Source organism: Gemmobacter nectariphilus DSM 15620 (assembly GCF_000429765.1).
Classification (GTDB): domain Bacteria; phylum Pseudomonadota; class Alphaproteobacteria; order Rhodobacterales; family Rhodobacteraceae; genus Wagnerdoeblera; species Wagnerdoeblera nectariphila.
Genome location: NZ_AUCM01000007.1, coordinates 1 through 193,206, shown reverse-complemented (window position 1 = coordinate 193,206; position 193,206 = coordinate 1). Strand labels below are relative to the sequence as shown.

Genomic DNA, 193,206 nt, shown 5'->3' with positions numbered 1-193,206 from the left:
GAGGCAGACGTCCGCGTCAGGTTGGCAGCGGGCCCACGCTGGCCCGGGCTTCCCTGCTGAAGCTGCTGAAGACCAACCCGAAGCTCGGCATCTCCTTTTCCGCCAACATCGGTGATCGGCGCGGTCTCGCCGCAGCAGTCAATCGCATCCCGCCACTCGCCAATGTCATCCTTGCGCAGGCCCCGCTCACCTGCTCCGCCTGATCTCTTCAAATGGACTGATATTCAACTTCACAAGCTTCAAGGAGCTTCTGTGCGCATTATCCGTACATTATGCACGCTACACGAACATCTCTTATAATATCCGATAAGGTTGCCTTATCGGATGTGTTGTCATGACCGCACTGCGGGATGCGTAGGGCGTGCCAGCATAGTTTCCCCGGCACTCTTCAGGGGGGCTGCACATGGCCTGCCCCCCCCCGGCGGATGCGGCTTTGGCCAACCCGCCCCGATCGGTGGCAGATGCGTCGCAGTCGTTCGACCTCGTGCGGGCGGCACGTTGTAATTTGGCCCGCCCAGGTGCATGAAACCCGCAATTGGAGAGGCGAACATGGTACACAAGGTTCTGGTGACGGGCGGCGCGGGCTATATCGGGGCCCATGCCTGCAAGGTTCTGAAGCGGGCCGGGTTCGAACCCGTGACCTTCGACAATCTCAACACCGGCTGGGAAGAGGCGGTCAAGTTCGGCCCGTTCTTCCGCGGCGATCTGATGAACCGGGCCGATGTGGACGCGGCCTTTGCCGAACATGCCCCGGTCGCGGTGCTGCATTTCGCCGCCCTCAGCCTGGTGGGCGAAAGCATGAAGGACCCGGGCAAATACTGGCGGGTCAACGTGATGGGCGCGCTGAACCTGATCGAGGGGGCGCTGGCGGCCGGCTGCAAGAACTTTGTCTTTTCCTCGACCTGCGCCACCTATGGCGATCAGGACGGCGTGCTGCTGGACGAAGACAGCGTGCAGCGCCCGATCAATTCCTATGGCGCCTCCAAGCGCGCGATCGAGGACATGCTGGCCAATTTCGGCGCCAGCCACGGGCTGAACCATGTGATCTTCCGCTATTTCAACGTCGCAGGCTGCGACCCCGAAGGCGAGGTGGGCGAACAGCACGAACCCGAAACCCACCTGATCCCGCTGATGCTGGATGCGGTGGCCGGCAAGCGCCCGGCGCTGACCGTGTTCGGATCGGATTACCCCACCCGCGATGGCACCTGCGTGCGCGACTATGTCCATGTCATGGATCTGGTCGAGGCGCATGTGCTGGGCCTGAAATGGCTGCTGGACGGCAAAGGCAGCCGGGTGTTCAACCTGGGCACCGGCACCGGCTTCACCGTGCGCGAGGTGATCGAGGCCAGCCGCGCCGTGACCAACCGCGAAGTCCCGATCGTCGAGGGCACGCGCCGGCCCGGCGATGCGACGGCGCTGGTCTCGGGCTCGGCCCGTGCGGCCGAGGAGCTGGGATGGGAACCGAAACGGTCCACCCTGCGCGACATGATCGGCGATGCCTGGACCTGGGCCCAGGGACCGGGGTTCCACCGCTGAGGGATGGGGCGGCCACAAGGGCCGCCACCGGTTTACTCCTCAGGCTTGCCGGTCTCCAATTGGTTCAGGCGCCGCTCCAACCGGCGGATCCGCTGCGCCTGATCCAGCGTGATTTCCAGCAACGCATCCAGCAGCCGATTGCGCAGGCTATCCAGTCCTGGCATCGGCGGCGGATTCTTGGCGGCATCGCGGGGATCAAAGCCGAAGGCTGTCGCGAAATGCTCGAACAATTCGGCTTGCTCGGCAATGATCGCCCCCGTCTCGGAATAGTCAAAGCTGCGGTCGACGACATCTTCCAGACGAGGCACCGCACCCAGACCCGACAGGACGGTGCGGTCAAAGACATTGGGCAGGACATGCTTGGGGAAACGGCCGTTGAACAGGGCGCGCAGCACGATTTCGGCATCTTCGCCGCGTTCCAGCACACGCGTTCCCGGCACGTCGAGTTCAAGCCCCATCGCCGTGGCCAGATCCGCGACGATATCGCCGGCCTTGTCATAGGGGCGCACGTTCAGGATGGGCCCCATCAGCCTGTGCCATTCCAGCAGGCCGGAGTACCAGCGCACCAGCTTGCGCGCCTTGACCGCATAGGGTTGAACCGGGCCTGGGTCCACCTTGTCGCGCACGCCCCATTGCACATAGGCCGACGGCAGCCAGGCCGCCGGATGCCGGGCATAGCCAATGGCAAGCAAGTCGATCCCGCGCGCCATCAGCCGGTCGATCATCGGCTTCATGGCCTTGGCATTGCCCGAGAACGCCTCGTTGGACAGGATGAATGTGTGCGTTCCACCAGCCTCGGCACGGTCGCGCAGCACATCGATCAGCACGTCCGTGACGCGGATCATCTCTTCGGGGGGCAAGGCAAAGAACTGCCCCTGATTTTGCACACCGCGGAATCGCGGGTCGAGCATGTCGAACCACATGCCCAGATATTCGGCCCCCTGTGCGGCCAGCCGTTCGGTATTGGCGCGCAGCGCATGCTGGATGGCGCTGGATCCGGTCTTGCCCATGCCGATGTGCAGGATCAGTTTCATGTGGTTTTGCTCTCGATGGTACGGGCCGCGGCCTTGGAACGGATCTCTGCAATCATCGCCGCATCTTCAGTATAGGCTGCCGCAACACAATCGCGCACCAGATCTGATACTTCCAGCGGCGCCGCCTTGCGATTTCCCGACGCATTCGCGGGGTTAAGCTCGGTCGCATCGCGCAGCACATACCCGTCCGGCCCGAAGATCCGGCCCAGGATGCGTGCGGCATCTGCAGAAAAACTTTCGACGAAGCCTATCTCCAGTCGCGGAACGGCATCATAGAAGATCTGCTTGCGCTGCAAGCGCCAATGTTCATCCAGATCCCGCATGGTTTCGTCGGCTGCGACGCTTTGGGCAAAGCGGTCCAGTGTCAGGAACTGCGACAGGAGGACATCCATATCAAGGCCAAGATGCGCCCGCACCTTGCGGGTGAAATTGGTCTCGCGCGTCAGCTTCTTGCGAAATGCCGACAGGAACCTGCTTTCCGGGCTGCGCACGAAGGCGAACACCGGCACTGCGGGATCGTCCAGCATGGCAAGCAGCCGGTCATAGCCGATCTCACGGGGCGTTTGCAGCAGGTTGGCCGCACGCTTGTGGATATCGCCGGCGGCTTCGATGCGGAAATCCTTGCGTCCTGTCGCGCGGGCCACCGACAGATTGAGCGACATCTTCAGCGTGGAGCAGGCGCAGATCGGATTCGAGAAGAACACGAAACCGGGATCCGTCCAGACATGGACCGTATAGTTGAATTCCCGCTCGCTGCCGACAAGGGCAGCCATACGGGCCAGACGCGGCGGCAGATCGCTCATGAAGAAACCCCGCTGGACGCATTGGCCTGATCCGTCTTGTCCCCCGGCCTGCCGTGGCCAAGTGCGGTTTCCAGCACGCGACGCACCATGGTCTCGTCATAGGGCTCGTCGAGGAACGCGAACAGCGGCTGCAAGGCCGCAGCCCCCTGGCGATAGGTGGAATAATCCAGGTGAAAGCAGTTGTCGTGGCTGGCCCGATAGCTGTGAAACGCCTCGTCCACCACGGCAAGTCTGCGGGCCAGAACCTTGGGATCCTTGTCTTGCCACCAACTGGATTTCGCCACGGCCGCATGGTCGCGCGTTTGCAGGATCAGCCGGGCCGACGGAAAGAATTCCTGCAGGGTTTCCAGGTGGTAGGGCAGGAATTTCGGATCGTTGATATAGCGGATCTCCTTGAACCCGCCCACGCGCACGCCATCGGGCAGGTGCAGAATCTCGCGCACGAAGGTATCGAACAGGCCTTTGCCAAACTGGTCCGGATCCATCAGCTCGGCACCATACCACGGATCCCGGGGCGTTCCGACATTGCCCAATCCGGTCCTGGCCGTGCCGGACTTGTGCGCGGCAAGGCGGGCGCGGCGCTCCGAGAAGTTGGTCTCGTTGCGCAAGAGATGCAGCATCTGGGCAATACGCACGGTCGCATGGGCATTCTCGCCCCGGATGCAATAGCCGGGGATCGCATTGAGCAGGGCCTGGGTCAACGTCGAGCCCGAACGGCCATAGGTGACGACGAAGACATAGCCCTTGGACGGCTTGTGCAAGTCGGGATAGCGGGTGCGGTCGATCATCGTGGTCTTCCCTGTACCGAAGGGCGCAATCAGGACTTGCCCGGCTCGGGCCGGATCAGCCGCTCGTGCAGATCCCGCGTGGCGGCCACCCAGTCGTGGCCCTGCATGGCCTGATAGGCGCCTTGCGACAGGGTGCGCAAGGCGGTGCGGTTGCTGGCCAGGTGCTGCAGCGCGCTCAGGCAGCCCTCGACCGCGCCGTCCAGCGGCAGCAGGATGCCGGTCTGCCCGTCCTGGACTGCCTCGTTGACCGCGCCCACATCGGTGGCGATGGGCACCACGCCGGCGCGCTGCGCCTCGAGGATGGTCAGCGGCAGGCCCTCGAATTCCGACAGCAGCACCAGCGCATCGGCCCAGGCAAAGGCCTCGGACAATTCCTCGGGCGTGGTCAGCGGCGGCTCGAGCATGCGCGCAAGATCGCGGTCCAGGGACAGGCTGCGATCGTTCAGGACCGCCTTGCCGATCACCCGCCAGTCCAGCGCCAGCCCGCGGGCCTGGGCGGCGCGGATCACCGCCGTCAGACGGTGCAGGCCCTTTTGCGCATCCAGCCGGCCCAGATACATCACCCGCAGGGGCGCATCGTCGGGGCGTGCCAGCCGGGCGGCCTGGCCGGCCGCCAGTTCCGCCGGATCGGCCGGAAAGCTGGGGGCATTGGGCACCGGCACCACCTTGTCGGCCGGAACCCCCATGGCATGGCACCAGTCGCCCAGCCGGTTGGAGCAAGGGGCAAAGACATCGTAGGCATGTTCATAGGCCAGCGACAGATAGGTATTACCCACCGGCCGGCGCACCGGCGACAGATCCGACAGGTGCAGCGAGGTCACGGTTTTCACGCCAAAGCGGCGCAACTGCCCCATGGCGCCGGAAATCGCCGCGCCATGCAGGTTGACCACCGCATCCAGCCAGTACATCAGCCCCAGCGCGCGGTTGTGGTTGCCGCCCGTGGCCCAGCCGGGGATCTCGGTGCCCAGATAGCTGCGGTTGCCGCCCCCCCAGGGCTGGAAGCTTTCGTCGGCCAGAAAGCTGATGCTGTCAAAGCTGTCGCGCCATTCCGGGGTCAGCACCGCATCGCGCGCGCCCACCACGATCAGATGCGGCACCCAGCCCTGGGCGCGCAGGCCCTGCGCCATGTTCAGCGCCACCTTTTCGACCCCGCCGAATTCCACGATCGGCAGCACGAAGCCGATATGCCGCCGCCCGTCGGGCACGCGGGGAAAGGCCGGTTCGTCATTGAAGCTGCGCCGCAAGATCCCGTGCGGCCCCTGGCGCCAGGCAATGTCGGGCACGCGCCAGTCCCAGGCCGCCAGCCCTGCCGCCCGATAGGCCGAGGCACGCAGCCGGTGGATCAGCGACAGGAACTCGAACCCTGCCAGCGGCACGGGGCGGTCGGCCGGGGCCTCGGCCGGGTCCAGCCATTCCAGCGCCGGATGCCCCTGCGGCAAGGTCAGCTCCAGCGCGCCCACCGGCACCTGACACCCCGCCGAGGTCAGCGTGTTGATCCAGTCGGTGCTGGGGTCGCGCATCACGTCATGCAACAGCGCCGGTGCGATCATCAGCGCCACCGCGCTGGTCTGCCGCCCGGCGGCCGGGCTGTATTCGCCGATGGCGATACGGTCCTTGTCCTGGTCTGCCACGCTCAGCACCGAGACGGTATTGCCCTGGACCATGCATTCCAGCTTCCACAGCGCCCAGTGCAGACAGCGCGCCCGTGCCAGACCTTCCAGCACGGCTTCGGACATCACGGTCAGAAAGGGCGGCAACTGGTGGCGCGAGGGCGCCATGCGCGATTGCCAGTAAAGCCGGTCATATTCGGCAAAGCTGATCCGGCGCGGCGAGGCGCCCGGATCGGTGGTCAGCAGGAATTCCCCCGCATCGGCCAGCCAGATCGCATAGCGCGGGGCCTCGGCCTGTTCCATCGCGGCCTGGGCCTTGGGCTGGAACAGCGCCTTGTGCTTGATCTTCATCGCCCCGCGGATACCGGCCGCATCGCGTTCGCTGTCGGCCAGCATGGATTCGGGCCGCTTGCGATACAGGAAGCCGAAATTCTCGATATTGCGGCCCCGGAACCCGGCGGCGGCAGCGGCCAGGAAGAAATCCCAGTCCTCGAAACCCAGCTTGAACGAGGTGTCGAAGAACACCCCCGCCTCGAACACCCCGCGGCGGATCAGGCTGCCGGCTTCGCAGATGTTCATCGCGCTGTGGATCAAGAGCGAATAGTCGCCGCCATAATCGCCGGCAAAGGGCATGCCGAACATGTCGATATTGGGATAGACCCAGCCGGTTTGCGGTTCCGCGTCCAGCACCGCCATGGCGCGGGCCATGGCATCGGGGCGCAGGCGGTTGTCGGCATCCAGCAGATAGATCCCCTCGACCGAGGGCAGATGGTCCAGCACATGGCGGATGCCATGGTTGCGCGCATCCGACAGCCCGCCGTTGGGCTTGCGCAGATAGGTCACGCGGTCAGGCATGAGACGGGCATATTCCAGGCAGACATCCTCGGTCTCCTGGTGCGGGCAGCCGTCATTGACCAGCACCAGCCGGATGCCAAAAGGCGCGCGCTGGTCCAGCACGCTTTCGATCGCCTCTGACAGCAGCACCGAATGGCGGAAGATCGGCACAACCACCGCCAGCCGGGGGGCGGCCCCCAGATCAGCGGTCATGCGCGACCTCCGCCAGCAGGGTGAAGAAGCAGGCATCGGGCGGGGTGGCCGGCGCGGTTTCGCCAGGCGCCAGGCGGGTCATCAGATAAAGGTCATGCGGCTCTGCAAGGGGGGCGGGCAGGAACAGCTGCAACTCGGCCCATTTGCCGGGCGGCAGCGCCAGCCAGCCGGTGCGGTGGCCCGGCGCGAAATCGGGCTCCGAGCCGGAGCTGCGCGGGCGGGCGGACACAGGCGCCACGGCCAGCGCATATTCCACCACCGGCCCTTCGGCCTGTTCGGTCTTGACCCCGCCCGACAGCCGCGCCACCCCGGCGGCCAGCGCAGCTTCGAGACGGGCCAGGCTGCCATCCTCAGGGCCGGGGCGCACCATCAGGCCCGCGAACTGGTCGGAATAGCCGACCCACTCGCCTTCACCGGCCCGCGCCACGGCGGCGGTCATCACCGAGCGGCCGATCAGCCAGCGATCGACCGGATCGGCGCCATGGGCCATATGGCTGCCGGCCGCGGCCGGGACGCGCGTGCCGGGGATGTATTTCCACACCTGCACCGCCAGAAGGGGCGCGCCGGGGCGCGGCTGAAAGCGTTCGTCGGGATGGGTGACAGAGGTGACAAGACGCAGCTGGTCGGCCCCTTGCCAGCGGATACGCAATTGCGGCGTCTGGGCATCGGGGCCAAGCGCGCGGTCCAGCGCCAGACGCAGCCAGCCCGGCTGCAGGTCGGCGGCCTCGATCTGCCATTCGGCGATCTGGGCACCGCTTTCGGCCAGTTCCAGCGCAACGCTCAGCGTGCCGGTTTCCGCATCAAACCCCTTGGGCAGGCAGATGGCCACATCGCTCAGGCCGGTGCTGTCACAGGGCAGGCGCTGTTCCAGCACGCCGCCCGGGGCCAGCAGACAGGGCGCCTGGGTGCGCAGGGGCGACAATTCGCGAAACAGCCGCCGCTCCGAGCGGACGGTATCGTAGAAGAACCCTTCCAGCGCGGCAAAGGAGGCCTGGGTCTGGTCATGGGCAATGCGCAGCTCGGCCAGATCGCGCATCAGCTGGCGATTGCGCTGCAAGGCAATGCCCTGCCCGGCGACCGCCCCCGTGGCCAGCGCCTTCAGCGCTGCCGCGGGGCGCTGCGCCTCCGGAACGGCAGAAAGATCGCACAGCGCAGGACAGCTGCCCGCACCGAACCGGGCGGCAAAGGCGGCCTCGAAATCCGCAGCGGCCTTTGCCCCTTCGGGCGACATCGCCAGCCGGGCAACCGCATCGCGCAAGATGGTCTGTGCCGCGACCGGCTGGCCCGACGCATTGCGGAATTCCAGAGGGTCCTTGCCGGCAACCGCGACCAGCGGGAAGGGCAGGTCAAGTGCAGCCGCGCTCACAAGGTCACAGTCTTGCACGAGAACCACGGGAAACCATCTGGATTGCATAGAAATTTCCTGTCCAAGGGCTGTCTCCGCCATTCACAGGGCGGCAATCGCGCGCATCTTAGCCATCCTCTGCGACGCAGCAAGCCTATCTTGCGCCCAGGCAGGCAGGCGTCAGCAACGATCAGCCGTTGCGCGCAAGCCAGCCCAGAAAGGCCGCATCGGGCGAGCGCAGCCGCTGGCGCCCGGTGCGCGCCCAGACCGCCTGCCATTCGGCCACCAGCGCATGGACATCGGCCCCCGGCACCCTGGCGCGGGCCTTGTCCAGCGTCGCAGGCTTCAGCGCCGGCCCCTCGCCCGGCTCCAGCACCGCGCCGCGGCGCATGACATGCAGCATGTCGCCAGGATCCTCGGCCAGGGTATAATCGGGCAGATGGTTGGTCGCGATCATCTCGCGCAGCATCTGGCGAAAGACGCGCAAGGGCGAGGCCGAGCCCGATTTCAGATGCAGCGTCGCAATGGAAACGCGCCAGTCGGCCTGCCGCCCGCAATGCTTGCGGGCAAGTTCATAGACCCGCCGCTCCAGCGGCTTGCGCAGCCGGAAATAATCGCGCGACAGCGTCAGGACCGATTTCGACAGCACCGCGCGATACAGCCATTCCGACAGCGTGACCGTGACCTGCACCATCCGCCCGCCCTTGCTGCGGCGCAGGATCTGCCAGCTGTCGATCAGGCCAAAGCCGGTCGTCGCCTCGATCCCGCCGGTGGTCAGGTTGGTGGTGATGCGCGTGCCGGCCAGCCGCTCGAAGGCCTCGCGCAGGCGGCGGTAGCTGTCGCCCGAGGTCTCGCGGTTGGTCGCCACCAGCAGATCATGGGCCCGCAAGCTGACATGGCGCGAGACCGGCTGGCCGGCATTGAGCGCGGCCATCAGCTGGCTGATGCAATAAATCAGGATGTCCTTGTCAAACAGCGTCGCCAGCCCCTTGACCGAAGGCGTGACGGTGATCTCGACCCCGTTATGGGCATAGGACAGCACCCGCAGATCGGGCCGCGTGCCCAGGCTGAACACCGGATGTTCCATGCTGGCCATGTCATCCTTGGGCAGCGCATCGAGGATGTCGCAGACAAAGAAATCGGCCGTCGGATGCCGGTCGGGCAACAGCCCCCCGCCGGTCGCCGCAACCGTCCCTGCCATGCCCCCTGCCCTTTCGTGGTTTCATTGACGCCCAAGCTACGCGAGCCACCCGCGCGGGTAAAGCGGGCGAACGTGGTTCCGGAATCATGGCTTCGGGGTTCCGGAATCGCCGCAACGTGGTTCCAGAGTCGCCTCCAGGCGGAAAAAGACCACCCAAAGCCTTGAAAAACAAGGAAAATACAGAGGATCTGGAATGCCGTAACTTAATATATAACACAAGATAACTGAAGATCGGGCCTGGCAGGCTGAAACCCCCATCCGGACCGCCCCGGATACTGCATTGAAAATACAACGATATTCCGCAATGTGCGCAAAAGTGTTGGATATGCCGTGTTTTCCGGTATATTGCCAAAAACACAGCACATGCGGGGACCCCATCGCCCCGAACGCGGAGAATCGCCCATGGTCACAGTCAGGCCGAAGCCGGGAAAGCCAGGGGTCAGACCCGGCCCCGATACCCCCGGCCTGCCGCCCTATATGGGCCTGTCGCACGATGCCGCGCTGGCCGATCTGGGCGCGCCAAGCGATACGGCCGAATTCGCCCGGCTGGCCGCCGCCTGTGCCAAGGGGCGCAGCGATCTGGCCGCGCGCGGGCTGGATGACAGCGGGGCCCGGCAGCTGCGGCTGTTTTCGACCTGGGAAATCACCCGCTATCTGATCCCGGTCGCGCAGGCGCATTTCCGCCGCGTGCTGAAGGCCAATCCCGACCTGCCGCAAGGCGCCAGCGAAACCGAAGGCGGGGCGAAATGGTTCACCCTGGACGAGGTGCTGCGCCTGCGCGCGCATTTCGGTGCCGAAGGGTCCAAGGCCAAGCCCTATCTGCCCTGGCGCCCCGAAGGGCTGCCGGCCAAGATCGTGGCCGTCGCGAATTTCAAGGGCGGGGTTGGCAAGACCAGTACGGCCGCGCATCTGGCCATGTCGGCCGCTCTTGATGGCTATCGGGTGCTGGTGGTCGATCTGGACAGCCAGGGCTCGATGACCTCGATCTTTGGTGGCAAGGTCGCGGATGAATGGCAGACGGTCTTTCCGCTGCTGGCGCGCCATTATGCTCGCCACCTGCAGGCCGAGAACCGCATCCGTGCCAGCCGGGGCGAGGCACCGGCCCCCCTGGACGATACCCTGTCCGAGGCGCTGAAGGTCAGCAGCACAGATCTGATCCAGTCTACCCACTGGCCCAATATCGACCTGATCGGGGCGCAGCTGAACCTTTACTGGGCCGAATTCCAGATCCCGGTCTGGCGCATGGCCGCGCGCGGCTGGAAGCTGTGGGAGGCGCTGACCGAAAGCCTGGCCCAGGATGGCGTGCTGGACCGCTATGACCTGATCTTTCTCGATACGCCCCCGGCGCTGGGGTATCTGACGATCAACGGGCTGGCGGCGGCCGATGTGCTTCTGGTGCCCACCGGCGCCTCGTTTCTGGAATTCGACAGCACGGGGCGGTTCTTCGACATGCTGCATTCGACCTTCGGCTCGATCGAGCAATCGGAAAACATCGCCGCCCGCGCGCTGGGGCGCGAAGAGCTGCGCTTTGAATGGGATGCCGTGCGGGTCATGCTGACGCGCTATGATGCCAGCCAGCAAGCGGAACTGGCGGCGCTGATGCAGGCCTGGCTGGGGCGCACCATGACGGCCGAGCGGCAGGAATTCACCGCGCTGATCGGTCAGGCCGGCGAGCAGGTCCATGGCATCTACGAGGCCGATTACCGCGATTTCAACCGCGAGACCTATATTCGCGGCCGCGAGACCTTTGACGCGACCTATGCCGCCTTCAAGCGGCTGATCCTTGGCATCTGGCGGCGCGACGATCTGGCCCGGCAGCAGGACCGACAGGGAGTATGACGTGAAATCAATGGGTTGCGCCATATTTGTTTCGCGCGCGAAACACCGTGCGGCGGGTTTTGCCGCCCTTTACCGCCCTGCCCCAGACTGGCCGCCCCGGAGTGCGGGCTGATGGCGCGTCGTCGTCTGCCGCCGCCTCCCGCATCCGACGAGGCCGCGATGACCCCCGATCTTGAAACCAAGGCCCTGTTTCCCATGGGCCTGACCCCCGGTTTTTCCCGCCCGCCCGTCGCGCGGGTTGCCGCCGAAAGCGCCGCCGAGGCCGCCTTGCGCGAGGTGTCGGGGGAGCTGGCGGCCTTGCGGGCCGAAGGGCGCATGGTGCTGCGCCTGCCGCTGGAGGCCGTCGAGGAAGGCTGGCTGATCCGCGACCGTCTTGGCGCCGATCCCGAGGAGCTGGCAGCGCTGACGGACAGTCTGCGCGCCCATGGCCAGCGCACCCCGATCGAGGTGGCCGAGCTGGCCCCCGGCCGTTACGGGCTGATTTCCGGCTGGCGCCGCATGGTGGCGCTGCGTGCCCTGGCCGGGGAAGATGCGCGCTTTGCCAGCGTGCTGGCGCTGGTGCGCGCGCCCGAAACCTCGGCCGAGGCCTATGTCGCCATGGTCGAGGAAAACGAGATCCGGGCAGGCCTGTCCTATTGGGAACGCGCGCGGGTGGTGGTGCGGGCGGTGGCAGGGGGCGTCTTTGCGTCGGATCGGGTGGCCTTGCAACGGCTGTTCGCCAGTGCCAGCCGGGCCAGGCGGTCCAAGATCGGCAGTTTCATGGCGCTGGTGCAGGCGCTGGACGGGGTCTTGCGGTTTCCTGCGGCGCTGCCGGAACGGCTGGGGCTGAAACTTGCTGCGGCGCTGGCCGCCGATCCGGCCTTGCCGGGCCGGCTGGCCGCGGTGCTGGCCCAGGCCGATCCGCAGGATGCCAGCGCCGAACAGGCGGCCCTGGCTCGCGCGCTGGCCGGACCCAAGGCGCCCCCTGCCCCGCCGGCCCGGTCCGAGATCGCCCCGGGTCTATGGGCCGAACAGGGCCGCGACGGGCGGCTGGTTCTGGGCGGCGCCGCGCTGGACGCCGCGCGCATTGCCCGGCTGCAGGACTGGCTGAAGGCCGATCTGGCTACAGAATGACGATGCTGCCGGCCAGATCGTCCAGCGTGCCGGCGCCGACGATCACCACCGTGGTGCCCGCCGCGCCAAAGTCCAGCACCGCATCGCCCCAGGCATTCACGCTGCCAAAGGTGTCCACCACCTGCCCCGCCGTCAGCGCCCCATGCGTCGGGGCCCACAGCCAGCGGCTCAGCGCCAGCGTATCCCCCTCGGGGGCGCTGAAATCTTCCAGCTGGTTCCAGCCGGCACCGCGCCAGAAATCGAACTCATCGGCCCCCGCCCCGCCCCAGATCCGGTCAAAGCCCGGTCCTGCGACGATCGTGTCGTTACCCTCGCCCCCATGGCCGACATCGTTGCCCTGGCCCAGATAGATCACATCGTCGCCAGCCCCGCCGTAAACCGTGTCCTGGTCGGCCCCGCCGGTCACCGTGTCCGACCCGGCCCCGCCATGGATCAGGTCGTTCCCGGCCCCGCCCCACAGCGCGTTCCGGCCCCCCGCGCGGGCATCGAGCAGATCGTTGCCATCGCCGCCGCCCAAGGTATCGTTCTGGGTGCCGCCAATCAGCGTGTCATGGCCGCCCCCGCCCCAGGCGCTGGTCGTGCCCCAGTCGGCATGGATCAGATCGTCGCCATCACCGCCGATCAGCAGATCGCGCCCGGCCCCGCCATACAGCGTATCATTGCCGCCCCCGCCGAACAGCGTGTCATTCCCGGCCCCGCCCAGGATCAGATCGTCGCCATCATCGCCATGGATCAGGTCATCGCCGCCAAGTCCGGCCAGGCTGTCATCGCCGGCCCCGCCGCGCAGCAGATCGGACCCGGTGTTGCCGGTCAGCGTGTCATGGCCGCCGCCCCCGGTCAGGCTGCCGGTGTCATGGCCCAGCAGCGCCATATCGGCCCCGGCAGTCCCCAGCAGCGTCAGATCGCCCGAGGTCAGGAACCGCGCCGCCTGCCCGCCTTCGTCCAGCAGGACATCCAGCTTGACGTTCTGGCCGGCAAACTGCACCGCAAACCGCGTCGTGACCCCGCCCGCCTGCACCGTGATCTGCTGCACCCCGCCCGACAGCGCCAGCGCATAGCCCCCGGCCGCCGCCGTGGTTGCGGTGCCGATCACCACCCCGCCCCGACCTTCGCCGATATCGTAGAACCGATCGCCATCGCTGTCGCGGATCGCAACGCCGGTCAGGAACAGGCCGGTGCCGGAATAGGCATAGTTCTGCGTCACGATCGAGGCAGGCAACCCGCCCTGGGTGCCGGTTTGCTGGCCGATCCCGATTTCGCGGTAATCTGCGCCCAAGGTCGCGCTGCGGTGCCGGGCGCTGGCATAGAGCCCGTCGAAATGTTCGAGGATGGCTGTGGCGGCATCGGCCGCCTCTGCCCCGGTCAGCCCGGCGATATTCTCGGTCCAGCCCCAGGCGCCGGTAAACTGATAGCCTGCCGCCTTCATCCGCTGATCGGGGGTGCTGGCGCCTGCGCCGACATGGCTGAACACGCCGGTTTCCATCATCCAGCCACTATGCCCCAGCGCCGCATCGCGCAGCAGATCGGACGCGGCCAGCGGTTGCATTGCTGCCGTGCCGATGGTGCCCGGCGCCAGTCCCTCGTTCAGGGCGATCTGCTGGCGCGCGGCTTCGGCCACAGGATCAAGGCGGGCGCGGTTGATCAGCTCCAGCATCAGCTGTTCGGCGGCGGTCATGGGCATTGCAGGCATCTCGTCTTGGGCAGGTTGGGCGTGGCATCCGCAGATGGCAGAAAGACGACACTGGGGGGGAATAATTCCGGCCGCCCGCGCAGGGCCGTGTTTCGCAGCGAACCGGCCGGGGGCGCAAGGGGGCTTGTCCGGGCGGAACCGATGCCGGAAAGTGCCGCCCGACAATGTGCAGGCCCGGGGCGCGGCCGCAGGGCAAGGAAAGGTGCAGCAGATGCAGGTCGAGCTTACGGAACTGCCAGGCGTGGTGGTGCTGACCCCGCGCCGGTTCGGCGATGCGCGGGGCTGGTTTTCCGAAACCTTCAGCGCCCGCGCCATGGCAGAGGCCGGGCTGGAGGCGGATTTCGTGCAGGACAACCATTCGTTCTCGGCCGCGCAGGGCACGGTGCGGGGGCTGCATTTCCAGCGCCCGCCCCATGCCCAGACCAAGCTGGTGCGCTGCACGCGCGGGGCGATCCGCGATGTGGCGGTGGACATCCGCCGCGGCTCGCCCACCTGGGGCAAATGGGTGGCGGTGGATCTGTCGGCCGACAACGGGCGCCAGCTGCTGGTGCCCGAAGGGTTCCTGCATGGCTTTGCCACCCTGACCCCGGATGTCGAGGTGCAGTACAAATGCACCGATTTCTACGCCCCCGAAACCGAGGGCGCGGTGCGCTGGGATGACCCGGATCTGGCCATCGACTGGGGGCTGAGCGCCCCGCCGCAGCTGTCGGCCAAGGATGCCGTGGCCCCCGCGCTGGCCGATCTGGACAGCCCCTTTGTCTGGGGCGGCGCATGAAACTTCTGGTGACAGGGGGCGCGGGGTTCATCGGTTCCGCCGTGGTGCGGCTGGCGGTGGCGCGCGGGCACCAGGTGGTGAACCTGGATGCGCTGACCTATGCGGCGAACCTTGCCAATGTGGCCAGCGTGGCTGGCAGCCCGGCCTATGCGTTCGAACATGCCGACATCCGCGACCGCGCGGCGCTGGAGCGGATTTTCGCCGCCCATGAACCCGATGCGGTGATGCATCTGGCCGCCGAAAGCCATGTCGACCGCAGCATCGACGGGCCCGGCGATTTCATCGAAACCAATGTGACCGGCACCTTTCAGCTGCTCGAGGCCGCGCGGAAATACTGGGCCGGCCGGGGCAAGCCTGCGGAGTTCCGCTTTCACCATATCTCGACCGACGAGGTCTTTGGCAGCCTGCCGCCCGATCCGGCGGTGCGCTTTACCGAAGACACGCCCTATGATCCGCGCAGTCCCTATTCGGCCTCGAAGGCGGCCTCCGATCATCTGGTGCGCGCCTGGGGGGAAACCTATGGCCTGCCGGTGGTGCTGACCAATTGTTCCAACAATTACGGCCCCTATCATTTCCCGGAAAAGCTGGTGCCCGTGGTGATCCTGAACGCGCTGGCCGGCAAGCCGCTGCCGATCTACGGGCAGGGCGCGAATATCCGCGACTGGCTTTATGTCGAGGATCACGCCGATGCGCTGCTGCTGGTGCTGGAAAAGGGCGCCCTGGGCCGCAGCTACAACATCGGCGGCGAGAATGAGCGCACCAATCTGGATCTGGTCCGCACGCTCTGTGCCATTCTGGACCGGCTGCGCCCCAAGGCGGCGGGCAGCTATGCCGACCAGATCGCCTTTGTCGCCGACCGTCCGGGCCATGATGCGCGCTATGCGATCGACCCCAGCCGCATACGCCGCGAACTGGGCTGGCGTCCCTCGGTGACGGTAGAAGAGGGGCTGGAGCGCACGGTGCGCTGGTATCTCGACAACGAGGCCTGGTGGCGCCCGCTGCTGGACCGGCAGGGCGTCGGGCAGCGGCTGGGAACCAAGGCATGAGAGTTCTGGTTTTCGGACAGACCGGGCAGGTGGCGCGGGAACTGGCGCGGCTGGCCGCGCCGGGGCTGGACATCGTGACAAAGGGCCGAACAGAGACGGATCTGGCCGATCCCGCCGCCTGTGCCGCCGCCATTGCCGCAGCGCCCTATGATGCGGTGATCAATGCGGCCGCCTGGACCGCCGTGGACCGGGCCGAGACCGAGGAGGCCGCAGCCACCATCGTCAACGGCGAGGCTCCCGGTGCCATGGCGCGGGCCTGTGCGGCGCGCGGCCTGCCGTTCCTGCATGTCTCGACCGATTACGTCTTTGACGGCACCGGCACGGCGCCCTGGAGGCCCGATGACCGGACCGGGCCGCTCAATGCCTATGGCCGATCCAAGCTGGCGGGCGAACAGGCGGTGCGCGCGGCGGGCGGGCGGCATCTGATCTTGCGCACGTCCTGGGTGTTTTCCGCCCATGGGGCGAATTTCGTGAAAACCATGCTGCGGCTGGGGGCGGACCGGCCCCTGCTGCGGGTGGTCGATGACCAGTGGGGCGGGCCGACCCCGGCCGCCGACATTGCCCGCGCGCTTGTGACGGCGGCCCGCGCCCTGCGGGACGGGGCGCCGGGCGGCACATATCATTTTGCCGGCCAGCCCCCCACCACCTGGGCGCGTTTCGCGCGCGAAACATTCCGCCTTGCGCATATGTCTTGCGAGGTCGAGGGGATCGCCACCGCCGATTACCCGACGCCTGCGCGCCGTCCGCTCAATTCCCGGCTGGACTGTGCCACATTGGCGGCGGATTTCGCCATTATGCCCCCTGACTGGCAGGCCGGTCTGGCGGATGTGGTAAAGGAGTTGCAGGCATGAGCACGCGCAAGGGCATCATTCTGGCTGGCGGGTCGGGCACACGGCTTTACCCGATCACCATGGGCGTGTCGAAACAGCTGATGCCGATCTATGACAAGCCGATGATCTATTATCCGCTCAGCGTGCTGATGCTGGCCGGGATCCGCGAGATCGCCATCATCACCACGCCACAGGATCAGGCGCAGTTCCAGCGCACCCTGGGCGATGGCAGCCAGTGGGGCCTGCGCTTTGAATGGATCGTGCAGCCCCGCCCCGAGGGGCTGGCCCAGGCCTATCTGCTGGCCGAGGATTTCCTGGACGGGGCGCCATCTTGCATGGTGCTGGGCGACAACATCTTCTTTGGCCATGGCCTGCCCGAGGCGCTGAAGCGCGCCGATGCCCGCACCAGCGGCGGCACCGTCTTTGGCTATCGGGTGGCCGATCCGGAACGCTATGGCGTGGTGGATTTCGCCCCCGATGGCCGGGTGCGCGCCATCGTGGAAAAGCCCGCGCACCCGCCATCCTCCCATGCGGTCACCGGGCTTTACCTGCTGGATGGCACGGCCCCCGAACGGGCGCGCCGGGTGACGCCTTCGGCACGCGGAGAGCTGGAGATCGCCGATCTGCTGCAAAGCTATCTCGACGATGGCGAATTGTCGGTGGAACTGCTGGGGCGCGGTTATGCCTGGCTGGATACCGGCACCCATGCCAGCTTGCTGGACGCTGGCAATTTCGTGCGCACGCTGCAACAGCGCCAGGGGCTGCAGGTCGGCAACCCCGACGAGATCGCCTTTGAGCAAGGCTGGATCGACGCCGATGGCCTGCGCGCGCGCATCGCGCTGTTCGGCAAGACCGATTATGGCGCCTATCTGGCCCGGTTGATCCAGGACTGAACGGCCCGCGCGTTGATCCGGCGCAATGGCTTTGCTATCCGGGCCGGACCTTCAGGAAAGACCGCCGCCATGACCCTGCCCAGCCGCTCCATGGCACCCAGCCCCTTGCCGTCAGGCCCGGCCGGACGGCTGGTGGCGGTGGTCGTCACCCATAACCGGCTGGAGCAGCTGCGGATCACGCTGGGGCGGCTGCTGGATAGCCCGCCCGAGGCGCTGGCCGCGGTGGTGGTGGTGGACAACCTGTCCTCGGACGGCACGGCCGACTGGCTGGCCGGGCAGGGCGATCCGCGGCTGGCGGTGCTGCGCCCCGATCGCAACCTGGGCGGCGCTGGCGGGTTCGAGGCCGGGATGCGCCATGCGGTCGCGCAGCTCGATCCCGACTGGCTGGTCGTGATGGACGATGATGCCCGCCCCGATCCGGGCACGCTGGCGGCCTTTGGGGCCATGGACAAGACCGGGTGGGAGGCGCTGGCCGCCGCGGTGCATTTCCCGGACAGCGCGATCTGTGCCATGAACCGGCCGTTTCGCAACCCGTTCCGCGCGCCGCTGGCCATGCTGCGGCGGCTTGCGGCGGGGCAGGCGGTGCATCTGGGCGCGCTGGATTATGCGGGCGGGGCCGGGGTGCAGCCGGTCGATGGCGCCTCGTTCGTCGGGCTGTTTCTGTCGCGCGCGGCCATTGCGCGGGCAGGCTATCCTGACGGGCGGCTGTTCCTGTATGCCGATGACGGGCTTTACACGCTGGGCCTGACGCAGGCGGGCGGGGCCCTGGGCTTTGCCCCCGCGCTGCGGTTCGAACATGATTGTTCCACCTTTGCCGGGGCGCCGGGGCGGTTCACCCCCTTGTGGAAGGCCTATTACTACCACCGCAACATGCTGATGTTCCAGCGCCGGGCCGCCGGGGCCTGGTTCTGGCCGGCCTTGCTGATCGTGGCGCCGAAATGGCTGCTGAAGGCGCGGCGCCATGGCGGGCAGCGGCGGGCCTTCCTGCGGCTGATGCGCCTTGCGCTGGCCGACGGGCTGGCCGGGCGCACCGGGCGGCCCCATGCCGAGGTTCTGGCCCTGGCCGGGCCGGAGCCCGCCTTGGCCCCATGAGCGGGGGGCGGCATTTCCTGCTGGTCGCCTGCCGGTCCCCGCACGAGGTGGGGCGGGGCGACGGGGTGGTGCTGCGCGCGCGCATGGCCATGTTGCGCCGCCATGGCCGGGTCACGGTGCTGGCCTATGGTGCGGGGGGCGACTGGCCCGATCCGGGCGTGCGGGTGGTGGGGGTGCCGTTTTCGCGCGGCGCGGCGCTTGTGGGGGCGGCACAGGCGCTGGCCAGGGGGCTGCCGCTTCAGGTGGGGATCTGGCGCCAACCGGCCTTTTGCCGCGCCTTTCTGGACCTGACCGCCGAAACGCGCTTTGACGCGGCCGGCTTCATCACCCTGCGCTGCGCCTTTGCCCTGGATCCGGAATTGCGCGCCCGCCCCGGTCTGCCGGTCTGGCTGGAGATGATCGACCTGCTGTCCGAGAACATGCGCCGCATCGGGGCGCGGGCGCCCTGGCCGCGCCGGGCGCTGATGCGCTTCGAGGCCGGGCGGCTGGCGCGGCTGGAACGGCAGGCCGCATCGCGCTTTCGCCCCGTGCTGCTGGTCAACCGCGACGAGGCCGCGCGCGATCCGGGGTTCGACCATCTGCCGCTTGGCCTGCCGCCAGAGCGCTTTCGCGGCCCCGCCCCGGCGCGGCCGGTCCCGCCGCTGCGGGTCTGCGTGTCGGGCAATTTCACCTATCTGCCCAACCGCGAGGCAGCAGAGCTGGCGTTTCGCGGTGTGTCGCGGTTTCTGGCAGGTGGGGGATGTGCGGTGGACCTGTCGCTGCTGGGGCGCGGGGCCGGGGCGATGGCGGCCGCGCTGGGGCCTGTGCCTGCGGCCCTTGTCCTGCGCAGCGAAGAGCCTGAGGACATGACCGCGGCGCTGGCTGCCTGCGATGTGGCGCTGTGTCCGGTGCTGACCTTTACCGGGATGCAGAACAAGCTGCTCGAGGCGGCGGCGGCCGGGCTGATCGTGATTGCAACCCCGGGGCCTGCTGCCGTGATCGGGCTGCAGCCGGACCAGCATTTCCTGCCGGTGGCGGAGGCGGGCGACATTGCCCGCCAGCTGGCCCGGGTGGCGGCCGATCCACCGGCCTTCGATCCCATGCGGCGGGCGGCGCAGGCGGCCGTGCGCGAGGCCCATGCCGAGGACCGGCTGGCCCGCCAGTTCGACCGCCTGCTGGGCCTTGGCCCGCCTGGCGCAGGACCCTAGCGGTTGAGCAGATCGAGATGATGGCGGCGCAGCAGCAGAAGCCCCGCCACCAGCGGGATCAGCGCCACGACCAGCACGAAGGTGACCGAGGCGAAGCTGGCATAATACATCGGGTAAAACCCGGCCCGCATCAGCCCGGTGATATGGATCAGCGGGTTCCACCACAGGATGTCCTGCACCAGCTTTGGCAGACCCTCGTAGAGGAAGATCACCCCCGAGATCAGGAACAGCGGCCGGTTGAGGATGGCCCAAGCCTGTTCCCAGACCGGAAAGGCCATGAACAGATAGCAGTTCAGCACCCCGACCCCCAGCCCCAGCACGGCGGCCAGCCCCATCGACAGGGCAATGTCGCCCATGTTCAGCACGGTCCGCGTGCCGGTCCAGACCAGGATGCCGGTCAGGATCAGATAGGTGACCAGCGTCATGGTCAGCGCATTCAGCAGAAAGCGCGCCAGAATGGCATCCAGCCAGGTCACCCCCGGATATTGCAGCAGCGGGCGCGAGAATTGCACCGCATGACCGACCGACCCCGACAGCGCGCCATAAAGCATGAAGGGCATCATGCCCGTTGCCTTGAACAGCACGAAGCTTGACCCCAGCGGGGGGTTGCGCATCAGCATCGAGAAGGCAATCGCCAGCATGAGGATCCCGGCCAGCGGCTCGACCACGGCCCAGATGTAGCCGCCAGGCGATCGGCCATAGCGGGTGGACATCTCGCGCAGCATCAGCGCGACAATGGTGCGCAGCGCCGCCCGGGGCCGCCAGCCACGGTCGGGCTGTGCCAGCGGGCGGGCTTCGGGCAGACGGACGGGCAATTCGGCGCCGGGGGCGGACAAGGAGGTATCCTTGAACTGGTGAAATCCGAAAGGATTATGTAGAAAACCCGTGAGAAGCGCAAACAGGCATCAAAAGGCTGGGGCTGCACGTGGCGAAAGACGATTCAGAGGCTGCGAATTCCGCCCCCAAGGCGCAGCCTGCCAGTGGTCCCGCACGCCAGGATGCCCCGCCTGCGCCGCAGGGCGCGGCGGGCGGCAACGGGGGGAACCCGGCCCCCGGTCCTGCCCCCGGTCCTGCCCAGACCGCAGCCCCGGCCGCGCGTCCCCCGGCGGCCCAGGGCGGCGCAGCCGGTGCGCCTGGTGCGCCAAAGCCGCAGGGCGCCCCGCCTGCCAGGCCCGCAGGGGGCAAGCCCGCGCAGCAAGGCGCAGGGCCCGGAGCCGCGAAACCCGGCAGCTGGGCCGCTGCCGTGGCCGAGGTCGAGGTTCGCCCCCTTGTGCAGCCCGCGCGGATGAAGCCGCGCCACCGTGGCCTGCTGCTGGGGCTGGGGCTGGTGGTGGTGCTGCCGCTGGTGCTGGCGGCCGCCTATCTGTGGATCCTGGCGCGCGATCAATATGCCTCGACCGTGGGGTTCACCGTGCGGCAAGAGGAAGCCGCCTCGGCCGGGGCCCTGGCCGGCGGTCTGGCCCAGGTGCTGGGGGTCGGCGGCAGCAGCGGATCGAACGCGCGGGTGCTTTACGAATTCATCCAGAGCCAGGAACTGGTGGAACTGGTGCAGCGCGATCTGGATATCCGGGCGCATTACGCCCAGGGCTGGCCGATGGATCCGGTCTTTTCCATCTGGCCCGATGCCACGATCGAGGAACTGACCCGCTTCTGGCTGCGCATGGTGCGCATCAGCTATGACGAGGGCAGCGGCCTGATCGAGATCGAGGTGCGCGCCCACGATCCGCAATTCGCCCGTGCCATGGCCGAACGTCTGGTCGCCGAAAGCCAGACCATGATCAACCAGCTGAACGATACCGCCCGCCGCGATGCGATGGCCTGGGCGCAACAGGACATGGACCAGTCCGTCGCCCGGCTGCGCACCGCGCGCGAGGCGCTGACCGCCTTTCGCGCCAGCACGCAGATCGTCGATCCGGCCGCCGACATTCAGGGCCGCATGGGCATTCTGACCAGCCTGCAAGAACAGCTGGCCCAGGCGCTGGTGGATCTGGATCTGCTGACCGGCGTTGACGATTCCGACCCGCGCCGCCGCCAGCTGGCACGCCGCATCGAGGTGATCCGCGACCGTATCGCCCAGGAACGCCAGAGCTTTGCCGCCCAGGATGTCACCATCTCGGATACCGACTATCCGACGCTGATCGCCCGCTACGAAAGCCTGCTGGTGGACAAGGAAGTGGCCGAGGCCACCTATCGCGCCGCCCAGGCCCAGCTGGATGCCGCCCGGTCGCGCGCGGAACGCAATACGCTCTATCTGGCCACCTATATCCGCCCGACGCTGGCGCAGAAATCCGAATATCCCGACCGGCCGGTGCTGATCTTGCTGGCGGGGTTCTTCCTGCTGATGCTGTGGTCGGTGCTGGCCCTGGTCTATTATTCGCTGCGCGACCGCGGATAGGGGGCTGCCTGGTGATCCGTTTCGAGAACCTGACCAAGGGCTACTGGGTGCGCGGCCAGTGGAAGACCGTGATCGACAATCTGAACGCCACCCTGCCGACGGGCAAATCCCTGGCGCTTCTGGGGCGCAACGGGGCCGGAAAGACCACCCTGATGCGGATGATCGCCGGCAATGAACGCCCCACATCGGGGCGGATCCTGACCGATGGCACCATTTCCTGGCCGGTCGGCTATGGCGGCAGTTTCCACGCCGATCTGACCGGCATGCAGAACACCCGCTTCATCGCCCGCGTCTATGGGGTCGATACCGAAGAGCTGGTCGCCTTTGTCGAGGATTTTGCCGAGATCGGGGAACATTTCCACATGCCGGTGCGGACCTATTCCTCGGGGATGAAATCGCGGCTGACCTTTGGCATCTCGATGGGCATCCCCTTCGACACCTATCTGGTCGACGAGGTGACGGCGGTGGGCGATGCGCGTTTCCGCCTTAAGAGCCAGGCGGTGTTCCGCGCCCGCATGGCCAATGCCAGCGCCGTGGTGGTCAGCCACAACACCAAGGATCTCTATGCCTTTTGCGATGCGGCCGTGGTGCTCTACGATGGCAAGCTGCAGTTCTTCGACCGGCTTTATGACGGGATCAAGCTGCACGAGGAACTGATGGCGCTGCCGCCCAAAGCCGCGTGATACAAGGGGAACGGGCGTGCAACAGATCCTGATCGTGGGGGCCGGGTTTTCCGGTGCAGTGATCGCCCGGGAACTGGCCGAGGCCGGGCTGGCCGTGACCGTGGCCGATGCGCGGCCCCATGTGGCCGGCAATTGCCATACCGAGCGTTGCCCCGAGACAGGCGTTCTGGTGCATGTCTATGGCCCGCATATCTTTCACACCGACGATGCGGGCGTGTGGGACTATGTGAACCGCTTTGCCCGGTTCATGCCCTATGTGAACCGGGTCAAGGCCACGGTGGGCGGGCGGGTCTATGCGCTGCCGGTCAACCTGCACACGATCAACCAGTTCTTCGGCCTGGCCCTGCGCCCCGACGAGGCGCGCGCCTTTGTCGCCGCGCGCACCCAGGCGCCCGCCCATGGCGGCGATCCTGCGAATTTCGAGGAACAGGCCCTGGCGATGGTGGGGCCGGACCTGTATCAGGCGTTCTTCCGCAGCTATACCGCCAAGCAATGGGGGTGCGATCCGCGCGATCTGCCGGCCAGCATCCTGAAACGGTTGCCGCTGCGCTTCAGCTATGACGACAACTATTTCTTCCACCGCTTTCAGGGCATGCCCGAGGCCGGCTATACCGCGCTGGTGGCGGCGATCCTGGATCATCCGCGGATCCGGCTGGAGCTGGGCCGCCCTGTGACCCCGGCCGAGGCGCGGGCAGGGGCCTGGGATCATGTGATCTGGACCGGGCCGCTGGATGCCTGGTTCGGCCACGATCTGGGGCGGCTGGGCTATCGCACGCTGGATTTCGAGCGTTTCACCCATACAGGCGACTGGCAGGGATGCGCGGTGATGAACCATCCCGATGCCGACGTGCCCTATACCCGCGTGGCCGAGCACCGCCATTTCGCCCCGTGGGAAACGCCAGCCGGGTCCGTGGTGGTGCGCGAATATCCCCGCGCGGCCGGGCCGGATGACATTCCCTATTACCCGATCCGGCTGGCGGGCGAACAGGCGCTGCTGGCGCGCTATGCCGAACGGGCCCGGGCCGAGGCGGGGGTCAGCTTTGCAGGGCGGCTGGGCACCTATCGCTATCTGGATATGGACGTGACCATCCGCGAGGCTCTGGAGGCCGCACGGAGCCTGATTTCCGCGCGCAAGACCGGCCAGGCGCCGGCGGTTTTCCTGGCCGGGGCGGTCTGATCGGGTGCGGGTGCTGTTCGTCAACTGGGTCGATTGGGCCGATGCGCTGGGGCGCGGTGGGGGCGTGGCCGTCTATCAGCGCAACCTGGCCCGCGCGCTGCACGGTTCGGGGGTTCAGGCGGTCTGGCTGTCTTCGGGGCTGGCGCATGATCTGCGCGGGGGGGCGCCGCGCTGGCAGGCGCTGGGGCGCCGGCCCGGGCATTACACCATTGCCAATTCCGCCGTTCTGGCGCCGGGTCAGCTGGCCTGGGGCAGCCCTGCCCAGCTGTCGGACCCGGCGACCGAGGCGGCCTTTGCCGATTTCCTGGCCGCGACCGGCCCCTATGACGCGGTGCAGTTCGACAATATCGAAGGGCTGCCGGCGGGCGTTCTGGCCGTGGCGCGCGCGACGGGGGCGCGGGTGGTGGTGGCCCTGCACAATTACTATCCGTTCTGCCCGCAGGTGAACCTGTGGCACCGCGAGCGCGAAACCTGCCCCGGGTTCGATCAGGGCCGGGCCTGTGTCACCTGCCTGCCGGGCAGCCAGACGGGGGCCGGCGCGCGGCGCGCGGCGCTGGCCGTGCTGTGGCAGGCCGAACGGCTGGGCGGCCCCCGGCTGGTGCCGCTGGCCAAGGCCGCTCTGGTGGGGGCGCGGGCCGGGCTTGGGCTGCTGCGCGGCCTGCGCCGCAGGCCGGCCGCCGATCCGGCCGCCCCGGCGCCTGTGCCGGGGGCCGAGGCCGCCGCCTTTGCGGCCCGCCGGGCTGGCATGGTCGCCGCGATCAATGCCCATGCCGACCGGGTGCTGTGCGTATCCGACCGGGTCCGGATGCTGGCCGCCGCCCATGGCCTGACCCCGGCCCTGTTGCAGACGGCCCGCATCGGCACGCCCGAGGCCGCGCGGTTCGACCGCACCCGCGCCCGTCCTGCCCTGACCGATGCGCAGGGCCATCTGCGGCTGGCCTATCTGGGCTACATGCGGCGCGACAAGGGGTTCTTCTTCCTGCTCGACGCTTTGGAGGCGCTGCCCGAGGCCATGGCGGCCCGGCTGCACCTGACCGTCGCGGCCCGCCGCGGCCCCCCCGAGGCGATGGCCCGGCTCGAGGCGCTGCGCGCGCGGCTGGCCGGGCTGGTCCATGTCGATGGCTATACCCATGACCAGCTGGACGGCATTCTGTCCGAGGTCACGCTGGGCGTGGTTCCGGTGCTGTGGGAAGACAACCTGCCCCAGGTCGCGCTGGAAATGCACCTGCGCGGCATCGCGCTGCTGACCTCGGATCTGGGCGGGGCGCAAGAGCTGGGCAATTGCCCCGACCTGGTCTTTCCGGCCGGAAATGCCGCCGCCTTTGCCGACCGGATCGGGGCCGCGCTGGACGGGCGCATCGACCTTGGCGCCTATTGGGCCGGGGCGCGGGCCCCCGAGACGATGGAACGCCATCTGGCGGTGTTGCATCAGGTCTGGCAGCCGCATTGACCGGGACCCCTGCGGGCAACTAGGCTTGGGCCATATGACGTTTGCATATTGTCCCAGGACTGAAAGGTTTTCACATGCCCGATCCCGTTTACATTGACGAAGGCGATGGCGATTTCAAAGGAGTATGGGTCAGCTTTCTGCATGGATATGCCACCCCCGTGCCGGCGGATGCGGTCATCACCGGCCATGTCGGACCCTGGACCGATCATAGCGATGTCTTTCGGCTGGAACTGACCGAGCGTACCGGCCTTTTGGCCACGCTTGACGGGCTGGATCGCAATGCGGACCTGCTGGTTGGCAACGCCCAGGGCCAGACGGTGGCCCTGCGCACCACCCTTGGAACCGACCCCGAACAGATCCCGATCTCGCTCGATCCCGGCATCTGGTATGTGGCGGTGCTCAATGCTGCCGGCCTGACCCCCTATCGCCTGACGCTGGCCAGCACCCTGCCGGTCGATGGAACCCTGGGCGATGACAGCCTGCTGGGCACCGACGGGCCGGATTCGCTCTATGGTCTGTTCGGCGATGACACGCTGGATGCTGGCAAGGGGCCGGATCTGCTGGTCGGCAGCGCCGGCCATGATGTGCTGTTCGGCGGCTGGGGCAGCGATACGCTGTATGGGGGGCCGGGCGATGACCTGCTTGAAGGCAGCGGAGGCGACGATACCCTGTATGGCGAATGGGGCAATGATACGCTGTCGGGCGGCAACGGTGCGGACAGGCTCTTTGGCGGCGATGGCGATGACCTGATCGAGATCGGGCCGACCGGGGCTTACCTGTGGCCCTATCCGCGCGATTATGCCTATGGCGGCAGCGGCAACGATACGCTGATCGGGGCTGGCGGGCGTGGCTGGCTGGATGGCGGGGCCGGCGATGACCTGATCGACGGTCGCGGCGGAGAGGTGCTGCGGCTGATCGGCGGCGCTGGCGACGATACCCTCTATGCGGCCGATGTGCCGGGCGCGACCCTTGGCGATGCCGGCCGCGATCTGCTGTATGGCGGCGCCGGGCGGGATGCGCTGAACGGCGGGACCGGGAACGATACGCTTTATGGCAATGACGGCGACGATTACCTGGGCATGGGGGCTGGCAATGACAGGGCCTATGGCGGGGCCGGCAATGACACGCTGTATGCCGGCGACGGCTTTGACACGCTTTGGGGCGGGGCAGGGGCCGACCGGTTCGAATTCTGGCGCAACAAGGAAGTGAACCGGATCGAGGATTTCGATGCCTCCGAAGGCGATGTGATCGCATTGGCCTCCAGCAACTGGATGTCCGAGCATGGCATCTTGCGCCCCTTGGAGATTGTGACCCTGTTCGGCCGGATCACACCCGATGGTCATGCCATGCTGGATTTCGGCAATGGCGGCACCGTGATCGTGCTGGTCGATGTGCCGACGCTGGACGGGCTGGCCGACAGTATCGTGGTGATCTGACACGTTCTGGCCGCCTGCCCGCCGCACAAGGGCGGGCAGGCCGGCGCGCCGGGGCCCTTGGCCCGGTGGCCTGGCCGGACCCCCTTTCCCCTTTGCAGCCCCCTGACCGCCAGGTGCATCGGCCTGGCGGGGCGTTTTTGCTGTGAAAAAGATTTCCGAGGCTTGTCAAATTTGATTTGCCTCAAAGACCGGCGAGGCCCGCCGCGAACTATAAATGTGTCGAAAAAGTGGCAGGATTGCGTCTATGACGTGGTCTAAACATGCTAACAATTAGATATGTGCACATGATTCTTGGACCGGATCGCCGATCCGGTCGCTGTTCTCAACCATCGTAATCATTGACCCCAAGCGGAGGAGCGAGGAATGACAATACGTTTCACGTCGGCAACGCATATTTTCAGCCTTGACGATCTGACAGGCACGTTCAGCGGGCTGAAGTTCACCGACCTGCCCAGCATCGTCGATCTGACCGGAACGGTCATGCCGACGATGACCGACAAGGATGGCAACATCCTTTACGGGATCGATTCCGAATTCGGATTTTACGTCAAGGACTTCCTTGGCGCCGAGGCCAAGGTGCTGGACGGCGATTATGCCGAGGGCTTTGCCGGCAACATCTATGATCCGATCGACGGGACCACGATCCTTGGCCTGGCGATGAACAATGCCGAGACGGATGTCTTCAAATCCGGCGGGCGGCTGGGCACCTGGGCGCTGGGTGTCGGCGGCGACATGGTGAAGGCGGATTCCGAACATTACTCGGTGATGCAGAACGTCCTGTCGGACCAGCGTTTCCCCGACGACCCCGATGCCGTCGCCCCGCTGGACGATGACCTGCGCATGCTGGACCGCACCCCGACCGGACCGGGCGGCGCGCTTGTGACCGGCCCGCTGTACCAGAAATGGGTGACAGAGCTGGTGCAGGCGCTTCAGGCGGCATCGGACAATGTCGGCAACCCCGATCAGGTGCTGGCCGACATCGACTTTGACCGCGATGGCACGCTGGACACCTATCGGATCACGACCCAGACCATCAGCTTTGATACCGATGGCGACGGCACGACCGAGCTGATCGATGTGGGCGCCGTCGACCTTGGGAACGATGGCTCCATCGACATGATGGACAAGTTCCTGAACGGCTATGGCACCAAGATCGACATCGTCGACCTGCTGGAGCCGAACGAAGCGACCGTCACCTACAACATCGCGTATAGCGATGATTATTCGGTGACGTTGAAGGATGATGGCAAGCTTCTCTATCGCTGGGGCGAGGCGGTCAAGAAGCCGAACGATATCCGCATGGATATCAAGATGGACCTGCCCGAGGAATGGACGCGGGACGACGACGACAATGGCGTCGCGGATTCGCTCGAGAACGGATCGAAAGGGTTCTATATCCACCGGGCCGTTCTGGTGGTGGACCATGACATCACCAACAACCCCAATGACCAGATCCGCCCCGAGGATTACGAAAACGAGGCTGCGACCGGCCGGCAGCCGTCGTATTATGTCGTGATCGACCCCGAGGATGCGACGAATACCCTGTGGGTCTCGCCGCTGGACAGCTATGCCGGGTCGGGTGAATTCCTGCCCAGCTATTTCCGGCTGACCGACACGGGCGCAATCGACCTGGTTGCCCGGGCCGGGGATGTGGCCGTCGCCGACCCCGATGGCAATGTCGTGGGCTTTCGCAACAAGGATGCCTCGGGCAATCTGATCGGGACGGTGCTGCGCGACTTCTCGCTGGCCGACAAGGCCGCGGCTGCGGGTCTGTCGTTCGAGACGGCGGATCTGGCGGCGGGCTATACCAATGAATGGTATACACCGTCAACCGCGAACCCTTCGAATGGTCCTATGACAAGTTCGCCGACGATCCCTTCAAGCAGGTCTTCGAAAGCTTCCGCACCCCCGAGGATGCGGCGGCGGCCGGCTATACCGAGGATCAGCTGGTGTCCGGCCCGCGCTGGCGCATCACGGCCAACAAGTTCGGCCAGGATCTGCCGGGTCTGGAAATTCCGCTGAACGAGAACAGCGAGCCGCCCTATCAGCGCGACAACATCAAGTACGAAACCGGCGAGCGGGTCCTGACCACGATCAACCTGCTGGACTGGAACGGAACCTCGCCCTTGCAGCACAGCGATGGCTGGATGCTGGTTGACCCCACCCGTCTGGATGCGAACGGCGACGGGGTGATCGACGCAGGCTGGCTGAATGTCGACGATGGCAGCGGGACGCTGCTGGCGGCTGGTGATGCAATGCCGACCGGCCCGATCCTGTCGGCCGTGACCCCGAACGGCATGACCCTGACGCAGGACTTCTTCGATACCGCCATCTATCTGAAAGGCGATCGCTCGGATTCGGCCAAGTACTACGACATGTACATGGAGATCGAATACGCCGCGATCGAGACGATCGGCGCGGTGCAGCAGGTCACGGGTGTCAAAGAGAATGTGCAAACAGTATCCTATCAGGACGGGCAGGTGTTCAACAAGGCGGTCGCCTTTGCCACGCCGCTGACCAGAAACGGCAGTGAACCGGCCTCTGTCACCATTTCTTCGGTGACGTCGACCGGAGTGGAGTTGCGGGTCGAGGAGCCCGATTTCTACGACGGGTCTCATGCGCGCGAAGACTTTGGCCTGATGACCTTCGAGGAAGGGTCGTGGAGCCTGGCCGATGGCAGCAAGATCGAGGTCGGAACCACCTTCATTCCCGCTGGCGTGACGGAACGCTTCTTCACGGTCAACTTTGAACAGGCCTTCGAGGAAGCCCCGATCGTCGTGGTTCAGCTGCAGACCGACAACGACCCCGACTGGGCGATTGCGCGTGTGCGCAATGTCACGAAAACCGGGTTCCAGTTCGCGCTGCAAGAGCAGGAGGCGAATGACCACTTCCACAGCGCCGACGAGATCCTTGGCTGGTTCGCCATCGACGCGGCCGATGCCGATGGTGTGATCGACTGGGACGGGCTGGTGGCACAGGCTTTCCGGACCACGGCCAACCAGCTTCCCGGAACGCAGACCTTTGATGCGGCTCTGGGACTTGATCCGCTGATCTCGGCGGCGATGAACACGACCAACGGGCTTGAGCCGGCGGTTCTGCGTCTGACCAGCCTGGTCGATGATGGCACTGCGGCGACTGCCTCGTTCATCGTGCAGGAAGAGAAGAGCTTTGATACCGAGGTGCGCCACAGCCTGGAAACCATCGGCGGCATTGCCTTTGACCAGGCCGGCCTGCTGACCGGGTTCGGGGCGGTGGACAGCTTCATCTTCACCTGACACCAGGCGATGCACCTATTGTCCGCGCGCGGCCCTGTGCCGTGCGCGGCGCATTTCGGCCAGGCGTCACCGGGCCACTGCAAATGTCACGACAGGCCGAACAGAGCCTGTTTTATGCCATCGCCCGGCCTTGGCGGGGCGATCGCCTGGGAACGCAAAGGCCCCGGGCCGCCCGTTCGCCAGGGCAGACGTCCAACGGGCGTCTGCCAGGTCCCGGCTTATCCCTTGGCGCCCTGACCCCGGGCATAGACATCTTCATAGCGGATGATGTCATCCTCGCCCAGGTAACTGCCGGTCTGCACCTCGATCAGCACCATCGGCACCTTGCCGGGGTTTTCCATCCGGTGGATGGCCCCCAGCGGGATGTAGACCGACTGGTTTTCCGTCACCAGCCGCGCCTCGCCGTCGACGGTCACGCGGGCGGTGCCCTCGACCACGATCCAGTGTTCGGCCCGGTGATGGTGGCTTTGCAAGGACAGCGCGGCGCCCGGATGCACCACGATGCGTTTCACCTGAAAACGGTTGCCGACCACCAGGCTTTCGAACCAGCCCCAGGGGCGGTGATCGCGGGGGAAGGTCTCGGCCTGGGCGGCGCTCTGTTTCTTCAGCGCGGCGACCGCCAGCTTCACATCCTGCGCGCGGTCCTTGTGGGCGACCAGCACGGCATCGGGCATGGCAACGGCCACGATATCCGTCAGCCCGATGCCCACCAGTTGCAGACTGTCCGCCTCGGAGCGCAGCAGCGTGTCGGTGCAGTCGATCGCGGTGGCCGCGCCATGGGCCACCACGCCGGCGGCATCCGGGCCCATCTCGCGCCACACGGCCTCCCATCCGCCCAGATCGGACCAGACCCCGCCATAGGGCAGGACCGACAGGTTCGGCGCCTTTTCCATCACTGCATAGTCGATGGAAATGTCGGGCAGCGCGCCCCAGGGCGCCGAGGCCAGCCGGGTAAAGCCCAGATCGGTCTGCGCCTGATCCACTGCGGCGCGGGCGCTGGCCAGCATTTCGGGGGCGTGGGCTTCAAAGGCGGCCAGGATCGCGGGCACCGAAAAGAGGAAAATCCCCGCATTCCACAGATGCCGCCCCGAGGCCAGCAGCTCGGCCGCCGTCGCCGCATCGGGCTTTTCGACAAAGCGCACCAAGGGCTGCGGCTTGGGGTCGAAATCGGCGTCGGGGGCGGTGGTCAGCTCCAGCCAGCCATAGCCGGTTTCCGGCCGGTCCGGGCGGATGCCGAAGGTGACGATCCGGCCCTCCAGGGCCGCATCCGCCGCCGCCTGCACCGCCGCGCGAAAGCGGTCGGCATCGGGGATCACATGATCGGAGGGCGCCACCAGCATCAGCCCGTCCGGATCGCGCGCCGCCAGCGCCAGGGCGGCGGCCAGGATCGCGGGGGCGGTGTTGCGTGCGGCCGGCTCGATCAGCACGGCGGCGGGGGCGATTTCCACCCCGGCCAGCTGTTCGGTGACGATGAAGCGGAAATCGCCCCCCGTCATCACCATGGGCGCGGCAAAGCCCGGTCCCGACAGCCGCCGGGCCGAGGCCTGAAACAGGCTTTCCTCGCCGGTCAGCCGGGCGAACTGCTTGGGATAGCTTTTGCGCGACAGCGGCCACAGCCGGGTGCCCGAGCCGCCGCACAACAGGACCGGATGGATGATCGGGGCCATGGGATTATCCTTCGATCAGGGCGCGCAGGGCGGCCACATGGGGGGCGACCGGCTGGCCGCGGGTTTCGACATTCAGCCGCAGCACGGGTTCGGTGTTCGAGGCCCGCAGGTTGAACCGCCAGTCGGCAAACGACAGGCCCAGACCGTCCATGGTGTCGCTGTCCAGCGCTTGCGGGGCATAGGCGGCGCGCACGCGCTCTACTGCGGCCTTGGGATCGGCCAGATGAAAGTTGATCTCGCCCGACGAGGGAAAGGCCGCTTGCCGCGCCGCGACCAGATCGGCCAGCGGCTGGCCCGTGCGGCTGACCAGTTCGGTCACCAGAAGCCAGGGGATCATCCCGCTGTCACAGGCGACGAAATCGCGGAAATAGTGATGCGCGCTCATTTCCCCGCCATAGACGGCGCCGGTCGCCCGCATTGCCTGTTTGACAAAGGCATGGCCGGTGCGCGATTGCACCGCGCGGCCCCCTGCGCGGCCCACGACATCCTGGGTGTTCCAGATGATGCGGGGGTCATGGATGATGGTGGCGCCGGGTTCCTTGGCCAGGAACACCTCGGCCAAGAGGCCGACGACATATTCGCCGTCGATGAACCCGCCCTGATGGTCGAAGAAGAAGCAGCGGTCGAAATCGCCATCCCAGGCCACGCCCATATCGGCCCCGGCCGCCAGCACCGCATTGGCCGTGACCGGGCGGTTTTCTGGTAGCAGCGGGTTGGGAATGCCGTTCGGAAAGCTGCCATCCGGCTCGTGGTGCATCCGGATGAACCGCAGCGGCGATTCGCGCGTCTCCAGCGCGGCGGCGATGGCATCAAAGGTCGGCCCCGCCGCCCCGTTGCCCGCATTGACGACAATGGTCAGCGGCTTCAGCGCGGCACTGTCGACAAAGGACAGCACGCGCGCGACATAGGCGGCCCGCGCCTCGGCGCTGATGTCGGAAACTGTGCCTGCGGGCCGATCAGAGCCTTTTTCGCCAGCCTCGGCCAGGGCCTTGATGCGGGCCATGTCGGTTGCCGGATCCAGCGGGGCGGACCCGCGGCCCACCATCTTCATGCCGTTCCAGTCCATCGGATTGTGCGAGGCGGTGACGCAGATCCCGCCATCCGCGCCGAAATGCGTGGTGGCGAAATACATCTCCTCGGTGCCCGACAGGCCAAGGTCCAGCACCTCGACCCCTTCGGCGACCAGCGCCGCCGCCACCGCCTGTGCCAGTTCGGCACTCGAGGCACGGGCATCGCGCCCCAGCACCACGCGGCGCGCGCCAAGGCCCAGGGCAAAGGCATGTCCGATACGGGCGGCGATTTCGGGGTCAAGGTCGATCCCCAGACGACCACGAATGTCATAGGCCTTGAAACAGCTTAACGGTATCATGCGGGCTCCGGTCTGAAATCCCGACTTTTCTGGCAGGGCCTGACCGCGAAGGCAAGCGCGCGGGCCATGATCCGGGCGCGTCAGGCCTGATCTATGGACACCAATAATCGAACAGGATAGCTTCCCGGCGTATGAGCACCAAGCTGTCTACCCTTTACCTGCATATCGGCCTGGAAAAGACGGGCACCACGTCGATTCAGGCCTTTCTGGATGCAAACCGCGAGGCGCTGGCCGACCGGGCCGGCCTGTGGCTGCCCAGATCGCTTGGCCATCACAATCACAAGCTGCTGGCCGCCTATGGGTTCGAGGCCGGATCGCGCGACATTGCCGTGACCGGGGCAGGTATCGGCCCCGAGATCGCCGACATGGAGGCCTATCGCGCCACCCTGCGCGAGCGGCTGCTGCGCGATGCCGAACGCGGCGCAGGCGGGCCGGGGGTCATCAGCTCCGAGGATCTGTCGCGGCTTTATCAGCCCTCGGAAGTGGCGCGCATTGTCGATCTGCTGTCGGAACTGACTGATGACCTGCGGGTGATCGTCTTTGTCCGCCGCCAGGATCTGCTGGCGTCCAGCCGGTATTACAGCCTGGTGCTGGGGGGCGGCACCGAACAGGCGGTGTTCCCGCAAAAACCCGGCGGGGCACCCTATTACGATTACAACCGCACCATCGGAAACTGGATCGACGCGCTGGGGGCAGACCGCATCACGCTGGTGCGCTTTCCCGAACAGCCGCGGGCGGAAAAGTTCAATTCGGTGGCGCGGTTCTGCGCGGTTCTGGGGATCGAGGCTGGCGATTACCAGATGGTGCGCGAGCAGTACGTCAGCTTTGACGCGGTCAACCAGATCCTGATGCAAAGCTACAACCAGATGCGCGGCGGCTACGATTCCGAAGGGCTGGCCTGGCTGATGGAACGTCTGGCTCCCACCAACGACCGCAGCTTCAGCCATATCCCCTCCGAGGCGCAGGCCCGGCAGTTCTATGGGGCCTACCGCTAGGGCAATCAGGTGCTGTTCCGCCGTCTGGGCGCCGAGGCGCAGATGTTCACCGAGGATTTCTCGATGTATCCGGCCGAGAACATGCGCCAGAAGTTCCAGCAACTGGCGATCCAGCGTCTGCTTGGCCTGATGGAGGGTAAGCGGGAAGCTGAGGCCGTTCAGGGCCTGTAGTTCCACGGCATGAGTGCGTCGATTTCGGTGCTTGGCCATTGGTTGGCGATGCGTTCCAGGGTCTGTGTCATCCAGGCCGTGGGGTCAACGTTGTTCATTTTGCAGGTCTGCAGGAGCGTGGCGATGGTGGCCCATGTCCGGCCACCGCCGTCCGATCCGGCGAAGAGGCTGTTCTTGCGGGTGATGGTCTGTGGCCTGATGGCGCGCTCGACGATGTTGGAGTCGAGCTCGATCAGGCCGTCGGTCAGGAAACGCTCGAAGATCTCGCGCCGGGCAATGGCGTAGCGGATGGCCTCGGCCAGCTTCGACTTGCCCGAGATGCGCGGCAGGGTCTGCTGCCAGAGGGTGAACAGCTCGGCAACGATGGGCCCGGAGATGGACTACCGCGCGGCGGCGCGGGCCGCTGGATCCTGGCCGCGCACCTCAGCCTCGAGCTTCCAGAGTTCGGCCATGCGCTCGACCGTGCTGGTGGCGGCCTGACTGTCCCCGGCGGCATGGAGTTCGTAGAAGCGCCTTCGGCTATGTGCCCAGCATCCGGCGAGGCGCGGGCCATCATTGCCCCCATCCTTGCGGATGAGCTGGTTGTAGGCGGCATAGCCGTCCACCTGGAGAATGCCGCCATAGCCGCCGAGATGTCGGCGAACGCACTCTCCGGATCGGCTGTCCTCGAAGCGATAGGCCACCATGGGCGGACCGCTACCACCGAAGGTGCTGTCATCGCGGGCATAGGCCCAGAGCCAAGCCTTCTTCACGGTACCTGTTCCGGGCGCGAGGGTCGGAAGGCTGGTCTCATCGGCAAAGACGCCCGGACCCTTCAGGATTTCACCCAGCACATGCGCGGCGAGGATTTCCAACTCGAAGCCGACCTGGCCCATCCATTGGGCCATCAGCCGCCGGTCGATCTCCACCCCGTCGCGGGCATAGATCCCTTCCTGCCGGAACAGCGGCAGGCCATCGGCATATTTGGAGACGGCGATCTGCGCCAACAGTCCCTCGGTGGGCAGGCCGCTTTCGATGATGTGAGCCGGGGCAAGAGCCTGGACGACGCCATCCGCCCCCTTGAACGCATATTTCGGGCGGCGGGTCACGATGACCCGGAACTTCGCCGGGATCACATCCAGCCGTTCTGAGACATCCTCCCCGATCAGCACCTTCTGTTTGCCTGCGTGTTCCGGCAGATCCTCGGGCTCGATCACCACTTCGATCCGCTCCAGATGGGGCGGAAAACCCTTGCGCGGTCGCGGAGCCCGCGTCTCGCCCGTGCCCCGTCCTTGGCCAGTCTGCGCCCACAGGGCGGCGATGCCGGTCTCGATTTCCTCGAAGACGAAGGATTGCTGCGTCTCCTCGTCGGCACCGTCGCCCGCAGCGCCCAGTTTCGCGGAGCGACGCCCGAACCGGGCCCGGTCATAGGCCTTCAGGATCTGCATCAACCGCGTGATCCGCGCGTCGGCATCAAGGCTGCGCGCCTTCAGCGCCGCATTCTCTTCCTCCAGCACGGACGTCTTCTCCGCCATGGCGCGGACCATGGCCTTGAGCAGGTCCATGTCATCGGGCAGGGAAAGATCATCGGTGCGCATGCCGTAAAGGATAGCACATCCCGCTGGGGCATGCCTCGGCTGATCGACCTTCCGGGCCAGGGTGATTCACTTTGCCGCTGGCCGATTAGCCAGCAAATACAGGGGCTTTCACAGCCACTGGTCGCACCCGTTTCCAGTCCAGCCCCTCGAGCAGCGCCGCGAGCTGGACGTGGTTGAGCTGTACCCGGACAGGCCCGATCCGCAGCCAGCAGAACGAGGACTTCTCCAGCCGCTTCGCAAACAGGCACACCCCGCTGCCATCCCACCAGACGATCTTGACCCGGTCCGCCCGTTTCGCCCGGAACACGTAAAGCGCGCCGCTGAACGGGTCGTGGCCTCCATCGCGCACCAGCGACAGCAGGCTGTCCGGGCCCTTGCGGAAGTCCACGGGCTGGCTGGCCAGATAGACCTTCACGCCCGATGGCATCATGCCGAGCGCACCGCACGCAGAATCCGGCGCAGCGCAGCCTCGCTGACATCCGGGCCGACGCGGATCATCACCTCGCCCATCACGATCTCCACCAAGGAAGTCACCGTGACCGCCGTAATGTCCGCGTCCTGCTTCTTGAGGAAGGTCTTGCGCCAGCCGAATAACTGCGGCGGCGAAATCCCCAGGCGGCGTGCCAGCGCTGAAACGTTAACGCCCGGCTCCAGCGCCGCCGCGACTGCTTGCGCCTTGAACTCATCCGACCAACGGCGGCGCTCCCCGACCGGCGCTCCGTCAAAACGCTCGATCACAGCCTCGACCAACTGCAAGCTACCAGTCGCAGGCATAGGCGTAGAACTAGTCGTAGACATGGAACCTCGGCGTCAGATCAACGCAAACAGCCTATCCCAGGAAGACCGTGCCGCTAACCCACGGGGCCTCCTTGCCGCTTACGATGGAGGCGCGCCGCTAGGGCGAAGGCTGACATGCGCATCAGCCACCGCAGGCGCTTTGTCTATGTCTCGATCCCTAAGACCGGGTCGGAATCGGTGCGCGCCTTGCTGGACCCGGTCAGCGAAGAACCCGTGGTCCGCTTTCCCGAGATCACGCCCGAGCGGCCGTTCTACAGCCATATGCGTCCGCTCGAGCTGGCTGCCGTGCTGGGCGCGCGCGGCATCGGTCTGGGCGAAGGCACAGGCGGCTACCTGTGCGTGGCAACCGTGCGCAACCCGTGGGAACGGCTGGCCTGCCTGTGGCGGATGATGCGGCGCGACCGTGCCTTTGGCGCCTGTCCACCCTTTGACGACTGGGTGGCGATGCTGGCCGATGGCCAGGCAGGGGCGCTGGGGCGACCCGAACAGAAGTGGTATCACCACGGCATCTTGCCGCAGGCCGTCTTTCTGGCCGATGCGCAGGGCCGGCTGATGACCGACCGTGTCTGGCGCATCGAGGACGGGATGGAGCCCCTGCGCGCCACCCTGGCCGCCCGCTTGTCCCCCGGCGCGCTGCCCGGCCCCGTGCCGCATGTCAACCGTGCGCCCGGCGCGGCAGACTGGTAGCGCCTTTATATCCCCAGGACCCACGACAACGTGGCGCGGCTATATGCGGCGGATCTGGCGGCCTTTGGCTATGGGGCTGGCGTAGCGGCGGTTTGAGCGGTCTCGGTGCGGGCGGCGCCTTCTAGATCCTTGTGCAGAAAGTAGGAATAGAGCGCATAATCCAACGCATTTTTGCGCTGGAAGCTGGCTGTATCGGGATAGGTCGTGATGTCTATGCCATGCTTGTCTGAATCGAAGTTGATGAACTTTTTCTTGTGAACATTGGCATTCTTCCATCCGAAAGCCTCGGGGCGAAAGCCGAAAGGTTCCAGCCGTTCCGCCATGTTCCCGCGTTCCAGGATGCAGACAGCATCGAATCCGTTCAGGTTGCGGATCGCCCCGCCCAGATGGCTGTCGTCCAGTTCCGCCTTGATCCCGGTGCGGGTGAAGAAGCGCGTGTAGAAATTGTTCGACCGGAACAACGAGCGGTTGTTCATGAAGCTGTCAAAGTTTTTGACCGATTGGCGCTTTTCCGGTTCGTTCAGAACGAACATCCGGAAGTTCGAAAAGGCGCGTGCCTGGGGGTCGCGCAAGACGGTGATCAGCTGCAACCCTGGAAGTTTCTTGAGGATGCCCCATTTGGGTGTGCTGAATTCAAAGCACAGGAATTCCACCCCCTGCGCCTGAAAACCGCCAAGGGTTTCAAGCGTCTGGTCTTCGGAAAGTGTCTTCCAATCGATAAGTTGTCCGTCAGCACCCAGCGGATTGCCATTGGCATGCGAGTCGGGCAGCTTCAGCCCGGAATTGATGGCCGCATCCACGACGGTGGTGCCCCCAGCCTTGTGGCAATGAAAGAATATCGTCAGCGGCATCGGCCAATTTCCTTGCAACTTGGGAATAAACGATCAGTCAGCGGTTCGCACTGGCCTGCTTCAGAACCCCGTGCGATACAGATCTTCTAGGAACCGTTCTCGCATCGCCTCGGAATGGGCGTTGCGTTGCTTTTTCAGGGCCGACGTGGTCTTGATCGGGCCGGAGGGCAGGCGGTGGTCGTCCAGCCAGGACAGCAGCGGCGGCAGGTCGGTTGCGACCTGCTCCACAAAATCCTCGTAGAGGATATGGTGTACCTCGGTGCCGGCGAGGGCGTGGAAATCCTGCCAGAGCATGTCATGCGCAGAGAGTTCGACATAGCAGGCGCGGATGCGGTCGAAATCGTAGTCCGGGTCGGGGGCGGGCTGGTCGCTCTTGACTTGCTGCCACTGGTTGGTGGCTTTGGCCTTCCAGAAGCTGATCGCCTGACCCACCTTGTCGCGGCGCACAATGTTGATCCAGCGCGCACGCGGGAACATCGCGGCCAGTTTGACTGATTCGGCCCGGTCAAATCCCATGTGCTGTGCCAGTGCATTGCGGTGCGGCCACATGATCTTGGTCACGAACAGCCCGTCGGTAGCAGACATAAAGATTTGGTCGAGTTGGTTCTGAAAATCCTCGTCGGGATTACGAAAGATCGTAGTCAACTTGCCAAAGCGTTCATCGCTGATGCCGGGCATGCCGTTCGCGGCTAGCAGCGAACAGACGAACGAGGTGCCTGCCCGGAACGACCCAGTCACGATCACGCAGCGATCAATGCCATGCGCTGCCATCGTTTTCTGAAAAATGGCACAGCGGCGGCTGGCCTGACATGTTGAGTTGGTCATTCCGATACCCTTCCTTCTGCAGCGGCGCGGTAGGCGCTTTCCAGTCGTTCGGCCATCAGGGCATAGCCGAACTTGGCCTCGAAATTGGCGCGCGCGGCGCGGGACATGTCGTGGCGCAGGGCGGGGTTGCCGATCAGTTCCAGCAGCGCATCCTGCAGGGCCTTGCGCTCGCCCAGCGGGGCCAGCAGGCCATCGACCCCATGTTCCACCACCTCGGGCACACCTCCTGTGGCATAGGCCACGCAGGGCACGGAATAGCGCATCGCCTCGGCATAGATCAAGCCGAAGGATTCATACAGCGAGGGCGCAAGGAAGATGTCGGTCTCGCGCATCAGCGCATCCAGCGCGGCCTCGTCCAGAAAGCCGTGGCGGGTGACGCGGGTGGGGTAGCGCGCCACCAGCCCCGTGACCAGCGCATCGTTTTCGGCATCGACCTTCGATCCGACGATGTCCAGATGCAGGGGCAGGCCGCGGGCCAGGATGGCATCCATCACGGGCACCAGTTCCTTGATGCCCTTGCGCGTTTCCAGCCGGCCCAGGAACAGGATGCGCAGGGGCCGGGTCGGGTCGGCGGCGCGCGCCGCCTCGCGCGCTTCCAGCAGGCCTTCGGGGGCCTCGATATCCTCGATCCCGTGCGGCACGATCACATGGGGGCGGTTTTCCAGATCCATGCCATAGAGATTGCCGATGTCGGTGACGATGGCCTGCGAATTGGCCAGGATCAGCGGCGTGCGGCGCAGGGCCTGGATTTCGGCATTGATGACCCGCAGCACATGGTTCGCGTAATAGGTCTCGTTCTCGCGCCATTCGGGTTTCGATTGCAGCATCAGCCCGGCGCAGGTGTGCAGGCTGAGCACGGTGGGCACCAGCCCCGATCCCAGGACGGCCGCGCCCTCGACATCCCAGATGGGCGAGCTGGCGACCTGGAAGGCCCGCCGCGCCATCACCCGGCGCATTTCCGCCAGGCGGCGCTTGGAGGCATTGGCCAGCACGGGGGGCAGGCCCAGGCAGTCCACTTCGGTGGCGGCCTCGCGTTCGAAATGGCGGATGTTGTGCGACCAGAAGCCTTCGGCGGTGAAATCGACATATTCCGGCTGGCTGTTGTTCGGCAATTCGCCGATCACCGTCACCTCGTGGCCGCGTTCGGCCAGGCCCCGGGCCACCAGCCGCGTCCAGCGCCCGATGCCGCCGCGGCTGTCGCTGGCGTGATCTTGCGAGAACATGCACAGCCGAAGCGCCTCGGTCGGGTCGCGCATGGTCCGCTGCGGCGCGGGATCGCCGGGGGCGACATGGCGGGCCAGCCGGGTGGCCGGGGCCGGGACGGGGGCAAAGGCCGCGTCGATCCCGTCGGCGATGCCGCGGGCGGTCTGGTGCAACAGCGTCTCGAACTGCTCGTGCGTGATGTCATTGGCCAGCAGCGAGTCGATCTTCCAGCCGTATTCGTCGGAATAGAACTTGCCCAGCCGTTGCACGGCGGCGTTCCAGCCCAGTTCCGGCGCGCCGTGGCGCAACGCGAAATAGGCCACGCTGCGCGCGATCGGGTACATGTTGGTCGCCACCTTCTTGGCCGTGCGCAGGTGGCTGGGGGCATATTTGTGGTGGATTTCCGCCTCGGGCAGTACGTCGGCGCGCATCCCCTCGTCGTCCATCCGCTTGTTCACGTCGGTCTCGTCGAGGAAATAGGCAAACACCTCGTCAAAGCCACCGATGCGGCGCAGATCTTCGGTGCGGAAGATGGTGTTGGTGCCGGTCAGGCTGGGATACAGGCGCTTTTCCCGGCGCAGGAAGGTGACGTAATCGGGGTTGTCGCAGGGCACGCCCTGGCCGAACACGTCGCAGAAGACGTATTTCGCCTGAAAGGCGATCCCGTTGGCATCGCGGATGAACCCGCCCATGGCCGACAGGCCGGGATCGGCATCCATCCGTTCCAGCAGCAGGGTCAGCCAGTCGGGCTCTGGCACCGCGTCATCGTCGATGAAGGCGATATAGCGCCCGCGCGCATTCGCGATGGCAATGTTGCGCGAGATCGACAGGTTGATTTCCGGGTTGTCCAGCACCCGGATGCCGGGGGTGGCTTCCAGAAGCTCGGCCGTGCCGTCGGTCGAGGGGCCGTTGACCACCAGCACCTCGAAGGTGTGATAGCCCCGCAGCGCCGCCAGGGATTGCAGGGTGCGCGGCAGGGTGCCCACGCGGTTGTAGGTGCAGATCGCAATAGTGGCGTCGCAGGTCGCGCCGATATCGGCACCATGTTCGGAAAGGCTGGACTCGGACATTGGAGGAAGGGCCGCCTGTATCGGAGTGGTCATTGCTTTTCGGCCGGGCCGGTGGCCGCCTCGGCCAGAAGCGCGGCTGCCGGAAGGCCTGCGGCCTCGAGCCGGTCGATGCGGCGGTGCAGCACATGATAGCCGATCTCGGCGGCCATCGCCTCGGGCGTCATCACCCGGAAGGCCAGCGAGCGGCCCGGATTCTCGAGGCCCTGCAGGCGCGACAGATAGGTCTTGCCCGCGCGCGCGCTGTCATACCGGCGAAAGACATGCGAGACCTGTTCGTTCCACAGCTCGATGGTAGAGCCGGTGAACTTGAACCACAGCGAGAAGCGCCGCGCCGATCCGTCGGCCGGCAGGATCATGGTTTCTTCGGCACCCCAGGATTCGCCGATACGGTCGTTCAGCACGATCGGGCCATCGGGGCCCCTGAGGCCGGCAAAGAACAGGACATTCGCGGCCTCGGCATCCAGCAGCTGCAGGCTGGAGTGCGGATGCTGAAAGGAGATTTCGTGGACCAGTCCGGGCAGAATGCGTGTTGTCTGGATCATCGCAAATCTCCTTCTCCTTCAGAGCGCCGCGAGAAGACTACCGTTTTCGATGCGCTGTCAAATCTTGATAAAAGTCGTCTGTCTACCGGCATGGCACAAAACCGCACGAGGTCCGATCGCTCTGGCCCTGTGCCGCCCGGTGGCTGATCTCTAGGATAACATATGCTTTGCCGCAACCGGCATCCGGGCTTGCCGCCCCAATTTCAGGGTTGGATGCTTTTGAAGTTGTGGCATGAATCCCGGGTTTTCCGTCCGGGTTCCCGAAGTCCGGAGGGATTTGCCCTGCCCTGCCGGTCATGGTCCTGAAAATCGGGACCGCTCGTCCGGGGGGCGCGGTCCGCTGCCCGATCGGCGCGACATGGCCGATTGCCGGTTTTCCGTTCGTGTCGACCAGATTTCGGGCACCGTACATACGGCGGCGGCTGCGCACGGGGCAGCAGGCAGGCGTTAACCTTTCTGGCGCAGGATAGGCCCGTTCAGCCGGAGTCCCTTGCCCAGGGCCCCGGTCCCCGGCAATGGCCCGCCCCTTGCCGGAGGTTTCCATGTCTGATGACCTGTCGCCGGTGCTTTCCCTGCCGCTGATCCAGCCGGCGCAGGCGCAAAAGCACGTCACCCACAACGAGGCGCTGCGCCTCTTGGATGTGCTGGTCCAGCCGGCGGTGGCCAGCCGCAGCATTGCCACGCCGCCGGGCTTCCCGGCCCAGGGGGGGCGCTGGATCGTGGCATCGGGCGCAACCGGGGCCTGGGCCGGCCACGAAGGGGCCATCGCGCTGCATGATCAGGGGGCCTGGGTCTTTCTGGCCCCGCAGCCCGGCTGGCAGGTGCAGGTGATCGATGAAGGCGCCCCGGTGCATTGGACCGGAACCGCCTGGCTGGCCCAGGCCGATCTGCCGCAACGCTTTCCCCGGATCGGGGTTGCAACCGATGCCGATGCTGCCAACCGTCTGGCGGTGGCATCGCCGGCCACGCTGTTCACCCATATCGGGGCCGGGCATCAGCTGAAGCTGAACAAGGCCGCGGCCGCCGATACCGCCAGCCTGCTGTTCCAGACCGGCTGGTCGGGCCGGGCCGAGATGGGCACGGCCGGATCGGATGATTTTGCCATCAAGGTCAGTCCTGATGGCACCACCTGGACCACCGCGCTGAGCATTGCCGCCGCGACGGGAACGGTTTCTGGGGCGGCGATTGCCCAGTTGCCCGCCGATACCACGGCAGGGCGGCTCTTTGCCTTTGGCAATTACGTGAACCAGACCGGCACCGGGGGGCCATGGGGGCTGGGGGCGTCTCATGCGGTGAATGTCCCCGACAACGATGCCAATGCGATTGCGCGGGCCGGCTTCTATCGGGTCGGGTCGTCCTCGACCGTGGTCAATGTGCCGGACAGCGCCTTTGGCGGGGTGATCGTGCACCATCCCTACAGCGCCACCTACGCTGCCCAGACCTATATCATGACCAACGGCGCCAATGCGGGGCTGTTCTGGGTCCGGCATTGCACCAATGGCACCTGGGCCGCATGGCGCCGGGTCTATACTCAGAGAGACGTCGTTGGCACGGTCAGCCAGTCTGCGGGCGTGCCGACCGGGGGGATTATCGAACGCGGGTCGAATGCCAACGGCAGCTATGTTCGCTGGGCTGACGGCACGCAATTTTGCGTGCAAGATATCGTCGTCACAGGCGGCACGACCACCGCCGCAGGCGCCCTGTGGGCGTCGGACCCCATGAGCTGGACCTATCCGGCGGCTTTTGTGGCGGGCGCTACGCCATCCCTCTTTGGAGACGCACGAACGAACGGACGCTGGATCAACTGCGCCAGTCGAACTGTGACGGCCTGCGCCAATATCCGAGTTCTGTCCACCCAGAGCAGCGCGACTGACCTCACGATAACAGTCAAGGCCGAAGGTCGCTGGTTCTAAGGAGATCCCACATGCACATCACCCTGTCCCCCATCCGCTCGGACGCGGCGCTGAGCCTGCACCGCGCGGGCGACGTGCTGACGATCAACGGCGCTGCGCTGGATCTGTCCGCCATCCCCGAGGGCGCCACCCTGCCAGCCGGGGCCGTGGCCTGCGACTGGATCGCCGGGCCGATCACCCGCACGGGCGGCGCGCTGCATCTGACGCTGCTGTTGCCGCACGGGGCCATCCCCGATCCGGCCCCGCCCGAGGCGCGGGCCGTGACGCATCCGGCGCCGCTGACCCTTACTGGCGACGGACCCGTCACGCTGCCCTGCTGGGCGCCCGAGGAACCGGCTATTCAGGAGGCCGCCGAATGACCATTGCCATCGACCTGTCGCAACTGATCACCGCCGAGGCCAAGGCCGCCGAGGCCGCCGCTGCACGGCGCGCGGCCGTCAAGGCGCGCCGCGACGTGGCCATCGCATCGGGCATCACCGTCGGCGGCGTGAGCGTGGCGACCGACGATCAAAGCCAGTCCCGCGTGATGGGCGCGGCTGTCGCGGCGATGCTGGACCCCGGCTATTCGGTCCAGTGGAAAACGGCGAGCGGGTTCGTCACCCTGAGCGCGCCGCAGGTGATCGGGCTGGCCACGGCGATCCGCGCCCATGTCCAGGCGTGTTTCGACCGCGAGGCGGTGTTGCTGGCCGATCTGGAGGCAGGCGGGACTGTCGATATCGACACCGGCTGGCCGTGACCTTGCAGGCAGGGGCTGGTCAGCCCGGCTGAACCCCGGGCAGGGGGATCACGCCTTTTTGGGCGCAGGCGCCGCGGCCCGCAGCGCCCGCAGCTTTTCCATGCCCTTGGCGTTGATCTCGTCCAGCCTGTTCCACAGGGCATAGTCTGCCGCGTAGAACTCCTGCAGCTCTGGCAGCATCTCCTGGGGGATGTCCGGCGGCGTCACGATCTTGCTGACATTTTCCCGCGGCAGATCATAGGGGATGCGCAGCAGGCCGAGGATCTCGCGCAGCATCTCGTCCAGGCGGTGATAGGGGATGATCACATCGGCGATTACCCCGCCCTTGGGCCCGACGAACATGCGCCGCTGCAGGTTCGGCTCGTTATTCTTGAGCAGGATGTTCCAGTCCTTGGCGGCCCAGAAATCGGCAAAGGTCATGCGGGCCGGCAAGGGGCTTTGCACCTGGTTGCCCTTGCGGTAGCGATACCACGATCCGATCCAGTCCAGCGGCTCGCGCATCACGCCGAACTTGAAATAGCGGTTCGGCACATGGTTGGGCTGGCCGAACAGGAAGCGGTAATTCTGAATGGTTTCGTGCAGCGTGATATGCTTGCGCTGCGGCGTCCCGGAGCGGAACACCTCGCAATAGGGGATCAGGATATGCTCGATCGAGGTGGAGGCCGTCTTCGTGTTGGCGATGAAAACGAAACGTTTCTCTACGCTGATAAGCATGTCTGTCCGATCCGGTCGCAAATATGCCATGTCGAATAGCACCGCAGGTGGGGCAGTGCAAATCCTTAGCCGCCGGTCATTGCGGCTGAATCCGCCAGGGTGACAGGCCCTGTCCTGCCTGTGTTCGGGGCATGGGCCGGCTGCGCATCCGGCCCTTCTGGCAAGGCCTGATGCGCCCCCCTTGCGGCGCGTCCGGGCGATGATGCCCCGGACCCCCTTTACGCCGGGCGCCGGCTGGCCGAAAACCATCGGATGCCGCCGGACCGCGACCAGCCTGCCGTTTCCGTCATCGTGCCCGTGCATGATGTCGCCGCCCATGTCGGGGCGGCGATTGCCAGCCTGCGGGCGCAGGATTTTCCCGGCTTCGAGGCCATCGTGATCGACGATGGCTCGACCGACGGGTCGGCCCGGATCGCGGGCGAGGCGATCGGGGAGGATCCGCGCTTTCGCCTGATCCGGCAGGACAACCGCGGGCTGTCGGCGGCGCGCAATGCGGGGCTGGCGCTGGCGCGGGCAGACTTCATTGCCTTTCTCGATGGCGACGACCGGCTTGATCCGGGCTTCCTGTCGCGGATGCTGGCCGCATTGCGGGCCGATGGTGGCCCCTGGGTGGCCTGTGCGGTGGCCGATTGCTGGCCAGACGGGCGGCAGACGGTGCATCCGGCGATCCACGGGGCGCCGATGCCCGATGCGCCCCGGCGCTGGCCGCTGGCCGACTGGGAGTCGGTGATCGCGCATTACCCCTCGGCCTGGAACAAGCTGTATCGGCGCGATCTGATCGGTGCGACCCGCTTTGCCGAAGGGCTGTGGTTCGAGGACCATGCCTTCTATCTGGACCTGGCAGGCCGGGCCGGGCATCTGCTGCACCTGCCCGAGCCGCTTTATCTGCAGACCCGCGGCCGGCATGGCCAGATCACCGCTACCGACAGCGAACGGGTCTTTGACCAGTTTCCGGTGCTGGATGCGTTGCAGGGCCTGATGACGGCGCCGGGCGGGCTGCCGGGGGGGCAGGCGGCCTTTGCCCGGCTGGCGGCGCGGCTCATGGCCGAACGCGCCCCGGTGCTGCGCGATGCCGGGCGGCGCGATCGCTGGCTGGCGGCGGCGCGGCAGTATCTGGACCGCCATGGCCTGACCTTCGATCCGGCACAGTCCCCTTCGCTGGCGCGTGTGCTGGCGGGCAAGGTGCCGGCCAGCGTGGTGCTGGCGCTGGACGGGGGCGATGCGGGGGCCAGTCTGGCCGCGCTGGCGGCCCAGGATATCGCGGGCCTGGACATCGTGCTGGCCGGACCCGGGGCCGAGGCGCTGGCCATGGCCGCAAGGGCGACCTGTCCGGGCCGGCAGGTGCAGGCGGTGACGGCCCCGGCCGACCCCTGGGCCGCCTGGGCTGCGGGGGCGGCGCTGGCACGGGGGGCGGGGCTGGTGCTGTGGCGGGCCGGCGACGGGGCAGAGCCCATCGCCTTGCGCCACTGGGCCGATGCGGCGCTGGGGCAGGGCGCGGATCTGGTGGTCTCGGCCTTTCGCGGGCCAGGCGATGGCAGCTACCGCGATGGCTGGGCCGATCCGGCGGGGCTGGCAGGGCCCTTGGCGCCAGGGCAGGTTCTGGCCCCCGCGCGGCCGGGGGCGCAGCCCTATCACCCCTTGCTTGCGGCCAAGTTTCTGGCCCCCGGTCCGGCCCGCCGGATGCTGGCCGATGCGACGGCGATTGCCGCCGCCGCCCCGCTGGACGACGAGGCCGCCATGCGATGTCTGGCCGGGCTGATCCGCCGCCCGGTCTGGGTGGATTTTCCCGGGGCCCAGCCGGCCCCGCGGCCCTTGCCCGCGCCCGGGGCGATACTGGCGGCGCTGGACAGCCCCGCCCTTGCCGGGGCCGACCCCCGGCGCACGGCCCTGCGCGCCCTGCGCATGGGCCTCGATCTGCGCCCGCCAGGGTCCTGGCTGCGGCTGGCGCTGTGGCTGCTGGCGGCACGGGCGATGCTGGGCCGCGCGGGTCTGGCGCGGGGGGCGGGGGCGGTTGACCCGTCGATCACGCCCCGGATGCGGCGCCTGCTGGGGCTGGTTGGCTGACGGGCCCCGATTGCATCATGCTGCGCCTGCGACCATAACGGGGCTGCCGCCTTTTCAAGATACAGGTCCGTTCCGATGATCGACTTTCGCCCGGAAAACGGGTCCAGCCTTTTCTGCCGCACCGATTACACCTTTCATCAGGTCGCCAATCTGAACTTCCACGATGCCGACTGGGCCACGGTTCCCTTTCACCTGTCGCTGCGCCCGCTGGAAAACCGCGTGGTGGTCAACCGGCGCGATGCGGCCGGCTGGCGGCGGGAAATCGTGCTGGATCATGCGATCGACCCGGTTGGCGGCACGGTCGAGGTGCGGTTTCAGACCGGCGCGGTCTCGGTCTGGCTGGATGGCACGCGCATCGCGGTCTTCGACCGCTTTCCGCGCCCCGACCGCAACGGGCGGCTGTTCTTGCGGCGCGGCTTTCCGGGGCTGGACCGCATTGCCCATGTCACCGTCGAGGGCGGGATCTTGCCCGAAAGCCTGCGCTTGCGCGCGACGGGGGACCAGGCCGGGGGCGCTGCGCGCCACATCCTGCGCAGCGATCCTGGCGGGCTTGTCCTGACCGACCGCTTCGAGCTGATCGCCCCGGTTCCAGGCGGAACGCGCGTCTGCCTGCCCGGCGCGGCGCCAGAGGCGCTTGTGATGACCGCCTTGCCTGGTGACGGGGGGCGGGCGGGCGCGCTGCTGCCAGGGCGCATCTGGCAAGGCGCAGATCCGGGGGCGCCGGTCATGCTGCGGCTGGCCGACGCCCAGGGCACGCCGGTGGGCGCGGGGCTGACGCTGACGCGGGACGATCTGCGCAAGGCGCTGGACCGGCTGTCGTCCGGCGAGCGGATGGACCATGACGATCTGGCCGCCTTGCAGGCGGTGGAACATACCCGCTTCTCAAAGGTCATGCCGGATCTGCCTCCGCAGGTGCAGGCGGCGCTGTGGCAGGCGGCCGCGCGCTTTGGCCTGACCGCCTTTCTGGCCGAGGGGCTGCCCGCCACCCTTCAGGCCCCGGTATTGCTGCCCGCGCTGGCCCAGCCGCCAGGCATGGTGGCCGAGGATGCGCTGGTCCGCGCCCTGGCCCAGGGGCTGCGCGCGGATCCGCCCGCCGATCCGGCAAAGCTGCTGTCCGCGCTGCTGGCCGATCTTCCGGCCAGGGCCGATGCGGAACGGCTGTTCCTGCGTCTTGCCGAACCCTTCTGCCTGCAGGGTGCCTTTGCCACCCTGTGGCAGACGGCCTGTGCCGCAGGCGTCAGCTTCGAGACCCGCCCCTGGGGCACCGACCGCTGGACCAATTCGGTCCTGATGCCCTTTCTGGTCTGCGCCGGGCGGCCAGAGGAGATCCCCACGCTTTTGTGGTGGCTGGCCGAGACGCGGCCCGGCTGGCTGGTGACGCCCACCATCGCCGCGGCGGTGGCCATGGCGCTGGATCGGCCCGATCTGCCGGAAAAGCTGGCCGAGGATATCGTCTATGCCTGGATCGGGTTTCTGAATGCTCAGTCGGAAATCTATGCCGGGCGGACGCCTTGCGCGGCGCTGCGCGGGGTTTCGGTGCGGCTGCTCGCCGGGGCCGACCGCGGGCCGGGTTGGTTGCGCGCGCCCCTGCGCGATTTCGCGCTGCGAGTCTACGGGCTGGACCCGGCCTTCTGGGCCGGGCTTGCTGCGGCCGGCCTGCCCGACGATCCCTTGCTGGCCGAAGGCCAGGCGGCCTGTGCCCTGCTGGTGGATCAGCTGACCGGGACCGGCCCGCAGGACCGTGCCGGCATGGCCCGCGCGCTGGCGCTGTTCACCTGGTATCGCAACCCCGAGGCGGCGCGCTTTCGCCGTATCCTGATGGGCCCCGCCGAGGTGCCGCTGGCCCCCGGTCAGGCGCCCGATCTGGCCAGCCTGCGCCAGGCGGGGACCGATCCGGGCGCGGCGCTGCTGCGCCATCTGATCTTTCCCGATGACCGGCTGGCCGCCCCCGAGGATCCCGCGCTGCGGCATCTGGCGGCCCAGGCGGTGCCCCCGGCCTGGGACGGCGTGCCCGAAGCGCCGCATATCCGCTTGCAGGAAGATCTGGCGCGCCGCCTGCCGCCCGTGCTGGCCGATGCGGCGGCCGGCCGTGCCCCCGATCTGCTGGACGGGCTGATCGCCGATCTGGCGCCGCTGTGTTCGGCGCGGGGGGGCTGGCTGGGGCTGGGGCTGGGGCTGACCGTGCTGGAGGCGCTGGCCGATGGCCCGGCCGACTGCACCGCCGCCGCCGACCGGCTGGCCGACGGGCTGATTGCACTGGCTGCCGCGACGCCGGCTGCGGAACGCCAGCAACGCGATGCCGCGCCCGCGCTGGTCGCCGTGCGCGCCCGGCTGGCCGCGCGCCCCGCCCCGCTGCCGGGGGCGCTGGCCCGGGTGCTGGCGGCCCTGTCCGGCCCCGCGCGCAGCCCGGCGCTGCCGGCAACCGCGCAGCCCTGGCCCGACCGCTCGCCCTTGCACGATCTGCTGGTGGTGGTGTTTTCCTGCCGGCCCTATCTGGAAACCCGGATTCCGACCTTGCGTTCGGGTTGGTTGTCCGATCTTGCCGCCCATGGCATTCCCTATGTCGTGGTCGTCGGCGGCGCCAGCCCCGCCGAGGCCGGAACCCGGCAAGGCGATGTCGTCTTTCTGGATGCCCCCGACGATTACGAGGGCCTGCCGCAAAAGACGCTGGCGATGATCCGCTGGGTCCATGACCATACGCCCTTTGCCCGGGTGATGAAGATCGACGACGACTGCTTTGTCGATGTCGAGACGCTGTTCGCCAGCCTGCAGCATCTGAAGTTCGACTATCTGGGCCGCCCGCTCAGCCGGGTGCGTGGCCAGATGGACCGCGCCTGGCACCAGGCCAAGGCCGCCAGCCCCCGCGGCCGGATGGAACTGGACAAATCCCCCGAACCCTCCAGCTATGCCGACGGGGGATCGGGCTATGTGCTCAGCCGCCGGGCCATGGCCACTGCGCTGGACATGGCAGACAGCCCCGAAGGCCAGCGCCTGATCCGGCTGTCCTTCATGGAAGACAAGATGCTGGGCGATCTGCTGGCGCTTGGCGGGGTGCGGGTCCAGGGCCAGGGCTGGCGCGTGGCGGTGGAACGCCGGGCCGGCCCTTCGGGGGTGACGGTGCCGCAATGGGAAAACGGCCCGCGCCCCTTTGCCGGCGCAGGCATCGCCATTGCTCATCTGGACACCCATCTGACCCAGCCCGAGGTCCGCGCCGCAGCGGCCCTGCCGGTGCCCCGGCGCGGCAAGATCTGGCCCAGCTTCCAGACCCTGCGGTTCGGCGCGGGATCGAATGCGCTCGATCTGGTCAGCCCGCAGGACCGGCTGCGCCAGGTGGCCGCCGCGCCGGTCGCCGTGGTGGCCTGCATGCGCAACGAGATGTTCATGCTGCCGCATTTCCTGGCGCATTATCGCGCGCTGGGGGTTGGCGGCTTTCTGATCGCCGATAACGGCTCGGACGATGGATCGCTGGATTACCTGCTGGACCAGCCCGATGTGGCGCTGTTCTCGGTCGACACGCCCTATGGCAAGTCCATGTATGGCGTCGCCTGGCAAGAGGCGCTGCTGGCCGCGTTCCGCCCCGGCGCCTGGACGCTGGTCGCCGATGCTGACGAATTGCTGGTCTGGGACGACACCGCCGGGGGTGATCTGCCGGGGCTGCTGGCGGGGCCGGATTTCGCCGGTGCCGATGCCGTGCGGCTTTACATGCTGGACATGTATCCGCAGGGGCCGCTGTCGGGGGCGACCTTTGCGGGCAGTCCCTTTGCCGAAGCCGGCTGCACCGATGCCGAACCCTTCCTGACCACATCGGCCGCGCGCGGGCCGTTTTCCGACCAGCCCACCTGGACCAGCGGCCTGCGCCACCGGCTGATCCCCGGATCGCGGCCCGAACTGTTCGTGGCGCAAAAGCTGGCGCTGTTGCGCTATCGGCCCTGGATGCGGCTGACCGAAGGGCTGCATTATGTCGCCGGCACCCGGCTGGCCCGGCGCGAGATGTTGCTGGCGCATTTCAAATACACCGCCGCCTTCCGCGCCAAGGCCGAGGCCGAGGTTGCCCGCCGCCAGCATTTCAACGATGCCGAGGAATACCGCAAATATCTGGCGCTGGTGTCCGAAGGGCGCGAGACGATCTTTGACCCGGCCGTTTCGGTCGGCTGGACCGACAGCGCCTTTGTGCGGCAACTGTTCGCCACCGGCCGGGCACCGGGGGCCTGAGCGGCGTTGATTGTTCCCCTGCCCCTCGTGTAGCCAGAGAAAACCACCCCAGCCAGACGAGGACGACCCGTGGCCAATTCCATCACCATCGCCGGTCGCCAGATCGGCCCCGATCATCCGCCGCTGGTCATTGCCGAAATCGGCATCAACCATGGCGGGGATCTGGCCGTCGCCAAGGAGATGGTGCGCCTTGCGGCCCTGTCGGGCTGCGAGATGGTCAAGCACCAGACCCATATCCTGGAAGACGAGATGACCGACGAGGCCAAGGCGATCTTTCCGCCCAATGCCGATGTCTCGATCTGGGATGTGATGGCGGGCTGCGCGCTGAGCCTTGATGAGGAAGCCGAGCTGAAGCGCTATACCGAAAGCTTGGGGATGATCTGGATTTCCACCCCGTTTTCCCGCGCGGCGGCCGATTATCTGGAAACGCTGGATGTGCCCGCCTACAAGATCGGGTCGGGAGAGGCCGACAACCTGCCGCTGATCCGCCATATCGCCCGCAAGGGCAAGCCGGTGATCCTGTCCACCGGCATGCAGACCATCGAGACGATCCGCGCCAGCGTGCAGATCCTGGAAGATGCGGGCGTGCCCTATGCGCTGCTGGAATGCACCAACCTCTATCCCAGCCCGCCCGAGATCGTATCCTTGCGCGGCGTGACCGATCTGAAGGCGGCCTTCCCGAAGGCGGTCGTCGGGTTTTCCGACCATTCCATCGGGCCGGAAATGGCGCTGGCCAGCGTGGCGCTGGGGGCCTGTATCCTGGAGCGGCACTATACCGACACGCGCTATCGCAAGGGGCCGGACATCATCAATTCGATGGACCCGTCGGAACTGCGCCATCTGATCGACCGCTCGCGCGAGATCTGGATTGCGGCGAACAACCCCAAACAGCGCACCGCGCCCGAAGAAGATGTTTACCGCTTTGCCCGCGGATCGGTGGTGGCCGATGCCGACCTGCCCGAGGGCCATGTGATCCGCGAGCAGGACATCTGGGCCCGCCGCCCCGGATCGGGGGAAATCCCGGCCTATGATTTCGACAAGGTGGTCGGCAAGCGCCTGACCCGTGCGGTGACGCGGAATACCCAGCTGAAATGGGGGGATCTGGGGTGATCCCCAGCTGGAAGGTCAAGCGCGAACTGGCCCGGCTGGGCCAGCAGTTGCGCGCGATCCCCGAGGCGATCTGGGAGCCGCTGGCCTATGGCCGCTATGACCGCCGCTTTCCGGCGGATCTGACGATCCGGCCGGGCCAGGCGGCGCCTTCGGGCGATGTGGCGCTGGTGCTGATCTATCCGCGCCCGGTGCTGCCCGACAGCACGGTCAACCTGTGCCGCAGCCTGGTCGCCGCCGGTTTTGCCCCGCTGGTGGTGTCGAATGCGCCGCTGGATGCGGCCGCGCAGGCCCGGCTGGCCCCCCATGTCTGGCACCTGGTCGAACGGCCGAACATCGGCCATGATTTCGGCGGCTACCGCGACGGGATCCGGCTCTTGTGGCACTGGAACCTGAGGCCGGACCGTCTGCTGATCCTCAATGACAGCGTCTGGCTGCTGGACAACGATGCCGGCGCGCTGGTGGCGCGGTTGCAGGCGGCGGGCGGCGATGTGGCGGGGTCCATCCTGCGGGTCCGGGGGGACGAGCGGTTCCTCGAATCCTATTGCTATCTGATCGGGCGCCATGCGCTGCAAAGCCCGGCCTTTCGCAGCTACTGGCAGCGGCTGCGGCTGACGTCGAACAAATACAAGGTCATCCGCCGGGGCGAGCGGGGCCACAGCGCGGCGCTGATCGCGGGCGGGCTGCGGCTGGTGCCGGCCTTTGACGAGGCGGCCTTTCGGGCGGGGCTGGAGACGCTTGACGACGACCATCTGGCACAGGTGCTGCGCTTTGCCGCCTGGCCAGGCCCGCAGGATGCGGCGGCGGCCGCAGATCTGGCGGCGCGGTCGCACGAACCTGGCTGGCGCGCCGAGGCGCTGGCCCTGATCGACCGGACCTTGCCGCGCGGGCAGTTCTACAGCCTGTTCCCTGTCGCGGCCCGCACGGGTCTGGGCTATCCGTTCCTGAAGCGATCAGGTGATCGGGTGGCGCAATCCTGGCGCCGGGCCTTTCTGGCCGGGGTGCGGGCCGGGGCCATCCCCGCACCCGAACCGGCCATTCTGGCAGAACTGGACGCGCGGGTTGCGAAAGACGCCTGATTGCCGCATGACCATGCGGTGCCGCGAGCTGCGACGGAGCCATGGATGAAGCAGACAGCCAGCCTGACCTATCCGTTCCGCCGGTTCTGGACGACGTTGCCCTTTCACGGGCTGCGGGTGCCGATCCGGGGCGCCCATGTCAGCAAGCCGGTGTGGAAGCACGTCTGGCGCGGCGATTACGAATGGCCCGAACTGCGCGCGCTGTCGGCGTTGATGCGTCCCCAGGATCGGGTGCTGGAACTGGGTCTGGGCATGGGGCTGGTTTCGGGCGTGATGGCCAGGCGCCATCCTGCGGCGCGCTTTGTCAGCTACGAGGCCAACCCGGACATGCGCCCGGCGATCGAGCGGCTGCATCAGGCGAACGGCATCACCAATGTCGAGGTGCGTTCGGCCATCGTCGCGCCGCTGGATCAGGGCGCGACCCGGCGCTTTCGCCTGCACCGGCATTTCACCGAAAGCTCGCTGGTCGCGGCATCCGCCGACATGGCCGAGGTCGATGTGCCCGTGCATGACCCGGCAGCGGTCATGGCCGAGGTGCGCCCCGATCTGCTGGTCTGCGACATCGAAGGGGCCGAGGAAGAGCTGATCCCGATCCTGCCCATGGCGGGGCTGCGCGCGGCGGTGATCGAGCTGCATCCCCATATTGTCAGCCGCACGGGCATGGCGCGGATCTTTGACGCCTTTCTTGATGCCGGGCTGGTGCCGGTGGTGGAACAATCCTTCGAAACCGTGGTCGCCTTTGAGCGGGTCGATGCGCCATGACCCGCCAGCTGCTGTTCCTGACCGGCACGCGCGCCGATTTCGGCAAGCTGGAACCGCTGGCGGCGGCGGCCCGCGATGCGGGCCACCGGGTGACGTTCTTTGTCACCGGAATGCACATGATGGACCGCTACGGGCTGACCGTGAACGAGGTGCGCCGCATGCCCGGCACCGCGACGCATGAATTCCTCAACCAGCGCATGGGCGATCCGCAGGATATCGTGCTGGCGAAAACCGTCACCGGCCTGTCGGACTATCTGGCCGAGAACCGCCCCGATCTGGTGGTGATCCACGGCGACCGGATCGAGGCGCTGGCCGGATCGCTGGTGGCTGCCACCAACTATATCCGTTCCGCCCATGTCGAGGGCGGCGAGGTCTCGGGCACCATCGACGAAGTGTTCCGTCACTGCAACACCAAGCTGTGCACGCATCATTTCGTGTCCTCGGAGGCCGCAAAGCGGCGGGTGATGGCGCTGGGGGAACCCGAAGGGTCGATCCATGTCATCGGCTCGCCGGAACTCGATTTCCACGCCGGCCCCTCGGGGGTCACGCTGGATGAGGTGCGGGCGCGCTATGGCATTCCCTTTGCCGATTACGGGATCGCAACCTTTCACCCGGTGACATCCGAACAGGCCACGATGGGGCAACAGGCCGCCGATCTGTTCGGTGCGCTGGAGGCGTCAGGGCGCAATTTCGTGGTGATCGCGCCGAACAACGACCCCGGATCCGAGGGGATCTTCGCGGTGATCGGCGCCTTGCCGCAAGATCGGTTCCGGGTGCTGCCCTCGATGCGGTTCGCGCATTTCTCCGAGCTGATGAAACATGCCGCCTGCGTGGTGGGCAATTCCAGCGCCGGGGTGCGCGAGGCGCCGTTCCTCGGCGTCCCCTCGCTGGACATCGGCACACGGCAAAGCAACCGGGCCGAGGCCGGGTCCGTCACCGCCTGCGCGGCAGCGGACGGGGCGGCGATTGCCGCCTTCCTGTCCCGCGAATGGGGGCGCCGCCACCCGCCGCACAAGGGCTTTGGCGAGGGGCGGGCCGCCGACCGCTTTGCCGCCGTGCTGGCCGATCCGGACTTCTGGGGGCGGGGCCTGCAAAAGGCCTTTCAGGACATTGGCTGACGGGCGGGCTGACCGGGCGGTTGATCGGGCCCCCAAGGGCCTTTTGCTGCGCGGCTATCTGCTGGCCGCCCGCGCGCTGCCGCTGATTGCCCCGACTGTCCTGCGCCGCCGCCTGGCGCGCGGCAAGGAAGACCCGGCCCGCTGGCGCGAGAAACTGGGGGAACCTTCGCAGCCCCGCCCCGAGGCCCCGGTGATCTGGCTGCATGCCGTGGGGCTGGGCGAGGTGCTGGCCCTGCGCGGGCTGATCGCGGAAATGGCCGCGCAGGCCCCCGATGCCGAGTTTCTGGTGACCTCGACCGCGCGGTCCTCGGCGCTTGTGATGGCGGCCAACCTGCCGCCCCGCACCCGCCACCAGTTCCTGCCGCTGGATGCGCCGCGCTATGTGGCCCGGTTCCTTGATCACTGGCGCCCCGTGCTGTCGGTCTGGGCGGAACAGGAAATCTGGCCTGGTGCCGTGGTTGCCGCCCATGCGCGCGCCATCCCGCTGGCCATGGTGAACGCCCGGATCACCGCAGCCAGCCATGCCCGGCGTGCCCGTGTCCGGGGGCTTTATGCCGATCTGCTGGCGCGCTTTGCCCTTGTCCTGGCGCAGGACCAGGGCACGGCGGACCGGCTGGCCGATCTGGGGGCGCAAGGCGTGCGCATTGGCGGATCGCTGAAACCCGCCGCGCCGCCGCTGTCGGTCGATCTGGCCGAACTTGCCCGCCTGCGCGCGGCGCTTGAGGGCCGCAAGATCTGGGTCGCCGCCTCGACCCATCCGGGCGACGAGGCCGAGGCGCTGGCCGCCGCCTTGCCGGACCGGCTGCTGATCCTGGCCCCGCGCGACATTGGCCGGGCGGATCAGATCGCGGCAGATCTGGCCGCGCGCGGGCTGCCCTTCGTGCGCCGCAGCCAGAGCGATCTGCCGGGGCCGCAAACCCGGGTCTGGCTGGCCGACAGCTTCGGCGAACTGGGCCTGTGGTATCGGCTGGCCGATACCGCGCTGGTCGGCGGCGGGTTCGATGTGATCGGCGGGCATAACCCGTGGGAGGCGGCAGCGCTGGATACGGCGGTGCTGCACGGGCCGGATGTGGGCAATTTCGCCGCCGATTATGCCCGGCTGGACCAGGCGCAGGCCGCCCGCCGGGTCGCGCCCGGCGAATTGGCCGCCGCCCTGCAAGACCCCGGCCTGCCCGCCATGGCCGCCCGCGCCCGCGCACTGGTTGCAGCGGCGCAGGGCAGCCTTGCACCGCTCGCCGCCGACCTTCTGGCCCTGACGAGGCATCCATGACCCTGCGCCTGTTCCTCTGGCTCTGGTCGGCGCTCTGGACCGCCGGGCTGCCGCTGATCCTGATCTATCTGCGCCGCCGCGCCCGCCGGGATCCGGCCTATGGCGCGCATCTGGCCGAACGCTTTGGCCGCTACCCCCGGCCGATGCCCGGCGCGGTCTGGGTCCATGCCGTCAGCCTTGGCGAGCTGCGCTCGGTCGTGCCGCTGATCCGCGCGCTGCTGGCGCGCGGGGACCGGGTCGTCGTCACCCATTTCACCCCCGCCGGCCGGGGCGAGACCGAGCGGGTCTTTGCCCCCGAAATCGCCGCAGGCCGGGTGCAGGCGGTCTGGGTCCCGCTGGAAACCCAATGGGCGTATCGCGGCTTTTTCCGCGCCTTTCGGCCCCGCTATGGGCTGGTGATGGAAATCGAGATCTGGCCGCGCATGGTCTTTGCCGCCCGCGCGGCCGGGGTGCCGCTGTTCATGTGCAATGCGCAATACCCCCGCCGCTCCATGGCGCGGGACGCGCGGGGCCTGCAACTGCGCCGCCAGGTGATGCGCGGCTTTGCCGGGGCGCTGGTGAAATCGGACATGCAGGCCGACCGTTTCGCCGCGGCCGGGGTGCGCAACATCGCGGTGACCGGGGAATTGCGTTTCGACCAGCCGATCCCGCAGGCGCTGGTATCGGCCGGCCTTGCGGCGCGGCGCTGGATCGGGGCGCCCGCCCGCGTCATCACCATCGCCAGCGCCGTCGAAGGCGAGGATGACACCTACCTTCAGGCCATCCATGCCTTGCGCGTCCATCATGCCGCCCATGGCCTGCCTGCGCCGCTGATCGCCTATGTCCCCCGCCGCCCCGAGCGGTTCGACGAGGTCGCCGCCACCTTGCGCGGGGCGGGCCTGTCGGTGCTGCGCCGCTCCAGCCTGGGCCCGGCCTTTGATCCGGCCAGCTGGGGCGCGGCCCCGCAAACCCCCGATGTGTTTCTGGGCGATACCCTGGGCGAGATGTATGGCTACCTTGCCATGGCCGATCTGGTGGTGGTCGGCGGCGGCTTCACCCCGGCGGGCGCCCATAACATCATCGAGCCGCTGGCCATGGGCAAACCCGTGCTGACCGGCCCGGTGACCTGGCCCATCGAATACCCCTTTGCCGAGGCCGAGGCGGCCGGCGTTGCCCGGTCCGTCCCCGATGCCGCAGGGCTGGAACAGGCTCTGATCGGCGGTTTCGAGCCTGATCCCGCGCAGATCGCCGCGTTTTTCGCCGCCCATGCCGGCGGGGCAGAACGCACACTGGCCGCGCTGCCCGAGGTTCTGGCACGGGCGCAGGCGGCAAGCTAGGCGCCCCGGCCGACCCTCGGGGCTGGGCACCTAGGACCCCGCCAAAGGCTCCCCTGCCCCGCAGCCGAAAAGCGCCCCGCCCCCTGCTTTGCCTTTTTCCAAATACCCAAAAACGCCGGGGCCAGGCGCTGCCCCCGCCTAGATCGCCATCGCGGTGGCACCCTCGAACCGGCGCGCCTCCCAGGCGCTGGCAATCAGCAGGCTGGACGCTTCCATCCGGTCAAAGCGCGGGCGCAAGGGATCCTCGGGCAGCGCCTCGCCGGCCGCCAGCACCAGAAACTCGCGCATGGCGGACAAGAACATGTCGTTGCGCTCGAAGGGGAAGTCCTGCACCCCCTGGCCCTCTCCGGTCAGGATGGTCAGGCGCGAGGCCAGAAGATCGGCCTCGATCCGCCGGGTCAGGCCGGAAATCACCAGCCGCCGCACGAAAACCGGCGAGAGGTAATCCATCGCGATCCGCCCCGCCGCGCCCGTGGGCGTGGTGACATGCAGGCTGGTCGCGAAATCCACCCCCGGAAAGCCCGCATGGCCCAGGGACCGCACATCGTGCAGCCGCAGCCCCGCAAACAGCGCCTGCACCAGATCGACCTCGTGGCACAGATCCAGCAGCACCCCGCCGCCTTCGGCCCGCGCGGCATAGCTGTCGGCGAACCGCCAGTTGGCGCGCCATTGCCGCACATCGTGGCCGATCTCGGCATGGATGCGGAAGGTGTCCGACAGATCCATCGCCGCCAGCGCCCGCACCACCGGATGCCAGCGCATCATGAAGCCGACCATGGACCGGGCGGCCACCGGGGCGGCGGCGGCATGGATCGCGCGTGCCTGATCCACCCGCCAGGCCAGCGGCTTTTCGGCATAGAACGGCCAGTTTCTGGCCGAACAGAGCCTTATCAGCTCCAGCCGGATCGGGGTTTCGGTGGCGATGACCATGGCGGCAATATCGTCACGCGCCGCCAGCGCCGCCCGGTCAAGGCTGCGCCAGGGCAGCAATTCCACCCGCGCCCCCAGCGCCGCCAGATTGCCGGCATGGCGCTTGCCGATGGATCCGGCGCCGATGACGGCGATCACGCCCTCAGGCATCACCATGCCGAGAAACCGCCATCCACGTTGATCAGCTGGCCGGTCATGTAGCCGGCGGCGGGGCTGGACAGGAACAGCATGGCATCGGCGATTTCATCGGGTTTCGCCATCCGGCCCGCCATGATGAGTTCGCCCACCCGGCGCTGGAATTCCTCGGAATGGTTATTGAACACCGCCCCCGGCGCGATCGTGTTGACCGTCGCCCCCCGCGCCGCCCAATAGCCCGCCAGCCAGACCGTCAGCCCGTGAATCCCCGCCTTGCTGACCCCATAGGCCGAGAAATTCTTGAACGGCATCCCGTCATAGATTTTGTGATGCGCCCCGTTCAGCGCATACATGGATGCCACGTTGATCAGCGTGCACGGCCATTTGCCGACGATGTCGCGGTCCATCTGCCGCGCCACCATGAAGGGCGCGGTCAGGTTGGTGCGCATGGTGCGTTCCCAGTCGCTGACCGAGATATCGGCAAAATCCGGAAACGGCTTGCCCGCGCCCATCAGCAACTCGCCGGTGATCGCGGCATTGTTCAAGACCACATTGGGCTGCCAGCCATCGGCCAGGATGCGGGCGAAGATGCCCGTCACCTGATCTTCGTCGGACACGTCCAGATCGTAGAAGCGGAAATTCGGATTGCCCTCATGCGCGGCCTGCAAGGCCTCGGCCCGCGCGCCCGGCAGATCCGATCCGATCACCCGGGCCCCCGCAGCCAGCATCCGCCGCACATAGGTCGACCCCAGCACCCCCCCCGATCCGGTAATGAAGATCGTGCGGCCCGACAGGTCGGATACGGGGTCAGCCATGATGTTCTCCTTTCAGGCGCTCGGCCATCATCCATTCCACCAGCCGGAAATCGAAGGGCGTGTCGATGTCGACACAGCGTTCGGGCGGCATTTCAAAGGGGATCACCCGCCCCTCGTAGATGGTCTTGGCCCGGCGCAGGTAATCGGGATCGACCACATAGGTCGAGGCCGCATGTTCCCAGACCTTGGGCGCGGCCTGGCGCGACCAGACGCCGCCGGGCAGTTCCTTGGACACTTTCAGCCCGCCCTGATCGTTCAGTTCCACCAGGTTGAAATAGGGGTTCTTGCGCGCCTCGCACACGCTCATCACCATGTCGGGGCGTTCGGCAAAGAACAGGTCAAGCGCGCCGTCGATATCCTCGGGCAGCCGCAGGGGCGATGTGCAGTCAAGATCCAGAAAGGCGCTCACCGGCTGGCCTGCCACCGCCTCTCCGGCCGCCAGCGCATGTTGCCACACGCCCCATTTCGGCGCCGCATCGGTCGCCAGGTCCGCCGGGCGCAACCCGATCTTCAGCGCGCCCTTGGTCACCGCATGGTCATAGATCTGCGGATCATCCGTCGAGACCACCACCGCGCCCACGCGCGGATTGGCCAGCAGCTGGTCGAGCGACCAGTCGATCAGCGGCTTGCCGCAGAGCATGCGGAAGTTCTTGCCCGGAACGCCCTTCGATCCCTTGCGGGCGCCGATATGGCCAAGGATCATCGGTTGTCTCCCTTGTGGTCCCTGCCGTTCTTCTACCGCTTTGGCCGGGGGCGTTCCAGCACCCTGCGCGGGGCGGGAAAGCCATGGCGCCGGGGCGGCGGCAGGCTTATGTAAGGGCAACCTGCAAGGGGGATCGGGCTTGAGCGCATCGAACGACCACAGCATCACCGCCGCCCGCGTGCTGCGGACCGAGGGCGAGGCGCTGCTGGCGCTGGCCGCCGCGCTGCCGGCCGATCTTGGCCCCTGTGTCGAGGCGATACTGGCCTTGCCCGGCCGGGTGATCCTGGGCGGCATCGGCAAGTCGGGGCATGTGGCGCGCAAGATTGCCGCGACCCTGGCCTCGACCGGCACGCCCGCGTTCTTTGTCCATCCGGCCGAAGCCAGCCATGGCGATCTGGGCATGGTGATGCCGGGCGATCTGTGCATCCTTCTGTCGAACAGCGGCGAGACGGCGGAATTGCGCGACATGGTGGCCCATTGTGCGCGCTTCGGCATTGCGCTGGCCGGCATGTCGCGCAATCCGGGCAGCGCGCTGATGCAGGCCGCCGATTTCCGGCTGACCATTCCCGACCTGCCCGAGGCCTGCGCCATCGGCATGGCGCCCACCACCTCGACCACGCTGATGATGGGCCTGGGCGATGCGCTGGCCGTCGCCCTGATGGAGGCGCGGCGGTTCCGCCCCGAGGAATTCCGCGCCTTTCATCCGGGCGGCAAGCTGGGCGCCCAGCTGACCCCGGTGCGTCAGGTGATGCACGGGGCGGACAGGCTGCCGCTGGTGGCCGAGGATGCGCCGATGTCGCAGGTGATCCTGACCATGACCGCCGGGGGCTTCGGCATTGCCGCCGTTGTGGGGGCCGATGGCCGTCTGGCCGGTGTTGTCAGCGATGGCGACCTGCGCCGCCACATGGCCGGGCTGATGGACCGCCGCGCCGGCGAGATCTGCAGCCGCGCCCCCGTCACCGCCGCCCCCGACATGCTGGCGGCCGAGGCGCTGGCGCTTTTGAACCGCAACAAGATCACCGTGCTGATCGTCTGTCAGGACGGGGTGCCCGTCGGCATCCTGCATCTGCACGACCTTCTGCGCCTTGGCGTGATGTGAGGACGACATGACCGCGCAAACCGTGCCCCCCCGAACCGTGACCATCGGCGATATCGCCATCGGCGGGCAGGCCCCCGTCGCGCTGATCTCCGGCCCTTGCCAGCTGGAAAGCCACGCCCATGCCCGGATGATCTGCGAGGGCCTGCTGGAGGCCTGTGCGCCGACCGGCACGCGGGTGATCTTCAAGGCCAGCTATGACAAGGCCAACCGTTCCAGCCTGTCGGGCACCCGCGGGCTGGGGATGGAGGCGGGGCTGCGGATCCTGTCGGACATCCGCGCCGAATATGGCGTGCCGGTGCTGACCGATGTGCATGAACCGGGCCATTGCGCGATTGCCGCGCAGGCGGTGGATGTGCTGCAGATCCCGGCCTTTCTGTGCCGGCAGACCGATCTGTTGCTGGCGGCCGGGGAAACCGGGCTGGCCATCAACATCAAGAAGGGCCAGTTCCTTGCGCCCTGGGACATGAAACATGTTGCCGCCAAGGTGGAATCGACCGGCAACCAGCGGATCCTGCTGTGCGAGCGGGGCACCTCGTTTGGCTATAACACCCTGGTCACCGATTTCCGCGGCCTGCCCACCATGGCCGAAACCGGCTGGCCGGTGGTGTTCGACGCCACCCATTCGGTGCAGCAGCCGGGCGGCCTGGGCGGGGCATCCGGCGGGCAGCGGCAGTTCGCCCCGGTTCTGGCACGGGCGGCCTGTGCGGTTGGCGTCTCGGCCCTGTTCATCGAAACGCACGAGGATCCGGACCGCGCCCCCAGTGACGGGCCGAACATGATCCCGCTGGCGGAAATGGGCGCGCTGATCGCCCGTCTGCGCGCCTTTGATGCGCTGGCCAAGGGGATCTGAGATGGACGCCTGCATCGTCATTCCCGCCCGCTATGCCAGCACGCGCTATCCCGGCAAGCCGCTGGCGACATTGCGCGGCGCCTCTGGCACCCCCCGCAGCCTGATCGAGCGCAGCGTGATGGCCGCCCGCGCCGCATCGCAAGGCCAGATCCCGATCTTTGTCGCCACCGACGACGCCCGGATCGAGGCCGAGGCACGCCGCATCGGCGCGGATGTGATCCTGACATCGGACACCTGCCGCAATGGCACCGAACGGGTGGCCGAGGCGATCGAGCGGGCCGGGATTTCCCCCGAGATCGTCGTCAACCTGCAAGGCGATGCCCCGCTGACCCCGCCGCATTTCGTGACCGCGCTGATTGGCGCGCTGCGCGCCGATCCGGCCATCGGCATGGCAACCCCTGCGCTGCGCTGCGAGGCCGAGGTGGTGGACAACCTGCTGGCCGACCGCCGCGCCGGCCGGGTGGGGGCGACCACGGTGGTCTTTGGCGCAAACCGCGATGCGCTGTATTTCTCGAAAGAGGTGCTGCCCTTCACCAATGGCAAGGGTGTGGTCGATGGCGTGGTGCCGGTGTTCCACCATGTCGGGGTCTATGCCTATCGCCCCGCCGCGCTGGCGGCCTATCGCAGCTGGGAGCCGGGGCCGCTGGAAACCCTGGAGGGCCTTGAACAGCTGCGCTTTCTGGAAAACGGCCATCCGGTGCGCGTGGTCGAGGTGACGGCGCCGGGTGCCGTGTTCTGGGAGCTGAACAACCCTTCGGACGTGCCGCTGATCGAAAGCTATCTGGCCCGCACCGGGCAGGACTGACCGGCAGACAGACCGGGGGCAGACAGCAACAGGGCCGGTGCGGGGGGATCGCACCGGCCCTGATCGTCTGGCAGGGGGCGGCCTGGGCCGCCCGCCGCGCTGTTACAAGATCAGATCGCTCGCCAGGATCTCGACGCCCGAAGACAGCTGGATGCGATAGTCCACCGAGCCGTCACCGTCGAAGTCGACGACCAGCCGGTCGTTGCCGGTCACATAGCGCAGTTCGGCTGCTCCGGTGGCCGAGAAGGCCGCAGTTCCGACAAAGCTCAGCGCCAGCGCCGACAGGTCGATCTGGTCGATGCCCTGTTCGAAGTCGGTGATGACCATCCGCGGCTGCCCGCCATAGCTTCCGGCCGGCACGTTCAGCACGAAGGTATCGGCCCCCGCACCGCCGGTCAGCGTATCCCGGCCCAGGCCGCCATCCAGCGTGTCGCTGCCGTCGCCACCGAACAGCACATCATTGCCCGCGCCCCCATCCAGCAGGTCATTGCCGCCGCCGCCGTCCAGCGTGTCGGCCCCGTTGCCGCCATACAGCGTATCGGTCCCGAACCCACCATCCAGCAGGTCATTGCCATTGCGACCATCCAGCTTGTCGTTGCCGTTGCCACCATACAGCGTATCGGCCCCCGCCCCGCCATTCAGCAGATCGCCCCACGACCCGCCGTAAAGCACGTCGTCGCCATCCAGACCAAAGAGACGGTCACGGCCCGAGGCGCCGTCCAGCGTGTCATTGCCGGTGCCGCCGATCACCGCCTCGATGTTCAGCAGCGTGTCGTTGCCGATATCGATGCCAAAGGCCGTGCCCAGCTGCAGGTTGACCAGCACGGCGCCGGTGGCACCGCTGTAATCGGCGGTGTCATGGCCCGCGCCGCCATCCAGCGTATCGTCGCCCGCGCCGCCGATCAGCGTGTCATCGCCGTCGCCGCCATTCAGGCTGTCGGCAAGCGCCGTGCCGGTCAGCGTGTTGGCCCCGGTGCCGCCCAGGATGGTCAGCGCCTCGCGCGTTGCCGATGCATCGATCCCGACATCGTCGCCGCCCGAGATGCTGACGACCTCGACCCCGGTCACATCGGCGCCCAGCACCAGCGTGCCCGACGTGCCGTCGAACGAGATCGTATCCGACCCCGCGCCGCCATCGATGCTGTCATCCGCCGCAAGGCTGCCGTCGGTATAGGCGATGATGTCATCGCCATCGCCGGTCTCGATCCGGTTGTCGCTTGCCGCGCTGAAAACGGTATCGTTGCCACTGCCTGACTTCACGTTCTCGATCGCAAGAAGCGTGCTGAGGCTGGTTCCAAAGCTGGCGGTTCCGCCGGCCAGATCGACCACGACCCCGGTCGTCACGGCAGAAAGGTCAATGGTATCCGAGCCGCCGCGCCCGTCGATCGTATCCGCGCCCTCGGTGGCATAGAACGTATTGTTGCCAGCATCACCGAACAGGGCGTCATTCCCGATCGAACCCTGCAGGTTCTCGAAATTCTGAAGCTGGAATATCCCGGTCAGGTTCGAAAACCCCAGGCCCATATCCAGATCGACAGCCGCACCCGTAGCGCCTGCACGCCCGAGGTCGAGCGTATCCGACCCGCCCAGCCCGTCCAGAACGGTTGTGCCGGCACGGATCCGCAGCCAGTCGTCGCCTTCGCTCGCCAGTGTTTCCAGCAGCTCGAGGCTGGCCGATCCGGCGACCGTCTCGTCACCGTCCGAGATGACATAGGTGAAGCTGACGTCGATGTCGCCGTCGGCGTCGGGGGTAAAGGTCCAGCTGCCCGGGCCAGCCGCGCTGAGCGTGCCCGAGCTGGCGACCAGATCGCTGACCGTCAGCGTGTCGCCCTCGGCATCCGAGGCCAGCGCCAGCAGCTCGGCCTCGGTGATCAGCCGGGGGGTGTCCTCGTTCGAGGCGGTCAGCACCACGGTCCCGGTTTCGGGGGCGGTATTCAGGAAGGTGATCGTCTCGACGCTGTTCAGCGTAATCTGACGCCCGGTCGTCTTGTGGGTCAGCCACACGGTTTCGCCGCCGTTGGTCGTGACAGTATAGCTGGTCTGCGCGCCGGCAATCAGGGCCGTATCCGCCCCGGCGCCACCATAGACCATGTCGTTGCCCGAGGTGCCGACGATCAGCGTATCGTCGCCATCGCCGCCATACAGGAGGTCGCTTCCTCCGCCGCCATTCAGCGTATCGCTTCCACCATAGCCATACAGCGTATCCGTGCCATCGCCGCCTGTCACATTGTCGCCGAAGCCGGTGCCCTGCACATAGATCCGCTCAATCCCGGTCAGCGAGGTGCCATCCGAGGCGGTCGATACCAGATCTGGTGCCAGCAGGGTGAAGGTCAAGGCGCTGGAACCATTGTAGCGGAATAGATTGCCTATGTCGTCCCCGGCCCCACCGTCGAGCGTATCGCCCCCGTCGACGGACTGGCTGAACAGGGTATCAATGCCATCACCGCCCGACAGCAGGTTGTTGCCCGGCCCACCGTCCAGATAGTCGTTCCCGCCACCGCCATTCAGCGTGTCGTTGCCAACGCCGCCATATTGCGTATCCGCGCCATCGCCGCCGGTCACATTGTCGCCAAAGCCGGTGCCCTGCACATAGATCCGCTCGATCCCGGTCAGTGAGGTGCCATCCGAGGCAGTCGATACCACGTCCGATGCCAGCAAGGTGAAGGTCAAGGCGCTGGAGCCGCTGGTGCGGACGAGTTGGCCTATGTCGTCCCCGGCCCCACCGTCCAGCGTATCGACTTCGGCGTTGTAATCGCTCACCAGAGTGTCATTGCCGTCGCCGCCCGACAGCAGGTTGTTGCCCGACCCGCCAAACAGGCTATCGTTCCCACCATCGCCATACAGGCTATCGTTCCCGACATCGCCATACAGCGTATCCGCGCCGTCACCGCCACCCAGCGCATCCGCACCCTCGTGGCCGATCAGGTTATCATTCCCGCCGCCGCCATTCAGCGTATCGTTTCCACCATAGCCATACAGCGTATCCGTGCCATCGCCGCCGGTCACATTGTCGCCAAAGCCGGTGCCCTCCACCTGGATCCGCTCGATCCCGGTCAGCGAGGTGCCATCCGAAGCAATCGACACCTGATCCGATGCCAGCAGGGTGAAGGTGAAGGCGCTGGAGCCGTTGACGCGTTGTATAAGACCAAGGTCATCGCCGGCCCCGCCGTCGAGCGTATCAACACCGGCGTCGGACCGGCTGATCAGCGCGTCATTGCCATCGCCGCCCGACATCAGGTTGTTGCCCGACCCGCCGTTCAGCTGATCGTTCCCGTCATCGCCATACAGGCTATCGTTACCAATATCGCCATACACCACATCCGCGCCATCGCCGCCATACTGCGTGTCGTCGCCGCTGCCGCCATTCAGGTAGTCGTTTCCGCCGTCCCCATACAGGCTGTCGTTGCCATCGTGACCATAAAGCCAATCCGCGTCTTCCCCGCCATACAGCGCGTCCTCGCCGGCGCCGCCATACAACTCATCGCTCCCACCAGCGCCATTCAGCGTGTCGTTCCCACCATTGCCATACAGCACATCCGCGCCATCGCCGCCGGTCACATTGTCGCCAAAGCCGGTGCCATCCACAAAGAGCCGCTCGATCCCGGTCAGCGACGTGCCATCCGAGGCAGTCGAGACCAGGTCCGGTGCCAGCAGGGTGAAGGTCAAGGCGCTGGAGCCGCTGGTGCGGACGAGTTGGCCTATGTCATCCCCCGCCCCGCCGTCCAGCGTATCGGCACTGGACCGACTGATCAGAGTGTCATCGCCATCGCCGCCCGACAGCAGGTTGATACCTGCATCGCCGTCCAGGTAGTCGTTGCCACCATCGCCATACAGCGTATCCGCGCCGTCACCGCCATACAGCGTGTCGTTGCCATCGCCGCCATACAGAACGTCCTGTCCACCCGCCCCGTAAAAAAGGTCGTTGGGCGACGAGCCAAAGATCGTGTCATTCTGCGTAGTGCCGTAAATAGTCGCCATGATACATCCCAAAATTGAATGTCTCGCATAGCTGCAATCTGTAATTGTAAAATATGCATCAGCGAGATTTGTTTCGCAGTTGGAATTATCTCCTCCGCCCTTCCGGTAAATCAAGGTAATTATGGCAGGGCGGGTTCGTCGCCGCGACCCATGTGGTCCGCCCCCGATATCGGGGATTGATTGCCCTGCGATCATCGTCACAGGCATTGCGCGTCGCCTGTCACCCCACAGCTTGCCGCGGCTCTAGAGCGTCTTCGGGAAAGCAGTCCCCCGGGCGGTTTTCTGACCCTGTGACGTGCCGCTCAACACGCGTCGATCGTATGTGCGGGACTTGCCATGGGGCTTCGGATGAACCGCTCCATTTCCTCGTCGGTCTGCCAGAAAGGGTTGCTCATCATGACCCCCGTCACTTCGGGGCTTGAAGCTCTCAGACCCGGGGCTCACCATCGAATGATGGGCCCCGACCCTGAGGCGGGCAGCACAGCTGCACCCGGGATCGCGACTGGCACAACTTTTCCGCGACATAACCCAATGCGACAGGCTGGACACTGTTGGATGGCGCCATGGCATGGCAACGGCAGCTGTCTTGCGAACCTGATCCTTCGGGCCGATTTCCATGGCAGACCCGAAACCCGCAAAGGCCGTCCCCCAAATTCAACCAAATGGAGACTTGCCGGGGGCCGTGGGTCGCCCCATAGTCGCGGATGCAGACGCTGTTTGGGCAAGTCATTTGGGCATTCGTTTCATTCACACGGCCGATCTTCATCTTGATGCTCCGTTGAAGGCAATTGCCCTGCGGGATCCTGATCTGGCGCATCAGGTCGGAGTGGCATCGCGCAGCGCCTTTTCCCGTATCGTGGACCTGTGCATTGACGAAGCTGTCGCATTTCTGCTGATCGCGGGCGATCTTTGGGATGGCGCATATAGTTCGACCAAGACCCCGCGTTTCCTGAAGCAGGAATTGCTGAGATTAAAGGGGGCGGGTATCCGCTGCTTCATCATTCGCGGCAACCATGATGCCCTTGCGCGCCAGACTGGCGAGCTGGAATTGCCGGACAACGCCCATCTCTTTGGCGGGCGGCCTTCGACTGTGGAACTGGACGTGGAGGGTCAGCGCATTGCCATCCATGGGCTGAGCTTTCGCGACGCCCATGCCCCGGACTCGCTGCTGCCGCGCTATCCGGCGCCAAAGGCAGGCGCGTTCAACATCGGCATGATGCATACCAGCCTGAATGGTAGCCCCGGCCACGACAACTATGCGCCCTGCAGCCTCGCGGACCTGGAGGCCCATGGCTATGACTACTGGGCGCTTGGCCATATCCATCGACGTGCCGAACATATCGGACGCGCCACGATTGTCATGCCTGGCATTCCGCAGGGCCGTGACATCGGGGAAGCCGGGCCCGCGTCGGTGACGCTGGTCGCGGTTGCGGACGACCGGACGGTCACGCTGGAACAGCGCACGGTGGCCTGCCTGCGTTTTGACCGGATCGACCTGGACTGCACCGGGATTGCCGACTGGACGGATCTGCTGGCATCGCTTGACCGTGCGATCCGCCAGGCCGGTCAGACCGCGCGCACCGAGGATCATCTTGTGATCCGCCCCGTCCTGCGCGGCGCAACGCCACTCGCCTGGCGGATTGCCCGCGACCTTGACCGCCTGACAGAGGAAGCGCGCGCCTTTGCAGCGGCCGCGGGGGTCTGGATCGACAAGCTGGAGCTGGATGTGTCGGAAGGGGGCGACACGATCGCATCGGCGGGCACCCATCTGCCTGCCGAACTGGTGCAAGCGGTGTTGCGGGACTTGCCGCAAGATCCTGCCTTGTCGGCCGCAGTCCGGGCTGCCGCGCAAGAAATGCTGCGCGATCTCCCCCCCGAGTTGCGCGACCTGCTGGGGCAGGATGAGGCCGAACTGACCCGGACATGCCAGGATCTGCTTGCACGCGGCGGGCCCATGGTCCTGGCCGGTCTGACCTTGAACGAGGGCCCGTGATGCGGCTGGAGCGCCTTGATCTGACACGATACGGCCGCTTTACAGACCGCAGCCTTTCCTTTGCGCAGCCCGCCCCGGGCGCGCCGGATCTGCATATCGTCTTCGGCCCCAACGAGGCGGGAAAGTCCACTCTGTTCTCGTCGTGGCTGGATCTGCTGTTCGGCATTCCCACGCGCACAAGATATGATTTTCGCCATCCTGGCCCCACGATGCAGATTGGCGCCCGGCTGACCCACGCGGGCACTGCGCTGGATGTCAAACGGCTGAAACGCAACAGCGCCAGCCTTGTGGACGCGCACGATGCGGCCTTGCCCGAGGCCACCTTGCAGGCGGTTCTGGGTGGGCTGTCGCGCGATGGCTATTCGGCGATGTTCTCGCTTGATGACGAGACGCTGGAAAAGGGCGGCGACAGCATCCTGGCCAGCCGTGGCGATCTGGGCGAGATGCTGTTTTCGGCCAGCGCCGGTCTTTCCGGCCTTGCGCCCCAGCTTGAAGCCTTGCGCGCCGGGCTCGACGGGTTTCACCGCAGCGGCAAGCGAAGCGGCTGGCTCTATGATGCGAAAAAGCAGCTGGCAGATCTGGACAGGCAGCGCCGCGAGCTGGAAGTGTCTGCCGGTGCCCTGCAAAAGCTGGTCCGCGAAGCACATGCCGCAGAACAGCAGTGGCGCGACTCTCGTGGCCGCGAAGAGGCGGCCCAGACCGATCTCGACAGGCTGCAAGAGATCGCCGGAACCCTGCCGCTACTGGCGCAACTGTCCAGGCTGCAAGAGCGGCTTGCCCCCTTGCAGCACCTGCCCGATGCCGCGCCAGACGTGCAGGCACGGTTCGCGCAGATCGAGAACGACCAGCGCGATCTGACCTCGCGCATCCGCGACCGCGCCCTGCGGCTTGAGGGGCTGGAGGAACAGCGGGCCGCGCTGACCGCGGATCCGGCTGTCCTGACACAAGCGCCCGCCATCGACGCGGCCGAAGCGCTGCGGCCCGAACATGACACCGCAGTCAAGGATCTGCCGCGCCGCCGGGACGAGGCTCTGGCAGCAGATGCGCGGGTGACGGCACTGCTTGCGCAGCTTGGGCAGCAGGGCGCAAGACCCGCGGATCTGTGTCTGCCCGGTGCGCGGATATCGGCGCTTCGCGCGCTGTTGACGGCGCGATCGGGCCTGACAAGCAAGGCCACGACCGCCGCCGCTGAAACCGCCAAGACGGCCGCAGAGCTGGAACGCGAGCGGGACCGCCTGGGCGATCCTGGCCCCGCCGAGGATGAAGCCGCGCTGACGGCACTTGTCGCCCGGCTAAGGGCCCAGGACCCGGCCGATGCGCTGGCCCGCGCGCGGCGCGACCGGGATCAGGCCCGCAGCCGGCTGGACAGCGCGCTTGCAGCCCTGGCGCCCTGGACCGGGGATGGTGACAGTCTGGCTGCGCTGGCCGTTCCTCCCGGCTGGCAGATCCGCGACTGGGAGCAGGCGCAAGAGACGGCCCGTCAGCAGGACCTCGATGCGCGCCGCGATGCCGCCGCGCTGCGCGCAGAGATGGGCCGCCTGCACTCCGAAGCTGCCGGGCGCGGTGCGGCGCAGGCGGCAAGCGGCCTGACCCTGGCCGATGCTGCAAACGCGCGCAGCACCCGCGAGGCGCTGTGGGCCGCGCATCTTGCCGAACTTTCCGCCGCCAGCGCCCGCCGCTTTGAACAGGCGCTGCGCGAGGATGACAGGATTTCCGCAGTGCTCGCAGAGGCCATGGCCGAGGCGCGGCGCGAGGCGCTGGATCGCTCGACCCATGAAACCGCAGCCGCCCGGCTGGCGACCGCCGAGGCCAGGCTTGACGCGGCCCTGATGGCGCAGCGCACCGTTCAGGCCGAAATCGAGGGCGCCAGTGCGGCCGTCGGCCTGTCCGGTGGCACGCTTTCTGATCTGAAGGCCTGGCTTGATCTGCGGATCGCGGCCCTGACCGAGCGCACGGCGCTGCGCGATGCTGAAACCGCATTCACCCGCTGCAAGGACGCGCAAGAGGCCGCGATCCACGCGCTTGGCGCGGCGCTTCGAAAGTCCCCCGCCGATCCCCCCGAACCCTTCGAGACCCTGCTTGCCGGCGCGGTCGCCCGGATCGAGGCTTCGGAACGCCGCCGTGAGGCGCGGCAACGGCTGGTGTCGCTGGCCTCTGACCTGCGTGAGCGCAGGCAAGCACAGGCCGACGCCGATGCGGCCCTTGATGCCTGGCGGCAAGACTGGGCTGCGGCCAGCCAAGACAGCATTCTTGCCGGACATGCCGATGATGATCCGGGCCTTGGGACTGTTCTGGACCTTCTTGATCGGCTTGGCTCTGACTATCAGACTGCCGCCGCGCTGACCGACCGCATCGACAAGATGGAAGCCAATCGGCGCCGCTTTGTCGAAGCAAAAGCCGCCATCGTGCACATGCTGACCCTGGACGAGGGTGTTTCCTGGGCCGATGTGCTGACCCGACTGCGCCGCGCGCAAGACGCCGCCCGCGACCACGACGCCCTTGCCCGGCAGATCGCACAGGAACACCAGCAAGACACCGAAGACCGCCGCACGCTGGAGGCCCGCAAGGTCGAGGCCGCAGCGATTGGCAGCAGCCTTGGCTGGTCCGAGGCCAATGGCGATCTGGCCGATCACATAGCGCGCTGTCGCGAGGCCGCGACCCTGCGCGACAGCATCGCCGCCCTTGACGATGATCTGCGCGACCGCCCCGCCCCGGCCGAGGGCGAGGATAGCGGGGCAATTCGTCAGAAAATCGCCGATCTGAAGACGGATCTGCAAATCCTGCGCACTGACACCGAAACCCGCCTTGCCGCCCATCTGGACGCCAAGCGCCGGATCGAGGCGGTGGGGGGCGATGATGCGCTGGCCCGTATCGCAGCCACGCGCGAGAATCTGCTGCTGGAAATCCGCGAGCGGGCCGAGTCGCATCTGGCCGGTCGCTTTGGCCTGATCGCGCTTGAGGCCGGTTTGCGGCGCTATCGCGATCAGCATCGCAGCGCCATGCTGACCCGGGCGTCACAGGCCTTCAGCCGCCTCAGCCGGGGCGCCTATTCCGGCCTTGCGGCGCAACCTGACGGCACCCAGGAGGTTCTGGTCGCCATCGCGTCCGAGGACGGCGCAAAACTGGCTGCCGATCTGTCAAAAGGCACACGATTCCAGCTTTACCTGGCGCTGCGCATCGCGGGCTATCACGAACTGGCCCAAAGCCGCCCGACAGTGCCCTTCATTGCCGACGACATCATGGAAACCTTCGACGATGATCGTTCGGGCGCGGCCTTCGCCTTGTTGGCCGACATGTCGCGCGTGGGTCAGGTGATCTATCTGACCCACCATCGCCATCTTTGCGACATCGCCCGGTCCGTCTGCCCGGAAGCAAACATTGTTGACCTGTAATTTCTGAAAGTGCCGATCATGCCAGATGAAGTGTCCGCCGTGACCGCACCGGAAAAGGCCGGTCTGATCCTGCATCCGGTTCTGGCGACCAAGGTGAATTTTGCTACGGCACAAAACGGCGTCGCGGTCATCAAGCGTCTTGGGCTCGAGAATGGCACTGCCGAGCCTGTGGAAAACATCCGGCTTACCCTTGCTGCCAATCCTGCGATCGTTCGGGAAAAGACCTGGACGATCGACCGCATTCCCGCAGGAACCACGCTGCACCTGACCGATCTTGAAACCCCGCTTGATACCGTGCTGCTGGGCGGGCTGGACGAGGCGGAAATCGGGCAGATCGAATTCCGGCTGACCGCGCATGGGGTGGACGATATCGCCTCGGCCCATCGGATCGAGATGCTCGCCCGCGACGAATGGGGCGGGCTGGCCGAGATGGACAATATCCTGGCGGCCTTTGTCTCGCCCAACCAGCCTGCCATCGCCCGCATCCTGAAGGATGCCGCGCGCCTTCTGGAGGCCGCAGGCCATTCCGGCGCGATGAATGGCTATCAGTCCGGCGATCCGCTGCGGGTCTGGATGCTGGCCGGCGCGATCTGGTCGGCCGCAACAGGGCTTGGGCTGACCTATGCCGTTCCCCCCGCCTCGTTCGAACGGATCGGACAAAAGATCCGCGACCCCGAGCGGATCGTGTCAGAGGGTCTTGCCACGTGTCTTGACAGCACGCTTTTGCTGGCTGCGGCCTATGAGGCGGCTGGTCTCAACACGGCGGTGCTGTTCTCGCATGGGCATGCCTGGGTCGGGGTCTGGCTGGTCCAGAAGGATTTCGGCCGTCTGGTGGAACCCGACGTGGTCACGGTGCGCAAAGCTGTCGTCGCGCGTGAATTCGTGACGCTGGAGACAACATTCCTGACCAGGCGCCCCAGCATCGGGTTCGAAGAAGCCGTGCAGGCCGGCCGTGACCTTCTGTCAGAGGCGCGCGAAACCGAATTCATCCAGGCCGTCGATATCAACCGCGCCCGCGCCGCGCGCATCCGGCCGCTGGCAAGTCACCGCGTTCAGGAAGCGGCCACCGAACAGATCGCGGCGACCCCGGCGGCCTTGCCGCGCCCGCTGGATCTTGGGCTTCTGCCCGGCGAACTGGCGGACGAGACGCCTGCAACGCCTCTGGGACGCGTGGAACGCTGGCAGCGCAAGCTGCTTGATCTGTCGCTTGGCAACAGGCTTTTGAACTTCCGCGATACGCGCGGGGCTGTCGCCATGATCTGCCCCGACATCTCCGGTGCCGAAGATCGCCTTGCCAATGGTGAAACCTTTCGCCTGCTGGCGCTGAAGGACGAGAATGCGGTTGCGGGACGGGATTTGTCCGCCGACGAGGCCCGGCAGATCGAACTGGGGCTGGCCCGCGATGCCCTGTCGCGCGGTCAGATCGCCGTGCCTTTGACCGCGCGCGAGATGACGAACCGCCTGACCGAGCTATATCGCAAGGCGCGCAGCGATATGGCCGAGGGCGGGACGAACACCTTGTTCCTTGCCGTCGGGTTCCTGCGCTGGAAGCGATCGGAAGGGGACAGCCGATCCTATCGCGCGCCGCTTCTGCTGCTGCCGGTCAGGCTGGAACGGCGCTCGGCCCAGTCCGAATTCCGGCTGAGTCAGCTGGAAGACGAAGTGCGGATCAACTCGACGCTGCTGGAAATGCTGAAACGCGATTTCGAGCTGCGCCTTCCCGAACTGGAAGCAGAGCTGCCCCGCGACGAAAGCGGTCTCGACATTCCGCGCATCATGGAAATCCTGCGGCAGCGCGTGCGTGACGTTCCGGGGTTCGAGATCGTCGAGGAATTCGCGCTTTCCACCTTTTCCTTTGCGAAATACCTCATGTGGAAGGATCTGGTGGATCGCACGGAGGCCCTGCGTGAAAGCCGGATGGTCGCCCATCTGCTCGACAACCCGACCGAGGCTTTCGAAGGCGCAAGGTCGCCTATGCCGCATCCGTCGGATATTGACCGCAAACATGCGCCGGGCGATCTGCTGGCGCCGCTACCGGCTGACAGCTCGCAGCTTGCCGCGGTGCTCGCTGCCGCGGAAGGGCGCGATTTCGTGCTGATCGGCCCGCCAGGCACAGGCAAGAGCCAGACGATCACCAACATCATCGCCGATCAGCTGGGCCGTGGCCGCACCGTGCTGTTCGTGGCTGAAAAATCCGCCGCTCTGGACGTGGTGCATCGCAGGCTGGAACGCCATGGTCTTGGCCATGCCGTTCTGGAACTGCATTCCAACAAGGCGGATCGCAAAAGCGTGCTGACCCAGCTTGGCCGATCCTGGGATCGGGCCAGCGCTGCCAAGGCAGAAGAGTGGGTGCGCGTTTCCGAAGATTTGCGCCTGACGCGCGACCAGTTGAACGCCTATGTCGATGCACTGCACCGGCCCGGCACCCAGGGTTTCAGTGTCTATCAGGCGATCGGCAGATGCGCCGGGCCTGCCCCCGGCTTTACGCTGCAATTCGACAACAAGGACAGCCATGATGCCGCAAGCTGGCATCGGTTGCGCGCCCTTGCGGGCGATCTGGGTCAGCGCCATCGGATTGTCGCGGGTATAGACCCGGCAGGGCCGCTTGCGCTGCTGGATCATGGCGAATGGTCCTATGGCTGGCAGGACAGCTATCTGGCCAGCGCCAAGGCACTGCGGGCGGCGCGGCGTGCGGTCCTGGCGGCGCGGCAGGCCTTGGCCGGGCAGCTTGGCCTGTCGCCTGCCGAAGCCGGTTCACCGGACATTGCTGCGGCCCTGTCCTGGCTTGCCGCCCAGCGGCTGGACAAGCCCGGCATCAGTGCGGCGGCGCTGCGCGACCCTGCGGCAGCACAGGCTGATCTTGACGATCTGATCGCCGCCCTTGACCGCGCGGCGAAGGCGCGGGCGGCGCTGTCTGCCAGCTACCCTGACGACGGGTTGGCGGACATGCCGCTTGATGGGCTGGAATTGCAATGGCGCGAGGCCCAGGGCAAGGCATGGCCCTTTGCCGGAATGGCCCAGAACAAGCTGCGCAAGCTGCTGCAAAGCTATGCAAGCTCCGGCGCGGCGGACCCGGCGCGGGATCTGCCCGCGCTGAGGCAGCTTCGGCGCGCACGGCAGGACATTGCGGCCTCGGCTCTCCGGTCCTTGCCGGGCTTTGCCGATGAAGGGACCGATGTCGCCCGCATCCGCGCGGAACTGGATGCAGCGGCCCGTTTCCTGGAACTGGAGCGCCATTTGCGCGCCGCCGGATTTCCCCAGGCGCAGCTGGAGGCGCAGCGGGCCGAACTGTCTCGGGCCTCGGGCGGCAGTTTCGCCCCGTTGCTCCAGGCGGTCATTCAGGCTGACAGTGCCGAGCGCACGGCACATGCCGCCTTTGCCGATCTGGGCGGCGCCCTTCCCCCGGGTGGCGAGGAACTTCTTGCCGGGCTTGAGGATCAGCAGCACCGATTTGGCGATTGGCTGAAATGGCGCGAGACACGGGCACAGGCGATCGGCGCAGGTCTCGCGCCCTTGGTCACGGCACTGGAGGAAAAGGCGGAAATCCCCGACACCGCCGTTGCCTTCGAGCGGGCCTATATGGCGTGGTGGCTGCGTCTGGCGATGGACGCCGAGCCGGTCTTGCGCGGGTTCGCCCATTGGCAGCACGATGCGCTGATCCGCCGGTTCCGCGAACTGGACGATGCGATGGCCGACCTTGCCTCGGCCGAGGTCATGCGGCGGCTGGGCAATGACCTGCCGGTGCGCGATGCGGTTCCACGGAATTCCGAACTTGGCGGGCTGCGGCATCAGCTTGGGCTGCAACGTCCCACCAAGGCCATTCGCACGCTGATTGCCGACATGCCGACCAGTTTCACCAAACTGGCCCCTTGTGTGCTGATGTCGCCGCTTTCGGTCGCGCAATATCTGCCGGCCGGTCAGGCACAGTTCGATCTGGTGATCTTCGACGAGGCCTCGCAGATCTCGACCTGGGATGCGATCGGGGCGATTGCGCGCGGCCGCCAGGCGATCATCGTGGGCGACCCCAAGCAATTGCCGCCGACCAATTTCTTTGGCCGCAGCGAGGACGGGGCCGATGACGGCGCGGAACTTGCCGAGTTCGAGAAAGACATGCCCTCGATCCTTGACGAGGTTGCGGCCGCAGGCATTCCGACGCATCGCCTGAACTGGCACTATCGCAGCCGGGACGAGGCGCTGATCGCCTTCTCGAACCACTTTTACTATGATGGCGGGCTGGTCACCTTTCCATCGCCCGATGCATCGGGCGAGGCGGTGCAGCTGCACAACGTGAACGGCACCTATCAGCGTGCGAAAGGTTCGACCAACCCCGACGAGGCCCGCGCCATCACGGCCTTCATCCGCAAACGCCTGACAGAATGGCTGAAACGCCCCGAGGATGATCGCCCGACGCTGGGGGTCATCACCTTCAACGCGCAGCAACAAGGCCTGATCCTTGATCTGCTGGATGCCGAGCGCAAGGCGAACCCGGATTTCGAATGGTTCTTCTCGGACGACCGGGAAGAGCCGCTGATCGTCAAGAACCTCGAGAACATCCAGGGTGACGAGCGCGACGTCATGCTGTTCTCGATCACCTTCGGCCCCGATCAGGCGGGCAAGATCACCATGAACTTCGGCGCAATGAACAAGGATGGCGGCGAGAAGCGCCTGAACGTGGCCGTCACCCGCGCACGGGCCGAACTGCATGTCTTTGCCTCTATCGCCGCCGATCAGATCGACATGACACGAACGCGGGCGCGGGGTGTCGCAGACCTCAAGGCCTTTCTCGATTTCGCAGGCCGGGGGGCGGTTGCCCTTGCGGGACAGGACAGCGGCTCGGTCGGCCCGGCGGATTCCCCCTTCGAAGAGGCGGTGCGCGATGCACTGGCGGCGAAAGGCTGGGAGGTTCACAGCCAGATCGGCGTGTCCGGGTTCCGCATCGACCTTGGCGTGCGGCATCCCGATCATGCCGGAGCCTGGCTTGCGGGCGTGGAATGCGATGGCGCGCGCTATCATTCCTCGGCGACGGCACGCGACCGGGATCGCATCCGTCAGGCCGTTCTCGAAGGGCTTGGCTGGTCGATCCTGCGGATCTGGTCGACCGACTGGTTCCGCGCGCCGCAGGCCACGCTACAACGTATCGACGCCAGCTTGACCCAGATCCTGGAAGCCGACCGTGCCCGGCGCGCCCAGATCGCCCCCGCCGACGAGACCCCCGAGCCGCCGGAAGCCCCGGTACCCGAGGCCGCTCCTGTGATCGAGGTCGATGACGTTTCCGCCACTTCGGAAAGCATCGCTGGCGAACCGGCACCAGAAACCGCGCCGTTGTTCGCGGCCGGGCCTGATCACAGCGCAGCGGCGGCGCCTGCAAGCGTGGCCACGGGCCCGACCACCCCCGACGCTGACCGCTTCTTCGAAGACAGCTATACGTCTGAATTGCTTGCGCTGATGAAGACGGTGATTGCCAGCGAAGGACCAATGACAGAGGCATCGCTTGCACGGCGCATTTCCCAGCTCCACGGATGGCAGCGCACCGGCGCCCGCATCCAGGCGCGGGTCGCTGCCTTGCAGGGCGCGTTCGACACAACCGAGGAAGCCGAGAACCGTTTCCTCTGGGCCAGCGGCACCGTTCGGGACCGAGTGCCGTTCAGGGGAATGAACGATCGCGCGATCCGAGAAATTTCCCGTGCTGAAATCGCGGATCTTGTTGACCGCAACCTTGCGAAGATATCTGCGGCCGAGGATCCGGATCTCGAACTGGCGCGCCTTGCGGGCATTGCGCGCCTGAGCAAGGACGCACGAGAATATCTCGGCTCCTGCCGTGCATGGCGTGATGCTTTGGCGGCGTCCCGGTCATGATCCCGGGGCTGGGCAAGGTCCTCACCGATGCGCCTTGCGCTTGGGTAGTCCAGAGGCGACACGATGAGGACCGGGGTGATGGCGTGGATCAGGCCGCGAACAGATCCAGTTCCATCACCTTGGCCCAGGCCGCGACGAAATCGGCCACGAATTTCGCGGCATTGTCGGACTGGGCATAGACTTCGGACAGTGCCCGCAGTTGCGAGTTCGATCCGAAGACCAGATCTGCGCGTGTGCCGGTCCAGCGCAGGTCGCCGGTCTTGCGATCCCGGCCCTCGAAACGCGTCTGATCGGCGTTGGCGCTGCGCCATTCGACCGCCATGTCGAGCAGGTTGACGAAGAAGTCATTCGTCAGCTGCCCCTTGCGCCCCGTCAACACCCCGTCGGCAGAGCCGTTGTGATTGGCGCCAAGCACCCGCAGCCCGCCGACAAGCACGGTCATTTCCGGCGCGCTGAGCGTCAGAAGCTGGGCGCGATCCACCAGCATTTCCTCGGGCGCGGTGCGGAAACTGCCCTTGGAATAGTTGCGGAACCCGTCGGCCTGCGGCTCCAGCGGATCGAAGCTGGCGGCATCGGTCTGCGCCTCGGTGGCATCCATCCGGCCCGGCGTGAACGGCACGCTGACCGGCTGCCCCGCGGCCAGAGCGGCGGCCTCGACAGCGGCAGAGCCGCCCAGCACGATCAGATCGGCCAGAGAGACCTTCTTGCCGCCGGTCTGGGCGGCATTGAAGGCGGCCTGCACACCTTCCAGCACGGCAAGAACGCGGGCAAGCTGCGCGGGCTGGTTGACCTCCCAGTCCTTTTGCGGGGCAAGGCGGATGCGCGCGCCATTGGCGCCGCCGCGCTTGTCAGAGCCGCGGAAGGTCGAGGCGGAGGCCCAGGCCGTCGCCACCAGTTCACCGATGCTCAGGTCGGTCGCCAGAATCCGCGCTTTCAGGTCGGCGATGTCGGCCGCGTCGATCAGCGCGTGATCCCGCGCCGGAATCGGGTCTTGCCAGATCAGATCCTCGGTCGGGGCTTCCGGGCCAAGATACAGCGCCTTCGGACCAAGATCGCGATGCAGCAGCTTGAACCAGGCACGGGCAAAGGCATCGGCGAACTGGTCGGGGTTCTGGTGGAACCGGCGCGCGATGGGTTCGTAGATGGGATCGAAGCGCAGCGACAGATCCGCCGTGGTCATGAAGGGTGCATGCCGGATCGCGGGATCATGCGCATCGGGGATCATGTGTTCCGGACGCACATCCTTGGCCCGCCACTGGATCGCCCCGGCCGGGCTTTTCACCTGTTCCCACTCATAGCCGAACAGCATGTCGAAATAGCCGTTGTCCCAGGTCGTCGGATTGGGCTTCCACGCCCCTTCAAAGCCCGAAGTCGTGGTGTGGATACCCTTGCCCGTGCCGAAGCTGTTGATCCAGCCAAAGCCCTGCGCCTCGATGGCGCCGCCTTCCGGTTCGGGCCCGACCAGCGCCGGATCGCCCGCGCCATGGGCCTTGCCGAAAGTATGGCCCCCGGCCACCAGCGCGACCGTTTCCTCGTCGTTCATCGCCATTCGGCCAAAGGTCTCGCGCACATCACGGCCCGAGGCGACGGGATCGGGGTTGCCATCCGGTCCCTGCGGGTTGACGTAGATGAGCCCCATCTGCACGGCGGCCAGCGGGTTCGCCAGATCCCGCTCGCCCGAATAGCGGCTGCTCGGTTTGTCCGACGTGGCAAGCCATTCGCCTTCCGGCCCCCAGTAGATGTCTTCCTCGGGCGCCCAGATGTCGGCCCTGCCCCCGGCAAAACCAAAGGTCTTGAACCCCATGGTCTCCATCGCGACATTGCCTGCCAGCAGCATCAGATCGGCCCAGGAAATCCGGTTGCCGTATTTCTGCTTGATCGGCCACAACAGGCGGCGGGCCTTGTCCAGATTGCCGTTGTCCGGCCAGGAGTTCAGCGGCGCGAACCGCTGGTTGCCGGTCGAGCCGCCGCCCCGCCCGTCGGCGGTGCGATAGGTGCCCGCCGCATGCCAGGCCATGCGGATCATGAAGCCGCCGTAGTGGCCCCAGTCGGCTGGCCACCAGTCCTGGCTGTCGGTCATCAGCGCCGCCAGATCCTTCTTCAGCCCGTCATAATCAAGCTTCCGGAACTCTGCGCGATAGTCGAAATCCGCGCCCATCGGGTCTGATTTGGGGCTGTGCTGATGCAGGATCGACAGGTTGAGCTGGTTCGGCCACCAGTCCTTGTTGCCGCGCCCGCCCAGCGTGGTCTGCGGCAAGCCGTGATGCATCACCGGGCAGCGCCCGGCGGGGGTATTTCCGTCCATGATTTTCCTCCCAGGATCGGCGGTTGGCGATCAGCCATCAATTGGGCGACCGCTTCCGGGCTGGATGCCCGGACCTCCCGCAGGCCCCTCAATCTGGAATCATTCTAGCTATGGATCACCGTAAGGGAAACTTGAATATTCTTATCCCTGATATAAGGTTTCCTGATGCGGGGCCTGACACTGAAGCAGATACGCTATTTCGAGGCGCTTGCCCGCCACCGCACCTTCGGGCGCGCGGCGGAAGCCTGCGCCGTGACACAGCCCGCCTTGTCCATGCAGATCAGGGAACTGGAGGAAATGGCCGGATCCCCCCTGCTGGAGCGGGGACCGCGACAGATCCGGCTGACTGCCTTTGGCGAGATGTTCCTGACCCGCGCCCAAGCCATGCTGGCCATTGTCGACGATCTGGATGATCTGGCGCGCGCGGCAGCCGGTCAACCGGCAGGCAAGCTGCGGCTTGGCGTGATCCCGACCATTGCGCCGTATCTGCTGCCTGCGGTCATCACCCGGCTGTCCCAGCAATTCCCCGGCCTGATGCCCATACTGCGCGAAACCATGACCTCGCGCCTGATCGAGGAACTGAACGAGGGCAGGATCGACGCCGCCATCCTTGCGCTGCCGGTCTCCGAACCGGCGCTGACCGAAGTGTCGCTGTTCACCGAACGGTTCGTGCTGATCCGGCAGATTGCGGATGCTGACAGGCCGGTGCCCAGCCGCGACATGCTGCGCGAGATGCGCCTGCTGCTGCTCGAAGAGGGGCATTGTTTTCGGGATCAGGCGCTGTCCTTCTGCGACATGCCTTCGACCCAGCCGCGCGAGATGCTGGACGGCAGCTCGCTGTCTACGCTGGTGCAGATGGTGGGGGTTGGAACCGGCGTGACTCTGATCCCCGAAATGGCAGTGCCGATCGAAACGCGGTCCGCCGCCGTCTCGGTCGCGCGCTTCCGCGACCCACAGCCGGTGCGGACAATCGGCATGGTCTGGCGACGCTCCAGTGGGATCGAGGCGCAGCTTCTCCAGATCGCCGAGGTGGTGCGGCACTGCGGACTGGCGGCGCGGCAGGCAAGCGGGCTCACCACCTTGCCGGGCTGGCGGCGCTGAGGCCGGTCGCGCGTTGCCGGTCGCGCGGAAATGCTTGATGAATGTGACATCTGCATTGTAGCTTTGATCCACAGAAGCGGCAGAACCCGACAAAATCGGACACCGCTTGCGGCATTCTGCAGTCTGAATCCGGCAGGGAGGGCCGGAGAAAAGAAAACAGAAATGCTGAATTTACATATGGATCACTGGACATTGGGAGGATGACCATGGTCGACATTATTTCGAAGCGCGATGGCCCGCGCCGAGAGGACGAACGCGCCCGGCGCATGATTCAGGCGAATCAGGGGGCCATCACCCAGATCGCCGACCGGCTGACCCAAGGCGCCTACAGCGCGGGCAAACGCGCCAAGGCCGCAGCCAGCAATGCCCCGCCACCTGCCGATGGCAAGCTCTTCCACGATCTGACCGCAGGGCGGGCGCAGGGCGGCACCGCCTCGGGCGAAATCCGGGTCAAGGTCAGCGTGAACAACCGTGTGGTGGCCTATGACAGCGGGTCGGGGCGGCAGCTTCACCTGCTGGGCGAAATCCGGCGGCAGGACGACGTGCGCTACTTCGCGCTGGCATCGCGCGAGAACGGGTTCTTCTCGGCCCTGCCCGAGGATGTGACCGAGGCCATTGGCGAGCTGGATGGCCAGATCATCGACCAGGCCTGCCCCGAAAGCCTGCTGGCCAGCGAGATATCCGAACGGCTCGGCTTTCAATGACAATCCGGCGTCCGCCGGTAGCGGGCGCATCCCCTCCCGCCGATACCCCGTACACCCGCACATCGTGACTTCGTGCGTCAGCAAGGGCGAAATCCGCGCCCCAGCCCTTTGGGAGGAACTGCATGACCGATCTGGCAACGGGATTTCATACCCGGACCGGCATGTTCGAGGACTGGCTTGACCAGCGCGCCACGATGCGCGCCTGGGAGGATTTTCTGACCTTCAAGGAACTGGACCCCATACGCACCTCGGGCGTGCGGCGCGAGATCCTTGAATCCTGGTCCCGCAGTCTGGCATCCGGCATCGACGCCACCGCCGAACTGGCACCGCTGGACGAGACGGAGGAGCGGCTGGAGGAGGCGCGCCAGAAGAATTCCGAACTGCGCGCGGCGGCCCGGCATCCGTTCGAAAAGATCGGCCCGTTGCTGTCCGAGGCCAATGCGCTGCTGATCCTGACCGATGCCGAGGGGCTGGTTCTGGATCAGATCGGCGATCTGCGCACGCATGATGCGGCGCGCAGCATCCATCTGGTCCGTGGCGGCAAATGGGACGAATCCGCCATCGGCACGAACGGCATCGGCACGGCGATCCGTTCGGGGCGGCCGACCGTCGTGCATGCATCGGAACATTTCTGCCAGGGCATCAAGGCCTGGACCTGCGCCGCGGCACCGATCCGCGACCCCGTGGACCAGCGCATCATCGGCGCGGTGGATCTGTCCGGCCCGCCCAGCATCTTTCGCCCGCACAACGTCGCCATGATTGCGGCCGTTGCCCGCGAGATCGAATCCAGCCTGGCCGAGAGGCAGGAAATGCGCCGCACCCGGCTGCTGGAGGCGTTCCTTGACAGCGGCCCGACCCGCAGCAGCCGCGACGCCGTCGTCATCCTCGACCGTATCGGGCGAGTGATGTATCACCGCTTTCCGGCCAGCGTGCCAAAGACGTCGAACCCGCCGGGCTTGACCCTCGGGCAGCAATTCATCGCGTTGACCGGCACGATGAGCGATCAGGACATCGCGCGCGCCATCCCGCCGCATCTGCAACCCAGCGGCATCAGCAGGCTGTTTCTGGACGGCGAATTCAGCGGGGCGGCACTGATCCTGCCGCCCCGACGCTGCGCACTCGCCGTCGCGGCAGAGCCGTTCCGCATCCCGCCGCGTGCGGGGGCGGAACGGGACGAATTGCTGATGATCGGGCAGTCCCCGAAATTCGTGAAAGCGGTCGATCTGGCGCGCCGCACTGCCGCCGCAGGCTCTCCGGTGCTGATTCAGGGGGAAACCGGCGCGGGGAAAGAGCTTTTCGCCCGCCTGATCCATACCTCGGCCGCGCACAAGGGCCGCGCGCCTTTCGTCACCGTGAACTGTGGTGCGATTTCCGCCGATCTCTTCGGCTCGGAGCTGTTCGGCCATGTCTCGGGGGCCTTCACCGGGGCCTCGCGCGAGGGCAAGGCGGGCAAGTTTGAACAGGCCGACGGCGGCGTGCTGTGTCTCGACGAGATTGGCGAGATGCCGCTTGAATTGCAGCCCTATCTGCTGCGCGTGCTGGAACAGCGGGCGGTTTACCGTATCGGCTGTTCAAAGCGGCGGCAGGTCGATGTGCAGCTTGTGGCGATGACCAACCGCGATCTGGGCCAGGAGGTCGAGGCCGGCCGCTTCCGCCGCGACCTTTACTACCGGATCGGCGCCATGACGATCGAGGTGCCGCCGCTGCGGGAACGTCCCTGTGACATTGCGGCGCTGGCGGACCATTTCAACCGGGCCGTGGCCACCAAGATGCGGCGCGAACCGCTGGTGCTGTCGGAGGAGGTGGCGGCACGGCTTGGCGCCTATGGCTGGCCCGGCAATGTGCGGGAAATGCGCAACCTGTTCGAAAGGTTGCATCTGGTGGTGTCGGACGGGGTCGTGACAGAGGCGGATCTGCCCCCGGCCCTTCTGGCACCCGCCGCGGTGGCGCAGGGCAGTGTGACCGCGCCGCAAGAACCCGATCTGCCGCCCAACCTGACCGATATGGAAGAACAGGCGATCCGCCGCGCGCTGGCGGCCGAGCAGGGCAATCTGACCCGCGTTGCCGCCGTTCTGGGGATTTCCCGCCCGACGCTGTATCGCAAGCTGAAGATCTACGGGATCAAACGCAGCTACGGCTAGCGTGCGGTCCTTGCAAGCCTGGAAATGACCAGACGGTGCGAAGGGTGACCTTCGCACCGTCTGTCTTGATCGGCCGTCTGGTGCGGATCAGAACATGACCTCGCCACCATTGGGCGAAATGCAGGTGCCATGGAAGAAGGCCCCTTCGGGCGAGGCCAGAAGCACCGCTGCCGGGGTGATCTCGTCCACCTCGGCGAAACGGCCCAGCGGGATCGCAGCCTTGAGCGTATCCAGAAGCTCCTGTGACAGCGGCGTCAGCAGATCGGTATTGGTCACGCCTGGCGCCACCGCATTCACCAGCACACCCGTCCCGGCGCATTCCAGCGCCAGCGCGCGGGTAAAGGTCGCGTTTGCCCCCTTCGCCGCGCAGTAATGCGTCAGCGTGGGCGCGCCCTTGTAGGCCAGTTGCGAGGTGATGTTGATGATCCTGCCGCTGCCGCGCTTCTTCATGTCGCGATAGACGGTCTGCGCCATGAAGAAGGTGCCCTTCACATGGACATCCAGCATCCGGTCAAAGCTGGCCTCGGTGATATCCTCGAAAGCCTCGGTGATATTGTGCCCGGCATTGTTGATCAGAATGTCGATCTCGCCCAAGGCGGCCCTGGCCCCGGCATAGAAGGCGTGGATGGCCGCAACCGACGAGACGTCGCATTCGGCGGCATGGACCTTGCGGCCCAGAGCGGCGATGGCGGCGGCCGTTTCCTTTGCACGCGCGTCATCGCGGAAATGGCAGAAGGCGATATCCGCGCCCTCTGCCGCAAGGGCGAGGGCGATGCCCCGCCCTATGCCGCGCGATCCGCCCGAGACGATTACCGTCTTTCCCGCAAGTTTCTGGGTGCTCATTGGTATCTCTCCTGTGATTTCACTGCCGTCCGAGCCGTTCGGCCCCGCCGCCAAGCGCCGGACCGGCGGTCGGATCGATGTGCTCCTCGACATGGCCGATCAGGGTTTCGGTGGTCAGGATCAGCGCAGCGACCGAAGCCGCATTGGCCAGCGCCGAGCAGGTAACCCGCACGGGATCGACGATCCCTGCCTCGATCATGTCGCGGAAACGGCCCTGTGCGGCATCGAAGCCATGCCCGCTTCCTGACCGGATCACCTCGGCGATGACGGCATTCGGGTCAGAGCCTGCGTTGATCGCGATGCGGGCCAGCGGGCGGGTCAGGACCGAGCGGACAAGCTCGACCCCGACCGAAACATCGCCCGAGGTTTCGGCCACCAGCGCATTCAGGTCCGGGGCGACATGGGCAAGGGCAGAACCGCCGCCCGGAACCACGCCTTCTGCCACCGCAGCCCGGATCGCATGGAGCGAATCCTCGATCAGCTGGATCTTGCGTTTCTGTTCCACCGGCGTCAGGCCGCCGGCATGGATCACCGCCGTGCCGCCGGAAAGCTTGGCCAGACGTTCGCGCAGCTTGTCCTGTTCGATGTTCGGCGGGGCGATGTCATACTGGCGCTGCACCTGCAGGCGGCGGGCCGCGATGGCCGCAGGTTCACCCGCGCCGCCGATCACCGTGGTCTGGTTGGCCGACGCCCGGACCTGACGCGCCGCGCCAAGCTGTTCACGGGTGACATTCTCGATCTTCTTGCCCAGATCGCGGGCCAGAACCTCGCCGCCGGTGAGGATGGCCAGATCATCCATCTGCGCCTTGCGCCAGTGGCCGTATTCCGGCGGATGCACGATCAGATACTTGCCCGGCCGGGCCGCTTCCAGAAGCGTGACCACGACTTCGGGCGCGATTTCCTCGGCCACGACCAGCAGCGACCGGCCTTCCGCCTCGGCGATGCCGCGCGCGTTGTCCAGCACGGAAGGATGCAGGATCTTCTGGTCGGTCAGAAGGATCAGCGGCTTGTCGAGCACCGCTTCCATTTCGTCCTGATCGGTCACCATGTGATGCGAGATATAGCCCCGCTCGAACGACATCCCTTCGATCACTTCCAGCGTCGTCTCGACCGTCACCGAAAAGTCGGCGGTGATGATGCCATCCTCGCCCACGCGGGAATGCGCCTCGGCAACGATTTCCCCCAGACGGGGATCGGTTGCCGCGATATTCGCCACGGCGCCCAGAAGGCGCGGATTGTCCTTGACCGGAACCGCCTGACGTTTCAGCGCCTCGACGACCCGGCCCACCGCCAGCTCGATGCCCCGGCACAGATCGACCGTGCGGGCGCCGCGTTCGGCCTGGGTCACACCCTGCTGGATCATCGCATTGGCCAGCACGATGGCGGTGGTGGTGCCATCCCCCGCGACCTCGTTGGTCTGCATCGACACTTCGCGCACCACCTGTGCGCCCATGTTCTCGAACCTGTCGGGCAATTCGATCTCGGTCGCGATGGAAACGCCGTCCCGCGTGATGAGCGGGGTGCCCACCGGCCGGTCGATCATCGCATTGAGCCCCTTCGGCCCCAACGTCGGTTCTACCGCGGCGGCCAGACGGGCGACGCCACGGGCCAGGGCACGGCGGGCCTCGACATTGTGAATCAGAAAGTTCGGCATGGATAATCCTCCTTTGTCACCGCACGCGCGGGGCGCGGCGGTCTCCCTTCATGGTGGTTGGGTTGGCGTGGTCAGCCCCGGCTGCTCTGGCTGTCCCCGCAGGCCCGTGGCGGAACCCGCCCCAGGATGAAGTCGATCAGCTCCGGCTCCTCTCCGTCGCGGACAACTTCCTTGTAGCGCGCCGCGGCAAGGTCACGGCACATGGCGCCGTTGAACTCCATGTTGATGCGCAGGGCGCGCAGCCGCATCAGATGGTCCTGCAGACCCTCGGCGACGATGGGATCCCCGCGCCAGGTGACAAAGGCCCGGTCTTCGGGCAGCAGCGCCAGCCCGTCCCCGACGAGGATTTCGCGGTAGCGCGGCTTTTGCACCGCTGCTTCGGCATGGCCCGAGAGGTTGAGCGCATCGAACTCGGCCAGTGTCAGGGTCGTGATCTGCGCGGCGGTCCGGCCCATCGCGCGCAGACCCTGAAGCACGGCTTCCTGACGGCGCAGGAACGCCTTTTCGCGGAAGGTTTCGCGCACCTCGTCCAGATTGCCACCTTCGGTCAGCGCGGCAAAGATCGCCTCGAAGGACTGCTGGCCGTTGATCGCATCATTCACCTTGTCGGCAAAGCAATGATCCTGCAACTGCACGCGCACCTTGCGCACCCAAGACGGGGTCATGGCGGCCTTGCGGATGCCATCGGCCATCAGGAAGGCGAAGTTCGGCGAACACCAGTAGGTCGGCAGGCGAAAGTCGATCTCGACCTCGCCGCTGCGCGACACCTCCAGCCGTTCGACAAACCCCATGTCGGTGATCGGCTCGTCCAGCTCGGGGTCGGTGACGGCGGAAAGCCGCCGCCACACGTCCCTAGCCTGCGCGCCACGGATTTGCGGCACTGGCATCGGCTTACTCCGCCGCGATGCGAACGGGGGACTGGGCCAGTTCGCGCATCTTGGCGGCGACGTCGATGTCGTAAAGCCGCGCGGCATTCAGCCCGAGGATCTTGCGCTTGATCTCGTCCGTCAGCTGCACGCCACGCTCGGTGGCGATGTCTTCTGGAAGTTCGAAGTTCCACAGCCGGTCAACCAGCCACTGCGGCGTCCAGATCGCGTAGTCCGACCCGAACAGGATCTTGTCGGGGCCAAGCCAGAACAGCAGTTCCGAAATCACCTCGGCAAAGTAGCGTGGGCGCGAGTGGATGAAGGGCAGCGCCACGGCAAGACCGCCGTAGACGTTGGTTTCCTGCGTGGCGATCCAGCAGAAATCATCCAGACGCGGCAGGCCGCAATGTTCGATGATCCAGTTCAGGCCCTGGAAATCGGTGGCGGCGTGATCAACATCATGCACGTCGAAAGCGTCCTTCGACAGCGGGATGATGGTCGGGCCCTTGTGAACATGGATGTTCTTGATGCCCAGCTTCTCGCACAGCTCAAAGCATCTGTAGGCCGAGGGATCGGTCAGTTTCCAGCCCTTGGAATCGCCGTTCCATTCGGCCGTATACATCTTGACCCCTTTGATATCGAAGGTCTCTTTCATGTAGTGGATGTATTCCAGCGCCTTTTCGCCATCGCGCGGGTCGAAGGCGCCATTGACGATGAACCGCCCCGGGTTCACCTGCGCCATCTGGGTCGACCGTTCGATGGACGAAAAGCCTTCCTTGTAGAAATCGCGCAGATAGGTCGACTGGATGATGGCCATGTCATCGGGGCCATCCACGAACAGGTCGCGATAGATGTCATCGACCGAATATTTCTCGAACTTCGATTTCTCCCAAAGCTGTTCCTTGGGCGACAGCGCGGTGTGATAGGCATAGAAGCAGTCGATGAACTGCTTGCCATGCACGTTGCGCTGGTTGGCCGGGCTGCCGTCCCAGAAATGGGTGTGGCAGTCGAGAACGAAGACGTCCTGTCCGTCGGGTGTCTTGTACATGATTTCCTCCCTGGATGCTCTGTTGTGGTGTCAGGTGGTGATCGCGACCTTCAGCACGCCGTCGCGCTGATTGGCGAAAAGTTCGTAGGCATCCTCGATCTGGTCGAGGCTGTAGCGATGGGTCACCAGCGCCTTGAAATCGACGCGCCTTGCGCGCACGACTTCCATCATCCGCCGCATCCGCTCTTTTCCGCCGGGACACAGCGCCGAACGGATGGTCTTTTCGCCCAGACCGGCCGCATAGGCATCGAGCGGGATCTTCAGGTCGCCGGAATAGACCCCAAGGCTTGACAGCGTGCCGCCCGGCCGGATCGAGCGCAGCGCCCATTCAAAGGTCGCCTGAAGGCCAAGCGCCTCGATGGCGACATCGCAGCCGCGCCCGTTGGTCATTTCAAGGATGGTCTCGACGACATTGTTCGACGCCTTGAAATCCACCACCTCGTCCGCGCCCATGCGCCGGGCCATTTCCAGACGCGCGGGCACGGTGTCGACCGCGATGATGCGGCTGGCACCCATCAGCCTGGCGCCGGCGGTGGCACAAAGGCCGATGGGGCCCTGTGCAAAGACCACAACGGTGTCGCCGATCTTGATGCCGCCATTTTCGGCGCCGACAAAGCCGGTGGACATGATGTCGGGGCATATCAGCACGTCTTCGTCGGACAGATCGTCCGGGATCGGCGCCAGATTGGCCATGGCATCGGGCACCAGCACATATTCGGCCTGACAGCCGTCGATGGTATTGCCGAATTTCCAGCCGCCCATGGCCTTCCAGCCATGGGGGGTGCCCGCCCCGTCCTGTGAACAGAACCCGCACAGGCAGGCATTCGACCAGCCCGAGGGTGTGATCGCCCCGGCGATGACGCGCTGCCCTTCGCGGAAGCCCTTCACGGCAGAGCCCAGCTTTTCGATCACGCCGACCGGCTCGTGGCCGATGGTCAGGCCCTTCTCGACCGGGTATTCGCCCTTCAGGATATGAATATCCGTGCCGCAGATCGTGGTCGTCGTCACGCGCATCAATGCGTCGTTCGGTCCGACATCGGGGATCTTCTTGTCCTCGAGGACGATGCGCCCCTTCTCGACGAACACTGCCGCCTTCATCATCTGGGCCATGCGTGCCCTCCTTGATCCGAATGGTAGGAACGGAGAGAGCGCGGCAGGCGCTCTCTCCGCATCGCTCAGATGAACTCGAACACTTCGTCCATGTTGCCGAACAGGATGACGGTGTTGTCGTCGATCCGCACCATGCGGCCATAGTGGGTCGAGGTATTCACCTCGAAGATCTCGGCCGTCATTTCCCGGCCCAGATATTCGCTGATGTCATCCATCTTGAAGATCAGCTTGCCTTCGCCGTCGATGCGGATGGTCGCCGGGTTGTAGGTGACCGTCACCTTCGGGTCCTGATCCATGTATTCGGCGATGGCGCGGGCCTCGACCGAGTCGTTCATGGTAACGCCGCATTCATGCGAGATTTCGCGGCTGCTGAGGTCGATGTCCTTCATGGACTTGAAGATGTTGCTCTTCGTGCTGTCGCGTGCGGTGGTGGACATTGGGTGCTCCTCTCAGTGGCTCAGACCGACTTCGCCAAGAATCTGCGCCAGCCGCTCGTGCGAGACGGCCAGGGCATCGGCGAAGGACACAGGCTTGGAATGGGGTTGCGACCAGATGGGTTGCAGCGCGGCGGCGGCCTTGTCGGCCAGAGCGGCGTGCTTCCTCACCCAGCCGTTGAACAGGGCACGGTTGTGGGCGCCGTGCTTTTCGTCATTGGCCAGCAGGTAGATCAGGTCGATGGTATTGGCGAGATTGCGTTCGTAATCCGCTTCGGCCGCCGAGATCACCGGAGGTGTGATGAAGTCGTTGTTCGCCGCCGCCGCCTGCATGAGGAAGCCCGAACGGAACAGCTCGCCCACCAGCGGTTCGAAGATCAGGTTGATCGCGAAATACTGCTCCAGATAGTCTTCCGACCCCATGATCGTCTCGATCGCAAGGCGGGTGGGCTGCCAGATCGGATCTTCAAGCCAGGCCTGCTTGCCCAGCTCGTCGCTCCAGCCTTCGATATCCATGCCGATCTCGGCCAGATACAGCGTGATGTCCTGCGCCAGCCGCATCTTGTAGGAAGAATTGGTCAGCGTGGCGTTGTTGATCATCTGGGTATAGCCATAGCGCTGCGCCTGCATGAGCGAGGTGCCAAGGCCGAATTCGGCATGTTTCCATGCGCCCAGATGCACTTGCAGGATGCGCTGCCACACCTTGTCAAAGGCCATGTGCGCGCCGGCCTTGCGGGCATTGCCGATGACCGCCTGCACCATGGTCTCGATCTTGGACTGGCGCTGGTAATGGGTGCGTTCCCATTCCTGGTCGGGCGCGCGGAAGGCGTGCCAGTTCGAGGACAGCGCCTTGGTGTTGTCCTTGGTATAGGCGCCCTTGCCGTTGCCGAAGCTGATGATCCAGTCCTGGATCAGATAGCGTTCGGGATCGGGCTGCACGTCACAGGTGACATCCTCGTAATGGGTCGCGCGTTTGCCGCGCGGCTCGAAGTAATTGTATTTGCGACTGGTCGATCCGGCAAAAATCGCGGCGCCTGCCGCCCCGGAACCGACAGAGCTGGAGGTTGCTGTCATGGTCTCTCTCCCTTGATGGTACTTTCACGTGGACGAGCGGTCGGGCCGCCTTAATGGCCCGACGAACCGGACGTCGTGGTGAACTTGTCGTAGAAAATCCGCTCGCTTTCGAAATCGAGCATGAAGAGCGTGGGCGTCAGCGCGTCGATCATCGGCGGCGGGCCACAGGCATAGACATCGCCCTGCCCTTCCAGCCCCAGCGCCTTCAACCTGCGGTCCACCGCCTCGTGAACGAAGCCGCGCTCGCCGGTCCAGCCGCTGCCCTCGGGGGCATGCGACAGGACGGGGATGAAGGTCACCGAGGGATGTTCGGCGGTGATGGCAGCCAGCCGGTCGAGGTGGAACAGGTCATCCTCGGTCCGTGCGCCGTAGAAGAAATAGACCGGCCGGTCCTCGCCGCTTTCGATATGGTCGTGCAGGATCGACCAGACCGGCGACATGCCCGACCCGGCACCCACCAGCACCACCGGCCCCTCGCGGTTCTCGCGGCGGAAACACATGCCGTAGGGGCCGACCACCGTCACTTCCGCTCCGGCCCGGATTCCTCCGTTGTCGAGCTGGTTGGAGAACTTTCCTTCGGGGTATTTTTTGATGATGAAGGAGAGCCTTTGGGTTTCGCTCGGCGGATTTGCCATGGAGAACGAACGCGTGATCGTCTCCCCTTCTTCCGTGGTGACTGTGATGTCGACATACTGACCCGCCCAGAACTTGAGCGGCGCATTCAGCTCGATCTCAACGCCGCGGATGTCATGCGTGAGCTTCCGGAAATCCGTGATCCTGCCTTCGAAGGTCTTGACCGGAATGGATTTCGACAGGACCTCCTCGTCATAGTTCAGAAGGTCGATCGTCAGATTGTCAAAGGCCTTTGCCCGGCACATCAGGATCTGGCCGCCATCGCGGTCTGCATCGTTCAGGGCAAAGGTCGAATATTTCAGCATCTCGACCTCGCCGTCGAGAAGCACGCATTTGCAGGCGGAACACTGCCCCTCCTTGCAGCCATGCGGCAGCGCGATGCCCTGGCGGAATGCGGCGTCAAGGACGGTTTCATCCTCTTCCACCTCGAATTCCACGCCCACCGGCTCGAGCCTTACGGTGTAAACATCTCCCATTCTGTCCGGCCTCCCCGCCGTCAGTCGGGCAGCCCGCCGGGCCGCCTGGTCAGTTCCGGTCACTGGCGGGGGCCTGCGATGGCCCCCGCCCTGCCCGCTCAGTTGCAGGGATTGATGGTGAAGCCCGCCTTGTATTCGGCGATGTGCTTGGCACGCGCCTCGGGGGTCATTTGACGCAGCAGCGTCAGCGGAGACAGCAGGGTGTGGCCGCGCACGTCATCAAGCGTCCACATGTCCTTGTTGTCGAACCGCAGATGCGGCTGCGGCACCAGGGTCTTGCCGTCGTCGCGCACGAAGTTCAGATCCTTGATCGCATCGGCGAGATCCCAGCCGTGATAGACGGTTTCCCACTCGCGCTTGCCCGAGAACTTGCCCATGGCCGGGGTCGGCCGGCCCTGATATTCGCTCGAGAAGGCCTCGACGGCGGTCCAGCGGTCCAGCTCATGCGCAAAGGTGTGGATCTGGCCGTCGATTTCATCGACCACCATGTCCTCGCGGATGAGGCAGGGCACCAGACACGACCAGCAACGATGCGGATAGACGTAGCCGGTTTCCTCGTTGAAGGTGATGACCTTCTGGCCCGGCTTCGACAGCTTGGCATACCATTTCCAGAATTCGCCGAATTCGGCATACCAGCCCGGATACTTGTTCTCGAACCATTCGAAGTCCTTGTCGGTCTGGGCTTCGATCCGCCAGAAGTTCACCGGCCAGCCGACTGCGAAGAACTGCGCGACCTTGTGGACATAGTTCTTCTTGGTGATGCGGTTCCAGGCTTCCTGAACATCGTCATGGTGCACCTTGATGCCGTACTTCTCGAGCGGCAGCATGTAGGTGCGGTAGTAGTCCTCGAAGATCCAGCGGTGCCACATTTCCGCGTAGGATTCCTTTTCCTTGTCGCGGTTGGTGGTGCCGTATTCGATCAGCGTGCCGATGGCGGCGTCAACGATGGCGTGGTTCTGCCAGAACGCATAGCGCAGGTCGCGTTCCAGAAGCAGGTGGTTTTCCGGCTCTTTCAGCGCCGCCATCAGCAGCGAGTGGCCGTTGCCGATATGGCGGCTTTCGTCCGACTGCACCGACAGGAACACGGTGGGCAGCGCGTAGTCGCCGTTGCGGGCGGCTTCCGACGGCATGGCCACGAACAGCGTGTTGGTGAAGGCGGTTTCGGCGACAACCGTCAGATACATGCAGGCCGAAGTCATCACGTCGCCGGTGATGAAGCCTTCGCCGAACTGACGGCCGATGGTGGTGGCATAGCACTTGCCGAAAGCCTCTTCGGTGATGTCGAAGCCCGCCGGGTCGATGTAGTTCTCCATATACCACTTCTTCAGGTTCATCTGAATGGTGGAGTGGCGGAACTCGTCGACCATCTGCATGGTAAAGCCGGTGCGCAGGTCTTCGCCGGGGGCGATGCGCGCCACCATGGCCATCGAGCGCGCGGCCGAGATTTCCGGGAACGGGATGATCGCCAGGAACAGCTTCATCCATTCCACCCAGCGCGGCTGCACGTTGCGGAACATGTCGCCGCGCAGCGCGGCGTCCAGTGCGCCGTAAACCCGGTTGTCCTTTTCTTCCTGCATTGGGAAGTAGGACCGCAGCACCTGCTTCATCGGGTCGCGCGGGGCCTTGTTGATCTTGTAGTCGGTCGGGAAGGTCGCGGCTTCCTGGACATAGCTGGGGTTCCAGCCAAGATCCGAGATCTTCTTTGTCGCTTCGCCGACCGAGATCCCGCGCTGTGCGGTGATCTTGTTGAGCGTCAGTTGAGTCATGCCATGAGTCTCCTGATGTTGACGGCACGGACAGATTTCCGGGCCGGTGGGCGGAGGCTCCGCCCAGGCTTGTCCGGCCGGTGGGCCGGGTCAGGTCACGGCAAAGGTTGCGGGTAACGGGGCCAGGAAACCGCAAGCGACTGCATCAGCGTGCTGGTCGTCTCCGGTGGCCGCGCTTCTCCTCCCATTCCTTCGTTCTTGTGGGGCGCCCTGCACGGGGAGCCGCCTTCTTGTGTCTGGGATACATGCAGAGGCTGTACCAGATCGGGGTTTTGGACGCGGTTTCCCCGAGGTTCCCTGGAGCCTTTCTGTTAATGCTCTGAAAGTATTTGGTTTTATTTCTTGCACATTTTGCTGGCTGCCCGCGGGCGGCCAGATGTGCTCTTGGGGTGGGGGCGTTGCATTCCGTTACACTTGTTACGGCCTCTCGCCGTTACATTACGCAAAACTGTAACGCCTCGGCCCTTTGACCCCGGTTCGGGTGTGATTCGCAGCGGTACGGGTCTTGCTGTAAGGCAGAAAACTGGTGCGGCGCCGCAGCATGTAACGCGCCACGGAAACTGTAACTGCCGACCGGCACAAAATGTTACATCCGTAACGCCTGACCCTCATTTTACCTTTTGTAATCATCATCTTAATAAGACGGTCCTGCTTCTTGGGCCGCCCTGTTCCTGCTATGATCGGCACAATCGCCGGCCTGGTCCGGCCCGGTTGCAGAAAGCCGTCACAATGTCTGATCCGCTTCCCGTAGACCAGAATCCCGCCCGCCGCACCGCCGAGGCGATGGTGGCCCGGGCGCCGCAGGATCTGGTGTTCACCATGCAGTTCATCGGCCAGAGCCAGGAAATCCTGCACACCCATTTCCGCCGCTTTCTGGAGGCCCGGCTGTCCGCGGCCGGGGTCACGCCCGAAAGCCACCCGCTGCTGCCGTTCTTCATCGACAGCCACGCGGTCGAACTGCGCGACTTTGTGGTGACCGGCGTCTCGCTGGCCCGCAGCTTCCGGCTGGGCGAAATCGAGATCCTGACCGGCGATGTCGAAACCCTGATGCGCGTCGATATCTGGGATGCGCTGGCGAGCCAGATCGACATGGCAGAACGGCGCTTCAGCCAAGGGATCGCGCGCGTGGTCGCCGGGCTGAACGCCGACGAGGCCGCGCTGCGCGAGGCCCGGTCATGAGCGTATCAATGCATTCCGCCGGACTGCGCGGCGCCGGGCAGGAAAGACCAGATAGCCGCCAGATCCTCGCGCATCAGACGATGCGCAACGGTCAGCACGCGCTCGCGCACGGCCTCGGGCAGGGCCGCAAGCCGCTCCTGCGCCAGCCGGGCATCGCGGTCATCGGTCGCGGCACGGGCAAGCGGATGGTCTGCGCCCAGCTCACCTGCGGCGGCCTGCGCAAGGGCGGCAAGGAAACGCGTTTCAGGATCGGGCGGCGTCATCTGTCGCTCCACGGCGGCCAACGGGGGGCAAGATGACAAAAGACATGCGCGGCGCGCAAGAGGTTCTGGCAGATCAGTTTCGTCTGACCGCCGATCTTTGTGTCCTGACCGGCGAATATCACCGCCTGTTGCAGCGGGTCGCGGCGGCCGGTTTTGCCCGCCAGATGGCCGAGGACGGGCCAGAGCCGCAGTTGATCGCGGCCGAACGCAGCGAAATTGCCGCGAAGTTCGCAGCCGAGTCCTGCGAAGTGAAGATTCAGGATCTGGAACACCGGCTCAGCGCCCTCGGGCAAGAACTGGCCGCATTGAAATAAGGAGCGACCATGACCCAGACCATTGCCCCTGCCGCGCCAGCCCAGCAACCGGCGAAAGCGGCGCAATCCCCCTTGTTTGACCTGCTGGCCCGGAGCTGGACGCTGGAGGCCGCCATCACCGATGTCGCGCTGGACAGGGCGGGCAAGGCGGCGGGTTTCGCGCTGGCGGATGGCCGTGTGGCGCTGATGCCGCTGGACGACCCGGAGTCCCCCCTGGCCCGGATGCGGGTCGAGGCGGATTCCGGCCGCAGCACCATCCGTCCGCGTGAAAGGCCGGTGGCGCAACCGATCCTCACACCCGAGCTTGCCACCGGCGCGCCGATGCTGGTGCCGTCGAACATGATCGGTCTGGTCGCGGCGGGCCGTGACGGGCGTATCCATCGCGTGACGCCGCGCGGGCAGGTGATTTCGCTGTGCAACAAGGCCGAGCCGATCTTTGCTCTGGCGGCGGACGGGCTGGGACAGCTGGCCATCGCCCGCGATGGCAGGGCCGATCTGCATGACGAGGTCGGCATGGCGCGTCAGGCGGGACTTCTGACCCCCGGCCCGGCCCATGCGCTTGCCTTTGCACCAGATGACCACTCGCTTGCGGTGGCGCTGAAGGAAAGCCTGATCATCGGGCAGCCGCGCAAGGGATATGATCTGTTCCCGCTGGGCGGCAGCGGCCCCATCGGCTTTTCGGCGGACGGGCGCTGGCTTGTCGGGTCCAATGGCACGGACGGGATCTGGCTGCTGCAGCGGCAGGACGGGCAGATCGCGCGGATCGGCAAATTTCGTGCGGCGCCCACCTCGGTCGCCTTCAGCCGCGCAGCGGATGCGGTTTTCGCCTCTGGCGCCTTCCGCGCGGCAGGCTGGTCCCTTGCCACGCCGCCTTTCGACAACGAGACGACGGGCGCCTTGAAAACCGGGCGTTCCGGTCTGGTGCTGATCGACAAGGTGGCCGCCCATCCCGCCCGCGACCTGATTGCCCTTGGCACGGCGGATGGCGCCGTCGCCATTGCCCAGGCCGGACGGGCCGAGGAGATGCCGCTGCGTCATGCCGATGGTGCGGCGGTCACCGCGCTCGCCTGGTCGGCCGATGGTCTTCATCTGGCGATCGGCACTGCAAATGGCGAAGCGGCACTGGTGACGCTGCCGCCACAACTTTTCAAATGAGGAAAGGAACCGACATGACCGAAACCCAGCAAAGCCGGACGGACGAGGATGCCAGCAAGGATGCGTTCTTTGCGCGGATCGCGGAAATCTCGGAGGACATGATCGCGGCGCATGGCAAGGATTTCGCGATGGGAACGCTTGTTCTGGCCGCGCGCTGGGTTGCCAGCGACAAGATCAGTGAACCGCCTGCCCGCCACTGAGCGGTCGGGGCGGGGCGGTGGCCGCTGCCTCGCCCTGCCCGGCCATGGTCCAGCGCATCTGATCCAGCAGGATGTCGCGCGATCCGGCGGCGAAGGCCAGCAGCGCCGATTCTGAGGGCGCGCGTTCCGCGATGCAGGCCAGATCCTCGCCCAGACCGCTTTCCAGCAGATGCGCCCAGGCACAAAGCTCATGCAGCCGATGCGTCACGAAATCCAGACAGTCGCAGGCCACCGGATTGGCGGGCCAGGCGGTCTCCTTGCCCTGCCCGCGCCGTCCAAGGGGCGAGCTGTGGACCGCGCTGCCCAGCAGCGTCAGAACCTCGCGCCGCCACTGGCCGTATTCGCTTTGGTCCGAATAATCGAGACCGATGCTGTAAAGCTTTTCCGCGACCAGCCGGAAGGCCCGCCCGCCCGCGATATGACGGCGCCAGAAATCATTCGCCTCGTCGGCGGTGCGGCAGGCGACGAATTGCTGCGCCAGACGCGGGCGCAGCAGCAGTGCCAGCAGCATGTCTACATCCTCGGACACCGACCGCGCCAGTTGCAGCGCGGGCACCGACAGTTCCGACAGGACCAGCAGCCGCAGGGCCGAAACCGTCTCGATCAGCCGCCCGGACAACAGATGCAGCGCGCAAAGCTGCGGCCCGCTCAGCCGCAGGCCGGCGACGCGGCTGCCCGCCTCGGCGGCACGGTTCAGCGAGATGATCCAGATCAGCGCCTGATCGAACAGGCAAAGGCCGTCATGCGCACGGCTGTCGGCCTCGGGGATGCCGGGCGGCAGCGGGCGGAACCCCGGCAGGCCCCGGATGCACTCGCCCCAGATCCGGTCCAGATCATGCCCGCGCGCCGACCACATCTGGCGCAGCCGCGCGGCCAGTTGCGACGTCATGGCGCTGTAGAAACGCTCGGGTCCGATCGGACGATCCGGGGAAAATGTCGCCAAAGTCGTTTCCCTGAAACAGGTTGGGCAAGTTGATGGTATCGCCTCGTCAGACGCAAAGCCAGCGTCAAACCCTGGGTTTCCGGCAGATCCAGGCGGTTGGCCTGCTGCGGCTGACCAACGAGGGGCTGGCCGATCATCTGGCGCGGCGGGCAGCCGCCAATCCCTTTCTGCGCCTGCGGCTGCCTGGGGGTGCGGGGACCGGCGGCGGCGAGGTCGAGCAGGCCGATACCTCGGGCGGGCTTTATGCGCATGTCATGGCGCAGTTGCGCCTGATCGCCGATGCCCGTGCGGACGAGGCGCTGGCGATGGCCTTTGTCGAGGCGCTGGATGGCAACGGCTGGCTGGATCGCCCGGTGGCCGAGATTGCCAGTGGTGCCGGACGTGCGCTGCACCGGGCCGAGGCGATGCTGGCCGCGCTGCAAGCGGCGGTGGAGCCGGTGGGGCTGTTTGCCCGCGATCTGGCCGATTGCCTGCGTCTGCAAGCGCAGGATCGCGGTCAGATGACGCCAGCCATGGCGCTGGTTCTGGCGCATATCGGCCGGCTGGCCGAAGGCGGCGCGCCTGCGGTGGCCGCCGCGACGGGACTGCCACAGGACGCGGTTGCCACCGTGCTTGCCGCGCTGCGCCGGATGGACCCGCGCCCCGGTCTGGCCTTCGGCGGCGGAACCGCGCCGCTGCGGGCGCCCGATGTGATCGTGTCACGCGGGGCGGCGGGCTGGGAGGTGGCGCTGAACCGGTCCACCCTGCCCGTGCTCAGCGTCAGCCCGGCGCCCGACGCCTGCGCCGCGACGCGGGCGGCGCGCATCGAAGCGGCCTGGCTGGCCACCATCGTGGAGCGGCGCAACCGCACCGTCCTTGCAGTGGCCCGCGCGGTGCTGCTGCGGCAGGGCGGGTTTCTGGATCACGGGGCACGCGCGCTGGTCGCGTTGCGACGGACCGAGATCGCGGCAGAGCTTGGGCTGCATGACAGCACGGTGGGCCGCGTCGCGCGCGATCTTCTGGTGGAAACGCCGCAGGGGATGCGCAGCCTGTGCAGCCTTTTCGACAGCGGCCCGCGCCGGGCGGGCCCCGTGCCGGCCTCTGCCGCGATCCGGCACCGGCTGGCGCAGCTTGTCGCCGCGGAAAATCCTGCCGATTCGCTGGACGATGCGGCGCTGACTGCCCTGCTGTCGGCCGAAGGCATGGCCCTTGCGCGCAGGACCGTCGCCAAGTTCCGGCAAGAGCTGGGCATTCCACCCCGTGCGCGCCGCCGCCGTCAGGGGGCCTGATCCTTCAGGTGTTTGTAGACCGTCGTGCGGGACATGCCCAGAATCCGCGCAGCGCGCGAGACATTGCCCTCGAGCCGCGCCACGACCGTGCGGATATTCTGGCACTGGTCCTCTTTCCAGGGAACGCCGGCGCATTGCGGGCAACAGGTGGCGCCAGGAGGCGCGGGTCTGGCGGGGGCCCCCGGCAAAAGCGCGTCGAAATCCTGCGCCTCCAGCGCGCCGTCGGGGCGCATCAGCATGGCCTGCGAAACGATGGCGCGCAATTCGTGCAGGTTGCCAGGCCAGTCATGCGCGGCAAGACGGGCCAGCGCCGCCTCGGTCATCCGGGCATCCGGGCGGACAGAGCGGGCAAACCGTTGCGCCAGCGCGGCCAGATCGCTGCGAAGCCGCAGCGGTGGCAGATCAAGCCGAAAGCCTTCCAGCCGGTAGCGCAGCGCGGGCAGCAGGCCGGACAATGCCGCCGGGGCACTGGTGGCGCAGACCACCCGCAGATCGGTGCGCACCACCGCCCCTGTCTCGGGGTGGCGGTATTCGCCGATATCCAGCACCCCCGCCAGCGCGGCCTGCGCCACCACCGGCAGATCGGTCACCTCGTCCAGAAACAGCGTGCCGCCAGCCGCCTGCTGAAGCAGCCCCGGATCGGCATCGCTGCCCAGACAGACACGGGCGAAATCACCCTCGGCCAGCATGCGCCCGTCCAGCGTGACCAGCGGACCTGGCCGTTCGCTGGCGGCATGGGCCAGCCGGGCGATCAGGGCCTTGCCGGTGCCGGTCTCGCCCGTGATCGCGATGGCCGCGCCGCGCCTTGCGGCATCGGGCAGGGCCTGCAACCTTTGCCACAGCGCGGGGTCGTCGATGACGACATCGCGGAACAGGTTGCGCGCCGGCGCGGTGCCCGGCTCTGCCCTCACCGGGATCAGACGCCGCGCCAGAGCGAAACTCGCGCGGTTCGCAACGCAGCGCAGCGACACCGCAGATCCGATCCGGTCCCTGACCCGCAGCGTCTCGCCCTCGACTAGACGCTGCTGGATCGCCGCGAAGGGCTGTTCGAAGATGCGATCGAAGCTTTCGCCCAGCAGGCGCGGAAAGCCGGTCAGGAACATCTCGCCCCGGCGGTTGATGGCATGGAGCGTCAGATCGTCATCCAGCACCAGCACACCCGTCGACAGCGTGCCCAGATATTCGGGCCGAGGATGAAATTGCAGCACGATCCGCCGGTCATGGCCGGACCGGATCAGGCTGTTCTCGATGCTGCTGGCAGCCATCTGCACCAGCGCGGCGGTGTGCTGTTGGCGCACCGCCGACATTGACGAGGCATCCAGCACCCCTGCCAGCCGCCCCGCCCCGTCAAAAATCGGCGCGCTGATGCACGAGACATCGCCATGCGCGCGCAGGAAATGCTCGCCGCCATAGACCTGCGCCGGGCGTCCTGTCGCGATGCACACGCCCATGGCATTGGTGCCGCGCAGATCCTCGCTCCAGACCGAGCCGGGCACGACCTGCGCGCCTGCCTCGGTTTCGGCAAACTGGGTATCTTGCAGCGTGTCCAGCACCACCCCGTCAGGCGATCCGAGCGCGATCATGAAATTGGACCCGGCGATCTGGTCGTAAAGCAGCTCCAGCTCGGGCCGGGCAAAGCGGATCAGGTCGGCATGGGTCTGCCGGGTGGCGTTGAACTCCACCTCTGACAGGATCAGCCGCTGGCTGCGCGCCAGCGGGTCCAGCCCGTGCGACAGGCTGCGCAGCCAGCTTTCGGTGATGTCGCCCGGCAGGGCGCCACCCGGGAACCGCCCCTGCGTTTCCAGCATATGCCGCGCACGGCCAAGGGCCGAGGTCTGCAAGTCCATGGCCGCGTCTCCTCCCCGATCCTTGGCCAGTCCCGAGCGTATCTGCTGCGGGCGCCCTGTCAACGGCGGCGGATGATTCGCGGTCAATCGTCCAGTTTGTGAACACCCAGGCATTTTGCATGGCCTCTCGGGCAGTTGCGCGGGCGGGCGTCCAGTTCCTGAACGGCAGTTCCGGCGCATTCGTTCAGTCTGCGAACGGCTGCATCCGCAGCATCGGCTTTCGTTGCCGCGCCCCCTGCCACCACCGAAACTGGCCCCATCACCGCCGGGGAGGGCGGTCACCAGGAGGCTCGCCAGACCATGAAAGCACAGGTTCTTCATCACTATGACCCGGCCCTGACCGCACCCGTCTGGGTGACGGAGGAAACTGTGCCGGACCCGCGGATCATCAAGTCGAACGACGTGATCGTGCGCATCGGCGGCGCGGGCGTCTGCCGCACCGACCTGCATATCATCGAGGGGATCTGGCGCCCGCATACCGATCCTACGGGAACGGGCCTGCTGCCCCTGATCATGGGACACGAGAACGCAGGCTGGGTCGAAGAGGTCGGCGCCGAGGTCGAAGGGTTCAGGAAGGGCGATCCGGTGATCGTGCATCCAAAGGTCACGGGCGGCACCTGCATTGCCTGCCGTCGCGGCCATGACATGCATGGCGACGGCAAGTTTCCGGGGCTCGACAGCAATGGCGGCTATGCCGAGGCGCTGCTGACATCGTCGCGCAACCTGATTGCCCTGCCCAGGACGCTCGCCCCCAGGGATGTCGCGCCCTATGCCGATGCGGGGCTGACCGCCTATCGTGCGGCCAAGAAGGCAGCGCAGCAACTGCTGCCCGATCAGGCGGCGGTGGTGATCGGCGCAGGCGGTCTGGGCCATATCGGCATTCAGGTGCTGCGGGCGATGTGCGCGGCGCGCATCATCGTGGTCGACATCTCCGACACCTCGCTGGCGCTGGCTGGCGAACATGGGGCCGACCATCTGGTGAAGGCGGATGGCGGCGAGGTCGAGGCGGTGCTGGCCCTGACCGGCGGCAAGGGCGCCGAGGCGGTGATCGACTTCGTGGGCGAGAAAGGCACCACGAAGAAGGGCCTCGACATGACCCGCGCGGCGGGCAGCTATTATGTCGTCGGCTATGGCGAGGATATCCGCGTGCCCACCGTCGACATGGTGATCACCGAAAAGAACATCATCGGCAATCTGGTCGGCACCTGGGCCGAACTGACCGAGCTGATGGCCCTGGCCGATCGCGGCCTCGTGGAGCTGGCGACCCGACATTACCGCCTGTCCGAGGCCAATCAGGCGCTGCGCGACCTGCATCACGGCAAGATCCGCGGCCGCGCCGTTCTGGTGCCCTGAGCCGCGACCATCCAAGGGAAGACAGACATGAAAACCACCACCGCGCTGAAGCGCATGCTTTACGCATCCGTGGCGCTTGGCCTTGCAACCGGCATGGCCACGGCCCGGGATTACAGCCAGTACGGCATCAAGGCCGATGTGCCGGGCATGTGCAGCTTCGAGACGATCGACGCCAAGGACTACACGGGCCGCACGCTGAACATCATCACCCATGCGATCCCGGTGATCGGAGAGCCGACCGCCCTGCATGCCGGGCAGTTCCAGGAACTCACCGGGGCCACGGTCAATGTGGTGCATGTGCCCTTCGGCGATCTGTTCCAGCGCATCATGATCCCGTTTCAGACCGGACAGGCCGCCTATGACGTGCTGTTCTACGGATCGCTCTGGCTTGGGGATTTCAACCCCTATCTGGCCGAGGTTCCCGCCGCCTATCAGGACGTCGCGGGGATGAAGGAGGTCACGCAAACCTATCGCGGCATCGCCGGCTGGCAGGGCCGGATGCTGCAATACACCATGGATGGCGATCGCCATTACCTGAAATACCGCTCGGATGTGTTCTCGAACCCCGAGATGCAGGCCCTGTTCAAGGAAAAGACCGGGCGCGAGCTGACCGTGCCCGCCACCTGGGAAGACTACAACGAGGTCGCCTCGGTTTTCACCAACATGGATTGGGACGGCGACGGGGCGCCCAATTTCGGCACCGCCGAAGTGACGAAGCGCGATGATCTGATGTTCTCGGCCTTCATCAGCCGGGTCGCGCCCTACGCCAAGCACCCGGATGTGAAGGGTGGGTTCTTCTTCGATCTGGAAACCATGACCCCGCTGGTCAACACGCCCGGCTGGGTGCGCGGGCTGGAACTGTTCGTCGCGGCGCAGGCCGCCATGCCGCCCGGTGGCACCTCTTTCGGGCTGGGGGACGAGATTTTCTCGTTCGGCGGCGGACAGACGCTGATGTCCTACAGCTGGGACGATGCCTTCATCCAGGCGATGCAGGAGGACAGCCCGATCCGCAACAAGGTGGCGGCCGCGATCCTGCCGGGGGCGAAAGAGGTCTGGAACCGCAAGACCGGCCAGTGGGACACATTCGACACGCCCAACCGCGTCGCCTATGTCACCTGGGGCTGGACCTCGGCGGTGGCGAAGGACAGCGCCAACAAGGACATGGCCTTCGACTATCTGTGCTTCTTTGCGAACGAGGCCAATACGCTGGCCGATCTTCAGATCGGGCGCTTCGGGATCAACCCCTATCGCGACACCCATTTCGACCCGGCCTTCTACGAGACGGAAATGGGTTGGAACGCCGCCGTCGCGGAAACCTATACCGCAACGCTGAAGGGCATCGACACTGCGCCGAACCAGGTTTTCGACCTGCGCGTACCGGGGGTGGGCGAGTTCATGTCGTCACTTGCCGCCGGGGTGGCCCGTGCGCAATCGGGCGAACAGTCACCGCAACAGGCGCTGGACGGCGTGGCCGCCGAATGGACCGCCATCGTCGGCCGGATCGGCGCCGACCGCGTGCGCGAGGCCTATGCGAACGTCGTGGCGCTGGAAGACCGCTGAGCGCATCCGCATGGAGGGCCAGCCCGGCCCTCCGCCCGCCCGTCCATGCCCGAGACCGCCATGTATCGCCAGAAATACATCTTCCTGCTGCCCGGCCTTCTGGTGCTGGTTGCGGTGATCCTGTTCCCGCTGATCTTTACCATCCGCGTCAGCTTTTCGTCATGGGATGTCTACAATCCCGGCCTGAACAATGCGGGCGGCGCGATGTATGCCCGGCTCTGGGAAGACAGCCGCTATTGGGAGGCGCTCTGGCGCCTCTCTGTGCTCAGCCTGTCGACGGTGCTGATCCAGTATGTGCTGGGGTTCGCGCTGGCGCTGCTGGTCTGGCGCGACATTGCCGCGCGGCGCTTCCTGCGCGTGCTGTTTCTGGTGCCGATGATGACAACCCCGGTGATCATGTCGGTGATCTGGCGCACGATCTTTCATGAAAGCCTGGGTCCGCTGAACCCGATCCTCGAGGCCCTTGGCATCGGCGCCCAGCCTTGGCTGTCACAGGCCGCCCATGCCTTTGTCGCAGTGATGATCGTCGAGATCTGGCAATGGACGCCCTTCATGTTCCTGCTGCTGCTGGCGGGGCTGCTGTCGCTGCCGTCCGAGCCGTTTCTGGCCGCCAGGATCGACGGTGCGGGCCCGGTGCGGACCTTCCTGTCGGTGACCTTCCCGATGATGGGCGCGATCTCGGTCGGTGCCATCCTGGTCCGCATCATCGAGGCGTCAAAGATCATGGAAACCGTTTATGTGCTGACCTCGGGCGGGCCAGGCACCGCGACCGAAACCGTCAGCTATTACATCTACATCCGGGGCATGCGCGATTTCCAGATCGGCTATGCCGCCGCGCTGTCGCTGACCTATCTGGTCATCATGGCCGTGGCGCTGACCCTGATCGCCAAGGCGCTGATCCGCCTGATGGTGCGGGAGGCGCGGGCATGAGAACGCTGTATCTCGCGCTGAAATATCTGGCTGTCACGCTCTGGTCCGGTTTCGTGATCTTCCCCTTCCTCTGGATGCTGAGCACCAGCTTCAAGACCGCCAATGGCGTGACCGGCGGGGCTACATGGCTGCCCTGGCTGCAATACCAGCCCTCGCTGGGCGGCTGGCAGTCGCTGTTCGGCGGCGCGGGCGGGATCAACATCGTCAGACCCTACATGAACTCGCTGGTCGTGACGCTGAGCGGATCGGTCATCGCGCTGATCCTTGGCACGCTGGCCGCCTATGGCCTGTCACGGTTCAGCTTTCGTGCGGGACCGATCCGCAATGGCGACATCACCTTCTTCTTCATCAGCCAGCGCATCATGCCGCCCATCGTGCTGGCGATCCCGTTTTTCCTGATGCTGCGCTGGCTGGGGCTGCTCGACAGCCTGCCGGGGCTGATCCTGGTCTATGTCGCGCTGCTGATGCCGATCGCGGTCTGGGTGATGGTGGATTTCTTCAACACCATTCCGCGCGGTCTGGACGAGATGGCCTGGATGGACGGCTGTCCCCCGGTCACCACATTCCTGCGGGTCATCCTGCCCAATGTGATGCCGGGCCTCGTGGTGGCGGGGATGTTCTGCCTGATCTTCGGCTGGAACGACTTTTTCTTCGCCTTCACACTGACCTTCACAAAGACGCAGCTTCTGCCGGTTTCCATCGTGGCGCTGAATTCGTCGGTGACGCCATGGTGGGCGCTGTCGGCAGCGGCCATCGTTTCGGTCGCGCCGCTTGCGGTGCTGGCCTTTGTCGTCGAGCGCTTCCTGTCACGCGGCGGTCTTGCCGGGGCGGTGCGCTGATGCTGGTGCTGCGCGATCTTTCCCTGACCGAAAGCGGCGTGCCGCATCTGGCGGGGGTCAGTGTCGAGGCCAGACCGGGGCAGATGACCACCCTGCTGGGCCGCACCGGGGCGGGCAAGACCACGCTTCTGCGCGCGGTGGCCGGGCTGGTGCAGCCGCAATCGGGCCGGATTTCACTGGCGGGCGCCGACTGGTCACGACTGCCGCCCTGGCGGCGCCCGGTGGCCATGGTCACCCAGCAGTTCATCAACTATCCACATCTGAGCGTGCTCGACAACGTGGCCTTCCCGCTGATCCGGCGGGGTGAGCCGCGCGAGGCCGCCCGCGAGGCCGCTGCCGCGATGCTGGGGCGCCTCGGGCTGGCGCAGATGACCGGGCGGCGTCCTGGCGCGCTTTCGGGTGGACAACAGCAGCGCGTGGCCATCGCCCGCGCGCTGGTCAAGCGCGCACCGGTGCTGTTGCTGGACGAGCCTTTCGTCAATCTGGACTACAAGCTGCGCGAAGGTCTGCGCGAGGATCTGGCAGAGCTGTTGCGCAGCCAGAGTGGCACTGTGGCGCTTTATGCCACCACCGACCCGCGCGAGGCGCTTCAGATGGGCGATTGCACCGTGCTGATGGCCGAGGGGCGGGTTCTGCAAGCCGGGCCGCCCCGCGCGGTCTTTGGCACCCCGGCCACGCTGGCAGCGGCGCGGGTGGTCAATGACCCGCCGATCAACCTGCTGGCGGCCGAAATCACCGCAACCGGCCTTGTGCTGGATCATCTGGGGCCGCAATCCGCCGGGGCAACAGGCCGCGCCTTGCCGCCGGGGCGCTACACGCTGGGCCTGCGGGCCGAGGATATCCGCAGCGGCGGCCCGCTGCCGGCGCGCGTCGCCCTGACCGAGGTTTCCGGATCGGAAACCGTCACGCATCTGGTGACCGCGGGCCAGCCGCTTGTGATGCTGGAACGCGCGGTGACCGATCACCGGCTGGGGTCCGAACTGGGCCTGACGCTTGATCTGGGCAAGGCGCTGGTCTTCGGGGCCGACGGCGCCCTGATCCCGAAAGGAGCCAGCCATGGCTGAGATCCGGTTGCAAGAGCTTGGCCATGCCTATGCCCCCGGTGCGGCCCATGCGCTGAAACCGCTGGACATGACCTGGCGCGACGGGGGCACCTATGCGTTGCTCGGGCCGTCGGGCTGCGGCAAATCCACCATGCTCAACATCGTCTCGGGCCTGCTGCATCCCTCGGAAGGGCGGGTGCTGTTCGACGGGCAGGATGTCACCCGTCTGGGCACCGGCCAGCGCAATATCGCGCAGGTCTTTCAGGTGCCGGTCATCTATCGCTCGATGACGGTGGGGCAAAACCTTGGCTTTCCGCTGGTCTGCCGGGGCGTCCCCGCCCCGCGCATCCGCCGCCGGGTAGAGGCCATTGCCGAACGGCTTGGCCTTGCGCCGCTGCTGAAGCGGCCGGCCAATGCCCTGACGGCCGACCAGAAGCAACTCGTTTCGCTGGGGCGCGGGCTGGTGCGCGAGGATGTGGCCGCGATCCTGCTGGACGAGCCGCTGACCGTGATCGACCCGCAGCAGAAATTCGAGCTGCGCCGCATCCTCAAGGAAATCAACGCCGAATTCCGGGTCACCATGGTTCTGGTCACGCATGACCAGACCGAGGCGATGACCTTTGCCGAAGAGGTGATCGTGATGAACCATGGCGAGGTGGTGCAGGCAGGCCGCCCGCGCGATCTGTTCGAACGTCCGGCGACCACGCATGTCGGCCATTTCATCGGCTCGCCCGCCATGAATTTCCTGCCCGCGCTGGCTGTCGCGGGGCGGGCCGTCGTGCCGGGCACCGGCCTGTCGCTGCCGCTGCCGGACGGCCTGCCTGCCGATGGCCTCGTGCTGGGTTTCCGGCCCGAGCACGCGCGGCTTTCGGGTGCAAACGGCGTGATGCGGGCGCGCGTGGCGCGGCTGTGGTTCGAGGGTCTGGACGAGATCGTGGCCTTCTCCCACCCGGCGGGCGAGGTGCGGCTGCGGGCACCGGCCGGGCTGGGGCTTGCCCCCGGTGACACCGCCGCCTTCACCGTGCGCGACACCGCGCTGCGACTTTATCGCAATGGGCGTCTTGTCGCCTGATCTACCGGAAAGGAGCCTCTCATGGCCAAGACCATCCACAGCATGATCCGCGTTCTTGACGAGGAACGCACGCTGAAGTTCTACCACGAGGCCTTTGGCCTGAAACCCGCCGCCCGGCTGGATTTCGACACGTTCACGCTGGTCTACCTTTCGAATGCCGAAAGCAGTTTCGAGCTGGAACTGACGATCAACAAGGGCCGGACCCAGCCCTATGACCTTGGCGACGGCTATGGGCATCTGGCGGTGTCGGTGCCCGATGTGGCTGCCGAACACGGCCGCCTGACCGCTCTTGGACTTGCCCCGCGCAAGATCGTCGATTTCGCCCCCGGCGGCGAGGTGATCGCGCGGTTCTTCTTCATCGCCGATCCCGACGGCTATCAGATCGAGGTGCTGGAACGGGGCGGTCGCTACCTTTGACCCGACCCCGCCGGGAGGAGCGGCGGGGCACTCAGCCAACAGTCAGGAGGACACCATGACCACCAAACCAAACTGGCGCGGGATGACCCGCCGCCAGCTGATCGCGCACAGCCTTGCGGCGGGCACCACGCTGATCGTCGGCGCAGGCTTTGTTGCCGCGCCGAATGCGGCCTGGGCCTATGAGGCAGCGGCGCTGAAGCCCGAAACGCTTGCCACGCTGATCCGCATGGCGCGCGACATCTATCCGCATGATCACATCGGTGATGCTTTCTATGTCACGGCGGTGAAAGGCTATGACACCGCCGAAACCGCGGCCGAGATCGAGGCAGGCATCGCCGCGCTGAATGCGGCCGCACAGGGTGCGGGCCATGCCAGCTATCTGGATGCCGCATGGGAGGATGACCGTGTTGCCCTGCTGCGCGGGATGGAGAAATCGGCCTTCTTCCAGAAGATCCGGGGCGGGCTGGTGACCGGGCTCTACAACCAGAAAGAGCTGTGGCCGCTGTTCGGCTATGAAGGCGAGTCCTTCAGCCAGGGCGGCTATATCGACCGTGGCTTCGACGACATCGACTGGCTGTAAGGAGAACAGGACCATGGTTGCGAAATTCGACCTGAATGACGACTCGATCGTCCTGATCATCGGCACCGGCGCGGGCGGCGGGGTGCTGGCCAACGAACTGGCGCAAAAGGGCGTCAAGGTCGTGGCGCTGGAAGCGGGCGGACGGTATCTGCCCGAGGATTACATCAACGACGAATGGGATGCCTTCGGCCAGCTGTCATGGCTTGATGCGCGGACCACTTCGGGTGACTGGCGGGTGGCACAGGATTTCTCGGGCCTGCCTGCCTGGATCGTCAAGGCTGTCGGCGGCACCACGATCCACTGGGCCGGGGCCTCGCTGCGGTTCCGTCCGCATGAATGGAAGGCCCGCACCACCTATGGCCATGTCACGGGCGCCAATCTGCTGGACTGGCCGATCGACGCCGAGGAAATGGCGCCGTGGTATGAAAAGGCCGAGGCCAAGCTGGGCGTGACCCGCACCGGCAATTTCCCCGGCCTGCCTGGCAACAACAATTACAAGGTGCTGGAAAAGGGCGCGCTTGCCCTGGGATACAAAGAGGTTTCCACCGGGCGCATGGCCATCAACTCGGTCGAGAACGATGACCGCCCGGCCTGCCAGCAGACCGGCTTCTGCTTCCAGGGCTGCAAATGGGGCGCGAAATGGTCGGCCGCCTACACCGACATCCCGAAGGGCGAGGCCACCGGCAACCTTGAAGTGCGGTCCAATGCGCAGGTGCTGCGCATCGAACATGACGCCAAGGGCCGCGTCACCGGCGCGCTTTATGCCGACAAGGAAGGCAACCAGCATTTCCAGAAGGCGCGTGTGGTCTGCGTTGCGGGCAATTCCATCGAAAGCCCGCGCCTGCTGCTGAATTCCGCCTCCCAGATGTTCCCCGATGGTCTGGCCAATTCCTCGGGTCAGGTCGGGCGCAACTACATGCGTCATGTCACCGGGTCGGTCTATGGCGTGTTCGAAAAGCCGGTGCGGATGTGGCGCGGAACCACCATGGCGGGGATCGTGCAGGACGAGGCACGGTTCGACCCGTCCCGCGGTTTCGTCGGCGGCTACGAACTGGAAACCCTGTCGCTGGGCCTGCCCTTCATGGCGGCCTTCCTTGATCCGGGTGGCTGGGGGCGTGGCTTCACCTCGGCCATGGATGATTACGAACGGATGGCGGGCATGTGGATTGTCGGCGAGGACATGCCGCAGGAAACCAACCGCATCACCCTGTCCTCGACGGTGAAGGACCAATATGGCCTGCCTGCACCGAATGTGCATTTCGATGACCACCCGAACGACATCGCGATGCGCAATCATGCCTACCGGCAGGGCGAGGCGATCTATCGCGCTGCCGGCGCTACCCGCACCTTCCCGACGCCGCCCTATCCGTCCACGCATAACCTCGGCACCAACCGGATGTCGGAACATGCGCGCGACGGTGTGGTGAACCGTCATGGCCAGACCCATGACATCCCCAACCTGTTCATCTCGGATGGCAGTCAATTCACCACTGGCGCGGCGGAAAATCCAACGCTGACCATCGTCGCCCTTGCAATCCGGCAGGCAGACCACATCGCGGCGGAACTTGCGCGACAGAACCTGTAAGCGAGGGTCAGGGTGCATTGATCTTGTCGCCCTGCGTGTTCACGGCTCCAGAAGCGGAGCCGTGACATGCCCCAGAACGCGTGCCGGATCCTCGCGCGGCACCGGCAAAGCCGAAGTAAAGGGAACCGCCTCGAACCGGCGCATCCATTCCCGTCAGGGCAGCCCGCGCGGCAAGATTGGCGGCGCGGCGCAAAAGCGGCTCGCGGGCAACAGCACCGTGCTGCATCATGTGACGATGGCCTATGACATGGACGCCGACAAGATGCTGCGCGTGCTGCGCATCGGCCGCGAGAAGCTGTCGGACAAGGGCACGACCAGCACGGCGCCGCATCGGGTGTCTGGCCGGGACACCCCGTCACCATCGGCATGGCGCAACAACCCGGAGCCAAGGCGCGCAGGTCGGGCATATGACAGCTTTGGTCACGAAAGGCCGGTGATCGGCCCGAACCTGCGGCGGCGCCAGCAGGCCGGATCCTTTCGCCTCCCCTGAATTTGCTGGGATGCAGTCAGCCGAATGCGCGAAATTCAGCCAGAATGCTTACCACATGGTTTTCTTGAAAAATATCCGATAATCTTGCCTTATCGGATACGAAGCGATCTAGACGCAAGACGCGCTTCAGGGGCTCGTCGCTGCGGCAAATCAGCCTCGGCACTTACCGGTTCGACAGGATTCTGGTCACGACTCTTGACGACAGTAGTACCAAGTCATACCATCAAACAGCAGGAGCCAACGCCATGACCGTAAAATCCTCGATCTCACTCAGCGACGAACATCACGCCTTCGCCCGCGCACAGGTGCAAGACGGACGTTTTACTTCCGTCAGCGCCGTCGTGCAGCACGGATTGGATCTGCTCCGTCAAAAAGCCGAGGATGAGCGGCTGGAACGAGCGGCACTGAAGGCACTGCTCGAGGAGCGGTTGTCCGGGCCCTTCATCTCTGCCGAAGAGATGCGCAGCCGCTTGACTGCCCGTAGGATGCCCAGGACAGGCGACACCCACATCTGATGAGTTGGCGCATTGAGTTCGCTGCGCAAACAGAACAGGATTTTGCGCTGATCCTCGACCACCTGGTCGAAAGCTATGTTGCGTTTGGCGAGACCCGAGCCGAAGCAGAGACGCGGGCTGCTCAGAGAATTGATGCAATCCTCGAGGATACGTATCGCATTGCGACGGCTCCGCATCGCGGCAGCCGACATGACGACTTGCTCCCCGGGCTGCGGCAGCTGACGCTTGGCAAGGCGACATTCTGGTTCATCGCCGATGAGACCAGTGGCCTGATCAGGATCCTTGCAGTGTTCTTCGGTGCTCAGGATCAGCAGCGGCGCATGCTGATACGCCTGCTGGAGCCGCGCCACGACCGATGACCCCCGCCGATAATGCGCGCCCTGCCCGTTCGTGTCTTCCTCCTGACTGAGACTTCAGCGGCCACTCGAGGTCAATGCTGCCCGGTAACGGAATTGACCTGAGCCTCGATCGAAGGCGTGAAACACCTCTGCGCAGGGTCAGAATCGGACCCCGCGCCTGAGGGTCACGCAGTGAGCCAGAAGCACAGGGTATTGCGTTACTACCGCTCCGACCGCCAGATCGGAACCAGCATCGAAAATCATCGACACCTCACACGCGGCCGAGACGAACCTCTCCAATTACTACAATAAAAACAGATGCTTGATCTACCTATCTCAGGCGACACATGAGCATGGTTGCAACATCTGGTAGACTTCTGCAGGGCCAGCCCAAGATAGATGCGAACGATTTTCCTTGAGAACTTAAGGCTCTGCAGGCATAGCTGTAACGGCAAAACCAAAAAATGCTCGCCAAGTGCGTTTCCACAGGGCCAAGTTGACCGCCAACCCTGAGTAACGCAAACAGGCGACAGGATACGAGCGGACCATGACCCTACCTGTTCTTCACGACAAGCTGAAGGCAGACGCAAACCTCCTTTCGGAGGCACTGGAGCGTATGTCCAAGCTGTTTCTGGCCCCCAAGGAAGAAAAGACCCTGCGCAACTTCTCCTCTTCCGAAGTTGCCGAACTCCTGCGGGTTAGCGATGGCTATTTGCGCAAGGCCCATTTCGACAACAAGATCCCTGAAGTCGAACAGGGTCCGGGCGGAAAGCGCCACTATACGGCTGCGTCGATCTTGGACATCCGGCGCATCATGGCACAAACTGCCAAGGACCCGTTCCAGTTCCTGCCCGGTCGCCGCGCGGGCGACAAGCTCCAGATCTGGTCCACGGTGAACTTCAAGGGTGGCTCGTCAAAAACCACCACGACGGTCACCTTGGCGATGCGACTCGCGCTGCGGGGCTATCGGGTGCTGGTCGTCGACGCCGACCCCCAGGCCTCGCTGACCACGTTCTTCGGGTATCAGCCGGAAATCGATTTCCGGCATGGCGGCACGCTCTATGATGCAATCCGCTACAATGACGGAGATACGACGCGGGCATCCATCACCACGGTCCTGCGGAACACCTATTTTCCCGGGCTTGATCTGGTCCCGGCGGGCATTCTGTTGTCCGAGTTCGAAACCGAGACACCGACCGCACTCAGCCGCGGTGAGCAGCCGGTCTTTTTCAACCGCATTCGGGATGCGCTGCGCCAGGTCGAGGATGATTATGACATTGTCCTGATCGACTGTCCGCCGCAGCTTGGCTACCTCACCATGTCAGCAGTCTGCGCATCGACCTCACTTCTGATGACGATCACACCCGAGCGCGTGGACCTTGCGTCAGCCAGCCAGTTTCTGATGATGGCATCCGGGGTGATGGAGGTTCTGCACAACAACGGTGCCGCCGGATCCTTTGACAATTTTGCCTACCTTCTGACCCGTTTCGACACGGCCATCAGCACGCAGCAGGACTTGGCGGAATGGATCCGCGAGCTGCTCGGCAAAAGCGTGATCCCGACGCCATTCGTGAAATCCTCTGCAGTCAGCGAGGCCGGCTTGTCCCAGCGGACCGTCTTTGAGGTGGACCTGTCCACGGTCAAGAACCGAAAGACGTTCGAGCGCGCGCTGGAATCCGCCGTCGGCTTTTGCAACGACATCGAAAAACTCATTCAGGCGGCTTGGGGCCGGGAGGTGACCGATGCGAAATAACATTCTGGCTCAAAGCCTCCAGAAGAGCCTAGATGGCAGCAAGTCCGCCCCTGTAACGGACACCACGTCCCCCGGCCCCAGCGTCGACGGGCCGAAATCGCTGCGATCGATGGCCGATGTACTGTCGAGCGTTTCCGCGCAAGCCCCGCAGGAGATCGACCCTGCCGAAATCGCGGATTCCGAGGTTGCCGACAGATTCGATGTGCAGGACGGCTTGAGCGACCTGGTGGAATCAATCCGGGTTTCCGGGCAGCAACTGCCTGTCATGCTCCGCCACCGCCGCGGCGCAGGCCCTAGATACGAAGTCGTCTACGGGCGCCGCAGGATTGCTGCATGCCGGGCGCTTGGCATCAAGGTCATGGCCTATATCAAGGATATGACGCTTGACGAGGCGCTCATGTCGCAGGCTCTCGAGAACTCGGCAAGGTTGGAGAGGAGCTTCATCGAGCAGGCCGTTTTTGCGGCCAAGCTGGAAGGTGCCGGGTTCACGGCCGAACGCATTTGCCAGGCGTTGGCCATCGACACAAGCACGCTCAGCCGGTTGCGAACCGTGGTGCGCGACATCCCCGAGCAGATCATTCGCCGGATTGGGGCTGCACAGGGCGTAGGTCGGCGGCCCTGGATGGAACTGCGCGATCTGATCAAGGGCGCAACAGACAAAACAGTGCAGAACGTGATCGCCATCGTTCCAGAGAATGGCTCGGCGGCCGAACGACTTGAAGCTGTCATCAGTGCCCTGTCTTCCGGTAGTGTCAACGTCGAGCCCAAAGCCCAGCGAACCCGTTCGACACCGCAGCGAACCATAGTGTCGGGTTCCGTAAGCTATCACGCAACATCGGGAAACCTGGTTCTCCGCGCAGATCGCAAGCAGGATCGCGCCTTCCTCCAGTATGTCGAAGCACAGCTGGCCCGGCTCTATTCTGACTGGTCCTCAGAGACTCGAAAAAGCAAGTAACCCATTGATTTGCAAAGATTGACCATGGTCAAGTTTCGCAAATAGCCACCTCTGAACCCCAACAATCCGAAACAAGTAAAGGAGCAGACTTCAGGCAAAAAGAAACCCCCCGAAAGCGGTGAGCTAACGAAGGGTCCCTGTAACTTGAGCACTTACTAGGTACCCCGAAAAACGAATCAGCGCAACACCGATTTCGGTGGACGGATGTCGTTTGCCGTCTGAAATCACCATGACTCACATCACATCCACGGCCCTTGCGGCCGGGGCACAAGGGATTTGTGCCGCCTCCGGGGCCTCCACGCTGCCGGGAATGGGTTCTGTCACCCAACAGCCGGTGTTTCGCCCCATCCTGCGCCGCGACATCATGGCCGCGGTCAACACCTGCAGCCGCGATCTTGGGCTGCGGCAAGGCGCGGTCGTTGTCCTCGATGCCCTGCTCAGCTGCCTGCCCTGCCAGGCGCAGGACGGACGCGAGGCGCCGGTGACGCCGGCCACCTTGCTCACGGTCTATGCCAGCAACGACACGCTGTGCTTTCGGGCCAAGGGCCTGACCGACCGCCAGCTGCGCCGCCATCTCGAGACGCTGGAAAAGGCCGGTCTGCTGCTGCGCCGCGACAGCGCCAATGGCAAGCGCTTTCCCGTGATGAAGGGTGGCAAGCCGGTTGGCGCTTTCGGGCTGGACCTCTCGCCGCTGTTTGCCCGCGCCGATGAGCTGCTGGCCCTGGCGCAGCGCCGCCGCGACGAGGCCGACGAGCTGCGCGGCTTGCGCGCGCAAATCCTGCGGCTGCGGGCCGCCTGTCTGGACATGCAGCTGGATGGCGATCTTGCCGACTTCCTCGACGGGCTGCGCAATCTGGTGCGCCGCACGACGTTGACCCTGATCGAGGCCCGCGCAGCCCTGTCGCGCCTGACCGCGGTCATCGCGCAGCATGCGGCCGTCCCAGCCCCCGAGGAAAGCCCCCTGCCCTGCCTGACCAGTGTGGAAAACCCCGTCACGGCGGACACCGCACACCACCACGAAGAACCCGCAGCCAGCCCCCTGGCCGCCGTGCAAATCCCTGCCGACCCGCCCATCGACACCAACAAGACGACCGCCTGTGACGGACGGTCTGTCCGCCACATAGAACCAGAGTCAAAGACAAAAAAAGAAAGGGAAACCAGCGGCCATCGCTGGTCCGACCTGACCGAGGTCAGCGCCTTCTACACCGAGCCGCAAAGCGCCAGGGAAACCACCGCCATCGCCTTCGAATTCGGAAGGATGCTGAGAATAAGCCAGGATCTTCTTGCCAGAGCCGCAGCACGGCTGGGAATCTGGCAATTGCTCAAGCTGGAAGACCGCATGGCAAGGAACGCCGGGACGATCCAGAACCCCGATGCCTATTTGCGCGCAACCCTGACCGCATGGCCATCCGCCGCAGCCGGGCAGGGCGCAAGCTGACGGTCGCTCTTGGGGAATCGGTTCTGTTCTGCCATTGTTCTTGCCAGGCCAGCCGCAGGACCACGCCATGAGCAACTTCCATTCGCAAACCAAGGGCCAGGATGCGCGGCGCGCGCTGTTCCGCCCGGTGCTGGAAAAGACATTGGCCGACAGCGCAAGAAACCTGCCGCCGCTGGCCACGATCCATCCGGGCCAGCCAGCGCCCATCATCCGGCGCGGGGCAGGGCGCCGATGGCTGACCGCGGGCACGGCCGAAGCCCTCCAGATGCGGCGCCCCTTGCCAGACCAGGCGCTGACCATTACCGCCGAGCAGACCCGTGCAAATCCTCGCTGACCGACATCTTGCCAAACCGGAGGACCCCCTCACGCTGCTGGGCGCCCGTGTCCACGAGGCCGAGGGGCGGGGGCGCATCGCATTCGCCCTGTTCCAGGCCGCGCGCACGGCCGGGCCGATCTTCTGGATCGCCCTTGCCCATGACCAGGATCGCCTGCTGCCCGAGGGCCTGGCCGAGCGCCTGCATCTGGTCGAGGCCCGCGACGAGACTGACCTGCTATGGGCCACCGAAGAGGCCCTGCGCAGCCCCGCCGTCGCCCTTGTCATCGCCGAGCCCGCAAGACCCCTCTCGCTGACCGTGGGCAGACGGCTCCAACTTGCCGCCGAAGCCGGCCGCACCACCGGCCTCATGCTGATCCACCAAGGCAGCGGAAGCCAGGCCGCCGAAACCCGATGGAATTGTGAACCCATCCCCGGCCCCGAGGACTCGACTCGGCACCGCTGGACCCTTATCAAGAACAAAAAGGGAACAATCGGACCATATGATGTGAACTGGTATGGCTCGGCGGCTGCTTTCCATCTGGTTCCCCCGACTGGCAAGCGATGTCAGTCAGAGGATCCGCCCCGTTGAGGGGCCCTTTGCGTTGACGCTGCGGGCGTCGAACGCGGAACATCTGCATTGCCTGAACATCGACGCCAGCAAGGCCGGGCTGCACCGCGCAATGCCGCTGGCCGATGCCAGGGCCATCTGTCCGGCCCTGTCCACCCGGCCGGCCGACCCGCCCCGCGAAGCCGCCGCCCTCGAGGCGCTGCGCCGATGGGCCGGCCGCTATGGCCCCCATGCCGCAAGGGATGGCGCTGACGGGCTGGTCGTCGACATCACGGGGGTGCCGCATCTTTTCGGCGGGGAACAGGATCTGCTGGACGATCTGGCCGCGCGTCTTGAACGGGCCGGGATCGGATCGGTGGCCGCAATTGCCGAAACCCGTGGTGGGGCCTGGGCGCTGGCCCGGCATGGCGGCGGCCTTATCCCCGAAGGCGCCCTGGCCGAACGCCTTGGCCCGCTGCCGGTCAGCGCGCTGCGGCTGGACCATGCGCTTGCCGAGGGGCTGGCGCGGCTGGGCCTGCACCGGATTGCGGATCTGGCTGCGGTGCCCCGCGCCCCGCTGGCCCGGCGCTTTGACCCCGAGCTGCTGCGCAGGCTGGATCAGGCGCTGGGGACACAACCCGAACCCGTGGCCGCCGGGCCAGAGCCGCCGCATTTCGGCGTGCGGATGACCTTGCCCGACCCGATCGGCTTGACAGCGGATGTGATGGCCGCGCTTGACCGGCTGCTGGATCGGCTGTGCGACAAGCTGGGCACCGCGCAGGCGGGCGCGCGCAAGGTCCGGCTGGAACTTCAGCGCGTCGACAGATCGACCGCCGTGGTCGAGGTGGGCCTTGCCCGGCCGATGCGCGATCCGGGACGAATCGCGGCGCTGTTCCGCAAGGGGGTCGACGAGATTGATTCCGGCTTCGGGATCGACGGGTTGCGGCTGAGCGCCGTTCTGACAGAACCGCTGGCACCGGAACAGATCGGCGAGGCCAGGGTCCGGCAAGAGGATGAATTGTCCGACCTGATCTCGCGCCTTGGCAACCGGCTGGGGTTCGATTCCGTGCGCCGTTTCCTGCCCGCCAGCAGCCGGATCCCGGAACGCAGCTTCCTTGTCGTCGCGGCCGCCTATGCCCCGGCCACCCCCTTTCCGATGCAGCGCCGGCCCCTGCGCCCGGTCACGATATTCCCGCCCGAGCCGCTGTCCGGCGTGTCCGGCAGCCCGCCGGCCCGGTTCGGCTGGCGGCGGATGCGCTTTACCACGCTGCGGGGGGCCGGCCCCGAACGGATCGCGCCGGAATGGTGGTTCGACGATCCGGCCTGGCGGTCGGGGGTGCGCGATTACTGGCGGATCGAAACGCGCGAGGGGCCGCGGCTCTGGCTGTTCTGCACCCCTCAAAGCGGGGACTGGTATGCACAGGGGGTGTTCTTGTGACCGCTTATGCCGAACTTTGCGTCACCACCAACTTCAGCTTTCTGCGCGGCGCCTCGCATCCCGAGGAACTGGTCGGCAGGGCTGCGGAACTGGGGCTGACCGCCATCGCCATCACGGACCGCAATTCGGTGGCCGGGGTGGTGCGGGCGTTCTCGGCGCTCAAGGAACTGGCGCGGCTGCGCAAGGAAAGGTCTGCCGGCACCCAGGCGGTGCAGGACGGCCCGGCCATCCGCTCGCAACGCGTGATGGATCATTCCAGCCGCCAGAGGGTCGCGCATCCGGGCGGCATGGCGGCGCCGGATCTGCCGGACGCGCCCTTGCCCCGGCTGATCCCCGGTGCGCGGCTGGTGCTCGATGACAGTGCCGTCGACTGGGTCGCGCTGCCGACCGATCTTGCCGCCTGGTCGCGGCTGACGCGGCTGCTCAGCCTTGGCAAGCGCCGTGCCGAAAAGGGGGGCTGCCGGATCGGGATGGCTGATCTCGAGGACTGGGGCAGGGGGCTTGTCCTGATCGCCTTGCCCCCCGATCCGCTGGAGGGTGCCCCGCACGACAGCCTGCGCGATCTGCGCCGCATTGCCCAAAGGTTCGCCGGCCATTGCTTCGTGGGGGCGGCGCCCGTCTATGATGGCCAGGATCGGGAACGGCTCGACCGTCTGGCCGCGATGTCGCAGGCCACCGGCCTGCCGATGGTCGCGGTCGGCGAGGTGATGATGCACCGATCAAACCGCCGCCCGCTGGCCGATGTGCTGACCTGCATCCGTGAAGGCTGCACCATCGACAGCATCGGCGACCGGCGGCTGGCCAATGGCGAACGGCGGCTGAAATCGGGGGCCGAACTTGCCCGCATCTTCCACCGCTACCCGGCCGCGATCCGCCGCACGCTCGAGATTGCCGACCGCTGCGCCTTTGGCCTTGACCAGCTGCGCTACCAGTATCCCGACGAGGCACAGGACGGCGAACCGGCACAGGACAGGCTGGAACGCCTGACGCGCGACGGGCTGGCCTGGCGCTATCCGGGCGGGGCGCCATCAGGGATCGTGACGCGCGTGGAAAAGGAGCTGCGCCTGATCCGCGAGGTGAACTATGCGCCCTATTTCCTGACCGTGCATGATATCGTGCAGTTCGCCCGCTCGCGCGGGATCCTGTGTCAGGGGCGGGGGTCGGCCGCGAATTCGGTGGTGTGCTATCTGCTGGGCATCACCGAGGTGCCCCCCGAAAGCATCACCCTGATCTTCGAGCGGTTCATCTCCAAGGAACGCGGCGAGCCGCCCGATATCGACGTGGATTTCGAACACGAACGGCGCGAAGAGGTGATCCAGTGGATCTATGATCGCTATACCCGCGAACGCGCGGGGCTGACGGCGGTGGTGATCCATTTCCGCAGCCGCGCCGCGATCCGCGAGGTGGGCAAGGTCATGGGGCTCAGTCAGGATGTGGTGGCCCGGCTGTCGGGGCAGATCTGGGGCTGGTCCTCGGCGCCGCCGGGCGAAGACCGGCTGCGCGATGCCGGGCTGAACCCCGAAGATCGCCGCGTGGCCCTGGCGGTCAAGCTGATCGGCGAGATCATCGGCTTTCCCCGCCATCTGTCGCAACATGTCGGCGGCTTTGTCATCACCCAGGGCCGTCTGGACGAGCTGTGCCCCATCGAGAACGCCGCGATGGAGGATCGCACCATCATCGAATGGGACAAGGACGACATAGACGCGCTTGGCCTCTTGAAGGTCGATATCCTGGCCCTTGGCATGTTGACCGCGATCCGCAAGGCCTTTGGTCTGATCGCGGACCACCGGAACCAGCATCTGACCTTGGCCAATGTGCCGCCCGAAGACAGCCGGGTCTATGACATGCTGTGCCGGGCCGATGCGATTGGCGTCTTTCAGGTCGAAAGCCGGGCGCAGCTGAACTTTCTGCCCCGGATGCAGCCGCGCAAGTTCTACGATCTGGTCTGCGAGGTCGCCATCGTCCGCCCCGGTCCGATCCAGGGCGGCATGGTGCATCCCTTCATCAACCGCCGGCAAGGCCGGGAAAAGGTCGAGGATCTGGGCCCCGCCATGATGGAGGTTCTGGGCCGCACCTATGGGGTGCCGCTGTTTCAGGAACAGGCGATGCAGATCGCCGTGGTCGCAGCCGGTTTTTCCCCGGCCGAGGCCGACCGGCTGCGCCGCTCGCTGGCCACCTTCAAGCGCATGGGCACCATCGGCGGGTTTCGCGATCGCTTTGTCAGCGGGATGCTGGAACGTGGCTATGACGCCGATTTCGCCATCCGCTGCTTTGCCCAGATCGAGGGGTTCGGCAGTTACGGCTTTCCCGAAAGCCATGCGGCCAGCTTTGCCCGGCTGGTCTATGTATCGGCCTGGCTAAAGTGCCATCATCCGGCGATCTTCACCTGCGCGCTGCTGAACAGCCAGCCGATGGGGTTCTATGCCCCCGCGCAACTGGTCCGCGATGCCCGCGACCACGGGGTCGAGGTGCGGCCGGTCTCGGTCAACGACTCGTTCTGGGATTGCACGATCGAGCCTCGGGCCGATGGCAGCCTGGCGCTGCGCCTTGGCTTTCGCCAGATCAAGGGGATGCGCGAGGAGGATGCGATCTGGATCGCCGCCGCCCGTGGCAACGGTTTCCCCGATGTCGAAAGCGTCTGGCGCCGCGCGGGCGTGCGCCCTGACGTGCTGGACCGTCTGGCCGAGGCGGATGGCTTCGCCTGCCTGGGGCTGTCGCGGCGCGATGCGCTGTGGCAGGCCAAGGCGCTGCAGGCCCCGAAGCCGCTGCCGCTGTTTGGCATGGACGGCGAGGGCAGCCGCGAGCCGGCGGTCGATCTGCCGCAGATGACGCTGGGACAAGAGGTGATCGAGGATTATCTGGCCCTGCGGCTCAGCTTGCGCGCCCACCCGCTGGAACTGCTGCGGCCGCGCCTGCCCGAAAGCCTGCCCAGCCTGCGCCTGTCCGAGATGAACGGCAAGGTGACGGTCACAGGGCTGGTCATCACCCGGCAGCGACCGGGCACGGCCTCCGGGGTGATCTTCCTGACGCTCGAGGATGAAACGGGCACCGCGAATGTCGTGGTGTGGAACAAGGTCTATGAAACCTTCCGCAAGGCTGTGGTCGCCGGGCGCCTGCTGCGGGTGACCGGCCGGGTCCAGCGCGATGGCTCGGTGATCCACCTGATTGCCGAAAGGATCGAGGATCTGTCCGCGTATCTGGCCACGATCGGGCTGGGGCCGGGCCTTGCCGTCCCTGCCGCCAGGGCCGGCGAAACCCCGCGGCCCGGCAGGGCCACGCCCAGGACAGCCGCGCACCACCCGCGGGAACAGGCCAAGAAACTGTTTCCTAGCCGGGATTTTCATTAAGACCGGTCAGGCCGCCTTGCGAATGCCCCTGCCTCAAAAGCATCGACAGGCGATGCAACCTGAATTATCTATAATCTATGAGACACACCCTCGAAGAAACCCAGTCCGCACGCATTGCCCGCGTCCTTGCCGACCGCATCATCTCGGGCGAAATCCCGCCTGGCGCGCGGCTCAGGCAAGATCACATCGCCGCCGAGTTCGGTGCCAGCCACGTCCCCGTGCGCGAGGCCTTTCGCGAGCTTCAGTCCCAGGGCCTGGCCGAGAGCGAGCCAAGGCGCGGCTTTCGTGTCACCGACTTCGACCTTGCCGAACTGCGCGAGGTGGCCGAGATGCGCGCCAGTCTGGAATCGCTGGCCCTGCGCCATGCCGCGCCCAACCTGACCCGCGCCATTCTGGAGGAAGCAGAACGGGTTACGCGCCATGGCGACAGTGCAAGCTCGGTCCGCGAATGGGAGGCGGCGAACCGCCATTTCCACCGCCTGATCCTTGGCCCCTGCCGGATGCCACGGCTTTTGCGCACCATCGACGATCTTCAGGCGGCCAGCGCACGGTTCCTGTTCGCCGCCTGGCGCCAGAACTGGGAGGCGCGCACCGACCACGATCACCGCGCCATTCTCGAGGCGCTGCGCAAGGGCCAGACCGACCTGGCCTGCACCACGCTGGCGCGCCATGTCGGCTGGATCGGCAAGCGCAAGGCTTCGGTAAAAAATCCCGACCTGAAAGGGGTTTACAAGATTCCGGGCTGATTATCTATAATCAGCGTTGCCAATCTGCCAAGCGACCTTTGTACTTATAGATAGAATCCATGCCTATCTTCGGAGGTCCAAGCACATGGCAGTTTCAACCCCGTCCCTGACCCGCCCCGCAGGGCTTTGGCGCGGCATGGCGATCGCGCTTGGCGGTGCCCTGCTGATCACCCTTGCCGCCAAGATCCAGATCCCGTTCTGGCCGGTGCCGATGACGCTGCACACGCTGGCGGTGTTCTTCCTGGCCGCAGCCCTTGGGCCAAGGCTGGGGTTTGCCGCAATGGCCAGCTATCTGGCGGCCGGCGCCATGGGCCTGCCGGTCTTTTCCAATGCGCCGGATCGCGGCATTGGCCTTGCCTATCTGGCAGGGCCGACCGGCGGCTATCTGGCGGGCTATCTGCTGGGCGCGGGGCTGACGGGCTGGCTGGCGCAGGGGCGCGGGCTGATCGGGCGGTTTCTGGCGACGCTGGCCGGGCTTGCCGTGGTCTATGCGCTTGGGCTGATCTGGCTGGCGGCCTTTGTGCCGGCATCCGGGCTGCTGGCGGCAGGCTTCACGCCCTTCATCCTGGGGGATCTGGTCAAGCTGGCGCTGGCCTCGGGGCTGGTCACGGGCCTTGCCCAACTCAAGGGCCGCGCGCAATGATCCGCACCGACTGGACCATGGCCGAGGCCAGGGCGATCCACGATCTGCCCTTCGCTGACCTCATGCACCGCGCCCAGGCGCTGCACCGCGCGCATTTCGACCCCACCGCGATCGAGACCGCAAGCCTTCTGAGCATCAAGACGGGCGGCTGCCCCGAGGATTGCGGCTATTGCTCGCAATCGGCCCATCACGACACCGGGGTGAAGGCGACCAAGCTGATGGACACCGCCGAGGTTCTGGCCGCCGCGCGGCAGGCCAAGGCGGCAGGGGCGCAAAGGTTCTGCATGGGCGCCGCCTGGCGCAGCCCCAAGGACCGCGACATGGACAAGCTGTGCGACATGGTGCGCAGCGTGGCCGATCTGGGGCTGGAAACCTGCATGACGCTGGGGATGCTGTCGCCCGAACAGGTCGCGCGGCTAAAGGCGGCGGGGCTGGATTTCTACAACCACAACATCGACACCTCGCCCGACTATTACGCCCGGATCGCCACGACCCGCACCATGGCGGACCGCCTCGACACGGTCGAGCAGGTCCGCAAGGGCGGCATCAAGGTTTGCTGCGGCGGCATCTTGGGCATGGGCGAGGCCGAGGAGGACCGCATCGCCATGCTGGTGACGCTGGCCACGCTGCCCGCGCATCCCGACAGCGTGCCGGTGAACCTGTGGAACGAGATCGAGGGCGTGCCGGTGCAGGTGCGCGCCCAGGCCGTCGATCCCTTCGCGCTGGTGCGGATCGTGGCGCTGGCGCGCATCCTGATGCCGGCCTCGGTCGTGCGCCTGTCCGCCGGTCGCACGGGGATGAGCGACGAGCTCCAGGCGCTGTGCTTTCTTGCCGGGGCGAATTCGATCTTTGTCGGCGATCAGCTGCTGACCACCGGCAATCCGGCCGCCTGGAAGGATCACGATCTGCTGACCCGGCTGGGAATGCGTGTGGCCAAGGCCCGGCCGCAGATCGCCGCGCCCCAGGCCTGATATCTTGGCCTGGGGCTTGCCCGGCACCCGTGGGCGCCATGGGTGCCGGGGATGGTTTCAGGCGGCCGAAGGCATCGGGGTTCCCGCCTGATCCCAAGTCAGCCCGGCACGATAGCGCGCAGCGATCTGGCCGTTCTTCAGCGCCAGAAGGTGCAGCCAGCCATTATCGACCAGCTGACGGACCTGTGCATGGCGGCGCAAGATGTCGGTGATCGGGTCCAGCGGCGCCTCGATCAGCACCGAAAGCCGCAGCGCCTCGTGCATGGGGCGGGTGCCATCGTGGACCGACTGCCAGGGCAGGCCGGGGCGCAGGCGCCCGCCATTGCCTTCGACCACGCCGATCCCGCCCACGACATTATGGATTAGCTTGTTCCCGCCGCCAAAGACCTCGGGCGCGACGGTCGAGCCGAAATATTGCAGGCTGATCCAGCTGGCAACGATCACCGGGGCGGTCAGGATCAGCTCCAGCGTTGCAAAGCCCGTGTCCTGCGTCCAGTCGTAGCTGTGCAGGAACGCCCGGCCCTGCAGATCGCGCCCGGCCGTGACCGTGCGCGGGGCGGCGATGAACGCGCCGCAGCCGGCAAGGCCCCATTCGGGGCGCACCTCGGCCCAGTCGCTGGCCCGTCTGGCCAAGGTGTTGGCGCGTGCGCTCGGCAAAAGCCGCGCGCGTTCGGCGCGGGCCTGCTGGCCTGCCGCTGCAAGCCAGCGCTGCGCCTGATTCAGATCGGCCGCATGATCGGGGGAGGGCTGGTCGCGATACAGCAAGACGGTATCGGTGACGGTATCGTGCAGACCGGCGACAAACAGCGTATCGGCTGGCAGCGCCAGACCCAGCGCCGCCAGACCCGTGCGTGTCTGCGGATCATTCAGCAAGGCCGCCAGCAGCCGGGCCGAAACCTCGCCGGTCTGGCCGCAGCAGGCGCCGCAGTGATAGGCGCTTTCATGCGGGTTGTTGGTCACCTGCGCGCCATGGCCGATCAGCAGCACCAGCCGGGCATGGCCTGTGGTCAGGCTCATGGCGCGCAAGATGGCGGCGGCGGTCTGCGCCTTTTGCGCGGCCGTCAGGCCCGGATCCAGCCGCGGCATCGGCTGCGGGGCGGCGGGCCCGGCCCCCAGCCCCAGCGCATCGCGGATCAGCTTGCCGCCATAGGCCGGACCTGCCGCCTCGACAAAGGCAAAGGACGACACCGCCGCCTGCCGGAACCGGCCCCAGGCGCGCCGGGCGCGGGCGTTGATGCGGGTTGCGGCCTCTTGTGCCGGTTCCTGATGGCTGGTCGAGCTCATCGCGGGCACCAGCAGGGCCGGCAGATGGGCCTGCGCCTCGTCGGTGCCGGTCGGCCGGTGCGCGACGGGCAGGCCAAAGAAGCCCGCAAAGCCCAGCGTCTCGATGCCGCCATCCTGACCTTCCAGCGCGCGGCGCAGGATTTCCGACCGCACGTCGATGCAAAAGGCAGCCTGCAGCCGGGCGCGGCCCGCGCGCGGTGCGGGGCCGGTCAGGCGGGCGGCAAGCTGGCGCTGATGGGCGCGCTCGGCGGCCTCTTGCAAGATGCTGTCCAGCACCTGATCGGGGCTGGGCAGCACGGGGGCCGCATGGGCGGCAACCGTTGCCTGCCAGTCGGACCGGATGGCCGGGCAATGGGCGAGCAGCGCCTCGTCCCAGATCAGGCGGATGGCCAGCAGATCGGTCAGCGTGGTGTCGGTCGTGCCCCGCAGCTCGGCCTGCCACAACAGCCAGCGCGCATGCATCGGCCAGCCGCCCAGATCGACCAGCAGCCGGTGAAACACGCCTTCCGCCGCAGCCTCGGTCAGGCCCAGACGGTCGGCGGCCCGCACGATCGCGCGGTCGGCCGTATCCGGTGCCTGGGCCACATGGGCGCAAAAGCCGTCCAGCCCGGCGATTTCGGGGGTCAGGTCATGGATCGCCCATTCCCGCCAGGCCGCAAACGCGCCCATGCCGGGGCGCGGCGTCCACAGCGCCTGCCCCCGGTCGAAATGCCCGGCCGCCCACAGGCCAAAGCTGCGCTCGATCAGCACGGGCCAGTCGGTGCCGCTGGCCTGTGCGGCCAGCTCTGCCACGGTGGGCAGCGCCTTGGGCGTCGGGGCGGCGCCCTGCATCCGGGCCTTGAGCATGGCCAGATCGGCCGGTTTGAGCGGCGAGGCGCAGGCGATCAGCGCCTCGGCCAGATCGTCATCGCTGATCGCGCCGGCCTGAACCTGCGCGGCAAGGTCGGCGCGCGGCCGGGTCAGGCCCACGCCGCCCACCCGGGCCAGCCGGGCCGAGGCCTGCGCCAGATCCATGGCGGCCTGCCCAAGAAAGGGGTTCACGGCCACCGTGGCCTCCAGCGGAAAGGCCGGGGGAATGGCGCGGGCGGCGGCCTCGGCCGCGGTCAGCAGCCTTGAGGCCAGCGCGGGGGCAATCTGGCTATGCTTGAGAAACATCGCGCTCTCCGATCCTCAGGAATTGGGCGACATCCGGAAGCCGCCGATCATGCGGTCCAGAAGCGCGTTCAGATAAAGCCCGTTGGCCAGATGCACCCGCAGCCCGGCGGTGGACGGGTGATGCGCCCACAGCGGGAACAGCGCCTGGGCAAAGGCGACAAGGCCAAAGGACAGGACGGCCAGCACGATCAGCGCCCATTCCAGCGCCCCGGCCGTCGGCGCCGGGGGCAGCATCGGGCCCCAGACGATCTGCGCCAGCACCTGAAAGCTGAAATAGGCCAGCGCCGCCGCCAGCGATGCGCCCACGGTGCGCCGCGTCAGCGCGCCGGGTGCGGCATCGGCCAGACCCTGCGCGATCAGATAGGACACGCCAAAGATCAGCATTGTGCCCAGTGCCAGCGCCTGCGGGGATTTCGCGCCCACCAGCACGGTAAAGCCTGCGGCCACCACCACATACAGTGCCAGCGCCAGCGCAAAGGACCGCGCCACCGCGCCAACCCCGGGAATGGCCACAGCCCCCGGCTTGCGCACCGCGTTCACCTCGCGCACCGCGCCGCCCGAGGACAGGAACGCATGTGCCTTGTAAAGCGAATGCGCCACGATGTGCAAAAGCGCCAGCGCCCACAGACCCAGCCCGCATTGCAGCAGCATGAAGCCCATCTGCGCAATCGTCGACCAGGCCAGCGCCGTCTTGACCGCGCTTTGCGTCAGCATCACCAGCGCCCCGAACAGCGCGGTGAACCCGCCCAGCACGACCAGCGCCGCCATGGCCCCGGCACTGTGCTGCACCAGCCCCGACAGGGTGATCAGCAGGACGCCGCCCGCGTTGATGATACCCGCATGCAGCAGGGCGGAGACAGGGGTCGGCGCCTCCATCACCTCGGTCAGCCAGCCGTGCAGCGGAAAGGCCGCCGTCTTGAGCGCCGCCGCCAGCACCAGCAGGGCCACGGCCAGATGGCCGGCGCCGTCCAGTGCGGGGACCTGGGCCAGATCGGCGATCCGGGTGGTGCCGAGGCCATGCCAGACAAGGACCGTGGCCAGCGCCAGCGCCAGATCGCCCGCCACCCAGCTGCGCGTGAACTTGGCCGCCGCCCGCTGTGCGGCCGGACGGTCGGGGTAGAACAGCAGCAATTGCCGCAACAGCCCGCCCGTGATCGCAAAGGCTGCCACCATGACCGGCAGGCTGGCAGCCTGCACCAGCACCAGCACCGCGGCAATGGCCAGCAGCGTCAGGCAGCCAAACCACCCCTCGCGCGTCTCGCCGTCCAGATAGCGGCGGGAATAGCGCAGGACGACCCAGCCCAGAAAGCTGACCAGCAGCGCCAGCGTGGCGCTGACCGCATCCAGCCGCACAATGGCCGACCCGGCCAGCCACAGGGTGTGCGGCCCCGACAGCACCAGCTGCCCCACCCCCAGGACCGCAAGCGCCAGCGAGGCCAGCGCTGCCCCCTCGGCCAGGGCGGGCAGGCGACCGGGGCGGCGGCCCGGACGCAGCGCAAGGGGCAGGGCGGCCCCGGCCAGAACCAGGGGGGACAGCGCGATCAGCGGCAATGTCAGCATGGCAAGCTCCGGATCAGAAGGATGCCTTGCGATCTATCGCTTGCCAGAGTTTTAAAAAATTACATATATTAGCACTTATCATTCTATTTAGTAGAACAATGGCAACGCTGAACCTGCACCATCTGCGGCTGTTTCGCGCCGTGGCCACCGATGGCACCCTGGTTGGCGCCGCGCGGGCGCTGAACCTGTCGCAATCGGCGCTGTCCACCCAGCTTCGAGCGCTGGAGGCGGCGCTTGGGCAGGATCTGTTCGACCGGCAGGGCCGGGGCCTTGTGCTGACCGAGGCAGGGCGCATCGCGCTGGACCATGCCGAGGCGATCTTTCGCACCGCCGATGATCTGGTCGCCACGCTGCGCGAGACCGGCCGCACGCGGCGCGCGCTGCGGGTGGGGGCGCTGGCCACGCTGTCGCGCAACTTCCAGATGCAGTTCTTGCGCCCCGTGCTGGGGCGGCCCGATGTCGAGGTTGTGCTGCGGTCCGGCTCGCAGGATGAACTTCTGCGCGGGCTTGACGGGCTGGCGCTGGACGTGATCCTGACCAATCTTGCCCCGGCCCGCGATGCCGCCAGCCCGCTGCTGATCCACCGTCTGGACGAACAGCCGGTCAGCCTGATCGGCACGCCGGCGCGGGTCGGGCCCACGCCGGCGCCATTGCGCACGCTGCTGGCCAGCCATCCCCTGATCGTGCCAACGCGCGAGACGGGCCTGCGCGCGGCCTTTGATGCCCTGAGCGCCCGCTTGCAGGTCACCCCCGTCTTTGCCGGCGAGGTTGATGACATGGCCATGATCCGCCTGCTGGCCCGCGCCGATGCCGGTCTGGCCATCATTCCCCCGATCGTCGTGCGCGACGAATTGCAATCGGGCCTTCTGGTCGAGGCAAGCCGGCTGGACGGGATTGGCGAGACGTTCTTTGCCGTCACCCGCGCGCGGCGCTATCCGAACCCCTTGCTGGCCGAGGTTCTGCCCGGCTAGGCTGGATGCGGCCTTGCGGATATCCAGCCTGCGGCAGGTTGGCGGTAACGACGCGGCCCTCGGGCCCCCGTCCGGCTGGTCGATGTGCCCGGCGGGGCGCACGTCAGGCACCATCACGACAAGGGCGCTGTGCGGCCCTCGACCGCACAGCAGGTGATGTATCAGGCTGGTTGACCTGTCAGGATGCGGCGCGCGATGCCTTTTCGGCGGCATAAAGCTCTTGCGCGGTTTCCACGGCTTTCGAATGCACCGCCGCCAGATCGGGGCGCATCTTCTGGGCGCGGATCGCCGCTTCCATGGTCGAGCGGTGCTGACCCTGGAAATGCGGGAAAACCTCGCGCGCGATCAGCTCATAGGATTTCTTCGTCGCCTCGAAGTTGGCCCAGTTATGGCCCAGCAGCAGATAGGCGCCAAAGCCGCCATTCGACTGCTTCCACAGCCGGTCGATCTGGGCGCGGCACATCTCGGGCGTGCCGATGGCGCCAAAGCCGGTATCGTTGATGAAGTCGATCATCTCGCGCGCATTGGCGCCGGGCATCGACATCTGCGGGAAGGCGGCGATTTCCTGGAAATAGTGGAACCAGTGTTCGATCCCGTATTCGACGTCGCGCCGCGCCTGTTCGGCGGTTTCCGCGATATGGCACAGGCCGACAAGCCGCCATTTCGACCGGTCCGGCGTGTGGCCGTAATGCTTGGCCTCGGCCTCGACCACATCCCAGTGCAGCGCCAGCGCATCAAACCCCGCCGCGGTCGTCGCCCCGATCGAGATCAGGCCAGTGCCATAGCGGCCCGCCAGTTTCGGCCCGGTCGGAGAGGCAACCGCCGCCGTGGCAATGTCGAAGTTGGAATAGGGCCGCAGGTGCAGCCGGGCGTCTTTCAGAACCCAGCGGTCGTTCTCGAAATTGATCGGCTCGTCCGAGCGGATCAGGCGCGTCATGATGTCCAGCCCGTCCGCCAGAAGCCCGCGCGTATCGGCCTGCGTCAGCCCGATCATCGCGGCATCGGTCGGCAGCGAGCCCGGCCCGACCCCCAGCATCGCGCGGCCGCGCGTCAGGTGATCCAGCTGCACCATGCGCTCGGCCACCCAGAGCGGGTTGTGATAGCTGACCGACACAACGCCGGTCCCCAGCTTGATGCGCCGGGTCCGGGGGGCGGCGGTTGCGATCATCAGCTCCGGGCTGGCCGAAATCTCGGATCCGGCGGAATGATGCTCGCCAAACCAGACCTCGTCATAATCGCAGCGGTCAAGCCACTGGACCAGCTCGAGGTCTTGCTCCAGCGCAAGGGTCGGGTTGATGCCTGGCTTGTGAAATGGCGCCAGAAAGATGCCAAAACGCATCCGATCAGTCATGTGATACTCCTCCCATGTGCCTCTGACGGCCAGCACTCCTCCGACGGGCTGGCCAAGACACAGATGGAAGGCTTGCAGATGTCTTATTTCAGATCAACTCAATTAGGGTGAGGACGCGTTGATCTGCTGAAGGGCGCGCATCGCGCGCGAGCCGATATTGCGGCTGACGCAAGGGAACTGGTCCAGCTGGCGCCTTGCGGATCGCGTGGCCGTGTCCGATCTTTTCCACGGGCCACGGTCGTCCGGGTGTCGATGAACGGCGGGTTCCGCGCAGGACGGCAGGGGGTCGGCAAGCCGTCGGGGGACCGCTTTCCTGACGCCGATTCATCAGCCGCAGGCGCATTGCACGGGCCTTTGGCTGCGGCTCAAGCGCGGGGCGACAAGGGTGGCTTCGGCCTTGAACGGGGTCGGTCAGGGCATTGGCGCAGATGTCCCTGGTGCTGCCCACACAGGGTTGATGGCAAGGGTCCGTGCACAGGCCGAAGCGCCGCTTGCAATGCGTGACGGACGGCGGGTTCGTCCCACGGCCCGCGAAGCGGTGGAATGATCGGTTCTGCCTTGCAGCCCAAGGTGCGCCCCTGGCTTGGGCAAGGCTGCCAAGATAGCGCCGCACCATGCCAAAGACCGCCGATCTGGTTGAAGAAATCGCCGCGCCAAAGGTGATTCTGGCCGCTGTGCCCGCCTGCAACCGGCGCAGGGACAAGCCCATAGCCAGTCGGGCAAAGCCGGTTGCGGCCTTCAAGGCCGCACCTGATTTCGCGCCGTGCCAAGGGACCATCCAACGACCAGCCGTATGCCTGCGCGCTCATCCTTATGGCTGGCTCCCCGCCTGAGGTCACGGCGGCCCAGACGGAATAGATACGGAAATTTCATAAGCAGATGAATGGGTTGCGGGCGTTTCGCGCTATCTCGGGACGATATGCACGCAATTGGCGTCGTCGCCGGCCAGAAAGGCCGCTGGCTGGACGTAACCGGAGAGTTTACAAATGGTGACCTGGACCAACCTGACCCCGACCTATACCGAACAGCAGGGCTCGATCGTGCTTGGCGGCGATCTTGTGCTGACGGCTGGCAACTACGGGACGGGTTACGTCGAGTTTCGCATCACCGACAGCCAGACCGCAGATTCCCTGCGCCTGGTCGATGCGGCCGATGTCACCGCAGCCGGGGCGCTGTCGTTCGAAGGGCGGGTGGTCTATCTGGGCATGGGCTCGGGCCAGCCCCTGATGCGCGTTGGCGAAATCGACCTGGTGAAGAATGGCCAGGACGGCCAGCCGCTGCGCATCAACTTTGACAACGCAACCCTGCCGGGCACATCGCCGGTGGTGAACGGCGATTTCAGCCAGCCGCTGGAAACCGGCTGGCACGCCTTCACCGACATGGTCGATCTTGGGAACACCTATGTTGGTGGCTTCCGCCTGCCGGAATCGCAAAATTACCCCGGCTCGACGCCTGGCGGCAATGATGGTGACTATGTCGCCGGCTGGGACAACCCGATCGTCACGATCGAGGATGGCCGCCTGCGGCTGGAAGAATCCGACCTTCTTTCGCCAGGCTACGGGGTCATCCATGGCCCGGCGGTCTACAGCGACCCCTTTGCCGCCACAGCCGGCATGGTGCTGAAGTTCGACTGGGAAGCCAACAAGATTGCCGACTGGTACCATGTTGTCGGCTACCTCGTGGACGTGGACAGCGACCCGAACAACCCGCGGGTCGTCACGGCGCTGGATTCCTATGGCGCAACGGGGTCGGGCACCGCGACGGTGGCAGTGCCGGACGATGGCAACTGGATGTTCGTCTTTGTGTCGGGGACCTTCGATGCGACCGGCGGAACCGTGCTGGGCGCGTCGATGTATATCGACAACATCCGCGTCGAGGAACCGGCCCTGACCGCCGAGGTGGTGTCGGCCCTGTCGGCACAGCTGGAATATGCCAACACCTCTGACAACCCGACGGCCCCGACCAAGACGCTGACGGTCTCGACGCTGGATATCCTGGGCAACACCTCCAGCGAATCCGTGACGATCAACGTCACCCCGGTCAATGACGCGCCTGTCCTGGCGGGCAATGCCGTGATGCGCGCGATTCTCGAGGATGCGACGGATCCGGCCGGGCAATCGGTGTCCAACCTGTTCGACAAGGTGTTCTCGGATGTCGACAACGGGGACACGCTGGGCGGCGTTGTCATCATTGGCGATGCGTCGGGGGCGAATGGCACCTGGCAATATTCGACCGATGGCACCACCTGGGTGGACATTGTCGCGGTATCGGCCAGCGCGGGGATTGTGGTTGCGGCGGGCGATCTGCTGCGCTTCGTGCCGGCGGCGAATTTCAACGGGCCGGCTGGCGGGCTGACCGTCCGGGCACTGGACAGCACGATGGCGGCCGCACAACTGGCCACGCCGCTGGAGACGGGCGACACCTTCAACACCACCACGGCTGCGTCCGATTCCGGCCTGAGCACGGTGAACCGCACCGTTTCCATCACCGTGATGCCGGTGAATGACCTGCCCGTGTTCTCGGGAACCGCGCCGACCATCAGCCTGCTGGATACCGCCAGCGCAGATAGCCAGGCCTCGCACCTGACCGCGAACATCGCGCAGCTTTCGGGTGTGATTGCCGCGACGGATATCGAGGATTCCGCAGGCGATCTTGTCTACTCCCTGCGTGGCGGGGTCTCGTCCGTCAACGGATCCGACCAGACGATCTGGACCTATCAGGGTCGCTACGGCACGCTGACGCTGAACGCCGCGACCAGGGCCTGGAGCTATGCGCCCGACCAATGGCTGGCCATCAACGCCCTGCCCGAGGGAGTTGATGCGACCGACAGCTTTGCGTTCCTGGCCGAGGATCTGGAAGGCGGGATCGGCGCGCAGACGCTGACCGTGACGCTGACCGGAACGAATGATGTGCCGCAACTGCGCGCCGCTATCGCCGATCAGGTGATCGACAATCTGACCCCCTGGACTTTTGCCGTTCCGGCAGATGCGTTCACCGATGCCGAAGGCGACGGGCTGACCTATACGGCCCAGGTGACGGCGGTCGATGGCCAGCCCATCGGGGCAATCACGCTGGGCAGCACGACATCGGGCAATCCTGGCGATGTGACGTCCTGGCTGACCTTTGACGAGGCAACGCGCAGCTTCTCGGGCACCCCGCCGCTGGACTGGGCGGACAAGGATCTGACGATCACCGTCACCGCCGAGGACACTCTGGGCGCGATCGCAGCGGACACCTTCACCGTCACGGTGAACAACCTGCCCCCGACCGTCGACAACGCCCAGGAACTGATCGCCGGCACCGCCCCGCGCGAGGTGACATGGGCCACCTTCGATTTTGCAATGGGCGGGCAGACGATCACCTTTGACGGCCAGACGATCACGCTTGGCACCGCCCTGACGGCGGCAGAGGCTGCCGCAGCGGTTGCCGAAACCATAAACCTGTATTCTGGCACCTATACGGCCACCGACCTGGGCCTCGGCGTCGTTCAGCTTGTCGCCCAATTCGATGGCGACTGGACCGACTTCGTTGACGGTTCGACGATCCTCATCGACGGCGCAAGCTATCAGGTCGACGTTGTGCAAAACGGCACAGACGGCGCCGACTCCATGCCGGGTACCAATGATGGTCTCTATGAGACCGTCACCCTGACGTTCTCGGATGGCACATATAGCGGGTCTGGGGCCGACATTGCCGGCACTTTGGTCCGGTTCGGGAATTTGGTCACGCCCGACGAGGTCGCGGCGGCTTTCGCGGCTGGCACCTTTACCAACTATACCGTCGAACATATCTGGCCAGCTTCGCCCGATGTGCGGATCACCCGGCTGGATGCAACCAACGGCACCGACCTGACCACCGCAGATTTCGGCGGAACCTTTCATTCCGAATTTCTGACTCTCACCCCCAGCGTCCAGGGCGGCGGCTGGTCTTATGCCCTGCCGACCGATCTGTTCAGCGACCCGGACAGCCCGGACGGGCTGGAACTGCACGTCTTCACCGTGTCCATGGATGCAAGCGGTGTCGAAACCTATACGGTGATCGACAACACCAACGATGCGCTGAAATTCGACCCGGTGACCGGCACGCTGTATGGCGACGGGACTGCGGTGAACACGGCGATCCGTGTGGTGGCCTACGATACGGTTCAGGGCAGCTATTCGCAGGGCAGCGCGGCAACCCAGTTCCGGCTGATCATCGACGCCGACGCCGACACCCTGACGACAGCGGTTTCCGCAGCGGCCACCAGCTATTCCGCCACGGCCTTTGACGGGCCGGGCGTGCAAAGCTTTACCCTGCCGGCCAGCCTGTTCAACATCACGGCAGCACCGGGCACCCCCGTTACCTATTCGGCCACTGTCGTCGGGCCCGATGTCTGGCCCGAGTGGCTGAGCTTTGACTATCAGACCGGCACGTTCAGCGGCAATCCGCCTGCCGGGGCCACGCTGCCGGACTTCGAGGTGGTCGCGGACGTTGGCGGGGTGCTTTCGGACCCCGTCACTGTCTCGCTGACGGCGAGCAACGCGAACGACCCCCTTGTCCTGACGAACCCGCCCGCGGATGTGGCGATCGAGCCGGGCACGCCGATCAGCCTGGCCATTGCAGCGCCCTTCACCGACCCGGATGGCGCCGTTGACGGCACAGCGACGCAGTCGGGCATCACCCATGCTGTCACGGCCTTCGTCAATGGGCAGATGGTCAGCCTTGCAGATCTTGGCCTGTCCTATACCGATGAAGGCGCCTCTGGCGTCACCATCACCGGCAACCCGGTTGGCGGCTATCCCTATATCGCCCTTGTCATCACCGGCACCGAGCTCAACGGCGGATCGACCGCCACGGCCACCTTCCGCATCGACCTTGCAACGGGCGCTGGCACGGCCCCGAACACCGCGGCCTATTCGGTCAACGACCCTGGCAGCGTCACCGTTTCCGGCATCCCGACCGAAGGGCAGACGCTGACGGCGGTGCTGGGCACCGATCTGGACGGCACCGCAAGCGAGGTGCGCTATCAGTGGCAGGTCTGGGACGGCAATGACTGGATCGATATCGGCGGCGGGCGCGGCACGGACCAGACGCTGACCCTGACCCAGGCCGAGGTCGGCAAGGACGTCCGCGTCGCGGCCTTCTATGCGGATGCTGCGGGCTTTGTGGAAACCCCGGTGTCGGGCGCGCTGACCGTCGAGAACGTGAATCAGACCGGAACCGCCACGCTGACCCCCGGGGCCGTCGCACCGGGCGAGGCGATCAGCGTCACCATTTCGGATGGCGATGGCACCACCAGCGCAAACCCGTCGGTCCAGTGGCAGATCCGGCCCTATGGCGAAACCGGCTGGACCAATATCGCCGGTGCAACAGGCGATACCTATATCCCGACCGTCCAGCAGTCGGGGTCCGATCTGCGCGCGGTGGTCACCTATACCGACGATCAGGGCACCACTGAGACGGTGATGGCGCAAAGCACCGTTCTGCCGGTCGGTTCTGCGGCGCCGACCGCCATCGACGACACGGCCACCGCGACCGAGGCGGGGGGCGTTGCAAACGCGACGCCCGGCGCCGATGCCACCGGCAGCCTGGTTGATAACGACACCGATTCCAACTTTGTCAGCTGGACCATCACCTCTGTCCGCACCGGGATGTTCGAAGGGCAGGGCACGGCGGCAACGCTGTCCGGCACGAGCTTTACCATCGCCGGGCGCTTTGGCACCCTGACGGTCGACCAGGACGGCGGCTACACCTATGTGGTGAACAACGACAATGCTGCGGTGCAGGCGCTGAACACCGGCAGCGCGCCGCTGTATGACACGTTCAACTATACCGTCCGCGATGGCGACAACCTGACCGACACCGCCGTTCTGCGCGTCTCGATCCTGGGCGCCGATGACAAGGCCACGCTGACCGGCATCGTGCCCGTTCTGGCCGATGTCTACGAAGATGTGGCGACGACGCTGGATCTGACGACGCTGGTCATCACGGAACCCGATTCCGCCACGATCGCGCTGCAACTGTCCGTCGATCTTGGAACGCTGCGCGCTGCCCCCATGCAAGGGGTTGCGGTGACGGGATCCGATACCGGCACGCTGACCGTTCAGGCAACGAGTGTGGCCTTGCTGACCGCGTGGCTTGCGTCGGGGCAGGTCAGCTATCTGGCGCCGCCGAACCTCAATGATGTCACCGCCACGCTCGGCTATGCCATCAGCGATGATGGCATCGCGTTCCAGCCTGCCGGCACCAGCACCATCGACGTTCTTGCCGTGAACGATGCGCCGATCATCGACGCCAATGGTGGCATCCTGACCGACGGCGCCATCGATGTTGCCGAAGTCGAGGTGGTGCGCTTCCTGCCGACGACCGAGGCAACCACCATTCACTTCGATGGTGCGGTCGTGGAGATCGGCGCCAGCTCGACCGCGCGCGAGATCGCCAGCGCCTTTGCCGGCGCAAGTTTCACCAACTGGACGGCGGTGGACAGCGGCGATGGATCGGTCACGCTGACGGCCGCCACCACCGGCGCGCGCGACAACCTGAGCCGCTTTGATTTCACGACCGATGGGGCGGGGACGGCCTCGAATGTCGTGCTGCTGTCCTCGGGGCAGGATGAAACGGTCATCTTCCATCCGCGCGCCGATGCGGTCGTGATCGCAGGCAATCTGTCGCTGTCGGACATTGACAGCGACACCCTGACATCGGTCACGGTGGAACTGAGCACCGGTGCGCGCGACAACGAACAGGGCTTCTTGCAGGAAACCCTGACGCTGGGAACCACCGCGCTTGCCGCGATGGCGGACAATGGCCTTGCGCTGGATCCGGCCAGCACCGATACGCGGATCATCATCACCGGAACGGCCAGCCATGACGTCTGGCAGACCATTCTGCGCGACATCACCTATGACAACGCAAACCCCAACGCCTATGCCGGGGTCCGCACGGTCACGATCAGCGGCATGGACGATGGCGGCCAGCTGTCGAACAGCTCCGTCGTGCATACGTCGCAAGCCATGCCGGCGGTCACCGTGGGCCAGCACATCCTGATCAACGATAACGACACCGGCGTTGTCGTGGCCGAGATCATCGACGCGGCAACCTTTGTTGCCTCGGCGCCGGTTGCTGGTCTGGTCACCGGGGCAACCGTCGGCTTCTTTGACGATGTGACGGGGATCGTCGCATCCGCCGGCTCTGTTTATGTTGCGGGCCCGGTTCTTGCCACGGTCAATGTCGATGTCCGCTGGGCGCCGGTGGTCGATCTGGACGGCAGCGCAGGCGACGCGCGCGGGAACGATGTCACCTTCATCGAAGGTGGCGCCGCAGTGGCGATCGCCACCTCGCAAGCGACGCTGACGGATCAGGGCGGCCTGATCCGCACGATGACCGTGCAGATCGCGCCGCCGCATGGCCTTGACCCGGACGAACAGCTTTCGGTCATCAGCAACGCGGCCCGGACCTTCCTGACGAATGCCGGCATTTCGATCAGCGGCGAGGGCACCGGCACCGTGGTCTTCCACAGTGCGGCCGGGGTCGATGCCTCGACGATGCAGATCGCGCTGCGCGCCGTGGCCTATCGCAACCTTGCCGACGGGCCGGACACCAGCGCAACCCGGACCATCACGGTCAGCACCGTGGATATCGACGGCAACGAGGGTCTGCCGGCCGATGCGACGGTGACGATCACCCCGGTCAACGATGCCCCGCAGGGGACCGACGCCACCATCACCGTGACCGAGGATGTGGAACATGCGTTGGCGCTGGCGGACTTCGGGTTCAGCGACAGCGACCTGCCGGCCAACGATTTCCTGGCGGTGCGCATCGCGACCCTTCCGGTGTCGGGGCGGCTGTTTCTGGACGGCGTGGCCGTCACCGCCGGTCAGACGATCAGCGCCGAGGATATCGACAGCGGGCTGCTGACCTATCTTGCCACGCGCAATGCGGCCGGCTCGCCAGGGGCCAGCTTCACCTTCCGGGTGCAAGACGATGGCGGCACCGCCAATGGCGGGGTCGACATGGACCCGGTGGCCAATACGCTGACCTTTGCCATCACCGCGCAGAACGACGCGCCGGTGCTGACCCCCGGGAACGTTCTGCTGACCACCATCACCGAGGACGCGGCCTCGGCCGGGGTTGCGGTGTCCACCCTGTTCGGCACCGGCAAGGCGCGGATCGTCGACGAAGACGCGCCCTCGCCCGTTGGAAGCGAAGGTGCCGCCACGGGGATCGCCGTCATCGGCACGTCGGATGATGGCCCCGGCACCGGACGGTGGCAGTATTTCGATGGCGCTGTCTGGGTCGATTTCAGCCACCATGCGCCGTCGGTCACCGGGGCGCTGCTGCTGGGCCCCAGCACGCTGATCCGCCTGGTGGGGGATGGCGCGAACGCCAACGTCGCCCGGTTCACCTATCATGCCTGGGATGGCGCGACGGGGGCCACCGGCGATGTCGTCGATGTCTCTGACCGGGGCGCGGCGACTGCGTTCTCGGTGGCCTCGGATGTCGTGCGCGGGGTCATCACGGCGCAGAATGACGCCCCCATCGTGGATCTGAACGGGGCGGCAGACGGCTTTGACGGCAGCGTGACCTTTGCGCCCCGCGGTCCTGCCGTTGCGCTGTTCGGGCCTGACGTGACACTTGCCGATCCCGATGTCGGCGATCAGATCACGCGCGTCACGGTCACGCTGGATCCGCTGGCGCTGGACAACCTGTTCGGCACCACCTGGGAGACGCTGGGCACCACGCTGGGCGGCAATTATGTCGCGGGCGGCAAGACGATCACCATCGCCGGAAACGGCACCGGCACGGCGGGCCTGACGGGGGCAACGGCCCTGACGCTGAGCGGCACCGCAACGGCGGCCGACTATCAGGCCGCGCTGGCGACGCTGACCTATCACAACACCAACCCCAACGCGACGCATGGCGGCCGCGCTGTCACGGTCACCGTGACGGACAACGCCTCGACCCAGCCGGGCGGTGGCACGGCCAGCACCAGCGCCATCCAGACGGTGTATGTCCGCTGGGGTGCCGTTGTCGACATGAACGGCCAGACCGTGGCAGGCACCGACCGGACCGTCACCTTTACCGAAGGCGACGCCCCGATCTTTGTCGCCACCCAGGATGCCGAACTGACCATCCAGGACGGCACGCTGCACGCGATCACGCTGACGCTGACGAACCCGCAGGACGGCGCCTTCGAAGGGCTGGCGCTTGACTCGCTGGCCTCGATCGAAGCGCTGGGGATCGTGGTCAGCCACGATGGCACCGGCACCTTGTCGGTCACCGGCGCCACCCAGATCACCTTTACCGCCATTCCGGCGCAAGGTCTGGACAGCACCGTCTTCCAGACCGCACTGCGGGCGGTGAAATACGCCAACACCTCCGAGGCCCCCTCGGACGTGCAGCGCGAAGTGCGCGTGACCTCGGTGGATGTCGAAGGGGATACCGGCGTGCCGGGCTCGACTTTCATCAACCTTGCCCCGGTGAATGACGCCCCCGTTCTGGGCGCGCTGTCCGCGAATGGGTCTGTGGTCGAAGTGCCGCTTTCTTCGGCGCTTGGCACCGCGAACCTGACGGGCACGCTGACGGCAACAGACGTCGACAACGCGTTCACCTTCAGCGTCGCGGATGGCGCGGCCGATGACTCGCGCGCTGGTTTTGACTATAGTGCGAGCGGCACCTATGGCACGCTCTACCTGAACACGGCCTCCGGCGCCTGGGAATATGTGCCCGGCGCGGCGGTCGAGGGGCTGGACGCGGGTGACATCGCCACCGAGTCGTTCACGATGCAGGTCGTTGACGCAGAAGGCGCCATCGACAGCCGCGACTGGACGGTCAACCTTGGTGGCGGCGAAGATCGGCCCGTCCTGACCGTCGGCTCTGCCTCGATCACCGAGGATGCCGGCGCCACGACGACGACCGACACGGGGCTTTCGGGCACCTTTGCGGGCAGCGATCCCGATGGCGATGCGCTGACATGGTCGATCTCGGGCGGTCTGGAGGATACCAGCCGCGACGGGTTCGATCTGTCCCTGGCTCATGCGCTTGGCACCCTTTACCTGGACAGCGCAACGGGGGCCTACGAGTTCGTCAAGGACGCGGCTGCGATCGAGGCGCTTGCCATCAATCAAACGCAGGTGGCGGTTTTCCTGATCCGGCTGGTCGATGACAGCATGGTGACGACACTGCTGCCGTTTGCCATCACGGCAACCGGCAGCAACGACGCGCCGGTTCTGACCGGAGTTGTCGCCGGCGCGGTCACGGAACAGGCCCCCGGGCTTGACCATGTCACGTCTGGCCTGACCGGAACCGTGACGGGAACGGATGTCGATTCCACCTCGTTCGCCTTGTCGCTGGAGGGTTCGGACACCTCGACGGACCCTGACTACAACCGCGAGAAATCGACGGCTTTCGGGACCTTCTACCTGGATACCGCGACGGGCGACTATGCCTTTGCCCCGGATGACGCGGCCATCGACGCGCTGAATGAGGGCGAGGTTGTCACGGTCAGCGCCGATATCGTAGCCAATGACAGCAATGGCGGCGCCTCTCGGGCGACCTTTACCGTGACGCTGACCGGGGCGAACGATGCGCCGCTGCTGCTGGGGGTTCCGGTACAGGGCGGGGTGGTCGATGGCGGCACCGCCTTCGCCCGCAACCCGCTGGTGCTGGAGTTCAACGAGGACGTGGCCTTCGGAACCGGCACCATCGTGCTGAACGGCCCGCTGGGCGAGGTGGAAAGCTTCGACGTGACCACGGGCCTTGGGTCGAATGGCGGGTCCGTCCGCATCGAGGGCAACCGGCTGATCGTCACCCCTGGCGCTGCGCTGGCGGCCGAGACGCCCTATCACCTGCTGGTCGATGGCACGGCCGTGCATGATCTGGCAGATCCGGCGCTGGATTTCGCCGGCCTGACCTTGGCGACCGATCTGGACTTCACGACGGGTCGTCTGATCACGGTGGCCGATATCGACATTTCGGCAGACACCGGGGCGCTGGATACCGACTTCATCACCAACACGGCGATCCAGACTGTCACGGCCACGCTGAGCCAGGCGTTGATCGCAGGCGAGACGCTGTGGGGATCGGTCAACGGCGGCCAGACCTGGTCCGACATCACCGCCTTTGCCAGCGGCGCCGATGTGGCATGGGCCGGCGCGCAGCTTGCGGGGGCGAACAGCCTTGCGCTGCGGGTCGAGCATGGGGCCGGCAATTTCGGGGAAACCGAAAGCGTCGACTACCGGCTTGACACCTTGGCACCGGGGCGCCGCGTGATGAAGGCCGCGCTGTCGGCCGACACCGGGACCAGTGCGACCGACTTCGTGACCGCCGAGGCAAACCAGACCATCACCGGGCGCCTGAACCGCGTGCTGCTTGCCGATGAGCAGCTTCAGGGCCGGGTCGATGCTGGCGATGCATGGGAAACCATCGCGGTCGGGGTCAACCAGCGCAACTTTGTCTGGTCTGGTGTCACGCTTAGCCAAGGGGACCATGCGCTGGAGCTGCGCGTTGTCGATCTTGCGGGCAACGCGAATACGTTCAGCACGGATTACACACTGGTCAACGATGGTCCGACGACCACCGTCGGCGGGGTCGCGCTGTCGTATGACACGGGCATTGCAGGCGATCTGATCACCCGCATCTCGTCGCAGACCATCACGGCCACGCTGTCGGCAGCCCTTGCCAGCGGCGAGAAGCTGTTCGGGTCCAGCAATGGCGGGCTGTCCTGGGTCGATCTGACGCGCAAGGTATCGGGCACCAGCCTGACTTGGCAAAAGGCGCGGCTGGTGGATGGCGATCAGACCATCCAGTTCAAGATCCAGGGCGCCTCGGGCGCATGGAGCGAGATCAGCGAAACCGCCTATGTGCTGGATCGCACTGCGCCGGCCGTTGCCATATCTGGCTTCGCGCTGTCCGACGACAGCGGCCTGAGCGGCACCGATCTGGTAACGAACGTGGCCGGGCAGACCGTGACGGGGCTGCTTAGCCGGGCGCTGGCGGATGGCGAAAGCCTTCAGGTGTCGCAAGACGGGGGTGCCAGCTGGACCGATGCGACGGCATCGGTTACCGGCACGGATCTGGCGCTGACCGGCGTGACCCTTGCAGACGGGCGCAACACGCTGCAGTTCCGCGTCATCGACACGGCCGCGAATACTTCTGCGGTGGCGTCGATGGTCATCACGCTGGACACTGCGGCGCCGACCAATGGGGTTCAGGCAGGCTCGATCCATATCTCGAACGATACGGATACGGCGGGCGACTTCGTGACCTATGCTGTCGCCCAGACGGTCACGGCGCGTCTGGAAAGTGTTCTGTCGGGTGACGAGCGGCTGATGGGCTCTGTCGATGGCGGGGCAACCTGGGACGACATCACCGGGTCGGTCCGGCGCAACCTGGTGACCTGGAAGACCGCGACACTGGAGGTGGGCACGCACGACATCATGTTCCGGGTCAGCGACAGCGCCGGCAACACCGGGCCTGTGGAAAGCCAGGAATATACCCTGCTCGAACGCCAGCCGACGGTTGCCTCGATCATCGCGATTGATGCCGACAAGCTGGAAGGCACCTCTCGCGATGCAACGCCCTTCACCTTCGAGGTCTCGCTGTCCGACGCGGTCGACTGGGACATCGAGCTGGGCTGGGCCGTGTCGCCGCGGGTGGGCGCCGATAATGTCGCGGGAACCGACGACTTCCCGGGCTCGTCGCTGCCTTCGGGCACGCTGCTGCTGAGGGCCGGGGAAACGGTGGCCACGCTGGTCGTCAATGTCGGCGCGGACCGGTATTTCTCGCAGGACGAGGCGTTCACCGTCACGATCTCCAGCGTCGAATCCGCCGTGTCGTTCGCGCAGGCCAGCGCGCATGGGCTGATCCGCAACGATGACAACCTGTCGGGCACCTCGGGGCGCAACCGTCTGACGGGGTCCGCATCGAGCGAAACCATCAGCGGGCTTGCGGGCAATGACACGATCAATGCCGGGACGGGTGACGACACGCTGATCGGCGGCTCGGGGCTGGACAGCCTGACTGGCGGGGACGGGGCGGATGTCTTTGTCTTTGACCAGACGCCCAAGGCGTCCGAGGCCGATGTGATCACCGATTTCGTATCGGGTCTTGATCAGATCGCGCTGGCGCGGGCTGTCTTTGGTGCGGCGGGTCTGCCGGGCATCCTGGACGATGCGGCCTTTGCCCTGGGGACCGCGCCGACAGATGCCACCGACCGGCTGATCTATGACGATGCGACGGGCCGGCTGTTCTGGGATGCCGACGGCACCGGACGGTCCGCCACTGTCTTGCTGGCCACCTTGCAAGGATCGCCCCTGCTGGAGGCCTCTGACATCGTCATCTTGTAAGCCATGTCCCGGACCAGGAGGGGGTCCGGGACAAAAAACCGCCAGCCTTCCGAAGAAGGCTGGCGGTTTTCTGTTTCAAGCGATGAACGGTGCAGCCTGTCGCGGATTGTCCCCGCGCCGTCGCCCTGTGGCCGGCTGCCGGGTCAGATCACCCGGACTTGCGTTCCGATGCGCACCAGGTGGAACAGCTCGGCGATGTGATGATTGTAAAGCCCGAAGCAGCCGTTCGAGGACCGCCGCCCGATCTTGTTGTCATCATGCGTGCCGTGAATGCGATAGGCTGGCCATGTCAGGTGCAGCGCATGGCTGCCCATGGGGTTGCCGGGTCCGGGCGCCAGATAGGTGGGCCAGTCCGGATGACGACGCAGCATCGAGGGTGTCGGTCGCCAGTCGGGCCCTTCGACCCGCCGGATGATGCTGGTCCGGCCGCGCCGGGTATATTCCTCGCGGATCGGGATCGAGGTCGGATAGAGACGCTGCACCCGCAGATCCTGTGACCAGAAGAACAGCGCGCGCGAGCGGGTGTCGATCAGGATCATCCCGCCGGTGGTGCTGGCAAAGTGCTGCTGCCAGCGCGGCGTCACAAATCCCGACACGTTGCGGGCAACGGCGCCTTCGGGGGGGCCGCTCGGGTCAGGGGCGGCTTGCGCGGCAAGAGGCAGCACCGAGGCCAGCCCCAGCAGGGCAGTGCGGCGCGTCAGCAAGGCGGGGTTGCACGTTTGCGCGATACGGGGGTCTGTTGTCACGGTGGGCCCCAAAAAAGGGAGCCCTGCCAGAGGCAGGGCGAGTTTGGGCAGTGTTCGGACATCCAGATGACCTGGCGCGGCGGCCTGACGGCCCCGAACCAAGCCACCTGCGGTCAGCCCGGCAGCCTTGGCCGCCGAGCCGATTGGCTTTGCCCTCGCCAGATGGGGCGATCAGTAGGTGCCGGCAACGCCGCTGGTGCCGATCAGGTTGCGCTGGAGGCTGGCAGCGATGTTGCCGGTTCCCAGAGCACCGATGACGGTGGTCGACATGTCGCCGCCCTTCGCCAGGCTGTCGGCGAAGGTCAGGTTGATGCCACCGTTGAGCGTCTGCGAGTAGTTGCCCGCGATGTTGGCAACCTGCACGAGGCCCGGGTTGGTCACCATGGTGGTGCTGTAGGCCTGCGAGGTCGAGGTGATCGCCTGCGCGTTCGACGCCACGTCCAGCAGCGCCAGGTTCACGCCGGTCAGGGTGCTCGAGGAGCTGGTGGTGTTGCCGGTCACGCCATCGGCCGTCGAGGCAGATGCGGTCTGGCCGATGGTGCCGGTGCCCAGCGAGCCGATGACGGTCGTGGCCAGGTTGCCCATGGTCGATGCGACGGTCGAGGGATCGTAGAAGTCCACGGCTTGCGCAGTGTCGGTGAACGAGATGCTCTTGACGAAGCCGGTGGCGCTCACGCCCGAACCTTCGACGGCAGGGTCGACGCCCAGTGCAAGGCCGGTCAGAAGGGTGTTCATGTTCACGTCGACGTTGATCGAGCCGTCGAGGTTCGCATAGTTTTCGGCAGCGTTCAGCATGCTGGCCTGAAGCTCGGCCTGGTTAGCCAGGATGCGCTCCAGCAGGCTCAGCTCGCCAGCGGTGGTGATGCTGCCGTCGGTGATCGTCTGAGCCATGGCGCCCGAGGCAAAGCCCAGACCGGCAACGGCCAGGGCAGAGGTCAGAAGAAGGTTTTTCATCTTGGTCCCTACAGTGTGTCCCTGATCCTCCCCTTGGCGGGATCGGGTGGTTTTGGGGGCAGAAAGTGTGGGGCCCCGTTTCCTGCCGCGATGCGGCGACAGAAGGCGTGACGGATCGGCGCAAGGCGCCGGCCCGGGTTGGTTCATTGCCCGAACTTGCGGATATGCGCGGGTGTTCCGGGCACATCGGGAATCGCCGGCCCTTGGGGGTTGGCGGCCGGTTCGGTCGGTGCAGCGGGTTCGACCGCATCGCCCTGGGGCTCCGCAGGAACGGCGGGGGCGGCTTCGGCGGGCGGGGTCCCGGGCACGGTCGGGCCGGGTTCGGGTGCCCCTGCGGCTGCGGCCGGTGCAGGTGCCTGGGCAGTAGCCTCTGGGGTCGCAGGCTGGGGATCGGCCGCAGCAGCGTCTTGCCGGCTGGTCGCGGCCAATGCGGCCTTGCGCGCGGCTTCGATCGCCTGCTGAACCACGACTGCGGCGGCATCGCCTTCGTCCCCGCTCAGGCCCGCCGCTGCGGCTTGCTTGAGCGTGATCAGCGACAGGTTGGCAAGGCGCAGCGATTCAGCCGATTGCTGGACGGCCTCTTTCTGCGTTGCGGCCTTTTGCGACGCTGCCGCCAGCGAGATGGCCTTGATGGCCGCCGATACCGCCGTCCGGTGCAGGTTCTGCGCGGTTGGCCCCTGGGGCTGGGCGGCGGCCTGGCGCTGGCCCGCCTGGGGCGCCGCAGCGACTGGCGCGGCTGGCGCGGCTGGGCGCTGGGGCTGGCCCGGTTGCGCCGGCGGGGCAGGGGGCTGGGCGTTCCTGACATCGACCAGCAGGGCCTCGGCGCTGGCCTCCTTGGCAGCCTTCAGCGCGGCTGCCATGGCGTTCCGGTCGCCCGTCCCCGTGTGCGAGACGCTGCCTGCAAAGGAATTCACCTTGGCGCGGCAGGTGTCGTAGATGTCCGGGTTCATGATCTGGCCGAGCAGCTCGAAGGTCGCAAGGCTGAGCATCTGGCGCAGCGCAAAGTGAACCGCCTCGCGCTCCATCCCGCCGGCGTCCATGGTGACCAGGGTCTCGCCAAAGAAGCGACCGGCGCTGACCCCGACCTCGCGTGCGAAGATCTGCTTTTGCAACGGCACGCTGCCGACGACGCGGCCGGTGTAGGCATCGGTCATGGTCAGATCGAGCCCGATCAGGATGCGGTTCTGCCGATAGCGCGGCCCGATCCCGGCGATGCTGAACTCGGCCCCGCCACCCGGAATGAAATCAAGCGAGTTGATGCTGCCCGAGATGTAGAAGTTGACGGGCACCTGCCGCTTGATGTCACGGATGCCCCAGTTGGATTCGACGATGGCAATGTTGGGATCGCGCCGGTTGACCACGCTGACCCCGGCCCGATACAGCGCCGACTGAACCATCTCGCCAGCGCCCTGGCTGACGAATTTGCCCGATCCGCCTTCGGAATAGTTTTCCTTGCCGGTATGGTCGATCACCTGGCCGACAGCGAAAATCACCTCGGGCCGGACCTTGCCCCGCAGGCAGCTCAACGCCTCGTCAAAGGCGGTGACCACATCCTCGATGGGGGGGCCTTCGCTCATCGCGACGTTGGCCTTGGGCGATGTCGTCCAGCCGCGGGATACCTCGCCGGGGATGCCGCAGGCGGACAGGGACGCTGCAAGCGTCAAGGACAACCAGCCCGGATAGTTCAGGGACCGTGCCATGGGCCATTTCACCCCGTCACTGGCAGCTGGAAGAAGACGAGCGCGGATTTGCAGCGATGGAGATGTCGATACCGCCTTGCGCCATCGCCCCCGTCGAGGACGTCAGCCCGTAGGTGGTATTTGCCACGCTGCCATCCAGACACCCGCGGGAATCGGCCCCGTTAACTGCCGAGACGCTGTTCCCCGATCCGTTGATGTCGATCGTGGTCTGCCCGGTGTTCATTGCGCCAATGGTGTTGGTATTCTGGCCAATCGTGTCGCCGACCTGAAAATCGAGGTTCTGGGTCAAACCGTCGGATCCGGTGTTGTCGACAAAGTTCGACCGATTGTCGTTCCAGGTGTTGTAGGTGATGACGGTCGATGGCCCCGCGCTGGCATTCTCGATGGCGTGCATCGCCTGGGCGCGCTGGACGGACAGCGTGCGCTCGGCCGTGCCGGAAAATCCCCAGCCACCGGACCAGTTCTGTCCAGAGGTAGAAAAGTTCTGCGCTGCCAGAGGCGCAACGCCAAGGGCGACGGTCGCAGCGCCAAGCGCCAGCGCTTTGCGAATTGCGTGCGTCATGGGAACACTCCTGTGAACACCGACCTCCGGGTCGGGGCAGAAAAGGGGGGGCGACGATCTGGGCATGAAAGGGGCAAAGGGCCGGAACGCGGGACGCGCCTGAGGGGTCAGCTGCCTGCGGCAGCACTGGACCCTGCACCGGCCGAGGCGCTGGCCGACGATCCATCGCTTGCTGCGGCCGCCGCAGACCCGCCCGGGCCCGAGGCCGCGCTGGCGGCCCCGCCGCTACCGGCCGCGGAGGCGGCCGACCCGGATCCGCCCGCGGCCGCGCTGGAGGCCGAATCCGTTCCTGCGGCGGCGGCGCTGCCGCTGGAACCTGCGGCCGAAGCACTGGACGATCCGGTCCCGCCGGCTGCGGCGCCCGATGACCCCGTGCCGCCGGTCGCGGCCGATCCCGTGCCACCCGACCCAGAGCTGGCCGACGACGAGGTCGAATGAATGCCATGGGCTGAATTGGCATTGTTCCCGGCATCCGCCAGCGTCACCGTCTGGGCGCGCCGTGTGATGATCGGGGTGCAGACCACGCCCGGCGGGCGCATCCATTTGTCCTCGGGCATCACCATCTGGTGCTGTTCGGCCCAGCAGAACACGTTGGGATCCTGTTGCGGCGCGACGCAAGCCGAAAGGGTCACGGGCAGACCGAACAAAACGATCATGCCGCGGCTCAATGCCTTTCCACTGGTTTTCATAATGACCCCTATACTGCTCTGATGGCGTTGACCGCTCTTGATCAAACCCTAGAGAAGTATGAGATTTTTGGAATACAGCCATTGGGACCGAAGGTCCGTCCATGGAATTGCACCCATCCGTTCGGATAGGGATTTATATCAATTCCACGTTCGGGTTCCGATTGGCCCGTCTGGAATCTGCTGGGAAATCAGCAAGATCCAGGGCCAAGCGTCGACGCAGCGTTATGCCTTGTAAAGCGATCACACGATTTGATGCAACCCTGATCATAAATATTATTCTGAGCTCTCGCAAAGATTGCAGCGCTGAAATGGCGAAATTCCTATGACCAGATCAGGCTGGAAAGGGGGCAATGGCAGGCGGGAACGAATTTCCCAGGCTGCCAGCAGCGCAAGTCCCGGGAATCAACCGTTTAACGTGCCGCAAGACAAGCGGTCATGGGGTGGCGGGTGCGCGGTGACACGACCAATAGGCAAAGGTTTGCGCCAATTCCTGGCAACAAGATTGACGGTCAAATAGTGTCAAGAAATAGAACCGGCATGCCACCTGTTCCGAAGGTGTCATCCCCCAAGACCAGACACGCCAGGATCGGGAATTATTCCCCGATGTTCCAATCAGAATTTTCCGGCCCCTTGCAGGGCCGGATCTGCCAGCATGCGCGGGCCTGTCAGACGTTGGCGACGCGGGCCCGCCACATCAGATTGTTGCACAGCGCGGCGTCGATGACTTCGCCGAAGTGCTCAAGGTCGGTCGGCAGACGGGCGCTTGCATCACAGATAGGCAGGCGCGTGCCATCCAGATCGTCGCGAGAAGGCGCTTCGACCAGCAAGATGACAACGATCTGGGGACGCCTGTCACGCAGCCGGCGCAGCCGATCGAAGATGCGCCCAAGTCCGCCGGCCCGCTCGACGGGCACGAACAGAACGGTGTCGTTCTCGTCCGTGGCCCATGCGTGCCGCAGCAGGCTTTCAAGATTTCGGAATTTCTTGACGGTGCTGCCGGGGGCGGTCTGGATCAGCCGGTCTGCAATCGGGCCGATTGCATCCGTCTTCACGCAGGCAAGGTGAAGGCCGCGCGTTTCCTGGCTGGGCTCGACGGATTTGACCGGGGGTTTCTTTCCCAGGGCGACCGAAATGCCGTCGATGATCGCGCCGGTCGCCTGGGCTTCTGTCAGAACCACGTCGGCAAATCCGGGCACCTGCATGGCTGCCACAAATTCGGATTCGGGCACCAGGGCCACCAGTTTCGCCTTGGGCAATCCGTCCCGAAGCGAGGCAAGCGCGGCCACCATTTCCAGGACATTGCCGCAGTGGCCAACATGGGCGACGATGCAATCGAAGATGTCGGGCAGGTGCAGCGCGTCGGCGCCATCGTCGCCGCAGCAGGTCAGCATCCGCACGCCGCTGACCATAAGGGCGCTGGACAGTTCCTTTTGAAGCGCATCGGGCAGTCCGTGCAAAAGAACGCGGGCCGAGCTCAGCTCGACCGCCTGCGATGCAAGACCTGCGCGAGCCCGTTCGATCTGGATCTCGTTGGCGGCGACCGATACGATTTCGCCAATGCCCGCATAGTCTTTCATTTTGCGCACTCCTGCCTGAACGTCTTTTGCGCGCCTCTGGTCAAAGAGTGCGTCGCAAAGATTATTTCATTCCACCCGACACCGGGGCGTGCTGATGCCTTTGACAGGACCAGAGCCCGTATACGATCACGAACACTCTCGCACCGCGTGTGGCCCATGGCTTTCGCCAAAAGGAAACGAGTCGCAGGTGCAACATGGACCCAGTTATTCCACCCTGACTGGCGCGAGTCGATGCAGGCATTAGGGTGTGAGTCAACGCCAAGGTACTTGTGGAATGCCCGTTAAGGTATCGGACCGCCACAAAAGGTTATTGGCGTGTCGAACAGGCGTAAATCGCGACAAAAGACAGTTTTGATACATACCTAAGTATGGAATTGACATTTTGGGATAGCTGGCGATTTAGCGCTTACCGGCTATCTAACACTCATCTAATGAGAATGTTTCAACAGGACAGGGAAGTCCCCTGATGAAACGGTCATATTCTTCGGCGCCCGGCGAGGCAAGGGCGGTTCGTGTCCTGGTGGTGGATGACCATGCCCTTGTTGCCGACACGCTTTTGACGGCGCTGTCCGCAAGCGCGGATTTTGTTGTCGATTCCGCAGGTAACCTTGAAACTGCCGGCGCCCAGATCAAGCGCGCCGGGCGTTACGATGTGATCTTGCTGGATTATGATCTTCCCGATTCCCGTGCCCTTGACGGGTTCGACTACATGATGAAGGCGAATTCAGGAAACGTCGCGCTGTTGTCAGGCGTGGTGCGTGTGTCGACGGTCGAACGTGCGCTGGACAAGGGGGCGCGGGGCTTTGTGCCCAAGACGCTGTCGCTCAAGTCGATGCTGCATGCGATCCGGCACATGGCCATGGGCGGCATCTACCTTCCGGGCGATATTCTTGATCGCATGCGCCAGGAGGACACGGCCGATGTTCGCCTGAAGCCGCGCGAACGGCTTGTTCTTGGCTTTCTCAACGAGGGTCTGCCCAACAAGGAAATCGGGCGCGAGGTCGGGATCGAGGAAAACCTCGTCAAGATGGACGTGCGCTCGATCTGCCGGAAGCTGGGGGCGCGCAACCGGACCCAGGCCGTGCTTGCGGCGCGGAAACTGGACATGATCTGAGCCGGTGCGGCCTGCTGTGCGTCATCCTCAGGGGGCTTGAGGGTGCGATCCGCGCCGAGCCTTGGTGTCGGCGCATCATCTGTGCCCCGGGTTTTCGCACGCCGGGAATGCGCCGGGCCGGGCACAAAAGGAACAGGCCCGGCGCGATGCCGGGCCTGTCTCGAGCAGGTCTTGCCGTCCATGGGGGTGGCAAATTAACTCAGCAAGACACTGCCGATCTGATACCAAAGCCACGAGCCGGCGAGGACGGATGGCAAAATCCACCAGCCCCGCCGGACGACGAACGCACCAGTTATCTTGTCGACGATCAAGGATGCCATCTCGCTGGGTGCCCGACTTCTCGCTATGACCGATTTCTAAGCCGGCACAGGCGGCTGCGCAGGTGGGCATTGGGCTGATCGCGTCTGTCGCATGGCCATGGGCCATCCGTTTGTCGGGGCGAGGGGCTGCCTTTCGGGGTGGCGCGTTTCAAGCATGACCGCGCGGGCCTTGCATCCCTGCGGCGGTATCCGATGGGGGACTTTCGGTCAGGCGATGCCCAGATCACGCGCGATGATGACCGTCTGCGTGCGATTTTGCGCGCCGAGCTTGCGGCAGATCGCCGTGACGTGCATTTTCACCGTCGGCTCGGCCAAGGTCAGCTCGTTGGCGATTTCCTTGTTCTGCTTGCCTTCGGCCAGATATTGCAGAACCGCCATTTCCTTCTCGCTCAGCTTGCCGTGGCGGGCATCGCGCGTTGTCGACTGGGTCTGACGCATCAGTTCCATGGGCAGGTAGAATTCGCCCGCGTCCATGAAACGGATCGCATTGGCAAGGCTGCGTGCTGCCGTCGTCTTGAGCACGATGCCCGACGCCCCGGCCTGAAGGATCTCTTCTTGCATGCGCGGGGTCGGGTTGCCGGTGATGATGGCAACGGGCTTGCCCTGATTGTGCCGGATCGCGCGGCGCAGGCCCGCAACGCCATTCATGCCCGGCATGTTCAGATCCAGCAGAACCACGTCAAACGGGCCGTGTTCGACGATCAGCGCATCGGCCTGGTCCAGATCCGTTGCCGTGGTGACATCCATGCCTGCCGCGCCGCTCAGGTACATCTCGAACATCTCGAGAATCATCTCGTGATCGTCGGCGATCAGAACGCGCAGGCCAGTCGAAGGGTCTTTCTGGGTCATGTCATGGTCTCCTTCAGGCAGCGGTCTGGCCATTTCCCGGTTATCTGGCAGACTTCCGGCTGCCGGACTGTGCCTGTGTTCTCTTTCGATTGCCACCCAGTCAAAAGTGCAGGGCTGCACCTGACCTTGGCTATACCTATCCATTCGTATGCACCTTGCATCCCTTTGCGGCATCGCCAAGGCGGCCGCAAGTAGGTAACCTTGGCGAATTGGATGGAAAGTGTGTCTGATCGTAGCTGCAAGAGGTTGAAATGTTTCGCTCTTTTTTGCGTTTTGTCGCGGCGCTGGTCCTGTCTGGCACGATGTCGGCGGCGCTTGCCGACGATACCATCCTGACGATCCGCAGCGCTGACGGGGTTTCCAGGTCCTTCACGATGGACGAGCTGGAGGCAATGCCCAAGGTCGGCTTCACCACCAAGACGGTCTGGACCGAAGGGCCGCACCACTTCACGGGGCCCTCGCTCAAGGCGGTGCTCGAGGCGGCAGGGGCGCGGGGCACGACGATCAGCGCCCGTGCGCTGAATGACTATACCATCCAGATCCCCTTTGAGTCGCTGGAAGATGGTGCGCCGATCATCGCGACCCGCATTGACGGCGAACACTTCCCCCGGCGTGAAAAGGGGCCGCTCTGGATCGTCTACCCCTACGATTCCGCACGAAAATACCAGGCCGAGATCATTTACGGCCGAAGCATCTGGCAGCTGAGTGATCTGAGCGTTGACTGATCCCGGCCTGCCCAGCAGCTGATCGGTGATCAAGATGGTACAGACCATGCTGAGAAAGCAGGCCGTCAGGCTGACCCGAAGCTCGTCTCGGGTGGCGGTCTCGATGGTGATCGTGCTGATCGTCACGGCCATCTCGATCTTTACCTTCGTTCAGGTCGACCGTGAACTGACGCGCAGCCGCGCCGCTGAATCCGACAACCGGACATGGGTCATCGCCCAGATCGAGGTGGACGTTCAGCGTCTGTATATTGCCCTTCTGGCGGCCCGGGGTGACCCCAGTGCTGACGCGTTGAAATCGCTTCGGCTGGCGTTCGACATCCTCTACAGCCGCATTGATCTGGTCAGCAAGGCGCCGACCCTCGAGGATCTGAGCATCCGTCGCACGCCAACCTGGACAGAGCTTGCAGGCCCCGGCGGCATGATCCAGGCCTTCGTTCCGCTGATCGACAGCGATGACGCGGCTTTGCGTGCGGCATTGCCGCAGATGCTGGACCGGATCAGCACTCTGGCGCTGCCGCTGCGCGAAATCGTCGTGGACGCGATTTCAGAGACCATGGTTCTGGGCGATCAGGCCCGCAACCAGTTGCAAGATACCCTGTTTGCGTTTCTGGGCACCCTGGTGGTGACCATGATCGCCCTGACCCTGTTGCTGACCACGATCTACCGTCAGGCCCAATCGCAGCAACGTCATGCAAAGATGCTGGAACTTGCCGTCCACAACCTGCGGGCAACCATCGAATCCTCGCCCGATGCGGTTTTCATCATCAATGACAGCGACAAGGTGATCGGCGCCAACAAGGCCGGCGAGGCGATGCTGGGCCGTGAAGTCGGTCCGGGCGAGTCGGTTCCGCTGTCCACCATTCTCGATCTTGGACCAAACGGATTGCAGCCCGGGCGTCGGCGGGCCGTGACCCTGTCCCGGCACATGGGCGTGCCCCCGATCCCTGTCGAGGTCGCCATCGCCGAGGCCGAAACCGCCACCGGCTACAGTTTCAAGATCGCCTTCCTGCGGGACATGTCCGATCAGTTGCGGCGCGAAAAGCTGCTGGCTGCGGCCACCGAAAAGGCCCGCGCCGGCGAAGAAACCAAGGACAGGTTTCTGGCCGTGATGAGCCACGAGATGCGCACACCGCTCAGCGGCCTGCTCTCGGCCAGCGAGCTTTTGAAAAGCACGACCGATCCTGCCCAGCAGCAGCAGCTGATCGACATCGTTCGCGCCTGCGGCCAGTCGGCGCTGGATCAGGTGAACAACGTGCTCGAACTGACGCGCCTGTCGGCCCATGACGCGGCCGATTATCCGCTGGTCGAATTCTCGATCGTCGAGGCGGTCGAGCAGCAAATCCTGATCTATCAGGTTCTGGCCGCGCAGCGCGGCGACACGATCCGGTTTCATCCCCCCGCAGACCGGCAATATACCATCCTTGCGCCCTTGCCGCTGGTCAGGCGGGTTCTCAACAACCTGCTGTCCAACGCGGTCAAGTTCACCCGGAACGGCACCATCGACGTGCGCCTGGCCACCGATGGCCCGGCCAGGCCGGGGCCTTGCCGCTTTACCCTGTCCGTCTGCGATACCGGCATCGGCATCGACGAGGCCGACCTCGAGCGGGTCTTCGAGAATTTCGCCACGCTGGACAGCCCCTATTCGCGCGCCCAGGAAGGGACGGGCCTTGGTCTTGGCATTGCCAAGCTTGCTGCCGAGGCGATGGGGGGCGGCATCAAGGTGAAAAGCCGGCTTGGCGAGGGCACCTGCTTCACCGTCACGTTCGACGCCGAGGTCATTTGCCGTCCCGAACCCGTCACCCAACCTGTCCCGTTGCCGCCCGAACAGCATCGGCCGTTGAACATCCTTCTTGCCGAGGACAACGATATCAACCGCATGTTGCTGGAACGTCAGCTGACCGGCGCAGGCCATAGGGTCACGGCGGTGGCGGATGGCGCACAGGCGCTGGCGGCGGCTACGGCCACCCGGTTCGACATCATCCTGATGGACATCTCGATGCCCGTGATGGATGGCGTGACCGCAACGGCGCATCTGCGCGAACGTGGCCTGATGGACCACACGCCCGTCATCGCCCTGACCGCACAGGCCGCGCCGAACCGGGTGCAGGCCCTGCGCGATCTGGGGATGGCCGAGGTTGTCATCAAGCCTGCCCACCCGCTTCAGCTGGACCAGATGATGCGGCAACTGGTGTCACGCCGCGATGTCGATGAAGCGCCCGCAGAGGCGAGCGTCGAGGGCGCGCGCCCCCTGATCGAGACGCATCGGCTTGACGAGCTGATCGACGGGATCGGCGACGAGATGATGCTGCACATGCTCACCCGGTTCGAAACGGACATGTCGGGCGCCCTGAGGGCCATCCGCGAGGCATGGGGGCAGGGCAACTTTGCCGGCGTGGCCAAGGTGGCGCACAAGGCCGCCGGCGCCGCGGCCGTGCTGGCACTGGCCGCCCTGACGGCCGAGCTGCTTGCCCTGGAAACCCGCGCATCGCAGGGCATCCCCGATGATCTTGCCGACTGCCTGGACATGATCGAAAAGATGTCGGCCGAAAGCTGCCTTGCGGTGCGCCAGCACCTCGAGGCGACCTGATCGCGGCATCGTCCCACCACAGCATGGCATCACGCACGGCCCCCGCCCATGGCAGAGGCTGCCCGTTCTGTCCTGCCTGATAGCGGGCAGGGTGCCCGCTTGGGTGGTTGCGGTTTTCCAGGGCCCGGGGGGACGACAGGCCATCGGGCCGGCCCCCTTGCCGTGACAGCCCTGCCAACATGTCCATCGCCAGCTTCCGTTTGGATTTGACATGTTGAAAACGCGATTCTAACATTTTACAATGCTTGACAAGAACTCCCCCTTTGCTGTCGCCGGGCGCCCCAAACGCGAGGAAAACCTGTCCTCGCTGGCGCGGGTCCTGATTGGAAACGCGATTGTCGACTGTGATCTTGCCCCCTCGGCCCTGACCTCCGAGGTCGATCTGGCCGCGCGGTTTGCCGTGGGGCTGGCGGCGACGCGCAGCGCATTGGCGCGGCTGGCGGCAGCGGGCTGGATCGCCGCCGAAGGGCGCAAGGGGTGGCGGGTGCTGCCGATGTCGGGCGAACACCTGGCAGATCTGCAAGCGTCACGCGCCTGCCTGGAGCCTGTCCTGATCGGCCAGGTGCCGCCGGCACCGCTGCGGGCGGACCTGCGCCAGCGCGCCGCCCTTTACCGCGCCAACCTGACCGGCCTGGGCGCCGCCGCCCGATTTCATCAGGAACGCGAGCTGCTGGCCCTGTGTGCCGGCGTGATCGCCGCGCCGCGTCTGCGGGGCTGGCTGATGGACACCTGGGATTTGTCGATGCGCGCGGATCGCTTCATCGAGCGCAGCTTTGGCATCGACCGCCCGGCTTTGCCCCTGGCCGATCTGGCCGAGGCTCTGGCCGAGGCAGACGGCACGCGCGCAGGGCAGCAGCTGGGCGCCATGCGCGAGGAATTTGTCGCCCGCTGCACCCGTGCCCTGGCACGCAGCGATGCGCAGATCGCGGCCCTTCCTGCAGCATCCCCCCCGTCCGCGCCAGTGTCGCCCCGCGCGCCCCTGACCGAGGCTGCCACCAATAAAAGAACCGCCCAACAAGGAGACCAGACGTGAAACGCCTTCACTGCACCCTGCTTGCCGCGGCGCTTGCCGCAACGACCGCGCTGACCGCCCCGGCGGTCTGGGCCGATGCCAACCGCCTTGCGATCGACCTGGTGAACGAGCCCACCTCGCTTGATCCGCACCTGCAATGGAACCCGGACAGCTATTACGTCTATCGCAACATCTTCGACAATCTGCTGACCCGCGATGATGCCGGCCAGATCGTGCCGCAGATCGCCACCGCATGGGAACAGGTCTCGCCGACCGAGATCGTGTTCACCATCCGCGAGGGTGTGAAGTTCCACGACGGGTCTGCCCTGACGCCCGAGGATGTCGTCTATTCGGTGCAGCGCATCACCAACAAGGACTTCGGCTCGCCCCAGCTGTCGCAGTTTGCCACCATCGCCAGCGCCGAAGTGCTGGAGGGCAACAAGGTCAAGCTGACGACCAAGGCGCCTTATCCGGCGCTGATGGGGCAGCTGGTCAAGCTGTCCATCGTTCCCAAGGCCGTGGTCGATGCCATGGGCAAAGAGGCGTTCAACCAGGCCCCCGTCGGGTCGGGCCCCTACAAGTTCGATGGCTGGGATCGCGGCGTCGAAGTGCGCCTGACCCGCAACGATGACTACTGGGGGCAAAAGGGCAGCTTTCCGGCCGCCGTGTTCCGTGCGGTGCCCGATGCCTCGACGCGGGTGGCGAACCTTGTCTCGGGCGCCTCGGATCTGGTCGTGACGATGGACCCGGATCTGGCGATGCAGCTGGAGGCAGCCGACGGCGTCGGCCCGCGGTCCGCGCTGACCGAACGCGTGGCCTATCTGGCGGTGAACGGTGCCAAGCCCGGGCTGGACGATCTGCGCCTGCGTCAGGCGATTGCCCATGCCATCGACCGCGACCTGATCGTCGAGGGGCTGCTGGGCGGCTTCGACAAGCCGGTCGGGCAACTGCTGACCCCGGCGCATATCGGCTGGGTCGAAGGGTTCGAGGGCGTGCCCTATGATCCCGACAAGGCCCGCGCCCTGATCGCCGAGGTGGGTGAACCGGCCAAGCGCAAGCTGTCCTTCGCAACCGCGCCGGTGTTCGATCAGCGCATCGTGCAGGCGCTGCAGCAGATGCTGACCGACGTGGGCCTGAACGTCGAGATCGAGCTGACCGACATGGCCACCTACCTGAAAAAGGTGCAGGGCGATCCGGCGCAAAGCCCCGACATGTCGTTCGGCCGCTGGTCCTGCGCCTGTCAGGATGCCGATGGCGTGGTCTATCCGCTGCTGCATTCGTCCAGCAGCTGGTCGCGCGTGCGCAATGTCGAGCTGGACAAGGTGCTGGAATCGGCGCGCGGCGAGCTGGACCCGGCCAAGCGCGTCGCGGATTACCGCAAGGTGCAAGAATGGATCCGCGACAACGTCTCGCAGGTTCCGCTGTATCAGGCGGCGATCATCTATGGCGCCAGCGACAATCTGAAATGGCAGCCAACCCCGAACGAGAGCCTGTTCATCAATCGCATGAGCTGGTCCGAGTGACCCAGAGGGCGCGCGTTCCCAGGGACGCGCGCCCCACCGAGCGGAGCCGCTGGCATGAGCGCATTCCTGATCCGCCGTCTGCTGCAGGCCGCCGTGTCGCTGCTGGGCGTCACGGCGATGATCTTTTTCCTGCAAAGGCTGACCGGCGACCCGGTTCTGCTGATGGTGCCCGAGGGCGCCACGCAAGAGGCCATCGACGCGCTGCGCAGCCAGCTGGGGTTTGACCGGCCCGTGATGGCGCAGTTTGCAGACTACATGGCAGGGCTTGCGCAGCTCGATTTCGGCCAGTCCATCGTGCAGAACGTGCCGGTGGTGGATATCGTGGGATCGCGTCTGCCCTTCACCATCCGGCTGGCCATGGCCGCGCTGGTGCTGGCATTGGGGGTCGGGGTGCCGCTGGGTGTGTTCATGGCGGTGCGCCGCGACCATCCGGTCTCGCGCATCGGCATGGGCTTCGTGCTGGCCGGCCAAAGCCTGCCCACCTTCTGGAGCGGGATCCTGCTGATCCTGGTGTTTGCGGTCTGGCTGGGCTGGCTGCCGGCCTCCGGCGCGCGGCAGGCCGCCAGCGTGATCTTGCCGGCGATCTGCCTGTCGCTGCTGTCGATGGCCACCTTTGCCCGCGTCGCACGCACGGCGGTGCTGGACGAGCTGTCAAAGCCCTATGTCCGCGCCGCGCGGGCCAAGGGGCTGCCGATGGCGCGCGTCGTCACCCGCCATGTGCTGCGCAACGGGGCCATTCCGGTCATTTCGATTGCCGCCCTGGAAATCGCGAACCTGCTGTCGGGCGCGGTCATCGTGGAAACCGTGTTCGCCTGGCCGGGCCTTGGCCAGCTGACCATGCAATCCATCGCAGCGCGCGACTTTCCCATCGTGCAGGCTGTGGTGCTGCTGGGGGCCTTTGTGTCGATCTTTCTGAACCTGACGGCCGACCTTTTGTATAGCGCCGTCGATCCCCGCATCCGGCTGGAGGGCGGGAAATGACCGCAAACCTTGGACGCTGGTTTCCCCCGCGGCTCTGGCCGTTCTATGGCATCCTTGCGCTGCTGGTGATCGCCGCGATCCTGGCCCCCTGGATCGCCCCGCGCGATCCGAATGTGCAAAACCTGCTGGGCCGGCTGAAAGCGCCAGGAACCGAGGTGCGCGGCGTCACCTATCTGCTGGGCTCGGACGAGCTGGGCCGCGATCTGCTGTCGCGGCTGATCCACGGCGCGCGCGTGTCGCTGATGGTGGCCGCGCTGTCGGTGATCGTATCCGGGATTTTCGGCACCGCGCTGGGGATGATTGCGGGCTGGTATCGCGGCGCGGTCGGCATGATCATCATGCGGCTGGTTGATATCGTGCTGTCGGTGCCTGCCATCTTGCTGGCCATCATCACCGTTGCCATCATGGGGCCCGGGCTGTTCAACGTGGTGGTCGTGCTGGCCTTCACCCGCTGGCCCCGCTATGCGCGCGTTGCCTATGGCCAGACACTGGGGCTGTTGAACCTGCCCTATGTGCGGTTGTCGCGCTTCATGGGGGCCTCGACAGCGCGGGTGCTGATCCGGCATATCCTGCCCAACATCATCGGCCCGATCATGGTGGTCGTCACGCTGGAATTCGGCCTGATGGTGCTGTTCGAGGCCGGGCTGTCCTTCCTGGGCCTTGGCGTTCAGCCGCCAACCCCCAGCTGGGGCGCCACGCTGTCGGCCGGGCGCAGCTATGTGACCACCGCCTGGTGGATCGCCGTGTTCCCCGGCCTGTTCCTGTTTCTTCTGATCCTGTCGGTCAACGTGCTGGGCGATCATGTCCGCGACGTGGTCGAGGGGCGCCGCTAAGCTGAAAGGGCTTTGCCATGACCAAACCGAACCCGCTGCCCGGCAGCGATTTCACCGGCAAGAAAGTCATCGTGACCGGCGCCGCCGGCGTGTTTGGCCGCTGGATCGCCGAGGCGTTCGATGCCGCCGGGGCAACGCTGCTGCTGTCGGATCGGGACGAGGCCGCCATGGCAGAACTGGCCGCAACCCTCTCGCGCCCCGTGCTGACCCACCGGACGGAACTGACCGACGCGGCCAGCATCGACGATCTGGTCGCCATGGTCGGCCGCGACTGGGGCGCGGCGGACATCCTGGTGAACAACGCCGCCGTCTATCCCAGCGGGTTCCTGCTGGATGTCGATGCCGCCGAATGGGACCGGATCTTTGACATCAACCTGCGCGCGCCCTTCCTGCTGACGCGCGGGATCGCGACGCAGATGGTCCGGCAGGGGGTCAAGGGCAATATCGTGATGATCTCGTCGGGCGCCTCGCGCAAGATGCGCACGACGGCGGCGCCCTATTCGATCTCGAAATCCGCGCTGGACCGGCTGACCAAGGGCTTTGCGGTGGAACTGGCCGAATACGGCATCCGCTGCAATGCGGTCGAACCCGGCTTTGCCGCTGGCAGCAAGGCCAGCCCGCTGTCCGAGGCGCATGTCAAGGCGACCACCGCCGCGATCCCGCTGGGCCGCGCCTCGCGCTATGAGGATGCAACGGCGGCGATCCTCTACCTGGCGTCCGATCTGGCCAGCTATGTCACCGGGGCCACCCTGTCGGTCGATGGCGGCAATTCGGCCGGCACGATCCTTGTGCATCAGGACAAGAAAAAGGCGCTGTGATGGACCGGCCCGCCTATTCCTGGCCCATGGGCAAGCGGTCCGCGCTGTGTTTCAGCGTGGACGTCGATGCCGAAGCGCCTTGGCTGTGGCAGAACCGCGCCGGGCTGCCGCCCACCTTGGGCCAGCTGGAACAGCGCCGCTTTGGCCCGCGCGAAGGGCTGTGGCGCATTCTGGACATGCTGGACCGGGTGGGGATCAAGGGCAGCTTCTATGTGCCCTCGGTCGTGGCAGAGCTGCACCCCGACATCCTGCCCGCGCTGGTCGGGCGGGGGCACGAGGTGGGCCTGCACGGCCATCTGCACGAACTGGTGGGCGACTGCCCGCAGGACATGTTCGAGGCCGCGCTGGAACGGTCATTGGACGTGTTCCGCGCACAGGTCGGGCTGCGCCCGGTCGGCTTCCGGTCCCCGGCCTGGGAGATGACGGCCGGGATGCTGGCCGCGCTGAAGGCGCGCGGGATCGGCTATGACAGTTCCTTGATGGGCTGGGATCACCCCTATGACATCGACGGCCTGACCGAGATTCCGGTGCAATGGCAGATCGACGATGCCATCTTCTTCAAGTTCTTCGGCGGCGGGGCCGACAAATGGCCGCCCGCCCAGGCCGCGCAAGTCGGGCAGGGCTGGCTGGAGGAATTCGAGGCCGGCCGGGCCTTTGGCCAGCTGTTCATGGTGACGGTGCATCCCTGGATCTCGGGCCGCGCCCAGCGGCTTGCGATGCTGGAGCGGCTCTTGTCCCATATCGTGGCGCAATCCGATGTCTGGGCCGCCACGGCGGCCGAGATTGCCGACTGGCACCGCACCACCCATGCGGGGCGCTTTGTCGCCCATAGCGCGCTGGACGATCTGGCCCAGCATCTGCCGAAAGGAGTTGCCCGATGACCACCACCTGGACCCCCGGCAAGGTGATGGCGACAGGCCGGGGCGGCATGGTGGCCGCCCAGCACGAGGTGGCCGCAAGGGCCGGGGCGGCCGTTCTGGCACGCGGCGGCAATGCGATGGATGCGGCCGTCACCACGGCGCTGGTCCTGTCGGTGGTCGAACCCTGGCTGAGCGGGATCGGCGGCGGCGGTTTCCTGATCTGGCGCGACGGCACTACGGGGGAATCGCGCACGCTGGATTTCGCCATGCGCGCGCCCATGGGCCTGCGGGTCGAGGATTATCCGCTGGTCCCCGGCAAGGATGGCGACTGGTTCGACTGGCCGCAGGTCGAAGGTCAGCGCAACCTGATCGGGGTGCATTCCATCTGCGTGCCTGGCGCCGTTGCCGGCCTGTCCGAGGCGCTGGAAACCCTTGGCACCCTCAGCTGGGCCGAGGCATTGGTCCCCGCGATCGAAGAGGCCGACAAGGGCCTGTTGGTCGATTGGTTCACCAACCTGTGCCTGTCGATCGACGCGCCCAACCTGCTGACCGATCCGGTCTCGGCCGCCATGCTGCTGCGCGACGGTCGCGCCCCGGCTGTGGGCGGCACCGGCACCGAACAGCGCCTGGCCCTGGGGCAAAAGCCTGCCACGCTGCGCCGTCTGGCCAGCGCAGGCGCCGCCGATTTCTACACCGGCCAGATTGCCCGCGACCTGATCGCCGACATGGCCGACCTTGGCGGGCGCATGACGCTGGCGGATCTGGCGGCCTATCGCCCGGTCTGGGGCACGCCGCTGCGCAAGGACTGGGGCGGCGCGCAGGTTCTGGCCATGCCGGGCCTGTCGGGGGGGCCCGCGCTGCTGGATGCGCTGGGGCGGATCGGCCCAAGTGCCGCACCCGATGCCAGCCACCATGCCCAGGTGGCCGATGCGATCCGCGCGGCCTATGCCACGCGGCTGAACACCGCCGGCCACGCGGCCAGGGCCGGGATCGACCCCGGCTGCACCACCCATGTCAGTGTGATCGACCGGCATGGCAATGCCGTTTCGCTGACCAACACGCTGCTGTCGCGCTTTGGGTCCAAGGTGACATCGGGGCGCACCGGGGTGCTGCTGAACAACGGCATGATGTGGTTCGACCCCCGCCCCGGCCAGCCCAATTCCATCGCGCCCGGCGCGCAGCCGCTGGCCAACATGTGCCCCGTGGTGGCCGAACTGCCGGGCGGCGGGACGCTGGCCATTGGCGCGGCGGGCGGGCGGCAGATCATGCCCGCGCTGGTGCAGCTGCTGTCCTATCGGCTGCTGCATGGCATGGATCTGGGCGATGCGCTGTCGCAACCGCGGCTGGATGCCTCGGGGCCGCGGATCGTGCTGGACCGCCGGTTGCCCGATGGCACCGCCGGGCTGATCGGGCGCAGCCATGACGTGGAACTGGTCGACGACGTGCTCTATCCGGTGCAGTTCGCCATTCCCAGCGCGGTGGAACGCCGGCCCGATGGCACGCTGCTGGGCATGGTGCACCCCAACCACCCCTGGTCCGCCGCTGTCCCCGCCGAAGGGGTGGCGCCATGACCGCCCCGCCCGTCCTGGCCGTGCAGGATCTGCGGATCGAGATTGCGGGTCAGCCTGTGGTCGATGGCGTGACCTTTGACATCGCGGCGGGCGAGACCCTGGCCGTGGTGGGCGAATCGGGCTGCGGGAAAAGCATGGCCTCGCTGGGCATCATCCGCCTGCTGCCCGATGTCGCGCGCCAGAGCGCCGGGCAGATCGAGCTGGAAGGCGCGCGCATCGATACCTTGCCCGAACGCCGGATGAACCCGCTGCGCGGCGGGCGGATCGGGATGATCTTTCAAGAACCCGTCGCCTCGCTGGACCCGCTGATGCCCGTCGGCAAGCAGATCGCCGAGGCGCTGGCGCTCGACGGCAGCATTGCGTCTGCCGACATCCGGCCCCGCATGCTCGAGATGCTGGAGCGGGTCGGGATCGACCGCCCCGACCTGCGCGCCGGGCAATATCCGTTCGAGCTGTCCGGCGGCATGTGCCAGCGGATCATGATCGCCATGACCATGATCCGCCGCCCCGTCCTGCTGATCGCGGACGAACCCACCACCGCACTGGACGTGACGATCCAGAAACAGATCCTGGATCTGATGGCCGAGATGCGGCGCGAAACCGGGGCTGCGGTCATGCTGATCACCCATGACATGGGTGTGGTCGCCGAAAGCGCCGACCGTGTGGCCGTGATGTATGCCGGGCGCGTGGTGGAAACCGGGACCGTGGCACAGGTGTTCACCCGGCCGCGCCATCCCTATTCGACCATGCTGTTGCGCACGATCCCGCGGCTGGACGGCGCGCGCAAGGTGGCGCTGCCCGCCATTCCCGGCGCCGTGCCCGACATCCGCAGCTGGCCCGCCGGCTGCCGGTTCAACACCCGTTGCCCGCTGGCCACCGACCAGTGCCGCGCCGCCGTTCCCCCGCTGGATCCCGCCGGCGCGCCCGGCCATGCCAGCGCCTGCTGGCACCGCGACCGGATCGACACGGAGCTTGCGCCATGACCGCCCCCATCGTTTCGGTCCGCGATCTGAAAGTGCATTTCCCGATCCGCAAGGGCCTCTTGGGCCGCGCAAGCGATCATGTGCGCGCGGTGGACGGGGTCAGCTTTGACCTGCACCGCGGGCGCACCCTGGCCATCGTCGGGGAATCGGGCAGCGGCAAGTCGACCACCGGCTATGCGGTGATGGGCATGGAACAGCCGACCGCCGGACAGGTGCTGATCGACGGCAAGGACCGCGCCACCATGACCCCGGCCGAACGCCACGCCGTGACGCGGCGCTTGCAGATCGTGTTCCAGGATCCCGCCTCGGCCTTGAACCCGCGCATGAAGGTGCGCGACTGCATTGCCGAACCGCTGGAGATCCATCGCATCGGCACCGCAGCCTCGCGCGCGGCAAGGGTGCAGGAACTGCTGGATCTGGTCGGCCTGCCTGCATCTGCGCTGGACCGGCTGCCGCGCGAATTTTCCGGCGGGCAGAAGCAGCGGATCGTCATCGCCCGCGCGCTGGCGCTGAACCCCGAAGTGATCGTCTGCGACGAGGCGGTGTCGGCGCTGGACGTGTCGATCCAGTCGCAAATCCTGAACCTTCTGATGGAGCTGCAGGCGCGCCTGGGGCTGGCCTATCTGTTCATCAGCCATGACCTGTCCGTGGTGCGCCATATCTCGGACGAGATCGTGGTGATGCACCGGGGCCGTGTGGTCGAATCCGGGCCGACCGACGCGCTGTTCGCCGAAACGCGCGATCCCTATACGCAAAAACTGCTGGCCGCAGTGCCAAGGCCCGAGGTCCGATAGGGCAAGGCGCCATCGCCCTTCATGGATGGCGACACGCCCATGCCGCCCGCAGAGGTTTCTCGGGGCGGGCGCGCCTGCCGCGATCGAGACGCGGCAGACATCGCCACACCCGGACGTTTGCCGCAGACCCCTGTCACACCAGGGCCATCCGGACATGCGCCGGCCATCAGGCCGCACGGTTTCCTGTCGGCCTCGGTCGCGGGATCTGTCGACCGATGGTCTGCGCTCGTGTATCGTTGAAGGGTGCGACCCCCTGTTGCACGATTGTCACAAAGATCGTGTGATAAGCCTGCCCATGGAAAGGGGGGCCGTTCAGACGCCGATTTGCGCGCCAAAGCCCGCAATAAGCGCAAACTTACGTAAGCAGGAGCGTATTTGACCCGATCAGCCAAGGTCAGACCGCTCGGCGCCCTTGTTCGCGACCCGGCCATGTGTTGAACCCTGATCCCATCTCAAGGGCATCATTTCACAATCATATCGAGACCCAATGGTGCAAATCTCTGTCGTCATCCCGTGCCGGAACGAGGCCAGCAACATCCTTCCCCTGATCGAGGCGACCGCACGCGCCATGCAGGCAGAGGGGGCCTTCGAGATCATCGTGGTCGATGACGGCTCGGATGATGGTATGGCCGCCCTGCTGGAATCGGCCATGGCCGACTGGCCGATGCTGCGCGTCCTGCGGCATGACCGATCGGGCGGGCAATCGGCCGCGATCCATTCGGGCGTGGGCGCCGCGCGGTTCGATCTGGTCTGCACGCTGGACGGCGATGGTCAGAACCCGCCCGAAGAACTGCCCCGCCTGGTCGCCCCGTTTCGCGCCGCCGGCGCCGAGGGGCTGGGCCTGGTCGCAGGGCAGCGCGTCGGACGGCAGGACACGCTGGCGCGCCGGCTTGCCTCGCGGTTCGCAAACGGCCTGCGGGCCCGCATCCTGCACGATGGAACCCGCGACACCGGCTGCGGCCTGAAATGCTTTCGCCGCGAGGCGTTCCTGGCCCTGCCTTACTTTGATCACATGCACCGCTATCTGCCGGCCCTGTTTGCGCGCGATGGCTGGCAGATTGCCCATGTCGACGTGACGCACCGGCCCCGGGGCGGCGGGCGGTCGCATTATTCCAATCTTCAGCGCGCCATCGTCGGGGTCTTTGACCTGGCCGGCGTCGCCTGGCTGTTGCGGCGGCGCAAAAAGTCCCGCGCGACGGAAATTCGCCGGGCTACGGGCCCAAGGGATGGGCAGCAATGACCTGGCTGATGCAAGCGCTGCATGTGGACAGCGGAACCGAGCTGGCCTGGGTCATCTTTGGCCTGAGCGCGCAGCTGATGTTCACCGCACGGTTCCTGATCCAGTGGATCGCCTCGGAGCGGGCGCGGATCTCGGTGATGCCTGTGGCCTTCTGGTACTTCTCGCTTGCTGGCGGGGTGATGCTTCTGGCCTATGCGATCTATCGCAAGGATCCTGTCTTTGTCCTGGGGCAGGCCCTGGGCGTCTTGATCTATTCCCGAAATCTGTGGTTGATTCATGCCCACCGCAAAGGATGACACGCAAGGTTGCGTGCGCTGGCTGATCGGGCTGGCCGTATTGGCGGCGGTGCTGGCCGTGCTGTTCCGGGTGGTCCCGGCCGTCGATCTTCAGCTTGCGCGCCTGTTCTACAGCCCCGGAGCGGGGTTCGCGCTGGCGGGTGCCCCGGTCTGGGATGCGGTGCTGATGTCGAACAAGCTGGCCTCGGGCCTCTTTGTCGCGGTCGCGCTGATCTTGCTGGCCATCGGCATCGTTCGGCGCAACCGGCTGTGGCGGCAGTACTGGGGGCTGGTGATCGCGCTTTACCTTCTTGGTCCCGGCCTGATCGTCAATGGCACGCTGAAGCCGCTGATCGGACGGGCAAGGCCATTGCAGATCGCGGAATTCGGGGGCGATGGTCCCTTTACGGCGGCCTGGCAGCTGTCTGGCTATTGCCGCGTCGGCTGCTCTTTCGTGTCGGCCGAAACCTCGGTCGCAACGGCGCTGGTGCTGCTGTTGATCGTGGGGATCGGCTGGTTTGCCGGGCGTCCGGCCGCGCGGTGGTTCCGTATCCTGCTCTGGCCGGCGCTGGCCCTTCTGGGCCTGACCGCAATCCAGCGGCTGGGCAGCGGGTTCCACTTCCTGTCGGATGTGATCTTCGCGGCCCTGATCGTTGTCATGCTGGGGACCGCCCTTGCATGTTGGATGCGACCGCGGGCAAGAAACGCCGACACACAAGGACCGACCCGATGAGCCTTGCCCCGAACTTGCCGGACGACGGCGCCCTTTCGCCCCGCAGCCTTGGCCTGATTGCCATTGGCATTGCGCTTGGGCTGGCGGTGCTGCTGCCGCTGCTGCGCCCGGTCCTGCCGGTCGACGAGACGCGCTATCTTTCCGTCGCCTGGGAGATGCAGCGCGATGGCACCTTCATCGTCCCGCACCTGAACGGCGAGATCTACGGGCACAAGCCGCCGCTCTTGTTCTGGCTGATCAATCTGGTCTGGTCGGTGACCGGCGTAAGCGAGGCCGCCGCGCGGCTGGTGGCGCCAGCCTTTGGCGTCCTTGCGGTGATCTTGACATGGCGGCTGGGCAACCGGCTGTTCCCCGAGCGGGCCAGCCATGGCGCACGCGCGGCCCTGATCCTTGCGACAACGGGCATCTTTGCGATCTATGGATCGCTCACGATGTTCGACACGATGCTGTCGGCCGCGACGCTGATGGGGGTGCTGGCCCTGCTGCGGATGGACGCGGGCGGGCGCTGGCCTGCGGCGGTCGGCCTTGGGGCCGCGCTGGCCTTCGGGGTTCTGGCGAAGGGGCCGGTCATTCTGGTTCATCTTGTGCCGCTGGCGCTGACGCGGCCGGTCTGGTCGCTGGCAGATCAGCCCGGGCGGGCGTCAGACTGGTATGGGCGGGTCGCCCTGGCCATCGGCGCGGCGCTGGTATTCCTGGCGGCCTGGCTGGTGCCGGCGCTGTGGCTGGGCGGGGCTGAATATCGGACCGAGGTTCTGTGGCGGCAAAGCGCGGGGCGGATGGTCAATGCCTTTGACCACGCCCGGCCGGTCTGGTTCTTTGTCGCGGCCCTGCCTGTTCTGCTGTGGCCCTGGGCCTGGCGTCCGGCGGGTCTGCGGCGCCTTGCGGGGCGCGGTCTTTGGGGCGACCGGCGCGCCCGGCTGCTGGCGATCTGGGGGGGCAGCACGCTGGTGCTGTTCTCGCTGATCTCGGGCAAGCAGATCCATTACCTGCTGCCCGCCCTGCCTGCGGCGGCGCTTGCCCTTGCTGCGGCCCCTGCGCCCCGGCGCGGGTGGGGGGCGGTGGTGGCCTGTCTTGTCGTGGTCGGGCCGGTGCTGGTCTTTGCCGCGCTGCTGTCGACGGGTCAGGCCAGGCTGGACGGGGTCGAGGTGATGACGCTTGGCCTGCCGACGCTGATCCTTGCCGGTGCGCTGGGGCTGGCGGGGGTGGCGGCGATCGTGCTGGCAAGCCGCCGGGCGCCGGTTCTTGGCTGGGCACTGGTCGCGCCGGTGGCCCTGCTGGTGACCCATGTGGCGTTGCGCCCCGCATTGATGGAGCATTTCGATACCGCCCGTTTCGCCCAGGAACTGGCCCGCGCCCCCGATGCCGGAATTGCGATTGATGCCTATCCCTATCAGGGCGAATTCGGCTTTACCGCCCGGCTGACCGCCCCCGTTGCCATGCCGGGCGAAGAGGCGCTGGATGCCTGGATCGCCGCGCATCCCCAGGGCCTTGTGATCAGCACCCGCGAGCTTCCCCTTGGCCCCCCGGTCGGAGAGGCATGGCTTGCCGGCAAGCGTCTGCGTCTGTTCCGTCTGCCATGACCTGACCGCCTGTCTGGCAACTGCCGTCTGGCGCGGGTCTGGGTGGCTGGTGCGGCCTGACGGGTCATCGCGGGGTTGCCGCCGGCATGCCCTGCGTTCTTATGGGGTGGTCTTCTGGGTCTGCAGGCGGAACCTCGCCTCGAAGCCCGAGTCGGACGAGGCGCGCGGTGAGCGAATCTCGAAATGGCTTCCGGTGCGTTCCGCGATGGATCTGACGATGGCCAGCCCAAGACCGCTGCCCCTGCCATCCGATGTGGTGCGCTCGAACCGCTGCGTCAGCCGTGCAAGGTCGCCTGCCGGCACGACGGGGCCATCGTTGGCGACAATCAGCATACCGTCACTCGCAAGCGACACCTCGACCGGCGAGGCCGGCTGACCATAGCGCAGGGCGTTCTCGATCAGGTTGCGCACCAGGATCGCGAAGGCGTCGGGGTCAAGGTCCGACATGACGGCGCCGTCGGGCAGGGTCAGCACGATGCGTTCTGGCCCGGCACTGCGCGCAAGGTCGTCGACGATCAGCCGGGCCACCGGGCGCAGGTCGGTGGCCACGTCGCGGCGCAGCCGGCCGCCTTCGGCGCGCGCCAGTTGCAGCAGGCGTTCGGCAAGGCGCGTCAGGCGCTTGAGCGTGGTCTCGATCTCGGCCGCACGGGATCTGGCATCGGCATCCGCCGTCTCGGCCTGAAGCCGCTGCGCCTGCGCAATCGCCCCGGCCAGCGGGGTGCGCAGCTCATGGGCGGCATTCGCGGCAAAGCTGCGTTCTGCCTCGAAGGCCGCAGAAAGCCGCGCAAGAAGGCCGTTCATCGTGTCAGCCAGGGGCGCGATCTCGGTCGGCAGATCATTGCTGGCGACCGGGCTCAGATCGCGCGCCCCGCGCGCCGACAGCCGGTCGCGGAACTGGCGCACGGGCGCAAGGCTGGCGCGGACGGCGAGCACGATGGCCAACAGCGCCACCGGCAACACGAACAGCAGCGGCAGGCCAAGCCCGATCTGGATTTCCCGGGCCACGCTGGCGCGGTGGTCCAGCGGTTCCGCCACGGTGATGCGGATCGTGCCTTGCACCGCCTGATCGTTGTACAGCCGATGCGTTGCCGTCTGGCGAAAGCCGATGCCGTCCCAGGCGGGAAAGGCCGCCGGGTCGGCCGCATGGGATTGCAGCAGGATGCGCCCCTGATCGTCGCGCACGACATAGGTGAAGAACTCGTCATGGTCGCGGATCGCGGCAAGGCGCTGGCTGATGCCGGCTTCCTCGCGGTTCAGGATATCGACAACCGCCAGCGGCAGGATGCGCTGCGCCGTTTCCTGCAGGGCGGAATCGAAGACCTCTTCGGTCTCGCCCCGTGCGATCAGCGCCGTGACGCTGGCCGCGGCGACCCAAAGACCGACAAGGGCCGCGCCCAGCCAGAGCCCCAGCCGTCCCTGAAGGCTGCGCGGCCCAGTCATGCGCGGCTCAGGCGGTAGCCAAGACCGCGTTCCGTTTCGATCACCTCTGCGCCCAGCTTTTTCCGCAGGCGGCTGATGTGCACCTCGATGGTGTTGCTCTCGACCTCGGCCCCAAAGGCATAGAGCTTGTCTTCCAGCTGCGCCTTGGACAGCAGCTGCCCGGGGCGGGACAGGAACGCCTCGAACAGGGCCCATTCGCGGGCGGTCAGGGTCACGGGCCGGCCGTTGCGATAGATGCTGCGGGCGGCCAGATCGACCTGCAACGGCCCATGGGTGACAATGGGGTTGGGGTTGCCCGCATAGCGCCGCGCCACCGACCCGATCCGGGCCGCCAGTTCGGCCAGGTCAAAGGGCTTTACCAGATAATCGTCGGCGCCCGCGTTCAGCCCCTCGATCCGGTCGCTGATCTGGTCAAGCGCGGTCAGAATGATGACAGGCGTCACATCGCCCCGTGCCCGCAGGCGGCGCAGGAACGGTATGCCCAGGCCGTCGGGCAACATCAGATCCAGAAGCACCAGATCAAAGCCCGCGCCTGCCAGGGCGTCCCCGGCCGCGTCCAGCCGCTGCACCCAGTCCACCGAATGGCCATCGGCGGCAATCTGGTCGCGCACGGCGGCGCCCAGAACCATATCGTCTTCGATCAGCAATATGCGCATGGTCTTCTGTCGTCCTGTCGGCCCCGCTTGGGCTTGGTCTGACCCGCTCTGCTGACAGCAGGCTGAAGCCTTGTCTCAGCCGTCTTCAGGCTGGTGTCAGCTTCGGCACGTATCACGTCATCCGAAATGGCCGTAACGCGGAGTGTGGCCCATGAGAAAGACGCTGACAATTCTTGCTTTTCTGGCAGCCCTTCCTGCGGGTGCCGCGCTGGCCGACGATGATTGCTTCGTTCCGATGGCCGATTGGCAACCGCGCGAGGCGGTGAGCCAATTCGCGGCCACCCAAGGCTGGGAGGTGCGCCGCATCAAGATCGACGATGGCTGCTATGAAATCGACGGCCGCGACGCACAGGGGCGCGCGATCGAGGTCAAGCTGCATCCCGGCACGCTGCAGATCGTCGAATTCGAGCTCGAGGGCGACGATCACGGCCACGACCGCAAGGGGGCGCAACATGATTGACCCGGCGTCTGGACAGGCCGCGACCGTGCGCGTCTGGGATCCGCTGGTGCGGGTGTTCCATTGGGGCCTTGTGGCCGCTGTCGCGATGGCATGGCTGACGGCAGACGAGCTGCAGCCGGTCCACGAAGTCGCAGGCTACACGGTCGCGGGTCTGGTGGCCTTGCGCGTGATCTGGGGCTTTGCGGGCAGCCGCCATGCCCGATTCGCGCAGTTCGTCAAGGGGCCGGGCGACACGCTTGCCTATCTTGGCTCCATGGTGCGCGGCCATGAGCGCCGCTATCTGGGCCACAACCCGGCGGGGGCTGCGATGATCGTGGCGCTGCTGCTGACGCTGTCGGGCACGGCCTTTACCGGCTGGCTGATGGCGGACCAGACCCGGGTGGCGATGCTGCCCGACCTGCCCCGAATCGTGACCCCCGCATGGGCGGATGGCGATGAGTATGGCGAAGGGCGCGAGATCGAGGGACCGCTCAAGGACATGCACGAGACCCTGGCCAATCTGACGCTTCTTCTGGTGGCGCTGCATGTGGGCGGCGTGGCCCTTGCCTCGGTCCGCCACCGCGAGAATCTCGCCCGCGCCATGCTTACCGGGGAAAAGCGCGCCCCCGACCCTGGCGACATTGCCTGATCCTGTTCCCCGACCACCCTGTCCCTGTGGTCCGACTGGCCCCGCCCTGTTCCCGGCGGGGCCTTTTTCTTCCTGACGCCAAGCTGAAGCGGAAAACCTGCGGGCGTCAGGAACCGATCAGGTCCGCAGGCCAGCTTGCCAGTATCAGCTCCAAGGAGACCGAGCCATGACATCCCGACTTTCCCTTCTTCTCGCCTCGACGGCCCTGAGCGTGGCGCTTGGCTTGCCGGCCCTTGCCGCGATGCAGGCCCGCGGCACCGCCGAGGGCCTGTGCAGCGGCGTTTGCGCTGCCGTCTTCGGCGCGGACGAACGGTCTGCGCCGCTTGTCCGTGTCAGCGGACATGACGACGACGACAAGAAGGCCGGCGGCTGGTTCAGCCGCAAGCACGACGACGACGATGACGACGACGAGGATTGCGATGACGACGACGACGACGATTGCGCCGGCGCTGCCCGCAATCCGGCGCCTGCCGGCACTGTCGCGCCGCCTGCGAATGGCCTGTTCGGCACCGGCAAGCCGCCCGTCGCCGTGACCAACTGATCCCGGCTTTTGCGCCAGCGCCCTGCGGGGGGCTGGCCCTGACCGAAAGGAACCCCGATGAAATCCCTTCTTGCGACCCTTGCCCTGACCACGGCGCTGACCCTGCCCGGCCTTGCCTCGGCCCGGCCCGTGACGCTGACCACCACGCTGAACAGCTATGGCGGCGACGGTGCCTATCTGGCGCTTTACGTCACCGATGCCTCGGGCGCCTATGTCGGCAGCCTCTGGATGGCGGGCGGCAAGTCGAAATACTACGAACACCTGAGCGACTGGTATGCTGCCACCCGGGGCGACCTTGCGCAGATCAACGGCATCACCGGGGCCAGCGTGGGTGCAGGCCGGACGCTGGAGATCACGCTGGACCTGGCCGATGCGCTGTTCGATGCCGGCTATACGCTGCATATCGATGCCGCCGTCGAGGACATGCGCGACAGCCCGAACGAGATCGCGGTGCCCCTGACTGCCGCAGGCGCGGGCACGCCGGTGCCGGGCCGGCGCTATATCGCCAGTTTTACCTACAAGTAAGGGGATGAACCCATGATCCGCGCGCTTCACCGCTGGCCGGGGCTGGTTGCCCTGATCCTCGTGACCGTCCTTGCGCTGAGCGGTGCGGCGCTGTCGGTCTTTCCGGCGGCCGAACGTCTGGCGGCCCCGCAGCCCGTCGCAGGGCAAAGCGTGGCCGATCTGGCCGCCCGCGTGGCCGCCAGCCATCCGGGGCTGGAGGAAATCCGCCGGTCCCCTTCGGGCACGATCACGGCCTGGTGGTTCGACGGCGGCAAGCCCGGATCGGCGGTGATCGACCCGGCGACGGGGGTGACTGTCGGATCGGCCGACCCGAACCCGGTGGAACGCTGGCTGACCAATCTGCACCGCTCGCTGTTTCTGGGCGATGCCGGGCGGCTGGTGATGGCGGCGGAGGCTGCTGCGATGCTGGTGCTGGCCCTGTCGGGGGCGGCCCTGGTCGCCCGGCGCACAGGCGGCTGGAGACGCTGGTTCGCGCGCTTGCGCGGGCCGCTGGCCGGGCGGCTGCATGTGGAACTGGCGCGCGTCGCGGTCCTTGGCCTTGCGCTGTCGGCGGCTACTGCGCTGTGGATGACGGCCTCGACCTTTGACCTTCTGCCCGATGGCGCGGTGCGCCCGGCCGATCCTGCGGCGGTCAGCGGTCAGATGGCCTTTCCGCTGGACCGGATGGCCGCGCTGCGCGATGTGCCGGTCGATGGATTGCGCAAGCTTGGCTTTCCCTATGCCGGCGATGCGCAGGATGTGTTCACCCTGTCCACCGATGCCGGCACCGGCCTGATCGACCAGGGGACCGGCGATCTTGTGTCCTGGTCGGCGCTGACGCCGTGGCAGCAGGTGTCGGAAACCATCTACATGCTGCACACGGGTCAGGGCGCGGCGGTGCTGGGCCTGATCCTTGGCCTGATCGCGCTGAGCGTCCCGGTGATGGGCGTGACCGGCGCGCTGATCTGGGTCGCCGGGCGGCGTGGGCGGCCACGCCTTCGCGACAATGCCCCGGCGGGCCGTGCGGATACGGTGATCCTGGTCGGGTCCGAAGGTGGCAGCACCTGGGGCTTTGCCGCGACGCTGGCGCGCGCGCTGAAAGATGCCGGACAGGCGGTGCACATCGGGCCGATGTCGGCCTTTGACCCGGCCCGCCACCCCCGCGCGGACCGCATCCTGATCCTGGCCGCCACCTATGGCGAGGGCGATGCGCCTGCCTCGGCCAAGGGGTTTCTTGACCGGCTGGCGCAGATGACCGCGGCGCCGGCCGCCTCGCTGGCCGTTCTTGGCTTCGGCGATCGCAGCTTTCCGGCCTTCTGCGCCTATGCGGCCCAGATCGAGGCTGCCGCCCGTGCCAAGGGCTGGACCCCCCTTCTGCCCATGGACACGGTGGACCGCCAGTCGCCGCAGGACTTTGCGCGCTGGGGTCGGGCGCTGGGGCAGGCCCTTGGCCTGACGCTGGATCTGAACCATCAGCCCGACCGCCCCGCCGCCGACAGCCTGACCCTGCTCTCGCGCCGCGACTATGGCGAGGCGGTGCAGGCCCCGACCGCGATCCTGCGCTTTGCGCTGCCAAAGGCATCGTTCTGGGCGCGGCTGACCGGCCGGGGCTTTGCGCGGTTCCAGGCGGGCGATCTGCTGGGCATCCTGCCCCAGGGCTCGGCCGTGCCGCGGTTCTATTCGCTGGCCTCGGGCAGCCGCGACGGCTTTGTCGAAATCGTGGTGAAAAAGCACCCCGGCGGCCTGTGTTCGGGCCAATTGCTGGCGCTGGACCCCGGCGATCGCGTGCAGGCATTCGTGCGGCGCAACCCCGGCTTTCACGCCGGGCGCGGGCGGGCGCCGCTGATCCTGATCGGGGCGGGCACCGGGATCGGGCCGCTGGCCGGGATCATCCGCGCCAATGCCCGCCGCCGCCCGGTGCATCTGGTCTTTGGTCTGCGCGATCCGGACAGCGACTTTCTGTATCGCGATGATCTGACCGCCTGGACGGCGCAGGGGCGGCTTGCCCGCCTGTCCACAGCCGTCTCGCGCGCGGCAAGGCCGCGATACGTTCAGGATGCGCTGCGGGCCGAGGCCGCGCAGGTGGCCGAGGCGATCCGCGGTGGCGCCAAGGTCATGGTTTGCGGCGGGCGTGACATGGCACAAGGCGTGGCTTCGGCGCTTGAGGATATCCTTGCGCCCATGGGCCTGACGCCCGCGATGCTCAAGGCAGGGGGACGCTATGTCGAAGATGTCTACTGATCTGGTCCGCACCGCGCTGAACGGCCCCACCATGGGCACCCGCTGGAGCGCGCTGTTCTTTGCCCCGTCGGGTTTTGACCCGGGGCCCGTGCAGGCCGCCCTTCAGGCCGCCGTCGATGCGGTCGATGCCCAGATGTCCACCTGGAAGCCAGATAGCGACCTGATGCGCCTGAATGCGGCCCCCGTGGGGGACTGGCAGGACATTCCCGCCGATCTGGCGCGTGTTCTGGCGCTGGGGCTGGCCATCGGGCGCGCCTCGGGCGGGGCGTTCGATATCGGCATGGGTGATGCGGTGCGCGCCTGGGGCTTTGGTCCCGCAGCTGCCGATCCGGGCGCGATCCGCGCCGCGATGCAGGCCCCCCGCCGCCCGGCGCATGAGGTGCTGGACCTTGACGGCACCCTGGCGCGCAAGACCGCCCCTGTCGCGCTGGACCTGAACGGCATTGCCAAGGGCCATGGCGTGGACCGTCTGGCCAAGGTTCTGCAAGACCACGGCATCCGCGACGCGCTGGTCGGCATCGACGGCGAGATGCGCGCCATGGGTCTGCGCCCCGACGGCAGCCCCTGGACCATCGCCATCGAGGCCCCCGACCATAACCGCCGCGCGCCGCATTCCATCGTGACGCTTCAGGATGCCGCGGTGGCGACCTCGGGCGATTATCGCCACTGGGTCACGGTGCAGGGCCGCAATCTGTCTCACACGATGGACCCCGCGCGCGGGGCGCCTGTTCTTGCCCCGCCCGCCTCGGTTACCGTGATCGCCCCCACCTGCGCCGAGGCCGACGCCTGGGCAACCGCGCTGATGGTGCTGGGCCTGGAGGCGGGCGCGCGTCTGGCCCGGCAGGCCGGGCTCGACGCCCTGTTTCTTGCACGCGGCGAGGCAGGCCATGTGCAACGGCTTGGCATCGGGCGGCTTTTTGCGGACAAGCCCGCCCCGGCCGCCGGGGACTGAGCGCCCCGCACGGGCCGGGGCCCGCCCTTGCCGCAAACGCAAAAAGCTCCGCCGCATGAGCCGCCGCACCCATGCAGATATCCACATGGGGCATTGTCTTGGCCCGCGTCGTGCCCTCAAGCCTTGAGCTGGCCATCGCCGACCGTCCCGCCGGGCACGGCGATCTGCTGGCCGGGCGCTTGGGCCAGCCCTCAGGCCCGGATCGCGGACCAGCACATCTCGGCGATCCGGGCGCGTTCCGCCGCGTCCGGGGTGCGCCCCTCGGACCGGCGCCATTTCAGCGTGTTGCGGATGCCGCCGCCCAGAAAGGCGCCCAGATCCCCCGGCGCGAAATCCTTCAGCACGCCGGCGGCATGGGCCTCGGTCATCAGGCGGCTGGTGTAGCGGGTGACAGGGGCAAAGATGCGCTCCAGCTCTCCGGGCTGCATCGGCGGCACGCTGGACAGGTATTCGAACAGCACCGCCTGTTGCGGATCGGCCAGCACAAAGGCGATGTAATCGTCGATATAGCGCCGCACCCGCGCCTCGTGCGGGGTATCGGGGGCGTGGTCGACCACCACTGCGGCAACCATCCGTTCGGTCAGCCGGTCATAGATCGCGCGGACCATGTCATCCTTTGAATGGAAGTAATGGTAGATCGACCCGATCGCCACGCCAGCCTCTTTCGCCACCTCGGCCATCGAAAACTGCAGCCCGCTGCGCACGATCAGCGCCGAGGCGGCACTCAGGATCCGCTCGCGCCGGTCGATCACGGTTGCGTCCATCGAAATCTCCATCACAGGACCGAATGAATGTTCATTCGGTTGTCATGTTACGCCGCTATGCGTGCCCCTGTCAAAACCCGAAAGGGGCCGGAGCGGCAGAATCGCCCCACCCCGCAGCAGGAGCACCACCGTGACCACCGTGACTTTTGCGCATATCACCGACCTGCATGTCGGCGCCCCCGGCATGCAGGACGACCACCTGTATGCCGACACCACCGCCAACCTGCGCGCCGTTCTGGCCGACATTGCCGCGATGGACCCCGCGCCGTCCTTTGTGGTCGCCAGCGGCGATCTGACCAACCATGGCGAACCGGAAGCCTATGAAGTGCTCAAGGCGCTGATGGCCGAGGCGGGGCTGTCGATGCCTGTGCTGTATACCCTTGGCAACCATGACCGCCGCGACGGGTTCCACCGCGTGATGCACGGCCGGACCGAAGGGCTGGACCAGCCGGTCGACCATGCGGCGGTGATCGACGGGGTGCATGTGATCCTGGTCGACACCAGCGTTCCGGGCCGCGTCGGTGGCCATTTCGAGCCGGGCCAGCTGGACCGTCTGGCGGCGGAGCTGGCCGCGCATCCGGGCGTGCCGAAGCTGTTGGTGATGCACCATGCCCCGGCCCTGGATGCCGACCACCCGGACCTTGAATGGGAATCGCTGTCCTTTGCCGATACGGAGTTGCTGCGCGCGCTGCTGGACGGGCGCCGCGATGTGCTGGGGATCCTTTCGGGCCATATCCACTATGACCGCGTCAGCCACTGGCACGGCATTCCGGTCGTCGTCGGCATCGGCCAGCACGCCGCGACCGATCCGCTGCGCCTCGCGTCCGAATTTCGCATGCTGGCCGGCGCCTCGTTCGTCGTCGGCACGGTGCGCCCCTCGGGCCTTTCGGTGACCTTCGTGCCCCAGCCCTCGGACCGGCGCGAGCTGAAATCCGCCCCGATCGCCGCGTTGACCGCACTGATCCGCCAATACGAAGCCGCCGCCGCCGAATGATCCCTTGGAGAACCCCATGATCCGCAAGACCCTTGCCGGTGCCATGGCGTTGCTGGCCAGCACGGCCATCGGCGCGCAGGCGCAGACCATTCCTGCCACCGTCGATCAGCCGGTGACGATCACCTACTACAACTACAACCTGGCCTCGACCGGCAACGGCGCCGATGCGACGCGCCGGATGATCGCCGATTTCGAGGCCGCGAACCCCAACATCAAGGTCGAAGGCATCGGTGCCAGCTCGGCCGAGCTGACCAGCCGGGTGCAGGCCGACATTGCCGCGAACCGGGTGCCCGATGTGGTGCAGATGGTGTTCTCGGACCTGGCCTATGGCGTCGACAACCTGGGCGTCGTCGGGTTGGAGGATATCGTTCCGCAGGCCGAACTGGCCGCGCATTTCCAGGGCATGTCGCCCAAGGGGCTGAAGCTGGGCGTGCTGAACGGCAAGACCTATGGTCTGGCCTATACCTTCTCGACCCCGGTCCTGTTCTACAATGCCGACCTGTTCCGCAAGGCCGGGCTGAACCCCGACCAGCCGCCGAAAACCTGGGCCGAGGTCAAGGCCGCCGCGCTGGCGATCCGTGACAAGACCGATGCCGAAGGCATTGCCGCCGGCATCTTCGGCCCCTCGGCCGGTGACTGGCTGTTCCAGGGTGTCGTGCGGTCCAACAACGGCGCGATCCTGTCGGACGACCGCAAGACGCTGACCTTTGCCGAACCCGCCGCCGTCGAGGCCGTGGCCATGCTGCGCGATCTTTACGACAGCGAGGCCTATACCAACCTCGACGTCACCGCGGCGATGGAGGGCATGGCGGCCGGCACGATCGGCATGTATCTGCAAACCTCGGCCATTCAGGGCTTTCTGGTGCGCGGCGCCGAAGGCAAGTTCGACCTGCGCGCCACCACCATGCCCCGCTTTGGCGACAAGCCGCAGCGGCCGAACAATTCGGGCTCGGCGCTGGTGATCATGGCCAAGGATCCGGTGAAACAGCGCGCGGCGTGGGAGCTGATGAAGCACATGACCTCGAAAGAGGCCTATACGATCATCACCCGCGACATCGGCTATCTGCCGCTGCGGGCGGAAATCGTCGATGACCCGGCCTATCTGGGCGAATGGGTCAAGACCCATCCGCTGGTGCGCCCGAACCTGGAACAGCTGGAAATGCTGGAACCCTGGACCTCGTTCCCCGGCCCGAACTACCGCCAGATCCAGAAGATCATGATGGAAGGCGCCGAAATGGCCGTCTTTGGCGGCATGGACCCGGCCGAGGCGATGAAAGCCGCGCAGGACACCGCGCAGACCATGATGCCGAAGTGACCCATGCGGCCCGCGCCTTTCCCGGCGTGGGCCATCCCCCGATGGCAGGCAGACCCATGACCTCCACCCCCGTCGTCACCCCCACGGCCCCGCACCGACGCACCGGCCGCTGGCGGATTTCCCCATGGCTCTATCTGCTGCCGGCGCTGGCAACGCTGATCCTGTGGGTCTACTGGCCGCTGCTGGATGCGCTGCGGCTGAGCTTTTTCCAATGGAACATGGTTCCCGGCGCCCCCATGACCTTTGTTGGGCTGGAGAACTATCAGGCGATCTTTGCCTTGCCCAAGTTCTGGCAGGCGCTGCGCAATACCGGGGTCTATATCCTGGGCCTGCTGCCGCTGGCGGTGCTGGTGCCGCTGGCGATCGCCATCTACACCCATGACCTGCCGCCACGCGCGCGCAACATCTATCGCGCGGTGATCTTCGTTCCCATGATCATCGCCCCCGTGGTCGCCGCTGCCGTCTGGCGCTGGCTGCTGGACCCCGGCCACGGCATGGTGAACGAGGTGATCGGCCTGCTGGGCCACCGCCCCGTGCGGTTCCTGCAAGATCCGAAACTGGCGATCTGGACCATCATCGTGCTGACCGGCTGGAAGCTGATCGGCTTTTCCACGCTGATCTTTTCCGCCGCCAACGCCAACATCAACCCCAGCCTGATCGAGGCGGCGCGGATGGACGGCGCCGGCAAATGGCAGATCATCCGCGACATCCGTCTGCCCATGCTGCGCACCACCATCCTGTTCCTGACGCTGATGACGGTGCTATTGGGCGCGCAATGGAGCTTTGCCTATATCCACGTCCTGACGGGCGGGGGGCCGCTGGGGTCGACCACCAACATCTTCTACATCCTGTGGGATTTCGGCTTTTCCACCCTTTCCGTCGGCTGGAGCTCGGCCGCCGCGATCATCCTTTTCCTTGGCTTTGGCGGGGTGGCCTTTGTGCTGTTCCGCCTGATGGACAGGTATTCGTTCCATGACAGCTGATCTGACCCTGCGCCCTGCCGCACGCCTGACGCGGCCCCGCGCCGCGCCGCTGCGGCTGGACACGGCCATCGGCCATGCGGTCATGGTCATCCTGGCGGTGTTCTGCCTGTTCCCGGTCTACTGGATGATCGTCACCTCGCTGCGCCCGGCGAACGAGATTTTCGACGCGACGCTCTGGCCGACCAGCGCCTCGCTGGAGAATTACGCCCATGCGCTGCGCTCGATCCCGGTCTGGCGGATGCTGGCCAATACCTTTGCCGTCTCGGCGCTGGTGACGCTGGCGCAGGTGGTGACCGGGCTGCTGGCGGCCTATGCCTTTGCCCGCTGGCGGTTCCGGGGCGACCGGCTGGTCTATTCGATGATCGCGATGACCTGGCTGGTGCCGTTCCAGGTGGTGATGATCCCCAACTATCTGCTGGTCGCCAACATGGGCCTGCTGGACAGCCTGTCCGCGCTGATCATCCCGCATTTCGCCGGCGCGCTGGCGGTGCTGATGCTGGCGCAGGCCATGCGGTCCTTTCCCGCCGAGGTGATCGAGGCCGCCCGCATGGACGGCGCCGGCAACTGGCGCATCCTGTGGCAGGTGATCGCGCCCAACCTGCGCGGCACCATCGCCTCGCTGGCCATTCTGGTCTTCATTTCCACCTGGAACGAATATTTCTGGCCGCTGCTGCTGTCGCGTTCGCCGGAAAACAGCGTGATCCAGATCGGGATCCAGATGTTCATGACATCGGAAGGCACCGCCTGGGGCCCGCTGATGGCGGCGGCGACCATGGCCAGCCTGCCCATCCTGCTGATCTACATCGTCCTGCAACGGCAGGTCGTCCAATCCTTCATGAAATCGGGGATTCGCTGATGAACACCCATACACGCGATCTGCATGTGCCCGGCGGCTTCAATGTCCGCGATCTGGGCGGCTATTCTGGCCAGGCCGGGGAAACCCGCTGGCGCCGCATCCTGCGCTCGGGCGGGGTGCACCGCATCGGGGACGCGGGGGTCGAGGCGCTGCGCGCCCATGGCGTGACCGCCATTCTCGACCTGCACCATGCCGAGGAACACAGCACCCAGCCCAACCCGCTGCGCGCGGTGCCGGGGCTGGCCTTCCACGCGGTTTCCCTGTTCGAGGGGCTGGCACCCGACACGATGGCCGGGGGCGATGTGCTGCTGGATCTGTATCTGCTGGCGCTGGAAACCCGTGCCGCCGCCTTTGCCGAGGCGATGGAGGTGATCGCCGCGCATGATGATGGCGCGATCCTGTTCCATTGCTCGGCCGGCAAGGACCGCACCGGGCTGATCGCGGCGCTGCTGCTGTCGCTGGCCGGGGTGCCCGCCCAGACGATCATCGAGGATTACGCCCTGACCGCCCCCCGCATTGCCCCGCTGATCGCGCAGTTCCTGGCCGATGCGGAATCGCGGGGCACCCCGACCGAGGCCTATCAGCCCCTGCTGGCCTGCGATCCGGCGACCATGGCGGCGACGCTGGCGCATCTGGACAGCCGCCATGGCGGCGCCGCCGCCTATCTGGCCGCCGCCGGGGTCGCCCCTGAAACCCTGCGCCGCCTGACCGCGCGGCTTTCCGAGGATCTGTGATGGCCGATCTGAACATTTCCGGCGTCAAGAAGCTGTATGACGGCAAGCAGGTGCTGCATGGCATCGACATTGCCATTCAGGACGGCGCCTTTGTGGTGATCGTCGGCCCTTCGGGCTGCGGCAAGTCCACCCTGTTGCGGATGATCGCGGGGCTGGAGGATATCTCCGAAGGCGACATCGCCATCGGCGGGCAGGTGGTGAACGACATCGACCCTGCCGGGCGGGGCTGTGCCATGGTGTTCCAGAACTACGCGCTTTATCCCCATATGACCGTGCGCGAGAACATGGCCTATCCGTTGAAGATCGCCCGCCTGCCGCGAACGGAACGCGACCGCCGCGTGGCCGAGGCGGCGGCGATCCTGGACCTGACGCCCTATCTGGACCGCCGCCCCGCGCAGCTGTCGGGCGGACAGCGCCAGCGGGTCGCCATGGGCCGCGCCATCGTGCGCGAGCCCCAGGTGTTCCTGTTCGATGAACCGCTGTCAAACCTCGATGCCAAGCTGCGCGTCACCATGCGGATCGAGATCCGCCGCCTGCACCGGCGCCTGAACGCCACGTCCATCTTCGTCACCCACGATCAGGTCGAGGCGATGACGCTGGCCGACATGCTGGTCGTGATGAACGGCGGCCATGTCGAACAGATGGGCACGCCGGTCGAGATCTACCGCCGCCCGGCCTCGACCTTTGTTGCCGGGTTCCTGGGGGCGCCGGCGATGAACCTGATGCCCGCGCGGGTGCAGGGCGGGCGCGTGGTGCTGGAGGGCGCGGGCGGCCATGCGCTGACGGTTCCGGGGCTGGCGATCCCCGAAGGCACCGCCTTTACCCTGGGGGTCCGGCCCGAAGAGATCGAGGTTGCCCGCTCGGCCCCGCTGATGGCCCAGGTCGATCTGGTCGAGGAACTGGGCGGCAGCCGCATTGCCTGGGTCGCGGCGGCGGGGCAAGAGCTTGCGGTGATGCTGCCCCGCGATCTGGCGGATACGCCGGTCAGTCGGCTGGGTCTGGTGCTGCCTGCGGGGGCGTTGCACGCCTTCGATCTGGCCAGCGGCAAGCGGATTGCCCTGACCCTGGCCGAGGCCGCGGCATCACAACGCGCCGCGGTGGCGGTGGCCTGATCGCAAACCCCCGTGGTCCCCGGTCGGGACGACGGGGGCCAGCGCGATCTGACGTCCGGGAATACCGTCTCGCCCTCGGCTTGCAGGCGGATGTCGAAACGGTATTGCCCAGGGCCGATGCGGCGGGCCAGCAGGGTTTCGCGCCGGTGGACCTGTTCGATCGGGGCCGTCACCCGGTCTGCGGCGCTGTCCTCGTCCTCGACATACATCCGGGTGATCAGGCGCGGGGAAAGCGCGCGGCCAAAGACCGACACCTGGATATGCGCCGGGCCGCCTTGGTGCAGCCGGCGGCCGAGCGGCTGGACGAATTCGACCACGCGCAACGGGCCACGGTGATCCGCGCCTGCCGGGAATGCCCCTCGCCGGCCGCCGCCGTATCCCGCGAGGAAAAGACCAGCCGGAACGGTTCAGACCGCCTGCGGAAGTATCCTGCAAGGTTCGGGCTGGATTGGGCCAGAGTGGTTTCACGGTAGGTCGGCAGGCCGAAGGCGGTCTAGCCGCGCAGCGGGCACCGGCCTTGGGCATTGGCGCGGATCAACGGCTGGCGATGGACCTCAATCCACGGTTTCCGCGATTTCCAGCAGATCGAGCGGCGGGAAGATGCCGATCTCGCGGGCGAGCTGGGTGTTGATGGTGATCGCGAAATCCTGCATCCGGGCCACCGGCAGCGTTCCCGGCACGGCCTGTTCGAACAGGATCTGATGGGCGAGCTTTCCCGCCAACCGCCCGACATCACGATACCGGGCCGCAACCGATATCAACGCATCGCCCTTGCGGATCATGTCCTCGTAGGGGCTGATCACGGGCATTCGCGCCGCGATCGCCGCATCGCGCAGCACGGCGCTCTGGGCCTGGAGGAACGAGGAGCTGCCGACATAGACGAATTCGACCCCGGCAGCCTTGAGCGCCTGCAGGCCGCTTGCGATATCCTTCGGGTCGGGATGGCCGTCAGAGCCCAGAGCAAGCTCGACGGCGGTAAATTCAAGCCCCTGTTGCGCAGCCAGCGCGGCCATTTCATCACGCTTGACGATCGAGTTCCGTTCGTCGGCATGAAACAGCAGGCCCAGATGCCGAAAGCCCGGCATATAGCTGCGGATCGTCTGCAAGGTCACCGTTTCCGGCATCCGGTTGTAGGTGCCGGTGATATTCGCGCGTCCGGTCGTGTCCAGCGATTGCACCACGCCGGCGCCCACCGGATCGGCAACGATCATGAAGATCTGCGGGATGTCATGGTTGAACTGGGGCGCTGCCAGATCGGACATCGTTCCGGCTATGCCGATTGTCGCGCTGGTCCCCCAGGTCAGGATCAGATCCGTGCCGGTCCGGCGCGCCTCGTCCAGAAACCCGGGAAGGCGGGCCTTGTCCTGCGCGGCATCCCGGATGGCGACGTCGATCGGATTGCCGGTTTCGCGCAGATAGTCCTGGAATCCCTGGCAAGCCTCTTCGCAGCCGCGCCAGGCGATGATCATCACCTGTGCGGCCTGCACCGGGACAAATGGCCAGAACATGGCCGCCGCAAACAGGGCCCCGCGCCAGATCCTCGGGTTCATTGCGGCGTCCTCCCGCTGCGCCGGGATGCCCGGTCGACGATCCCGGCCAAGATTGCCCCCATGAGAACCATCAAGGCAAGCGCCTTGACGATCTCTGCGGTCGAGACCTGGGCTTGAGCGATCGTTGTCAGCAAGAGCCCGGTCAGCGCGCCCAGCCGTTCGGCAATGCGGAACCGCGACAGCCCGATCCCTGCCCCCTGTGCCATCCGGGTTACAAGCGCCAGCAAGGGGCCACGCAACAGGGCGTGACCAATGCCGACTGCTGCCGTCCCGATCACCATCGCGCCGATCCCGTCATGCCTGGACAGCGCGATGAATGCGCCTGCGACCACAAGCGCGCCAACGCCAAGCGCCAGCCAGCGGCTGCCATCGTCGCGGGCCGATCTGGTCACCAGTCCGCCAAGCATGATCTGGGCAAGGTAATAAAGCATGATCACCCGTGCGGTCTCGGACGTGTCTGCCCCCAGCCGGACAAGTTGCAATGGGGCCAGATACCAGACGAAGACCGCCGTCACGAGGTTCAGCGGAATGGCCACACCGATCGTCAGCGCCAGATAGCGCCGGCGGGCATGGGGCACGGCCGGGGCCTGCGCCGGCGCCGCGCCTTGCGTCATGCGCCCGCCGGCCGGGGTCATCGTGACATATCCGCTGGCACCCCCTGCCAGCACCAGCAGGGCGCCCATGCCGATGGCAAGTGCGAATCCGAAGTGCTGGGCCAGAACGCCGCCAAGCACAGAGCCACAGAAGGTTCCGCCATAGATCATCGCAAGAAAGGTGCCCGAGGCCTGCGAAACCTCGTCCCGATTTCCCGACCTGAGCGCATATTCCTGACACGAGATCGAGGCGATCGCATAGCCAATCCCCACGCCGCCGCGCGCCAACGCGATCCACAGCACATCAGAGGCCAGGGCCATGATCATCAGCGAAACCATTGTCGGCAGCGTTGCCAGCGCGAACAGCCGGCTTGCCCCCCATCGCGCGACCAGTCGGGCGCCAAAGGGCGAGACGACCATGACCGCGACCAGATAGCAGGCCAGCGGCAGCGCGGCCGCGAGATTGTCGGTCAGCCAGCCGGGCCGCGCCGCGTCCAGCGCGTAGACCGGCAGGAACGAGGCGGCGATCTCGGTGCCCGCGACAAAGACGAACAATGCGAAACGGATGTCCACCAGTTCGGCGAACCGGAGCACCGGCAAGGAGACGGCCCCGCGCTGCGCGGCAGCCGAATAGCCGTTCAACCGCCGCGCCAGCCGCCTGAACAGCCCTATGCCGGCCGGGCGGATGACATGCGTGTAGACCCCGACGCGCTGCATGGTCAGCAGGCCGTTGATACCGCTCAGAGGCTTCCAGATCGAGGCCGCCGCGATGGCCAGCGCCAGTTCAACCCCGGCCAGCAGCACCGCCAGCGCCAGAACCGACACGTCGAGCAGCACATTGCGCAGCCGCGTCTCGGCAAACTGGGCCGAACCTGTGACCGTGACGGCCCCCGCCATGTCATTCCTGACAAGGATGGGCAGGGAAAAGGTTGCCGCCTCGACCCCCAGCCGCGCATCCAGACCGATCCGGCTCAGCAGGGTGGGGCGGATTTCATTGGCAGCCTCGGCCACCAGGACGCCGCGCCGGCTGACCACGGCAAGGTGCTGAATCTCGGGGAACTGGCCGATCGTCGTGGCCAGATACTTGTCCAGTCCGGCAATCGCTTCGACCGGAATGCCCGTTGCCACGCTCTGCTCGACCTTGGCGCGGATGATATCGCCGATCAGCCGGGTGCGCTGGTGCAATTCGGGCGATATGGCGCGGTCAAAGGACACCAGTGTGACCATGCTGAACAGCAGGACCGTCACACTGATGAACACGGTCAGAACCGCCAGCATGCGGGCGCGGACATGCGGCGCGTCGGTGATCGCGCTGCGGTCAGGCATGATCGTTCCCATGTCCTGGCGCCTGGCGCCGAAACCGCAGATGCGCCTCACGCAGGGCGGTGCCCAGCGATGGCTCGTGCGGGTCGGGACAGGCGTCGGCCTGCTTGCGCCAGATGTCGGATTCGAACGCCTCGATCTGCTGCTCGACCATGCGAAATGCCGAGATCTGGGGACGCAGGAAGAACCACAGGCCCAATCCCGAGAGCCCCGCCATCGCCGCCCAGATGAGCGCGGCCGATGTCAGCAGTTCCGCAGCCATGGCGCGGGTCCGGATCATGCTGCCGGCCCGATCGATCTCGACCGTCACCGAGCCGACGCGCTGATCCTGGCTGCCAAGCAGCCGGACCGAGCTGAACAGATGTTCACCATCCAGCCAGGACCATCGCGCACGATCGCCCGGGGGCATCTGCAGGCTTGTGCCTTCAACCGCCTTGTCGGTCGAGCGAACCACCCGGCCTGCGGCATCGGCGACATGGATGCCGACGATGGCATTGTCGCTTTGCCGGGCGCGTTCCAGCAGGGCGTCGGCATTGCGCACCCCGCCAAGCGGCATCCCGATGCGTGCGGCCGTCTGGAACGGGACGGCCGTGACTTCGGCCAGAACGGCAAGGCGTTCGTGCAGCAAGGTGATCTGGATTTGCTTGAAGTTCAGGATTGCAAGCCAGACGAAACCCGCGATCACCAGGGCCAGGATACCTGCGGCCACAGCCCAGAGCCGGACGAAGACCGCCATCGTCAAGGCCTCCGGACGATCAGGCGAAGGGCAGGAACGGACGCGTGTGGAAACATGCGATAGACACGGACTTGGAGGGAACAGCAGGCACTCGCCCGGATGCAACCGATCTGCAAGGCCGGGCACGATTTTACTGACGGCGCACCCTGAAATTCGTTCCACAAGAACGCGGCGGACATGGTCTTGTCAATCCCGCGCGACAAACGGGCAGCATCAGACCCGCGGCACATCCGCGGCGGATCGCAGGCAGAACCTGCCGGCGCTGACCGTCATCACCCTGAAGGGCCGAGGCGCTAATATCGCTGGACACCGCAAGCAGCCAGCATGGGGCCGGCAACAAGCGGGTTCTTCCTGATCAGCATGGAGATCAGGTTGGGGCTATAGCGCTGTTGGCCGAGGTCCGGCATCACGTTGTCCAGGCTTGTTTCAACACAGGCGCACTGGCTGGACGGCCGGTCCAGTGCACAGGATCGCGCGAACAGCGACGCACGGTTCCAGCCGTTGACAGTATCGCGCGTTGCCAGGTCGCCCAGCGTTTCCAGAACCTTTTTCAGATAGGGCATGTCGCAGGGCATATCCTTGGCAATCTCGGCGCCAAGGGCATAGAGGCCCGCGTTCTGCATCTGGCTTTGCATCGTCTGCCCAAGGCCGCCGGTTGCATATTCCGTGCCCATTGAACGCGATGCGCTCTTCAGCACCGAACCGATGATCCGGGCCTTGGTGCCAGGGTCGAATTGCGCGGCGCACTTATCCAGCGCAGCATGTGCAAAGCCGCCGAACACCGACATGCTGTCACCATCCAGTGCCGCCATCCGGCCAGAGGTCAGAGCCTCGAACCGTGCCGATTGCCCGCCAAGCCACCCAGGGGTGACAACACCCGCCATGCGCTGTCGGGCGCGGGCAACCCGTGCCTCGGCACGGCTCGCGATGGCGGCTTTCTCGAAGATATCAAGCCGCTGCGCAGCGGGTTGCAGCGTCGCCCAAAGCGCCTCGGCCTGAACATGCGCCAGCTGCGGTGCAAGCGCACTCAGTTGCGTGATCATCGCTTCGGGTGTGTCCGCCTGGCCGATCGTGCCCGCCTGCGCAAGGTGAACGCTGGCGGCTTCTGTCTGCGAGAGGACCCCGGCAATTCTGGGTTCAACGCCGGGTTTGCCCAGTCTGCCCGGGAATTTCGGTGTTCCCGCGCGCGCAACGCTGCCCCGGATCTTCCCGATGGCCGCGATGTCAACCACGTTGTCAAAAGCCTTCGACCAGACGATCGTGTCGAACTCGGTGCTTGTCAGAAGGCAAAGTTCGGCCAGCGCGACAAATCGGTCGGCCCCCATGGCCCGGACGGACGGTGCCGCCAGTGCGGCGCGTGCGGCGGCCGAGGTTTCCTCGAACCCGGCAAACGCTGGATAGAACGCCTCCTTGAGCCGTCGGGTGGCATTATAGGCGGCGACACCCGCATCCAGCGCCGTGCCGATATGGGTCTGACATACCCTGTCCAGCGGGTCTTTCTGGTCGGTGGGGCGCCGGAACAGCAACCCGGTTCCCCCGGCGACATGCAGGAGAAGGGCGTCGCCATAGGGTGTCGCGCCAATCTCTCGCGGGACTTTGCCCGCAAAAAGGGATCGGTCGGTTGCCTGCAGCTTCTCGAACTGCAGGGTCTTGCTGTCAAACGTGGCAAGGGCAAGGCGATCGGTCTTGCCGCGGAACGATGCCGTGGCCGCAAAGACGACCGTGGACGATGGCGTTTCAGCCTGCCCGATCGAGATGCTGACATGTTCCGCCGAATTCTTGGTCAGAACGACCCCGTCCCAGTCGCCAAGCAGCGACATGAAGGGCGTCACCGGCACCGAACGTGACACCGGGGTGCCGGCGTCCGTGGACACCCGCTTCAGGTTCATGCTGCAGGACAGCGTGTCGACCAGCTGTCCGGTCATGCGGTCCCCCACTGGGTAGAGCCGCATTTTCAGCGCATCCACCTTGGCGCCCGTCACCTGCGCCTGCGGATCGGACTCGAACTCTGGACGGCGCATGTTCGCGTTCATCCGGACGGTGCCGGCGAAATCCCGACTGGGTGCGCCCAAGAGGCGCGACGCCCCCGCAAGCACGACCGCCGCGCTCAGCCCGTCTCCCTTGGCATCGGGGAATACCCTCAGCTCCACGTTCAAAGGCCCGGTCAGGCAGGTTGCCTTGCCCTCCCACAGGCCAATGGTTGCGTCGCGCGTTTCCTGCAGCGCGGCAAGCAGCTCCGGTTTCAGCTTGCGTCCGTTCTGGTCGGCGTCGGCCGTGATCGGGGGCGTTGGTCCGCGCGGCGCCGGCGCGACTGGCCTGCCCGCCGTTGCGGGAACTGGCAGAGCGTTGCTGGCCCTTGGGGCGAGATCCGTAACAGATTTGTCCGCCGGCTGAAGGCTGACCGTCACCGGGCCACAATTGTTCAACCCGGTATCCAGGACAAGGGTGTCAGATTGAGCGGGCCCCATCAACTTCAGCGGGCCATATCCTGGCGGCCGTTCGATCCAGGAGCCGGGGTTGACGACAAGACGCTCACCTTCCCTGATCCGCGCATTGACCCGGTATGACCCTTTTACAGGCCGCGCATCGCCGCGCTGCGCCCCGGAAAACGCAAAGACGCCGACAAGGCGCGCATCGTCCTGCGTTTCCATGGTCAGGCTGGCCAGCATATCGCCGCCGTTGCAACGATAGCCACCAACCCAATGCCCGGCCAGGCTATCGGCAGTGATCTGCGCATGGGCGGGTATCGTCAGTGGCACCACGGCCAGCGCAACGCCTGCGGCGAAAGCGGCCATCGTCTTGAGGGCGGCGCGTGGCCATGCATGAAACCTGGCCGGCGACAGTCGGAAATTGGTCATGAACGTTTCCCTGAGCTCACGCCAGAGCGCGCTACGAAAAACAGCCTTTCTGGAAAAGCAGCGGCGGTCAGCACCGCTGGTCCATCGAGGCCGCCAGTTCTGCAAAGCCCGTCGTGTCGAAAATCAGCGTGGCATCATCGCCGGAGATGTTGCGCGCTCGAAGAACCACGCGGTTCGCTCCGGCAAGTTTCCTGCGGAACTCGGCGGCCGTCCAGGTCAGGGACAAGGGCGCGGCACCAAGCCGTTCCATCATCGTCTGGCCGATCTGCAGCATTGATCCTGTGGCCGGGTTCATCGCGCTGGTTCGTGTCTGGTCCGTCGAAAGCGGCCAACCATAGTCGGCCGGCTGCCCGGTGCCAAAGCGGACGGTGACCCGCGCGATCGCAACCTTGCCATCGGGATAGGCGTTCCGGATCGGAACCCCCCAATGGATCGTTGGCCATAGCTGGCGATCCTTGCCGCAGAAAAAGCGCAGCTGGGGTTGCTGCCTGACGCCATCGGCCTGGATTGGCTGTCCGACAAGGGCCGGCTTGGCTCTGTCCGTCATCGGATCGATGGTTTCGCTCAATTGCCACAGGCCGTTTGACACGGGTCCACGCGTCGCTGCGGGTGGAGGGGTCGGGGGTTTGGCCGCCTTTGCAGCCTTCTTGGCCGCGACCTTGCGTTCCCAGTCTTGCTTGAGCTGTGCGATAGGCGCCGTGTTCGCTGGAAGCGCCATATTCAGGATACGGTATGTGCCAACGCCGGCCGTCGCGCGCTGTTTGGCCGCCGCAGTATAGAACATCGACAGATCGCGCCGGCTGTCCATCTGTATCGTATCCTTGCTGGCGCGGGCCACACGAACACCGGCCGATCGCGCAAGCGCGGGGGAGTCGAATTGATAGACCTTTGCGGACTCTCCGCTCAACTCGACCAGCGCATAGCCGAAATTTCCCTTGGAAAGCCGCGCCTCGACGACATGCAGGACACCCGGTTCGACATTGAGCCGCGCAAACTGCAGCGACGTGTGACTGTCATCTCCCCATTTGTAGCGATAGCGTTTGCCATCCCAGGCATAGGCGGTCGGGGTGTCGCTCTGACTGACGATGACAACCTGATCCGGCAGCACCCTTGCCGTCAAATCCTCGCCAAGCAGCGATTGGTCGGAAATCACACAGCCCGCGAGGATGAACATGAACGGCAGGAGTCTGAGCAACAACTTCAAATACTCCTGATCGGCAGGCCAGGTTCTGTTGGCAGGGGTCGTCTGAATAATCCGGTGAATGCTTTCCGGTATGCTGATCAGACCCCCAGAGCTTTGGCAAATCGAAAACACATATGTCAAAGTCAACTATCCGGTCGTTGCGAGAGCGCCATCGCCGGCAGCGGCACTGGTTGAACGGCATCTGCGCATGGGCAAGCCTTGGCCAAGCTGTGTCGTTTCTGCGGTGCCGCATCAGGCTGCGAAAGGCATGGGCAACCAGGGCAGATGTCACGGCCCGGTCGTTGCGTTTGCGATCCGAGGCCGCTTCAGGATTGCATGAGCCGCCTTCAAGACGATGCCTCTGCGTTGCCGAGCATCGATGCCTTGCATCGCCTTGATGTTGACCTGTCGAGACGGCTTCAGGCCGATCCGCGCGCGCGCAGGGCCGGTGCGATGCACCGGCCCCGATGGCCGTGTTCGGGCGCCTGTGTCTCTGGGCCGCCCGCCGCGCTGTTACAAGATCAGATCGCTGGCCAGGATCTCGACGCCCGACGACAGCTGGATGCGATAGTCGCCCGAGCCGTTCCCGTCGAAGTCGATGACCAGCCGGTCGGTGCCAGGCGCATAGCGCATCTCGGCGGCCCCGGTGGCCGAGAAGGCGGCGGTTCCGACAAAGCTCAGCGCCAGCGCCGACAGGTCGATCTGGTCGAGGCCCTGTTCGAAGTCGGTGATGATCATCTGCGGCTGCCCGCCATAGCTGCCGGCCGGCACGTTCAGCACGAAGGTATCGGCCCCCGCACCGCCGGTCAGCGTATCCCGGCCCAGGCCGCCATCCAGCGTGTCGCTGCCGCCGCCACCGAACAGCGCATCATTGGCCGCGCCGCCCTCCAGCAGGTCATCGCCGTTGCCGCCGTCCAGCGTGTCGTTGCCGTTGCCGCCATAAAGCGTGTCGGCCCCGATCCCGCCATCCAGCAGGTCATTGCCATTGCGGCCGTCCAGCTTGTCGTTGCCGTTGCCACCATACAGCGTATCGGCCCCCGCCCCGCCATTCAGCAGATCGCCCC

The 193,206-nt window shown here is 66.2% G+C and carries 150 protein-coding genes and 1 pseudogene; 97 read left to right on the top strand and 54 right to left on the bottom strand.

All coding sequences use genetic code 11. From position 1 onward, the window contains the following. On the top strand, window positions 1–203 hold a 203-nt coding region (locus tag G481_RS26960; protein ID WP_211235193.1), incomplete at its 5' end, for a hypothetical protein. Window positions 204–549: 346 nt separating this feature from the next. Then, window positions 550–1,536: a UDP-glucose 4-epimerase GalE gene (gene galE / locus G481_RS0109010; RefSeq protein WP_028029746.1), complete on the top strand. Its 987-nt coding sequence runs from the start codon at window positions 550–552 to the stop codon at window positions 1,534–1,536. Window positions 1,537–1,568: 32 nt separating this feature from the next. Here the strand turns inward: galE and G481_RS0109005 are convergent, their stop codons facing one another. The 6 genes from G481_RS0109005 to G481_RS0108980 form a co-directional block, all read right to left on the bottom strand. Next, the gene (locus G481_RS0109005) at window positions 1,569–2,570 is read right to left on the bottom strand and encodes a hypothetical protein (protein WP_028029745.1); all 1,002 of its coding nucleotides are present in this window, start codon (window positions 2,568–2,570) and stop codon (window positions 1,569–1,571) included. Further along, window positions 2,567–3,373 carry a sulfotransferase family 2 domain-containing protein gene (locus G481_RS0109000; protein WP_028029744.1) on the bottom strand — a complete coding sequence of 269 codons (807 nt, stop codon included), beginning with the start codon at window positions 3,371–3,373 and terminating at the stop codon, window positions 2,567–2,569. The genes G481_RS0109005 and G481_RS0109000 overlap by 4 nt, the downstream gene beginning before the upstream one ends. Next, entirely contained in the window at window positions 3,370–4,161 is a 792-nt protein-coding gene (locus G481_RS0108995) for a sulfotransferase (protein WP_028029743.1), read from the bottom strand. Before G481_RS0108995 ends, G481_RS0109000 begins: the two co-directional genes overlap by 4 nt. A 29-nt stretch (window positions 4,162–4,190) precedes the next feature. Further along, on the bottom strand, window positions 4,191–6,818 hold the full coding sequence (locus G481_RS23335; RefSeq protein WP_051294415.1) for a glycosyltransferase: 2,628 nt from the start codon (window positions 6,816–6,818) through the stop codon (window positions 4,191–4,193). Continuing rightward, on the bottom strand, window positions 6,808–8,232 hold the full coding sequence (locus tag G481_RS0108985) for a DUF6212 domain-containing protein (RefSeq protein ID WP_028029742.1): 1,425 nt from the start codon (window positions 8,230–8,232) through the stop codon (window positions 6,808–6,810). Before G481_RS0108985 ends, G481_RS23335 begins: the two co-directional genes overlap by 11 nt. A gap of 121 nt (window positions 8,233–8,353) precedes the next feature. Further along, on the bottom strand, window positions 8,354–9,364 hold the full coding sequence (locus tag G481_RS0108980; protein ID WP_035025584.1) for a replication initiator protein A: 1,011 nt from the start codon (window positions 9,362–9,364) through the stop codon (window positions 8,354–8,356). Between the two features lie 477 nt (window positions 9,365–9,841). Here G481_RS0108980 and G481_RS0108975 point away from each other — a divergent pair, with 477 nt between their 5' ends. After that, window positions 9,842–11,203 (top strand): AAA family ATPase, encoded by a 1,362-nt coding sequence (locus G481_RS0108975; protein ID WP_051294414.1) that lies wholly within the window; start codon window positions 9,842–9,844, stop codon window positions 11,201–11,203. Window positions 11,204–11,314: 111 nt separating this feature from the next. Beyond that, on the top strand, window positions 11,315–12,316 hold the full coding sequence (locus G481_RS0108970; protein ID WP_028029739.1) for a ParB N-terminal domain-containing protein: 1,002 nt from the start codon (window positions 11,315–11,317) through the stop codon (window positions 12,314–12,316). On the opposite strand, the gene G481_RS25085 is transcribed toward G481_RS0108970, so the two are convergent. Continuing rightward, on the bottom strand, window positions 12,306–13,997 hold the full coding sequence (locus G481_RS25085; protein WP_051294413.1) for a CAP domain-containing protein: 1,692 nt from the start codon (window positions 13,995–13,997) through the stop codon (window positions 12,306–12,308). The two genes, G481_RS0108970 and G481_RS25085, sit on opposite strands and share 11 nt — an antisense overlap. Before the next feature lie 220 nt (window positions 13,998–14,217). On the opposite strand from G481_RS25085, the gene rfbC reads away from it, so the two are divergent. From rfbC to G481_RS0108935, 6 genes are all read left to right on the top strand, one after another. Continuing rightward, window positions 14,218–14,781: a dTDP-4-dehydrorhamnose 3,5-epimerase gene (rfbC, locus tag G481_RS0108960; RefSeq protein ID WP_028029738.1), complete on the top strand. Its 564-nt coding sequence runs from the start codon at window positions 14,218–14,220 to the stop codon at window positions 14,779–14,781. Beyond that, window positions 14,778–15,827: a dTDP-glucose 4,6-dehydratase gene (rfbB, locus tag G481_RS0108955; RefSeq protein WP_028029737.1), complete on the top strand. Its 1,050-nt coding sequence runs from the start codon at window positions 14,778–14,780 to the stop codon at window positions 15,825–15,827. The genes rfbC and rfbB overlap by 4 nt, the downstream gene beginning before the upstream one ends. Continuing rightward, window positions 15,824–16,678: a dTDP-4-dehydrorhamnose reductase gene (rfbD, locus tag G481_RS0108950; protein WP_028029736.1), complete on the top strand. Its 855-nt coding sequence runs from the start codon at window positions 15,824–15,826 to the stop codon at window positions 16,676–16,678. The genes rfbB and rfbD overlap by 4 nt, the downstream gene beginning before the upstream one ends. Next, entirely contained in the window at window positions 16,675–17,550 is an 876-nt protein-coding gene (rfbA, locus tag G481_RS0108945) for a glucose-1-phosphate thymidylyltransferase RfbA (RefSeq protein WP_028029735.1), read from the top strand. Before rfbD ends, rfbA begins: the two co-directional genes overlap by 4 nt. A 69-nt stretch (window positions 17,551–17,619) precedes the next feature. Then, window positions 17,620–18,642, top strand: a complete 1,023-nt coding sequence (locus tag G481_RS0108940) for a glycosyltransferase (RefSeq protein ID WP_035025581.1) — start codon at window positions 17,620–17,622, stop codon at window positions 18,640–18,642. Continuing rightward, entirely contained in the window at window positions 18,639–19,829 is a 1,191-nt protein-coding gene (locus tag G481_RS0108935; protein WP_028029733.1) for a glycosyltransferase, read from the top strand. Before G481_RS0108940 ends, G481_RS0108935 begins: the two co-directional genes overlap by 4 nt. On the opposite strand, the gene G481_RS0108930 is transcribed toward G481_RS0108935, so the two are convergent. Then, window positions 19,826–20,665 carry an ABC transporter permease gene (locus G481_RS0108930; protein WP_245594944.1) on the bottom strand — a complete coding sequence of 280 codons (840 nt, stop codon included), beginning with the start codon at window positions 20,663–20,665 and terminating at the stop codon, window positions 19,826–19,828. The genes G481_RS0108935 and G481_RS0108930 overlap by 4 nt on opposite strands. Window positions 20,666–20,754: 89 nt before the next feature. Between G481_RS0108930 and G481_RS23325 the strand changes: the two genes are divergently transcribed. The 6 genes from G481_RS23325 to G481_RS26230 all read left to right on the top strand — a co-directional run bounded on the left by G481_RS23325 (window position 20,755) and on the right by G481_RS26230 (window position 28,992). Continuing rightward, window positions 20,755–22,224: a KpsE/RkpR family capsule polysaccharide export protein gene (locus G481_RS23325; RefSeq protein ID WP_154664564.1), complete on the top strand. Its 1,470-nt coding sequence runs from the start codon at window positions 20,755–20,757 to the stop codon at window positions 22,222–22,224. Between the two features lie 11 nt (window positions 22,225–22,235). After that, the gene (locus tag G481_RS0108920) at window positions 22,236–22,907 is read left to right on the top strand and encodes an ABC transporter ATP-binding protein (protein WP_028029731.1); all 672 of its coding nucleotides are present in this window, start codon (window positions 22,236–22,238) and stop codon (window positions 22,905–22,907) included. Between the two features lie 16 nt (window positions 22,908–22,923). After that, a complete protein-coding gene (locus G481_RS0108915) occupies window positions 22,924–24,084 on the top strand; it encodes a UDP-galactopyranose/dTDP-fucopyranose mutase family protein (RefSeq protein WP_028029730.1) in 1,161 nt (386 codons plus the stop codon). Between the two features lie 4 nt (window positions 24,085–24,088). Next, window positions 24,089–25,534 (top strand): glycosyltransferase, encoded by a 1,446-nt coding sequence (locus tag G481_RS23320; RefSeq protein ID WP_051294411.1) that lies wholly within the window; start codon window positions 24,089–24,091, stop codon window positions 25,532–25,534. Window positions 25,535–25,608: 74 nt separating this feature from the next. Continuing rightward, complete coding sequence (locus G481_RS25080) at window positions 25,609–26,970, top strand: calcium-binding protein (RefSeq protein ID WP_051294410.1); 1,362 nt, start codon at window positions 25,609–25,611, stop codon at window positions 26,968–26,970. 363 nt (window positions 26,971–27,333) lie between these two features. Beyond that, window positions 27,334–28,992, top strand: coding sequence for a hypothetical protein (locus G481_RS26230; RefSeq protein WP_028029729.1), 1,659 nt, complete (start codon window positions 27,334–27,336; stop codon window positions 28,990–28,992). A 1,471-nt stretch (window positions 28,993–30,463) separates the two neighbouring features. Here G481_RS26230 and G481_RS0108890 read toward each other — a convergent pair. Both G481_RS0108890 and G481_RS0108885 read right to left on the bottom strand, forming a co-directional pair. Then, window positions 30,464–31,912 carry a mannose-1-phosphate guanylyltransferase/mannose-6-phosphate isomerase gene (locus G481_RS0108890; protein ID WP_035025579.1) on the bottom strand — a complete coding sequence of 483 codons (1,449 nt, stop codon included), beginning with the start codon at window positions 31,910–31,912 and terminating at the stop codon, window positions 30,464–30,466. A gap of 4 nt (window positions 31,913–31,916) precedes the next feature. Further along, the gene (locus G481_RS0108885; protein ID WP_028029726.1) at window positions 31,917–33,281 is read right to left on the bottom strand and encodes a phosphohexomutase domain-containing protein; all 1,365 of its coding nucleotides are present in this window, start codon (window positions 33,279–33,281) and stop codon (window positions 31,917–31,919) included. A 131-nt stretch (window positions 33,282–33,412) separates the two neighbouring features. On the opposite strand from G481_RS0108885, the gene G481_RS0108880 reads away from it, so the two are divergent. Together G481_RS0108880 and G481_RS25845 are read left to right on the top strand one after the other, a co-directional pair. Beyond that, window positions 33,413–34,276: a hypothetical protein gene (locus G481_RS0108880; RefSeq protein ID WP_028029725.1), complete on the top strand. Its 864-nt coding sequence runs from the start codon at window positions 33,413–33,415 to the stop codon at window positions 34,274–34,276. 9 nt (window positions 34,277–34,285) lie between these two features. Then, window positions 34,286–34,447, top strand: a complete 162-nt coding sequence (locus G481_RS25845) for a hypothetical protein (protein WP_154664562.1) — start codon at window positions 34,286–34,288, stop codon at window positions 34,445–34,447. On the opposite strand, the pseudogene tnpC reads toward G481_RS25845, so the two are convergent. From tnpC to G481_RS0108860, 3 genes and pseudogenes are all read right to left on the bottom strand, one after another. After that, window positions 34,435–36,024, bottom strand: a pseudogene (tnpC, locus tag G481_RS23310) (IS66 family transposase). The gene G481_RS25845 and the pseudogene tnpC overlap by 13 nt on opposite strands. 85 nt (window positions 36,025–36,109) lie before the next feature. Continuing rightward, entirely contained in the window at window positions 36,110–36,454 is a 345-nt protein-coding gene (tnpB, locus tag G481_RS0108865) for an IS66 family insertion sequence element accessory protein TnpB (RefSeq protein WP_028029724.1), read from the bottom strand. Beyond that, window positions 36,451–36,774: a transposase gene (locus G481_RS0108860; protein WP_161630516.1), complete on the bottom strand. Its 324-nt coding sequence runs from the start codon at window positions 36,772–36,774 to the stop codon at window positions 36,451–36,453. The genes tnpB and G481_RS0108860 overlap by 4 nt, the downstream gene beginning before the upstream one ends. A gap of 162 nt (window positions 36,775–36,936) precedes the next feature. On the opposite strand from G481_RS0108860, the gene G481_RS0108855 reads away from it, so the two are divergent. Continuing rightward, window positions 36,937–37,509, top strand: a complete 573-nt coding sequence (locus G481_RS0108855) for a hypothetical protein (protein WP_028029722.1) — start codon at window positions 36,937–36,939, stop codon at window positions 37,507–37,509. Window positions 37,510–37,577: 68 nt separating this feature from the next. Here the strand turns inward: G481_RS0108855 and G481_RS0108850 are convergent, their stop codons facing one another. The 4 genes from G481_RS0108850 to G481_RS0108835 are packed head-to-tail and all read right to left on the bottom strand — an operon-like array spanning window position 37,578 to window position 42,000. After that, window positions 37,578–38,360 carry a hypothetical protein gene (locus G481_RS0108850; protein ID WP_028029721.1) on the bottom strand — a complete coding sequence of 261 codons (783 nt, stop codon included), beginning with the start codon at window positions 38,358–38,360 and terminating at the stop codon, window positions 37,578–37,580. Between the two features lie 60 nt (window positions 38,361–38,420). Next, window positions 38,421–39,185: a Stf0 family sulfotransferase gene (locus G481_RS0108845; RefSeq protein ID WP_028029720.1), complete on the bottom strand. Its 765-nt coding sequence runs from the start codon at window positions 39,183–39,185 to the stop codon at window positions 38,421–38,423. After that, window positions 39,182–41,458 (bottom strand): glycosyltransferase, encoded by a 2,277-nt coding sequence (locus G481_RS0108840; RefSeq protein ID WP_028029719.1) that lies wholly within the window; start codon window positions 41,456–41,458, stop codon window positions 39,182–39,184. The genes G481_RS0108845 and G481_RS0108840 overlap by 4 nt, the downstream gene beginning before the upstream one ends. Before the next feature lie 29 nt (window positions 41,459–41,487). Beyond that, entirely contained in the window at window positions 41,488–42,000 is a 513-nt protein-coding gene (locus tag G481_RS0108835; RefSeq protein WP_028029718.1) for a hypothetical protein, read from the bottom strand. 542 nt (window positions 42,001–42,542) lie between these two features. Between G481_RS0108835 and G481_RS26665 the strand changes: the two genes are divergently transcribed. From G481_RS26665 to G481_RS23300, 3 genes are read left to right on the top strand one after another with little or no spacing between them, the layout of a single operon-like run. Further along, window positions 42,543–43,913 carry a DUF2793 domain-containing protein gene (locus tag G481_RS26665; protein ID WP_051294408.1) on the top strand — a complete coding sequence of 457 codons (1,371 nt, stop codon included), beginning with the start codon at window positions 42,543–42,545 and terminating at the stop codon, window positions 43,911–43,913. An 11-nt stretch (window positions 43,914–43,924) separates the two neighbouring features. Continuing rightward, entirely contained in the window at window positions 43,925–44,272 is a 348-nt protein-coding gene (locus G481_RS0108825) for a hypothetical protein (protein ID WP_028029717.1), read from the top strand. Continuing rightward, window positions 44,269–44,649, top strand: coding sequence for a DUF4376 domain-containing protein (locus G481_RS23300; protein ID WP_051294407.1), 381 nt, complete (start codon window positions 44,269–44,271; stop codon window positions 44,647–44,649). The genes G481_RS0108825 and G481_RS23300 overlap by 4 nt, the downstream gene beginning before the upstream one ends. Before the next feature lie 48 nt (window positions 44,650–44,697). On the opposite strand, the gene G481_RS0108815 is transcribed toward G481_RS23300, so the two are convergent. Then, window positions 44,698–45,363, bottom strand: a complete 666-nt coding sequence (locus G481_RS0108815; protein ID WP_028029716.1) for a sulfotransferase family 2 domain-containing protein — start codon at window positions 45,361–45,363, stop codon at window positions 44,698–44,700. A gap of 252 nt (window positions 45,364–45,615) precedes the next feature. Between G481_RS0108815 and G481_RS0108810 the strand changes: the two genes are divergently transcribed. The 8 genes from G481_RS0108810 (at window position 45,616) to G481_RS0108775 (ending at window position 58,291) form a co-directional block, all read left to right on the top strand. After that, window positions 45,616–47,427 (top strand): glycosyltransferase family 2 protein, encoded by a 1,812-nt coding sequence (locus G481_RS0108810; RefSeq protein ID WP_028029715.1) that lies wholly within the window; start codon window positions 45,616–45,618, stop codon window positions 47,425–47,427. Window positions 47,428–47,502: 75 nt separating this feature from the next. Beyond that, entirely contained in the window at window positions 47,503–51,639 is a 4,137-nt protein-coding gene (locus G481_RS25070) for a glycosyltransferase family 2 protein (RefSeq protein WP_051294406.1), read from the top strand. A gap of 69 nt (window positions 51,640–51,708) precedes the next feature. Further along, window positions 51,709–52,749 (top strand): N-acetylneuraminate synthase family protein, encoded by a 1,041-nt coding sequence (locus G481_RS0108800; RefSeq protein WP_281171643.1) that lies wholly within the window; start codon window positions 51,709–51,711, stop codon window positions 52,747–52,749. After that, window positions 52,746–53,825: a hypothetical protein gene (locus G481_RS0108795; RefSeq protein WP_154664561.1), complete on the top strand. Its 1,080-nt coding sequence runs from the start codon at window positions 52,746–52,748 to the stop codon at window positions 53,823–53,825. The genes G481_RS0108800 and G481_RS0108795 overlap by 4 nt, the downstream gene beginning before the upstream one ends. A 45-nt stretch (window positions 53,826–53,870) precedes the next feature. Beyond that, window positions 53,871–54,587, top strand: coding sequence for an FkbM family methyltransferase (locus G481_RS23290; protein WP_051294405.1), 717 nt, complete (start codon window positions 53,871–53,873; stop codon window positions 54,585–54,587). After that, on the top strand, window positions 54,584–55,705 hold the full coding sequence (neuC, locus tag G481_RS0108785; protein ID WP_028029712.1) for a UDP-N-acetylglucosamine 2-epimerase: 1,122 nt from the start codon (window positions 54,584–54,586) through the stop codon (window positions 55,703–55,705). The genes G481_RS23290 and neuC overlap by 4 nt, the downstream gene beginning before the upstream one ends. Then, entirely contained in the window at window positions 55,698–56,975 is a 1,278-nt protein-coding gene (locus G481_RS0108780) for a 3-deoxy-D-manno-octulosonic acid transferase (RefSeq protein ID WP_051294404.1), read from the top strand. The genes neuC and G481_RS0108780 overlap by 8 nt, the downstream gene beginning before the upstream one ends. Beyond that, window positions 56,972–58,291 (top strand): 3-deoxy-D-manno-octulosonic acid transferase, encoded by a 1,320-nt coding sequence (locus tag G481_RS0108775; protein ID WP_051294403.1) that lies wholly within the window; start codon window positions 56,972–56,974, stop codon window positions 58,289–58,291. Before G481_RS0108780 ends, G481_RS0108775 begins: the two co-directional genes overlap by 4 nt. A 138-nt stretch (window positions 58,292–58,429) precedes the next feature. Here G481_RS0108775 and G481_RS0108770 read toward each other — a convergent pair whose 3' ends face one another. From G481_RS0108770 to G481_RS0108760, 3 genes are read right to left on the bottom strand one after another with little or no spacing between them, the layout of a single operon-like run. Next, the gene (locus G481_RS0108770; RefSeq protein WP_028029709.1) at window positions 58,430–59,377 is read right to left on the bottom strand and encodes a Gfo/Idh/MocA family protein; all 948 of its coding nucleotides are present in this window, start codon (window positions 59,375–59,377) and stop codon (window positions 58,430–58,432) included. Then, window positions 59,371–60,171 carry an SDR family NAD(P)-dependent oxidoreductase gene (locus tag G481_RS25065; protein WP_051294402.1) on the bottom strand — a complete coding sequence of 267 codons (801 nt, stop codon included), beginning with the start codon at window positions 60,169–60,171 and terminating at the stop codon, window positions 59,371–59,373. Before G481_RS25065 ends, G481_RS0108770 begins: the two co-directional genes overlap by 7 nt. Beyond that, entirely contained in the window at window positions 60,164–60,874 is a 711-nt protein-coding gene (locus G481_RS0108760) for an acylneuraminate cytidylyltransferase family protein (RefSeq protein WP_028029708.1), read from the bottom strand. Before G481_RS0108760 ends, G481_RS25065 begins: the two co-directional genes overlap by 8 nt. 139 nt (window positions 60,875–61,013) lie before the next feature. On the opposite strand from G481_RS0108760, the gene G481_RS0108755 reads away from it, so the two are divergent. From G481_RS0108755 to G481_RS0108745, 3 genes are read left to right on the top strand one after another with little or no spacing between them, the layout of a single operon-like run. After that, window positions 61,014–61,973, top strand: a complete 960-nt coding sequence (locus tag G481_RS0108755) for a KpsF/GutQ family sugar-phosphate isomerase (protein ID WP_028029707.1) — start codon at window positions 61,014–61,016, stop codon at window positions 61,971–61,973. Window positions 61,974–61,980: 7 nt separating this feature from the next. Next, window positions 61,981–62,823, top strand: a complete 843-nt coding sequence (gene kdsA / locus G481_RS0108750; RefSeq protein WP_028029706.1) for a 3-deoxy-8-phosphooctulonate synthase — start codon at window positions 61,981–61,983, stop codon at window positions 62,821–62,823. Window position 62,824: 1 nt separating this feature from the next. Continuing rightward, a complete protein-coding gene (locus tag G481_RS0108745; protein ID WP_028029705.1) occupies window positions 62,825–63,628 on the top strand; it encodes a 3-deoxy-manno-octulosonate cytidylyltransferase in 804 nt (267 codons plus the stop codon). Between the two features lie 102 nt (window positions 63,629–63,730). Here the strand turns inward: G481_RS0108745 and G481_RS0108740 are convergent, their stop codons facing one another. Next, window positions 63,731–67,606: a beta strand repeat-containing protein gene (locus tag G481_RS0108740; protein ID WP_028029704.1), complete on the bottom strand. Its 3,876-nt coding sequence runs from the start codon at window positions 67,604–67,606 to the stop codon at window positions 63,731–63,733. 730 nt (window positions 67,607–68,336) lie between these two features. On the opposite strand from G481_RS0108740, the gene G481_RS0108735 reads away from it, so the two are divergent. From G481_RS0108735 to G481_RS0108725, 3 genes are read left to right on the top strand one after another with little or no spacing between them, the layout of a single operon-like run. After that, window positions 68,337–69,599, top strand: coding sequence for a metallophosphoesterase family protein (locus G481_RS0108735; RefSeq protein ID WP_028029703.1), 1,263 nt, complete (start codon window positions 68,337–68,339; stop codon window positions 69,597–69,599). Further along, a complete protein-coding gene (locus G481_RS0108730; RefSeq protein WP_028029702.1) occupies window positions 69,599–72,991 on the top strand; it encodes an ATP-binding protein in 3,393 nt (1,130 codons plus the stop codon). Before G481_RS0108735 ends, G481_RS0108730 begins: the two co-directional genes overlap by 1 nt. An 18-nt stretch (window positions 72,992–73,009) precedes the next feature. After that, window positions 73,010–78,847: a DUF3320 domain-containing protein gene (locus G481_RS0108725; RefSeq protein ID WP_035025616.1), complete on the top strand. Its 5,838-nt coding sequence runs from the start codon at window positions 73,010–73,012 to the stop codon at window positions 78,845–78,847. 88 nt (window positions 78,848–78,935) lie between these two features. On the opposite strand, the gene katG is transcribed toward G481_RS0108725, so the two are convergent. Beyond that, window positions 78,936–81,152 carry a catalase/peroxidase HPI gene (katG, locus tag G481_RS0108720; protein WP_084450755.1) on the bottom strand — a complete coding sequence of 739 codons (2,217 nt, stop codon included), beginning with the start codon at window positions 81,150–81,152 and terminating at the stop codon, window positions 78,936–78,938. Window positions 81,153–81,317: 165 nt separating this feature from the next. Between katG and G481_RS0108715 the strand changes: the two genes are divergently transcribed. From G481_RS0108715 to G481_RS0108705, 3 genes are all read left to right on the top strand, one after another. Continuing rightward, window positions 81,318–82,253, top strand: a complete 936-nt coding sequence (locus G481_RS0108715; protein WP_028029699.1) for a LysR substrate-binding domain-containing protein — start codon at window positions 81,318–81,320, stop codon at window positions 82,251–82,253. 206 nt (window positions 82,254–82,459) lie between these two features. Further along, window positions 82,460–82,957, top strand: coding sequence for a hypothetical protein (locus tag G481_RS0108710; RefSeq protein ID WP_028029698.1), 498 nt, complete (start codon window positions 82,460–82,462; stop codon window positions 82,955–82,957). 122 nt (window positions 82,958–83,079) lie between these two features. After that, a complete protein-coding gene (locus tag G481_RS0108705) occupies window positions 83,080–85,098 on the top strand; it encodes a sigma-54-dependent Fis family transcriptional regulator (RefSeq protein ID WP_245594942.1) in 2,019 nt (672 codons plus the stop codon). 87 nt (window positions 85,099–85,185) lie between these two features. On the opposite strand, the gene G481_RS0108700 is transcribed toward G481_RS0108705, so the two are convergent. The 9 genes from G481_RS0108700 to G481_RS0108660 all read right to left on the bottom strand — a co-directional run bounded on the left by G481_RS0108700 (window position 85,186) and on the right by G481_RS0108660 (window position 95,002). Continuing rightward, a complete protein-coding gene (locus G481_RS0108700; RefSeq protein WP_028029696.1) occupies window positions 85,186–85,941 on the bottom strand; it encodes an SDR family NAD(P)-dependent oxidoreductase in 756 nt (251 codons plus the stop codon). 19 nt (window positions 85,942–85,960) lie between these two features. After that, the gene (gene groEL, locus G481_RS0108695) at window positions 85,961–87,595 is read right to left on the bottom strand and encodes a molecular chaperone GroEL (RefSeq protein WP_028029695.1); all 1,635 of its coding nucleotides are present in this window, start codon (window positions 87,593–87,595) and stop codon (window positions 85,961–85,963) included. A gap of 71 nt (window positions 87,596–87,666) precedes the next feature. Next, a complete protein-coding gene (locus G481_RS0108690; protein ID WP_028029694.1) occupies window positions 87,667–88,482 on the bottom strand; it encodes an iron-sulfur cluster assembly protein in 816 nt (271 codons plus the stop codon). 4 nt (window positions 88,483–88,486) lie between these two features. Next, on the bottom strand, window positions 88,487–89,509 hold the full coding sequence (locus G481_RS0108685) for an amidohydrolase family protein (protein WP_028029693.1): 1,023 nt from the start codon (window positions 89,507–89,509) through the stop codon (window positions 88,487–88,489). A 30-nt stretch (window positions 89,510–89,539) separates the two neighbouring features. Beyond that, window positions 89,540–90,619: an NAD(P)-dependent alcohol dehydrogenase gene (locus G481_RS0108680; protein ID WP_028029692.1), complete on the bottom strand. Its 1,080-nt coding sequence runs from the start codon at window positions 90,617–90,619 to the stop codon at window positions 89,540–89,542. A gap of 65 nt (window positions 90,620–90,684) precedes the next feature. Next, the gene (locus G481_RS0108675) at window positions 90,685–91,056 is read right to left on the bottom strand and encodes an MmoB/DmpM family protein (protein ID WP_028029691.1); all 372 of its coding nucleotides are present in this window, start codon (window positions 91,054–91,056) and stop codon (window positions 90,685–90,687) included. A gap of 12 nt (window positions 91,057–91,068) precedes the next feature. Beyond that, window positions 91,069–92,127, bottom strand: coding sequence for an aromatic/alkene monooxygenase hydroxylase subunit beta (locus G481_RS0108670; protein WP_028029690.1), 1,059 nt, complete (start codon window positions 92,125–92,127; stop codon window positions 91,069–91,071). A gap of 50 nt (window positions 92,128–92,177) precedes the next feature. Next, window positions 92,178–93,236, bottom strand: a complete 1,059-nt coding sequence (locus G481_RS0108665) for an NADH:ubiquinone reductase (Na(+)-transporting) subunit F (RefSeq protein WP_028029689.1) — start codon at window positions 93,234–93,236, stop codon at window positions 92,178–92,180. Window positions 93,237–93,334: 98 nt separating this feature from the next. Further along, the gene (locus G481_RS0108660; RefSeq protein ID WP_028029688.1) at window positions 93,335–95,002 is read right to left on the bottom strand and encodes an aromatic/alkene/methane monooxygenase hydroxylase/oxygenase subunit alpha; all 1,668 of its coding nucleotides are present in this window, start codon (window positions 95,000–95,002) and stop codon (window positions 93,335–93,337) included. Between the two features lie 729 nt (window positions 95,003–95,731). Here G481_RS0108660 and G481_RS0108655 point away from each other — a divergent pair. Next, complete coding sequence (locus G481_RS0108655; protein ID WP_028029687.1) at window positions 95,732–96,181, top strand: hypothetical protein; 450 nt, start codon at window positions 95,732–95,734, stop codon at window positions 96,179–96,181. A 5-nt stretch (window positions 96,182–96,186) separates the two neighbouring features. On the opposite strand, the gene G481_RS0108650 is transcribed toward G481_RS0108655, so the two are convergent. Further along, entirely contained in the window at window positions 96,187–96,444 is a 258-nt protein-coding gene (locus G481_RS0108650) for a hypothetical protein (protein ID WP_028029686.1), read from the bottom strand. Between the two features lie 32 nt (window positions 96,445–96,476). On the opposite strand from G481_RS0108650, the gene G481_RS0108645 reads away from it, so the two are divergent. The 3 genes from G481_RS0108645 to G481_RS0108635 are packed head-to-tail and all read left to right on the top strand — an operon-like array spanning window position 96,477 to window position 98,113. Further along, window positions 96,477–96,758 (top strand): hypothetical protein, encoded by a 282-nt coding sequence (locus G481_RS0108645; RefSeq protein WP_028029685.1) that lies wholly within the window; start codon window positions 96,477–96,479, stop codon window positions 96,756–96,758. Between the two features lie 9 nt (window positions 96,759–96,767). Further along, window positions 96,768–97,913 (top strand): WD40 repeat domain-containing protein, encoded by a 1,146-nt coding sequence (locus G481_RS0108640; RefSeq protein WP_051294400.1) that lies wholly within the window; start codon window positions 96,768–96,770, stop codon window positions 97,911–97,913. Window positions 97,914–97,927: 14 nt separating this feature from the next. After that, window positions 97,928–98,113 carry a hypothetical protein gene (locus tag G481_RS0108635; RefSeq protein ID WP_028029683.1) on the top strand — a complete coding sequence of 62 codons (186 nt, stop codon included), beginning with the start codon at window positions 97,928–97,930 and terminating at the stop codon, window positions 98,111–98,113. Here the strand turns inward: G481_RS0108635 and G481_RS23280 are convergent. Continuing rightward, entirely contained in the window at window positions 98,088–99,056 is a 969-nt protein-coding gene (locus G481_RS23280) for a hypothetical protein (protein ID WP_154664559.1), read from the bottom strand. The two genes, G481_RS0108635 and G481_RS23280, sit on opposite strands and share 26 nt — an antisense overlap. A 32-nt stretch (window positions 99,057–99,088) precedes the next feature. On the opposite strand from G481_RS23280, the gene G481_RS0108625 reads away from it, so the two are divergent. Then, on the top strand, window positions 99,089–100,324 hold the full coding sequence (locus G481_RS0108625) for an RNA polymerase factor sigma-54 (protein ID WP_035025611.1): 1,236 nt from the start codon (window positions 99,089–99,091) through the stop codon (window positions 100,322–100,324). On the opposite strand, the gene G481_RS0108620 is transcribed toward G481_RS0108625, so the two are convergent. Then, a complete protein-coding gene (locus G481_RS0108620; protein ID WP_028029681.1) occupies window positions 100,312–102,171 on the bottom strand; it encodes a sigma-54-dependent Fis family transcriptional regulator in 1,860 nt (619 codons plus the stop codon). The two genes, G481_RS0108625 and G481_RS0108620, sit on opposite strands and share 13 nt — an antisense overlap. A gap of 300 nt (window positions 102,172–102,471) precedes the next feature. Between G481_RS0108620 and G481_RS0108615 the strand changes: the two genes are divergently transcribed. The 22 genes from G481_RS0108615 (at window position 102,472) to bioB (ending at window position 125,047) form a co-directional block, all read left to right on the top strand. Next, window positions 102,472–103,524, top strand: a complete 1,053-nt coding sequence (locus G481_RS0108615; RefSeq protein ID WP_028029680.1) for an NAD(P)-dependent alcohol dehydrogenase — start codon at window positions 102,472–102,474, stop codon at window positions 103,522–103,524. A gap of 27 nt (window positions 103,525–103,551) precedes the next feature. After that, window positions 103,552–105,084, top strand: a complete 1,533-nt coding sequence (locus tag G481_RS0108610; RefSeq protein WP_035025570.1) for a type 2 periplasmic-binding domain-containing protein — start codon at window positions 103,552–103,554, stop codon at window positions 105,082–105,084. 60 nt (window positions 105,085–105,144) lie between these two features. Beyond that, entirely contained in the window at window positions 105,145–106,014 is an 870-nt protein-coding gene (locus tag G481_RS0108605; protein ID WP_028029678.1) for a carbohydrate ABC transporter permease, read from the top strand. Next, entirely contained in the window at window positions 106,011–106,853 is an 843-nt protein-coding gene (locus G481_RS0108600) for a carbohydrate ABC transporter permease (RefSeq protein ID WP_028029677.1), read from the top strand. Before G481_RS0108605 ends, G481_RS0108600 begins: the two co-directional genes overlap by 4 nt. Then, a complete protein-coding gene (locus G481_RS0108595; protein WP_051294398.1) occupies window positions 106,853–107,917 on the top strand; it encodes an ABC transporter ATP-binding protein in 1,065 nt (354 codons plus the stop codon). Before G481_RS0108600 ends, G481_RS0108595 begins: the two co-directional genes overlap by 1 nt. Next, window positions 107,910–108,968: an ABC transporter ATP-binding protein gene (locus tag G481_RS0108590; RefSeq protein WP_028029675.1), complete on the top strand. Its 1,059-nt coding sequence runs from the start codon at window positions 107,910–107,912 to the stop codon at window positions 108,966–108,968. The genes G481_RS0108595 and G481_RS0108590 overlap by 8 nt, the downstream gene beginning before the upstream one ends. 21 nt (window positions 108,969–108,989) lie before the next feature. After that, a complete protein-coding gene (locus G481_RS0108585) occupies window positions 108,990–109,385 on the top strand; it encodes a VOC family protein (protein WP_028029674.1) in 396 nt (131 codons plus the stop codon). A gap of 55 nt (window positions 109,386–109,440) precedes the next feature. Then, window positions 109,441–109,965, top strand: coding sequence for a twin-arginine translocation pathway signal (locus G481_RS0108580; RefSeq protein WP_028029673.1), 525 nt, complete (start codon window positions 109,441–109,443; stop codon window positions 109,963–109,965). A 13-nt stretch (window positions 109,966–109,978) separates the two neighbouring features. Then, on the top strand, window positions 109,979–111,550 hold the full coding sequence (locus G481_RS0108575; protein WP_028029672.1) for a GMC family oxidoreductase: 1,572 nt from the start codon (window positions 109,979–109,981) through the stop codon (window positions 111,548–111,550). Window positions 111,551–111,611: 61 nt separating this feature from the next. Further along, entirely contained in the window at window positions 111,612–112,040 is a 429-nt protein-coding gene (locus G481_RS26955) for a lipoyl protein ligase domain-containing protein (protein WP_028029671.1), read from the top strand. A 245-nt stretch (window positions 112,041–112,285) separates the two neighbouring features. Continuing rightward, a complete protein-coding gene (locus G481_RS0108565; protein ID WP_028029670.1) occupies window positions 112,286–112,555 on the top strand; it encodes a ribbon-helix-helix domain-containing protein in 270 nt (89 codons plus the stop codon). Next, window positions 112,555–112,914: a type II toxin-antitoxin system RelE/ParE family toxin gene (locus G481_RS0108560; protein ID WP_028029669.1), complete on the top strand. Its 360-nt coding sequence runs from the start codon at window positions 112,555–112,557 to the stop codon at window positions 112,912–112,914. The genes G481_RS0108565 and G481_RS0108560 overlap by 1 nt, the downstream gene beginning before the upstream one ends. A gap of 526 nt (window positions 112,915–113,440) precedes the next feature. Further along, entirely contained in the window at window positions 113,441–114,646 is a 1,206-nt protein-coding gene (gene repA, locus G481_RS0108555) for a plasmid partitioning protein RepA (RefSeq protein WP_028029668.1), read from the top strand. After that, window positions 114,636–115,601, top strand: coding sequence for a plasmid partitioning protein RepB (gene repB, locus G481_RS23275; protein ID WP_035025567.1), 966 nt, complete (start codon window positions 114,636–114,638; stop codon window positions 115,599–115,601). The genes repA and repB overlap by 11 nt, the downstream gene beginning before the upstream one ends. Before the next feature lie 310 nt (window positions 115,602–115,911). Beyond that, window positions 115,912–117,039 (top strand): helix-turn-helix domain-containing protein, encoded by a 1,128-nt coding sequence (locus G481_RS23270; RefSeq protein ID WP_051294397.1) that lies wholly within the window; start codon window positions 115,912–115,914, stop codon window positions 117,037–117,039. A 67-nt stretch (window positions 117,040–117,106) separates the two neighbouring features. Then, the gene (locus G481_RS0108540; RefSeq protein ID WP_028029667.1) at window positions 117,107–117,373 is read left to right on the top strand and encodes a hypothetical protein; all 267 of its coding nucleotides are present in this window, start codon (window positions 117,107–117,109) and stop codon (window positions 117,371–117,373) included. Next, window positions 117,357–117,944, top strand: a complete 588-nt coding sequence (locus tag G481_RS23265; protein ID WP_051294396.1) for an ImuA family protein — start codon at window positions 117,357–117,359, stop codon at window positions 117,942–117,944. Before G481_RS0108540 ends, G481_RS23265 begins: the two co-directional genes overlap by 17 nt. 13 nt (window positions 117,945–117,957) lie before the next feature. Beyond that, entirely contained in the window at window positions 117,958–119,340 is a 1,383-nt protein-coding gene (locus G481_RS0108530) for a Y-family DNA polymerase (RefSeq protein WP_342666570.1), read from the top strand. Beyond that, window positions 119,337–122,687, top strand: a complete 3,351-nt coding sequence (locus G481_RS0108525; protein ID WP_051294395.1) for an error-prone DNA polymerase — start codon at window positions 119,337–119,339, stop codon at window positions 122,685–122,687. The genes G481_RS0108530 and G481_RS0108525 overlap by 4 nt, the downstream gene beginning before the upstream one ends. Before the next feature lie 77 nt (window positions 122,688–122,764). Continuing rightward, a complete protein-coding gene (locus G481_RS0108520) occupies window positions 122,765–123,433 on the top strand; it encodes a GntR family transcriptional regulator (protein WP_028029664.1) in 669 nt (222 codons plus the stop codon). 85 nt (window positions 123,434–123,518) lie between these two features. Continuing rightward, window positions 123,519–124,076, top strand: coding sequence for a biotin transporter BioY (locus G481_RS0108515; protein WP_028029663.1), 558 nt, complete (start codon window positions 123,519–123,521; stop codon window positions 124,074–124,076). Beyond that, window positions 124,073–125,047 carry a biotin synthase BioB gene (bioB, locus tag G481_RS0108510; protein WP_028029662.1) on the top strand — a complete coding sequence of 325 codons (975 nt, stop codon included), beginning with the start codon at window positions 124,073–124,075 and terminating at the stop codon, window positions 125,045–125,047. The genes G481_RS0108515 and bioB overlap by 4 nt, the downstream gene beginning before the upstream one ends. A gap of 57 nt (window positions 125,048–125,104) precedes the next feature. Here bioB and G481_RS0108505 read toward each other — a convergent pair whose 3' ends face one another. Together G481_RS0108505 and G481_RS0108500 are read right to left on the bottom strand one after the other, a co-directional pair. Next, window positions 125,105–127,486, bottom strand: coding sequence for a YbcC family protein (locus G481_RS0108505; RefSeq protein WP_028029661.1), 2,382 nt, complete (start codon window positions 127,484–127,486; stop codon window positions 125,105–125,107). A gap of 15 nt (window positions 127,487–127,501) precedes the next feature. After that, on the bottom strand, window positions 127,502–129,046 hold the full coding sequence (locus G481_RS0108500) for a proton-conducting transporter transmembrane domain-containing protein (protein ID WP_035025564.1): 1,545 nt from the start codon (window positions 129,044–129,046) through the stop codon (window positions 127,502–127,504). A 98-nt stretch (window positions 129,047–129,144) separates the two neighbouring features. On the opposite strand from G481_RS0108500, the gene G481_RS0108495 reads away from it, so the two are divergent. Further along, window positions 129,145–130,017, top strand: coding sequence for a LysR family transcriptional regulator (locus G481_RS0108495; protein ID WP_028029659.1), 873 nt, complete (start codon window positions 129,145–129,147; stop codon window positions 130,015–130,017). A gap of 178 nt (window positions 130,018–130,195) precedes the next feature. Here the strand turns inward: G481_RS0108495 and G481_RS0108490 are convergent, their stop codons facing one another. Beyond that, window positions 130,196–131,368, bottom strand: a complete 1,173-nt coding sequence (locus G481_RS0108490) for an LLM class flavin-dependent oxidoreductase (protein ID WP_028029658.1) — start codon at window positions 131,366–131,368, stop codon at window positions 130,196–130,198. 986 nt (window positions 131,369–132,354) lie between these two features. Between G481_RS0108490 and G481_RS0108485 the strand changes: the two genes are divergently transcribed. Then, the gene (locus G481_RS0108485; protein WP_028029657.1) at window positions 132,355–144,693 is read left to right on the top strand and encodes a VCBS domain-containing protein; all 12,339 of its coding nucleotides are present in this window, start codon (window positions 132,355–132,357) and stop codon (window positions 144,691–144,693) included. A 143-nt stretch (window positions 144,694–144,836) separates the two neighbouring features. Here G481_RS0108485 and G481_RS0108480 read toward each other — a convergent pair whose 3' ends face one another. From G481_RS0108480 to G481_RS0108450, 6 genes are all read right to left on the bottom strand, one after another. Further along, complete coding sequence (locus G481_RS0108480; protein WP_245594941.1) at window positions 144,837–145,439, bottom strand: L,D-transpeptidase; 603 nt, start codon at window positions 145,437–145,439, stop codon at window positions 144,837–144,839. Window positions 145,440–145,610: 171 nt separating this feature from the next. Continuing rightward, the gene (locus G481_RS0108475; protein WP_028029655.1) at window positions 145,611–146,393 is read right to left on the bottom strand and encodes a BAR domain-containing protein; all 783 of its coding nucleotides are present in this window, start codon (window positions 146,391–146,393) and stop codon (window positions 145,611–145,613) included. A gap of 143 nt (window positions 146,394–146,536) precedes the next feature. Beyond that, complete coding sequence (locus G481_RS25060; RefSeq protein WP_051294394.1) at window positions 146,537–148,093, bottom strand: CsgG/HfaB family protein; 1,557 nt, start codon at window positions 148,091–148,093, stop codon at window positions 146,537–146,539. 16 nt (window positions 148,094–148,109) lie between these two features. Next, a complete protein-coding gene (locus G481_RS0108465) occupies window positions 148,110–148,655 on the bottom strand; it encodes a hypothetical protein (RefSeq protein WP_028029654.1) in 546 nt (181 codons plus the stop codon). 107 nt (window positions 148,656–148,762) lie between these two features. Further along, window positions 148,763–149,311, bottom strand: coding sequence for a hypothetical protein (locus tag G481_RS25830; protein WP_154664558.1), 549 nt, complete (start codon window positions 149,309–149,311; stop codon window positions 148,763–148,765). A gap of 698 nt (window positions 149,312–150,009) precedes the next feature. Continuing rightward, window positions 150,010–150,921: a hypothetical protein gene (locus tag G481_RS0108450; protein WP_028029651.1), complete on the bottom strand. Its 912-nt coding sequence runs from the start codon at window positions 150,919–150,921 to the stop codon at window positions 150,010–150,012. Window positions 150,922–151,387: 466 nt separating this feature from the next. Between G481_RS0108450 and G481_RS0108445 the strand changes: the two genes are divergently transcribed. Then, window positions 151,388–152,035, top strand: coding sequence for a response regulator transcription factor (locus G481_RS0108445; protein ID WP_051294393.1), 648 nt, complete (start codon window positions 151,388–151,390; stop codon window positions 152,033–152,035). Window positions 152,036–152,562: 527 nt separating this feature from the next. Here G481_RS0108445 and G481_RS0108440 read toward each other — a convergent pair. Next, a complete protein-coding gene (locus tag G481_RS0108440) occupies window positions 152,563–153,204 on the bottom strand; it encodes a response regulator transcription factor (RefSeq protein WP_028029649.1) in 642 nt (213 codons plus the stop codon). Between the two features lie 251 nt (window positions 153,205–153,455). Between G481_RS0108440 and G481_RS0108435 the strand changes: the two genes are divergently transcribed. From G481_RS0108435 to G481_RS25045, 15 genes are all read left to right on the top strand, one after another. Further along, complete coding sequence (locus tag G481_RS0108435) at window positions 153,456–153,929, top strand: putative pterin-binding protein (protein WP_035025558.1); 474 nt, start codon at window positions 153,456–153,458, stop codon at window positions 153,927–153,929. Window positions 153,930–153,975: 46 nt separating this feature from the next. Further along, window positions 153,976–156,516 (top strand): ATP-binding protein, encoded by a 2,541-nt coding sequence (locus tag G481_RS23255; protein ID WP_161630515.1) that lies wholly within the window; start codon window positions 153,976–153,978, stop codon window positions 156,514–156,516. Between the two features lie 241 nt (window positions 156,517–156,757). Continuing rightward, a complete protein-coding gene (locus G481_RS25055) occupies window positions 156,758–157,549 on the top strand; it encodes a GntR family transcriptional regulator (RefSeq protein WP_028029647.1) in 792 nt (263 codons plus the stop codon). Next, on the top strand, window positions 157,546–159,051 hold the full coding sequence (locus G481_RS0108420) for an ABC transporter substrate-binding protein (RefSeq protein WP_028029646.1): 1,506 nt from the start codon (window positions 157,546–157,548) through the stop codon (window positions 159,049–159,051). The genes G481_RS25055 and G481_RS0108420 overlap by 4 nt, the downstream gene beginning before the upstream one ends. Before the next feature lie 54 nt (window positions 159,052–159,105). Further along, the gene (locus G481_RS0108415; RefSeq protein WP_028029645.1) at window positions 159,106–160,032 is read left to right on the top strand and encodes an ABC transporter permease; all 927 of its coding nucleotides are present in this window, start codon (window positions 159,106–159,108) and stop codon (window positions 160,030–160,032) included. Then, window positions 160,029–160,865 carry an ABC transporter permease gene (locus G481_RS0108410; RefSeq protein WP_028029644.1) on the top strand — a complete coding sequence of 279 codons (837 nt, stop codon included), beginning with the start codon at window positions 160,029–160,031 and terminating at the stop codon, window positions 160,863–160,865. Before G481_RS0108415 ends, G481_RS0108410 begins: the two co-directional genes overlap by 4 nt. Window positions 160,866–160,882: 17 nt before the next feature. Further along, entirely contained in the window at window positions 160,883–161,683 is an 801-nt protein-coding gene (locus tag G481_RS0108405) for an SDR family NAD(P)-dependent oxidoreductase (protein WP_035025555.1), read from the top strand. Next, on the top strand, window positions 161,683–162,564 hold the full coding sequence (locus G481_RS23245) for a polysaccharide deacetylase family protein (RefSeq protein WP_051294391.1): 882 nt from the start codon (window positions 161,683–161,685) through the stop codon (window positions 162,562–162,564). The genes G481_RS0108405 and G481_RS23245 overlap by 1 nt, the downstream gene beginning before the upstream one ends. Beyond that, complete coding sequence (locus G481_RS0108395) at window positions 162,561–164,114, top strand: gamma-glutamyltransferase family protein (RefSeq protein WP_028029642.1); 1,554 nt, start codon at window positions 162,561–162,563, stop codon at window positions 164,112–164,114. Before G481_RS23245 ends, G481_RS0108395 begins: the two co-directional genes overlap by 4 nt. Continuing rightward, window positions 164,111–165,097 (top strand): ABC transporter ATP-binding protein, encoded by a 987-nt coding sequence (locus G481_RS0108390; protein ID WP_028029641.1) that lies wholly within the window; start codon window positions 164,111–164,113, stop codon window positions 165,095–165,097. Before G481_RS0108395 ends, G481_RS0108390 begins: the two co-directional genes overlap by 4 nt. Further along, window positions 165,094–165,891: an ABC transporter ATP-binding protein gene (locus G481_RS23240; RefSeq protein ID WP_035025593.1), complete on the top strand. Its 798-nt coding sequence runs from the start codon at window positions 165,094–165,096 to the stop codon at window positions 165,889–165,891. The genes G481_RS0108390 and G481_RS23240 overlap by 4 nt, the downstream gene beginning before the upstream one ends. 487 nt (window positions 165,892–166,378) lie before the next feature. Then, window positions 166,379–167,131 carry a glycosyltransferase family 2 protein gene (locus G481_RS0108380; protein ID WP_028029640.1) on the top strand — a complete coding sequence of 251 codons (753 nt, stop codon included), beginning with the start codon at window positions 166,379–166,381 and terminating at the stop codon, window positions 167,129–167,131. Next, window positions 167,128–167,427: a lipid-A-disaccharide synthase N-terminal domain-containing protein gene (locus tag G481_RS0108375; RefSeq protein ID WP_028029639.1), complete on the top strand. Its 300-nt coding sequence runs from the start codon at window positions 167,128–167,130 to the stop codon at window positions 167,425–167,427. The genes G481_RS0108380 and G481_RS0108375 overlap by 4 nt, the downstream gene beginning before the upstream one ends. Continuing rightward, on the top strand, window positions 167,408–168,139 hold the full coding sequence (locus G481_RS25050; RefSeq protein WP_084450740.1) for a phosphatase PAP2 family protein: 732 nt from the start codon (window positions 167,408–167,410) through the stop codon (window positions 168,137–168,139). Before G481_RS0108375 ends, G481_RS25050 begins: the two co-directional genes overlap by 20 nt. Further along, window positions 168,136–169,719 (top strand): ArnT family glycosyltransferase, encoded by a 1,584-nt coding sequence (locus G481_RS25045; RefSeq protein ID WP_051294389.1) that lies wholly within the window; start codon window positions 168,136–168,138, stop codon window positions 169,717–169,719. The genes G481_RS25050 and G481_RS25045 overlap by 4 nt, the downstream gene beginning before the upstream one ends. A gap of 99 nt (window positions 169,720–169,818) precedes the next feature. Here G481_RS25045 and G481_RS0108360 read toward each other — a convergent pair whose 3' ends face one another. Then, window positions 169,819–171,159 (bottom strand): ATP-binding protein, encoded by a 1,341-nt coding sequence (locus tag G481_RS0108360; RefSeq protein WP_028029638.1) that lies wholly within the window; start codon window positions 171,157–171,159, stop codon window positions 169,819–169,821. Beyond that, a complete protein-coding gene (locus tag G481_RS0108355; protein ID WP_028029637.1) occupies window positions 171,156–171,815 on the bottom strand; it encodes a response regulator transcription factor in 660 nt (219 codons plus the stop codon). The genes G481_RS0108360 and G481_RS0108355 overlap by 4 nt, the downstream gene beginning before the upstream one ends. Window positions 171,816–171,966: 151 nt before the next feature. Between G481_RS0108355 and G481_RS0108350 the strand changes: the two genes are divergently transcribed. The 6 genes from G481_RS0108350 (at window position 171,967) to G481_RS0108325 (ending at window position 177,141) form a co-directional block, all read left to right on the top strand. Continuing rightward, window positions 171,967–172,275 carry a PepSY domain-containing protein gene (locus G481_RS0108350; RefSeq protein WP_028029636.1) on the top strand — a complete coding sequence of 103 codons (309 nt, stop codon included), beginning with the start codon at window positions 171,967–171,969 and terminating at the stop codon, window positions 172,273–172,275. Next, the gene (locus tag G481_RS0108345; RefSeq protein WP_028029635.1) at window positions 172,268–172,903 is read left to right on the top strand and encodes a cytochrome b/b6 domain-containing protein; all 636 of its coding nucleotides are present in this window, start codon (window positions 172,268–172,270) and stop codon (window positions 172,901–172,903) included. The genes G481_RS0108350 and G481_RS0108345 overlap by 8 nt, the downstream gene beginning before the upstream one ends. Before the next feature lie 166 nt (window positions 172,904–173,069). Further along, window positions 173,070–173,444: a hypothetical protein gene (locus G481_RS0108340; protein WP_028029634.1), complete on the top strand. Its 375-nt coding sequence runs from the start codon at window positions 173,070–173,072 to the stop codon at window positions 173,442–173,444. A 57-nt stretch (window positions 173,445–173,501) separates the two neighbouring features. Beyond that, on the top strand, window positions 173,502–173,969 hold the full coding sequence (locus G481_RS0108335) for a DUF2271 domain-containing protein (RefSeq protein ID WP_028029633.1): 468 nt from the start codon (window positions 173,502–173,504) through the stop codon (window positions 173,967–173,969). A gap of 12 nt (window positions 173,970–173,981) precedes the next feature. Further along, entirely contained in the window at window positions 173,982–176,189 is a 2,208-nt protein-coding gene (locus tag G481_RS0108330; RefSeq protein WP_028029632.1) for a PepSY domain-containing protein, read from the top strand. Beyond that, a complete protein-coding gene (locus tag G481_RS0108325) occupies window positions 176,170–177,141 on the top strand; it encodes an FAD:protein FMN transferase (protein ID WP_028029631.1) in 972 nt (323 codons plus the stop codon). The genes G481_RS0108330 and G481_RS0108325 overlap by 20 nt, the downstream gene beginning before the upstream one ends. A gap of 191 nt (window positions 177,142–177,332) precedes the next feature. Here G481_RS0108325 and G481_RS0108320 read toward each other — a convergent pair whose 3' ends face one another. After that, a complete protein-coding gene (locus tag G481_RS0108320) occupies window positions 177,333–177,905 on the bottom strand; it encodes a TetR/AcrR family transcriptional regulator (RefSeq protein WP_028029630.1) in 573 nt (190 codons plus the stop codon). A gap of 130 nt (window positions 177,906–178,035) precedes the next feature. Between G481_RS0108320 and G481_RS0108315 the strand changes: the two genes are divergently transcribed. From G481_RS0108315 to G481_RS0108285, 7 genes are all read left to right on the top strand, one after another. Then, a complete protein-coding gene (locus G481_RS0108315) occupies window positions 178,036–178,899 on the top strand; it encodes a metallophosphoesterase (protein WP_028029629.1) in 864 nt (287 codons plus the stop codon). A 16-nt stretch (window positions 178,900–178,915) separates the two neighbouring features. Beyond that, a complete protein-coding gene (locus G481_RS0108310) occupies window positions 178,916–180,214 on the top strand; it encodes an ABC transporter substrate-binding protein (RefSeq protein ID WP_028029628.1) in 1,299 nt (432 codons plus the stop codon). A 56-nt stretch (window positions 180,215–180,270) separates the two neighbouring features. After that, window positions 180,271–181,197, top strand: a complete 927-nt coding sequence (locus G481_RS0108305; protein ID WP_028029627.1) for a carbohydrate ABC transporter permease — start codon at window positions 180,271–180,273, stop codon at window positions 181,195–181,197. Next, complete coding sequence (locus G481_RS0108300; protein WP_084450736.1) at window positions 181,187–182,053, top strand: carbohydrate ABC transporter permease; 867 nt, start codon at window positions 181,187–181,189, stop codon at window positions 182,051–182,053. The genes G481_RS0108305 and G481_RS0108300 overlap by 11 nt, the downstream gene beginning before the upstream one ends. Continuing rightward, window positions 182,053–182,787, top strand: coding sequence for a tyrosine-protein phosphatase (locus tag G481_RS0108295; RefSeq protein ID WP_028029625.1), 735 nt, complete (start codon window positions 182,053–182,055; stop codon window positions 182,785–182,787). Before G481_RS0108300 ends, G481_RS0108295 begins: the two co-directional genes overlap by 1 nt. Beyond that, complete coding sequence (gene ugpC, locus G481_RS0108290) at window positions 182,787–183,899, top strand: sn-glycerol-3-phosphate ABC transporter ATP-binding protein UgpC (RefSeq protein WP_028029624.1); 1,113 nt, start codon at window positions 182,787–182,789, stop codon at window positions 183,897–183,899. The genes G481_RS0108295 and ugpC overlap by 1 nt, the downstream gene beginning before the upstream one ends. 146 nt (window positions 183,900–184,045) lie before the next feature. Then, window positions 184,046–184,372: a hypothetical protein gene (locus G481_RS0108285; RefSeq protein ID WP_154664556.1), complete on the top strand. Its 327-nt coding sequence runs from the start codon at window positions 184,046–184,048 to the stop codon at window positions 184,370–184,372. Window positions 184,373–184,453: 81 nt separating this feature from the next. Here G481_RS0108285 and G481_RS0108280 read toward each other — a convergent pair whose 3' ends face one another. The 6 genes from G481_RS0108280 to G481_RS23225 all read right to left on the bottom strand — a co-directional run. Beyond that, on the bottom strand, window positions 184,454–185,449 hold the full coding sequence (locus G481_RS0108280) for an ABC transporter substrate-binding protein (protein WP_051294387.1): 996 nt from the start codon (window positions 185,447–185,449) through the stop codon (window positions 184,454–184,456). Then, entirely contained in the window at window positions 185,446–187,368 is a 1,923-nt protein-coding gene (locus G481_RS0108275; protein WP_035025552.1) for an MFS transporter, read from the bottom strand. The genes G481_RS0108280 and G481_RS0108275 overlap by 4 nt, the downstream gene beginning before the upstream one ends. After that, a complete protein-coding gene (locus G481_RS0108270) occupies window positions 187,361–188,101 on the bottom strand; it encodes a hypothetical protein (protein WP_028029620.1) in 741 nt (246 codons plus the stop codon). The genes G481_RS0108275 and G481_RS0108270 overlap by 8 nt, the downstream gene beginning before the upstream one ends. Before the next feature lie 293 nt (window positions 188,102–188,394). Then, window positions 188,395–190,959 carry a hypothetical protein gene (locus tag G481_RS0108265; RefSeq protein ID WP_028029619.1) on the bottom strand — a complete coding sequence of 855 codons (2,565 nt, stop codon included), beginning with the start codon at window positions 190,957–190,959 and terminating at the stop codon, window positions 188,395–188,397. 67 nt (window positions 190,960–191,026) lie between these two features. Beyond that, a complete protein-coding gene (locus G481_RS0108260) occupies window positions 191,027–192,289 on the bottom strand; it encodes a hypothetical protein (RefSeq protein WP_161630514.1) in 1,263 nt (420 codons plus the stop codon). 366 nt (window positions 192,290–192,655) lie between these two features. Next, on the bottom strand, window positions 192,656–193,206 hold a 551-nt coding region (locus G481_RS23225), incomplete at its 5' end, for a calcium-binding protein (protein ID WP_035025549.1).

What these genes read in the sequence shown, in the direction of transcription:
- galE (WP_028029746.1), top strand. Translation starts at nt 550, where the DNA reads ATGGTACACAAGGTTCTGGTGACGGGCGGCGCGGGCTATATCGGGGCC.
- G481_RS0109005 (WP_028029745.1), bottom strand. Translation starts at nt 2,570, where the DNA reads ATGAAACTGATCCTGCACATCGGCATGGGCAAGACCGGATCCAGCGCC.
- G481_RS0109000 (WP_028029744.1), bottom strand. Translation starts at nt 3,373, where the DNA reads ATGAGCGATCTGCCGCCGCGTCTGGCCCGTATGGCTGCCCTTGTCGGC.
- G481_RS0108995 (WP_028029743.1), bottom strand. Translation starts at nt 4,161, where the DNA reads ATGATCGACCGCACCCGCTATCCCGACTTGCACAAGCCGTCCAAGGGC.
- G481_RS23335 (WP_051294415.1), bottom strand. Translation starts at nt 6,818, where the DNA reads ATGACCGCTGATCTGGGGGCCGCCCCCCGGCTGGCGGTGGTTGTGCCG.
- G481_RS0108985 (WP_028029742.1), bottom strand. Translation starts at nt 8,232, where the DNA reads ATGCAATCCAGATGGTTTCCCGTGGTTCTCGTGCAAGACTGTGACCTT.
- G481_RS0108980 (WP_035025584.1), bottom strand. Translation starts at nt 9,364, where the DNA reads ATGGCAGGGACGGTTGCGGCGACCGGCGGGGGGCTGTTGCCCGACCGG.
- G481_RS0108975 (WP_051294414.1), top strand. Translation starts at nt 9,842, where the DNA reads ATGGGCCTGTCGCACGATGCCGCGCTGGCCGATCTGGGCGCGCCAAGC.
- G481_RS0108970 (WP_028029739.1), top strand. Translation starts at nt 11,315, where the DNA reads ATGGCGCGTCGTCGTCTGCCGCCGCCTCCCGCATCCGACGAGGCCGCG.
- G481_RS25085 (WP_051294413.1), bottom strand. Translation starts at nt 13,997, where the DNA reads ATGCCCATGACCGCCGCCGAACAGCTGATGCTGGAGCTGATCAACCGC.
- rfbC (WP_028029738.1), top strand. Translation starts at nt 14,218, where the DNA reads ATGCAGGTCGAGCTTACGGAACTGCCAGGCGTGGTGGTGCTGACCCCG.
- rfbB (WP_028029737.1), top strand. Translation starts at nt 14,778, where the DNA reads ATGAAACTTCTGGTGACAGGGGGCGCGGGGTTCATCGGTTCCGCCGTG.
- rfbD (WP_028029736.1), top strand. Translation starts at nt 15,824, where the DNA reads ATGAGAGTTCTGGTTTTCGGACAGACCGGGCAGGTGGCGCGGGAACTG.
- rfbA (WP_028029735.1), top strand. Translation starts at nt 16,675, where the DNA reads ATGAGCACGCGCAAGGGCATCATTCTGGCTGGCGGGTCGGGCACACGG.
- G481_RS0108940 (WP_035025581.1), top strand. Translation starts at nt 17,620, where the DNA reads ATGACCCTGCCCAGCCGCTCCATGGCACCCAGCCCCTTGCCGTCAGGC.
- G481_RS0108935 (WP_028029733.1), top strand. Translation starts at nt 18,639, where the DNA reads ATGAGCGGGGGGCGGCATTTCCTGCTGGTCGCCTGCCGGTCCCCGCAC.
- G481_RS25080 (WP_051294410.1), top strand. Translation starts at nt 25,609, where the DNA reads ATGCCCGATCCCGTTTACATTGACGAAGGCGATGGCGATTTCAAAGGA.
- G481_RS26230 (WP_028029729.1), top strand. Translation starts at nt 27,334, where the DNA reads ATGACAATACGTTTCACGTCGGCAACGCATATTTTCAGCCTTGACGAT.
- G481_RS0108890 (WP_035025579.1), bottom strand. Translation starts at nt 31,912, where the DNA reads ATGGCCCCGATCATCCATCCGGTCCTGTTGTGCGGCGGCTCGGGCACC.
- G481_RS0108885 (WP_028029726.1), bottom strand. Translation starts at nt 33,281, where the DNA reads ATGATACCGTTAAGCTGTTTCAAGGCCTATGACATTCGTGGTCGTCTG.
- G481_RS0108880 (WP_028029725.1), top strand. Translation starts at nt 33,413, where the DNA reads ATGAGCACCAAGCTGTCTACCCTTTACCTGCATATCGGCCTGGAAAAG.
- tnpB (WP_028029724.1), bottom strand. Translation starts at nt 36,454, where the DNA reads ATGATGCCATCGGGCGTGAAGGTCTATCTGGCCAGCCAGCCCGTGGAC.
- G481_RS0108855 (WP_028029722.1), top strand. Translation starts at nt 36,937, where the DNA reads ATGCGCATCAGCCACCGCAGGCGCTTTGTCTATGTCTCGATCCCTAAG.
- G481_RS0108850 (WP_028029721.1), bottom strand. Translation starts at nt 38,360, where the DNA reads ATGCCGCTGACGATATTCTTTCATTGCCACAAGGCTGGGGGCACCACC.
- G481_RS0108845 (WP_028029720.1), bottom strand. Translation starts at nt 39,185, where the DNA reads ATGACCAACTCAACATGTCAGGCCAGCCGCCGCTGTGCCATTTTTCAG.
- G481_RS0108840 (WP_028029719.1), bottom strand. Translation starts at nt 41,458, where the DNA reads ATGTCCGAGTCCAGCCTTTCCGAACATGGTGCCGATATCGGCGCGACC.
- G481_RS0108835 (WP_028029718.1), bottom strand. Translation starts at nt 42,000, where the DNA reads ATGATCCAGACAACACGCATTCTGCCCGGACTGGTCCACGAAATCTCC.
- G481_RS26665 (WP_051294408.1), top strand. Translation starts at nt 42,543, where the DNA reads ATGTCTGATGACCTGTCGCCGGTGCTTTCCCTGCCGCTGATCCAGCCG.
- G481_RS0108825 (WP_028029717.1), top strand. Translation starts at nt 43,925, where the DNA reads ATGCACATCACCCTGTCCCCCATCCGCTCGGACGCGGCGCTGAGCCTG.
- G481_RS23300 (WP_051294407.1), top strand. Translation starts at nt 44,269, where the DNA reads ATGACCATTGCCATCGACCTGTCGCAACTGATCACCGCCGAGGCCAAG.
- G481_RS0108815 (WP_028029716.1), bottom strand. Translation starts at nt 45,363, where the DNA reads ATGCTTATCAGCGTAGAGAAACGTTTCGTTTTCATCGCCAACACGAAG.
- G481_RS0108810 (WP_028029715.1), top strand. Translation starts at nt 45,616, where the DNA reads ATGCCGCCGGACCGCGACCAGCCTGCCGTTTCCGTCATCGTGCCCGTG.
- G481_RS25070 (WP_051294406.1), top strand. Translation starts at nt 47,503, where the DNA reads ATGATCGACTTTCGCCCGGAAAACGGGTCCAGCCTTTTCTGCCGCACC.
- G481_RS23290 (WP_051294405.1), top strand. Translation starts at nt 53,871, where the DNA reads ATGAAGCAGACAGCCAGCCTGACCTATCCGTTCCGCCGGTTCTGGACG.
- neuC (WP_028029712.1), top strand. Translation starts at nt 54,584, where the DNA reads ATGACCCGCCAGCTGCTGTTCCTGACCGGCACGCGCGCCGATTTCGGC.
- G481_RS0108775 (WP_051294403.1), top strand. Translation starts at nt 56,972, where the DNA reads ATGACCCTGCGCCTGTTCCTCTGGCTCTGGTCGGCGCTCTGGACCGCC.
- G481_RS0108770 (WP_028029709.1), bottom strand. Translation starts at nt 59,377, where the DNA reads ATGGTGATGCCTGAGGGCGTGATCGCCGTCATCGGCGCCGGATCCATC.
- G481_RS25065 (WP_051294402.1), bottom strand. Translation starts at nt 60,171, where the DNA reads ATGGCTGACCCCGTATCCGACCTGTCGGGCCGCACGATCTTCATTACC.
- G481_RS0108760 (WP_028029708.1), bottom strand. Translation starts at nt 60,874, where the DNA reads ATGATCCTTGGCCATATCGGCGCCCGCAAGGGATCGAAGGGCGTTCCG.
- kdsA (WP_028029706.1), top strand. Translation starts at nt 61,981, where the DNA reads ATGACCGCGCAAACCGTGCCCCCCCGAACCGTGACCATCGGCGATATC.
- G481_RS0108745 (WP_028029705.1), top strand. Translation starts at nt 62,825, where the DNA reads ATGGACGCCTGCATCGTCATTCCCGCCCGCTATGCCAGCACGCGCTAT.
- G481_RS0108740 (WP_028029704.1), bottom strand. Translation starts at nt 67,606, where the DNA reads ATGGCGACTATTTACGGCACTACGCAGAATGACACGATCTTTGGCTCG.
- G481_RS0108730 (WP_028029702.1), top strand. Translation starts at nt 69,599, where the DNA reads ATGCGGCTGGAGCGCCTTGATCTGACACGATACGGCCGCTTTACAGAC.
- G481_RS0108725 (WP_035025616.1), top strand. Translation starts at nt 73,010, where the DNA reads ATGCCAGATGAAGTGTCCGCCGTGACCGCACCGGAAAAGGCCGGTCTG.
- katG (WP_084450755.1), bottom strand. Translation starts at nt 81,152, where the DNA reads ATGGACGGAAATACCCCCGCCGGGCGCTGCCCGGTGATGCATCACGGC.
- G481_RS0108715 (WP_028029699.1), top strand. Translation starts at nt 81,318, where the DNA reads ATGCGGGGCCTGACACTGAAGCAGATACGCTATTTCGAGGCGCTTGCC.
- G481_RS0108710 (WP_028029698.1), top strand. Translation starts at nt 82,460, where the DNA reads ATGGTCGACATTATTTCGAAGCGCGATGGCCCGCGCCGAGAGGACGAA.
- G481_RS0108705 (WP_245594942.1), top strand. Translation starts at nt 83,080, where the DNA reads ATGACCGATCTGGCAACGGGATTTCATACCCGGACCGGCATGTTCGAG.
- G481_RS0108700 (WP_028029696.1), bottom strand. Translation starts at nt 85,941, where the DNA reads ATGAGCACCCAGAAACTTGCGGGAAAGACGGTAATCGTCTCGGGCGGA.
- groEL (WP_028029695.1), bottom strand. Translation starts at nt 87,595, where the DNA reads ATGCCGAACTTTCTGATTCACAATGTCGAGGCCCGCCGTGCCCTGGCC.
- G481_RS0108690 (WP_028029694.1), bottom strand. Translation starts at nt 88,482, where the DNA reads ATGCCAGTGCCGCAAATCCGTGGCGCGCAGGCTAGGGACGTGTGGCGG.
- G481_RS0108685 (WP_028029693.1), bottom strand. Translation starts at nt 89,509, where the DNA reads ATGTACAAGACACCCGACGGACAGGACGTCTTCGTTCTCGACTGCCAC.
- G481_RS0108680 (WP_028029692.1), bottom strand. Translation starts at nt 90,619, where the DNA reads ATGGCCCAGATGATGAAGGCGGCAGTGTTCGTCGAGAAGGGGCGCATC.
- G481_RS0108675 (WP_028029691.1), bottom strand. Translation starts at nt 91,056, where the DNA reads ATGTCCACCACCGCACGCGACAGCACGAAGAGCAACATCTTCAAGTCC.
- G481_RS0108670 (WP_028029690.1), bottom strand. Translation starts at nt 92,127, where the DNA reads ATGACAGCAACCTCCAGCTCTGTCGGTTCCGGGGCGGCAGGCGCCGCG.
- G481_RS0108665 (WP_028029689.1), bottom strand. Translation starts at nt 93,236, where the DNA reads ATGGGAGATGTTTACACCGTAAGGCTCGAGCCGGTGGGCGTGGAATTC.
- G481_RS0108660 (WP_028029688.1), bottom strand. Translation starts at nt 95,002, where the DNA reads ATGACTCAACTGACGCTCAACAAGATCACCGCACAGCGCGGGATCTCG.
- G481_RS0108655 (WP_028029687.1), top strand. Translation starts at nt 95,732, where the DNA reads ATGTCTGATCCGCTTCCCGTAGACCAGAATCCCGCCCGCCGCACCGCC.
- G481_RS0108650 (WP_028029686.1), bottom strand. Translation starts at nt 96,444, where the DNA reads ATGACGCCGCCCGATCCTGAAACGCGTTTCCTTGCCGCCCTTGCGCAG.
- G481_RS0108645 (WP_028029685.1), top strand. Translation starts at nt 96,477, where the DNA reads ATGACAAAAGACATGCGCGGCGCGCAAGAGGTTCTGGCAGATCAGTTT.
- G481_RS0108640 (WP_051294400.1), top strand. Translation starts at nt 96,768, where the DNA reads ATGACCCAGACCATTGCCCCTGCCGCGCCAGCCCAGCAACCGGCGAAA.
- G481_RS0108635 (WP_028029683.1), top strand. Translation starts at nt 97,928, where the DNA reads ATGACCGAAACCCAGCAAAGCCGGACGGACGAGGATGCCAGCAAGGAT.
- G481_RS0108625 (WP_035025611.1), top strand. Translation starts at nt 99,089, where the DNA reads ATGGTATCGCCTCGTCAGACGCAAAGCCAGCGTCAAACCCTGGGTTTC.
- G481_RS0108620 (WP_028029681.1), bottom strand. Translation starts at nt 102,171, where the DNA reads ATGGACTTGCAGACCTCGGCCCTTGGCCGTGCGCGGCATATGCTGGAA.
- G481_RS0108615 (WP_028029680.1), top strand. Translation starts at nt 102,472, where the DNA reads ATGAAAGCACAGGTTCTTCATCACTATGACCCGGCCCTGACCGCACCC.
- G481_RS0108610 (WP_035025570.1), top strand. Translation starts at nt 103,552, where the DNA reads ATGAAAACCACCACCGCGCTGAAGCGCATGCTTTACGCATCCGTGGCG.
- G481_RS0108605 (WP_028029678.1), top strand. Translation starts at nt 105,145, where the DNA reads ATGTATCGCCAGAAATACATCTTCCTGCTGCCCGGCCTTCTGGTGCTG.
- G481_RS0108600 (WP_028029677.1), top strand. Translation starts at nt 106,011, where the DNA reads ATGAGAACGCTGTATCTCGCGCTGAAATATCTGGCTGTCACGCTCTGG.
- G481_RS0108595 (WP_051294398.1), top strand. Translation starts at nt 106,853, where the DNA reads ATGCTGGTGCTGCGCGATCTTTCCCTGACCGAAAGCGGCGTGCCGCAT.
- G481_RS0108590 (WP_028029675.1), top strand. Translation starts at nt 107,910, where the DNA reads ATGGCTGAGATCCGGTTGCAAGAGCTTGGCCATGCCTATGCCCCCGGT.
- G481_RS0108585 (WP_028029674.1), top strand. Translation starts at nt 108,990, where the DNA reads ATGGCCAAGACCATCCACAGCATGATCCGCGTTCTTGACGAGGAACGC.
- G481_RS0108580 (WP_028029673.1), top strand. Translation starts at nt 109,441, where the DNA reads ATGACCACCAAACCAAACTGGCGCGGGATGACCCGCCGCCAGCTGATC.
- G481_RS0108575 (WP_028029672.1), top strand. Translation starts at nt 109,979, where the DNA reads ATGGTTGCGAAATTCGACCTGAATGACGACTCGATCGTCCTGATCATC.
- G481_RS0108565 (WP_028029670.1), top strand. Translation starts at nt 112,286, where the DNA reads ATGACCGTAAAATCCTCGATCTCACTCAGCGACGAACATCACGCCTTC.
- G481_RS0108560 (WP_028029669.1), top strand. Translation starts at nt 112,555, where the DNA reads ATGAGTTGGCGCATTGAGTTCGCTGCGCAAACAGAACAGGATTTTGCG.
- repA (WP_028029668.1), top strand. Translation starts at nt 113,441, where the DNA reads ATGACCCTACCTGTTCTTCACGACAAGCTGAAGGCAGACGCAAACCTC.
- repB (WP_035025567.1), top strand. Translation starts at nt 114,636, where the DNA reads ATGCGAAATAACATTCTGGCTCAAAGCCTCCAGAAGAGCCTAGATGGC.
- G481_RS23270 (WP_051294397.1), top strand. Translation starts at nt 115,912, where the DNA reads ATGGGTTCTGTCACCCAACAGCCGGTGTTTCGCCCCATCCTGCGCCGC.
- G481_RS0108540 (WP_028029667.1), top strand. Translation starts at nt 117,107, where the DNA reads ATGAGCAACTTCCATTCGCAAACCAAGGGCCAGGATGCGCGGCGCGCG.
- G481_RS0108520 (WP_028029664.1), top strand. Translation starts at nt 122,765, where the DNA reads ATGAGACACACCCTCGAAGAAACCCAGTCCGCACGCATTGCCCGCGTC.
- G481_RS0108515 (WP_028029663.1), top strand. Translation starts at nt 123,519, where the DNA reads ATGGCAGTTTCAACCCCGTCCCTGACCCGCCCCGCAGGGCTTTGGCGC.
- bioB (WP_028029662.1), top strand. Translation starts at nt 124,073, where the DNA reads ATGATCCGCACCGACTGGACCATGGCCGAGGCCAGGGCGATCCACGAT.
- G481_RS0108505 (WP_028029661.1), bottom strand. Translation starts at nt 127,486, where the DNA reads ATGTTTCTCAAGCATAGCCAGATTGCCCCCGCGCTGGCCTCAAGGCTG.
- G481_RS0108500 (WP_035025564.1), bottom strand. Translation starts at nt 129,046, where the DNA reads ATGCTGACATTGCCGCTGATCGCGCTGTCCCCCCTGGTTCTGGCCGGG.
- G481_RS0108495 (WP_028029659.1), top strand. Translation starts at nt 129,145, where the DNA reads ATGGCAACGCTGAACCTGCACCATCTGCGGCTGTTTCGCGCCGTGGCC.
- G481_RS0108490 (WP_028029658.1), bottom strand. Translation starts at nt 131,368, where the DNA reads ATGACTGATCGGATGCGTTTTGGCATCTTTCTGGCGCCATTTCACAAG.
- G481_RS0108485 (WP_028029657.1), top strand. Translation starts at nt 132,355, where the DNA reads ATGGTGACCTGGACCAACCTGACCCCGACCTATACCGAACAGCAGGGC.
- G481_RS0108475 (WP_028029655.1), bottom strand. Translation starts at nt 146,393, where the DNA reads ATGAAAAACCTTCTTCTGACCTCTGCCCTGGCCGTTGCCGGTCTGGGC.
- G481_RS25060 (WP_051294394.1), bottom strand. Translation starts at nt 148,093, where the DNA reads ATGGCACGGTCCCTGAACTATCCGGGCTGGTTGTCCTTGACGCTTGCA.
- G481_RS0108465 (WP_028029654.1), bottom strand. Translation starts at nt 148,655, where the DNA reads ATGACGCACGCAATTCGCAAAGCGCTGGCGCTTGGCGCTGCGACCGTC.
- G481_RS25830 (WP_154664558.1), bottom strand. Translation starts at nt 149,311, where the DNA reads ATGATCGTTTTGTTCGGTCTGCCCGTGACCCTTTCGGCTTGCGTCGCG.
- G481_RS0108450 (WP_028029651.1), bottom strand. Translation starts at nt 150,921, where the DNA reads ATGAAAGACTATGCGGGCATTGGCGAAATCGTATCGGTCGCCGCCAAC.
- G481_RS0108445 (WP_051294393.1), top strand. Translation starts at nt 151,388, where the DNA reads ATGAAACGGTCATATTCTTCGGCGCCCGGCGAGGCAAGGGCGGTTCGT.
- G481_RS0108440 (WP_028029649.1), bottom strand. Translation starts at nt 153,204, where the DNA reads ATGACCCAGAAAGACCCTTCGACTGGCCTGCGCGTTCTGATCGCCGAC.
- G481_RS0108435 (WP_035025558.1), top strand. Translation starts at nt 153,456, where the DNA reads ATGTTTCGCTCTTTTTTGCGTTTTGTCGCGGCGCTGGTCCTGTCTGGC.
- G481_RS23255 (WP_161630515.1), top strand. Translation starts at nt 153,976, where the DNA reads ATGCTGAGAAAGCAGGCCGTCAGGCTGACCCGAAGCTCGTCTCGGGTG.
- G481_RS25055 (WP_028029647.1), top strand. Translation starts at nt 156,758, where the DNA reads ATGCTTGACAAGAACTCCCCCTTTGCTGTCGCCGGGCGCCCCAAACGC.
- G481_RS0108415 (WP_028029645.1), top strand. Translation starts at nt 159,106, where the DNA reads ATGAGCGCATTCCTGATCCGCCGTCTGCTGCAGGCCGCCGTGTCGCTG.
- G481_RS0108410 (WP_028029644.1), top strand. Translation starts at nt 160,029, where the DNA reads ATGACCGCAAACCTTGGACGCTGGTTTCCCCCGCGGCTCTGGCCGTTC.
- G481_RS0108405 (WP_035025555.1), top strand. Translation starts at nt 160,883, where the DNA reads ATGACCAAACCGAACCCGCTGCCCGGCAGCGATTTCACCGGCAAGAAA.
- G481_RS23245 (WP_051294391.1), top strand. Translation starts at nt 161,683, where the DNA reads ATGGACCGGCCCGCCTATTCCTGGCCCATGGGCAAGCGGTCCGCGCTG.
- G481_RS0108395 (WP_028029642.1), top strand. Translation starts at nt 162,561, where the DNA reads ATGACCACCACCTGGACCCCCGGCAAGGTGATGGCGACAGGCCGGGGC.
- G481_RS0108390 (WP_028029641.1), top strand. Translation starts at nt 164,111, where the DNA reads ATGACCGCCCCGCCCGTCCTGGCCGTGCAGGATCTGCGGATCGAGATT.
- G481_RS23240 (WP_035025593.1), top strand. Translation starts at nt 165,094, where the DNA reads ATGACCGCCCCCATCGTTTCGGTCCGCGATCTGAAAGTGCATTTCCCG.
- G481_RS0108380 (WP_028029640.1), top strand. Translation starts at nt 166,379, where the DNA reads ATGGTGCAAATCTCTGTCGTCATCCCGTGCCGGAACGAGGCCAGCAAC.
- G481_RS0108375 (WP_028029639.1), top strand. Translation starts at nt 167,128, where the DNA reads ATGACCTGGCTGATGCAAGCGCTGCATGTGGACAGCGGAACCGAGCTG.
- G481_RS25050 (WP_084450740.1), top strand. Translation starts at nt 167,408, where the DNA reads ATGCCCACCGCAAAGGATGACACGCAAGGTTGCGTGCGCTGGCTGATC.
- G481_RS25045 (WP_051294389.1), top strand. Translation starts at nt 168,136, where the DNA reads ATGAGCCTTGCCCCGAACTTGCCGGACGACGGCGCCCTTTCGCCCCGC.
- G481_RS0108360 (WP_028029638.1), bottom strand. Translation starts at nt 171,159, where the DNA reads ATGACTGGGCCGCGCAGCCTTCAGGGACGGCTGGGGCTCTGGCTGGGC.
- G481_RS0108355 (WP_028029637.1), bottom strand. Translation starts at nt 171,815, where the DNA reads ATGCGCATATTGCTGATCGAAGACGATATGGTTCTGGGCGCCGCCGTG.
- G481_RS0108350 (WP_028029636.1), top strand. Translation starts at nt 171,967, where the DNA reads ATGAGAAAGACGCTGACAATTCTTGCTTTTCTGGCAGCCCTTCCTGCG.
- G481_RS0108345 (WP_028029635.1), top strand. Translation starts at nt 172,268, where the DNA reads ATGATTGACCCGGCGTCTGGACAGGCCGCGACCGTGCGCGTCTGGGAT.
- G481_RS0108340 (WP_028029634.1), top strand. Translation starts at nt 173,070, where the DNA reads ATGACATCCCGACTTTCCCTTCTTCTCGCCTCGACGGCCCTGAGCGTG.
- G481_RS0108335 (WP_028029633.1), top strand. Translation starts at nt 173,502, where the DNA reads ATGAAATCCCTTCTTGCGACCCTTGCCCTGACCACGGCGCTGACCCTG.
- G481_RS0108330 (WP_028029632.1), top strand. Translation starts at nt 173,982, where the DNA reads ATGATCCGCGCGCTTCACCGCTGGCCGGGGCTGGTTGCCCTGATCCTC.
- G481_RS0108325 (WP_028029631.1), top strand. Translation starts at nt 176,170, where the DNA reads ATGTCGAAGATGTCTACTGATCTGGTCCGCACCGCGCTGAACGGCCCC.
- G481_RS0108320 (WP_028029630.1), bottom strand. Translation starts at nt 177,905, where the DNA reads ATGGACGCAACCGTGATCGACCGGCGCGAGCGGATCCTGAGTGCCGCC.
- G481_RS0108310 (WP_028029628.1), top strand. Translation starts at nt 178,916, where the DNA reads ATGATCCGCAAGACCCTTGCCGGTGCCATGGCGTTGCTGGCCAGCACG.
- G481_RS0108305 (WP_028029627.1), top strand. Translation starts at nt 180,271, where the DNA reads ATGACCTCCACCCCCGTCGTCACCCCCACGGCCCCGCACCGACGCACC.
- G481_RS0108300 (WP_084450736.1), top strand. Translation starts at nt 181,187, where the DNA reads ATGACAGCTGATCTGACCCTGCGCCCTGCCGCACGCCTGACGCGGCCC.
- G481_RS0108295 (WP_028029625.1), top strand. Translation starts at nt 182,053, where the DNA reads ATGAACACCCATACACGCGATCTGCATGTGCCCGGCGGCTTCAATGTC.
- ugpC (WP_028029624.1), top strand. Translation starts at nt 182,787, where the DNA reads ATGGCCGATCTGAACATTTCCGGCGTCAAGAAGCTGTATGACGGCAAG.
- G481_RS0108280 (WP_051294387.1), bottom strand. Translation starts at nt 185,449, where the DNA reads ATGAACCCGAGGATCTGGCGCGGGGCCCTGTTTGCGGCGGCCATGTTC.
- G481_RS0108275 (WP_035025552.1), bottom strand. Translation starts at nt 187,368, where the DNA reads ATGCCTGACCGCAGCGCGATCACCGACGCGCCGCATGTCCGCGCCCGC.
- G481_RS0108270 (WP_028029620.1), bottom strand. Translation starts at nt 188,101, where the DNA reads ATGGCGGTCTTCGTCCGGCTCTGGGCTGTGGCCGCAGGTATCCTGGCC.
- G481_RS0108265 (WP_028029619.1), bottom strand. Translation starts at nt 190,959, where the DNA reads ATGACCAATTTCCGACTGTCGCCGGCCAGGTTTCATGCATGGCCACGC.